Origin of the sequence: Lysobacter arenosi (genome assembly GCF_016613475.2) — a bacterium.
Classification (GTDB): domain Bacteria; phylum Pseudomonadota; class Gammaproteobacteria; order Xanthomonadales; family Xanthomonadaceae; genus Lysobacter_J; species Lysobacter_J arenosi.
On sequence record NZ_CP071517.1, the window covers coordinates 1,477,630 to 1,708,315 of the forward strand.

Annotated in this window: 177 protein-coding genes, 2 tRNA genes, 10 pseudogenes and 2 riboswitches (1 of these 191 cut by a window edge); of the genes and pseudogenes, 99 read left to right on the top strand and 90 right to left on the bottom strand. The window is 66.7% G+C overall.

From position 1 onward, the window contains the following. The 6 genes and pseudogenes from HIV01_RS06965 to purU form a co-directional block, all read left to right on the top strand. On the top strand, positions 1-275 hold the final stretch of the coding sequence (locus tag HIV01_RS06965; RefSeq protein WP_200605728.1) for a cytochrome C assembly family protein. 517 nt of this gene lie to the left of the window's left edge; the window shows 275 of its 792 coding nt (coding positions 518-792); its start codon lies off the left edge, out of view; it ends in the stop codon at positions 273-275. Positions 276-364: 89 nt separating this feature from the next. After that, positions 365-820, top strand: coding sequence for a MarR family winged helix-turn-helix transcriptional regulator (locus tag HIV01_RS06970; protein WP_200605729.1), 456 nt, complete (start codon positions 365-367; stop codon positions 818-820). Between the two features lie 2 nt (positions 821-822). After that, entirely contained in the window at positions 823-2,367 is a 1,545-nt protein-coding gene (locus HIV01_RS06975) for an efflux transporter outer membrane subunit (protein WP_200605730.1), read from the top strand. Beyond that, complete coding sequence (locus HIV01_RS06980) at positions 2,364-3,566, top strand: HlyD/EmrA/EmrK family protein (RefSeq protein WP_200605731.1); 1,203 nt, start codon at positions 2,364-2,366, stop codon at positions 3,564-3,566. Before HIV01_RS06975 ends, HIV01_RS06980 begins: the two co-directional genes overlap by 4 nt. A gap of 106 nt (positions 3,567-3,672) precedes the next feature. Beyond that, positions 3,673-5,179 (top strand): annotated as a pseudogene (locus HIV01_RS06985) (DHA2 family efflux MFS transporter permease subunit). A gap of 238 nt (positions 5,180-5,417) precedes the next feature. After that, positions 5,418-6,272 (top strand): formyltetrahydrofolate deformylase, encoded by an 855-nt coding sequence (gene purU, locus HIV01_RS06990; protein ID WP_200605739.1) that lies wholly within the window; start codon positions 5,418-5,420, stop codon positions 6,270-6,272. A 3-nt stretch (positions 6,273-6,275) separates the two neighbouring features. Here the strand turns inward: purU and HIV01_RS06995 are convergent, their stop codons facing one another. From HIV01_RS06995 to HIV01_RS07055, 14 genes and pseudogenes are all read right to left on the bottom strand, one after another. Continuing rightward, positions 6,276-6,893 carry a phosphatase PAP2 family protein gene (locus HIV01_RS06995; protein WP_200605740.1) on the bottom strand — a complete coding sequence of 206 codons (618 nt, stop codon included), beginning with the start codon at positions 6,891-6,893 and terminating at the stop codon, positions 6,276-6,278. Further along, on the bottom strand, positions 6,890-8,299 hold the full coding sequence (gene radA, locus HIV01_RS07000) for a DNA repair protein RadA (protein WP_200605742.1): 1,410 nt from the start codon (positions 8,297-8,299) through the stop codon (positions 6,890-6,892). Before radA ends, HIV01_RS06995 begins: the two co-directional genes overlap by 4 nt. Before the next feature lie 89 nt (positions 8,300-8,388). Next, on the bottom strand, positions 8,389-8,676 hold the full coding sequence (locus HIV01_RS07005) for a hypothetical protein (RefSeq protein WP_200605743.1): 288 nt from the start codon (positions 8,674-8,676) through the stop codon (positions 8,389-8,391). Positions 8,677-8,818: 142 nt separating this feature from the next. After that, positions 8,819-9,943 (bottom strand): DUF885 domain-containing protein, encoded by a 1,125-nt coding sequence (locus HIV01_RS07010; protein ID WP_342367068.1) that lies wholly within the window; start codon positions 9,941-9,943, stop codon positions 8,819-8,821. Then, positions 9,861-10,100, bottom strand: coding sequence for a hypothetical protein (locus HIV01_RS18305; protein ID WP_425600259.1), 240 nt, complete (start codon positions 10,098-10,100; stop codon positions 9,861-9,863). Before HIV01_RS18305 ends, HIV01_RS07010 begins: the two co-directional genes overlap by 83 nt. Then, positions 10,093-10,713: pseudogene (locus HIV01_RS07015) on the bottom strand (DUF885 family protein); the annotation flags it as partial. The gene HIV01_RS18305 and the pseudogene HIV01_RS07015, both read right to left, overlap by 8 nt. 1 nt (position 10,714) lies before the next feature. Then, positions 10,715-11,197 (bottom strand): glutathione S-transferase family protein, encoded by a 483-nt coding sequence (locus HIV01_RS07020; RefSeq protein WP_200605745.1) that lies wholly within the window; start codon positions 11,195-11,197, stop codon positions 10,715-10,717. Further along, on the bottom strand, positions 11,181-11,372 hold the full coding sequence (locus HIV01_RS07025; RefSeq protein ID WP_200605746.1) for a thioredoxin domain-containing protein: 192 nt from the start codon (positions 11,370-11,372) through the stop codon (positions 11,181-11,183). The genes HIV01_RS07020 and HIV01_RS07025 overlap by 17 nt, the downstream gene beginning before the upstream one ends. A gap of 130 nt (positions 11,373-11,502) precedes the next feature. Continuing rightward, complete coding sequence (locus HIV01_RS07030; protein WP_200605748.1) at positions 11,503-13,608, bottom strand: gluconolaconase; 2,106 nt, start codon at positions 13,606-13,608, stop codon at positions 11,503-11,505. Positions 13,609-13,717: 109 nt separating this feature from the next. Continuing rightward, on the bottom strand, positions 13,718-15,916 hold the full coding sequence (gene paoC / locus HIV01_RS07035; RefSeq protein WP_200605749.1) for an aldehyde oxidoreductase molybdenum-binding subunit PaoC: 2,199 nt from the start codon (positions 15,914-15,916) through the stop codon (positions 13,718-13,720). Positions 15,917-15,920: 4 nt separating this feature from the next. Continuing rightward, entirely contained in the window at positions 15,921-16,871 is a 951-nt protein-coding gene (locus tag HIV01_RS07040) for an FAD binding domain-containing protein (RefSeq protein ID WP_200605750.1), read from the bottom strand. Further along, positions 16,868-17,509, bottom strand: a complete 642-nt coding sequence (gene paoA / locus HIV01_RS07045) for an aldehyde dehydrogenase iron-sulfur subunit PaoA (RefSeq protein ID WP_425600260.1) — start codon at positions 17,507-17,509, stop codon at positions 16,868-16,870. The genes HIV01_RS07040 and paoA overlap by 4 nt, the downstream gene beginning before the upstream one ends. Before the next feature lie 181 nt (positions 17,510-17,690). Beyond that, the gene (gene adhP, locus HIV01_RS07050; protein WP_200606398.1) at positions 17,691-18,719 is read right to left on the bottom strand and encodes an alcohol dehydrogenase AdhP; all 1,029 of its coding nucleotides are present in this window, start codon (positions 18,717-18,719) and stop codon (positions 17,691-17,693) included. Positions 18,720-18,856: 137 nt separating this feature from the next. Next, positions 18,857-18,932: transfer RNA gene (locus tag HIV01_RS07055), tRNA-Thr, on the bottom strand. Between the two features lie 163 nt (positions 18,933-19,095). Here HIV01_RS07055 and HIV01_RS07060 point away from each other — a divergent pair. Further along, entirely contained in the window at positions 19,096-19,584 is a 489-nt protein-coding gene (locus HIV01_RS07060) for a hypothetical protein (RefSeq protein ID WP_200605751.1), read from the top strand. A gap of 44 nt (positions 19,585-19,628) precedes the next feature. On the opposite strand, the gene ispH is transcribed toward HIV01_RS07060, so the two are convergent. The 5 genes from ispH to murJ all read right to left on the bottom strand — a co-directional run bounded on the left by ispH (position 19,629) and on the right by murJ (position 26,639). Beyond that, entirely contained in the window at positions 19,629-20,579 is a 951-nt protein-coding gene (gene ispH, locus HIV01_RS07065; protein ID WP_200605752.1) for a 4-hydroxy-3-methylbut-2-enyl diphosphate reductase, read from the bottom strand. A 27-nt stretch (positions 20,580-20,606) separates the two neighbouring features. Next, positions 20,607-21,110 carry a signal peptidase II gene (gene lspA, locus HIV01_RS07070; RefSeq protein ID WP_200605753.1) on the bottom strand — a complete coding sequence of 168 codons (504 nt, stop codon included), beginning with the start codon at positions 21,108-21,110 and terminating at the stop codon, positions 20,607-20,609. Then, positions 21,110-23,938: an isoleucine--tRNA ligase gene (gene ileS / locus HIV01_RS07075; RefSeq protein ID WP_245156984.1), complete on the bottom strand. Its 2,829-nt coding sequence runs from the start codon at positions 23,936-23,938 to the stop codon at positions 21,110-21,112. Before ileS ends, lspA begins: the two co-directional genes overlap by 1 nt. A gap of 72 nt (positions 23,939-24,010) precedes the next feature. Continuing rightward, a complete protein-coding gene (locus HIV01_RS07080) occupies positions 24,011-24,952 on the bottom strand; it encodes a bifunctional riboflavin kinase/FAD synthetase (RefSeq protein WP_200605757.1) in 942 nt (313 codons plus the stop codon). A 61-nt stretch (positions 24,953-25,013) separates the two neighbouring features. Continuing rightward, positions 25,014-26,639, bottom strand: coding sequence for a murein biosynthesis integral membrane protein MurJ (murJ, locus tag HIV01_RS07085; RefSeq protein WP_200605758.1), 1,626 nt, complete (start codon positions 26,637-26,639; stop codon positions 25,014-25,016). 149 nt (positions 26,640-26,788) lie between these two features. Here murJ and rpsT point away from each other — a divergent pair, with 149 nt between their 5' ends. Next, positions 26,789-27,058: a 30S ribosomal protein S20 gene (rpsT, locus tag HIV01_RS07090; RefSeq protein ID WP_137833401.1), complete on the top strand. Its 270-nt coding sequence runs from the start codon at positions 26,789-26,791 to the stop codon at positions 27,056-27,058. Positions 27,059-27,188: 130 nt separating this feature from the next. On the opposite strand, the gene obgE is transcribed toward rpsT, so the two are convergent. From obgE to rplU, 3 genes are all read right to left on the bottom strand, one after another. Then, positions 27,189-28,268: a GTPase ObgE gene (obgE, locus tag HIV01_RS07095; RefSeq protein ID WP_200605760.1), complete on the bottom strand. Its 1,080-nt coding sequence runs from the start codon at positions 28,266-28,268 to the stop codon at positions 27,189-27,191. A 108-nt stretch (positions 28,269-28,376) separates the two neighbouring features. After that, complete coding sequence (gene rpmA, locus HIV01_RS07100) at positions 28,377-28,634, bottom strand: 50S ribosomal protein L27 (RefSeq protein WP_200605762.1); 258 nt, start codon at positions 28,632-28,634, stop codon at positions 28,377-28,379. A 15-nt stretch (positions 28,635-28,649) separates the two neighbouring features. Beyond that, complete coding sequence (rplU, locus tag HIV01_RS07105; RefSeq protein ID WP_158731474.1) at positions 28,650-28,958, bottom strand: 50S ribosomal protein L21; 309 nt, start codon at positions 28,956-28,958, stop codon at positions 28,650-28,652. Positions 28,959-29,209: 251 nt separating this feature from the next. Here rplU and HIV01_RS07110 point away from each other — a divergent pair, with 251 nt between their 5' ends. The 5 genes from HIV01_RS07110 (at position 29,210) to HIV01_RS07130 (ending at position 37,668) form a co-directional block, all read left to right on the top strand. Then, a complete protein-coding gene (locus HIV01_RS07110) occupies positions 29,210-30,265 on the top strand; it encodes an OmpA family protein (RefSeq protein WP_200605764.1) in 1,056 nt (351 codons plus the stop codon). A gap of 505 nt (positions 30,266-30,770) precedes the next feature. Further along, positions 30,771-32,849: a S8 family peptidase gene (locus HIV01_RS07115; RefSeq protein WP_200605766.1), complete on the top strand. Its 2,079-nt coding sequence runs from the start codon at positions 30,771-30,773 to the stop codon at positions 32,847-32,849. Between the two features lie 87 nt (positions 32,850-32,936). Continuing rightward, positions 32,937-33,884, top strand: a complete 948-nt coding sequence (locus HIV01_RS07120; protein WP_207527126.1) for an OmpA family protein — start codon at positions 32,937-32,939, stop codon at positions 33,882-33,884. 329 nt (positions 33,885-34,213) lie between these two features. Continuing rightward, the gene (gene uvrA / locus HIV01_RS07125; protein WP_200605769.1) at positions 34,214-37,108 is read left to right on the top strand and encodes an excinuclease ABC subunit UvrA; all 2,895 of its coding nucleotides are present in this window, start codon (positions 34,214-34,216) and stop codon (positions 37,106-37,108) included. 182 nt (positions 37,109-37,290) lie between these two features. Beyond that, positions 37,291-37,668 (top strand): acyl-CoA thioesterase, encoded by a 378-nt coding sequence (locus HIV01_RS07130; RefSeq protein ID WP_200606399.1) that lies wholly within the window; start codon positions 37,291-37,293, stop codon positions 37,666-37,668. Positions 37,669-37,710: 42 nt separating this feature from the next. Here HIV01_RS07130 and HIV01_RS07135 read toward each other — a convergent pair whose 3' ends face one another. Both HIV01_RS07135 and speC read right to left on the bottom strand, forming a co-directional pair. Continuing rightward, complete coding sequence (locus HIV01_RS07135; RefSeq protein WP_200605771.1) at positions 37,711-40,068, bottom strand: Orn/Lys/Arg family decarboxylase; 2,358 nt, start codon at positions 40,066-40,068, stop codon at positions 37,711-37,713. Positions 40,069-40,172: 104 nt separating this feature from the next. Beyond that, positions 40,173-42,422, bottom strand: coding sequence for an ornithine decarboxylase (speC, locus tag HIV01_RS07140; RefSeq protein ID WP_200605773.1), 2,250 nt, complete (start codon positions 42,420-42,422; stop codon positions 40,173-40,175). 15 nt (positions 42,423-42,437) lie between these two features. Here speC and HIV01_RS07145 point away from each other — a divergent pair, with 15 nt between their 5' ends. Further along, positions 42,438-42,692, top strand: coding sequence for a hypothetical protein (locus tag HIV01_RS07145; RefSeq protein ID WP_200605774.1), 255 nt, complete (start codon positions 42,438-42,440; stop codon positions 42,690-42,692). Between the two features lie 230 nt (positions 42,693-42,922). Then, entirely contained in the window at positions 42,923-44,275 is a 1,353-nt protein-coding gene (gene potE / locus HIV01_RS07150; protein ID WP_200605779.1) for a putrescine-ornithine antiporter, read from the top strand. A gap of 577 nt (positions 44,276-44,852) precedes the next feature. On the opposite strand, the gene HIV01_RS07155 is transcribed toward potE, so the two are convergent. The 5 genes from HIV01_RS07155 to HIV01_RS07175 all read right to left on the bottom strand — a co-directional run bounded on the left by HIV01_RS07155 (position 44,853) and on the right by HIV01_RS07175 (position 51,644). Continuing rightward, the gene (locus HIV01_RS07155) at positions 44,853-46,175 is read right to left on the bottom strand and encodes an amino acid permease (protein ID WP_200605780.1); all 1,323 of its coding nucleotides are present in this window, start codon (positions 46,173-46,175) and stop codon (positions 44,853-44,855) included. A gap of 10 nt (positions 46,176-46,185) precedes the next feature. Then, on the bottom strand, positions 46,186-48,492 hold the full coding sequence (locus HIV01_RS07160; protein ID WP_200605781.1) for an Orn/Lys/Arg family decarboxylase: 2,307 nt from the start codon (positions 48,490-48,492) through the stop codon (positions 46,186-46,188). Positions 48,493-48,592: 100 nt separating this feature from the next. Next, entirely contained in the window at positions 48,593-50,053 is a 1,461-nt protein-coding gene (locus HIV01_RS07165; protein ID WP_200605783.1) for a DcaP family trimeric outer membrane transporter, read from the bottom strand. Positions 50,054-50,200: 147 nt separating this feature from the next. Then, positions 50,201-51,103: a cation diffusion facilitator family transporter gene (locus HIV01_RS07170; RefSeq protein ID WP_200605789.1), complete on the bottom strand. Its 903-nt coding sequence runs from the start codon at positions 51,101-51,103 to the stop codon at positions 50,201-50,203. Positions 51,104-51,197: 94 nt separating this feature from the next. Further along, entirely contained in the window at positions 51,198-51,644 is a 447-nt protein-coding gene (locus HIV01_RS07175) for a copper chaperone PCu(A)C (RefSeq protein ID WP_200605790.1), read from the bottom strand. 38 nt (positions 51,645-51,682) lie between these two features. On the opposite strand from HIV01_RS07175, the gene HIV01_RS07180 reads away from it, so the two are divergent. Both HIV01_RS07180 and HIV01_RS07185 read left to right on the top strand, forming a co-directional pair. Further along, positions 51,683-53,251, top strand: a complete 1,569-nt coding sequence (locus tag HIV01_RS07180; RefSeq protein WP_200605791.1) for a DUF4139 domain-containing protein — start codon at positions 51,683-51,685, stop codon at positions 53,249-53,251. Between the two features lie 60 nt (positions 53,252-53,311). Next, positions 53,312-54,079, top strand: a complete 768-nt coding sequence (locus HIV01_RS07185; RefSeq protein ID WP_200606400.1) for an enoyl-CoA hydratase/isomerase family protein — start codon at positions 53,312-53,314, stop codon at positions 54,077-54,079. Positions 54,080-54,121: 42 nt separating this feature from the next. Here HIV01_RS07185 and HIV01_RS07190 read toward each other — a convergent pair whose 3' ends face one another. The 4 genes and pseudogenes from HIV01_RS07190 to HIV01_RS07205 all read right to left on the bottom strand — a co-directional run bounded on the left by HIV01_RS07190 (position 54,122) and on the right by HIV01_RS07205 (position 58,086). Next, positions 54,122-55,396, bottom strand: a complete 1,275-nt coding sequence (locus HIV01_RS07190) for a substrate-binding domain-containing protein (protein ID WP_207527127.1) — start codon at positions 55,394-55,396, stop codon at positions 54,122-54,124. Between the two features lie 168 nt (positions 55,397-55,564). After that, entirely contained in the window at positions 55,565-56,440 is an 876-nt protein-coding gene (locus HIV01_RS07195) for a sulfurtransferase (RefSeq protein ID WP_207527128.1), read from the bottom strand. After that, positions 56,437-57,254, bottom strand: a pseudogene (locus HIV01_RS07200) (NUDIX hydrolase). Before HIV01_RS07200 ends, HIV01_RS07195 begins: the two are co-directional and overlap by 4 nt. 145 nt (positions 57,255-57,399) lie before the next feature. Then, complete coding sequence (locus HIV01_RS07205) at positions 57,400-58,086, bottom strand: FKBP-type peptidyl-prolyl cis-trans isomerase N-terminal domain-containing protein (protein ID WP_200605797.1); 687 nt, start codon at positions 58,084-58,086, stop codon at positions 57,400-57,402. A 236-nt stretch (positions 58,087-58,322) separates the two neighbouring features. On the opposite strand from HIV01_RS07205, the gene HIV01_RS07210 reads away from it, so the two are divergent. The 16 genes from HIV01_RS07210 to rnt all read left to right on the top strand — a co-directional run bounded on the left by HIV01_RS07210 (position 58,323) and on the right by rnt (position 72,146). Beyond that, positions 58,323-59,105: an enoyl-CoA hydratase/isomerase family protein gene (locus tag HIV01_RS07210; protein ID WP_200605799.1), complete on the top strand. Its 783-nt coding sequence runs from the start codon at positions 58,323-58,325 to the stop codon at positions 59,103-59,105. Further along, positions 59,105-59,521 (top strand): hypothetical protein, encoded by a 417-nt coding sequence (locus tag HIV01_RS07215; RefSeq protein ID WP_200605800.1) that lies wholly within the window; start codon positions 59,105-59,107, stop codon positions 59,519-59,521. The genes HIV01_RS07210 and HIV01_RS07215 overlap by 1 nt, the downstream gene beginning before the upstream one ends. A gap of 18 nt (positions 59,522-59,539) precedes the next feature. Continuing rightward, positions 59,540-60,253 (top strand): endonuclease III, encoded by a 714-nt coding sequence (nth, locus tag HIV01_RS07220; protein ID WP_200605801.1) that lies wholly within the window; start codon positions 59,540-59,542, stop codon positions 60,251-60,253. 166 nt (positions 60,254-60,419) lie between these two features. After that, entirely contained in the window at positions 60,420-61,703 is a 1,284-nt protein-coding gene (locus tag HIV01_RS07225) for an OprO/OprP family phosphate-selective porin (protein ID WP_200605802.1), read from the top strand. A gap of 254 nt (positions 61,704-61,957) precedes the next feature. Continuing rightward, on the top strand, positions 61,958-62,977 hold the full coding sequence (gene pstS, locus HIV01_RS07230) for a phosphate ABC transporter substrate-binding protein PstS (RefSeq protein ID WP_200605803.1): 1,020 nt from the start codon (positions 61,958-61,960) through the stop codon (positions 62,975-62,977). Between the two features lie 197 nt (positions 62,978-63,174). After that, positions 63,175-64,263: a phosphate ABC transporter substrate-binding protein PstS gene (gene pstS / locus HIV01_RS07235; RefSeq protein ID WP_207527129.1), complete on the top strand. Its 1,089-nt coding sequence runs from the start codon at positions 63,175-63,177 to the stop codon at positions 64,261-64,263. 11 nt (positions 64,264-64,274) lie between these two features. Beyond that, positions 64,275-65,243: a phosphate ABC transporter permease subunit PstC gene (gene pstC, locus HIV01_RS07240; RefSeq protein ID WP_200605805.1), complete on the top strand. Its 969-nt coding sequence runs from the start codon at positions 64,275-64,277 to the stop codon at positions 65,241-65,243. Positions 65,244-65,248: 5 nt separating this feature from the next. Continuing rightward, the gene (pstA, locus tag HIV01_RS07245) at positions 65,249-66,148 is read left to right on the top strand and encodes a phosphate ABC transporter permease PstA (protein WP_200605807.1); all 900 of its coding nucleotides are present in this window, start codon (positions 65,249-65,251) and stop codon (positions 66,146-66,148) included. A 34-nt stretch (positions 66,149-66,182) separates the two neighbouring features. Beyond that, positions 66,183-66,992, top strand: a complete 810-nt coding sequence (gene pstB, locus HIV01_RS07250; protein ID WP_200605809.1) for a phosphate ABC transporter ATP-binding protein PstB — start codon at positions 66,183-66,185, stop codon at positions 66,990-66,992. 22 nt (positions 66,993-67,014) lie between these two features. Further along, the gene (phoU, locus tag HIV01_RS07255; protein ID WP_200605811.1) at positions 67,015-67,725 is read left to right on the top strand and encodes a phosphate signaling complex protein PhoU; all 711 of its coding nucleotides are present in this window, start codon (positions 67,015-67,017) and stop codon (positions 67,723-67,725) included. A 344-nt stretch (positions 67,726-68,069) separates the two neighbouring features. Further along, entirely contained in the window at positions 68,070-68,573 is a 504-nt protein-coding gene (locus tag HIV01_RS07260) for an RNA polymerase sigma factor (protein WP_200605813.1), read from the top strand. A 110-nt stretch (positions 68,574-68,683) separates the two neighbouring features. Further along, positions 68,684-69,076, top strand: a complete 393-nt coding sequence (locus HIV01_RS07265; RefSeq protein WP_200605815.1) for an HvfA family oxazolone/thioamide-modified RiPP metallophore — start codon at positions 68,684-68,686, stop codon at positions 69,074-69,076. A gap of 3 nt (positions 69,077-69,079) precedes the next feature. Continuing rightward, positions 69,080-69,958 carry an HvfB family MNIO-type RiPP peptide maturase gene (locus HIV01_RS07270; protein ID WP_200605817.1) on the top strand — a complete coding sequence of 293 codons (879 nt, stop codon included), beginning with the start codon at positions 69,080-69,082 and terminating at the stop codon, positions 69,956-69,958. Next, on the top strand, positions 69,951-70,733 hold the full coding sequence (locus tag HIV01_RS07275; RefSeq protein ID WP_200605824.1) for an HvfC family RiPP maturation protein: 783 nt from the start codon (positions 69,951-69,953) through the stop codon (positions 70,731-70,733). The genes HIV01_RS07270 and HIV01_RS07275 overlap by 8 nt, the downstream gene beginning before the upstream one ends. A 58-nt stretch (positions 70,734-70,791) precedes the next feature. Then, positions 70,792-71,439: an HvfX family Cu-binding RiPP maturation protein gene (locus HIV01_RS07280; protein WP_200605826.1), complete on the top strand. Its 648-nt coding sequence runs from the start codon at positions 70,792-70,794 to the stop codon at positions 71,437-71,439. A 26-nt stretch (positions 71,440-71,465) separates the two neighbouring features. Beyond that, a complete protein-coding gene (gene rnt / locus HIV01_RS07285; protein ID WP_200605828.1) occupies positions 71,466-72,146 on the top strand; it encodes a ribonuclease T in 681 nt (226 codons plus the stop codon). A gap of 4 nt (positions 72,147-72,150) precedes the next feature. Here the strand turns inward: rnt and sugE are convergent, their stop codons facing one another. The 4 genes from sugE to HIV01_RS07305 all read right to left on the bottom strand — a co-directional run bounded on the left by sugE (position 72,151) and on the right by HIV01_RS07305 (position 76,011). Beyond that, positions 72,151-72,468, bottom strand: a complete 318-nt coding sequence (gene sugE, locus HIV01_RS07290) for a quaternary ammonium compound efflux SMR transporter SugE (RefSeq protein ID WP_200605839.1) — start codon at positions 72,466-72,468, stop codon at positions 72,151-72,153. Positions 72,469-72,553: 85 nt separating this feature from the next. Continuing rightward, on the bottom strand, positions 72,554-73,315 hold the full coding sequence (rlmB, locus tag HIV01_RS07295; protein ID WP_200605847.1) for a 23S rRNA (guanosine(2251)-2'-O)-methyltransferase RlmB: 762 nt from the start codon (positions 73,313-73,315) through the stop codon (positions 72,554-72,556). Positions 73,316-73,362: 47 nt separating this feature from the next. Then, entirely contained in the window at positions 73,363-75,783 is a 2,421-nt protein-coding gene (gene rnr, locus HIV01_RS07300) for a ribonuclease R (protein WP_200605854.1), read from the bottom strand. A gap of 143 nt (positions 75,784-75,926) precedes the next feature. Beyond that, positions 75,927-76,011, bottom strand: a tRNA-Leu gene (locus tag HIV01_RS07305). A gap of 283 nt (positions 76,012-76,294) precedes the next feature. On the opposite strand from HIV01_RS07305, the gene rnk reads away from it, so the two are divergent. The 11 genes and pseudogenes from rnk (at position 76,295) to fabB (ending at position 88,191) form a co-directional block, all read left to right on the top strand. Then, a complete protein-coding gene (gene rnk / locus HIV01_RS07310) occupies positions 76,295-76,711 on the top strand; it encodes a nucleoside diphosphate kinase regulator (protein WP_200605855.1) in 417 nt (138 codons plus the stop codon). Between the two features lie 137 nt (positions 76,712-76,848). After that, positions 76,849-79,092 (top strand): DNA topoisomerase IV subunit A, encoded by a 2,244-nt coding sequence (parC, locus tag HIV01_RS07315; protein WP_200605856.1) that lies wholly within the window; start codon positions 76,849-76,851, stop codon positions 79,090-79,092. 3 nt (positions 79,093-79,095) lie between these two features. Beyond that, a pseudogene (locus HIV01_RS07320) lies at positions 79,096-79,759 on the top strand (thiopurine S-methyltransferase). Between the two features lie 44 nt (positions 79,760-79,803). Then, positions 79,804-81,205 (top strand): annotated as a pseudogene (gene hemN / locus HIV01_RS07325) (oxygen-independent coproporphyrinogen III oxidase). Between the two features lie 19 nt (positions 81,206-81,224). Beyond that, on the top strand, positions 81,225-81,980 hold the full coding sequence (locus tag HIV01_RS07330; protein ID WP_200605866.1) for a helix-turn-helix domain-containing protein: 756 nt from the start codon (positions 81,225-81,227) through the stop codon (positions 81,978-81,980). Positions 81,981-82,118: 138 nt separating this feature from the next. After that, positions 82,119-83,219, top strand: coding sequence for a hypothetical protein (locus tag HIV01_RS18310; protein WP_425600261.1), 1,101 nt, complete (start codon positions 82,119-82,121; stop codon positions 83,217-83,219). Continuing rightward, positions 83,126-84,394 (top strand): cbb3-type cytochrome c oxidase subunit I, encoded by a 1,269-nt coding sequence (locus HIV01_RS18315; protein ID WP_425600262.1) that lies wholly within the window; start codon positions 83,126-83,128, stop codon positions 84,392-84,394. The genes HIV01_RS18310 and HIV01_RS18315 overlap by 94 nt, the downstream gene beginning before the upstream one ends. Positions 84,395-84,516: 122 nt before the next feature. Then, a complete protein-coding gene (locus HIV01_RS07340; protein ID WP_200605869.1) occupies positions 84,517-85,749 on the top strand; it encodes an NnrS family protein in 1,233 nt (410 codons plus the stop codon). A gap of 20 nt (positions 85,750-85,769) precedes the next feature. Then, entirely contained in the window at positions 85,770-86,171 is a 402-nt protein-coding gene (locus HIV01_RS07345; RefSeq protein WP_200605871.1) for a SirB2 family protein, read from the top strand. 280 nt (positions 86,172-86,451) lie between these two features. Next, positions 86,452-86,967, top strand: coding sequence for a 3-hydroxyacyl-[acyl-carrier-protein] dehydratase FabA (gene fabA / locus HIV01_RS07350; RefSeq protein ID WP_200605882.1), 516 nt, complete (start codon positions 86,452-86,454; stop codon positions 86,965-86,967). Further along, a complete protein-coding gene (gene fabB / locus HIV01_RS07355) occupies positions 86,968-88,191 on the top strand; it encodes a beta-ketoacyl-ACP synthase I (protein ID WP_200605885.1) in 1,224 nt (407 codons plus the stop codon). Positions 88,192-88,261: 70 nt separating this feature from the next. Here fabB and HIV01_RS07360 read toward each other — a convergent pair whose 3' ends face one another. Next, complete coding sequence (locus HIV01_RS07360) at positions 88,262-88,510, bottom strand: hypothetical protein (RefSeq protein WP_200605887.1); 249 nt, start codon at positions 88,508-88,510, stop codon at positions 88,262-88,264. 143 nt (positions 88,511-88,653) lie between these two features. Continuing rightward, positions 88,654-89,871, bottom strand: a complete 1,218-nt coding sequence (locus HIV01_RS07365; RefSeq protein ID WP_200605890.1) for an OprO/OprP family phosphate-selective porin — start codon at positions 89,869-89,871, stop codon at positions 88,654-88,656. A 238-nt stretch (positions 89,872-90,109) separates the two neighbouring features. Here HIV01_RS07365 and nirK point away from each other — a divergent pair, with 238 nt between their 5' ends. The 5 genes and pseudogenes from nirK (at position 90,110) to HIV01_RS07390 (ending at position 94,219) form a co-directional block, all read left to right on the top strand. Continuing rightward, the gene (gene nirK, locus HIV01_RS07370) at positions 90,110-91,186 is read left to right on the top strand and encodes a copper-containing nitrite reductase (protein ID WP_200605893.1); all 1,077 of its coding nucleotides are present in this window, start codon (positions 90,110-90,112) and stop codon (positions 91,184-91,186) included. Positions 91,187-91,206: 20 nt separating this feature from the next. Next, positions 91,207-91,965: a formylglycine-generating enzyme family protein gene (locus HIV01_RS07375; protein ID WP_200605895.1), complete on the top strand. Its 759-nt coding sequence runs from the start codon at positions 91,207-91,209 to the stop codon at positions 91,963-91,965. Continuing rightward, positions 91,962-92,549: an SCO family protein gene (locus HIV01_RS07380; RefSeq protein ID WP_207527130.1), complete on the top strand. Its 588-nt coding sequence runs from the start codon at positions 91,962-91,964 to the stop codon at positions 92,547-92,549. Before HIV01_RS07375 ends, HIV01_RS07380 begins: the two co-directional genes overlap by 4 nt. A gap of 30 nt (positions 92,550-92,579) precedes the next feature. Then, the gene (azu, locus tag HIV01_RS07385; protein ID WP_200605898.1) at positions 92,580-93,038 is read left to right on the top strand and encodes an azurin; all 459 of its coding nucleotides are present in this window, start codon (positions 92,580-92,582) and stop codon (positions 93,036-93,038) included. Between the two features lie 106 nt (positions 93,039-93,144). Next, positions 93,145-94,219, top strand: a pseudogene (locus HIV01_RS07390) (PLP-dependent cysteine synthase family protein). Between the two features lie 4 nt (positions 94,220-94,223). Here the strand turns inward: HIV01_RS07390 and asnB are convergent. Beyond that, positions 94,224-95,924: an asparagine synthase B gene (asnB, locus tag HIV01_RS07395; protein WP_200605901.1), complete on the bottom strand. Its 1,701-nt coding sequence runs from the start codon at positions 95,922-95,924 to the stop codon at positions 94,224-94,226. Positions 95,925-96,283: 359 nt separating this feature from the next. On the opposite strand from asnB, the gene HIV01_RS07400 reads away from it, so the two are divergent. Continuing rightward, complete coding sequence (locus tag HIV01_RS07400; protein WP_200605903.1) at positions 96,284-98,626, top strand: penicillin acylase family protein; 2,343 nt, start codon at positions 96,284-96,286, stop codon at positions 98,624-98,626. A gap of 45 nt (positions 98,627-98,671) precedes the next feature. Here HIV01_RS07400 and dapE read toward each other — a convergent pair whose 3' ends face one another. From dapE to map, 5 genes are read right to left on the bottom strand one after another with little or no spacing between them, the layout of a single operon-like run. Beyond that, entirely contained in the window at positions 98,672-99,802 is a 1,131-nt protein-coding gene (gene dapE / locus HIV01_RS07405; protein ID WP_200605905.1) for a succinyl-diaminopimelate desuccinylase, read from the bottom strand. Positions 99,803-99,806: 4 nt separating this feature from the next. After that, complete coding sequence (locus tag HIV01_RS07410) at positions 99,807-100,172, bottom strand: Spx/MgsR family RNA polymerase-binding regulatory protein (protein ID WP_200605912.1); 366 nt, start codon at positions 100,170-100,172, stop codon at positions 99,807-99,809. 3 nt (positions 100,173-100,175) lie between these two features. After that, positions 100,176-101,084 carry a 2,3,4,5-tetrahydropyridine-2,6-dicarboxylate N-succinyltransferase gene (dapD, locus tag HIV01_RS07415; protein ID WP_200605920.1) on the bottom strand — a complete coding sequence of 303 codons (909 nt, stop codon included), beginning with the start codon at positions 101,082-101,084 and terminating at the stop codon, positions 100,176-100,178. After that, positions 101,084-103,729 (bottom strand): [protein-PII] uridylyltransferase, encoded by a 2,646-nt coding sequence (glnD, locus tag HIV01_RS07420; RefSeq protein ID WP_207527131.1) that lies wholly within the window; start codon positions 103,727-103,729, stop codon positions 101,084-101,086. Before glnD ends, dapD begins: the two co-directional genes overlap by 1 nt. Continuing rightward, complete coding sequence (gene map / locus HIV01_RS07425) at positions 103,726-104,502, bottom strand: type I methionyl aminopeptidase (RefSeq protein ID WP_200605923.1); 777 nt, start codon at positions 104,500-104,502, stop codon at positions 103,726-103,728. The genes glnD and map overlap by 4 nt, the downstream gene beginning before the upstream one ends. 338 nt (positions 104,503-104,840) lie before the next feature. Here map and rpsB point away from each other — a divergent pair, with 338 nt between their 5' ends. Further along, positions 104,841-105,665 (top strand): 30S ribosomal protein S2, encoded by an 825-nt coding sequence (gene rpsB, locus HIV01_RS07430; protein ID WP_158731534.1) that lies wholly within the window; start codon positions 104,841-104,843, stop codon positions 105,663-105,665. Positions 105,666-105,814: 149 nt separating this feature from the next. Beyond that, positions 105,815-106,696 (top strand): translation elongation factor Ts, encoded by an 882-nt coding sequence (gene tsf, locus HIV01_RS07435; protein WP_200605926.1) that lies wholly within the window; start codon positions 105,815-105,817, stop codon positions 106,694-106,696. Between the two features lie 97 nt (positions 106,697-106,793). Here tsf and HIV01_RS07440 read toward each other — a convergent pair whose 3' ends face one another. The 5 genes from HIV01_RS07440 to HIV01_RS07460 all read right to left on the bottom strand — a co-directional run bounded on the left by HIV01_RS07440 (position 106,794) and on the right by HIV01_RS07460 (position 119,120). Continuing rightward, the gene (locus HIV01_RS07440) at positions 106,794-110,018 is read right to left on the bottom strand and encodes an autotransporter domain-containing protein (protein WP_207527132.1); all 3,225 of its coding nucleotides are present in this window, start codon (positions 110,016-110,018) and stop codon (positions 106,794-106,796) included. A gap of 1,167 nt (positions 110,019-111,185) precedes the next feature. Further along, positions 111,186-114,023 carry a TonB-dependent receptor gene (locus HIV01_RS07445; RefSeq protein ID WP_200605933.1) on the bottom strand — a complete coding sequence of 946 codons (2,838 nt, stop codon included), beginning with the start codon at positions 114,021-114,023 and terminating at the stop codon, positions 111,186-111,188. A 125-nt stretch (positions 114,024-114,148) separates the two neighbouring features. Then, positions 114,149-115,159, bottom strand: a complete 1,011-nt coding sequence (locus HIV01_RS07450; protein ID WP_200605936.1) for a FecR family protein — start codon at positions 115,157-115,159, stop codon at positions 114,149-114,151. Then, positions 115,156-115,755 (bottom strand): RNA polymerase sigma factor, encoded by a 600-nt coding sequence (locus HIV01_RS07455; protein ID WP_245156937.1) that lies wholly within the window; start codon positions 115,753-115,755, stop codon positions 115,156-115,158. The genes HIV01_RS07450 and HIV01_RS07455 overlap by 4 nt, the downstream gene beginning before the upstream one ends. A gap of 362 nt (positions 115,756-116,117) precedes the next feature. Next, positions 116,118-119,120, bottom strand: coding sequence for a TonB-dependent receptor (locus HIV01_RS07460; RefSeq protein WP_200605940.1), 3,003 nt, complete (start codon positions 119,118-119,120; stop codon positions 116,118-116,120). 512 nt (positions 119,121-119,632) lie between these two features. On the opposite strand from HIV01_RS07460, the gene pyrH reads away from it, so the two are divergent. The 13 genes from pyrH to HIV01_RS07525 all read left to right on the top strand — a co-directional run bounded on the left by pyrH (position 119,633) and on the right by HIV01_RS07525 (position 133,215). Beyond that, the gene (pyrH, locus tag HIV01_RS07465) at positions 119,633-120,358 is read left to right on the top strand and encodes a UMP kinase (RefSeq protein ID WP_200605942.1); all 726 of its coding nucleotides are present in this window, start codon (positions 119,633-119,635) and stop codon (positions 120,356-120,358) included. Positions 120,359-120,421: 63 nt separating this feature from the next. Continuing rightward, positions 120,422-121,393, top strand: a complete 972-nt coding sequence (locus HIV01_RS07470; RefSeq protein ID WP_200605945.1) for a cation diffusion facilitator family transporter — start codon at positions 120,422-120,424, stop codon at positions 121,391-121,393. Positions 121,394-121,517: 124 nt separating this feature from the next. After that, positions 121,518-122,075, top strand: coding sequence for a ribosome recycling factor (gene frr / locus HIV01_RS07475; RefSeq protein ID WP_200605948.1), 558 nt, complete (start codon positions 121,518-121,520; stop codon positions 122,073-122,075). A gap of 19 nt (positions 122,076-122,094) precedes the next feature. Beyond that, complete coding sequence (gene uppS / locus HIV01_RS07480) at positions 122,095-122,877, top strand: polyprenyl diphosphate synthase (protein WP_200605966.1); 783 nt, start codon at positions 122,095-122,097, stop codon at positions 122,875-122,877. After that, a complete protein-coding gene (locus tag HIV01_RS07485) occupies positions 122,874-123,725 on the top strand; it encodes a phosphatidate cytidylyltransferase (protein ID WP_200605975.1) in 852 nt (283 codons plus the stop codon). Before uppS ends, HIV01_RS07485 begins: the two co-directional genes overlap by 4 nt. 2 nt (positions 123,726-123,727) lie before the next feature. Further along, entirely contained in the window at positions 123,728-124,921 is a 1,194-nt protein-coding gene (locus HIV01_RS07490) for a 1-deoxy-D-xylulose-5-phosphate reductoisomerase (protein WP_200605977.1), read from the top strand. A gap of 33 nt (positions 124,922-124,954) precedes the next feature. Beyond that, a complete protein-coding gene (gene rseP, locus HIV01_RS07495) occupies positions 124,955-126,319 on the top strand; it encodes an RIP metalloprotease RseP (RefSeq protein ID WP_200605987.1) in 1,365 nt (454 codons plus the stop codon). Positions 126,320-126,393: 74 nt separating this feature from the next. Next, on the top strand, positions 126,394-128,868 hold the full coding sequence (gene bamA / locus HIV01_RS07500; RefSeq protein ID WP_200605996.1) for an outer membrane protein assembly factor BamA: 2,475 nt from the start codon (positions 126,394-126,396) through the stop codon (positions 128,866-128,868). 22 nt (positions 128,869-128,890) lie between these two features. Further along, on the top strand, positions 128,891-129,907 hold the full coding sequence (gene lpxD / locus HIV01_RS07505; protein WP_200606001.1) for a UDP-3-O-(3-hydroxymyristoyl)glucosamine N-acyltransferase: 1,017 nt from the start codon (positions 128,891-128,893) through the stop codon (positions 129,905-129,907). 108 nt (positions 129,908-130,015) lie between these two features. Then, positions 130,016-130,471, top strand: a complete 456-nt coding sequence (fabZ, locus tag HIV01_RS07510) for a 3-hydroxyacyl-ACP dehydratase FabZ (protein WP_200606010.1) — start codon at positions 130,016-130,018, stop codon at positions 130,469-130,471. Positions 130,472-130,474: 3 nt separating this feature from the next. Continuing rightward, entirely contained in the window at positions 130,475-131,278 is an 804-nt protein-coding gene (gene lpxA / locus HIV01_RS07515; RefSeq protein WP_200606020.1) for an acyl-ACP--UDP-N-acetylglucosamine O-acyltransferase, read from the top strand. A gap of 100 nt (positions 131,279-131,378) precedes the next feature. Next, complete coding sequence (lpxB, locus tag HIV01_RS07520) at positions 131,379-132,575, top strand: lipid-A-disaccharide synthase (protein ID WP_245156938.1); 1,197 nt, start codon at positions 131,379-131,381, stop codon at positions 132,573-132,575. A 10-nt stretch (positions 132,576-132,585) separates the two neighbouring features. Further along, positions 132,586-133,215, top strand: coding sequence for a ribonuclease HII (locus HIV01_RS07525; protein ID WP_200606403.1), 630 nt, complete (start codon positions 132,586-132,588; stop codon positions 133,213-133,215). Between the two features lie 123 nt (positions 133,216-133,338). Here HIV01_RS07525 and HIV01_RS07530 read toward each other — a convergent pair whose 3' ends face one another. The 4 genes and pseudogenes from HIV01_RS07530 to HIV01_RS18325 all read right to left on the bottom strand — a co-directional run. Next, positions 133,339-133,761 (bottom strand): hypothetical protein, encoded by a 423-nt coding sequence (locus tag HIV01_RS07530; RefSeq protein ID WP_200606023.1) that lies wholly within the window; start codon positions 133,759-133,761, stop codon positions 133,339-133,341. 56 nt (positions 133,762-133,817) lie between these two features. Further along, the gene (locus HIV01_RS07535) at positions 133,818-134,294 is read right to left on the bottom strand and encodes a hypothetical protein (protein WP_207527176.1); all 477 of its coding nucleotides are present in this window, start codon (positions 134,292-134,294) and stop codon (positions 133,818-133,820) included. A gap of 73 nt (positions 134,295-134,367) precedes the next feature. Next, positions 134,368-134,652: pseudogene (locus tag HIV01_RS18320) on the bottom strand (tetratricopeptide repeat protein); the annotation flags it as partial. Between the two features lie 1,228 nt (positions 134,653-135,880). After that, positions 135,881-136,150: pseudogene (locus tag HIV01_RS18325) on the bottom strand (winged helix-turn-helix domain-containing protein); the annotation flags it as partial. Between the two features lie 140 nt (positions 136,151-136,290). Here HIV01_RS18325 and HIV01_RS07545 point away from each other — a divergent pair. The 3 genes from HIV01_RS07545 (at position 136,291) to dnaE (ending at position 141,491) form a co-directional block, all read left to right on the top strand. Then, a complete protein-coding gene (locus HIV01_RS07545) occupies positions 136,291-136,944 on the top strand; it encodes a YkvA family protein (protein WP_200606040.1) in 654 nt (217 codons plus the stop codon). Positions 136,945-137,206: 262 nt separating this feature from the next. Continuing rightward, complete coding sequence (locus HIV01_RS07550) at positions 137,207-137,839, top strand: YbdD/YjiX family protein (RefSeq protein ID WP_200606043.1); 633 nt, start codon at positions 137,207-137,209, stop codon at positions 137,837-137,839. Positions 137,840-137,972: 133 nt separating this feature from the next. Then, positions 137,973-141,491 (top strand): DNA polymerase III subunit alpha, encoded by a 3,519-nt coding sequence (gene dnaE / locus HIV01_RS07555; protein ID WP_207527134.1) that lies wholly within the window; start codon positions 137,973-137,975, stop codon positions 141,489-141,491. Between the two features lie 24 nt (positions 141,492-141,515). Here dnaE and HIV01_RS07560 read toward each other — a convergent pair whose 3' ends face one another. Next, positions 141,516-143,987, bottom strand: coding sequence for a glycoside hydrolase family 31 protein (locus HIV01_RS07560; protein ID WP_200606048.1), 2,472 nt, complete (start codon positions 143,985-143,987; stop codon positions 141,516-141,518). Between the two features lie 249 nt (positions 143,988-144,236). Between HIV01_RS07560 and HIV01_RS07565 the strand changes: the two genes are divergently transcribed. Then, positions 144,237-145,196, top strand: coding sequence for an acetyl-CoA carboxylase carboxyltransferase subunit alpha (locus HIV01_RS07565; protein ID WP_200606050.1), 960 nt, complete (start codon positions 144,237-144,239; stop codon positions 145,194-145,196). 120 nt (positions 145,197-145,316) lie between these two features. Beyond that, positions 145,317-145,610, top strand: coding sequence for a hypothetical protein (locus HIV01_RS07570; protein ID WP_200606053.1), 294 nt, complete (start codon positions 145,317-145,319; stop codon positions 145,608-145,610). 10 nt (positions 145,611-145,620) lie between these two features. Here HIV01_RS07570 and HIV01_RS07575 read toward each other — a convergent pair whose 3' ends face one another. Beyond that, a complete protein-coding gene (locus HIV01_RS07575) occupies positions 145,621-146,706 on the bottom strand; it encodes an NADH:flavin oxidoreductase/NADH oxidase (protein ID WP_200606056.1) in 1,086 nt (361 codons plus the stop codon). Between the two features lie 116 nt (positions 146,707-146,822). On the opposite strand from HIV01_RS07575, the pseudogene tilS reads away from it, so the two are divergent. The 3 genes and pseudogenes from tilS (at position 146,823) to HIV01_RS07590 (ending at position 149,369) form a co-directional block, all read left to right on the top strand. Next, positions 146,823-148,095 (top strand): annotated as a pseudogene (gene tilS / locus HIV01_RS07580) (tRNA lysidine(34) synthetase TilS). Positions 148,096-148,185: 90 nt separating this feature from the next. Beyond that, entirely contained in the window at positions 148,186-148,485 is a 300-nt protein-coding gene (locus HIV01_RS07585; RefSeq protein WP_200606073.1) for an exodeoxyribonuclease VII small subunit, read from the top strand. Positions 148,486-148,493: 8 nt separating this feature from the next. Further along, entirely contained in the window at positions 148,494-149,369 is an 876-nt protein-coding gene (locus tag HIV01_RS07590) for a polyprenyl synthetase family protein (protein WP_200606076.1), read from the top strand. Between the two features lie 53 nt (positions 149,370-149,422). Here the strand turns inward: HIV01_RS07590 and HIV01_RS07595 are convergent, their stop codons facing one another. Beyond that, positions 149,423-149,866, bottom strand: a complete 444-nt coding sequence (locus HIV01_RS07595) for a DUF4870 domain-containing protein (protein WP_280633591.1) — start codon at positions 149,864-149,866, stop codon at positions 149,423-149,425. Positions 149,867-149,941: 75 nt separating this feature from the next. Next, the gene (gene pmbA, locus HIV01_RS07600; protein WP_245156940.1) at positions 149,942-151,318 is read right to left on the bottom strand and encodes a metalloprotease PmbA; all 1,377 of its coding nucleotides are present in this window, start codon (positions 151,316-151,318) and stop codon (positions 149,942-149,944) included. A 75-nt stretch (positions 151,319-151,393) separates the two neighbouring features. Between pmbA and yjgA the strand changes: the two genes are divergently transcribed. Further along, positions 151,394-151,954, top strand: coding sequence for a ribosome biogenesis factor YjgA (yjgA, locus tag HIV01_RS07605; RefSeq protein ID WP_200606082.1), 561 nt, complete (start codon positions 151,394-151,396; stop codon positions 151,952-151,954). A gap of 8 nt (positions 151,955-151,962) precedes the next feature. Here the strand turns inward: yjgA and tldD are convergent, their stop codons facing one another. The 5 genes from tldD to HIV01_RS07625 form a co-directional block, all read right to left on the bottom strand. After that, positions 151,963-153,405, bottom strand: coding sequence for a metalloprotease TldD (tldD, locus tag HIV01_RS07610; RefSeq protein ID WP_200606098.1), 1,443 nt, complete (start codon positions 153,403-153,405; stop codon positions 151,963-151,965). Positions 153,406-153,545: 140 nt separating this feature from the next. Continuing rightward, positions 153,546-156,434: a YhdP family protein gene (locus tag HIV01_RS07615; RefSeq protein WP_245156941.1), complete on the bottom strand. Its 2,889-nt coding sequence runs from the start codon at positions 156,432-156,434 to the stop codon at positions 153,546-153,548. A 513-nt stretch (positions 156,435-156,947) separates the two neighbouring features. Then, on the bottom strand, positions 156,948-157,424 hold the full coding sequence (locus HIV01_RS18150) for a YhdP family protein (RefSeq protein WP_245156942.1): 477 nt from the start codon (positions 157,422-157,424) through the stop codon (positions 156,948-156,950). A gap of 114 nt (positions 157,425-157,538) precedes the next feature. After that, positions 157,539-159,032: a ribonuclease G gene (rng, locus tag HIV01_RS07620; protein ID WP_200606103.1), complete on the bottom strand. Its 1,494-nt coding sequence runs from the start codon at positions 159,030-159,032 to the stop codon at positions 157,539-157,541. Further along, positions 159,029-159,613: a Maf family protein gene (locus HIV01_RS07625; protein ID WP_200606105.1), complete on the bottom strand. Its 585-nt coding sequence runs from the start codon at positions 159,611-159,613 to the stop codon at positions 159,029-159,031. The genes rng and HIV01_RS07625 overlap by 4 nt, the downstream gene beginning before the upstream one ends. Positions 159,614-159,735: 122 nt before the next feature. On the opposite strand from HIV01_RS07625, the gene HIV01_RS07630 reads away from it, so the two are divergent. From HIV01_RS07630 to HIV01_RS07640, 3 genes are all read left to right on the top strand, one after another. Continuing rightward, the gene (locus HIV01_RS07630; protein WP_200606108.1) at positions 159,736-160,485 is read left to right on the top strand and encodes an SIMPL domain-containing protein; all 750 of its coding nucleotides are present in this window, start codon (positions 159,736-159,738) and stop codon (positions 160,483-160,485) included. A gap of 4 nt (positions 160,486-160,489) precedes the next feature. Then, on the top strand, positions 160,490-160,669 hold the full coding sequence (locus HIV01_RS07635) for a hypothetical protein (RefSeq protein WP_200606110.1): 180 nt from the start codon (positions 160,490-160,492) through the stop codon (positions 160,667-160,669). 124 nt (positions 160,670-160,793) lie between these two features. Further along, positions 160,794-161,480 carry an energy transducer TonB gene (locus HIV01_RS07640; RefSeq protein ID WP_200606113.1) on the top strand — a complete coding sequence of 229 codons (687 nt, stop codon included), beginning with the start codon at positions 160,794-160,796 and terminating at the stop codon, positions 161,478-161,480. Between the two features lie 57 nt (positions 161,481-161,537). Here the strand turns inward: HIV01_RS07640 and rlmH are convergent, their stop codons facing one another. Next, complete coding sequence (gene rlmH, locus HIV01_RS07645) at positions 161,538-162,008, bottom strand: 23S rRNA (pseudouridine(1915)-N(3))-methyltransferase RlmH (protein ID WP_200606115.1); 471 nt, start codon at positions 162,006-162,008, stop codon at positions 161,538-161,540. A 116-nt stretch (positions 162,009-162,124) separates the two neighbouring features. Between rlmH and HIV01_RS07650 the strand changes: the two genes are divergently transcribed. Next, entirely contained in the window at positions 162,125-163,681 is a 1,557-nt protein-coding gene (locus HIV01_RS07650; RefSeq protein ID WP_200606118.1) for an alkaline phosphatase PhoX, read from the top strand. Positions 163,682-163,910: 229 nt separating this feature from the next. Here HIV01_RS07650 and rsfS read toward each other — a convergent pair whose 3' ends face one another. The 5 genes from rsfS to leuS all read right to left on the bottom strand — a co-directional run bounded on the left by rsfS (position 163,911) and on the right by leuS (position 169,680). Next, entirely contained in the window at positions 163,911-164,342 is a 432-nt protein-coding gene (rsfS, locus tag HIV01_RS07655; protein ID WP_200606129.1) for a ribosome silencing factor, read from the bottom strand. A 40-nt stretch (positions 164,343-164,382) separates the two neighbouring features. Next, entirely contained in the window at positions 164,383-165,060 is a 678-nt protein-coding gene (gene nadD, locus HIV01_RS07660; protein ID WP_200606131.1) for a nicotinate-nucleotide adenylyltransferase, read from the bottom strand. A gap of 10 nt (positions 165,061-165,070) precedes the next feature. After that, positions 165,071-166,147, bottom strand: coding sequence for a DNA polymerase III subunit delta (gene holA / locus HIV01_RS07665; RefSeq protein ID WP_200606132.1), 1,077 nt, complete (start codon positions 166,145-166,147; stop codon positions 165,071-165,073). A gap of 29 nt (positions 166,148-166,176) precedes the next feature. Continuing rightward, on the bottom strand, positions 166,177-166,839 hold the full coding sequence (locus HIV01_RS07670; protein ID WP_245156943.1) for an LPS-assembly lipoprotein LptE: 663 nt from the start codon (positions 166,837-166,839) through the stop codon (positions 166,177-166,179). A gap of 114 nt (positions 166,840-166,953) precedes the next feature. Beyond that, positions 166,954-169,680 carry a leucine--tRNA ligase gene (gene leuS, locus HIV01_RS07675; RefSeq protein ID WP_200606407.1) on the bottom strand — a complete coding sequence of 909 codons (2,727 nt, stop codon included), beginning with the start codon at positions 169,678-169,680 and terminating at the stop codon, positions 166,954-166,956. Between the two features lie 271 nt (positions 169,681-169,951). Here leuS and HIV01_RS07680 point away from each other — a divergent pair, with 271 nt between their 5' ends. Further along, positions 169,952-171,277 (top strand): metal-dependent hydrolase family protein, encoded by a 1,326-nt coding sequence (locus HIV01_RS07680; RefSeq protein ID WP_200606135.1) that lies wholly within the window; start codon positions 169,952-169,954, stop codon positions 171,275-171,277. A gap of 58 nt (positions 171,278-171,335) precedes the next feature. Here HIV01_RS07680 and HIV01_RS07685 read toward each other — a convergent pair whose 3' ends face one another. Further along, a complete protein-coding gene (locus HIV01_RS07685; RefSeq protein WP_245156944.1) occupies positions 171,336-171,926 on the bottom strand; it encodes a DUF998 domain-containing protein in 591 nt (196 codons plus the stop codon). A 160-nt stretch (positions 171,927-172,086) separates the two neighbouring features. Here HIV01_RS07685 and trxA point away from each other — a divergent pair, with 160 nt between their 5' ends. The 10 genes and pseudogenes from trxA to HIV01_RS07735 all read left to right on the top strand — a co-directional run bounded on the left by trxA (position 172,087) and on the right by HIV01_RS07735 (position 184,063). After that, entirely contained in the window at positions 172,087-172,959 is an 873-nt protein-coding gene (gene trxA, locus HIV01_RS07690) for a thioredoxin (protein WP_200606137.1), read from the top strand. A 71-nt stretch (positions 172,960-173,030) separates the two neighbouring features. After that, positions 173,031-173,501 carry a DUF4442 domain-containing protein gene (locus HIV01_RS07695; RefSeq protein ID WP_200606139.1) on the top strand — a complete coding sequence of 157 codons (471 nt, stop codon included), beginning with the start codon at positions 173,031-173,033 and terminating at the stop codon, positions 173,499-173,501. Between the two features lie 140 nt (positions 173,502-173,641). Next, entirely contained in the window at positions 173,642-175,654 is a 2,013-nt protein-coding gene (locus tag HIV01_RS07700; RefSeq protein WP_200606146.1) for a bifunctional serine/threonine-protein kinase/formylglycine-generating enzyme family protein, read from the top strand. Positions 175,655-175,720: 66 nt separating this feature from the next. After that, positions 175,721-176,413, top strand: coding sequence for a DUF502 domain-containing protein (locus tag HIV01_RS07705; RefSeq protein WP_200606148.1), 693 nt, complete (start codon positions 175,721-175,723; stop codon positions 176,411-176,413). 10 nt (positions 176,414-176,423) lie between these two features. After that, on the top strand, positions 176,424-177,203 hold the full coding sequence (locus tag HIV01_RS07710) for a queuosine precursor transporter (RefSeq protein ID WP_200606150.1): 780 nt from the start codon (positions 176,424-176,426) through the stop codon (positions 177,201-177,203). 103 nt (positions 177,204-177,306) lie between these two features. Beyond that, positions 177,307-179,120: pseudogene (locus tag HIV01_RS07715) on the top strand (DUF885 domain-containing protein). A 50-nt stretch (positions 179,121-179,170) separates the two neighbouring features. Beyond that, positions 179,171-180,985, top strand: a complete 1,815-nt coding sequence (locus HIV01_RS07720; protein ID WP_200606154.1) for a DUF885 domain-containing protein — start codon at positions 179,171-179,173, stop codon at positions 180,983-180,985. A 194-nt stretch (positions 180,986-181,179) separates the two neighbouring features. Beyond that, positions 181,180-181,956 carry a murein L,D-transpeptidase catalytic domain family protein gene (locus tag HIV01_RS07725; protein ID WP_200606156.1) on the top strand — a complete coding sequence of 259 codons (777 nt, stop codon included), beginning with the start codon at positions 181,180-181,182 and terminating at the stop codon, positions 181,954-181,956. Between the two features lie 78 nt (positions 181,957-182,034). Next, on the top strand, positions 182,035-183,084 hold the full coding sequence (locus HIV01_RS07730) for a L,D-transpeptidase (RefSeq protein WP_200606158.1): 1,050 nt from the start codon (positions 182,035-182,037) through the stop codon (positions 183,082-183,084). An 82-nt stretch (positions 183,085-183,166) separates the two neighbouring features. Beyond that, entirely contained in the window at positions 183,167-184,063 is an 897-nt protein-coding gene (locus tag HIV01_RS07735; RefSeq protein WP_200606160.1) for an alpha/beta fold hydrolase, read from the top strand. Positions 184,064-184,124: 61 nt separating this feature from the next. Here the strand turns inward: HIV01_RS07735 and HIV01_RS07740 are convergent, their stop codons facing one another. After that, a complete protein-coding gene (locus HIV01_RS07740) occupies positions 184,125-185,435 on the bottom strand; it encodes a DEAD/DEAH box helicase (protein ID WP_200606164.1) in 1,311 nt (436 codons plus the stop codon). Positions 185,436-185,903: 468 nt separating this feature from the next. On the opposite strand from HIV01_RS07740, the gene HIV01_RS07745 reads away from it, so the two are divergent. Further along, entirely contained in the window at positions 185,904-186,257 is a 354-nt protein-coding gene (locus HIV01_RS07745; RefSeq protein WP_200606167.1) for a DoxX family protein, read from the top strand. Positions 186,258-186,286: 29 nt separating this feature from the next. Continuing rightward, positions 186,287-187,456: a low temperature requirement protein A gene (locus HIV01_RS07750; protein WP_200606169.1), complete on the top strand. Its 1,170-nt coding sequence runs from the start codon at positions 186,287-186,289 to the stop codon at positions 187,454-187,456. On the opposite strand, the gene HIV01_RS07755 is transcribed toward HIV01_RS07750, so the two are convergent. Next, on the bottom strand, positions 187,457-188,830 hold the full coding sequence (locus HIV01_RS07755) for an MBL fold metallo-hydrolase RNA specificity domain-containing protein (RefSeq protein WP_200606170.1): 1,374 nt from the start codon (positions 188,828-188,830) through the stop codon (positions 187,457-187,459). It lies immediately after the preceding gene. A gap of 145 nt (positions 188,831-188,975) precedes the next feature. Here HIV01_RS07755 and HIV01_RS07760 point away from each other — a divergent pair, with 145 nt between their 5' ends. After that, positions 188,976-190,427: an amidohydrolase family protein gene (locus HIV01_RS07760; protein ID WP_200606179.1), complete on the top strand. Its 1,452-nt coding sequence runs from the start codon at positions 188,976-188,978 to the stop codon at positions 190,425-190,427. 52 nt (positions 190,428-190,479) lie between these two features. Continuing rightward, complete coding sequence (locus tag HIV01_RS07765; RefSeq protein ID WP_200606181.1) at positions 190,480-191,568, top strand: aromatic ring-hydroxylating oxygenase subunit alpha; 1,089 nt, start codon at positions 190,480-190,482, stop codon at positions 191,566-191,568. A gap of 157 nt (positions 191,569-191,725) precedes the next feature. On the opposite strand, the gene HIV01_RS07770 is transcribed toward HIV01_RS07765, so the two are convergent. The 6 genes from HIV01_RS07770 to HIV01_RS07795 all read right to left on the bottom strand — a co-directional run bounded on the left by HIV01_RS07770 (position 191,726) and on the right by HIV01_RS07795 (position 203,672). Next, positions 191,726-192,154, bottom strand: coding sequence for a hypothetical protein (locus HIV01_RS07770; RefSeq protein ID WP_200606183.1), 429 nt, complete (start codon positions 192,152-192,154; stop codon positions 191,726-191,728). After that, a complete protein-coding gene (locus tag HIV01_RS07775; RefSeq protein WP_207527135.1) occupies positions 192,058-197,802 on the bottom strand; it encodes an ESPR-type extended signal peptide-containing protein in 5,745 nt (1,914 codons plus the stop codon). Before HIV01_RS07775 ends, HIV01_RS07770 begins: the two co-directional genes overlap by 97 nt. A gap of 510 nt (positions 197,803-198,312) precedes the next feature. Continuing rightward, a complete protein-coding gene (locus HIV01_RS07780) occupies positions 198,313-199,572 on the bottom strand; it encodes a multidrug effflux MFS transporter (RefSeq protein WP_200606186.1) in 1,260 nt (419 codons plus the stop codon). Positions 199,573-199,601: 29 nt separating this feature from the next. Beyond that, positions 199,602-200,057 carry a VOC family protein gene (locus HIV01_RS07785; RefSeq protein WP_200606198.1) on the bottom strand — a complete coding sequence of 152 codons (456 nt, stop codon included), beginning with the start codon at positions 200,055-200,057 and terminating at the stop codon, positions 199,602-199,604. 160 nt (positions 200,058-200,217) lie between these two features. Beyond that, positions 200,218-200,718 carry a YadA-like family protein gene (locus tag HIV01_RS07790; protein WP_245156945.1) on the bottom strand — a complete coding sequence of 167 codons (501 nt, stop codon included), beginning with the start codon at positions 200,716-200,718 and terminating at the stop codon, positions 200,218-200,220. Beyond that, positions 200,649-203,672: an ESPR-type extended signal peptide-containing protein gene (locus tag HIV01_RS07795; RefSeq protein WP_207527136.1), complete on the bottom strand. Its 3,024-nt coding sequence runs from the start codon at positions 203,670-203,672 to the stop codon at positions 200,649-200,651. The genes HIV01_RS07790 and HIV01_RS07795 overlap by 70 nt, the downstream gene beginning before the upstream one ends. A 266-nt stretch (positions 203,673-203,938) precedes the next feature. Further along, positions 203,939-204,039: riboswitch (glycine riboswitch) on the top strand. A gap of 3 nt (positions 204,040-204,042) precedes the next feature. Continuing rightward, positions 204,043-204,157, top strand: a riboswitch (glycine riboswitch). 62 nt (positions 204,158-204,219) lie between these two features. On the opposite strand from HIV01_RS07795, the gene gcvP reads away from it, so the two are divergent. Then, the gene (gcvP, locus tag HIV01_RS07800) at positions 204,220-207,093 is read left to right on the top strand and encodes an aminomethyl-transferring glycine dehydrogenase (protein WP_200609337.1); all 2,874 of its coding nucleotides are present in this window, start codon (positions 204,220-204,222) and stop codon (positions 207,091-207,093) included. Positions 207,094-207,171: 78 nt separating this feature from the next. Here the strand turns inward: gcvP and HIV01_RS07805 are convergent, their stop codons facing one another. The 3 genes from HIV01_RS07805 to HIV01_RS07815 form a co-directional block, all read right to left on the bottom strand. After that, complete coding sequence (locus HIV01_RS07805) at positions 207,172-207,708, bottom strand: hypothetical protein (protein ID WP_200609339.1); 537 nt, start codon at positions 207,706-207,708, stop codon at positions 207,172-207,174. 112 nt (positions 207,709-207,820) lie between these two features. After that, entirely contained in the window at positions 207,821-208,099 is a 279-nt protein-coding gene (locus tag HIV01_RS07810) for a DUF4242 domain-containing protein (RefSeq protein WP_200609341.1), read from the bottom strand. A 30-nt stretch (positions 208,100-208,129) separates the two neighbouring features. Beyond that, a complete protein-coding gene (locus HIV01_RS07815) occupies positions 208,130-208,945 on the bottom strand; it encodes a methyltransferase domain-containing protein (RefSeq protein WP_200609343.1) in 816 nt (271 codons plus the stop codon). A 155-nt stretch (positions 208,946-209,100) separates the two neighbouring features. Between HIV01_RS07815 and HIV01_RS07820 the strand changes: the two genes are divergently transcribed. Together HIV01_RS07820 and HIV01_RS07825 are read left to right on the top strand one after the other, a co-directional pair. After that, the gene (locus HIV01_RS07820; protein ID WP_200609345.1) at positions 209,101-209,814 is read left to right on the top strand and encodes a response regulator; all 714 of its coding nucleotides are present in this window, start codon (positions 209,101-209,103) and stop codon (positions 209,812-209,814) included. Between the two features lie 95 nt (positions 209,815-209,909). Beyond that, on the top strand, positions 209,910-212,753 hold the full coding sequence (locus HIV01_RS07825) for a PAS domain-containing hybrid sensor histidine kinase/response regulator (RefSeq protein ID WP_200609347.1): 2,844 nt from the start codon (positions 209,910-209,912) through the stop codon (positions 212,751-212,753). A gap of 313 nt (positions 212,754-213,066) precedes the next feature. Here HIV01_RS07825 and HIV01_RS07830 read toward each other — a convergent pair whose 3' ends face one another. The 3 genes from HIV01_RS07830 to HIV01_RS07840 form a co-directional block, all read right to left on the bottom strand. Continuing rightward, complete coding sequence (locus HIV01_RS07830) at positions 213,067-213,453, bottom strand: hypothetical protein (RefSeq protein ID WP_200609349.1); 387 nt, start codon at positions 213,451-213,453, stop codon at positions 213,067-213,069. 825 nt (positions 213,454-214,278) lie between these two features. Then, entirely contained in the window at positions 214,279-219,027 is a 4,749-nt protein-coding gene (locus tag HIV01_RS18155) for an RHS repeat-associated core domain-containing protein (protein WP_245156946.1), read from the bottom strand. Positions 219,028-219,233: 206 nt separating this feature from the next. Beyond that, positions 219,234-221,897, bottom strand: a complete 2,664-nt coding sequence (locus tag HIV01_RS07840; RefSeq protein ID WP_200609351.1) for a M1 family metallopeptidase — start codon at positions 221,895-221,897, stop codon at positions 219,234-219,236. Between the two features lie 255 nt (positions 221,898-222,152). Between HIV01_RS07840 and HIV01_RS07845 the strand changes: the two genes are divergently transcribed. From HIV01_RS07845 to HIV01_RS07855, 3 genes are all read left to right on the top strand, one after another. Further along, a complete protein-coding gene (locus HIV01_RS07845; protein ID WP_200609353.1) occupies positions 222,153-222,635 on the top strand; it encodes a hypothetical protein in 483 nt (160 codons plus the stop codon). A gap of 113 nt (positions 222,636-222,748) precedes the next feature. Continuing rightward, entirely contained in the window at positions 222,749-224,446 is a 1,698-nt protein-coding gene (locus tag HIV01_RS07850; protein WP_200609355.1) for a mechanosensitive ion channel family protein, read from the top strand. A 126-nt stretch (positions 224,447-224,572) separates the two neighbouring features. Further along, complete coding sequence (locus HIV01_RS07855) at positions 224,573-224,965, top strand: hypothetical protein (protein WP_200609358.1); 393 nt, start codon at positions 224,573-224,575, stop codon at positions 224,963-224,965. A gap of 75 nt (positions 224,966-225,040) precedes the next feature. Here the strand turns inward: HIV01_RS07855 and HIV01_RS07860 are convergent, their stop codons facing one another. The 6 genes from HIV01_RS07860 to hfq all read right to left on the bottom strand — a co-directional run bounded on the left by HIV01_RS07860 (position 225,041) and on the right by hfq (position 230,632). Further along, positions 225,041-226,333 (bottom strand): adenylosuccinate synthase, encoded by a 1,293-nt coding sequence (locus tag HIV01_RS07860; RefSeq protein WP_200609360.1) that lies wholly within the window; start codon positions 226,331-226,333, stop codon positions 225,041-225,043. A gap of 211 nt (positions 226,334-226,544) precedes the next feature. Continuing rightward, the gene (locus tag HIV01_RS07865; protein WP_158731711.1) at positions 226,545-226,733 is read right to left on the bottom strand and encodes a DUF2065 domain-containing protein; all 189 of its coding nucleotides are present in this window, start codon (positions 226,731-226,733) and stop codon (positions 226,545-226,547) included. A gap of 17 nt (positions 226,734-226,750) precedes the next feature. Then, a complete protein-coding gene (gene hflC / locus HIV01_RS07870) occupies positions 226,751-227,614 on the bottom strand; it encodes a protease modulator HflC (RefSeq protein ID WP_200609362.1) in 864 nt (287 codons plus the stop codon). After that, positions 227,611-228,726, bottom strand: coding sequence for an FtsH protease activity modulator HflK (gene hflK / locus HIV01_RS07875; protein ID WP_200609364.1), 1,116 nt, complete (start codon positions 228,724-228,726; stop codon positions 227,611-227,613). Before hflK ends, hflC begins: the two co-directional genes overlap by 4 nt. A 104-nt stretch (positions 228,727-228,830) precedes the next feature. After that, the gene (gene hflX / locus HIV01_RS07880) at positions 228,831-230,156 is read right to left on the bottom strand and encodes a ribosome rescue GTPase HflX (protein WP_200609366.1); all 1,326 of its coding nucleotides are present in this window, start codon (positions 230,154-230,156) and stop codon (positions 228,831-228,833) included. 197 nt (positions 230,157-230,353) lie between these two features. Beyond that, positions 230,354-230,632: an RNA chaperone Hfq gene (hfq, locus tag HIV01_RS07885; protein WP_200609374.1), complete on the bottom strand. Its 279-nt coding sequence runs from the start codon at positions 230,630-230,632 to the stop codon at positions 230,354-230,356. Positions 230,633-230,686 lie beyond the last annotated feature (54 nt).

The following is a 230,686-nucleotide window of genomic DNA, read 5'->3' on the forward strand; positions in this document are numbered from 1 at the left end:
TCCGCACGATCGCGGTGGGCTTCGTCCTGCTCACGGCGACCCTGCTGACCGGCGTGTTGTTCGTCGAGAGCCTGTTTGCCCAGCACCTGGTCCACAAGACCGTCCTGAGCGTGCTGTCCTGGCTCGTCTTCGGCGGCCTGCTGCTGGGCCGCTGGCGTTACGGCTGGCGTGGCGGCACCGCCGTGCGCTGGACCCTGACGGCCATGGCGCTGCTGGTCCTGGCCTTCTTCGGCAGCAAGTTCGTCCTCGAGCTGGTCCTCGGCCGCCCCGCCTGAACCCTGTTCAGCTGGCGCAACCCGGCGTTCCATTGCTGAAACAATATTTGCATTGACAACTATTGCGCGGGCGAACAAAATTTCGCCCCATGAAAACGCTACCCATCGCCGCCTGCAGCGGTTCGACCCTCGGACTGCTGTTCAGGCAGGTCCGCGACGCCATGTGGGGACGGATGGAGTACGAGCTGGCAAACGCCGGCCATGAGCTGACTTTCAGCCAGTACATCACCCTCAAGCTGCTGTCCTTCGGCCCCGCCGGCGTTACCGACCTGGCCCGCGCCGCCGAGCTCAACCCAGGCGCGATGACGCGCCTGCTCGACAAGCTCGAAGCGCGCGGCATCGTCGCGCGCGTGGCCGACCCGGCCGACCGCCGCGGCATCAACATCAACCTGACCGAAGCCGGCCAGGCCATGTGGCTCGACGTCAACCAGTGCGGCCAGCGCGTTCGCGAACGCGCCATGGACGGCATGGACGATGCCCAGCGCGAACTGCTGATGCGGATGCTCGAGCAAGTCCGCGACAACCTTTCCCTTTCCGACACCTGACCATGACTCCCACTGCACTGCGCCCGCATCGCGGGCTGAAGCCCGTGCTCGCCGCACTGGCCGTTGCCGTCCTCGTCGCCGGCTGCGCGAGTTCGCGCGGTCTCGCGCCGGAAGGTAAGCCGCTCGATGCCGACAGCCTGCAGGCGCAACGCAGCCTGTCCGGTGCCGCTGCGTCCGATGCCGCCTTCCCGGCACAGGACTGGTGGACATCGCTCGGCGATGCCCAGCTCAATGCACTGATCGCCGAAGCACTGGCCGGCACGCCGAACCTGGATGCCGCCGATGCGCGCGTGCGCCAGGCCATCGCCCAGGCCGGCCTTGCCGATGCCGCGCGCAAGCCCACCGTCGGCGCCGCGGCGCAGTATTCGGGCGTGCAGTTGCCGGAGACGCTCGCGCCGCCGCCGATTGGTGGCAGCTACCAGGGCGTCGGCATCCTCAACCTCAGCTTCAGCTACACCTTCGACCTGTGGGGCGGTGAGCGCGCACGCTGGCAGGCCGCCGTCGGCCAGGCGCGTGCAGCGGAAGTCGATGCACAAGCCGCGCGCCTGACGCTGTCGTCCGGCATCGCCCGCACCTATGTCGCACTGGCACAGGCGTTCGCCGCGCATGATGTCGCGCTCGCCGATCATGAGCGCGCGTCGGAACTGCTGGACCTGGGTCGCCAGCGTGTCGCCGCCGGCCTCGACAACCAGTTGCAGATCCGCCAGGCCGAGAGCGCCGTGGCCAGTGCGCAGCAGCAGATCCAGGCCAGCGAGCACGAGATCGAAGTCGCCCGCAATGCGCTGGCTGCCCTGCTGGGCAAGGGGCCCGATCGCGGCCGCGACATCGCCCAGCCGGGCCTGCTTGCTGCCGCCTCGCCGAACGTGCCGTCGGTAGTGCCGAGTGAACTGTTGGGCCACCGTCCCGACGTAGTGGCCGCGCGCTGGCGAGTGGAAGCGTCGCAACAGGGCATCAAGGCCAGCAAGGCGGCGTTCTACCCGACCGTCAACCTGGTCGCGATCGCCGGCGTAGCCGCCGGCAACCTCGGCGACCTGTTCTCCAGCGATGCCCTGATCTATGGCGGCGGCCCTGCCCTGACCTTGCCGATCTTCGACGGCGGCCGCCTGCGCAACCAGCTTGCCCGCAGCGATGCCGATTACGACCTCGCCGTGGCCAGCTACAACCAGACCCTGGTCGGCGCGCTGCGCGAAGTCGCCGATGCATTGCATGCGGCGCGCTCGCTCGATGGCCAGATCGTCTCGGCCACGCAGGCGCGTGACGCCGCGCAGGACGCGTGGAAGATCGCCACCGCGCGCTATCGCGCAGGCCTGGGCACGCAGCTCGACGTGCTGGCCGCGCAGCGTCCGCTGCTGGAAGCCGACCGCATCCTGACCGTGCTTCGCGCCCAGCGCCTGGCCGCCTCGATCGATCTCGACCGCGCCCTCGGCGGCGGTCTTGCACTGAACGCTCCCGGCTCCGACACCGCCTCCAATAACGCTGCCCCTAATAACGCTGCTCCTGATAGCGCTGCTCCTAATAACGATTTCGCCAAGGCCCCCACGCCATGACCACCGAACCCAATCCCAACGCCCCCAACGCCAAGGCCGGTGCCGAGCCCAAGTCCAACGGCAAGCGCAAGCGCGCGTTGCTGATCCTGCTCGCCGTGCTCGTGCTGGCCGGTCTGTCGTGGACCACCTGGTACCTGCTGGTCGCACGCTGGCATGAAGACACCGACGACGCGTACGCGCAGGGCAACGTCGTCAGCATCGTGCCGCAGACCATAGGCACCGTCGTCGGCATCGACGCCGACGATGGCATGAAGGTGGTCGCCGGCCAGGCCTTGGTGCACCTGGATCCGAACGATGCGCGCGTCGCCTTCGACCAGTCAGTCGCGAATCTCGCCAACACCGTTCGTCAGGTGCGCGGCCTGTACAGCGCGGTCGATGCGGGCGCCGCCGACCTCGCCGCACGCCAGGCCTCGGTTGACCGCGCACGCGCCGACCTCAAGCGTCGCGAAGGCCTGGTTGGCAACGGTGCGGTGTCGGCCGAAGAGCTGGCCCACGCCCGCAACGAACTGGCCGTGCTCGAAGCCGGCCTGCGCTCGATCAACGGCAACCTGTCGCGCAATCGCGCCCTGGTCGATTCGACCACGGTGAGCAGCCAGCCGCAGGTCGAAGCGGCTGCCTCGCAGCTGCGCCAGGCCTACCTCAATCTGCAGCGCACCGCGATCGTCGCGCCGGTGTCGGGCTATGTGGCCAAGCGCCAGGTGCAGCTCGGCCAGCGCGTGCAGCCGGGTACGACGCTGATGACGATCGTGCCGCTGGAACAGATCTGGGTCGAAGCCAACTTCAAGGAAACCCAGCTCTCGCGCATGCGCATCGGCCAGCCGGTCAAGGTGCATGCCGACCTGTACGGCAGCGGCGTCGAGTACGACGGCAAGGTCACCAGCCTCGGCATGGGCACCGGCAGCGCGTTCTCGCTGCTGCCGGCGCAGAACGCCAGCGGCAACTGGATCAAGATCGTGCAGCGCGTGCCGGTGCGTATCGAGATCGAACCGCGCCAGCTGGCCGAGCACCCGCTGCGCCTGGGCCTGAGCATGCATGTCGACGTCACCGTGCGCGACCAGAACGGCGCGGTCCTCGCCGACGCGCGCAAGGGCGGCAAGACGCTGTTCACGACTGCGGCCTACGACGAGCAGCTCAACGACGCCAACGCCCTGATCGGCAAGATCATCAAGCAGAACCTGCCGACCGCGGTTCGCAACTGAGCGGACTGAGCACGCCATGTCCACCATTGCGCAGCAGGAAGAAAACGCCGGCTTGCCGGTAACGCCGCCGCCCGCCACCGCGGCGGCGGCCTTCCGTCCACCCAACATGGCGTTGACGACGATTGGCCTGGCGCTGGCGTCGTTCATGCAGGTGCTCGACACCACGATCGCCAACGTCTCACTGCCGACCATCTCCGGCAACCTCGGCGCCAGCGCCAACCAGGCGACGTGGGTGATCACGTCGTTTGCGGTCAGCAACGCCATCGCGCTGCCGCTGACCGGTTTCATGACGCGCCGCTTCGGCGAGCGCACGTTGTTCACCTGGGCCACGCTGGCGTTCGTGATCGCATCCTTGCTGTGCGGCCTGGCCAACAGCATGGGCCTGCTGGTCGCGGCGCGTGCGCTGCAGGGTTTCGTCGCCGGCCCGATGTACCCGGTGACGCAGGCGCTGCTGATCTCGATCTATCCACCGCACAAACGCGGCCAGGCCATCGCGTTGCTTGCGATGGTGACCGTGGTCGCGCCGATCGCGGGTCCAATTCTTGGCGGCTGGATCACCGACAACTACAGCTGGGAATGGATCTTCTTCATCAACATTCCCATCGGCATCTTCTCGAGTGTAGTGGTTGGCCGCCAGCTCAAGGGTCGGCCGGAGCGGCACGAGAAGCCGAAGATGGACTACATGGGCCTGGCGATGCTGGTGCTCGGCGTCGGCGCGCTGCAGATCATGCTCGACCTGGGCAACGACGAAGACTGGTTCAACTCCACCAAGATCGTCTGGCTGGCGATTGTCGCGGCGGTCGCGCTGGTCGTGTTCGTGATCTGGGAGCTGACCGAGAAGGACCCCATCGTCAACCTGCGCCTGTTCCGCCACCGCAACTTCGCCAGCGGCACGCTGGCGATGGTGATGGCCTACTCGGCGTTCTTCAGCGTCGGCCTGCTGGTGCCGCTGTGGTTGCAGCGCAACCTTGGCTACACGCCGATCTGGGCCGGTTATGCCAGCGCGCCGATCGGCATCCTGCCGGTGTTGCTGACGCCGTTGGTCGGAAAGTACGCGCCGAAGTTCGATCTGCGCATCCTCGCCACGTTCGCCTTCATCGTGATGGCCGGCACCAGCTTCATACGCGCCGGATTCAACCTCGACGTGAACTTCGAACGGGTCGCCGAGGTGCAGCTGTGGCAGGGCCTGGGCGTGGCGCTGTTCTTCATGCCGGTGTTGACGATCCTGCTGTCGGACCTGGAGCCGCACGAGATCGCCGCCGGCTCCGGCCTGGCCACCTTCGTGCGCACGCTGGGCGGCAGCTTCGCCGCCTCGCTGACGACCTGGGCCTGGAACCAGCGAAGTACCGTGCACCACGCGCGCCTGACCGAAAGCATCAGTGCCTATGATCCGGCGATGCAGCAGACGGTGACGGCGCTGGGCCAGGGCGATCCACAGCGCGGGGCAGTGGCGTTGAACCAGATGATCTCGCAACAGGCGGTGCAGATCGGCTTCAACGAGATCTTCCACCTGCTGGGAATCCTGTTCCCTGGTGGTGATCATATTCGTGTGGTTCGCCAAGCCGCCGTTCGCGGCGAAGATCGGCGGCGGGGCTGCGGCTGGCGGGCACTGACGCCGCCGCGCATCAAGCCGGAGGGGTGGACCGACACCCCTCTCACCGTTCGTCCTGAGCGTAGCCGCGCAGCGGCGAAGTCGAAGGAAGCGTAGGCGCAGCCGAAGTCGAAGGAAGCGCAGGCCACCCTTCGACTCCGCTTCGCTACGCTCAGGGCGAACGGAGTCCGGGAGCGGGGTTGCCCGCAAAGCAACGCAAAACGCGTTGTATACCGCGTAGCCCCCCTCGCGGCCCCCCAATGCCCTCCCACTACGTCCTCACCCTCTCCTGCCCCGACCGCCCCGGCATCGTCAACGCCGTGACCGGGCACCTGCTGCGCTTTGAAGGCAACATCCTCGACGCACAGCAGTACAACGACCTGGAAACCGATCGCTTCTTCATGCGCACGGTGTTTGCGCTGGAGTCCGGCGCGATCGACGCGCTGCGCGACACCTTCGCGACCCTGGCCGACGGCTTCGGCATGCGCTGGTCGCTGCGCGACCGTGACGTGCCGCGGCGGGTGATGCTGCTGGCCTCCAAGTTCGACCACTGCCTGGCCGACGTGCTGTACCGCTGGCGGATCGGCGAGCTGCCGATGGACATCACCGGCGTGGTCTCCAACCACCCTCGCGAAACCTACCAGTACCTCGGACTGGACGGCATCCCGTTCCACTACCTGCCGGTCACCAAGGGTCGCAAGCAGGAGCAGGAAGCGCAGCTGCTGGCCCTGATCGAGAGCACCGGCACCGAACTGGTCGTGCTGGCGCGCTACATGCAGGTGCTGTCGGAATCACTGGCGACGCGACTGGCCGGACGCTGCATCAACATCCACCACTCGTTCCTGCCCGGCTTCAAGGGCGCGCGCCCGTACCATGCCGCGCACGCACGCGGGGTCAAGCTGATCGGCGCGACCGCGCACTTCATCACCGCCGACCTCGACGAAGGCCCGATCATCGAGCAGGACACGCAGCGGGTCAGCCATCACGACACGCCGCAGGACCTGATCCGCATCGGCCGCGACATCGAACGCCGCGTGCTGGCGCAGGCACTGCGCTACTGGCTGGACGATCGCATCCTGCTCAACGGGCACCGCACGGTGGTGTTCGCGGTGTAGGGTTCAGGGCCAGCGCGTCAGCACGCCGAAGGCGACGCCAAGCAGCGCACCGGCGACCACTTCCTGCCACGTATGGCGGGCCATGCGCAGGCGCGACCAGGCCAGCAGCGGCAGCAGGCACAGCGCCACCACGCCTGCAACGGGCATGAGCGCGGTCAATGCGACGCCGGCGAACGCCAGGCTGGCCATGTGCAGCGAAAGCTTGATCCAGCGGTTGAGGACCGCAGCCGTGGCGAGCATCGCGCCGATGATCGCGATGCCGCGCGCCATCGGCGAAGCCGTGCCGCCCATCCACCACCAGCAGGCGGCGACCAGCACCAGCAGCAGCGCGTACAGCACCGGTCGCTCCTGGCGCCGAGATGCATCTACCGTCGACCAGCGCCCGCTGCGCTTGCGCCACAGCACGAACGCCCACGTCACCGCGACCATTGCCGCGACCACGGTTGCGGTACGCAGCAAGCCACCAGGATCCAGCCGCCACGCCGCCAGCAAGGCCAGCGCCGTCAGTACAACGAAGGGATGCAGCAGGATCGACAGCCACCGCGCCAGCGAAGCGGCACGGGTCGGCAACGGCTGCGTGACCGCTGTGGCGTTCTCGCCTGGCGGTCCGCCCGGATTCATACCGCCGACGCGAGCGCGTCCGCCAGCCGTTCCACCGCGATCACTTCCATATCGCCGACGCGCCCGCTCTTGGGGGCGTTCGACTTGGGCACGATTGCGCGCTTGAAGCCGTGCGTGGCCGCTTCCTTCAGGCGTTCTTCGCCGTTGGGCACCGGCCGGATCTCGCCGGACAGGCCGACCTCGCCGAAGGCCACCGTCTGATCGGGCAGCGGCCGGTCGCGCAGCGACGACAGCACGGCCAGCAGTACCGGCAGGTCGGCCGCGGTCTCCTGCACACGGATGCCGCCGACGACGTTGACGAACACATCCTGGTCGCCGACACCGACACCGCCGTGGCGGTGCAGCACCGCCAGCAGCATCGCCAGGCGATTGCCTTCCATGCCGACCGCAACGCGGCGCGGATTGGACAGCGGCGAGGCATCCACCAGCGCCTGCACTTCCACCAGCAACGGTCGCGTGCCTTCGCGCGTGACCATCACGCAACTGCCCGGCTGCGGGCTGTGGCTGCCTGACAGGAAAATCGCCGACGGGTTGGGCACTTCGCGCAGGCCCTTGTCGCCCATCACGAACACGCCCAGCTCATTGACCGCGCCGAAGCGGTTCTTGAAGGCGCGCAGCACGCGGAAGCGGCTGCCGCTCTCGCCTTCGAAATACAGCACCGCATCGACCATGTGCTCGAGCACGCGCGGGCCGGCGATGCCGCCCTCCTTGGTGACGTGGCCGACCAGGAACACCGCGGTTCCGGTTTCCTTGGCGTAACGCACCAGCCGCGCGGCGCTCTCGCGCACCTGGCTGACCGAGCCGGGCGCGGCGCTGAGCTCCTCGGTCCACAAGGTCTGTATCGAGTCGGCGATGATCAGGGCCGGCCGCATTTTGGCCGCGTGTTCGAGCACGCGCTCGACCCCGGTCTCGGCCAGCGCGTGCACGCCATCGACCGGCACGCCCAGGCGCGCGGCGCGGCCGGCGATCTGTGCCAGCGACTCTTCGCCGGTGACGTAAAGACCAGGCAGGCTCCCGGCCATCTTGCTGATGGCCTGCAACAGCAGGGTCGATTTGCCAATGCCCGGGTCACCGCCGACCAGCACCACCGAGCCGTGCACGAGGCCGCCGCCGAGCACCCGGTCGAATTCGCCGATGCCGGTGCTGACGCGGTCTTCCTCGCTATGGCGAACTTCGCTCAGCGCGGTGACCGCGGGCGCGTCGGCGCGCCCGGCCCAGCTGCTGCGGCGGCTTGCGGCGACGCTGGCGCCGGCCTTGGCCGCCGGTTCGACGACGAACTCGCTCAGCGTGTTCCAGCCGCCGCACTCGCCGCACTGCCCCTGCCATTTGGTGAAATCCGCGCCGCATTCGGAGCAGACGTAGGCGGTGCGGGATTTGGAGGCGGATTTTGCAGCGGGCTTGGGCATGAGCGGCGACGCGAGGGAGTTATGCCGCCCACTCTACGGGGCGGCGTCGCGTCAGGCGAGACTGGCCCTTGCTGCGTGCCGGTTTCGGGCTAGGCCGCGAACCGCAGGTGGTACTCCGGGTAGAACGCGCTCAGCTCCTGCTGAGGCGCGCCCAGCAGGCCACCAACATCGCCCTGCGGCACGATGCTGTAGCCGCGCGCGTCGATGTCCTTGGCGATGCCCTGCCAGTCCAGGCGCGGCGCGGCCATCTCGCTGTCGAGCGTCCAGCCGAAGCTGACCTCGCCCAGGACCGCCATCTCGTCATCGGGCAACGGCGCGCCGCTGGGCGCCACTACATAGCCGTCGTCCTTCCCCACCACGAAAACATCCATCCGCATGGTCAACACCTTGTCGACGCCTCTTCCGGAAAAACAGGCGGCATGGTGGCGAGCGCATGAGTAAAGATTCGTGAAATCCAGATTTCGGGTTGATGAAACGTTCAGATGAAACGTTCATTCGCCGGCAACGTTCAGAGCCTGCTCAGCTGCTCGCGGCGACGGTAGCGACCCACTCGTCCACCGCCTTCTCCAGCACCGACAGCGGCAGCGCGCCGTTGCCCAGGACCAGGTCGTGGAAGGCGCGTATGTCGAAGCGCTTGCCGAGCCGCTTCTGTGCCCGCTGGCGCAGCTCGACCATCTTCAGGTGCCCCATCTTGTAAGAGCTGGCCTGGCCCGGCTGGACCAGGTAGCGGTAGACCTCGATGCGCACCTCGGCCTCGGTCATGCCGGTTTTGGCCTGCATGTAGTCGATGGCCCGCTCTGGCGTCCAGCGCTTGCGGTGCAGCCCGGTGTCCACCACCAGCCGCACCGAACGGAACATCTCGGCGCGCAGGCGCCCCAGGTCGCCCCAGGGATCGTCCTTGTAGAGGCCCATCTCCGCTGCCAGCTGCTCGGCATACAGCGCCCAGCCTTCGCTGAAAGCGCTGGGATTGAGGCTGCGGCGCAACAGCGGCAAACCGGTCAGGGTCTGACCGAGCGAAATCTGGAAGTGATGCCCCGGCGAACCTTCGTGATAGGTCAGCGTCGGCAGGCTGAAGCGCGTATTGGCGGCCATGTCGCCGAGATTGATGAAGAACACGCCCGGCCGCGAGCCGTCCATGGCCGGCGGCGAGTAGTAGCCACCCGGTGCGGTTGCTTGCGCCTGCACCGGCACCGTGCGCACTTCCAGCCGCTGCGTCGGCACGCGGCCGAAATACTCGGGTATGCGCGGTTGCAGCTTGTCGAGCGACCGCTGGATGTCGGCGACCAGTTCGGCCCGCCCGGCGTCGGAGTCGGCGTAGAGGAAGCGCGGGTCCTTGTTCAGCGCCTGCATGCGCTCACCCACGGTCCCCTCGCGCAGTCCCTGGCGCACCAGCAAGGCATCCACCTCCTTGTCGATTCTTGCGACTTCCTGCAGCCCGATGCGGTGGATCGCGTCGGCGTCCAGGTCGGTGCTGGTGTTCCAGCGCAGCGCTGCGTCGTAGAAGGCCTTGCCATCCGGAAGTGCCCACACGCCGCGATTGCCCGACCGCGTCGCGATCACTTCATCCAGGCGCCAGCAGGCGGGCGTAGGCCGGATTGGTCTGCTCGCCGACGGCGCTGGCGGCTTGCGCCAGCAACGCCTCACGTTGCGCCGGTGCGATCGAGGCGACCTTGCCGAGTTTGCGCCGCAGCGACTGCACAAACACGCTGTCGGCCGGTGCAGGTTTCAGCAATGCGCGGATCTGCGTTGCCGCGCCTTCCAGTGCGACCTGCGGCGGCACCACGCCCTGCCGGGCCTGCATGTCGAAGTTCGCGCGCACCTTGGTCGAGCTTGGTCGCCGCCGCGCCGAGGCGCGCAATGTAGTTGCGGGCGCTGGTCTCGCCGGTGACCGCGTGGTTGTTGTCGAGGAACTGCGGCAACGTCACCGGGATGCTGAAGAGCTGGTCGACGGCGTAAGTGGTCGCGCCCACGGGCAACCATGCCGGTGCCCAGTCGAAGCGCATCAGGTCGATCTGCGTGGTGTAGAACCACGTGGCCAGGTCGTAGTTCCAGCGCTCCTGCCCGACCAGCTTGCTGCGATCCCAGGCGCGGATCGCATCGAGGTTGGCCTGCATCTCGGCGCGGCGTTCCTCGCGATTTGGCAGCGAGACATCGGTCAGCTTTGCCGACAGGTCGATGCCATCACCGGAAATGCCGAGCAGGCTGCGCAACTCGGGATCATGGACGATCGCACCCTGCGTCTGCGCATCGAGCAGTGCATGCAGCGTGGCCGGTTGGCTTGTCTCGTTGGCGGCGAGGCCGCCTTGCGCGGCCAAGCCTGCGATGAGCAGGGCAGACTTCAACAGATTGCGGTGCATCGATGCTCCAGTTGCCATGCGTCCAGAAAAATTGAAGAGCGCGTACTTCGCCGGCATTTCACGGCATGTAGTCGTCCATCACGACCACCGGCAAAGCCCGGGCCTCGTCCACCCATTCCATCACTGCCGGTCGCGCCATGAGGCGCAGGCACCATTCCTGCGCAAGCGGAAAGCCGTCGAGGTCCGGACGATGGGACACGATGCGCTGGACCACGGGCACGAAGGCCAGATCCGCCAGTGACAACGCGCCGAACAGCCACGGGCCACCGCTGTCGGCCAGCGCCTGCTCCCAGACCCGGCACAGGCGATCGGACTGCTCGACCTCGTCGGCGGTCATCGCGCGCCGCTGCGGATAGAACGAGCTTTCGAACGACAGTCGAGAGCAGATGCCGGATAGACCGCCATGGACCCAGGCCAGCAGCGATCGCGCCCTGGCACGCTGGTGGATGTCGGCAGGCAGCAGTGGCGTCGTTCCCAGTTCGCTGGCGTACTCCATGATCGCCAGCGAATCGAAGATCACATGGTCACCGTCGACCAGCACGAACCGCTGCCGGAGGCGAGAACTGCCCGATGCGGGTGAGGTTCTCGAAGCGTTGCGGCCGGCGGATGTCGACAATCCGCTCCTCGAAGGCGATGCCCTGCTCGCGCAACGCGAGCCAAGCGCGCAATGCCCAGCTCGAGGCATTGTGGGTTCCCGTGTACAGCACAAGACTCATTTCGACGGCCTCGCATGCTGCGCCAATGCGCCGACGCGAATTCTAGCGAGCGAGGATACTGCGGTCGACGCCTGGGGTTTGCGGGTTGTGCCGCAATTTTCGATTTCGATTCATCGGTCCCGCGATGTGTCTACTGCAGTCGCACGGGAAGGTCACGCCCGGCGCTCGCAGCATTGCCCATGTAGTCCTTCGCCGTGATGCGCAGGATGTAGTCGCCGGCGGCGAGGTCCGCCGGGTTCCATTGGCCGGTGGCCAGCACGCCGTCGCGAACGGTGTTGGTCACCACGTACTGGAAGCGCGTGATCGCGCTGCCGTGGACGGTGATGCCGCTGCCGGGCGCATAGGCGACCTTGACCGCGTCGTTGTCGGCCGGCATGCGATCGAAGGCGATGTTCATGCGTGGCGCCTCGTAACCGGGCAACGGTTGCCCCGCCGCATCCAGCCACTGATAGCCCAGCGCATGCAGGCCAAGGCGGCGGCGCGGCAGGTTGCGATCGACCTGGTCCCAGGCATCGACCACGATCTGCACGCCAGGCAGCGAGCGCGACAGCAGCACGCGGCCGTCCTGCTTCTGCAGCAGCGGTTGCTGGGCGGCGTCGAACAGTTCGATCCGGTCTATGCGCGGCGCGTAGCTGTCGGCGTAACCGCGGAACCCGAGGGCGATTGCGTTGCGCTCGTAGCCCTGGGCGCCCACGCTCAGGTGCACGTGCGCCATGCCGTTGATGGTGCCCAGCACGTCACCGGCCTTGAAGCGCGTGCCGCGCATCACGCGCATGCGTTCGGGCTTGCCGGTTTCGTCGAGCAGCAAATGGAAACGCGCAGGATCGATCGGCTTGCCCTGCGCGGTACGACCGACGCGCATGTGGATGTAGCCGATGCTGTCCAGCTCGAGTCCTTCGCCAAGCTTGCCCAGTGCCCAGCTCGCGGTCGGACTCGACACTTTGCCGTCGGCGATCGCGAGCACGTCTTGGCCGACATCACCGCGAATGTCGAGGCCACCGTGCAGATGGTCGCGGCTCTCGTTCTGGTAGTTGCCTCGAACCTCGCCCAGCGTGCCGACGACTTCATGCCAGCCGTCCTGCGGACGCAGCGGCCAGCGTCCCTGCGTGTCCGGCAAGGGCGCATCGGCGGCGGGTCCAACCGTCAGCACCGGCGGCGTGCTCGCATCCGTCGAGATGGGCACGATGCGATGCACGCGATGGCTGGCGGCATCGGCGACATACAGCGCACCGTCGCCATCGATCGTCAACCCGGTCGGACGCGACAGGCGCTGGTCCTGGCTGGCGCCGGTGATCACCGCCCAGCGTCCGTCACGGGTGTACTGCAAGACCGTGCCGCGGCTGTTCTCGGCGACATAGACCACGCCGTCGTGGGCGATGGCCAGGCTCAGTGGGCGATGCACGACTGGATTGGGATTGTCTGGCGCGCCCAGCAGCACGGTATCGACATCGCCGCGAGGAGTGACGCGACGCACCGCGTTGTTGCGCGTGTCGGCGACCCAGACCCGTCCGAACGCATCGATCGCAAGGCTGGTCGGCGTGTCGAAACGTGCTTGAGCGCCCAATCCGTCCTGGTAACCCGGGCGATCGCCGCCGGCCAATGTGCTGACCACGCCATCGGGCGCGATCACGCGAATGCGGTCGTTGTACGTGTCGGCGACATAGACGCGACCGTCCTTGCCCACCGCGACGCCTATGGGCCCGTTGAACTGCGCCTGCGCAGCCGGGCCATCGCGGAAGCCGGCACTGCCGTCGCCCGCAATGGTCGTCACGATGCCCTGCGGCGACACCTTGCGGATGGCGTGGTTGCCGGTGTCGGCAACGTAGAGATTGCCCGCCTCGTCGATGGCCAGACCGGACGGAGTATTGAACGCGGCCGCGCTACCTGCGCCATCGGCAAATCCCTCGACCGACCCCGCCACGGTGGTGACCGAGCCATCGCGCGCGACCCTGCGGATGCGGTTGTTGTCGCCGGCGTCGGTGACATAAACCGATCCATCGGCAGCATGGACGATGCCGTACGGATCGGCGAAGCGGGCCTGCAACGCGGCGCCCTCGCGCAGTCCGGTCACACCATCACCGGCGAGCAGTTCGAGCCTGGCCTTCCACGCGAATGGCGTCGGCGCCGGCCCGGTGGGCACGATCGCGACCTCACGGGTCGGCACGAAAATGAAAGTGGCGGCCAGCGCCGCCGCGGTCAGGCCAACGGCCAGCCACAGCCAGGTGCTTCGGGTCATGCAGGTCCTGGAGATTCGTCGCGGCGCGCGCACGATGCGCGCCGCTGGCGATCGATTCTAGGCCGATCGCGGGGTGCCTCGTCCAGCGGCCGTCACACTCGCCGCGCGATTACGCCAGCACGGGCAACTTCGCGAGCAGCTTGTCGAGCGTGATCGGGTACTCGCGCACGCGGATGCCGGTGGCGTTGTGGATGGCGTTGGCAATCGCGGCGCTGACACCGCAAATGCCCAGTTCGCCCACGCCCTTGGCCTTCATCGGCGAGGACATCGGATCGGCCTCGTCGAGGAAGATCACCTCCTGGTGCGGGACATCGGCATGCACCGGCACTTCATACCCGGCCAGGTCGTGGTTGACGAAGAAGCCAAGGCGCTTGTCGACGACCAGTTCCTCCGACAGCGCCGCGCCGATGCCCATCGTCATCGCACCGATCACCTGGCTGCGGGCCTGCTTCGGATTGAGGATGCGCCCGGCCGCGCATACGGCCAGCATCCGCCGCACGCGCGACTCGCCAGTGGCGATGTCGACGCCGACTTCGGCGAAGTGCGCGGCGAATGTCGACTGCTGGTACTTCTTGCCGAGGTCACCGAACTCCATCACATCCTCGGCGACCACGTCCCCGCCCTCGCCCGCCTGGGCCAGCGGGATGTCGCGCCCGCCGACCTGGATGCGGCCATCGGCAAACGTCGCCTCCTCGGCATTGAAGCCCAGCTTCGTCGCAATCGCCTGGCGCAGCTTCTGGCAGGCCGCGTAGACACCGGCAGTCGAACTGTTGGCGCCCCACTGGCCGCCGGAGCCGGCCGACACCGGGAACGACGAATCACCAAGCCGGACCACCACGCGATCGATCGGCACGCCCATCATCTCCGCCGCGGTCTGCGCGATGATCGTGTAGGTGCCGGTGCCGATGTCGGTCATGTCGGTCTCGACCGTGACCAGGCCGGTGCGGTCCAGGCGCACGCGCGCCGCGGATTTCATCGTCAGGTTGTTGCGGAACCCGGCCGCCACGCCCATGCCGACCAGCCAGCGTCCGTCGCGCCGTTCGCCCGGCGCCTTGGGGCGCTGGCTCCAGCCGAAGCGCTGCGCGCCCTGGCGAAGGCATTCATTGAGCTGGCGCTGCGAGAATGGACGCTTTGGATCCTCCGGATCGACCTGCGTGTCGTTGAGGATGCGGAACTCGACCGGATCCAGGCCGAGCTTTTCGGCCATTTCGTCCATCGCGATCTCCAGCGCCATCAACCCCGGCGCCTCGCCGGGCGCGCGCATGGCATTGCCCTCGGGCAGATCGAGCACGGCCAGGCGCGTGCGCGTCATCCGGTTCGCACCGGCATAGAGCAGCCGCGTCTGCTGGATCGCGTTCTCGGGACCGCCGCCGGGCAGGTCGCCCGACCAGCTCTCGTGCCCGATCGCGGTGATCTTGCCATCGCGCGTCGCACCCATCCGGATGCGCTGGATCGTGGCCGGCCGATGGGTGGTGTTGTTGGCCATCAGCGGTCGCGGCAGCGCGATCTTCACCGGTCGCCCGCAGGCGCGCGCGCCCAGTGCGGCCAGCACGGCGTCGCAACGCACGAACAACTTTCCGCCGAATCCGCCGCCGATGTAGGGCGAGATCAGGCGCACGTTCTCGCGTGGAATGCCCAGCGTCTTGGCGACGTCGCCGCGTCCCCAGTTGATCATCTGGTTGGCAGTCCAGACGGTCAGCTTGTCGCCTTCCCATGCCGCGATCGATGCGTGCGGCTCCATCATCGCGTGCGACTGGTCGGGCGTGGTGTAAGTCTCGTCGATGGTCACCGGCGCCTTGGCAAAGGCGCCGTCGAAGTCACCGACCGCGCTGTCCGGCTTGGGCTCCTTCGGCACCTGGGCGCCGGCCTTGGCCTTGTGCAGGTCGTAGGCGCCGCCGCCGCGGTTGTACTGCACGCGAACGAGTTGCGCGGCGGCGCGTGCCTGTTCGAACGTCTCGGCGACCACGACGGCGACAGCCTGGTGGTAGTGCTGGATGTCGGGGCCACCGAGCAGCTTGGCGGTGTTGAAGTCGCCCTTGACCAGCGGCCCCGCGTTGGCCGCGGTGACGATCGCAAGCACGCCGGGCGCGTGCTCGGCGGCCGTCAGGTCCATCGAGGCGATGCGGCCCTTGCCGATACCGGCGCCGACCACGTAGCCGTAAGCCGGCTTGGGAAACGCGTCATGCCATTCGTGCGCGTACGTGGCCGTGCCCGTGGTCTTGCGCGGTCCGTCGATGCGATCGAGCGGCTGGCCGATGACCTTGAGCTGGTCGATGGGATTGGTGCCGGCGGGGGTATCGAATTTCATGGCCTCATCCCTTCGCCTCGACCAGCACCGCACTCAATGTGCGCTGGGCAAGAAGCGTCTTGAATTCGTTCTGCGCAGTGGTGCGCGCGCCGGCGAACATGCGATCGGTTACGGCCTTGGCACCGCGCGGCAGTTCCGCGTCGGCCGCATCCACCCGCCACGGTCGCGGCGCCACGCCGCCCATGGCGACGCGTCCCGTGCCATCGCGCTGGACAATCGCTGCCACCGACACGAGAGCAAACGCGTAGGAAGCTCGATCGCGGACCTTGCGGTAGATCTGCGTCCCGCCAACCGGTTCGGGCAGCGTCACTGCGGTGATCAGTTCACCTGGGGCCAGCGTGTACTCCAGGTGCGGGGTCGCGCCCGGGGACCGATAAAGTTCGTCGAGCGGCATGCTGCGCGTCGAACCGTCGGCACGCACGGTCTCCACCGTTGCGTCGAGGGCACGCATCGCCACGGCCATGTCGCTGGGATGGGTGGCGATACACGACTCACTGGCGCCGATCACCGCGTGCTGGCGGCTGAATCCTTCCAGCGCCGCACAGCCGCTTCCGGGCAGGCGTTTGTTGCAGGGCTGGTTGGTGTCATAGAAGTACGGGCAACGCGTGCGCTGCAGCAGGTTTCCTGCCGTGGTCGCCTTGTTGCGCAGTTGGCCGGACGCGCCAGCCAGCAGCGCGCGCGAGAGCACGCCGTAGTCGCGGCGGACGCGGGCGTCGGCGGCCAGGTCGGTATTGCGCACCAGCGCACCGATGCGCAGGCCGCCGTCGCGGGCCTTCTCGATCTTGTCGAGCGCCAGGCCGTTGACGTCGATCAGGTGGCTGGGCGTTTCGACTTCCAGCTTCATCAGGTCGAGCAGGTTGGTGCCGCCGGCGATGAACTTCGCGCCGGGCATCCGCGCGACGGCGGCCGCCGCCTCGGCGGGAGACTTGGCACGCTCGTAACCGAAGGCTTTCATGCCGACCTCCCCGCCACGTCGGTGATGGCATCGACGATGTTGGAGTACGCGCCGCAGCGGCAGATGTTGCCGCTCATGCGCTCGCGGATCTCCTCGGTGCCCAGGCGGGGTCGCGCCGTCAGGTCGGCGCTGACCAGACTGGGAATCCCGTCCTTGATCTCGTCGAGCATCGCCACGGCCGAACAGATCTGTCCCGGCGTGCAGTAACCGCACTGGTAGCCATCGTGCTTGACGAAGGCCGCCTGCATCGGATGGAGCTTGTCGGGCGTGCCCAGCCCTTCGATCGTGGTGATGCGGTCCCCGTCGTGCATCACCGCCAGCGTCAGGCAGGCATTGATGCGACGACCGTCGACAATGACGGTGCAGGCGCCGCACTGGCCGTGGTCGCAACCCTTCTTCGTGCCGGTCAGGTGCAGGTGCTCGCGTAGCGCGTCGAGCAAGGTAGTGCGCGTATCGAGTTCGAGCTCGTGCGCCTTGCCGTTCACGTCGAGCTTGACCTTGTGCACCACGGGCGGCGCCGGGGGCGCCACCGCACTGGCCTCAGCCGCGAGCGTGGGCAGTGCCATGGCCGAGGCCGAGGTCACGCCTGCCTTGAGCAGGTCGCGCCGGGTGATGGGTAGGTTGCGGATGCTGTCCACGGGCCTGCCTCTCGATGGGTGCTTGCGGATTGTGCTGCGCGGTGTCGTCGAGCGTGCGGAAAGCTGGCGTGCTGCAGACCGGCGACCAAGGCGAATTGTGTGCGTCCACGACTGGCCACTACAAGCGACTTCCGGTGAAGGCAGAGTGGACGGAAGGGTTCAGCGTCCCTGCGGACTCACCTCAGGCCGCCATGTCGAGAACGATGCGGCCTTCGATCTCGCCCTTTCGCATGCGGTCGAAAACATCGTTGATGTTTTCGAGTTTGTCGACAGCGACGGTCGCGGAGACCTTGCCCTGCGCGGCGAACTCCAGCGATTCCTGCAAGTCCAGGCGGGTGCCGACGATCGAGCCGCGCACCGTGATGCCGTTCAGCACCATGCCGAAGATGTCCAGCGGGAAGCTTCCCGGCGGCAGGCCCACCAGCGACATCGTGCCGCGTCGACGCAACATTCCCAGCGCCTGCTCGAAAGCCTTCGGCGACACAGCGGTGACCAGCGCACCATGCGCGCCGCCGAGCTCCTGTTTCAGGAACACGGCTGGATCTGTCTTGAGTGCATTGACCGTGACGGTGGCGCCCAGCCGCCGCGCCAGGTCGAGCTTTGCGTCGTCCACGTCCACTGCGGCCACGTTCAGGCCCATCGCCTTCGCGTACTGCACGGCCATGTGGCCCAGGCCGCCAATGCCGGAAATCACCACCCAGTCACCGGGCTGGGTGTCGGTCATCTTCAGGCCTTTGTAGACGGTGACGCCGGCGCAGAGAACCGGCGCGATCTCGACAAAACCAATGCCCTTCGGCAAATGTCCGACGTAACCGGCATTGGCCAGGACGTAATCAGCGAAACCGCCATTGACCGAGTAGCCGGTGTTCTGTTGCTGCTCGCAGAGCGTCTCCCAGCCACCGAGGCAGTGTTCGCAGCAACCACAGGCCGAATACAGCCACGGGACGCCGACGCGATCGCCCTCCTTTACATGGCTGACGTTGGCGCCGACCGCCACCACATGGCCTACGCCTTCGTGGCCGGGAATGAATGGCGGCGACGGCTTTACCGGCCAATCGCCTTCGGCTGCGTGCAGGTCCGTGTGACACACGCCGCATGCCTCGATCTTCACCAGCACGTCGCCGGGACCGGGCCGCGGCACGGGCACCTCCTCGATCACCAAGGGCTGGCCGAACGCGCGAACCACCGCGGCCTTCATCTTCCGGTCCATTGCTAATCCTCGGGGGAAGGTCCGGGCATACACCTTACGCCGGTCCTGCGAGTCGGACTATCCCGATCACTCTGCCCCCCAATTCCGCAAATGAAAAAGGCCTGCAAGGCGGGAACCTTGCAAGCCTTTGTTTTCATTGGTGCCGGAAATAGGAATCGAACCTACGACCTACGCATTACGAATGCGCCGCTCTACCAACTGAGCTATTCCGGCGATAGCGCTAGCGAACCGAGACCGGCTCGCGGGACGTGAATTCTAGGCGCTGCGGGCCATTTTGGTCAACGAGCGTTGCTGGCCCTCCGCGACCGGGGCCGACGTTAAACCGGAGGACCGGGCGATCCCCCGGACCTGCCCCTTGACTGGCCCGGAGCCAAGCATGCGAAAGAGCCGCCTGATCGCAGCCACCCTTGCCGCATTCGCCTTCCTGTCGTGCCTGCACGCCGTCGCGGAGAACACGGACGGCACCAGCGCCAAGGTCATCCTCGACCAGCAACAGCAGATCCGAACCGAGGCCGGAGCGCGCCAGGGCCGCTATCGGGACATGGCGCAGGCGAACCTGGAGGCGCTGTTCGTCGAGCAGGACAACGTCACACGACTGTTGCGCGGCATCGACGACACCCGCCAGTTGCCCGAACGCGACCAGATCGCCCTGTTCAATTCGCTCGAAGCGATCGAGGGCATCCTCAACGACACCCAGGACGAACGCCTGGTCTGCGAGCGCTTCAAGCCGATCGGCAGCAATCGAACCGAAGTGTCCTGTCGGACCGCGGAGCAGCGACGCCTGGAGCGTGCGAACGCCGAGAAGGACATGACGCGCGACCAGCGCTGCAACGACGTCTGGAGCAGCGGGCACTGCACCAACTGACTCCCGCAAAGCAGAAGCCCGCCGTACGGCGGGCCTGGCATGGGTCAATCGACCAGCTGCAGCCGAAGCTCTTTCGGCAGGGCAAACACCATGTCCTCAGGCTCGCCATCGAGCTCGCTGACGTGCTGGGCACCCAGTTCGCGCAAACGCTCGATCACGCCGCGCACCAGCACCTCGGGCGCCGAGGCGCCGGCGGTCACGCCGATGCGCTTGCGGCCCTCGACCCAGGCCGGGTTGATCTCGATCGCGCCGTCGATCAGGTAGGCCGCGACGCCCTCGCGCTCGGCCAGCTCGCGCAGGCGGTTGGAGTTGGAGCTGTTGATCGAGCCAACCACCAGCACCAGGTCGCACTTGGCGGCCAGTTCGCGCACGGCGTCCTGGCGGTTCTGGGTGGCGTAGCAGATGTCGTCGTTCTTCGGACCCTGCATGGCCGGGTACTTGGTGCGCAGGGCCTCGATCACGCTGCGGGTGTCGTCCACCGACAGCGTGGTCTGGGTCGTGTAGGCGACGTTCTGCGGCTGGTCGATCTCCAGCGCGGCAACGTCGTCGTTGTCCTCGACCAGGTAGATCCTTCCCGAGCCGGCCTCGCGCTTCCACTGGCCCATCGTGCCTTCGACTTCGGGGTGACCCTCGTGGCCGATCAGCACCACGTCGCGGCCGGCACGGCAGTGCCGGGCCACTTCGAGGTGGACCTTGGTCACCAGCGGACAGGTCGCGTCGAACACCTTCAGGTCGCGCCGCTGCGCTTCCTCGCGCACGGCCTTGGATACGCCGTGGGCGCTGAAGATCACGGTGGCGCCGTCGGGCACTTCGTCGAGTTCCTCGACGAAGATTGCGCCGCGGTGCTTGAGGTCGTCGACCACGAAGCGGTTGTGCACGACTTCATGGCGCACGTAGATCGGCGCGCCGAGCGTCTCGATCGCGCGCTTGACGATCTCGATGGCGCGGTCGACGCCGGCGCAGAAACCACGGGGATTGGCTAGCAGGACATCCATGGCGCCATTGTACTCCGGGGGGGCCGACTACTTGCTCGCCGCCGGCTGCGGCTTGGGCGCCAGCAGGCCGAACAGGGCGATGCCTACCGCACCGACGACAATGGCCGAATCGGCGATGTTGAACGCCGGCCAGTAATGGTCCTGCCAGTGCCACTGGATGAAGTCGACGACGTGGCCGTGCAGCAGGCGGTCGATGACGTTGCCCAGGGCACCGCCGATCACCAGCGAATACGGCAGCGCGCTCTTCCAGTCGCTGCGACGGGTCTGCGCCAGCCACCAGCCAAGCAGGCCGCTGATCGCCACCGCCAGCACCACGAACACATACTTCTGCCAGCCACCGGCATCGCTCAGGAAGCTGAACGCCGCGCCGGTATTGTAGGTGCGGTACCAGTTCCAGAAGCCTTCGATCACCGGGATCGCGGTGTATTCCGGCAGCGAGGTCAGTACCCACCACTTGGTGAGCTGGTCGAGCACGATGACTGCCGCCGACAGCAGCAGCCACGGCAAGGCATTGGGACGAACCGGCGCCATCAGAACCACTCCCTGTTCTCACCAGCGCCGGACTCGCCGGCACCGCTGAGGTTGACCACGCAGCGGCCGCACAGCTCCGGATGGGCGGCATCGCTGCCGATGTCGGCACGGTACTGCCAGCAGCGCACGCACTTGGATTTGGTCGTCGGCGTGGCCAGCACGGCGATGTCCTTGATGCCGTCATCGGCGATGACTTCTACATCACCGCTGATGAACAGGAAGCGCAGTTCGTCGCTGAACTGGGCCAGCCAGTTCTGGTCGGCAACGCCGGCCTTCAACGCGATCTCGGCCTCGAGCGCGGCGCCGATGTCGCCGGCGGCGCGCATCGGCTCGAGCGTCCTGCTGACTTCTTCGCGCAGCGCGAGCAGGCGATCGAAGTCCTGCGCCGACAGCACCGAATCCTCGCCGAGCAGGGCCAGGCCGTCGTACCAGGTGGTGAACAGCACGTTGTCCTCGCGCGGCCCCTTGTCCGTCACCTTCGGCAGGTGCTGCCACATCTCGTCGGCGGTGAAGGCCAGGATCGGCGCGATCCAGCGCGCGAAACCTTCTGCAATGCGGTACATCGCGCTCTGCGCCGAACGGCGGCCGCGCGAATCTTCCGGCATCGTGTAGAGACGGTCCTTGGTCACGTCGAGGTAGAGCGAACCCAGGTCGACGCTGCAGAAGTTCGACAGCGCCTGCACGATCTCGGCGAAGTCGTAGCGCTCGTAGGCGCTGGCGATGCGATCCTGCAATTCGGCGGCGCGATGCACGATCCAGCGATCGAGTGCGACCATGTCGTTCAGCGGGCGCAGGTGCACGGCCGGGTCGAAACCGCTGAGGTTGGCCAGCAGGAAACGCGCGGTGTTGCGGATGCGACGGTAGACGTCGGCATTGCGCTTGAGGATGTCGTCCGACACCGACATCTCGTTGCGGTAATCGGTCGAGGCGATCCACAGGCGCAGCACGTCGGCACCCATCTGGTCGATGACCTTCTGCGGCGCCAGCGTGTTCTGCAGCGACTTGGACATCTTCTTGCCCTGCGCATCGACGGTGAAGCCGTGCGTGAGCACCTGTCGGTACGGGGCGACGCCGTCCATCGCCACGCCGGTCAGCAGCGAGCTGTGGAACCAGCCGCGATGCTGGTCGGAACCTTCCAGGTAGAGATCGGCCGGCTTGTGCAGGCCGTCCTGGGGACGCTGCGCGAGCACGCACTCGTGGCTGACGCCAGAGTCGAACCAGACGTCGAGGATGTCGGTGACCTTCTCGTAATCCGCGGCCTCGTTGCCGAGCAGCTCTTCGGCGGTCATCGCATACCAGGCATCGGCGCCTTCGAGCTCGACGCGCTCGGCGACCTTGCGCATCAGTTCGGGCGAACGCGGATGCGGCTCGCCGGTCTCGCGATGGAAGAACAATGCGATCGGCACGCCCCAGTAGCGCTGGCGCGAGATCGTCCAGTCCGGACGGCCCTCGATCATGTTGTAGATGCGCGCCTCACCCCACTCCGGCACCCAGCCGACCTTGCCGATCTCGGCCAGGCTGTCGCGGCGCAGGCCGGCCTGTTCCATCGAGATGAACCACTGCGGCGTGGCGCGGAACACCACCGGCGTCTTGTGGCGCCAGCAGTGCGGGTAGCTGTGGGTGATGCGGTGGGCGAAAAGCAGGTGGCCGCTGGCGCCGATCACGTCGAGGATCGGCTGCTCGGCCTTCCAGATGTGCAGGCCAGCCAGCGTGGTGCCATCGGCCGGCGGCGTCGACGGCAGGTACAGACCGCGGCCATCGACCGGGTTCATCTGGCCGGCGCTGTAGCGATCCATCAGGCCGTACTTCAGCCCGACCGCATAGTCCTCCTGGCCGTGGCCCGGAGCGGTATGGACGATGCCGGTGCCATCCTCGGCCGAGACATGGTCACCGACCAGCACCGGGATCTCGCGATCGGCATAGAACGGATGCTGCAGCAGCTGGCTGTCGAGGTCGTTGCCGAGGACGCGACCGAGCACGGTCACTTCCTCGATGCCGTAGCGCGACAGCGCCTTGCCGGCCAGCGCTTCGGCCAGCACCAGCAGGCGGCGACCGCCGTCGGCCATGCGCGGGCCTTCGACCAGCACGTATTCGAGTTCCGGGCCGACGCTCACCGCCAGGCTCGCCGGAAGCGTCCACGGCGTGGTCGTCCAGATCGGCATCGCCACGCGCACGCCGTCTTCGACGGTGGCGCCGAACAGCGCCGCCAGCGCCTGCGGATCGCGCGCGTCGTAGGCGACGTCGATCGCCCAGGACTGCTTGTCGGCGTACTCGATCTCCGCCTCGGCCAGGGCCGAGCCGCAATCGAAGCACCAGTGCACCGGCTTGGCGCCGCGCACCAGGTGGCCGCGTTCGACGATCTTCGCCAGCGAACGGATGATGTCGGCCTCGTAGCGGAAGTCCATCGTCCGGTACGGGTTCTCCCAGTCACCGAGCACGCCCAGGCGCTTGAAGTCGGTGCGCTGCAGGTCGATCTGCTCGGCGGCGTATTCGCGGCACTTCTGCCGGAACTCGCTGGCGTCGATCTTGTCGCCGACCTTGCCGAATTTCTTTTCGACCTGGTGCTCGATCGGCAGGCCGTGGCAATCCCAGCCCGGCACGTACGGCGCGTCGAAGCCGGCCAGCAGCTTGGACTTCACCACCACGTCCTTGAGCACCTTGTTGACCGCGTGGCCCAGGTGGATCGCGCCGTTCGCATACGGCGGGCCGTCGTGCAGCACGAAGCTGCGCTCGCGCTTGCCGACCTTCTCGCGGATTCGCTGGTACAGGCCCTCGCCTTCCCAGCGCGCCAGGGTCACCGGCTCGCGCTTGGGCAGGTCGCCGCGCATCGGGAAATCCGTCGCCGGCAGATGCAGGGTGGCTTTGTACTGGTTGGTTTCGTTATTGGTCACAGCGTGCGCTCAGGCGAAAACTTCTTGCGAAAGGATGGCGCGGGCCTGCTCGGCGTCGCGGTGCATCTGCGCGGTCAGTGCCGGCAGATCGGAGAATTTCAGTTCATCACGCAGCTTGGCGACGAATTCGACTTCGATGCGCTGGCCGTAGAGGTCGCCGTTGAAGTCGAACAGGTGTGCTTCGAGCAATGGCTCCACGCCGGCCACGGTCGGCCGCGTGCCCAGGCTCGACACGGATGCGCGTGGCTTGTCGCCGACGCCGTGCACCCAGGTCGCATAGATGCCCGACAACGCCGGGGTCTTGCCGGCGAAGCGCAGGTTGGCGGTCGGAAAACCGAGCGTGCGACCGAGGCGCTTGCCCGGCACGACGTGGCCGTCGATCGCATAGGGCCGACCGAGCAGTTCGGCGGCCGCGTCGAAGTCGCCGGCGAGCAGGGCTTCGCGGATCTTGGTGCTCGACACGCGCACGCCGTCGAGCAGGAACGGTTCGATCTCGCCGGCACCGAAACCATGCTCGGCGCCCATCCGCTGCAACAGCGCGATGTCGCCGGCGCGGCCCTTGCCGAAGCGAAACTCCGGGCCGACCCAGACTTCGCGCGCCGACAGGCGGCCCATCAGCACCGTGCGGACAAAATCCTCGGCCGACATGCTGCTGAAGCGGCGGTCGAAGCGCAGCAGGCCGAGCTGGTCGGCGCCCAGGTCGAACAGGCGCTCGGCCTTGGCGTGGGTCAGCAGCAACCGCGGCGGCGGTGCCGCCGGGGCGAAGAACTCGCGCGGAAGCGGTTCGAAGCTCAGCACGACCGCTTCCACGCCCAACGCGCGGGCACGGGCAACCGTGTGGCGCACCAGCGCCTGATGCCCGAGATGCAGGCCGTCGAATGCGCCGATGCAGACCACACTGCCGTGCGGGCACCGGGACCCGCCCTCGACGTCACGAAAAAGCCTGCTCATTGCCATTAAGTATAGCCGGGGCAAGGGATTTCCATTCCCCTCGCCCCTGCACTGGTCATCGTCAGTGCCCGCGCAGGTCGCGCGGACGGATGCCCTGCAGCCACAACGCGGCGGCATAGGCGATGCCGCCGGCGCCGACCAGCACGCCCAGCTTCCAGACCCGCTCCCACCACGGCCACTCGCTCCAGCCCTGCCAGCCCCAAAGGATGGCCAGCAGCACCGCCGTCATGGCGAGGCTGGCCACGGCGATCTGGCGCAGGAAACGGCGCCAGCCCGGCTGCATCTCGTAAACCTTGGAACGGCTGAGGTACCACCACAGCTGCAGCGCGTTGGTCCAGCCGGCGATCGCGATGGCCAGCGCCAGCAACGCATGCGCGCCGGGGATGCGACCCAGGGCATCGAGCAGGCCGGTCGACTGCGCCCGTGCCGCGGCGCCGACGTCGGTCAGGAACAGCAGCCCCAGCATCAGGGTGATGGTCATCAGCACGTTCACCGCCACCGAGACCACCGCCGACTTCACCGGCGTCTTGGTGTCCTGGCGCGAATAGAAGCCCGGCGCCAGCACCTTCACCAGCAGGAACGCCGGCACCGCGGTCGACTGCGCGATCAGGCTCAGTTGAGCCATGCGCGTGTCCTCGGCGCTGAAATGGCCGTGCTGGAACAGCGCGGCGATCAGCGGCTTGGCGCACAGCACCAGGCCGATGCAGGCCGGCACGCCGATCATCATGCAAAGGCGGAAACCCCAGTCGAGGCCGCGCGAGAAGCCTTCGGGATCGGTGTCGGCGTGGCGCGCCGACAGGTGCGGCAGGATCACCGTGCCGATGGCGACGCCGAACATGCCCAGCGGGAATTCCAGCAGGCGGTCGGTGTAGTACAGCCAGGTCACGCTGCCGCTGATCAGGAACGAAGCCATGATCGTGTTCAACAGCAGGTTGACCTGGGCCACGGACGAGCCGAACAGGGTCGGCACCATCAGCTTCATGATCTTGCGCACGCCGCCATGCGAACCGCCCCAGCGCGGTCGCGGCAGCAGCCCGATCCGCGCGAGCGACGGCAGCTGGAAAACCAGCTGGGCGATACCGGCGGCGAACACGCCCCAGGCCAGCGCCAGTACCGGCTCGTAGCCCCATTCCTTGAGCTGCGGCGCCAGGCACAGCGCGGCCAGGATCATCGAGATGTTCAGCAGCACCGGCGACAGCGCCGGGATGGCGAAGCGCTTGTAGCTGTTGAGGATGCCGCCGACGAAGGAGGCCAGCGAGATGAACAGCGCATAGGGGAAGGTGATGCGGAGCATCAGCTCGGCCAGCTCGCTTTGCTCGCTGCCGGGCTCGAAGCCGGGCGCGAACAGGCGCATCACCACGGGCGCGAAGATCACCGCCAGGGCCGTGATCACCAGCAGCGCGGCGGTCAGGGTGCCGGCGACCCGGTCGATCAGTTCCTTGACCGCGGCCTCGTCGTGCTTGGCCTTGTACTCGGCCAGCACCGGCACGAAGGCCATCGAGAACGAGCCCTCGGCCGAGAGCCGGCGCATGAAATTGGGGATCCGGAAGGCCACCACGAAGGCGTCCATGGCCGGGCTGGCCCCGAACACGGCCGCATAGATCTGGTCCCGAACCAGCCCGGAGACGCGCGAAATGAACGTCATCGCGCTGAAAATGGTTGTAGAGCGCAACAGCCCCCCACTCATCGACCCTTCCCCCGGCTGCTGACGCACGCCCTGCTGGGCCCGGCTCCGTTGGGCCCGGCCATGTTGACGCAACCCATTGTATCGTCCATACTTTCCGGTCTGATTTTCCGCAATCCCATATTTCTCTTACCAGTTTCCAGGAATTTGCCGTGGCAAACATCAAGTCCGCCAAAAAGCGCGCCAAGCAGACCGTCGTCCGCAATGCCCGCAACGCCAGCCAGCGTTCGATGCTGCGTACCGCTGTGAAGAAGGTGCTCAAGGCCCTGGGCGAGAACGACGCCGCCGGCGCCGAGACCGCCTTCGCAGTCGCACAGCCGATCCTCGATCGCTTCAGCTCGCGTGGTCTCATCCACAAGAACAAGGCTGCCCGTCACAAGGCTCGCCTGAACGCCCGTATCAAGGCGCTCAAGGCTGCGTGATCCAGCCGACGCGCCGGCAACGCCGGCGCTGAAGCGGTAGTCAAGTTCGTCGCCCTGCCCGGCCTCACCGCCGACAGCGCAAAACAAAAACCCGGCCGATGCCGGGTTTTTTGTTGCCTGCGCGACAGGCTCAAGGAGCATGCGGGCCTTCTGCCTGTGCGGCCTCCAGCGCTTCGGCGCGCTGGCGGTCGAAGAAGGCCATCACGTCCTGCATGATCGGGAACGTGCCTTCGCGACCGATCGCAGAGACCATGTACCAGCGGTCCTTCCAGCCCAGCTCGTCGATGATCGCCTTGGCCGCGGCCTGCTGCTCTTCTTCCAGCAGCAGGTCGGACTTGTTGAGCACCAGCCAGCGCGGCTTGTCGAGCAGTTCCGGGTCGTGCCTGGCCAGCTCGCGCTCGATCGCGCGCACCTGCTGGGCCGGGCTCAGCTGCTCGCTGCCCTCTTCCTCGCCGAACGACATCGGCGCCATGTCGACCAGGTGCAGCAGCAAGCGCGTGCGCTGCAGGTGGCGCAGGAACTGCGCGCCCAGGCCGGCACCGTCGGCAGCGCCTTCGATCAGGCCAGGGATGTCGGCGATGACGAAGCTTCGATGCGCTTCGACGCTGACGACACCGAGATTGGGATAGAGCGTGGTGAACGGATAGTCGGCGACCTTGGGAGTCGCCGCCGACACCGCGCGGATAAGCGTGCTCTTGCCGGCATTGGGGAAGCCGAGCAGGCCGACGTCGGCCAGCAGCTTGAGTTCGAGCTTGAGCTCGCGCTCTTCGCCCGGCAGGCCCGGCAGCGCCTTGCGCGGCGAGCGGTTGACCGAGCTCTTGAAATGCATGTTGCCCAGGCCGCCACTGCCGCCCTTGGCCACCAGCAGGCGATCGCCGTGGGCGACCAGGTCGCCGATGACTTCATCGGTGCCGACGTTGGTGATCACGGTGCCGACCGGCACGGTGATGATCAGGTCTTCGCCGGCCTTGCCGTACATCTGCCGACCCATGCCGTTCTCGCCGCGCTTGGCGCGGAACTGGCGCTGGTGGCGGAAGTCGACCAGGGTATTGAGATTCTCGTCGGCGACCAGCCAGACGCTGCCGCCAGCGCCGCCGTCGCCGCCATCGGGACCGCCGAGCGGGATGAATTTTTCACGGCGGAAGCCAACGCAGCCATTGCCGCCGTTGCCTGCGCTGACCTGGATTTCGGCTTCGTCGACGAGTTTCATGGGAGCGTTGAGTTACTTCAGTAGTGGAGCTGTTGAACGGATGCGAGCTTATCGCAGAAACGAAAAGCCCCGCCGAAGCGGGGCCCCTCGCTGCAGCTTCGAATCCGATTACTCGGAGACGACGCTGACGGTGCGACGCTTCTTCGGGCCCTTGGTCGCGAACTCGACCTTGCCGTCGACCAGCGCGAACAGGGTGTGATCGCGGCCGAGGCCGACGCCGGAACCCGGGTGGAACTGGGTGCCGCGCTGACGAACGATGATGTTGCCGGCCTCGATGGCCTGGCCGCCGTACATCTTCACGCCGAGGTACTTCGGGTTGGAGTCGCGGCCGTTACGGGTGGAACCTACGCCCTTTTTGTGTGCCATGGCTGCTTCTCCTAATTAGCCGGCGATGCCGGTGATTTCGATTTCGGTGTAGTGCTGACGGTGACCCATCTGCTTGCGGTGGTGCTTGCGGCGACGGAACTTCACGATGCGCACCTTGTCGGCGCGGCCGTGGCCGACGACCTTGGCGGAGACGGTGGCACCCTTGAGGGCGTCGCCGATCTTCACGCCGTCGCTTCCGCCCAGCATCAGGACGTTGTCGAGCTTGATCTCGCTGCCGACTTCGGCATCGAGCAGTTCAACGCGCAGGGTTTCGCCCTGCATCACGCGGTACTGCTTACCGCCGGTGACTACTACTGCGTACATGACCAGATTCCTCTGTAGTTATTTTGGTCGCTGCCGCACCCAAAACCGGGCGGACAGAAGCGGAATTTTAGGGGTTTCAGCGGGTTACGGCAAGTCCTGGGCCACTTTCGGGCCGGCGGGGGCCGGAGGCGGCCTGCCACCCCCTTAACGCCGCCCATGCTGTACTGCCCTGGCGCCGGGGCGACGCCGGGGCGGCGTCGAAGCTGGCCCCCGCAGCCTGAGTCCGGGACGCCTGAGCGGGAGGAACCGCCATGTTCGGCCAGATTCTAGAGCAGGTGAGCCGCCGGTTCGGCCTCGATCCGGACCAGGCCAAGCGCTTGATGGGCTTGCTGGTGGCGCAGGTCTTCAATCCCAAGCAGGGCGGCCCGGCCGGCTTCATCCAGTCGTTCAGGAACCAGGGACTGGGCGATCTGATCGACTCCTGGCTCGGGCCGGGGCCCAACCAGCCGATCACCCCTGCCCAGCTCGAGGGCGTCCTCGGCAGCGATACCCTGTCCAGCTTCAGCAACCGCCTGGGCCTGCCAGCAGCAACCGTAGGCACAGCCGCGGCCGCGATGCTGCCCGATGCGATCGATGAACTCAGCGAGCATGGCGACCTGCCGGTCGCGGCCAGCCCGCTGTCGCAGAAACTCGAGCACTGGTTCGGCGGCATTGGCATGGGCCTGGACGAGTTCGGGCAATGGGCGGCCGCGTCCGCGGTCGGCGCCGCCGGCGTCGCTGCGGCAGCACCACTGCGACCAGATCCACCCGCGGTCGAACCCGCCCGCTCCCGATCCAGGGCCCATCACCTGCTGCCGTGGTTGTTGATCGGCGGCGTGATCGCTGCCGCCGTGTTGTTGCCTCGTGGCTGCCACGGCGAACGCACCGGCGTCACCGAAGCGCCAACCGCTGCAGTCAATGGCGATGCAGCCACGCAGGCGCTGGACCAGCTGATCTCGCGCGACTTCACGGCGGACGACCTGGTGCATGCGCTGAACCTGATGGTGGTGCATTTCGATACCGACAGCGCACGCATCTCCGCGCAGAGCGACGCGATCCTCGCCAAGGCCGCTGTTGCGATGAAGAAGTCACCTGCGGGAACACGCATCGAGATTGGCGGCCACACCGACAACAGCGGCGATGCCGCCGCCAACCTGAAGCTGTCGCAGGATCGCGCCGACGCGGTGAAACAACGACTGATCGAACAAGGCGTCGATGCATCCATCCTGACCAGCGTCGGTCATGGACAGGATCAACCAGTTGCTGACAACGCGACAGATGAGGGACGCGCGCGCAATCGTCGAATCGAATTCAGTGTTGTGAAGTAGCCGACACTTTCACGCGAAGTAGACACGCGGCGTCTGCTTCGATGCGCATTCATCATTCACCTCACTGATTGCGCAGTCGCTTCTTGTTCAAGCGCGTGTACTTTCCTGTTCCGGATGCTTGCACTTCTGCGATGGTTTGGAATACGTTCACGTTGTGAGCGGCTACAGGGGGCCAATCACCATCGAGCATCCCGCGCGGCTGCGTGATTGAACGCGGCACGAGGGATTGAACGCGACCAGGAAAGCGCGATCAGAAGGGGCCCCGGCATGTCACTGGAAGGATCCGGCAACGTCCGCGTTGTGCCCTTACGTCATACGCCTGCGGCGCCACGCCGCAATTCCACACATCGAATCCCGCGTGCCAGCGCGCGACTGCATTGCAGCGCCTGCGCCATTGGCACACACCCTGTCGGGCGACACGGATCTGCTCCGATGTAGCCGACACGAACCCCGGAGCCAAGGGGAGGCGACGGGAAATCCTGAGCAGCCAACAAAGGATGTTGTCATGACTCGCAAGACTCGCTCCCTGAAGTGGACCGCGCTGGCAATCGCTACCGCTTTCATCGTCGCTCCTGCCGCCAACTCCGGCGGAAAGCTGCCGAACGTCAACACGTCCAAGGTCTCCACCGTATCCAAGCAAGCGGTAAAGGCGGCCAAGAAGCAGCCCGTGCAGTACGACCGCTTCATCATCACCTACCGATCGGACGCCAGGAAGCTGAGCGCTGCGGCAAGTGGCACGCAACTGGCCACGGCAGCCAAGACGCTGGGCCTGGGCATTGCACCGATGCGCACGCTGGCAACCGGCAGCTCGCTGATCCGCACCGATCGCAAGCTCGACCTTGCCGCGACCAAGCAGCTGATGGTCGAGCTGATGAAGGATCCCACCGTGCTCGCGGTCGAGCCCGATCGCCTGCGCAAGCCGCTGATGGTGCCCAACGATCCGCTGTATGCGCAGCAGTGGCACTACAAGAATGGTCCGGGCGGCATCAATGCCGAGCCGGCATGGGACATCAGCACCGGTTCCGGCGTCGTGGTCGCCGTGCTCGACACCGGCATCACGCCGCATTCGGAGTTGAACACCCAGACCGTCGCCGGCTACGACTTCATCTTCGACCCGGAAGTGAGCGTCGATGGCGACGGCCGTGACGCCGACCCGAACGATCCGGGCGACTGGCACGACGGCGAGTGCAACATCTTCAACATCCCCGAAGACAGCAGCTGGCACGGCACGCATGTCGCCGGCACGGTCGCGGCAGCGACCAACAACAGCGCCGGCGTGGCCGGCGTGGCGTTCGGCGCGAAGGTGCAGCCGGTACGCGTGCTCGGCAAGTGCGGCGGTTACGAGTCCGACATCATCGATGCAGTGACCTGGGCCTCGGGCGGCACGGTTGCCGGTGTTCCGGCCAATGCCACGCCGGCGGAAGTGATCAACCTCAGCCTCGGTGGCGGTGGCGCCTGCTCGGTCGCCGAACAGGCCGCGTATACCGCGGCAGTCGGTCGCGGCACGACCGTTGTCGTATCGGCAGGCAACTCGTCCGACGATGCGGCCAACTACTCGCCGGCTAGCTGCAACGACGTGATCACGGTTGCTTCGGTCGGCCCGACTGGCACGATCTCGGACTTCTCCAACTACGGCAACGTCGTCGACGTCGCGGCACCCGGCGGTTCGGGATACACGCCGGCAGCGGACAACATCCTGTCGACGCTCAACCTCGGCCTGCAGGGCCAGGGGGCCGAAGGCTATGCCTGGTACGCGGGTACTTCGATGTCGGCACCGCACGTGTCGGGCACGATCGCCCTGATGCAGGCCGCCGCAGCGACACCGAAGACCCCGGCGCAGGTCAAGAAGATCCTCGAGAACACCGCCTATGCCTCCGGCGGATTCGCGGGCGGTTGCAGCTACGACAACTACTGCGGCGCAGGCATCATCGATGCACGCTATGCGGTGGCCGTCGCCGCCGGCACGGAAGCCTTGCCGCCGGACGTCCCGCCGCCGCCGCCGCCGCCGCCGGCCATCCCGCTGAGCAACGGCGTCACCGTCACCGGCATTACCGTCGCCGCCAACGGCACGATCCGCTACGAGCTGCTGGTTCCCAACGGCGCGTCCAACCTGCTGTTCGCCATGTACGGCGGAACAGGCGATGCCGACATGTACGTCCGTCGCGGCGCCGAGCCGACGCTGACCTCGTATGACTGCCGTCCTTTCACCTTCGGCAACAACGAGAACTGCTTCTTCCCGGCACCGCAGGGCGGCAAGTGGTACGTGACGGTCCGTGGCTTCAGTGCCGCCACCGGCGTGTCGCTGTATCCCAGCTTCACCGACGCCAACTGGCCGCGCGCGGTCGAGGCCGAGGCCACCGCGCTCAGCAACCATCGCACGCGCGTCGACCTCACCTGGACCTTCGGCAAGAAGAACATCGACATCTACCGCAATGGCGCCATCCTCAAGACCGTAAAGAACAAGGGCGCTGCGACCGATACGTTCCGCATCATCGGCAGCGGCACCATGAGCTACAAGCTGTGCAACAACGGTACGCAGGAATGCGCGGATCCGGTCGAGATCGAATACGTCTCGCACAAGTAATCGCAGTGGAAACCAGCGAGGGCCCGGTTCGCCGGGCCCTCCCTTTCGTGAAGCCATGCACCCGGAGCACCCATGAAGCCAGTCCGCATGACTGCATCACCCACCCTTCCCACGACATCGCGGGCGACCCTCGTCGCCGCGCTGACGTTCGCCGCCGTGATCGCCTTCGCCGGTTGCAGCCGCGACGCAACACCGGCGCCCTCGGCGCAGGCCACGGCGGACACCGCCGCCGCACCGCCGGCAGCGCAATTCGAGGCGCGGCTGAACCTGGTCAACAACAACGGCACGGTGCGCTATGACGGCACCGTCGACAGCGAGAGCACCCGCAAAGCGATCGAAGCCATGCTGCGCCAGGCCTACGGACCCGGCATCTCCGGCTCGCTCGCCGTGGACTCGGCCGCAAGGCCGGCGCCGTGGCAGGCAAACCTGCCGCAGTTCCTGAGCGCATTCACGATGCCTGGCGCCGCGATCGGCTTCGACGGGCAACGCATCGAACTCGGCGGCTACGCATCGGACCCTGACCGCACCGCCCTGCTCAGCCGCGCCGAACAGCTGTTCCCGGGCTACACCCTCACCGGCCTGTTCCGCGGCGTGGGGAACAGCCCTGACGCCGCCGCACAGGCGCTGGCGGGGCTGAAGACCGGCGCATCGGCCGGAGACGTCATCAAGGCCCTGAACCAGACACCGATCCAGTTCATCGACGGCAGCGCCCAGGTCAGCCCGGACAGCCTGGCCGTGCTCAGCCAGGCCGCCAAGGCGATCCAGGGCAGTGGCGGCGAGAAGCGGATCGAGATCACCGGTCCGGCCGGTGCCGCAGAGGACCTGGCGCTGTCGCAGCAGCGCGCCGAGGCGATCAAGGTGCAGTTGATCGTCAATGGGGTCAGCCCGGGCTCGATTGAGACCAAGGGGGCACGTTGCCGGCAGCCCGGGCAGCGGTGCGAGCTTCAGGTTGCTGTAAGCGCTTCGGTCGCAGCAACGACGCTGGGTCCCCGCCTTCGCGGGGATGACGGTTTGCTGCCGAAGACCGGGAAATGACATGCCAAGCGTCGTCCGCCGGGTCGGGGATTGCGCAGCAGCGGGCCATGGATGGCCCGCGCCCCGCCTTCGGACAGGATGTCCGAACGAAGGGGCGGAGCAATCCCCGGCCCGGCGGACGACGCCCCGCCGAAGCCCGAGGCGCCCGAAGCGCCCAAACACCGCAGGCACCCGAGTGCCCCAATCGCCCCGCCAGGGCTGAACACCCCCAGCAGCCCCGCCCTGCGGCCCTTCCAAAGTTACTAATTGCCCCCATCTTCGCCAGTCGATACGCTCCCCTGTTCGCCGATGCATTACGCGCCGGCGACCTCCTCCCAGACAGGCAACCGATGGCGCTGGACTACATCCGCATCCGCGGTGCGCGGACGCACAATCTCAAGAACATCGATCTCGACCTGCCGCGCGACAAACTGATCGTGATTACCGGCCTGTCGGGCTCGGGCAAATCGTCGCTGGCGTTCGACACCATCTACGCCGAAGGCCAGCGCCGCTACGTCGAGTCCCTCTCGGCCTACGCCCGCCAGTTCCTGTCGGTGATGGAAAAGCCCGATGTCGACCACATCGAAGGCCTCTCCCCGGCGATCTCGATCGAACAGAAGTCGACCTCGCACAACCCGCGATCGACTGTCGGCACGATCACCGAGATCTACGACTACCTGCGCCTGCTCTACGCACGCGTCGGCACCCCGCGCTGCCCCGACCACGGCTACCCCCTGGAAGCCCAGACTGTCAGCCAGATGGTCGACCAGGTCCTCGCCCTGGGCGAGACCGAAGAAGGCCGCGAACAGCGCTACATGCTGCTGGCCCCGGTGATCCGCGAACGCAAGGGCGAGCACGCCCAGGTCTTCGAACAACTGCGCGCACAAGGCTACGTCCGCGTCCGCGTCGACGGCGAACTCTATGAGATCGATGCGGTGCCGCCGCTGGCGCTGCGCGTCAAGCACACGATCGAAGCCGTGATCGACCGCTTCAAGCCGCGCGAAGACATCAAGCAGCGCCTGGCCGAATCGTTCGAGACCGCCCTCAAGCTCGGCGACGGCATGGCCCAGGTGATGTCGCTCGACAACGCCGAGGCCGCCCCGCTGCTGTTCTCGTCCAAGTACAGCTGCCCGGTGTGCGACTACTCGCTGCCCGAGCTCGAACCGCGCCTGTTCTCGTTCAACTCGCCGATCGGCGCCTGCCCGACCTGCGACGGCCTGGGTGTGGCGCAGTTCTTCGATCCCTCGCGCGTGGTCGTGCACCCGGAGCTGTCGCTCTCGGCCGGCGCCGTGCGTGGCTGGGACCGCCGCAACGCCTACTACTTCCAGCTGATCCAGTCGCTGGCCAAGCACTACAAGTTCGACGTCGACGCAGTCTGGCAGACCCTGCCGGAGAACGTGCGCCAGGCCGTGCTGTTCGGCAGCGGCGAAGAACTGGTGACCTTCACCTACCTCACCGAGAGTGGCGGCCGCAGCCAGCGCAAGCACCGCTTCGAAGGCATCGTCCCCAACCTCGAACGGCGCTACCGCGAGACCGAGTCGGCGGCAGTGCGCGAGGAACTGGCCAAGTACATCAGCGAGCGCGCCTGCACCGACTGCGGCGGCGCCCGCCTGAATCGCTCCGCGCGCAACGTCTTCGTCGCCGAACGCCCGCTGCCGCAGATCGTGGTGCTGCCGGTCGACGAAGCGCTGTCGTTCTTCAAGGGCCTCAACCTGCCCGGCTGGCGTGGCGAGATCGCGACCAAGATCGTCAAGGAGATCAGCGACCGCCTGCGCTTCCTGGTCGATGTCGGCCTCGATTATCTGACGCTCGAGCGCAAGGCCGATTCGCTATCGGGCGGTGAAGCCCAGCGCATTCGCCTGGCCTCGCAGATCGGCGCCGGCCTGGTCGGCGTGATGTACGTGCTCGACGAGCCGTCGATCGGCCTGCACCAGCGCGACAACGAGCGCCTGCTCGGCACGCTGACGCGCCTGCGCGACCTCGGCAACACCGTGATCGTGGTCGAACACGACGAAGACGCAATCCGCCTGGCCGACTACGTCGTCGACATCGGCCCCGGTGCCGGCGTGCACGGCGGCGAAGTCATCGCCCAGGGCCAGCTCGCCGACCTCCTCAAGGCGCCGCGCTCGCTGACCGGCCAGTACCTCAGCGGCAAGAAGCGCATCGAGATCCCGGCCAAGCGCCACAAGCCCGATCCCAAGACCACCTTCCACCTGCGCGGCGCCACCGGCAACAACCTCAAGGACGTCGACCTGGCGGTGCCGAGCGGATTGTTCACTGCCGTCACCGGCGTGTCGGGTTCGGGCAAGTCGACGCTGATCAACGACACGCTGTTCGCGATCGCCGCCAACGAACTCAACGGCGCCTCGCACACGCCGGCGCCGCACCGCGAGTACGAGAACATCGAGCTGTGGGACAAGGTCGTCGACATCGACCAGTCGCCGATCGGTCGTACGCCTCGCAGCAATCCGGCGACCTACACCGGCCTGTTCACGCCGCTGCGCGAGCTGTTCGCGCAGGTGCCCGAAGCGCGCGCGCGCGGCTACTCGCCGGGCCGTTTCAGCTTCAACGTCCGTGGCGGCCGCTGCGAGGCCTGCCAAGGCGACGGCCTGATCAAGGTCGAGATGCACTTCCTGCCCGACGTGTACGTGCCCTGCGACGTCTGCGGCGGCAAGCGCTACAACCGCGAAACACTGGAAGTCCTCTACAAGGGCTACAACATCAACGACGTGCTGGAGATGACGGTCGAGGATGCGCTGGGCCTGTTCGAGGCGATCCCGGCGATCGCGCGCAAGCTCGAAACGCTGATGGACGTCGGCCTGAGCTACATCAAGCTCGGCCAGAGCGCGACCACGCTGTCCGGCGGCGAGGCGCAGCGCGTCAAGCTGTCAAAGGAACTGTCGCGGCGCGACACCGGCCGCACGCTCTACATCCTCGACGAGCCGACCACCGGCCTGCACTTCCACGACATCGAACACCTGCTGGCCGTGCTGCATCGCCTGCGCGACGACGGCAACACCGTGGTCGTGATCGAGCACAACCTCGACGTGATCAAGACCGCCGACTGGGTCATCGACCTGGGTCCGGAAGGCGGCCATCGTGGCGGCACCATCCTCGCCACCGGTACGCCGGAACACATCGCCAGCCTGACCCACTCCCACACCGGCCGCTTCCTCGCCCCGCTGCTCGGCGCGAAACCTGAAGCGCCAGGTCGCAAGACGAACAAGAAGAAAACCGCCGCATGAGCGACACCCCCGCTGTAAATGGCGACCCGTCCAAATCGGGTCGCAGCACCGCACGCAAGCGCAAGCCGGCAGCAAAGAAGTCCGTCAAGACCAGCACTGACAAGGTCCAGCCGGCAACCGCACCCGCGGCCGAACCGGAAGCGCCCACCTCGCCCGCACCCGTCGCCCTGATCCGCGTGCCCATGTCGGTGCGCTGGCGCGACCTGGACGCGTTCAACCACGTCAACAATTCCAAGTACCTGAGCTACCTCGAGGAAGCCCGCCTGCACTGGATGCTGTCGGTGCCGGGACAGGGTCTGGACGAACACGTCGCGCCGGTCGTCGCGGCGGCCAACCTCAACTACCGCCGCCCGATCGAATGGCCGGCGCAGGTCGCCATCGAGCTGTTCGTCGACAGGCTGGGCAACAGCAGCGTCAGCATCGGCCACCGCATCGTCGATGCCGCCGATGACAGCGTGCTGTATTGCGACGGCAACGTGGTGATGGTGTGGATCGATCGCGGCAACGGCCGCGCCGCGCCGCTGCCCGAGGCCGTGCGCGAGGCCTGCTCGCAACACTGACACCCATGCGCCGCCCTCCAGCGAGAGCGGCGCATGGTTCGGCTAGCGCTTCGCCTTGCTGGTCTTGGCCTTGGCCGCCTTGGTTGCCTTCGCCGGCTTGCCCGCCGCACCTTCAAGCGTGACCTTGGCCCACAGATCACCATTGTCGTCGGGGTGTACGTTCTGCACTTCGCGGCCGAAGCCGGGGAAGCGCTTGCCAAAGGCCTCGACGGCGATCAGGTACTTCACGATCGTCCCGCCCTTGGCGTCAACCCGTTCGCCCGGCATCAGCACCGGAATGCCCGGCGGATAGGGCACGATCATCAACGCCGCCACGCGGCCCGGCAGGTCGGCGATCCGGACTTCCTCGGTGGTGCCATGGATCAGCTGCTGATAGGCCTCCGAAGGCGTGAGCACCTGTTCCGACAAAACCTCGCCCGCGGCATTGGCCATGGCCTGAAGATCGAGCTCGGTCATCACCTGGTGCATCTCGTCGCACAGCTGCGGCAACGTCATGCCGCCATAGCGATGCGGATAGGCGTGGACCAGTTCCGGCAGCGCCTCCTCGAGCGAGGCGTTGCGATCGTAAAGCCGCTTGAACGCCATCAGCGTTTCCAGCAGCGTGCCCCACTTGCCCTGGGTGGTGCCGACCGAGAACAGTACCAGTACCGTGTAATCGCCGGTGCGGGCGATCTCCTGGCGGCGCGCATCGAGGAACTTCGACAGGATCGTGCCGGGCACGCCACGCTTGGCGATCTTGCCCTTTGAATCCGTGCCCGGGCACAGGATGGTGACCTTGGTCGGGTCGAGCATGCAGAAGTCGCCCGCCACCACTTCGTCGGGGATGCCGTGCCAGCTCTCGCCGGCGCGCAGCGTCCAGCATGCGGGGTCACTGCACAGTACGTCGCTCGCCGCATCGGCGAGGTCGACCTTCTTCTTGCCGATCGGCACCTGGTCTGGCTGGAACAGCGAGAAGAACCACTCGCCCTCTTCCTTGAAACGCTTGTTGACCGAGGCCACCGCCTTGCGGAACTCGACCGCGTAACTGACCGACTCGCGCAGCAGCGCACTGCCCGAAGGCTCGTCCATCATCGCGCTGGCGATGTCCAGCGAGGCGATCAGCGGATAGAACGGCGAGGTGGTGCCATGCATCATGAAAGCTTCCTTGAGGGGAGCCCATTCGATCTTGCCGCGATCGCTGTTGCTGACGTGGATGTAGGACGCCATCGAGAACGCCGGCAGCATCTTGTGCGTGGACTGCACGGCGAACACGGTTGGCCGGTTCTTCATGTCGCGCGGCACGCCCATGGCGAAGCGGTGCTTGAACAGCGGATGGAACTTGCCGTAGGCGTACCAGGCTTCGTCGAAGTGCACGCGCGGCACGCTGGCCGCCAGCATCTCGGCGACTTTGTCGACGTTGTAGAGCATGCCGTCGTAGGTCGGGTTGGTGACCACCGCGTGCACCGGCGCACTCGACTTCGCACCCTTGGCCAGCGGCGAATCAGCAACCAGCTTGTCGATGTGTGCCTTGGAGAAGCGCTTGGGCGGGATCAACCCGATCATGCCGTAGCCGTTGCGGCTGGGCTGGAAATACACCGGCCGCGAGCCGGCCAGCGTCATCGCGTGGTTTAGCGACTTATGGCAGTTGCGGTCGACCACCACCATCTCGTCGTTGCCGACCGCTGCCTGCACGACGATGCGGTTGGAGGCCGAGGAGCCGGCCAGCACATAGAACGTCCAGTCGGCACCGAACACACGCGCTGCCATCCGCTGCGATTCCGCCGGCGGGCCTTCGATGTCCAGCCACGAGCCCAGCTCGACATTGGAGATGCCGATGTCGGCGCGCATGATGTTCTCGCCGAAGAAGCGGTGGAACTCGGCGCCGGCCGGATGCTTGAGGTAGGCCGCGCCGCCCATGTGACCGGGCGCATCCCACTGATAGGTACCCTCCTCGGTCAGCTTCTTCAGCGCCTTGAAGTACGGCGGCAGCATGCCGTTGTGGTAATCGTCGATGGCAAAGCGCACGCGCTTGGCGAAGAACTCCGGCGTCTCGCCGATCAGGTTCACGTACTCGCGGACTTCGCGGATCACGCTCATCGGCAGGTTGCGCGTGGTGACGCCGCGACTGAGCAGGAAGATCGGGATGCGCAACGATTTCTCGCGCACCGCGCGGATGATCTCCAGCACCGCCTTCTCGCTCATCCCGGCGGTTTCACCCAGGTCCCAGTCGATCGCCACGCACGAGTAGGAAGCCGAACCCTGGGCGATGATCAGCCCGTCCTCGCAGCTGTGCGCGCGCAGCACTTCGATGCCCTGGTCCTGGACAGCCTGACCCAGGCGCGTCAATGCCAGGGCGTAGGCCGACCCCTGGTCCGGGAGGTCGGTGGTCACATACAACACCCAGGGGTTGGACATGGACATGGCGATTCCTCTGTATGCCTGGGGCAGTTGGCGGTAACCGGAGGGGCGACTTCATCCCACGCGGCGTAAATTCCAGATGAAACCAGCGCGCACTACGTCGGCACTCATTCCTGCACGACGTAGGTGTAGAAGCGGATACGACCTTCTTCGTGCACCTGGTAGACGCCCTGGACCTCGTACGAGAATCCCGGGAACCGGTTGCAGTTCTCCTCGAACGCCAGGAAGTAGTCGATCATCGGCTTGGCCTTCGCGTCATAGCGCTCGCCGGGAATGATGATGCCGATGCCCGGCGGATAGATCAGCGCCAGCGTCGCCGCGATCCGGCCGGACACCTCGCTCATCGGCACGAAGTCGACCTCGCCGCCGACCAGCGCCTCGTTCGCCTCGCGCGCGGACATGGCCTGTTCCGGGAACGACTCGTAGCGGAAACTGAGCCGCTGCAGCTCCTTGATGTTCTTGGCGACGAAGTAGTCGTGCATCTCCTGCGCGACCTGGCGCAGCGAGTAGTCGCGATAGCGCGCTTCGTTGCGCTGGTACAGGCCGGGCACGACCTCGGCCAGCGGGCTGTCGGCCTCGTAGTGGTCGCGGAAGCGTTCGAGCGCGGCCAGCAGCATCGCCATCTTGCCCTCGCCCACCGCCGGGGTCATGAGGAACAGGATGCTGTAGAGGTCGTTCTTCTCCGGGATGACATTGTTCTCGCGCAGGAAGTTGGCGAGGATCGTGGCCGGCACCCCCGTCTTGGCGTAATTGCCGCTGGCCGCATCGATCCCGGCCGTGGTCAGCATCAGCTTGGTCGGATCGACCATCGCCGCGTCTTCGCCCAGGTTGCGGAAGCCGTGCCAGGACGCGCCCGGCGCCAGCTGCCAGTAGGCCTGTTCGCGCGCCAGCACCTCGGTCGGCACGTCCTCCCAGGCCACGCTGCGGCCCTGGTAGTCGACCTGGTCCGGCACGAACGGGTTGATGAAGCCGGGGAAGCGCTTGCGCACCGCCTTGCGGCCCTCGATGCCGAGCTTGACCATGTCGTCCCACAGCACGCGGCCCGCCTTGTCGGCGTGCATCTGCGCGTTGACGTCGAGACTGGAGAACAGCGGGTAGAACGGCGATGTCGATGCCTGCAGCATGAACATCTCGTTGAAGCGCTTGTGGTTGACCCGGAATGGCTTGTCTCGGATGTGGGCGTCACGCACGTGGATCTGCGAGGCCTGCGAGAACCCGGCCAGCTGCTTGTGCGTCGACTGGGTGGCGATGACGCCCGGGGAGTCGGCGTCCAGCTTCAGCCCCATGCTGAAGTGATCCTTCATCAGCGGATGGAACGCACCGAATCCGGCCCAGGCTTCGTCGAAGTGGATGTACTGGCACAGGTGGCCGATCTTCTCCAGCACCTTGCGGGCGTTGTAGACGGTGCCGTCATAGGTGCACTGCTCGATGATCGCCACGCGGATCGGGCGCTCGCGCTTCCAGGCATCGGTTCCGGCCAGGCGCGGATGGTTCTTGAGCTTGTCGCGGATCGACGCTTCGTCGAATGCCGACCAGTCGATCGGCCCGACCATGCCGAAGCCGTTGCGATCGGTCTCCAGATAGATCGGAATCGCGCCGGCCATCATCAGCGCGCCGTGGTGGTTGGATTTGTGGTTGTTGCGGTCGAACAGCACGATGTCCTTGCTGCGCAGCAACGAGGTGTTGACCACCTTGTTGGACGAGGACGTGCCGTTGAGGACGAAATAGGTGCGGTCGGACTGGAAGACCTTGGCCGCACCACGCTGCGCCGCCAGCGCCGGCCCTTCGTGGATCAGCAGGTCGCCGAGCGCCACCATCGCGTTGCAGATGTCGTCGCGGAACACGTTCTCGCCCATGTGCTCGTAGAACAGCCGGCCGACCGGATGGCGCATGAACATCTGCCCGCCCTGGTGGCCCGGGCAGGCCCAAGTGCGGTTGGCGTCGTAGTCGTACTTCATCAGTTCGCCGAAGAACGGCGTGCGCAGGCTCAGCGCATAGCGCTCGATCGAGGCAACCAGGCGCTTCTCGTAGAAATCGCGGGTTTCCAGGTCGGCGATCAGCACACCGTCCAACGCCTTCAGGAACGGCTCGTCCAGCGCTTCGTCATCGCGACCGCTGATCATGAAGATCGGCATGCGCAGGCCGCGCTCGTCGCGTGCGTCCACCACTGCCTGGGCCCCGTCGCGGGCGACGATGATCGCGCCGAGATCGGCGCCACCACGGATCGCCTGCGGAATCTGTTCCAGGTCGATCGATGTCACCGGGAAGTGCAGCTCGTCCTCGATCACCTGGGCGACAACACCAGTGTGTTCGCCGACAACCAGGATACGAAAGAAGCGTTCAAGGGGAATGCTCATGGGGAGTCCTCTTCCTTGTCGTCTGGCAAGCAGATTGGCGGCCAGGGCATTGCTGGCGCTGCAAGCTTCGAATCACTCCCCGCCGGCACCGCGGCATCCATCGGGCGCGCGTCGGCGGTAATCAGGCTCACGATGCTCTCACCGAACCATGTCACTTGCGAGCGTTTTGGCCGTGTGAAGGTGACCGTTCGTCAGCCCCGTCTGACGCGGGTCATGGCTTCACACGGAGATTACAAGCGCTATGAAAATCTCGCGGCGATCTCCAGATGAACCGGGGGACGCATTGCCGCCAACTGGCCTTGTCCGCCACGTCCAGGCACTGCCAGGTTCGAATCATCGCCTCCGTTTCGCGCGCGTCTGATCCTGCGCGCTTCTACCGTCATTGCGTCCGCACAGAGAGTCCGTCGCAAGCACGATCTTCGAAGCCCCTCCGCCAAACGCGGCTTGACCCAGCACGACTTGCAACGCCTGAAGTTCCGATCCACTCAACGGAGCCTGTCATGAGCGAGTCCCATCAGAAAATGAATGTGTTCCAGCTGACCGTGATCACGCTGGTCAACATGATGGGCTCGGGCATCATCCTGCTGCCCAGCAAGCTGGCCGAGATCGGCACGATCACGATCTTCTCCTGGCTCTTCACCGCTGGCGGCTCGCTAGCCCTTGCCTACGTCTTCGCCCGCTGCGGCATGCTCAGCAAGAAACCCGGCGGCATGGGTGGCTACGCCGAGTACGCCTTTGGCAAGGGCGGCAACTACATGGCGAACTACACCTACGGTTTGTCGCTGGTGATCGGCAACGTCGCCATCGGCGTCACCGCGGTGGGTTACGCCACCGTCCTGTTCGGCGCGACCCTGAGTCCGATGCAGACCTGCTTCTGGACCATCGTGCTGCTGTGGGTCACGACGTTCGCCAACTTCGGCGGCGCCAGCATCACCGGCAAGATCGGTTCGATCACGGTGTGGGGCGTGATCCTGCCGGTGGTCCTGATCTCGCTGATCGGCTGGTTCTGGTTCAGCCCGACCACCTGGTCGGCTGCGTGGAACCCGCATGAGATGGGCTTCTGGTCCGCCGTTGGCAGTTCGATCTCGGTCACCCTGTGGGCGTTCCTCGGGCTGGAGTCGGCCTGCGCGAATGCCGACGCCGTCGAGAACCCCGAGAAGAACGTGCCCATCGCAGTGCTGGTCGCGACCATCGGTGCCGCCGCCGTCTACATCATTTCGACCAACGTCATTGCCGGCATGATCCCCAATGCCGAGCTGGCCAAGTCCAGCGCGCCGTTCGGACTCGCGTACGAGCACATGTTCAGCCCGATCGTCGGGCAGACCGTCACGGCGTTGATGGTCATCGCCTGCATCGGCTCGCTGCTGGGCTGGCAGTTCACCGTTGCCCAGGTGTTCAAGAGCTCGGCCGATGTCGGCTACTTCGTGTCGATCTTCAGCAAGGTCACCAAGATCGGCACGCCGATCACCGGCATGCTGGTGCTGCTGGCAGTGCAGACCGGCCTGGCATTGATGACGGCGAGCCCGGAGCTGAGCGAGACGTTCGGCAAGGTCGTCAACCTGGCGGTGGTGACCAATCTGGTTCCCTACGTGATGTCGATGGCCGCCATCGTCACCATCCAGAACGTGGCGGGCATTCCAAAGGTCAAGGCAAGGATGACCAACGTCATCGCGCTGATCGCCACGATCTACAGCTTCTACGCCCTCTACAGCTCCGGCACCGAAGCGATCGTGCTGGGCGGCATCTGCATCTTCCTGGGCTGGACCCTGTTCGGATTCTTCGCCGCCAACCGCTTCTATCGCATGGAGCAGGAAGCGCACATCCCGAACCCGGGCAAGTCGTTCCAGACCTGACTTGGAGCCCCTCTCCTGCTTGCGGGAGAGGGGTTTGGGTGATGGTGAAACGGACCGCGATGCGGTCCGTTTTCTTTTGCGTTGTCAGTGGGGGGAGGAAGCTGCCACTGTTTTATTGACTTCGACTGTTGGGGAGAGCGCAGTGCCCGCGTGATGCATCCGCGACGTTCGGACTCGCGCTGCGCCGGCCCTCGGCGGTGTCCGTGCCCTCGCTCATTCGCACGTCTGCTCGGTGAGCTAGGTCCCGGACGCCCGCGAAAGGATGAGGTGGTTTCAGAGGCGGGGAGCAACGTCTTTGGCCCCCCGCGTTTGCAGGGATGACGGAATAGAAACGTCGCTGGGTCCCCACCTTCGCGGAGATGACGGGTTGATGGGCGTTATCGAAGACAGGGCAATGAATCGCCGGAGCGTCGTCCGACGGGCCGGGGATCGCGCAGCAGTGGGCCATGGATGGCCCACGCCCCGCATCAGACAGGATGTCTGACTAAGGGGCGGAGCAATCCCCGGCCCGGCGGACGACGCCATTCCGCAAGCGAAAGCCCCAGAGAACCCGGAGAGCCCAGAGGCAAGAACCGCCTCAGGGCAGCTTCGCCCCCACCTTCACCGCCCTACGCCCGACCAGCGCATAGAACGGGATGCTCAGCACCAGGACGACGAATGCATTGCGGTCCAGCTCCGCCGACTGCCCCAGGATCACCCCGCCGCAGTACACGCAGGCCAGCAACCCCACCACACCCAGCAGCCAGCGGCGCGCCGACGGCAGGTCCAGCGTCGCATTGAGGCGCCACATGGCCACGACCGAATAGACGTAGGGGATCACCATCAGCACGACCGTCGCGCTGGTGATGCGGGTGAACTGGTCGGCGACCGTCGGAGACACCGTCAGCACCAGCAAGCCGGTCATCAGCACGCCGGTGATGACCAGGTTGCGCGCCGGCATGCCACGCGCATTCTTCTCGGCGAATACGCGCGCGAACATCCCGTCCTCTGCCGCCGCCTGCGCCGACTGGGCGACGATCAGGATCCAGCCGGTCAACGCGCCGGCCGCTTTCGCGATCGCCGCAAGCGAAATGATGATGGCGCCCCAGGGTCCGAGCATGACCCGCGCCGCGTCGGCAAAGGGCGCACCCGATGCCTTCAGCTCGGCGTTGCTGAGCAGCCCCATGATCACCGTGCAGCACACCACGTAGATCACGGTTGACACCACCAGCCCGATGATCGTGGCCAGCGGCACGTTGCGCTTGGGGTTGTCGATGACGCCCGCCGACACGGCGGCGCTTTCGACGCCAAGGAATGCCCACAACGCTATCGACGCGCTTTGCATGATGGCCGTCGGTTCGGAGACCGAGCCGGGATTCCAGCCCGCCATGAAGACTTCAGGACGGAACCAGAACCACCCCAGCAGGCCGATCACCGCGATCGGCAGGATGCCGGCCACCGTCGTGATTGCGGCAAAGTGACCAACCGCGCTGGCACCGCGCAGGTTGAGCCAGATGAACACCCAGATCACCACGGCCGTGCAGACACAGGCGAGCCACGGATTGGCCAGCACCGGGAAGAACACCGCCAGATAGCCGGTGACCGAAACGGCAATGGCGATGTTGCCTATGACATTGGCCACCCAGTACAGGAAGTTGGTCTGGAATGCCGCGAACGGGCCCAGATGGTCGCGCGCGTAGGCGTACGGCCCACCCGCCTTCGGGTCGACCATGCCCAGGTGCGCGAACACCAGGCCCAGCGCGGACGCACCTATCGCGGCCGCGATCCAGCCAAAGATCGAGATGCTGCCGATCGAGGCCAGGCTGGCCGGCAACAGGAAGATCCCGGTGCCGACCATGTTCGCCACTACGAGCGACGACGCCCCGAGCAGCCCCATCTTGCCGTTGCTGCCACCGTGCATCGTCGTCGCCTCAGCCTGTCGTCAAGCACTGCACGTAGTACTCGCCGTCCTCTACCTCGACGCCATGGGTGTCGTGCCCGAACCCGGGGAACGCCGCGTCCCAGCCCTGCAGCGACTTCAGGTAGCCGATGTGAGGGCCGTTGGCCGCGCCTGCGGACTCACCCGGCATGACCATCGGAATGCCCGGCGGATACGGCACGATGCTCGTCGCCACGGTGCGACCGGCAAGCTTCGGCAGCGGCACGCGTTCGACCCGACCCAGGATCAGCTCCTGGTAGGCATCTGCCGGCGTGAGCTTGATGTCCGGCAAGTTGGAATAGGCCTTCTGCAGGTGCGCCGTCTGCCCGCCCTTGCGCAACTCGGCGAACATCTGGTCACCGAGGCCGCGCAGTCCCAGTCCCTCGTAACGCTCCGGGTAGTCCTTCACCAGGTTCGGCATCACCCGCGCCAGCGACTGGTCGATGTCGTAGTCGCGCTTGAAGTCGAGCATCGCCGCCAGCAGCGTGCTCCACTTGGCCTTGGTGATGCCGATCGAGAACAGGAACAGCACGGCGAAGTCGCTGGTCTTCTCGACCTCGATGCCGCGCGAATCCAGGTACGCAGTCAGCAGCGAGGCCGGGAAGCCCTGCTTCGCCAGCACACCGTCATCGCCCATGCCCGGCGTCAGCACCGACACCTTGATCGGGTCGAGCATGCAGTAGTCGTCTTCGAGCTTGTCGAAGCCGTGCCAGGTATCGCCCGGGTGCAGCACCCAGCACGACGGATCGGTCGCCAGCACTTCCGGCGGCGCGTCCTCGAAGGCGACGCGCTTGGCGCCGACCTTGACCTTGTCGGGGTTCCAGGTGCGGAAGAACCATTCCTTCTTCTTGGCGAAACCGGCGTTGATGCGGCCGACGGTCTGGCGGAAGCTGATCGCCTCGTCGATGCTCTCGCGCGTCAAGGCCAGGCCACCGGCGCCGTCCATCATCGACGCGGCGATCTCGTTGGAGGCGATGATCGGATAGAACGGCGATGTCGAGCCGTGCATCATGAACGACTCGTTGAACCGCGCATGCGGAATCGGATCGCGTCCGTCGCGCACGTGGATGTAGGACGCCTGCGAGAACGCAGCCAGCAGCTTGTGCGTGGAATGCGTGCTGAAGACCGTCGGTCCCTTGCGGTCGTGGTCGGCGACCTTGCCATGCATGGCCAGCCGTCCCGCATAGAGGGGGTTGAAGCGGGCGTAGCCGAACCAGGCTTCGTCGAAGTGGACGCGGTCGACCCAGCCGCCGAGCTGCTCGAGCACGCGCGTGGCGTTGTAGCAAAGGCCGTCATAGGTGGAGTTTGTCACCACCGCGAATACCGGCTGCTTGTCCTTGAGTCCCTTGCTGATCGGTATGGAGGCGATGGCCTTGGTCAGGTAGGCCTTGGCCAGGCGCTCCGGGTAGATCGGTCCGATCAGGCCGTAGCGGTTGCGCGACGGCACCAGGTACTGCGGCACGCCGCCGGTCATGGTCAGGCCATGCTCGATCGACTTGTGGCAGTTGCGGTCGCACAGCACGACCTTGTCGCGCGCGACGCAGGCCATGAAGATGATGCGGTTCGACGTCGACGAGCCATTGGTGACCGTGTAGCTGCGGTCGGAGCCGAACACGGTGGAGATGTACTTCTCGCTGGCGCCGATGGGACCGGTGTGGTCCAGCAGCGAACCCAGCTCGCCGACGCTGATCGACAGGTCGGTCTGGAACACATGCGCGCCATAGAAGTCGTGGAACGCGCGACCGGCCGGATGCTTCAGGAACGCGGTGCCACCGGTGTGGCCCGGGGTGTGCCAGGAATACTCGTGGACCTGGTTGAAGTTGTATAGCGCGCTGACCAGCGGCCCGAACAGGCCGCCGACGTACTTGCCCACCGCCGCCATCACGCGACCGCAGACGAAGGTGGACGTGTCCTGCAGCAGCCAGACCAGTTCGTCGATCGCCTGCACCAGCTCGATGGTCAGCGACTTGGCCTTGTCGCGCTCGGTCAGCAGGAAGATCGGCACGAACTCGTTGCGGGCGCGGATCGTCGTGATCAGGTCGATGGCGGCGGCATTGCCGCGCTCCTTGCCTTCCTCGTCGGGCAGCGACCAGTCGATCAGCATCGCCTGGATCGAGGCGTCGGAGATGATCGTCGCGCGCGCGTCCTCGACGTGCGTGGCGGTCACGGTCTCGACGTTGCGGTCGTGGAACTCGTCGACCAGCATCTTGCAGGCCCGTCCACCGGCGGTGTCGGTACCGATCTTCGGGTGAACGATGAGGACGCGGAACTTCTGACGCTGGGCGCGACGCTGAAGCATGGCAATGACTCCTGGCTCACGGATAGGACGCGACCTGCCCGCGTCCGGCGAATGTCGGTGGTCCTTCTCGCGCCGTCAGGTCAGGTATGCGCGCCCCTCATCAGGGGTTGAGGTCGTAGCGGAGCGTTACCTGCAGGCGTTGTGCTTCGCCGTCGTTGTCGTTGAGGTCGGTGTTCTTGCCCCACAGGTATTCGGCGCCGAGCATGGCCCGTTCGGAGAACTGCCAGGCCAGGTTGAGCGATGCAAAGCGCGTGCTCTTGGGCAGGCTCGGATCGATCAGCATGTCCTCGTCCGGATCGATCCGCAGGTAGCCATAGGACGCGCTCGAACTGACGTTGTCGGACCAGCCATGGGTGTAGCCCAGGCCCCAGCCACCGGCATCGATGGCCTTCAGGTCGGTATTGGCGTTGAATGCGGCATCCAGCCCGAACCCGGAGATGTCCTGCAGGAAGTTGGCGTAGCCGGAGCCGTAGCTGGCCCAGGCCTGGACGCTGTCGTTATCGAACAGGCCGGCGGCAAAGCTCAGTTGGGTTGCGTAGGCATCGGTGTTGCGGTGCTCGTCACCGATCGCGCTCTGCACGCCCAGGTCGCGGAACAGGTTGGCCCACTGGATGTGCCAGTCCGGAGTTTCCCAGCGCAGGCCGAGAGTCAGGTCGGGAATGCGCGAGTAGGTTTCGAAATCACCGATCTGGGCGATGTCGGCGTTCGGCTTCTCAACCGACATCGGCACGGTCAGCTTGCCTTCGCCCGCGCGGTACACGATCGGCGAGTAGCGCACCTGCGGCGTGTACTTGAAGGTGAAGGAGTTCGGACCCTCGTAATCGAGGGTGTTCGGGAAAGCGTCGATGTCGGTGAACGCGGACAGGTAGTAGCCGGCGATCAGCGAGTAGTCCTTCGCTTCCAGCTCGCCGTACAGATACTGCATGTTGTACGGCATGTCGCCGCTGCCACTGCCGAAGAAGTTGTTCTTGTAGACCACCTTCAACAGGCCGTAGTCGGTCTGGCGGCGGAAATCGAGGCGGAACACGCTCTGCTTGGCGCTGAGGTTGCTGCGCGAGTCCGAATCGTGGAACGGCTGTCCCTGCACCGGTATGGACGAAGGCACGAACAGATCCTTGGCGCCCATGAACTTGTTGTCGAACATCATGTCGAACTGCGCGACGACGTCGATCTTGATCAGGTTGCCGGTGTCGCCGAGCTGGACATAGCCCTCGGGCAGCGGTTCTGCCGTTGCCGGCAATGCCGACGGCGGCCGATGGATGCGTGACTCTTCAGGCGTTGGCCCGGTGGCCGAGGCGACCAGCGGTGCCGACGGAGCGGCCGGAGTAGGAGCCGGCGCTGCACTGGCCTGCGCCGCCTCCTTCGATTCCAGTTCGTCCAGGCGCTGCTGCATCCTCTGCATCATCTGCTGCTGTTGTTGCAGCTGCTGGCGCATTTGCGAGAGTTCGGCCTTCAGTTGCTCGGCCGAGGCGGTTGACTGGGCTTGCGCAGGCAGCGAGGAGAATGCAGCACAGGCTGCGACTGCTACGGCCAGCGAGGAAGCTGCGAAATCATGTCGCATGATCCTTTCCCTCCCACTGTGGGTCGCGTGATTGACAGCGCGAGCACCAACGTTAATGCGGCCTAACGTGAAGCGACCGTGATGCTCCGACAGGCGGCCCTGCACGCTGATTTCACATTTGATGACAATCCGTCACATCCAGGCGGCTTACATCCAGGAGCGGTCGCCGGTGAACTCGATGGTCAGCCAGAACTGCGGACGGTCGGCACCCAGGCGCGCGGCGATGTCCCGGCGGATCGCGTCGACGCGCGCAATCGGCCCGATCTGGTGGTCGGCCGGCACCAGGATCAGGATCTCGACGAACCTGCCCCGCCCCACCTTCGCCACGTGGCTGGAGTACTCGAGGAAGCCGTGCTCGGCGACGACCGCGTCCATGACCTGCTTGACCTCGCGATCGAGGTCGCCGGGCGCGACCTGCAGGACTTCGCGGATCGCGCGCCAGGTCGATCGCATCGGCACGGCCAGCATCGCCAGCGCGATGCAAAGCAGGATCGCCGGGTCGATGTACGGCACCCAGGCTTCATGGCCACTGCGCTTCATCGACACCGCGACGCCGAACCCCAGCAACAGGGCCAGGCTGAGCGAGCCGCTTACAAGCCATGCGCGCGCATCGAGCGCCAGCAGGTTCGACCCGAGCCGGCGCGCGTGCCCGCGCATGTAAGCCGACATGCCCATGCCGACGATGCACAGCACGCCTGCCCAGATCGCACCCAGGCCGTACGAAACCTCGTTGCCGCCGGAGGTCAGGCCGATGATCGCGGTGAAGGCCGCATAGAGGCACGACAACGCCAGCGTGGCACCGCCGAACGCCTCGACCATCGGCTCCAGGTGCCAGTAACCGAACTGGAAACGGCGACTGCCCTCGAAGGCCACCAGCCGCGACACGCTCAGCGATGCCACCGTCAGCACCACGTCGACCAGGCTGTACATGCCATCGAAGATGATCGCGTCGGAATTGACCAGCAGGCCGCTGGCGATGCCGACGACGCCGACGACAATGGTGATCGCGATGGAAAGCTTGAGGAGGCGCTGCTCGGGGCGGGTGTCCATCGAATCTCCGTGGTGGAGCGGAGTCGGATCGTGGCAAGTGCCCGGATTGTGTTGCACCCGGCCGTGACGCCAGTGTCGGTGCCGCGGATGTCCGCTATTCGCCCGCGGAGCGGACCACGAACTCGCCGAGCAGCTTGCCACCGTCCTTCAGGGCGAACTCGACCGCGACCTTGCTGCCCGGCTTCAGCGTCGCGCCCGGCTGCATCAGCATCAGGTGCATACCACCGGGCTTGAGCACGGCGGACTCACCCGCGCCGATACGCAACTCCGGCAGCGCGCGCATGCGGCTGACACCGTCGACCACGCGGGTCTCGTGCAGCGACACGTCGCCGAAGGCGACGCTGCTGACGGCGACGATCGTCATCGGCTTGGCGCACGGATTCTCGATGCGACCGAAGCCGGCCATCATCGGCATCGCCATCGGCGGCATGCGTACCCAGCCATCGCGCACGACCGGCGTGCACTCGGCTGCAAAGGCAGACGAGGAAGACAAGGCGGCGAGCAGGGCCAGTAACCCCAGGCGGAGGCGTGATGCGTTCATGGGCCTATGATACTTCCCACATGCTGAAGGAGTCGCCGATGAAGCATCCGCTCTCGCTGCTTGCCCCTGCTTGCTTACTTGCCGCTTGCTCCCTTGCCGCCTGCTCGGGGTCCAAGGCACCGGCGGACACGGGTGGCGCCCCCGCCGCGACACAGGGAGCCACCAGGCAAGGCGCCGACAGCGGCGTGGCCACGGCGACCCGGCTGACGGTCTACAGCGGCGGCTACGACCAGCTGGCCCACAGTGGTGTCCCGCAGGCCGGCATGCCCGGGTACGCCCTCGTCGACCGCAAGCTGCAGCGCACGCTCAAGCAAGGCGAGAACGCGATAACGGCCGACGACGTTCCGCCGTCGATGGACGTGGAGGCAGCGTCGCTGCGACCACTGACGGATGGCATCGGCATCGCCGGCCAGCGTTATGTCGCCGCGCTGTCGGGTACCGACGACGTACTCGCGCAGGCCATCGGCAACAAGGTCACCGTCGAACACACCGCCGGTGGTTCCAGGCAGACCGATAGCGGCACACTGCTGTCTGCCGGTGACGGCCTGACGCTCGCGCTGGACGATGGCAGCATCAAGGTGATCCGCAACTACGACAGCTTCAGCCTCGTCGACGGTCAAGCACGGCTGCCGCGCCACGCCGCGCTGCAATGGACGGTGACCGCGCCCCAGGCTGGAGACGCCGACTTCCAGCTGACGTATCCGATGGGCGGGATGGCCTGGCGCGCCGAGTACCTGGCGAGGCTTGCCAAGGGTGACGCCTGCCAGCTCGCGCTCGATGGCGCGGCGCTGATCGCCAATCGTTCCGGCGTGACGTTCGATGACGCCGCAGTAAGCCTGGTCGCAGGCGAACCGAATGTAGAGCGGATCCAGGTCACCGGCAGTCGAGTGACGATGGACCGCATGGAGATGGCGGCACCGGCACCGGCACCACCACCGGAACCGACCGTGCGCGAGTCCGGCGAGTACCACGCCTACGATCTTCCCGGCCGGGTGCGTCTGGCCCATGGCAGCAATGAACGCGTGCCGCTGTTCGCACCACGGCCGTCGATCGCGTGTGAGCGTGCGTATGTGGTCGAGGCAGACGGCGGCGGTTGGGTACCACCGCAACCCGTGATCGAACCTTCCTTCCGTGGCGCGACCGGCGTGCTGCCTGTGACGACGACGGTCTCCATCAAAAACTCCAGGGAAGCCGGTCTCGGCCAACCGCTGCCGGCAGGCCGCGTGCGTGCCTTCGTCGATGGCGACTTCCTCGGCGAATCCATGCTGCCGCATACGGCTACCGGCGAAGAAATCCGCCTCCAGCTCGGCAAAGCCTTCGACCTGCGTGCCAAGCGCGAGCCCAGGGACTTCCGCCTCGACCGCGCCGGCCGCACCATCACCGAGACGATTGAACTGACCTTGACCAACGGCAAGAAGACCGCGGCTACCATTCGAGTGATCGAGCCGCTGCCGCGCTGGAGCGATTGGGAGCTGGTCGCCAGCAGCGTGCCGGGCAACAAGAAGGACGCCCAGCACGCGCAATTCGAAGTCCCGGTTCCGGCCGAGGGTGAGGCCACGCTCACCTACACCGTGCGCTACCGCTGGAACAAGGACGTCACGCCATGAGACCTTGCATCATCAGACCTTGCCACCAGGCAACCATTCAATGAGTCCCACGCCATGAGCATGATCCAGACCCATTCCGCCGACGGCATCGTCGAGATCCAGCTGGCGCGCGCGCCGGTCAACGCGCTCAACCCGGAACTGTGCAATCAGCTCACTGCCGCGATCGGCAAGGCCGTCGCCGACGGCGCGCAGGGCCTGATCCTCAGCGGCAGCCCCAAAGTGTTCTCGGCCGGCCTCGACGTGCCCTACCTGGTCTCGCTGGGCAACGATCGCGATGCGCTGATGGCGGCCTGGGAATCGTTCTTCCTGGCTGCACGGACCCTGGCCGAATGCCCGGTGCCGGTGGTGGCCGCGATCGGTGGCCATGCGCCGGCCGGTGGTTGCGTGCTGGCACTGTGCTGCGACTACCGCGTGATGGCGCGCAGCGAAGACCCGGCCAAGCCGTTCCGTATCGGACTCAATGAAACCCAGGTCGGGCTGGTCGTACCGGTCGGCATCCTGCGCCTGATGCAGCGCGTGGTCGGCATCTACCAGGCCGAGCGCCTGGTCGTGGCCGGCGAGATGGTCGCAGCCGATCGCGCCGAGCGCCTTGGCCTGGTCGACGAACTGGTCGACATCGATGAGGTGGTTACGCGTTCGCGCGAGTGGCTCGGATCGCTGCTGGCGCTGCCGCAGCGGGTGATGCGCCAGACCCGCGCCATCGCCCGCGCCGACGTGGTCGCCGCGCTGCAACCGGAACAGATCCAGTTGCCGCGCTTCATCGATGCCTGGAGCGACCCGGCCACGCAGGCAGCGCTGCAGGCGCTGGTGGCGCGCCTGGGCAAGTAACCCGGCGAAGGTGGCGGCCCAGCGCCGCCACCCTCGAAACACTCACAACAGCCAGATCTCGACACGCTCGTTGCGCAGGCGCGCGCGTGAATCCGCCGGCGCCTTCAACGGCACCTGCGCTCCCATGCCACGTGCATGCAGCACCGGCAGGCCCAGCGCCATCAACTCGTGCGCGACCAGGTCGGCGCGGTCGTTGCTCATCATCATCGTGGCCGCCACCGACGTGCTGGTGCCGACATCGGCGAAACCCACGACCAGCAACTGCCGCCCCTGGTTCACCGGCAGTTTCATGAAGGCAGCCAGTCGCTCGATGTCGCGCACCGAGCGGCTGTCGTACACGCTGCTGGCCACGCCACTGTCGTTGTTGCCGGTGAAGTTGAAGCGCAGGCTGAGCGGAAGGCGCATAGCATTGCCGATCAGCGCCTTGTATTCGGCCGGACCGAACAGCGACGGCGGCTTGTAGCCCGGACGCAACGTCACGCCCAGATGGCCTGCCGAGGCGACGGCGTCCTGGCCGTGCTGGCCCATCGCATACAGCGCGAAGCTGCGGCTCAGTGCGCCCATCATCTGACTGCCGTACATGTACAGGCGACGCGTCAGCGGATAGTCCTCGCTGAGCACGTTCAAGCGCGTGGGTGCGACGGCACGGCCGCCTTCGGCGATGGCCAGCGGCTTGACGCCGGCGCCCCAGCGCTGGCGCAGCGTGATGAAGCCGATCGCCTGCGGGTCGGCCGCCACCGCGTCCAGCAGCGCCGGTCCGTCGGGATGCTCGCGGCTCATGCCGTAGGCGCTGCCCGCCATCACCTGCTCATCGACGAGGTCACGGGCAGAGTTCGCGCCCGTCACCATCTGCAGGCGCACCGGGCCCGGTCGCCCACCGACTTCGCGCCAGTCGCGGATCTGTCCGGAGAACAATCGACGCAGCTGTGCGATGTCCAGGCGCCTGACCGGATTGTCGCGATGGACCACGACCGCAACGCCGTCGAGCGCCAGCACGAACTCCTGGTCGTGCGATGCGAGATCGCCGAGCTGCCAGCCCTCATCGAGTTCGGCGGCGGTCGGCCGCCGCGTCATCATCGCGATCTGCGCTTCACCGGCGACCAGGTCGGCGAAGCCCTGCGCGGTACTGCTGCCGGCGATCTCGACGACCAGCGGCTGACCGTCGCGAACGGCGTGGATCTCGGTCGTTGCCGGTGCCGCCTGCACGCGGCGGATGTCCTGATAGCCGATGTCGCGCAACCAGGCCTCGGCCACCGTCGGCACCAGTCGCGCACCCAGCGTCTGCGAACCGTGGATGCGCACCCGTTCGGTGTCCACCTGCAAATCCGCCTGCGCGTGCGCCATCGCGCATGTTCCAAGAAGCAGCAAACCCCACACAAACCGTGTGATACGTGACATCGCGCACGCCCCCAATGCGAAAACACGCAAGCATCGGGAGGTTCGATGACGTTCTTGTTACTACGTGCGAATTCTTGTTACAGCTGGTTACTCGCCTGTCCCAATCTGGCGGTTCGGATCCCCGATCCATCCACTCCATGATCCCTTGAACAACTTCGCACCCTTCAGGCCCGCATGCTCCATCGCCAGCAGCAGGTGGCAGGCAGTGACGCCTGAGCCGCACATCACCGCGACGTCACTGGCCGGGCGAGCAGCAATAAGCGTCGACAGTTCGCCGGCCAGCTCATCGGCTGGTCGAAAGCGACCCTCGCGCATGCTCAGTGCATAAGGCCGGTTGCGTGCGCCGGGCACGTGGCCGGCGACACGGTCGATCGGTTCGATGTCGCCGCGGAACCGCTCGTGCGCCCTGGCATCGATCAACATTCCGCCTTGGTCGAGGTGCGCCTGCACTGCGGCCGCATCGAGCAAACGGGATTCGTCGAACGTGCCGACGTAATTGGTCGGCGTCGGCTGCGGCACGTCGGAGTCGACCGGCAACCCTTGGGCCTGCCACTGCTCCCAGCCGCCGTCGAGCACGGCGACACGCTCGTGGCCAAGCATGCGCAACAGGAACCACATGCGTGCAGCCGCAAGCGCACCGTCACCGGCGTCGTAGGCCACGACCTGGGTCTGCGGGGTGATGCCCCAGCGACCGAGTGCGGCGAGGAAGTCGTCGAGTTGCGGCCAGGGGTGACGGCCGGCATCGATCTGCATGGCCGGCGCAGTACCCGGCGGCGCGGACAGGTCGCGTTCGAGATGCGCGTAGCGCGCACCAAGAATGTGCGCCTCGCGGTACGCCGCTTCGGCGGTGGCGGGATCGCCCAGCCTCGAGCGCGCATCGATCACGACCAGGTCACTGCGTCCCAGCGCGGACGCCAGCTCCGCGGCGGAAACCAACGTGCCCCAGTGTTGCGTCGTGCTCATGCGATGGCCTCCAGTCGTTGCCGCAGGTTGAACAGCATCGACGCGGTGGCGCCCCAGATGCGTTGCGCGGGATAGCGGTATTCCAGCACTTCGCGCGGGCGACCGCGGAAGTCGAGCGTATGCGTGGCCAGGTTGGCCGGATCGAGGAGGAATGACAGCGGCACCTCGAACACGTCGGCGACTTCGTTCGGGTCGGGACGGGCGACATAGTCGTCGTCGAGCAGCGCCACCACCGGTTGCACGCGGTAGCCGGTGATCGTGGCCAGTGGATCGAGGTAACCCAGCGGCGCGATCTGCGCCGCCGCCAGGCCGATCTCCTCGCAGGTTTCGCGCAAGGCGGTGGCGACGGCATCGGCGTCGTCGAGTTCGACGCGGCCTCCGGGAAAGCTGACCTGCCCCGCGTGCTGGCGCAGCGCATCGGTGCGACGTGTCAGCAGCACCTGCGTGCCGCCGCTGCGGGGGATCAGTCCGACCAGCACCGCCGCCGCGACAGACACCGTCCCGTCCGGGACCAGGTCGTGCAGCTCGGCGAGATTCCAGCCGGGCCCTTGTGGCGGCGACGGCAACGGATACAGCGCGGCCAACAGGCCGGGACAGTCAGGCAGAACCGGTCCGGCAGGCAGCGGCTTCACCCTCGTCTGTGCTCCCGTTCGGGCAAGGTGGTTTCCATCATGCGCAGGCGCTCGTCATCGTTCATCTGCGGCCAGCGCGCGATCTCGGCACTGGTGCGATGGCAGCCGCTGCACAGGCCTTCATCGTCGAGTGCGCAGACGCCGATGCACGGACTGAGCACGGCGCGGAAAAGAGTATTCATCAGCTGACAACCGTAAGGCGGGAGTGCACGGGTTTCAACCGTTGGATGGTTGTCGGGACCCATAAAGACATTGAGCCGGCACGAGGCCGGCTCAATGGGTGTTGCTGACAACGCCGTGGCCGCTATGCAGCCGCGGGTCAAATCATCACTTCACGCTGACCAGCTTCACTTCGAACTGGACGGCGACGTTCGGCGGGAACGGAGTGCGCGGGTCGGCGCCGTACGCCTTCTCCGGCGGCAGGGTGACTTCCCACTTCGAACCGGCCGGCATCTGCAGCAGTGCTTCGCGCATTGCGGCCATCTCGATCTCGCTGACCTTGATCGCCGGGATCGCCTGCGCCGGACGCGGCTGCTGCGGACGCTCGCCCCATGCGTAGGGACCAGCGACTTCCAGCTGCACCGTGTTGGCCTGGGTCGGCTTGGCGCCGGTGCCGGTCTCGATGACGCGGTACTGCACGCCGCTCGGAAGCGACTTCACGCCAGCCTTGGCCTTGTTGGCGGCGATGAAGCCGTCGCTCTTGGTCTTGTTGGTGGCGGCGGCCTTGTCCCACTCGGCCTTGGCCTTGGCCTGCTGGCGCTGCTGCATGTTCTGCACGGCGGTGCGCAGCTGGTCGACCGGAACGGCCGGCTGCTTCTTGCCGTAGCCGTCCTGCAGGCCCTTGATGATGGTGTTCACATCGACCTGCTCGCCGCTCTCCACGGAGTTGCGACCAAGGTCATAGCCGAGGGCATAGCTGAGCTTGCCTTTCTCGGTCGAAGTGTCCTGCGCGACGGCGTTGCCGGCGGTCAGTGCCAGGGCCGCAACGGCGGCAGCAATCAAACGCAACTTCATTCGGTGGAATCTCCGTGGTGGATCGAGGGGCGGGTTGGCCGCACCGTCTGTGTAAAGCCTGATGTGTGAAGCCCGCACCGGTCGAATCGGCCCGGATGGACGCGCTAGGATAACGGCGCCAAGGCTTAATCGCCACTGAGGCCGCCCTGCTCTGACAGCGCTCCTGGCCGGGAGTTCCGCAGAAGTCTTCGACGGCCCCAAACCGACCCCAGAAACTTTCCCAGTGACCCTCCGACATGTCTGAAACGCCCGTCCTGACTGCCGATCGTGGCGCCGTGCGCCTGATTACCGTGAACCGCCCCGACAAGCTGAATGCGCTCAACGCAGAGACCCTGGACGGCCTGCTGGCCGCCTTCGAGGCTGCCGAGGCCGCGCCGGAGGTCCGCTGCGTGGTCCTGACCGGGGCTGGATCCAAGGCTTTCGTGGCCGGCGCCGATATCTCCCAGATGAACACCCTGACTCCGGTGCAGGGTCGCGACTTCTCCCTGCGCGGGCAAAAGCTGATGCGCCGGATCGAAAAGATGCCCAAGCCGGTGATCGGCATGATCAACGGCTTCGCCCTGGGTGGCGGGCTGGAGCTGGCCATGTCCTGCCACCTTCGCATCGCCGCCGACAATGCCAAGGTCGGCCAGCCGGAGGTCAACCTCGGGCTCATCCCCGGCTTCGGCGGCACCCAGCGCCTGCTGCGCCTGGCCGGTCGCGCCGCGACGCTCGAGCTTTGCCTCGCCGGCGCGCCGATCGATGCGGCGCGTGCGCGCGAGCTGGGCATCGTCAATCGCGTGGTGGCCGCCGCCGAGCTGGAAGCGGAAACGATGAAGCTCGCCGACCAGCTTGCCGCATCCGCGCCGCTGGCGCTGCGCGGCGTGCTCGACTGCGTCAACGTCGGCGGCGAATGCGGCATCGAGGAAGGCCTCGAGTACGAGACCGCCCAGTTCGGCCTGATGTTCTCCACCGACGACATGCGCGAAGGCACTGCCGCTTTCCTGGAGCGGCGCAAGCCGAGCTTCAGCGGTCAGTGATGGCAACCGCCAGCAACGACGCCTGCGTTTGCGGTTGCCGCGATGGCGCAAGCGCAGCGGTGCACGCGATTGCCACGGCGCTCGCGCAGGATGATCTCGATCGCGCGATCACGCTTGGCCTGATCGCAGTCGAACCACGGTCGTGTGCCAGTTGCAGTGGCGATTGCCGCGCGCGCCTGCAGGCGGCGCGCACGGAACGCATGCAGGCACTGGCCGCACGCGATCGCTACCGCATCCGCAACGCACGCGTGGAGCGAAGGGCACGCGAGCGCGCCGAGCATCGCTCCGCGGCGATGCCCATCGCTGCCAGTGTCGCCACCGATGACACGGCACCCGTTGCAACCGCCCTGCCCTCGGCCGCCGCTGCCGCCCTGGCGCGTGCGCGCGCCAGGGCCGCCGCGCGCCACAAGCCCTGATCGGACACCACCCGCCGCATGCCAGTCGCCAAAGCGAAAAAAGCCGCTCCGACACGAACCCGTCGCAGCAGCCGCCTCAGTGCCGCGGAAATCGAATCGATGTTCGCCCGCCTCAAGGCGCTCAATCCCAGTCCGAAGACCGAACTGGAATACACCACGCCCTACGAACTGCTGGTGGCCGTGACACTTTCGGCGCAGGCGACGGATGTCGGCGTCAACAAGGCCACACGCAAATTGTTCCCGGTGGCGAACACCCCCCAGGCCATCGCCGCCCTCGGGGTCGAGGGCCTCAAGCCGTACATCGCCACCATCGGCCTGTTCAATACCAAGGCCGCCAACGTGGTGGCCATGGCCCGGCAGTTGCTGGAACAGCACGCTGGCGAAGTCCCGCGCGACCGCGCCGCCCTCGAAGCCCTGCCCGGGGTTGGCCGCAAGACCGCCAACGTGGTGATGAACACCGCCTTCGGCGAACCGACCATGGCCGTGGACACCCACATCTTCCGCGTCGCCAACCGCACCGGCCTGGCGCCGGGCAAGACCGTGCGCGCGGTCGAGGACGGCCTGCTCAAGGTGATACCGCCGCAGTACCTGCATGACGCCCACCATTGGCTGATCCTGCACGGCCGCTATGTCTGCAAGGCGCGCAAGCCCGATTGCCCGCACTGCGTGCTGCGCGATCTGTGTCGTTTCAAAGAAAAGACAGCCGGCGAACCCGACCGTCTGTCGGAATGACCGTCAGGCCTCGCTGGGGCCGATAACGACTGATCGCAGCCATGGCTGCCGGCTGGCGGCGGTAATGCCAGCGTCATCCCGACGAAATAAGTCAGGGCTGTCATATTTACGCAACTTTCACACCCTAGCCTGCGCAGCGTCTTCCAATGCCCCAAGGGCTACGTCCATGAAACTGTCTCGCAGCACCCTTTCCGTCGCGCTGCTCGCCGTTCTAGCCGCTCCTGCCGCCCACGCCGAAATCGCATTCGACGTCATCGGTGGTTCCGAGATCTCGTTCGAAGGCCTGGTCCAGGCCGACTACAACTATTTCGACAACGACTTCGCCAACCTCAACGGCGATGCCCCGGACGGCAAGGACAGCGACAACGAACTGCGTCGCGCCGAGCTGGTGCTGAAGGGCAAGGGCCCGGGCAACATCGACTGGGTCGTCGGCTACGACGCCAAGGCCGACAAGTGGCTGGACGTCAACGCCAAGTACAAGCTCGGCGGCGACGCCAACCACTGGTTCCAGGCCGGTCAGTTCAAGCAGCCCAACAGCCTTGAAGAACTGTCGTCGACCAAGAACAACGACTTCATCTCCAAGTCGCTGGTCACCAACACCTTCGGCATCGCCCGTCGCCTCGGCGCCGCGTACCACTACGGCACCAACGACTGGGGCATCACCGCCAGCTACTTCACCCGCGAGCTGACCGAGCATCCGGCTCCGACGCCGCACGGCCCGGGCTTCGGCTTCCGCGGCAACTGGGCACCGATCAACGAGAAGGGCAACATCCTCCACTTCGGCCTGTCGTACATCGACTACGACACCTTCACCGACACGGTCCGCATCCGCGCCCGTCCGGACGCCGACCTGGCCGGCCAGCGCATCGTCGACACCGGCAACATGACCAATGCCGACCGCCAGTCGACCATTGGTGCCGAGGCGATGTGGGTGACCGGTCCGGTCAAGGTGCAGGGCGAGTACATGCAGTCGACGGTCGACCGTTACAACAACGGCAACCCGCGCCAGTCGAAGGACTACGACGCCAACAGCTGGTACGTCAGCGGCCTGTGGAACATCACCGGCGAGACCTGGGGCTACAAGGACGGCGTGCCGACCACCCCGCTGCCCGACAGCCCGGCTTCGGGCATGTGGCAGGCCGGCCTGCGCTTCGACACGATCGACCTGGATGACGGCCGCGCCATCGCCGGCGCCACCCCGACCGCAGCTTCGGTGGTCGACGGCGTGCTCGGCGGCCAGATGGACACCTGGACCGTCGGCGTGAACTGGTACTGGCGCTCGAACTTCAAGTTCATGCTGAACTACGTGATGGTCGACAGCTCGCGCTACTTCGTCCGCACCCCGGCCGCTCCGTACGCCGACATCCCGGCCAACAACAACGTGCTGGTCAACCGCAAGGTCGACGACAACCCGAACATCCTCGAAGCCCGCGTCCAGCTGTACTGGTAAGGCTTCACCCGGGCCCGGCCTTGCCGGGCCCGACTTCCCTGCATCTCTTTCCTCCCCCTCGGGCGCGGCTCAGCCGCGCCCATTTTTTTGGGGAACTCGTCATCGCGGCGAACGCTCGGCCGCCCGGGTTCCGTTTCACGTGTCACGCCCGTGTCACATAGCGGTCCCGGCACTGTCATCGAACCGTTATCAAATGCGCCCGGTAGGGTCAGGCCCCAAGTCAAACCCGCTCGCCGTCACTCCAGGAGACCACAGTGTTCAAATCCATCCAGTTCCGCGTCGCCGCCCTTGCGCTGGCGACGGCGTTCGTAGCCAACGCTCAGGCCGCCGATGTCACCGGCGCCGGCGCGTCGTTCGTGTATCCGGTCATGTCGAAGTGGTCGGCCGACTACAACAAGGCAGCCGGCAAGAAGGTCAACTACCAGTCGATCGGTTCCGGCGGCGGTATCGCCCAGATCAAGGCCGCGACGGTCGACTTTGGCTCCTCCGACGCTCCGCTCAAGCCTGAAGAACTGGCCCAGCACGGCCTGGCGCAGTTCCCGTCGGTGATCGGCGGCGTGGTGCCGGTGGTCAACGTGCCGGGCGTCGCTTCGGGCGCGCTCAAGCTCGACGGCGACACCCTCGCCAACATCTTCCTGGGCAAGGTCAAGATGTGGAACGACCCGGCGATCGTCGCCCTCAACGGTGGCGTGCAGCTGCCGGCGAAGAAGATCACGGTCGTCCACCGTTCGGACGGTTCGGGTACCACCTTCAACTTCGTCAACTTCCTGTCCAAGGTCAGCCCGGAGTGGAAGAGCGGCGTCGGTGAAGGCACCGCGGTCAAGTGGCCGGTCGGCATCGGTGGCAAGGGCAACGAGGGCGTGGCCGCCTACGTCAAGCAGATCGTCGGTGGCATCGGCTACGTCGAGCTGTCCTACGCGCTGCAGAACAAGATGGCCTACACCCGCATGAAGAACGCCTCGGGCAACTTCGTGCTGCCCTCGGACGAGAGCTTCCAGGCGGCCGCCGCCAGCGCCGACTGGGCCAACGCCAAGGACTTCTACCTGGTCATGACCAATGCCCCGGGCGCGAATTCCTGGCCGATCACCGCCACCAACTTCATCCTGATGTACAAGCAGCCCAAGAATGCCGCCGGCGCCAAGAACGCCAAGGAATTCTTCCGCTGGGTCTACACCAACGGCGACACCCAGGCCAAGGCGCTCGATTACGTGCCGCTGCCGGACGCGCTGGTGCAGCAGATCGAGAAGTACTGGTCGGCGAACATGGCCTACTGAGCCTTCCGGCTCGGGCAGTGCCCAAAAGCGGGCCTTCGGGCCCGCTTTTTCGTTCCGGGAGGCCTCCCAGGGCTTGGCTACAGAAATGTGACGGTTCCATGTCATCGGGGTGTAACAAAAAGATCATCAAATGGCGCAGCCCCGGGCGAGAGCCTTGGATTCCCGATTCATATCTCCCTCCCCACACGGAGTTGCGCATGAACACGACGACGGCCCGCGTTGCCGCCCTCGCCTTCGCCATTGTCCTGGCCACGACCGCCTGCAAGCCGTCGGGCGAGGCACAGGCACCTGCTGGCGATGCCGGCACGCCATCCGCAACTCCCGCGGGCGACAAGGTCGCCGCCCAGATCACCGGCGCCGGCGCGACGTTCATCTATCCGCTGATTTCGAAGTGGTCCGACGACTACAACAAGGCCACCGGCGCCAAGGTCAATTACCAGTCGATCGGCTCCGGCGGCGGCATCGCCCAGATCAAGGCCGGCACCGTCGACTTCGGTTCCTCCGACAAGCCGCTGTCGACCGAGGACCTCGCCGCGGCCGGTCTGGGTCAGTTCCCCTCCGCCATCGGCGGCGTGGTGCCGGTGGTCAACATCGAAGGCATGGAGCCGGGCAAGCTGCGCCTGACTGGCGCGCTGCTGGCCGACATCTTCCAGGGCAAGGTCAGCACCTTGAACGACCCGGCGGTCGCCGCGGTCAACCCGGGCCTCGCCCTGCCCTCGACCAAGATCAACATCGTCCACCGCTCCGACGGTTCGGGCACCACCTTCAACTTCACCAACTACCTGTCCAAGGTCAGCCCGAGCTGGAAGAGCGGCATTGGCGAGGGCACCACGGTGAAGTGGCCCGGTGGCGTCGGCGGCAAGGGCAACGAAGGCGTCGCTTCGTACGTGCAGCAGATCAAGGGCTCGGTCGGCTATGTCGAACTGGCCTATGCCGTGCAGAACAAGATGACCTACACCTCGTTGCAGAACGCCGCCGGCAACTGGGTGCAGCCCAGTGCCGAAAGCTTCCAGGCGGCCGCCGAAGGCGCCGACTGGGCCAATGCCAAGGACTTCAACCTGGTGATCACCAACGCCAGCGGCGCGCAGGCCTCGCCGATCACCGCGACCAATTTCATCCTGATGTACAAGCAGCCCAAGGACGCCAAGCGCAGCGCCGACACGCTCGCCTTCTTCAAGTGGGCCTTCGAGAACGGCCAGGCGCAGGCGCAGTCGCTGGACTACGTGCCGCTGCCGCCGGCGCTGGTGCAGCAGGTCGAAGCGTACTGGGCAGCTGAGTTCAAGTGACGGATTGACCCATGTCCGCCACCACCATCCCCGCGGCAGTGCCCGGTTCGCGCGATCACCACGACGCGCGCAACGACAAGCTGTTCCGCTACATCCTGACCGGCACGGTGGTCTTCGTGCTGATCGCCCTGGCCGGCGCCGCGCTGTCGATGCTGTGGGGCGGTCGCCACGTGCTGGCCGCGTCGGGACTGGATTTCTTCATCACCACCGAATGGAATCCGGTCGAGGACAAGTACGGTGCGCTGGTGCCGATCTACGGCACCATCGTCACCGCCATCATCGCCATGCTGATCGCGGTACCGGTCAGCTTCGGCATCGCCTTCTTCCTGACCGAGGTCGCGCCGCGCTGGGCGCGCGGCCCCATCGGCACCGCGATCGAACTGCTCGCCGGCATCCCGTCGATCATCTACGGCATGTGGGGCCTGTTCGTGCTGGTGCCGGTGATGACCGAGTACGTCACGCCCTGGCTCAACGACAACCTCGGCACCTGGCCGGTGATCGGCCAGTTCTTCCAGGGTCCGCCGCTGGGCATCGGCATGCTCACCGCCGGCATCGTGCTGGCGATCATGGTCATCCCGTTCATCTCCTCGGTGATGCGCGAGGTTTTCCTGACCGTGCCGACGCGACTGAAGGAATCGGCGTACGCGCTGGGTTCGACCAGGTGGGAAGTGAGCTGGGACATCGTCCTGCCGTACACCCGCTCGGCGGTGATCGGCGGCGTCTTCCTCGGCCTGGGCCGCGCGCTCGGCGAGACCATGGCCGTCGCCTTCGTCATCGGCAACAGCGTCAACTTCTCGACCTCGCTGCTCGAGCCGGGCACGACCATCGCCGCACTGATCGCCAACGACTTCGGTGAAGCCACCGAAACGTATCGCTCCGCGCTGCTGCTGCTCGGCTTCGTGCTGTTCATCGTCACCTTCGTCGTGCTGGCCATTGCCCGCCTGATGCTGATGCAGCTGTCGCGCAAGGAAGGCAACTAATGGCCATGACCGCCACCACCGCCAAGACCCTGAAGGCCACCGACCACCGCGTCGCCGATGGCCTCTACCGCAGGCGTCGCATCGTCAACGCCGTCTCCATCGTGTTGGCCTGCGCGGCCGCCCTGTTCGGCCTGTTCTTCCTCGGCTGGATCCTGTGGACGCTGATCGCCAAGGGCATCGGCGGCGTGAACCTGGCGCTGTTCACCCAGAACACGCCGCCGCCGATGCAGGAAGGCGGCCTGATGAATGCCTTCTTCGGCAGCGCGGTGATGTGCGCCATCGCCATCCTTATCGGCACGCCGCTCGGCATTGCCGCCGGCACCTGGCTGGCGGAGTACGGCAACGCGCGCAAGATCGGCACCGTGGTCCGCTTCGTCAACGACATCCTGTTGTCGGCGCCGTCGATTGTCCTGGGCCTGTTCGTCTACACCCTCGTGGTGATGCAGTCCGGCGGCAACTTCTCGGCGCTCGCCGGCGCGATCTCGCTGGCCTTCATCGTGTTGCCGGTGGTGGTTCGCACCACCGACGAAATGCTGCGGCTGGTGCCGGCGCAGATGCGCGAAGCCGCCCTCTCGCTGGGCGTGCCGCAATGGAAGGTGATCGTGCAGGTGCTGTACCGCAGCGCCTCGGCCGGCATCGTCACCGGCGTGCTGCTGGCACTGGCGCGCATCTCCGGTGAAACCGCGCCGCTGCTGTTCACCGCCTTCGGCAACCAGTACTGGAGCACCAACGTCCTCCAGCCGATGGCCAGTGTGCCGGTGGTGATGAACCAGTTCGCCGGCAGTCCCTACGAATCGTGGCAGGTGCTGGCGTGGGCCGGTGCGCTGGTCCTCACGGTGTTCGTCCTCCTCATAAGCCTGGTGGCCCGCGCCATCGTGCTTCGAAACAAGATCAGCCATGACTGACCTCACGCCCTCCCGAATCGCCCGGACTCCGGCCATGAACGACTCACGCCTTACGGTCGCCACGCCTGAGCGCGCCAGCGCCGCAGCGGCACCGGTGAAGCTCGCCGCGCGCGGACTGAACTTCTACTACGACAAGTTCCATGCGCTGAAGGAAATCAACCTCGAGATCCCGGAAAAGCGCGTCACCGCGCTGATCGGACCTTCGGGCTGCGGCAAGTCGACCCTGCTGCGCATCTTCAACCGCATCTATGCGCTGTACCCCAAGCTGGAAGCGAAGGGCGAGGTGCTGCTCGACGGCGACAACATCCTCGACCCTCGCTACCCGATGAACCGGCTGCGCAGCAAGGTCGGCATGGTGTTCCAGAAGCCGGTGCCGTTCCCGATGACCATCTTCGAGAACGTCGCCTACGGCATCCGCCACCACGAGAAGCTGTCCAAGGCCGACATGAACGACCGCGTCGAACATGCCCTGCGCCAGGGCGCGCTGTGGGACGAGGTCAAGGACAAGCTCGGCCAGAGCGCGCTGGGCCTTTCCGGCGGCCAGCAGCAGCGCCTGTGCATCGCCCGCGCCGTGGCCCTGCGCCCGGACGTGCTGCTGCTCGACGAGCCGACCTCGGCACTGGACCCGATCTCCACCAGCCGCATCGAGCAGCTGGTCGAGGAGCTCAAGAAGGACTACACGATCGCGATCGTGACCCACAACATGCAGCAGGCCGCGCGCGTGTCGGACTTCACCGCCTTCATGTACCTGGGCGACCTGATCGAACACGGCAACACCGAAACGATCTTCTCCAACCCGAGCAAGCAGCAGACCGAGGACTACATCACCGGCCGCTTCGGTTGATGCATTCGATCAGGACAACTACATGAGTACCCAAATGCACGACCACATCGTCAAGAGCTACGACGAAGAGCAGCGCCGGCTGCTCAATGAAACCCTGCGCATGGGCGAGATGGCCGCCTCGCAACTCGAGGCCGCACTCGACGTCGTGCAGCGTCGCGACGACAAGGCCGCCGAGCGCATCATCGCCAACGACGAAGCCATCGACGCGATGGAGCAGGAAATCAGCCACGACGTGATGAAGCTCGCGCTTCGCGGCCCGATGGCGCGCGACCTTCGCGAGATCCTGTCGGCGATCCGGATCGCGGCGGACATCGAGCGCATCGGCGACTATGCCGCCAACGTCGCCAAGCGCTCCACCGCGCTGAACCTGTCGCCGCCGTTGCCGCACATCAGCGGCCTGCACGCGATCGGCACGCTGGCGGTGCAGCAGCTGCGCGACGTGCTGGCCGCTTACCGCGACAACAACATCGAGCTGGCCCAGCGCGTGCGCGCCCGCGATGCCGAGATCGACATCGCCTACACGGCCCTGTTCCGCGAGCTGCTGACCTACATGATGGAAGACGCGCGCAGCATCACCGCCTGCACGCACCTGCTGTTCATGGCCAAGAACATCGAGCGCATCGGCGACCACGCCACCAACATCGCCGAGAACGTCTGGTTCCTGGTCAGGGGCGAGGAACTGCTGCCGCCGCGCGAGAAGCGCGACGACAGCAGCACCACCGGCGCGGTGTAACCAGCCAGCCTCCAATGCAGGAGCGAGCCCGCTCGCTCCTGTCGCTGTTTTTGCAAACCATCAGGTCCGCGGCCGTGAATAATCCGGCCACCCCCTCGTGTCACCGCCGTCCTCGACCGGAAAGCCGCAGGCCAGGACGCTGTCTACCATGCTCACTCCACCCCGATACGGGGCCGGCGAGCAATCGCCCCGACCGAGCGGCGGAACTGAACGGACTCTAAATACCCGCGTGAATTGATGTCCCGCGCCGAATCATTCCGCCCTCTCCCCAACTCATGGCTTATGCGCCGGCACCCACCCGGCCCCAAGCTCTGGCAGGAGAACCCCGCGGCATGAAGCAACTTATGGCCAATGGCGATCTGCAAGCGGCGCACATGGGCGATTGCCTCGCACTGGAGCGCGTGCTGTGCCGTTCGCGCCAGGACCTGCGCCGCTACGCCGAATTCCATTGCGTCATCAATGACGTCGAGGACGCCGTACAGGAAAGCCTGATAACGGTTTCACGCAAGCTCTGCGACCTGCGATCCCTCGAATGCTTCACCTCGTGGCTATTCCGCATCGTCAAGCGCGAGTGCAATCGGCTCAAGCGCGGCCGCCGCTGGCTCACCGGCGACGCGGTCACAGACGACATTTTGCCGGTGGTCACACCGGAACCGGCCGAATGGCGCCACGATGTCGCCGCCGCGCTGGAATCATTGCCCGCCCACTACAGGGAAGTGGTACTACTGCGCGACCTGGAGGGATTGACCATCGCCGAAATCGCCGACCACCTCACGCTAACAAGCGAAGCGGTCAAATCACGACTGCATCGCGCGCGGGCACTGGCACGCGAGTACCTCAGCCAGTGAATCGTTTTGCCTTACCGGTGCCTCTTGTCAGCAAGCCCGGTTAGCGACGAGTTCGACCCGGACCGTTTTCCAAGGCGGATCCTCCGCCACCACCCCGCAGGAGAGAACAAATGTCGAAGCAAACCAACAAGCCCATCGCCCTCGCCCTTGGCGCCATCGTCGGCGGTCTTGCCCTGTCGGGCTCGGCGTTCGCAATGAGCGACCTGGCCTCTGGCTACATGCTTGGCACCGGCGCAGCCGCGTCCGACAACAAGGCCGCCGAAGGCAGCTGCGGCGTCGAGAAGATGGACACCGACAAGGACGGCAAGGTTTCCAAGGCCGAGTTCGGCGCCGCCCACAAGGGCGACACCAGCAAGTTCGCCGCCCACGACACCAACAAGGACGGCTTCATCAGCGCAGACGAAGCCAAGGCCACCGGCGAAGGCAAGTGCGGCGCCGACAAGGACAAGAAGAAGGCCGGTGAAGGCAAGTGCGGCGAAGGCAAGTGCGGTGGCTCGGCCTGAGCCATGACCGCGGACGGCATCGGCCAGCTTGATCCTGGTGCCGCCGGCCTCGGCTTGCGGCGGGCCCTTCTGGGCCCGCTGCAGTCGGCGCCGCAAGGCGACTTCGACTTCCTCGAGTGCGCGCCGGAAAACTGGATCGGCGTGGGCGGCAAGTTCGGCGAAGCGCTCGAAGAGCTGACATCACGCCATCGGCTGGTCTGCCACGGACTGTCGCTGTCGCTCGGGGGCGTGGCACCGCTCGACGAGACCTTCCTGCACCGCGTCCGCCGTTTCCTCGATCAGCACCGCGTGCCGCTCTACAGCGAGCACCTGAGTTACTGCAGCGATGACGGCCACCTCTACGACCTGCTGCCGATTCCCTTCACCGAGGAAGCGGTGCAGCACGTCGCCTCGCGTATCCGCCAGACCCAGGACATCGTCGGCCGCCGAATCGCGGTCGAGAACGTCTCCTACTACGCTCCCGCCCCGGCCGACGACGACCAGGCGGCGCTGAGCGAGATCGACTTCATCAATGCCGTACTGGTCGAGGCCGATTGCGACCTCCTCCTCGACGTCAACAACATCTACGTCAATTCGATCAACCACCGCTACGACGCCAGCGCATTCCTGGCCGCGCTTCCGCGCGAACGCATCGCCTACATCCACGTCGCCGGCCACTACGACGAAGCCGACGACCTCAAGGTCGACACCCATGGCGCCGCAGTCAAGGACGCGGTCTGGTCGCTGCTCGGCGAGGCGTACCGGCTCCACGGCCTGCGCCCGACACTGCTCGAGCGCGATTTCAACTTCCCGCCCTATGCCGAACTGGTCGGCGAACTGGCGACCATCCGCAAGGTGATGGACGACGTGTCGCCGCGGCACGCCAGGCGCGCGCATGGCTGAGGCACCCGATCGCCTGCGCGCGCAGCAGTTCGCGCTGACCCGGCACCTGCGCGACCCGCAAGCCAGTCCGGCACCCGAAGGTTTCGAGGATCGCCGCTTGGCGATCTATCGCGAGCTGCTGTTCAACAACATTGAAGGGCTGTTGTCCGGCAACTTCCCGGTCATCGGCAAGCTGCTAGGCGAGGACGCCTGGAAGGCGCTGGTGCGCGATTTCTACCGCGACTACCGTTGCCATACGCCGCTGTTTCCCGAGATCGCGCGCGAGTTCCTGCGCTACCTGGAAGTGCGCAGCGAAAGTGAGCAGGCCGGTGATCCGCCGTTCCTGCAGGAACTGGCGCATTACGAGTGGGTTGAACTGGCATTGCAGATCGCCGAAGTCGACGACGGCATCGCTGCCGACCCCGACGGCGACCTGCTCGCCGGCGCGCCGGCACTGTCGCCGCTGGCCTGGCCGCTGGCGTACGCCTGGCCGGTGCACCGCATCGGGCCGGACTTCCAGCCCGACCAGCCTCCCGCGGCACCCACGCTGCTGTTGCTGCGTCGCGACGACGACGGCACGGTGCGGTTCTCCGAGCTCAGCCCGTTGGCCTTTCGCCTCGTCCAGCGACTGGGCGAAACACCGGAACTCAGCGGGCGCGAACAGCTGCAGGCGCTCACCGCCGAAGCCGGCAGCAACGACATCACGGCATTCGTCGAACAAGGCACCGCCCTGCTGGAGCAGATGCGCGGCACCGGCGTGGTGCTTGGCGTCCATCGCGCGAATCCATCGGCCTGATCGGTGCCTCTTGTAAGGACTGACGCCATGCCGGCGTCGTCCTGCACGGAGTTCCATGATGTTCGACAGCAACAACGGCCTGACCAGTCTGCGCAACCGCCTGGAAGGCATCGGCGCCTGGATCGCGCCCCTGGGATTGCGACTGATCCTGGCCTGGGAGTTCTATGAAGCCGGACGCGAAAAGCTGCACGGCGAGAACTGGTTCGGGCAGATCATGGGGGCGTTTCCGTTCCCGTTCGACCGGATCCCGGCTGATCTGAGCTGGACGATGGCGACCTGGTTCGAACTGATCGGTGGCATCGCGCTGCTGGTCGGACTGTGCACGCGGTTCTTCGCCGCCTCGCTGTTCGTGCTGACGGTGGTGGCGATTGCCGCCGTGCATTGGCCAAGCGACTGGATGGGCCTGGCGCAACTGGCCCAGGGTTATGCGATCAGCGATGCCGGCGCCGGCAACTACAAGCTGCCGCTGATCTTCCTGGTGATGCTGGTTCCGCTGATCTTCAACGGTGCAGGCCGCTTGAGCGTCGATGCACTGGTGGCGCGACTGGCGGCAATGCCGTCACCGCGACCGCAGGGTGATGCCCTGGGCTGGGGTCTGGTCCTGCTGGTGAGCGGCCCGGTGGTGGCCATGCTGCTGCCGTTGCCCGGGGCGCTGATGGCCGCTGCCGGTGTGCTACCGCTGCTGGGCCGGCGCTGGCTACGCTGATATGCGCGTCTGCTAGGCTTTTGCCCATGACCGATGCTGGCTTCACCCCCAAGGCCCCCGCCTCTCCCGCCCATCCGACGCTCGCGAGCCGCTTCCGCGGATTCCTGCCGGTTGTTGTGGACGTCGAAACCGGCGGCTTCGACTGGAACCGGCATGCGCTGCTCGAGATCGCGGTGGCGCCCATCGACCTGGATGAAAATGGCCTGCTGGTGGTCGGCGAGATCACCAGCAGCCACGTCGTGCCGGCGGCCGGCACCGAGATAGATCCGAAGTCGCTGGAGATCACCGGCATCGACATCGACCATCCGTTCCGCGCCGCCCTGCCCGAGCGCGCCGCGCTCGAGACGGTGTTCGCACCGGTGCGCGCGGCGGCGAAGAAGCACGGCTGCCAGCGCGCGATCCTGGTCGGCCACAACGCCCACTTCGACCTCAACTTCCTCAATGCCGCGGTCGCGCGCAGCGGGCACAAGCGCAACCCGTTCCATCCTTTCAGCGTGTTCGACACGGTGACGCTGGCCGGCGTCGCCTACGGCCAGACCGTGCTCGCGCGCGCCGTGCAGGCGGCCGGCTTCGACTGGAACGGCGAAGAGGCGCACTCGGCGGTCTACGACACCGAGCGCACCGCGCAGCTGTTCTGCAAGATCGTCAATGCGTGGCCGAAGCCGTTGCCGGTGGTGATGCCACCACCGGCGCCTGCATCCAGCTGAGGCCTCAGGGCGAGGCCAGCTTCAATCCGATCAGTCCGGCGATGATCAGGCCGACGCTGATCATCCGCAGCGCGTTCACCGGCTCGTTGAACAACACGATGCCGAGTATCACGGTGCCGACCGCGCCGACGCCGACCCAGATCGCATAAGCGGTGCCGACCGGCAGCGACTTCATCGCGATCCCGAGCAGGCCCAGGCTGATCGCCATCGCCGCCACCGTGCCGACGGTGGGCCACAGCTTGCTGAAACCGTCGGTGTACTTCAGGCCGATCGCCCAGCCCACTTCAAACAGGCCGGCGAGTACGAGAATGATCCAGGGCATGACAACGTCTCCAATCCAAGGTGGGGCCGTCCCCTTGCGATCATGGAGAGGCGGGGTCGTCCCCGCTTCCTAGTGTTTGTTGCCGTTACTTCGCCACGCCGCGCTGGCGCACGACTTCGAACAGCGTCACGCCCGCGGCCACCGACACGTTGAGGCTCTCCACGCCGAGGCTGCCGGCACCCGGCATCGGGATCTTGACCAGCTGGTCGCAGTTCTCGCGCGTGAGGCGGCGCAGGCCGTCGGCTTCGCCACCCAGCACCAGCGCGACGTTGCCGCGCAGGTCGAGCGAGTACAGCGACGTGTCGGCTTCGCCGGCCAGGCCATACAGCCAGACGCCGAGCTTCTGCAGGTCGCGCATGGTGCGGGCCAGGTTGGTCACCGGGATCACCGCGACGCTGTCGGCAGCGCCGGCGGAGGTCTTGCGCACGGTCGCGTTGACCTGCACCGACTTGTCCTTGGGAATGATCACGGCGGTGACACCGGCGGCGGCAGCGCTGCGCAGGCAGGCGCCGAGGTTGTGCGGGTCCTGCACGCCGTCGAGGATCAGCAGCAGCGCGCGGCCCTCGGCCGCTTCGACCAGCGCTTCGAGCTCGTTCTCGTTCCAGGTTTTGGCCGCGGCATAGCGCGCGACCACGCCCTGGTGGCGCAGGTTGCCGACGACGCCGTCGAGCGCCTGCGTGGCGACCCGGCGCACGTCGATGTCCATGCGCCGCGCGTTGGCTTCGATCTCGACGATGCGCGGGTTCTTGGCGCCGGCCTCGATCAGCACTTCACGGACGTGCTCGGCATCGTGCTCGAGTGCGGCCGAGACCGCGTTGATGCCGGCAATCCACTGCTTCTGACTCATTGCTTTCTCTCATGGCCCGGCGGGCCGATGCCGCGCCGGGTGTGATTTCAGTAGGGTTTCTTGGTGCGTTTAGCCGGCTGTCCGCGCGGCGGCAACGGCTTGGCGCCGCGCTCCTCGACCAGGCGGAAGTCGATCTTGCGGTCCTCGACGCTGGCCTTCATCACCACGATGCTGACGCGGTCGCCTAGGCGGAACTCGCGACCGGTGCGCTCGCCGGCGAGGGTCTTGCGGATCGGATCGAAATGATAATAGTCGTGCGGCAGCTGGGTCACGTGGATCAGGCCGTTGACCTTGGAGTTGTCGAGTTCGACGAACAGGCCGAAGCTGGTGACGCCGCTGATGACGCCGTCGAACTCGCCGCCGACGTGCTGCTCCATCCACGCGGCACGGTAGCGCTCGTCGACCTCGCGCTCGGCCTCGTCGGCACGGCGCTCGCGCTCGGAGCATTGCAGCGTCAGGGCCGCCATCTCGCTGGGCGAGTAGCGGTACTTCTCGGGACGACCGCCGGTCAGCGCGTACTTGATCGCGCGGTGCACCAGCAAGTCGGGGTAGCGGCGGATCGGCGAGGTGAAGTGCGCATACGCCTCCAGCGCCAGGCCGAAGTGGCCGACGTTGTCGGGCGAGTACACCGCCAGCGACTGGCTGCGCAGCAGCACCGACTCGATCAGCGCGGCATCGGCGCGCTCACGCACCTTCTTCAGCAGGATGGTGAAGTCGCGCGGCTCGACCTTCGCCCACGGCGGCATGCGCAGCTTGAATTCCTTCAGGAACTCCTGCAGGTCGGCGTACTTCTGCTCCGGCGGGCGCTCGTGGATGCGATAAGGCGCCGGCACGTGATGGGCCAGCAGGTACTTGGCCGCCTCCACGTTCGCCGCGATCATGCATTCCTCGATCAGCTTGTGCGCGTCGTTACGCTGCAGCATGCCGGCCTGGACGACCTCGCCCTTCGCGCCGAGGACGAAGCGCACTTCGCTGGACTCGAATTCGATCGCGCCGCGGCGCTCGCGCGCCTTCGACAGGATCTGGTAGAGCTGGTGCAGGCGCTGGATGTTGGGCAGCAGCGAGCCGATCTGGCCCAGTGCTTCCTCGCGCGCGTCGTCGGCGATGCCCTCGCCGACCGCATTCCAGACCTGGGTGTAGGTCAGGCGCGCGTGCGAGTTCATCACCGCTTCGTAGAACTTCGACTCGCCGACTTCGCCATTCCTGTCGATCTGCATGTCGCAGACGAAGCACAGGCGGTCGACCTTCGGGTTGAGCGAGCAGATGCCGTTGGACAGTGTCTCCGGCAGCATCGGCACGACGAAGCCGGGGAAGTAGACCGAGGTCGCGCGCTTCTGCGCTTCGTCGTCCAGCGGCGTGCCGGGACGTACGTAGCTGGAAACGTCGGCGATGGCGACGATCAGGCGGAAGCCGTCGCGGTTGGGCTCGCAATAGACCGCGTCGTCGAAGTCCTTGGCGTCCTCGCCGTCGATGGTGACCAGTTGCAGCGCGCGCAGGTCGACGCGCTGCGCCGCGGTGGCGGCGTCGACCGTCAGCGGCACGGCCGCGGCTTCGTCCAGCACTTCCTGCGGGAACTCGTGCGGAATTTCGTGGCCGTGGATCGCCGCCTGCACCGCCAGCGAGGCCGTGAGCCGATCGCCGAGCACGGCCAGGATGCGGCCGATCGGCGGCCGTTGCGGATCGGGTGCCTGCAGCAGTTCGCAGACCACCAGCTGGCCGTTCTGCGCGCCCAGGCGCTCGTCCGGCGGGATCTGCACGTTGCGCTGGATGCGGCGGTCGTCCGGCACCACATAGCTGATGCCGGCCTCGAGCACGAAGCGACCGATCAAACGATTGAGGCGACGTTCCAGCACGCGCGTGATCGCGCCTTCGCGGCGGCCACGGCGGTCGACGCCGGTAACGCTGGCGAGTACGCGGTCGCCGTGCATGGCCTTGCGCATTTCCATCGGCGGCAGGAACAGGTCGTCGCCGCCGCCTTCCAGGCGCAGGAATCCGAAACCGTCGGGGTTGGCGATCACCACGCCCGGCACCAGCGCCAATTGCTGCGCCGGCAGGAATTCGCCCATGCGGTTGCGCAGCAGCTGGCCGTCGCGAACCATCGCACCCAGGCGCTTGCCCAGTGCGTCGAATCGTTCCGGTGCGGCCAGGCCCAGGCGTTCGGCCAGTTCCTCGGCCGGCATCGGGCCATCGCCATCGGCCAGCATCTGCAGGATCACTTCGCGGCTGGCGATCGGCTCGGCGTAGCGGGCGGCTTCGCGCTCGGCATAAGGGTCGTGGAAACCACCGGGGCCACCGCCACCGGTTCCGCTGCGGGCGGGCAAATGCGGGGGCGGTTCAGGCATCCAGCCAGGGCGCTTGGCGGGCTTCTTTGCCCCTCCGGCTTTGCCCGACCTGGCGGGAGCGCCGGAGGTCTTGCGCGAGGGGGACTTGGTGCCGGACTTGCCGCGACTCGGGGGTTTCTTGCTCATTCAGCCATGGTCGCACATCGCCATGAACGCGGCGTCGCCGGACATGCGCGAAGGCATGGATGCGGCCCCTGCCGCAGAAACGAAAAACCCGCCTGTCGGCGGGTCATCGATCCGGTCGAGATGCATTTCGACCGTCTTGCAAGTGGTGCCCAGGAGAGGACTCGAACCTCCACGGTTTTACCCGCTAGTACCTGAAACTAGTGCGTCTACCAATTCCGCCACCTGGGCTCTCTGCAACGGTTTGTGCCGTGCGAGGCCGCGTATGTTGCGTTGCGGCGGGCACCTTGTCAACGCCTCGTGAGCAATTTTTTTTGGCGGCGTCGCAGGCAGCCGCAAAATGGGTACCGGCGTTCGCCGGGATGACGGATGTCCATGGCCGCTGGACCTTCAATGAATCCGCCGGAAGCCGCCTGTTGCCGCCTCCCGGATTCGGGGCTATGGTCGCCGTACATCACTAATTGGCGGGCGGCGCACCCGGTGCGTCGCCCGCGCTGCTATTGGAGCCCCATCCATGAACCACCCCATTCCCCCGCCCCTGCTGATGTCGCGCCTCGACGTGGAGCGCATCGAGGCCCTGCTCGAGCTGCCGATCGCCGAGGGCATCGACACCTCGGCGCTGGAGGCGGAGCTGGAACGGGCCGAGGTCGTCGAGCCGGGGCAGATGCCCGATGACGTCATCACCATGAACACGACCGCGCGCTTCCGCGACGAGACCAACGGCGAAGAGCACGAGCTGACCCTGGTCTACCCGCGCGATGCCGATGGCAGCCCGGACAAGGTTTCGATCCTGGCGCCGATCGGCAGCGCCCTGCTCGGCCTGCATGTAGGTGACTCGATCGAATGGCCGCTGCCAGGCGGCCGCACCGCGCGCCTGCAGGTGCTTTCGGTACGCAACCCGCCTGAAGCCAACGGCGAAGCGCACCGCTGATCACCCTGCGTCGCTCGCAATGCGACGACGCAGGCAGAACATGCGACCCGGCCAACAGCCGCGCCACCCTGCGCGGTTGGAACGTGCGACGTTAAAATCCGCCCAACGACTCATTCCAGGTTCGTATCGCCCTTCCCATGAACGAAACCGTCCGTCCGGCCTTCCACGGCTTCGAGCAGATCCCCCTGCGCGAGTACGCCGAGCGCGCCTACCTCGATTACTCGATGTATGTGGTCCTCGACCGCGCCCTGCCCTTCCTCGGCGACGGCCTCAAGCCGGTGCAGCGCCGCATCATCTATTCGATGAGCGAGCTGGGCCTCAATGCCGGGGCCAAGCCGAAGAAGTCCGCGCGCACCGTCGGTGACGTCATCGGCAAGTACCACCCGCACGGCGACAGCGCCTGCTACGAGGCGATGGTGCTGATGGCGCAGCCGTTCTCGTACCGCTATCCGCTGGTCGAGGGCCAGGGCAACTTCGGTTCGACCGACGATCCCAAGTCGTTCGCGGCGATGCGCTACACCGAGTCCAAGCTCACCCCCATCGCCGAAGTGCTGCTGGGCGAGCTCGGCCAGGGTACGGTCGACTGGACGCCGAACTTCGACGGCACCCTGGAAGAGCCGACCTGGATGCCGGCGCGCCTGCCGCACCTGCTGCTCAATGGCACCACCGGCATCGCCGTGGGCATGGCCACCGACGTGCCGCCGCACAACCTCAACGAGGTCGTCAGCGCCTGCCTGCGGTTGCTCGATGATCCCGACGCGACCACGCGCGACCTGTGCGAGCACGTGCTCGGACCGGATTACCCGACCGCGGCCGAGATCATCACCCCGCGCGCCGACCTGTTGAACATGTACGAAACCGGCCTGGGCAGCGTGCGCGCCCGCGCCGTGTACGTGAAGGACGGCAACAACCTGGTCATCACCGCGTTGCCGTACCAGGCCTCGCCGGGCAAGGTGATCGAGCAGATCGCCACGCAGATGCGCGCCAAGAAGCTGCCGTGGCTGGAGGACATCCGCGACGAGTCCGACCACGCCAACCCGACCCGCATCGTGCTGGTGCCGCGCAGCAACCGCATCGACGCCGAACAGCTGATGGGCCACCTGTTCGCCACCACCGACATGGAGAAGAGCTTCCGGGTCAACTTCAACGTGATCGGTCTCGATGGCCGCCCGCAGGTGAAGAACCTCAAGGCGTTCCTGAGCGAGTGGCTGTCGTTCCGCACCGACACGGTCACGCGCCGCCTCAAGCACCGCCTCGACAAGGTCGAGCGCCGACTGCACCTGTTGGAAGGTTTGTTGATCGCCTTCCTCAATCTCGACGAAGTCATCCGCATCATCCGCAGCGAGGACGAACCGCGTCCGGTGCTGATGGCGCGCTTCAAGCTCAGCGACGAGCAGACCGACTACATCCTCGAGACCAAGCTGCGCCAGCTGGCGCGCCTGGAAGAGATGAAGATCCGCGGCGAGGAAGCCGAACTGGAAGCCGAGCGCGAGCGCATCATCGCCACGCTCGACAGCAAGGCCAAGCTCAAGAAGCTGGTCAAGGACGAACTGATCGCCGATGCCAGGAAGTTCGGCGACGAACGTCGTTCGCCGCTGGTCGCACGCGGCGCCGCGCAGGCGTTGTCGGAAACCGAACTGGTGGCCAGCGAGCCGATGACCGTCGTGCTCAGCGAAAAGGGCTGGGTGCGCGCGGCCAAGGGCCACGACATCGACGCGGCAGGGCTGAGCTATCGCGACGGCGACGAACTGCTGGCGGCAACGAAGAGTCGCAGCACCCAGCAGGTGGCGTTCCTGGATTCGACCGGCCGCGCCTATTCGACCGTGGTGCATTCGCTGCCTTCGGCGCGTGGCAATGGCGAACCGCTCACCGGCCGTTTCTCGCCGGCACCGGGCGCGTCGTTCCAGGCGCTGGCCAGCGGCGACAACGACCACCGCTTCGTGCTTGCCTCCAGCCACGGCTATGGCTTCGTCACCCGCTTCGAGAACCTCACCGGCCGCAACAAGGCCGGCAAGGCGATGCTGTCGCTGACGCCGGGCGCCAAGGTCATCCAGCCGGCGCTGGTCGGCGACGTCGACCAGGGCCGCATCGCGGTGGTGACCAACGTTGGCCACCTGCTGACCTTCCCGGTTGGCGAACTGCCAGAGCTCGACAAGGGCAAGGGCAACAAGCTGATCGACATCCCCAAGGCCAAGCTCGGCACCGAGCGCGTGGTCGCGGTGGCGGTCGTGCTGCCGGGTTCGACGCTGGTGGTGAAGTCCGGGGCGCGGACGATGTCGCTGTCGTTCAAGGACCTCGATGCCTACGTCGGCGCACGCGCCACTCGTGGCGGCTTGTTGCCGCGTGGTTGGCAGAAGGTCGAAGGTCTGGCGGTCGAATAAGCCATGCAACCCGACTTCTGGCACCAGCGCTGGGCGGAAAAGCAGATCGGCTTCCACCAGGACAAGCCGACGCCGCTGCTGCTCAAGCATTGGCCTTCGTTGCAGGTTGCAGCCGGCAGCCGAGTCTTCGTGCCGCTTGCCGGCAAGAGCCTGGACATGGCCTGGTTCGCTTCGCAGGGATTGCGCGTGCTCGGCGTCGAACTGTCACGCATCGCCGTGGAAGAGTTCTTCGCCGAGAACGGCCTCGAACCCGAGGTCAGCCAGTCGCAGTTCGGAACCCACTATGTGGCCGAAGGCATCGAACTGATCTGCGGCGACGCGTTCGCGCTGGACGCGGCCGTGCTTGCCGACTGCACCGCCGTCTACGACCGTGCCGCCCTGATCGCCCTGCCTGCGCCGCTGCGCCAGCGCTATGTGCACGAACTCCATCCGCGCCTGCCACGGCGCTGCCGCGGTCTGCTGATCACGCTGGAGTACCCGCAGCACGAGAAGGATGGCCCGCCGTTCGACGTGCGCGAGGCCGAGGTGCGCGAGCTGTATGGGCGCGACTGGGACGTGGCCACGCTGGAGCGTCGCGACATCCCTGGCGCAGCAACCGAAGTTCATCGAGGAAGGCGTCACGGCGCTGGATACCGTGGTCTACCGGATCGACCGCCGCCAGTTTTGACCTGGATCAAGGCGGTCATCGCGCTGCCGGCCTAGCCTTCTGCCATGGCCACGCCGTCTCCCGCCTTCGACCCCGACCTGCTGCGCCGCTATGACCGGCCGGGGCCGCGCTATACCTCCTACCCGACCGCCCCCCCAGTTCTCCACGGACTTCCAGACCAGCGAACTGCGCGAGATGGCGGCCATCAGCAATGGCGACCCGATTCCGCGCCCGCTGTCGATCTACGTGCACGTACCGTTCTGCGCGAGCCCGTGCTTCTACTGCGGCTGCAACCGCATCATCACCCGCGACAAGGCCCGCGGTGCCGCCTACCTGACCCGGCTGTACCGCGAGATCGGGATGATGTCGACGTTGTTCGATCGCGATCGCGAGGTTGCGCAACTGCACCTGGGCGGTGGTACGCCCAACTTCCTCGCACCGGACCAGATCGCCGAAGTCGTCGATGTGATCCACCGCCACTTCTCGTTCGCCCGCAGCGGCGAGCGTGACTGCTCGATCGAGCTCGATCCGCGATTCGTTTCTCCCGACGACATCCGCATCCTCGCCGAAGCCGGCTTCAACCGCGCCAGCCTCGGCGTGCAGGACTTCGACCCGGTGGTGCAACAGGCGGTCAACCGGATCCAGAGCGTGGAGGAAACGCTGGCGATCATCGAGGCGTGCCGCAAGCATGGCCTGCGGTCGGTCAACGTGGACCTGATCTACGGCTTGCCGCTGCAGTCGCCGGAGGGTTTCGAACGCACCCTCGATATCACCCTGGCCGCGCGTCCGGATCGCCTGGCGATCTACAGCTACGCGCACCTGCCTTCCCTGTTTCGCCCGCAGCAGCGTATCCGCAGCGAAGACCTGCCCTCCCCGGCAGTCAAGCTCGGATTGCTGCAGCGGGCGATCGAGCGCCTTGGCGAAGCGGGCTATGTCTATATCGGCATGGACCATTTCGCCCTGCCCGAAGACGACCTCGCCGTGGCCCAGGCGCGCGGTGGCCTGCATCGCAACTTCATGGGCTATACCACCTGTGCCGACAGCGACCTGATCGGCCTCGGGGTCAGCGCGATCAGCCACATCGGCGCCAGCTTCAGCCAGAACCCGCGTGACCTGCCCAGCTGGGAACGCGCCATCGACGAAGGCCGCCTGCCGGTCTGGCGCGGCATGCGCCTGGACGCCGACGACCTGGTCCGGGCCGACGTCATCCAGCAGCTGATGTGCCACGGCGAAATCGATATCGGCGTGGTCGAGCGCCGCCACATCATCGACTTCGCCGACTACTTCGGGCAGGCACTGCAGCGCCTGCAACCGCTGCAGCACGACGGGCTGGTCGACGTGTCCGCCACCCACATCCGTGCCACCTCCCGCGGCCGGCTGCTATTGCGTATCCTTGCCTCGTGTTTCGACCGATACCTCCCCAGCCAGCCCGACGCTGCTCCTGGGCAGTTCTCGCGGACCGTGTGATCCGGGACGGAGCCTGCGCATGAGTCCGGGCGTCATGTTTCCGCATACCGACGCCAGCATCCTGGCCGACGACGGCGATTCATTCACTTTCTGCTCCACCTGCGCCTTCTCCCAGGCCTGCCTGTCGTCGGGCATGGACAAGAGCGCGCTGGCGGAGCTGCACGTGCTGGTCGAGCACGTCGGTCCGCTGCACGCGGGTGAGCACGTGTTCCGCGAAGGCGATCCCTTCGGCGCGATCGCCGCCGTGCGCGCCGGCACCGTCAAGACCTACATGACCGACGCCGACGGGCGCGAGCAGGTGCTGGGCTTCCACCTGCCAGGCGAGGTCATCGGCCTCAACGCCATCCACGACGATCGCTACCCCTGCAACGCCGTCGCCCTGGACACGGTGATGCTGTGCCGTTTCTCGTTCCCGCGCATCGCACTGCTGGCCACGCGGCTGCCCAATCTGCAACAGCACCTGTTCAAGCTGATGAGCCGCGACATCGGCGTGGCCTCGCTGTTTGCCGGCGACCACTCCGCCGACGAGCGCATGGCCGCCTTCCTCATCGGGCTGTCGCGACGGCTGGCCCTGCGCGGGTTCTCGCCGCGCCGCTTCCAGCTGACGATGTCGCGCACGGAAATCGCCAACTACCTGCGCCAGGCACCGGAGACGGTCAGCCGCGTGCTGCGCCGTTTCGAGCGCGATGGCCTGCTGGCCATCAAGCAGCGCGACGTCGAGATCCTCGACATGCCGCGGCTGGAAGCGCTCGCGCTGACGATACTGCGCCACTGATCGCGACCGCGCAGCGGCCGGGCCGCAGTTGCCTCGCGCTCCATCCGGGACGATCCACTCCGCCTTGATCTGCGTCATGGAGCCGGTACGCCGTGCAGGCAGAACATGCCGCGTCCGTTCCAACACTGGAGTGCCGCAATGAATTCCACCCGCAAGCTTTGGGCAGGATTGGCGATCCTGCTCATCGCTTCGTTTGCCGTCCTGATCTGGGTCGGCAGCGAAATCCACCGCCAACAACCACCGATGCCCGAACAGGTGGTCGGCGCCAACGGCGAAACGATCTTCACCCGCGCCGACATCGAGACCGGCCGCCAGGTCTGGCAATCGATCGGCGGCCAGCAGCTGGGCTCGATCTGGGGGCACGGCGGCTACGTCGCGCCGGACTGGAGCGCCGACTGGCTGCACCGCGAAGCCGAAGCCGTCATGGACGGCTGGGCACGGAAAGAAGCCGGCGTCGACAGCTACAAACATCTCGACGCAACCCTCCAGGCCGGTTACCGCGCCCGCCTGCAGAAGATGATGCGGACCAACACCTACGACGCATCGACCGGAACCATCCGCCTGGATGACGACCGCGTCGCCGCGATCGCCAAGGTCGCGGCGCACTATCAGAGCCTGTTCGGCACTGACCCGGCCACCGCGGGGCTGCGCGAGGCGTACGCGATGCGCGACGGTACCGTTGCCGATGCCGCGCACCGCCGCATGCTGACCGCGTTCTACTGGTGGACCGCGTGGGCAGCGGTCAGCGAGCGGCCCGGTTCGGACATCACCTACACCTCCAACTGGCCGGCCGACGACCTGGTGGGCAACAAGCCGCCGTCCAGCGCCTTCGTCTGGACGGTGTTCAGCGTGCTGTTCCTGATCGCCGGCATCGGCCTGCTGGGTTGGCATTACGCCGTCAACCACGGCGACGAATTCGCGCCGGCGCTGCCCAAGAACGATCCACTGGCGGCGATCAAGGTCACCGCATCGATGAAGGCCACGGCCAAGTACTTCTGGGTCGTGATGGCGCTGTTCCTGACCCAGATCCTGCTTGGCGCGATCACCGCGCATTACCAGGTCGAAGGCCAGCAGGCTTACGGCTTCGCCCTGGCCGATGTGCTGCCCTATTCGCTGACCCGCACCTCTGGCACACGCAGCTGGCGGTGCTGTGGATCGCCACGGCCTGGCTCGGCATGGGGCTCTACATCGGTCCGGCCATTTCCGGGCACGAGCCGCGTTTCCAGCGCCTGGGTGTGAACGTGCTGTGGGTCTGCCTGCTGGTGATCGTGGTCGGCGCCTTCGCTGGGCAATGGCTCGCCGTCATGCAGAAGCTCGGCCTGGAGAAGAACTTCTGGTTTGGCCACCAGGGCTGGGAATACGTCGACCTGGGTCGCTTCTGGCAGTGGTTCCTGTTCATCGGCCTGGGCCTGTGGCTGACCCTGGTCGGCCGCTCACTGTGGCCGGCATTGCGCAACGGCGGCGATTCGCGCTCGATCGTGATGCTGCTGTTCCTGTCGACCGTCGCCATCGGACTGTTCTACGGCGCCGGCCTGATGTGGGGCGAGCACACCTCGCTGTCGATGGTCGAGTACTGGCGCTGGTGGGTGGTGCACCTGTGGGTCGAGGGCTTCTTCGAGGTCTTCGCCGTGGCCGTGATGTCGTTCCTGTTCACGCGCCTGGGCCTGCTGCAGGTGCGTACGGCGACCGTGGCGGTGTTGTTCGCGACGATCGTGTTCATGGCCGGCGGCGTGCTGGGCACCTTGCACCATCTGTACTTCACCGGCACTCCGACCGCGGTGATCGCCCTGGGTGCAAGCTTCTCGGCCCTGGAAGTGGTGCCGCTGGCCTACGTCGGTTTCGAGGCCTACCACAGCTACAAGATGGGCAAGGCGACACCGTGGATGCAGCGTTACCGCTGGCCGATCATGTTCTTCATCGCGGTGTCGTTCTGGAACCTCGTAGGCGCGGGCCTGTTCGGCTTCCTGATCAATCCGCCGCTGTCGCTGTACTACATGCAGGGCCTGAACCTCACGGCCACGCACGGCCACACGGCACTGTTCGGTGTCTACGGCATGCTCGGCATTGGACTGATGCTGTTCTGCCTGCGTGGCCTGAAACCGGACGTGGTCTGGAATGAACGCCTGCTGCGGACCAGTTTCTGGGCGCTAAACCTCGGCCTGGCCGGCATGGCGCTGTTCACGCTGCTGCCGCTCGGCATCCTGCAGCTGATCGCCGCGCTCGATCACGGCTACTGGTACGCACGTTCGGCTGAATTCATGCAGCAGCCGATCGTCGAGATGCTGGTGTGGATGCGCGTTCCTGGCGACACGATCTTCAGCGTCGGCGCGGTTTCGCTGGCCTGGTTCGTGCTGCGGCTGTGGGTTGCACCTCAGCGCGAAGCGGCATTGGATGCGCTGCCGGCGCACCGCTGAACCGGACGCACCTTGGGGAGAAAGGGCCGCTTTTGCGGCCCTTTTTCTTCAGAGCGGAAGAGCACACACTCCGGGTGATCCAGATCAAGGCATCCCCGCCCCTGCGCGTCCACACTCGCGCCATGCGCCAGCCCACTCCCATTCCCGCTTCCGGCCTGTCGACCCGACACCTCGTCCAGGCACCCCATCGGCTGATGTTCTTCATTGGCGCCGGCAATCTCCTGCTGGCGATGCTGTGGTGGGCCTTGTGGATGGCATCGGTACGCTGGAGCGGCTGGACGATGCCGCAAACGCCGGTCTACGCCGGCTGGCTGCATGCATTCATCATGCAATACCTGGTGCTGCCCAGTTTCATCTTCGGCTTCCTGCTGACCGTGTTCCCGCGCTGGATGGGGCTGTCCCCACCGCAGCGCTGGCACTACGTGCCGGTCGGCGCAGGCCTGATGGGCGGGCAGCTCGCGATTCTGTTGGGTGCCTGCGGCTGGGAAGTCGGCTTTACGGTCGGTCTGTGGATGGCCCTGGCCGGCTGGATCGCGGGCGTTGCCATCCTCGGCCGCCAGGTGCTGCTGGAAAAAGGCCGCACCTGGCACGCCTGGTCGTGCCTGGCCGGACTGATCCTGGGCCTCGTCGGCGTTGCCGCCTTCATCGCGTTCGCACTGGGCGCTTCGCCATTCTGGGTGATGTTCAGCGTCAAGGTCGGCAGCATCGGATTGCTGCTGCCGGTGTACATCACCGTCGCCCATCGGATGTTCCCGTTCTTCGCCGGCAACGTCGTGCCCGGCTATCAGCCATGGCGACCGATGGCGTGGCTGGCGACGATGTGGGCACTGCTGCTGGTGCACCTGGCGATGGAGCTGAGCCACGCATACGCCTGGCTGTGGCTGGCGGATGTACCGCTGCTGGTGGCCAGCGTCATTGCCCTGTGGCACTGGTGGCCACGCGGGCGCATGCCCGGCTTGTTGGCAGTGCTGTTCATCGGCACGGCATGGCTGCCACTGACGTTCGGGCTGTATGTCACGCAAAGCCTCACGTACCTGATCACCGGTGAATTCGTGCTGGGCCGTGCGCCGATGCACGCACTGTTCATCGGATTCTTCGGCAGCCTGCTGGTGGCCATGGTGACGCGCGTGACGCAAGGCCATTCCGGACGGCCACTGGTGATGCCGCCGGTGGCGTGGTTCGCCTTCATCGCGATCCAGGTGGTCGCCGCCATGCGCGTGGCCGCCGAACTCATGCCCGATGTGCTGGCCTGGCAGGTGCTGGCCGCCGCGGGTTGGCTGATCGCCTTCCTGCCCTGGGTCACGCGAATCGGCGTCATCTACCTCAGCCCGCGCGCGGATGGTCAACCGGGCTGAGTGCCATACGAGTCGAATCCATGATCGAGTTCTATCCGCAGATCAAGCTGGTGCACATTGCCGCGATCACCTGCAGCGGCGCACTGTTCGCCATGCGCGGCAGTGCCGCCGTGGCCGGCATGCGCTGGCCGATGGCAGCGCCGGTGCGCTACGTAAGCTACGGCATCGACACGGTGTTGCTGACCGCGGCGATGATGCTGCTGACGATCCTGCCGGGCGGTTTGTTCGCCAACGGCTGGCTGACGGTCAAGGTCGCACTGGTGGTGACCTACATCGTGCTCGGCGTGATGGCGATGCGTGACGGCCGCAGCCGCCGCGCGCGTGCCGGTTTCCTGGTCGCCGCATTGCTGGCGTTCGCGCAGATCTATTTCATTGCACGCGCGCACCATCCGCTCGGCATGCTTTACCTCTGGCTGGCCTGATCCGGCCGGCAACGCCCGGGACCCTTGCTGTCGTCCCGGAAAGTGGCCGCTGGGCCACCGACTGTGGCGGCCGCACCTCGCTGCCGGGCGCGGTCCGGGCCTGAATGGCCCACGGGGCTGGAGCGCACTGGCAGGAGGTCGAGCACGCCGTCAGCGCCTCGGCGGCATTACGCGGGCTTGCATACGCGCCGGTACGGTTTTTCAAGCTTGATCGCAGTCATTGCAGCGACCAATGCAGACGACGACACTTGTCGGATTACCAAGTCGCAGCAGAAGCCAGATGACCCGTCCCTCCTCATTCGATCGCGAGCAATTGCTCGCATGTGCCAACGGCACCATGTTTGGTCCGGGCAATGCCCGCCTGCCGGCTCCGCCGATGCTGATGTTCGATCGCATCACCGAGATTTCGACTGAAGGCGGTCGCTACGGCAAGGGCGTGATCCGCGCAGAACTCGATATCAATCCCGACCTGTGGTTCTTCGCCTGCCATTTCGAAGGCGACCCGGTGATGCCCGGTTGCCTGGGCCTGGATGCGATGTGGCAGCTGTGCGGTTTCTTCCTGCCGTGGCTGGGCGAACCCGGCCGCGGCCGAGCGCTGGGCGTGGGCGAAGTGAAGTTCACCGGCCAGGTGCTGCCCAATGCCAAGCTGGTCCAGTACGAGATCGACATTCGCCGCGTGATGCGCGGCAAGCTGGCGCTGGTCATCGGCGAAGGCCGGATGTCGGTCGACGGACGCGAGATCTACACCGCGGACAACCTGCGCGTCGGTCTGTTCACCTCGACGGAGGGCTTCTGAGTGCGCAGGGTAGTCATCACCGGCCTAGGTATCGTTTCCTGCATCGGCAATGATCGCGCTTCGGTTTCCGCATCGTTGCGCGAAGGACGTCCCGGCATCAGCTTCGTTCCCGAATACGAGCAGCTGGGGCTGCGCAGCCAGGTCGCGGGCGTGCCGCACATCGACCTGGATGCGCGGATCGACCGCAAGCTCAAGCGCTTCATGGGCGATGCCGCGGCCTACAGCTACGTGGCCATGCAGGACGCAATCGCCGACGCCGGTCTCGACGAGGAACAGGTGCGCAATGTCCGCACCGGCGTGATCGCCGGCTCGGGCGGCGGTTCGCCGCAATGGCAGATCGAAACCGCCGACCTGTTGCGCAACAAGGGCGTGCGTCGAATCGGTCCGTACATGGTGCCGCGCACGATGTGCTCGACGGTATCGGCCTCGCTGGCCACCGCGTTCGGCATTCGCGGCCACAGCTATTCGGTGTCCGCGGCCTGCGCGACCTCGGCGCATTGCATCGGCATGGCCGCCGACCTCATCCGCCTTGGCGTGCAGGACGTGGTCTTTGCCGGTGGCGGCGAAGAAGTGCATTGGGGCATGACTTCGCAGTTCGACGCCATGGGCGCGCTGTCGACCCATCGCAACGACAACCCGCTTGCGGCATCGCGCCCCTATGACGCCGACCGCGACGGATTCGTCATCGCCGGCGGCGGCGGCATGCTGGTGCTGGAGGATTACGAGCACGCCAAGGCCCGCGGCGCACGCATCATCGCCGAGCTGGTGGGCTACGGCGTGACCTCCGATGGCGCCGACATGGTCGCACCCTCGGGCGAAGGCGCGGTCAGGTGCATGCAGATGGCGCTGGCCGGACTGGATGGCCAGGGCGTCGGTCCCGTCGACTACCTCAACACGCACGGCACTTCGACGCCGTTGGGCGACGTGGTCGAGCTGGAAGCGGTTCGCGCGGCATTCGGCGATGCGATCCCGCCGCTGTCGTCGACCAAGGCACTCAGCGGCCACTCGCTCGGAGCGGCCAGCGTGCACGAGGCGGTCTATTGCCTGCTGATGATGGAGGACGGCTTCATTGCCGGCTCGGCCAACATCGACACCATCGATCCGCGCGCAGAGGGCTTCCCGATCGTGCGCGAGAGTCGTGATCAGGTCTGTACGACGGTGATGTCGAACAGCTTCGGCTTCGGCGGCACCAACGCCACGCTGGTGTTCAAGCGCGTTCAGTAGCCGCGAAGGCGGCTCGACAGTGGGGCAGCGACCGCTGCCCCACACGGTTTCCGGACTGCACGGCCCACGGTTACCCGCAACTTCCGCAGCATTGCCCGCCCTGGTGGCCTGCATCGGGATGGCTGTCGGTGGGAGCAGCCAGCACCCCCAGCCCGCCAAGTATTTCCAGGATGTCGTGCTGGCTTAGCACGGTCGAAACGTTGAGCTGGCCCGTCGCGCTCTCGATGCTGACAGTGGCGTCCGGGTCGGCATTGCGCAGCGCATCGACGAGCAATTGCTCATTCAGCGGCTGAGTGGCGGGACTGTTGTGTGTGGACATGCGGATCTCCGTTGCCGTGGCGTGAAACACGCCGGCACTGCGCCAGCGTGCGATGTACGACACAGCCTAGGTAGCGTCACCGGCGTCGGCCTTGATCAGGGTCAAGTTCGGCCCAGGTCGACCGATGCCCGGTCGCCACACCTTCAGAACTGCAACTGCGCACGGACCTCGAAGATGTCCGGATCGGCGTCGAGGCCAGCGCGTCGCGCATCCACATCGACGTAGTTCGCCTGAAGCTTGAAATAGTCGCTGAAGTACCAGTTTGCGCCCAGGGTCCAGTCACTCTGGCGCCCGCCGGCGATGCCCGCATCGTCCAGGTCCAGGTGGCTGTAGCGCGCCAGCAGTTCGAGCGCGCCGTAGCGCCCGCTGGGCCGGGGGTTGGCGACATTGCCACCGCTGTAGCGGCGCGACTCGCCGGTCACCAGCCAACTGCCGAACAGGTAGTAGCCATCGGTCGCGTAGTCGCTCCCGCCGTCGCGCTGCGTGCGCTGGCGCAGGTACTCGCCCTGCACTGACCATGGGCCCTGGATCCACAGACCTTCCAGGCCCACGCGTTCGATGCTGTCGACGTTCGTCAGCGTGCCCGAATCCACCAGGCGCAGGTCGGTCAAGCCGGCCTCCGGACGCGCGCGCCAGCGCACCGACGGCGCCAGCGCGATGCCGCGCCCGTTGACCTCGCCATCGGGCTGCTCGACCGAGGCCGCGGCGCCCAGGTGCAGCACCTGTGTCTCGCTCTTCAGCGGTGTCCAGGCGGAGCGGGCCGCCAACGTGTCGCCCTTGTTGTTGCCCTCGAGGTCGGAGCGGAAGTAATAGCCGGCATTGACCAGATAGCTCGGCCGCTCCAGCGCCCAGTCCACGCCCAGTCGACGTCCTTCGAAGATGGCCTGGGTCGCCAGGCTCTGCTCGAGGAAGCTGCCCGCACGCGTGGCGGTCACGCCCTCGAAACCAACCGGCGTCTTGCTCTGGCCGATGCGCAGCTTGCCCCAGTCGTGCCCGGATAGCGCCTTGGTCTCCACGCGCAGGCTTACGTCCTGCCAGACATCGGCCTGGAACTCGTAATTGACCGTGGCCTCGAACACGCCCTTCTTCGCGAGCGTGACTCCGAACTCCTTGCGACGGAACCCGTCCTCGTCAGTCAGCTGTGCCCCGTCGTAGGCCTCGCCGGAAAAATCGTTGTAGTCATAGGCGAGGTTGCCGCTGGCACGCAGTTCCAGGCCATTGGAAAACCGGTAAGTCGCCGGTGCGATGTACTTCGCCTCGACCGGCTCCCCGGCGTTGGCGCCGGACCCGATCGCCGCCAGCGCGAACGCGACCGCGATGCGGACGTGGCTACGGCGAAAGCTTGAAATCCCGATTCCCATGCGGCAGTTCCCTTGATCAGTCCGACATTGTGCGCCAGTCCTTCGACTCGAATTCTGATCGAGATCAACAGGCGGCGTCCGGATGCCAAATTTGCAATCCGTCCGCTACTGCGTCACTGCCACAAAGTCTCACCGACGCGATGCCCGCAGACAGGTTTGACATACATCAAGGCGAAACGCTGAACGCGCGACTACCTTGCCGCCATCGGCCATCAGGCCATTAGCAAGGCAGTCACACATGAGTCGTGTATCTCATCACCTGCTGTTCTGCGCACTCGCATGCGCCCTCGGTATCGGCGCACCGGTCGCCATCGCCACACCCCACCACGCCGCGACAAACGACAACGACGCGATCCTTGGCAAACCCATCAAGGCCGTGCTGACCGCTCCCCCGATGGTGCCGCCACCGACCAACCGCACCGCGCCGGCCAAGGTGATCGTGGAGCTGGAAGTGGTCGAGAAGGAAATGCCGATCTCCAACGGCGTCACCTACAACTTCTGGACGTTCGGCGGCAGTGTTCCCGGCAGTTTCATCCGCGTGCGCCAGGGCGACACGGTCGAGTTCAACCTGAAGAACGCGCACGACTCGCACATGCCGCACAACATCGACCTGCATGCCGTCACCGGCACCGGCGGTGGCGCGGAAGCGACGTTCACGCTTCCCGGCCACCAGACGAAGTTCACCTTCAAGGCAATGAACCCGGGTTTGTACGTCTACCACTGCGCGATGCCGCCGGTCGGCATGCACATCGCCAACGGCATGTACGGCCTGATCCTGGTCGAGCCGCCGCAGGGCTTGCCCAAGGTCGACAAGGAGTACTACGTGATGCAGGGCGACTTCTACACCGAAGGCAAGTACGGCGAACCGGGCCTCCAACCCTTCAGCCTGGAGAAGGCGATCGACGAGCATCCCACCTACGTGCTCTTCAACGGTGCCGAAGGTTCGCTGACGGGCGACAAGGCCTTGACCGCCAAGGCCGGCGAGACGGTGCGCCTGTTCGTCGGCAACGGCGGCCCGAACCTCGTGTCGAGCTTCCACGTGATCGGCGAGATCTTCGACAAGGTCTACACCGAAGGCGGCAGCAAGTACCAGGAGAACGTGCAGACCACGCTGATACCGGCCGGTGGCTCGGCCATGGTCGAGTTCAAGACGGACGTCCCGGGTAACTACATCCTCGTCGACCACAGCATCTTCCGCACGTTCCACAAGGGTACGCTCGGAATCCTCAAGGTCACCGGCGAGAAGGATTCGTCCATCTACACCGGACAGCAGTCGAGCATGGAATCTCCGCCGGCGGGCAAGTCAGGCCACTGACGCGGACGCCGGGAGCCATCATGCTCACTTCGACGCTTTGGCTCGTGCTGCTGGCGACTTCGTCGCCGGCAGCATCGCCGGCCGCCTATGTCGAGATCCCGGGCGGTGCATTCCGCTCGACGATCCGTTATGAGGGAAACGACGGCGACCGCGTTGTCGCAGACTTCGCGCTGATGCAACAGGCGGTCAGCGACCGCGAGTTCCAGGCATTCGTCCTGCAGCACCCGCAATGGCGTCGCGACCGCGTGCCGGCGTTGTTCGCCGACTCGGGGTACCTGTCCCACTGGCAGGCTGACGATGCGCCGGATCCGCTCGACGCTGAGCGCCCGGCTACGCACGTCAGCTGGTTTGCCGCCGATGCCTATTGCAAGGCGCAGCAGGCGCGACTGCCGGACTGGGCCGAGTGGGAGTACGTCGCCGCTGCCGACCCGCAACGGCGTGATGCACGCACCGACCCGGTCTGGCGCAATCGCCTGTTTGCTGACGGCACGTCGCGCGCAGTCGATGCGGCCGGCAACGCACCCGCCAATGCCTACGGAATCCGCGGACTCCACGGCGCGTCATGGGAATGGGTCGGCGACTTCTCCACCCTGCTGGGCGACAGCGACAAGCGCGGCGCGGATGACGGCGACCGGCTGCAGTTCTGCGGCGCCACCGGGCTGTCCTTCAACAACCGCGACGACTATGCCGTGCTCAAGCGCGTGGCCCTGTTGTCGGCCATGCAACCTCGCAGCACGCTGGGCAACCTCGGCTTCCGCTGCGCAAGGAGTCGACCATGAAATCTTCCCCGACCGGTCCCGCCCTGAGTGTCGCCATGGGGCTGCTGTTCTGTTTGCCTGCGCTTGCCGTCGCCGACGAGCTGCCCGGCGACTCGGTCTATCAGGTAACCGCATCACTGACCGCCCAGGACGGCCGGGAACTGTCCTCGCCGGACCTGCGTGGCCGCCCCGCTGTCGTGTCGATGTTCTATAGCAATTGCCACCTGATGTGCCCGCTCATCATCGCCAGCGGCAAGGCGGTGCAGAAGCAGCTCACCGCCAGCGAGCACGACGCTCTCGACCTCGCCGTGATCAGCATCGATCCGGCACGCGACACGCCGGCGGCACTGCAGGACGTCGCCGACGCCCACCATCTGGACTCGCGCTGGCGCCTGCTACGCCCCCTCGACACCGACGTGCGTACGCTGGCCGCGGTCCTCGACATCCGCTACCGCGCCCAGCCCGATGGAACCTTCAACCACACCAGCGTGTTGATCCTGCTCGACCGCGATGGCCGTGTCCTCGCCCGCAGCGAAGTGACCGGACTGCAGCCCGATCCGGAGTTCGTCGCGCAGGTGAAGAAAACCCTCGTTTCCTCGCACTGACCACCCTCCCCCTTCCTCCAGGAGTAGCCCATGAAGATCCTTTCCACCTCACTGCTCTGCCTCGGACTGTTCGCTGCGTCCGGATTCGCCCACGCCGCCAGCAACTGCACCATCTCGCTCAAGGGAGACGATGCAATGAAGTTCGATCTGAAGACGGCAACGGTCTCGGCCGCGTGCCCCAGCATCACCGTCGAACTGGTGCATACCGGCAAGCTGCCGGCCGCAGCCATGGGCCATAACGTGGTCATCAGTGCGACCAAGGACGTGGACGCCATCGCGCGGGACGGCATCAAGGCCGGCGTGGCGAACAACTACGTCACGAAGGGCGACACCCGCGTCATCGCCGCGACGACACTGGTCGGCGGCGGCCAGAAGACCAAGGTCACCTTCCCCGGCAAGAAGCTCACGGCCGGTGGCGACTACACGTTCTTCTGCAGCTTCCCCGGTCACTCGATGCTGATGAAGGGCAAGTTGACGGTCACCAAGTAAGGTCACGAGCTGCGCGCACCCGCTCCGGCGGGTGCGCCGCCGACCCACTCCTGCGAGGCGGAGGCAACGATGGCACGCAACCACCGCGACTGGGGTCGCCACGGCCATCGCCAGGATCGAGGCCGACTTCAACCGCTCATCCGACACCCATCTGATACCGCTCGAGCTGCCCGGCTATCCCGGCATCGACGTCTACCTGAAGGACGAGTCCAGCCACCCCACCGGAAGTCTCAAGCACCGGCTGGCACGCTCGCTGTTTCTCTATGCACTGGCCAATGGCTGGCTGCATGAGGCAAGCACCGTGGTGGAAGCCTCCAGCGGTTCGACCGCGGTCTCGGAAGCCTACTTCGCGCGGCTGCTTGGCTTGCCCTTTGTCGCTGTCATGCCGCACGGGACGTCGCCGGAGAAGATCCGCGCGATCGAGTTCTACGGTGGCCAGTGCCACCTTGGTCGACAGTGCCTGCGGGCTGGACGACGCATCGCGGCGGCTGGCGCGCCAGAGTGGCGGCCATTTCATGGATCAGTTCACCTACGCCGAGCGCGCCACCGACTGGCGTGCCAACAACAACATCGCCGAATCCATCTTCAGGCAAATGGCGCTGGAGCCGCATCCGGTGCCGGCGTGGATCGTGTGCAGCGCCGGCACCGGCGGCACCTCGGCGACGCTCGGCCGCTACGTCCGCTATCGCCGCCACGACACCCGCATCCTCTGCGCCGACCCGGAATCGTCGGTGTTCTTCGACTACTACGCCGGCGCAATGCGCGGGTGCGCCGACGCCAGCCTGTCGCTGCCACACGGCTCGCGCATCGAAGGCATCGGCCGGCCGCGGGTGGAGCCCAGTTTCATCCCGGGCTGCATAGACACCATGGTCAAAGTGCCTGATTCGCTGAGCCTGGCGGCGATGCGCCACGTCAGCGCCCGCCTGGGCCGTCGCGTCGGGGGATCGACCGGAACCAATTTCGTCGGCGTGCTGTACGCAGCGCAATGCATGCGATCTGCAGGCCAGACCGGATCGATCGTCGCCATCCTGTGCGATGGCGGCGAACGCTATGCGCACAGCTACTACGCCGCCGACTGGTACGACCGCAACGGCATCGACGTTGTCCACGCCGACGCCGCCATGGTTGCCGCGCTGGACGGCACAGACCTGGAGCTTGCAGTCGCTGCAGCGGCGGCCTGAGCCGTCACCCCTGCCCCAGCGCGGCCTGGTGCACCCCCGCGACCGCACGGCCGGACGGATCGGCCATGGTCGCGAAGGCCGCGTCCCAGGCGATCGCCGCCGGTGACGAGCAGGCGATCGACTTGCCGCCGGGCACCGTCTCGGCGCAGGCGGCACTGGGGAAGAACTGCTCGAAGATGTGCCGGTACAGGTAGGCCTCCTTCGTCTGCGGCGGGTTGACCGGGAAACGGCTGGCGGCCGCGGCGAACACCCGATCGCTGACCTGCGCCTGGGCGTGCGCCTTGAGTCCGTCGATCCAGCCATAACCGACGCCGTCGCTGAACTGCTCCTTCTGCCGCCACAGGATCGATTCGGGCAGGTAGCCGTCGAAGGCTTCGCGCAGGATCGATTTCTCGATGCGTCGCGTACCGTCCGGCCCGGGCCCGGCCATCTTGTACTGCGCGTCCATGCGCATCGCCACGTCGAGGAACTCGACATCGAGGAACGGCACGCGCGGCTCCACGCCCCAGGCCATCATCGACTTGTTCGCGCGCAGGCAGTCGTAGTTGTACAGCGCATCGATCTTGCGCACGGTTTCTTCATGGAACTCGCGGGCGTTGGGCGCCTTGTGGAAGTACAGGTAGCCGCCGAAGATCTCGTCGCTGCCCTCGCCCGACAGCACCATCTTCACCCCCATCGCCTTGATCCGACGCGCCAGCAGGAACATCGGCGTGGAGGCACGAATGGTGGTGACGTCGTAGGTCTCGATGTGGCGGATCACCTCCGGCAATGCATCCAGGCCCTCCTCGAACGTGTAGGTGAAACCGTGGTGCACGGTACCCAGCGCCTGCGCTGCGATTTCGGCCGCGGCCAGGTCGGGCGAACCGTCCAGCCCGATCGCGAACGAATGCAGGCGCGGCCACCAGGCCTCGCTGGCATCGTTGTCCTCGATGCGCTTGCGCGCATAGCGCGCCGCCACCGCGGCGACCAGTGACGAGTCCAGTCCGCCCGACAGCAGCACGCCGTACGGCACGTCGCTCATCATCTGCCGGTGCACGGCGCGCTCGAAGGCCTCGCGCAGTTCCTGCCTGGCCACTTCCACGCCCTGCGTTGCGTCGTAGTCGCGCCAGGGTTTGACGTAGTAGCGCACCAGTTCACCGCTGGCACTGTCGTAGTAGTGCCCCGGCGGGAACTGCGCGACATCTGCGCAGACATCGGCCAGCGCTTTCATCTCCGAGGCCACGCACAGGCGTCCGTCGTGATCGTGCCCCCAGTACAGCGGGCAGACACCGATCGGGTCGCGCGCAATCAGGTAGCGCTTGTTGCCTGCATCCCACAACGCGAACGCGAAGATGCCATTGAGTTCGTTGAGCCAGGCGGCGACGTCGTCACGCTCGCGGTAGAGCGCGCTGATCACTTCGCAGTCCGAGCCGGTCTGGAACGCATAGGGTTCGCGCAGCCGCTGCTCGAGCTCGCGGTGGTTGTAGATCTCGCCGTTGACGGCCAGCGCCAGTTCGCCGTCTTCCGAGTGCAGCGGCTGCGAGCCGCCGGCCGGATCGACGATGGCCAGGCGCTCGTGGACGAGGATCACGCCGTCGTCCAGATGCACGCCGCTCCAGTCAGGGCCGCGGTGGCGCTGGCGTTGCGAAAGCTCGAGGGCGCGCCGGCGCAGCGCTTGTACGTCATCGCCGGGTTGCAGGCCGAATATGCCGAGGATGGAACACATGGGAGGACTCCTGGGTGGGCTTGTTTCGTGGAAGGAGGAGGAAGTGGAGAAGGCAGAAACGAAGAAGCCCGCGCTTTTGGCGCGGGCTTCGTGAGCGAGTTAGCGTGTCTTGCGCGCGCTAATCGCCGGCCCGCGGGTGGCTGGCGTTATTGCGGTTGTTATTGTTCAGGCCGGCCACGGGCGCACCGCCGCGAAGGGCGGCGTTGGTGGCGTGGGCGAGGGCCTGGACGGAAGACATGGGCCGATCCTGCGACAGCCGGCGGCCAGTTGCAAGCCCCCTCCCCCGGACAGGGCCAGGCCTGCTCCGATGCCTGCCAATGCGCGACACTAGGGCGGGGAATCAATCCACGATGGGGACCATGAAGAAACTGATCAAACGCAGCCTCGTCGTGCTGCTGCTGTTGCTGGTGGCAGGCGCTTTCGCGATCTGGTGGCTGATGCGCGGCAGCCTGCCGAGCCTGGAGGGCGAACTCGCCCTGCCCGGCCTGTCGGCACCGGTTTCGATCCAGCGCGACGCGCTCGGCGTGGTCACCGTCGATGCCGCCAACGAAGCCGATGCGATGCGTGCACTGGGCTACGTCCACGCGCAGGAACGCTACTTCGAGATGGACCTGCTGCGCCGCGCGTCGTCCGGCGAACTGTCGGCCCTGTTCGGCCCGGCCGCGATCGACACCGACAAGCAGCGCCGCGTGCACCGCATGCGCGCACGCGTGAGCGCTCACCTTGATGCGATCCTCGGCGACAAGCGACCGATGGCGCAGGCCTACGTCGATGGCGTCAATGCCGGCTTGGCCGCATTGAAGGTGCGCCCCTGGCCTTACCTGCTGCTGCGCACGCAGCCCGAGCCGTGGCGCCTGGAAGACTCGGCACTGGCCGGCTATGCCATGTACTTCGACCTGCAGGACGCCAGCAACGCCCGCGAACTGGCGATGTGGAAGCTCAAGCCGCATGTGCCGGGGGCGCTGTATGCGCTGCTCGCCCACGACGGCAGCAGCTGGGACGCGCCGCTGGCCGGCCGGCCGCGCGGTGACGCGGCCCTGCCCGATGCCGCCACGCTCGACCTGCGTGCGCTGCCGATGCCCTCGCCCGCCGACCGCCCGGCCAACGTGCCCGAGCGTTCGGACGTGGGCAGCAACAACTTCGCCGTCTCCGGCCAGCTCACCGCCGACGGTCGCGCCATCGTCGCCGACGACATGCACCTGGGCCTGCGCGCACCGAACATCTGGTTCCGCGCACGCCTTCGCTATCCCGACACGCGCGCCGTCGGCGGACACGTCGACGCCACCGGCTTCACCCTGCCCGGCCTGCCGGCACTGGTGGTCGGCAGCAACGGCCAGGTCGCCTGGGGCTTCACCAACAGCTACGGCGACTGGCTCGACTGGCAGCGCCAGCCGGCCTGCGCCGAGCCCTGTGCGGGTGTGACCCGGCACGTGGAACGCATCCGCGTCGCCGGCCAGGCCGATGTCGAATTCCCGGTCGATGAGTCTGCCTGGGGGCCGATCCTGTTCCGCCAGCCCGATGGCAGCGGCCTGGCGCTGCGCTGGGTCGCCCACCAGCCCGGCGCGATGAACCTGGGTCTGGCCAACTTCCTGCACGCGCACTCGCTCGACGATGCCCTGCAGATGGCCGACCACACCGCGATCCCCGGGCAGAACCTCGCCATCGGCGGGCGCGACGGCCGCATCACCTGGCGCCTGCTCGGCCCGGCGCCCGTGCGCCAGGCCAGCTGCGCTGCGACCACCGTCAGCGAGGCGGCATCGTGCCCGCCGTGGCCGATCACCCCTGCCTCGGGCATCGCCCTGCCGCCTGGCACGGTGCAGCGCATGTGGAGCGCCAACACGCGCGTCGTCGATGGCGCGCTGCTTGCGCGCATCGGCGACGGTGGCTACGCCAATGGCGCGCGCGCCCGCCAGATCCGCGACGACCTGTTCGCCAAGGAGCGATTCAACGAACGCGACCTGCTCGCCATCCAGCTCGACGATCGCGCTTTGTTCCTGACCCGCTGGTGGCAGCTCCTGCGCGACCAGGGCGCGTCGGACAAGTCACCGGCGCTGCACGAACTCGCCGTGGCATCGCCGACCTGGCAGGGACACGCCAGCACCAACTCGGTCAGCTACCGCGTCGTGCGCGCCTGGCGCCTGGCCGTGCACGACCGCCTGCTCGATGGCCTGACCGCACCGGCGCAGGCAGCCCTGGGCAAGGACTTCGAGATGCCCAATCTCTCGCACTTCGAAGGCGTGGCCTGGCCGCTGGTGACGCAACGCCCGGCGAACCTGCTGCCGCGTCGTTTTGCCTCGTGGGATGCGTTGTTCGAGGACGCCGCGCGTGAAGTGCGCGACGAGTTGCAGGAGAAGGGACCGATCGCTCAGCGCAGCTGGGGCGAGCGCAACACTGCGAAGATCTGCCACCCGCTCAGCCGCGCCCTGCCCGCCTTCGCCAAGCCGATGCTTTGCATGGCCGCCGATGAGCTGCCCGGCGACAGCGGCATGCCGCGCGTGCAGGGACCGAACTTCGGCGCGTCCGAACGCATGGTGGTGTCACCGGGCCACGAAGCCGACGGCATCATCCATATGCCGGGCGGCCAGAGCGGCCACCTGATGTCGCCGTTCTGGGGCGCCGGTCATGACGACTGGGTGCATGGCCGGCCTACGCCGTTCCTGCCGGGCAAGACGCAGCACACGCTCAAGCTGGCGCCGCAGTAAGCGGCGACGGTGCAACGCCTCTCCCGTTCGCGGGAGAGGCTTGCGTCAGCGCAGCAGCATCCGCTCGATCAGTGCCTGGTACAGATCCGGCAGCGCCTCGAGATCCGCCACCGACACATGCTCGTCGACCTTGTGGATGCTGGCGTTCACCGGGCCGATCTCGATGCACTGCGCGCCCAGCGGCGCGATGAAGCGCGCATCCGAAGTACCGCCGCCCGTGCTTTCCTCCGGTGCGGCACCGCAGTACTGGCCCAGCACTGCGCGCGCAGCCGCACGCAGCGGGCCTTCCGGCGTGTAGAACGGCTCGCCGCCGCGATGCCAGCGCACGCTGTACTCGAGCCCGTGCCGCTGCAGCACCGCTTCGCATTCCTGCTCCAGCTGCGCCGCGCTCCAGCTCGGGTTGAAGCGCAGGTTGAACAGCACCTCGAGTTCGCCGGGAATGACGTTGTTGGCGCCGGTGCCGGCGTGGATGTTGCTGATCTGCAGGCTGGTCGGCGGGAATGTCTCGTAGCCCTCGTCCCAGCGACGCGCCGCAAGTTCGGCGAGCGCGGGCATGGCCAAGTGGATCGGGTTGCGCGCCTTGTCCGGATACGCGACATGGCCCTGCACGCCGCGCACCGTCAGCGTCGCCGACAAGGTGCCGCGACGGCCGACACGCAGCAGATCGCCCAGCTTCGTCATCGAAGACGGCTCGCCGGTGATGCACCAGTCCAGGCGTTCGCCGCGCTCGCGGAACGTCTCGGCAACGCGGCGCACGCCGTCGATGGCATCGCCCTCCTCGTCGGAGGTCAGCAGCAGCGCGACCCTGCCGGGATGGTCGGGATGGGCAGCGACGAAGCGCTCGAGCGCGACGACAAACGCAGCAACGCTGCCCTTCATGTCCGCCGCGCCGCGCCCGTACAGCACGCCGTCGCGGATCTCGGGAAAGAACGGATCGCTGGCCCATGCTTCGCGCGGCCCCGGCGGAACCACGTCGGTATGGCCGAGCAGCACCAGGGTCGGACCCTCGCTGCCATGCACCGCCCACAGGTTGTCGACATCGCCGAAGTGCATGTGCTCGCAACGGAATCCCGCCGCGAGCAGGCGCTGGCCGATCATCGCCTGGCAGTCACCGTCTTGCGGCGTGACCGAAGCGCGTGCGATCAGGTCGCAAGTGAGGTCGAGGACGTCGCTCATTGCGTCAGCCCAGTGCGCCGACGCCGAAGCGCTGCTTGAAGCCGTTGTCGCTGAAGCCCTGGCTGACCTGTCCGTCGTCGGTCATCACCAGCGGACGACGGATCAGCTGCGGGTATTCCTTCAGCAGCAGCTTCCATTCCGCGTCCGAGCCGGGCGTCTTGCGATTGTCGGGCAGGCTGCGCCAGGTGGTGGACGACTTGTTGATCATCGCGTCCCAGCCACCGAGCTGGTCCTTCCATTGCACCAGCGTTTCGGGCGACTGGCGCTCGTCGCGGTAATCGACGAAGGCATAGCCCAGGCCGAACCGGTCGAGCCACTTGCGGGCCTTCTTGCAGGTGTCGCAGTTGTTGAGTCCGTAGAGCGTGGTCATTCTTCAGTCCGCCAATCCGCGCAGCAGTTCGTTGATGCTGGTCTTCGACAGCGTCTTGGCATCGACCTGCTTGACGATCACCGCGCAGTACAGCGAGTGCGAACCGTCCTTGGCCGGCAGCTGGCCGGAGACGACCACGCTGTACGGCGGCACATAGCCATAGGTGACCTCGCCGGTGGCGCGGTTGTACACGCGCGTGCTCTGGCCGAGGAACACGCCCATGCCGATCACGCTGTGGTGGCCGACGACGAAGCCTTCGACGACTTCCGAGCGGGCACCGATGAAGCAGTGGTCCTCGATGATCGTCGGCGAGGCCTGCAACGGCTCGAGCACGCCACCGATGCCGGCACCGCCGGACAGGTGGCAATGCTTGCCGACCTGCGCGCACGAACCCACCGTGGCCCAGGTGTCGACCATCGTGCCTTCACCGACGTGCGCGCCGATGTTGACGAAGCTCGGCATCAGCACCACGTCCTTGCCGATGTAGGAACCGCGCCGGGCGATCGCACCGGGCACGACGCGCGCGCCGAGCTTGCGGAAATCGGCCTCGCCGAAACCCTCGAAGCGCGCCGGCACCTTGTCCCAGTACGGCGCCGGGAAACCTTCGACCAGTTGCATGTCGTTGACGCGGAAGTACAGCAGCACCGCCTTCTTCAGCCACTCGTTGACGGTCCAGCCGCCCTTGCCGTCGGGTTCGGCGACACGGAACTCGCCGCTTTCCAGGTCCGAGATCACGCGCTCGACGGTCGGTCGCGTCGAGCCCTCGAGTTCGTCGGGGGTCAGCATCGCCCGGCGCTCGAAGGCGCTGTCGACCATGAACTTCAGTTCATCGACACCCGGACCCTTCGGCGTGACCTTCTTGCGAACGGCCTTGCGGACGGTCTTGCGGGCGGGCTTCTTCTCGGAACTCATCAACGATCTCCTTCAAGGCAGGCCAGCAACGCGTCGCGCAGGGCCTCCTGTTGCGTTTCATCGAGCGCGCCATCGCGCCCGTCGGGTTGGGTACTGGTGAGCTGGAACACGTCCTCGGCGCGCTCGCCGAACGTGGCGATGCGCGCATCGTGCACGCGAAGGCCCTCGCTGCGGATGGCCTGGGTGACGTCGGCCAGCAGTCCGGGGCGGTCGGTGCAGACCAGGCTGAGCATGGTGCGGCCGTCATCGAGCGTGTCGAAGCCGACCTGAGCGGCGATGCGGAAATGCCGGAGGTGGCGCGGCTGGGTGCGACGGGTCGGCTTGATGCGGTCGAGCGGACCGTCGAGCACCGCGGCCAGGCGCTGCTCGACCTCGTCGATGCCCGGCGGGCAACGCGGATCGATCGGCACGACCTCGAAGCTGTCGAAGATCATCGCGTTCGGACCATCGAGCACGCGCGCCTGCTGGATCGCCAGGCCGAGACGATCGAGCGTGGCCACGATCGCGGCGAACAGGCCATCGCGGTCCTGGCAATGCACGAACACTTCCAGGGCACCGGCATGCTCGCCGACGGCACGTGCACGCACGCGCGTTTCGCCAGTGGCGACACCGCGCAGCGATGCCGCCTGCCAGGCGATCTGGTCGGGGCGGCTGCGCTGGAAACCGATCTCGGGCATGCGCTCGAAGAGTTGATCCACGTCATCGTCGCCGAATCCGAGCGTGGCCAGCATCGCGCGCGCGGCATCGCGGGTCTCGCTGGCGCGTTCGATGCCGGCGACCGGATGCTCGAGGCCACGTCGCAATGCCAGGCGCGTGGCCGTATAGAGGTCGGCCAGCAGGCGATCCTTCCAGGCGTTCCACAGCTTGGGCGACGTGCCGGCGATGTCGGCGCAGGTCAGAAGATAAAGATGATCGAGGTGCTCGCGATCATTGACCTTGCCGGCAAAGCGATGGATCACTTCCGGATCGGCGATGTCCTGCTTCTGCGCCGTCACCGACATCAGCAGATGCTGGCGCACCAGCCATTCGACCAGCGCGGTGTCGGCACGCGACAACCCAATCGTGCTGCAGAAGATCCGCGCATCCTCGGCGCCGAGTTCGGAATGATCACCGCCACGGCCCTTGGCGATGTCGTGGAACAGGCCGGCCAACAGCAGCAGTTCCGGCTTGCGCAGGCGCGGCCAGACTTCGTGGGCAATGCTGAAGCGCTCGTCGACGATGCCCGAGGCGAAGCGCGCCAGGTTGCGCAGCACCGCCAGCGTGTGCTGGTCGACGGTGAAGACATGGAACAGGTCGAACTGCATGCGCCCGGAGACTTTCGCGAACGCCGGAATCCAGCGTCCGAGCACTCCAAGCCGCGCCATGCGCTCGAGAGCGTGAACCGGGTGCGGCCCACGCAGCAGCGCGATGAAGCGCTCGCGCAAGGCCGGCTCGGCCTGCTGGAAGGCCGGTACGCGTGACAGCGACTCGGCCAGTGCGCGCGCGGTCTGCGAGTGCAGGCCGCGGACGGCATCGTGCCCGGCCCACACTGCAAACAGTGAGAAGACATCGTAGGCATCGCGCGGCCACTGCGGATCGCGCGCGGCGAGGTAATCGCGGCGCAGTTCGAAGGCATGGTCGATGACGACCGGTGCGGTCTCGCCTTCGATCTGCTCTTCGAAACGCTGCAGCAAACGTTCACCGATGCGCAGCACCAGCGCGGCACTGCGGTAGAAGCCCTGCATCATCTGCTCGACAGCAAGCGTGTCGGCGTTGTCGACGTGCCCCAGCCGTTCCGCCAGCAGCTTCTGGTAATCGAATCGCAACCGCTCCTCGCGCTTGCCCGCGACCAGGTGCAGGCCGAAGCGCAGGCGCGACAGTGCGCGGCGTTCGCGCTCGAGCGTGGCCAGTTCGTCGGCGCCGAACTGGCCGATCGCGACGAGCGATTCCAAGTCGCCGGTACCGACGATCCGCAATGCCATCCAGCGCAGCGTCTGCACGTCGCGCAGGCCACCGGGGCCTTCCTTCAGGTTCGGCTCGAGGTTGTCGGCGGTGTCCTCGTAGCGGGCATGGCGCAGGCGCAGTTCCTCGCGCTTGGCGCCGAAGAACTCGCGCGCCGGCCACACCTGGTTCGGCGCCGTCGCCACCTGCAGGGCGTGCATGTCCTCGACCGTGGCGATCAGCGGACGTGCTTCCAGCATCGCGGTGAGCACGGTGATGTCGGCGGCGGCCTGCGTGCATTGCGCTGCCGAACGCACCGCGTGGCCGACCGGCAGGCCGGCATCCCAGAGCAATGCGACGAATGCGGCCAGCGCCTCGCCGTGGGCGAGTTGCGCGTCGGATTCTGCCAGCACCAGCAGGTCGATGTCCGACTGCGGGAACAGTTCGCCGCGGCCATAGCCGCCGACCGCGAACAGCGCCAGCGGCGCATCGACCGGCAGGCAGCTGGCCCACGCGGCGCGCACCTGGGTGTCGACCGCGCCGGTCCGCGCCTGCAGCAGGCGGTCGATGTCGGCGTCGGGGTCGCTGTCGAAACGCTGTGCCAGGCCGGCACTTACCGCAGCCAGCGCATTGCGGATGGCGAGCGCCTGGTCACCAGTCTCCTGCGCCGCCGGTCGCGCCGCCGATCCTGCGGTGGATCCGGCGTCGGCGACCGGAGCCGTCATAGGTCGTTGTCGTCCCCGGGCACGCGGGTCAGGATCTCGACCCCGTCGTCGGTGACCACGACCGTGTGCTCCCACTGCGCCGAGAGCTTGCGGTCCTTGGTGACCACGGTCCAGCCGTCGGGCAGCAGCTTGGTGTGGCGCGCGCCCTCGTTGATCATCGGCTCGATCGTGAAGGTCATGCCGGGCTTGAGCACCAGCCCTTCGCCGGCGCGGCCGTAATGCAGCACCTGCGGGTCTTCGTGGTAGATCCGGCCGATGCCGTGGCCGCAGTACTCGCGCACCACGCTGAAGCGTTCGGCTTCGGCGAACTGCTGGATCGCCGCGCCGATGTCGCCCAGGGTCGCGCCCGGACGAACCGTGCGGATACCGCGGAACATCGCCTCGCGGGTCACGTCGACCAGGCGCTTTGCCATGACCGACGGCTCGCCGACCATGTACATGCGGCTGGTGTCGCCGTGCCAGCCGTCCTTGATCACGGTGACGTCGATATTGACGATGTCGCCGTCCTTGAGGACCTTGCCCGGGCTGGGGATGCCGTGGCAGATGACGTTGTTGACCGAGGTGCAGACGGTCTTCGGGAAGCCTTTGTAGCCGACGTTGGCCGGTATGGCCTTCTGCACGTTGACGATATGATCGTGGCAGATGCGGTCCAGCTCCTCGGTGGTCACGCCCGCCTTGACATGCGGGGCGACGACCTGCAGGACCTCGGCGGCCAGGCGGCCGGCGACGCGCATCTTCTCGATCTCTTCTTGGGTCTTGATGGTGATGGCCATGGCGCCATTATCGCCTATCTGCGGCCCGTTCAGGGTCCAACCGACCCCCAGCTTGCCCGTAACAGTCTGTTACCGCTACAATTCCGCGGCTTGGTCGGGCCCTCGTGCCCTTCCATCCGCCCACGCCGGGCGCAGCAACCGGGCCAGCAGGCCCCGAGCAGGCGAATACACACCCGCTGCAACCCTTCGTGCCGGGGTGCCTGCGGTCCTTCGGGACCAACAGGTTCGGTCACGGACGCAGCGGGGAGGCCCAACCCCGGAACCATCGCCCCCGGCCCTGCCGCGGGCAGCCGCCATACCCTACCCGGCGGCCGGTTCCACTGCCTTGGAGTTTTGCAATGCCCCAGATCACCATGCGCCAGATGCTCGAAGCAGGCGTCCACTTCGGCCACCAGACCCGTTACTGGAACCCGAAGATGGGTCCGTACATCTTCGGCGCCCGCGGCAAGATCCACATCATCAACCTCGAGAAGACCGTTCCGCTCTTCAATGACGCGATGAACTTCATCTCGGGCATCGCCCAGAAGCGCGGCATGATCCTGTTCCTCGGCACCAAGCGCAGCGCGCGCGAAGCCATCAAGGAAGAAGCCGAGCGTTGCAACATGCCGTACATGACCCAGCGCTGGCTGGGCGGCACGCTGACCAACTTCCGCACCGTCAAGCAGTCGGTGCAGCGCCTGAAGGACCTGGAAGCAGCCGAGACCGATGGCACCTTCCAGAAGCTGGTCAAGCACGAAGTGCTGGGCCTGCGCCGTGAGCGCGACAAGCTGGAAGCCTCGCTGGGCGGCATCAAGGAAATGAACCGTCTGCCCGACGCGCTGTTCGTGATCGACATCGGCCACGAAGACATCGCGATCAAGGAAGCCAAGAAGCTCGGCATCCCGGTCATCGCCGTCGTCGACACCAACTACGATCCGGCCCTGGTCGACTACGCCATCCCGGGTAACGACGACGCCATCCGCGCCGTGCAGCTGTACGCCCGTGCCGCCGCAGACGCCGTGCTGGAAGGCAAGGCCGCTGCGCCGACGCCGGCTGGCGTGCGCGAGGAAGACTTCGCCGAAGCCGCCGCCGAAGGCGAAGAGAACGGCGCCGAGCGCAAGGCCCCGCGTGGCCGCGCCCCGGCCAAGAAGGCACCGGCCAAGAAGGCCGACGCCGCCGAGTAAGACCGGCGTCATGCGGCCGCGCGATCATGCGCGGTCGCATCGCTTTGGTCGTACTGCAACGTTTCGCGGACGCGCCACGCACCGGCCAGCAATGGCCTGAGCGAACTTTGGCGCCATCCGCACATCCAACGAATTCCGAGGTAAACCCCATGGCTGAAATCACCGCTTCCCTCGTCAAGGAACTGCGCGAGCGCACCGGCGCCGGCATGATGGAGTGCAAGAAGGCACTCGTCGAAAACAATGGCGACATCGACGCTGCCGCCGAATGGCTGCGCAAGTCGGGTCTGGCCAAGGCCGACAAGAAGGCCGATCGCGTCGCTGCCGAAGGCCGCATCGCGGTTGCCCAGGACGGCGGCAAGGCCGTGCTGGTCGAGATCAACTCCGAGACCGACTTCGTCGCCAAGGATGACAACTTCCTGGGCTTCACCGAAGCCGTCGCCAAGGCCGCCCTGGCCTCCGGCGCCGCCGACGCCGAAGCACTGAAGTCGGCCAAGGTCGACGGCGGACAGACCGTCGAGGAAACCCGCGCCGCCGTCATCTCCAAGGTCGGCGAGAACGTGCAGGTCCGTCGCCTCGCCCGCGTCGACAGCGCCAACAACGTTGCCGCGTACGTCCACGGCGGCCGCATCGGCGTGCTGGTCGAGGTCAAGGGTGGCGACATCGAACTGGCCCGTGGCATCGCCATGCACGTTGCCGCCATGAACCCGCCGCACATCAAGGCTTCCGACGTCCCGGCCGAGTTCGTGGCCAAGGAAAAGGAAATCGAGCTGGCCAAGATGTCCGAGAAGGACAAGGCCAAGCCGGCCGAGATCCTCGAGAAGATCATCAGCGGCAAGATCGCCAAGATCGTCAACGAGGTCACGCTGTACGGCCAGCCGTACGTGCTCAACACCGACCAGACCGTCGAGCAGGTCCTCAAGGCCGCTGGCGCCGACGTCGTCACCATGCAGCGCCTTGCTGTTGGCGAAGGCATCGAGAAGGTGGTCGAGGACTACGCTGCCGAAGTGATGAAGCAGGCCGGCCTGGCGTAAGCCACCGGCGCCACATCGGCGCATGCAACAACAGAAAGGCCGCGAGCAATCGCGGCCTTTCTGCTTTGGGGCGAGGCTTGGCGCCCGCCCTCACCGATCAGAAGCTGAGGGTGTAGCGCGCGTTCATGCCGTGATCGCGGGATTCGTCGGCGAACTGGCCGCTGTAGCTCAACTCGACCAGGCCGTTGCGACTCACCCGCGCCCCCAGACCGACCTCCGCCAGGTTCGCGTTCTCGGCCAACGGAGTGCCGAGGACATCGAACGCTCCGCCGCCCTGCCAGGCCAGCGACGCCGTCGACGACAGATCGCCACTGGCATGGCGACGACCGAGTCCACCGCGCAGGCTCAGCCAGCTTTCCTTCTGTTCGGCAGCCCTGAGGTTGAGGTTGAAGCGCAGTCCAAGGGTTGCCAGATTCACGCGACTGTCTTCGACCTGCCCGGCCAGAGCGGCAACGCCACCGCGTTCGACAACGTCATCCGAGCTAGTGCGGACCTGGGCGAACTGACCGTACGGCTCCCATTCCCAGGCGCCGGCAGCCCAGCGATAACCGCCTTCGATATACGCCTGACGGGTGTCGGCATCGTAGTCGGCACGGGTCCGGTCCTGCACGCCAGGAAACGCGATCGTCCGCTCGCCGTCGACGTCGTGCGCCGCATAGCCCCAACCTGCGCGCAGGCCGAACCCGCCCCAGGCCTGACCCGCATACAGGCCAACGTGGCGCGTGTTGATGTCACCCTTCGACTGCCGGCTCGGCAACTGCACGTCATCGCGACCAAGGCCACCGAGCACACCCACGCGGAAACCGTTGTCGAAACGGAAGTCGTAACCGAGCAGCGTGGAACTGCCGTTGTAGTCGATCTCGCCGGCATTGCCGTCGGCGTGCAGCGTGCCGCCGCTGCCGAGCACCTGGATCCATGCTGCCGACGGCGCATCACCATTGGCCGGCGCGAACTCGCCGGCGCCGGCCCGTGCCCGGACCAGGGCGGCGTCCCGGACGTGGCGACTGCCCTCGATCAGGACCGACTGAACACTGGGGTAGAGCTCGCCACTCAGCGAATCGAATGCCTGGATGGCCTGGTGCGGGAACAATTGCGTGAGGGTCTGCGCCAGACGTGCATTGAGTGGCAGAACGTCTGCGGACATCGCGACCGAGCGCTGGTTGCGCGTGCGCGCGGCCGTCGCGAGCGCCAGGCCGCGGGCGACGTCGACATTCACCGAGTTCGCGCCGTAGTTGAAACCGAACTTCAGGAATGGCGAAATCGCCGAGGCATCGATGCTGGCAAACCGACCCGACACGCCGTCGGTCGCGGTGAGGATGTTGAAGCGCTGCCCCAGCAGGTACCGCCCCGGCGCATTGAACACCCGCACCGTTCCGCCAAGCAGGTTGGCACGTCCGGTGACATCGATAAGATCCGAGGCGGATGGCGCCGCGATCTCGGCCTCGTAGAACGAACCCGGTGCCTGGGTGTAGGTGCCCACGATGTGCAGCGCGCCGATCGAATTGCCCGGAGCGATCGTTCCCTCGACTACGGTGTCACCCAAGGTGCCGTTGCCATGCAGGCTGCCGCCTTTCGCGATCCGCGTGGCGCCGTCGGCCACTCGTCCTTGGACGCTCGCGACGCCGCTGTTCACGAGCAGGTCGGTGCTGGCGAGCTTTCCGTTGAGCACGAACAGGCCGCCATTGACCTCGACCTTGCCCAGGCGGTTATCGGAATCCAGTTCGAGCACGCCCTGCCTGACGTCGAGGCCGCCGAAGGTGTTCTTGCCACTCAGCCGCAACCAGCCCACGCCCGACTTGGTCAGCCGACCGCTGCCGCCGATATCGTTGCGCCAATCGTCCCAGGCCTCGCCTCCCCAGACCTTGATGCCGCCAGCACGCTGGTTCATCACCACGTTGGTATCGACGCGGATCTGGCCTCGACCGTCGATCGCCTTCTCCAGGTTGACCAGGCCCCAGCCGTAGACATCGTCGACGCCAGGCGCACCCAGGTCGGTGGTCGTGGTCAGCAGGACATCGCGCACCTGCGCATTATTCAGGTACGGAAAGCGCTCAATCAGTAGTGCCAACGAACCGGTCACGTGTGGCGCGGCCATCGACGTGCCGCTGTACTGGGCGTATTCAAAGGCTGGCAACCGGGTGCGCACTTCCAGGCTGATACTCCCATCCGGATTCGTCTTCACCTCGCCCTGGGTACGTTGGTCGCCACCGTAGACCGTCGACTGGATGTCGGATCCCGGCGCGGCAAGGCACCAGTTCATACTGAACCCGCACTTGTTCGAGCGGTTGCTCAGGACGAGCTCGCGATCGACGTTGACCACGCTGAGCCAGTACGGCTCGATATCGGCGAACGCGCGCGGCAAGGTGGCATGCGCGCCCGCGAAGGGGCTTTCTGCCGGGCTGGCAGTCGCCGCGTCGGTGTTTCCCGCAGCCCAAACCTGGATCAAGCCCCGCGCGCGGGAGCCGTCGGCGATGACTTTCCAATAACTCGCCAACTCCGGATCTGTCAGGTAGGCGTCCAGGAGCTCGACGGTATCGGGCTCAAATGCAAAGCCCCAGCTGTGGTTGATCGCCCTGACGCCCTGCGCGTTCATCTGCTGGTACATGTCGGCGAACGCCGAAACATCGGGACCGACACCCGGCAGGTCCACAACCGAATACCCCCCTCGCGGATTCGGCTGCCACTGTCGCGCGCTGTTGAAGAACAACCGTGCCGTGGTCAGGTCTGCGCCAAACGCCACGCCATGCGTGCCTTGACCGTCGCGGTTGGCAACGATAGTTCCGCCGACGTGGGTGCCATGGCTGTTGTAGTTGAAGCCTGGCTGCACGTAGTTTCCGTTGCGGATGATCTCGCGGATCCGCTCCGGCACGCTGTCATGGAACCGCACGTAGTCGACCGCTACCTCATCACCCCGCGAGGAAAAGCAAGCGCCCGGACCCGAAAGGAAGGTCGTATTGGTGCACCGGCTACCGTCGGCAAGGGTGTCCGCGATCTGCAGGCTGCGGTGGTCCTTGCCTGCGAATTCCGGATGTTCCAGACCGGTGCCACTGTCGAAGATTCCGGTGCGCACGCCACGACCGCTCAGGCCGCGTGCGTAGGCATACTCGGCGCGGATCGCTGCAAGCCCCCAGTCGGCCTTGAACTCTTCCGTGCGCCAGCTTGCGGGGTCGCCGGTGCGACCGGTTTCACGCCCTGCGCCTTGCGCGCTGGCGGTTGCGAGGCCACCGAAGAAGATGGCCCCAGCGATTGCCGTGGACAGGGCTGAGCGTGCGTGCGTTCTGCTTGCCTTCCCGGGGATCGTGCTGCTTGCCTTGTGACTCATGTCTTGACGCTCCTTGTTTGACATGGATGAACCTGACGAAGACGTCAATGACGTTCGCCACGCTCACGGTTCTGCATTGCTCCACGGCAAAATGAGTATGCGAACCATCCAAGGTTCCCCCTTGCGCGGCAGGCCGCCCCATTCCCCGCTGTTCAACCCGGCCGAGTTCCAGCCCCTTGCTGACGCGACTAGATGATCAGTTCGGCGCCATGTCGGAAAATAAGAATCATCTGAAACACACAAATCGCCTGAGCGCGGTCGCACGAGTGCAGGTGGTGCAGCGCGCGCAAAAAAAAGGCCGCAAGTCAGCGGCCTGGCTCAGTCGGGAACGTGAGCTGGCGGCGCGCTAGATTCATGCGCCCACGCGCGATCCTACCGCCGGGACGGTCAGCAGGATTCGTTAGGCAGGTGCAATAAAGAGTCTGGAGAAGCCGATCCGTCGACTTCCCCAGACATGCCGGACGCAGGGGGGGAGCCCCCGGCACTGACCGGCGTGGGTCCGTGGTAACCCACCCGGCTACGCACCCTCCTGGCGCGCAACTACTTAGTTCGTACTGCTGCTTTGGTGCGACTTGCAGGCAGAGCTTGCCGACGACATGCGCGATCCGCGCGCACGAATGCCTGTCGAAAACCTGACAGCCGATGCTGAGTCGGAGTCCCCAATCACACAGAATTCGCGGACGCCTCATCTGACCACTACGATCGTGGGTCGTATATGAGAATCGTCTTAAACCACAGGCGAAATGCGACGAGTGCAGCGAGCATTGAATTTGCTGCGGCCGCGACGAACGCGCGGCGCACTCGTGGCCGAAGACTAAGGGGAAAAGGAGGCGCGGATGAAACTGGCGCCATCCTTGGCACCCCATGCTTCATCCAGAAGACTGCAGGTACGGCCTTCGCGATCCGCGGGGGAAGGCGCGCGGAGCCTGGCCGTCTCAATTGGATTGCGCCATCCATGGCGCGTGATGCTTCATCCGGAAGCCGTTACCACCAGTAAAGCCCGCGGGGCAGCGCGAACGTTGTCGAAGCGGTGAATAGGTGCGCCATCCTTGGCGCGTGAGCCTTCCTTTCGGAAGGTCATGGCCAGTAACGCAGGCGACGCCCCACCCCCCTACCCGGCTTGGCAGTTTTATTTGCACGAAGGCACCGCGCCCGCTTCGCCGGACCCTAGAACCGGTACGCGGCGCTCAGCAGGTAATAGCGACCACGCGGGTCGTCGTAGGCGATGTCGTAGCCAAGCTTGTCGGCTTCGTAGTTGACCGGCTGGTGGTCGGCGAGGTTGTTGATGTTGAGCGAGAACCGCCAGCTGGGAAGCCCGACATAGGCCAGGTAGAGGTCGGCCGTGGTCCATGCGGGCGTGCGGCATTTGCGCACGCTGGCATTGAGCTCCGGGCAGGGTTCGCCCGGCGCGGCGACGTCCGACGGCCCAAGCTCGTGGATGTTCAGTGCCGCGATCCAGTCGCCGACCGTCCACTCCGCGCCGGCCAGCACCGAGCGTTGCGGCGTGCCGTGGCCGGCGTAGTCGAGCTCCGGGCTGGCGGCATTGGCCTGGCGCCGCAGATGGTCCAAGTAACTCGCCGCCAGGCGCAGCACGAAACTGCCGTGCTGGTCGGTGGCGATGCGGTATTCGGACTGGAACTCCCAGCCGTCCACTTCGGTGCGCCCGACGTTGGTGAAGTAGTCATTGATCGCATACAACCCGCCCTGCTCGTCGCGCACCAGCGCCTCGGCGAAGGCCGACGGATTGGCCAGCGCGTTCGTGCTGAGGATTTCGTTGCGGCGCAGGATGCGGAAGCGGTCGAGGCTGACGTCGAAGTTGGCCGTCGGCGCCCACACCATGCCGAGGATGTAGCTGCGCGAGGTTTCCGGCTGCAGGTCCGGATTCTCCCTGCCGCCAAGCGAGACCAGGCAATAGGTGACGCCATCGTCGGCCTGGATCGGCACCTGGCACGGCGCCAGGGCGTCGGTCATTTCGACGATATCGACCGAATCGGAGGCCGTCGGGCGGCGCAGCTCGAACAATGTCGGGGCGCGATAGCCGGAGGCGGCGGTGCCGCGCAATGTCAGCGACGGCGACAGCTTCCACTTCAGGCCGAGCATCGGCGAGGACCTGCTGTCATAGCCCTGGCGGTGATCGAGCCGCCATGCCAGGTCGGCATTGAGCCAGGTCGTCACCGGCATGCTCAGTTCGGCATAGAGGGCCGAGCTGTAGCGATGCTCGTCGATGGCGATCTTCTGCGCGCCGAGGGCGATATCGCCGGCGATCATCAGCGGATCGGGACGATTGTCCAGCGCATCGCGATTCCATTCCATGCCGACCGCGGCCTGGGTCTGGCCGCCCGGCAACGAGAACCAGGGCCCGTTGGCACTGAAGGCGAACTGGTCGAACTGCGCATCGCCCTGCACCTTCACCCGCGGCGACAGATCTTCCAGCAGCGCCGGCGGATTGCCGGGGCCGTTGAACCGGTAGCTCACGTCATCGATCGCACGTTCAAGGACGCTGTTGCTGACCAGTCCGTCAATGGAGTTGTCGACATCGTTGCGGTGATGGGCGAGATCCAGCCGCCACTGCCACTCGCCGCGATAGCCGTCCAGGCCCAGGGTGAGGTCACCGCTGCGCGCGGTGCTGCGACTGCGCACCGGTCCAATGTCGAAGAAGGCGTAATTGAGGACGGTGGCATTTCCCTGGAACCAGTCGTCGGGGTGATCGAAAGGCAGGAAGACGGCGGCATGGAACGGTGCTCCCTGCAGCCGCTGCTGGACCTGGCTCAGGCGCAACGAAGCGCTGAATTCGACGCTGTCGCTCAGCGGCTGCCGGATCTGTCCATAGACCGCGGTGCTCTCCAGCTCCGGTTGCAGCGTCACGTAACGCGGCTTGTCGAGATAGCACTCGCCGGCGTCGTCACGGATCCGGTCCGGACAGGCCCAGTGCTCCAGGCCTTCGGCGCTGAAGTAGGCCAGCGGGACGCGCTGGTCGCGCAGGCCCAGGCGGCGCAGGTCGGCGCTTCGCCACGCGCGGTCCTCGCCAAGGAGCGCGTCGCGGTGCAGGTAGTCGGCGCTGATCGACCAGTTGCCGCCGTCATCGGCGACCTGGCCATAGTTGAAGGAGAACCGCCGCTGCTCGGCATCGCCGCGCTCGGACAATCCATAGCGGGCCACCGCTTCGCCGCCCACCTGCCCCTTGCGCAGGATGATGTTGACCACGCCCGCCATTGCGTCGGCACCGTAAATGGCCGAGGCACCGCCGCGGATGATCTCGATGCGATCGATCATGCTCAATGGAATGCCGTTGAGATCGGTCAGTCCGCCCAGGTCGGCCGACGCCAACCCGTAGTTGGCCATGCGGCGACCGTCGAGCAGGAACAAGGTCGCGCGCGGTCCCAGGCCGTACAGGCTGGTCGTTGCCGCGGCGGCGAATGGTTGCTGCGACTGGAATCCGCCGTCGGTGGCGACGTCGACCGGATGGTGACTGACCATGCCGGGCTGGTAGCTCAGCAACTCGAACAGTGTCTGGTAGCCGCTGGACTCGATCTGGGCGCGGGTGATGCGGGTCAGTGGCACTGCTGTGACCACGTCCAGGCTCGAGCGCGGAATGTGCGTGCCGGTGACCTGCACCGTATCCAGCTCGGTGGGCGTATCACCTCGGGCCGGCTGCGCCCCGGACGCAACGCTCGTCGACCCACCTTCCGCTTCGATGAGGAAGGTGTTGGCATTGACCTGCACCGCGCGCAGTCCGCTGCCCTGCAACAGCAGGTCCAGCGCCCGTTGCGGCGGCATGCGTACCTGCAGACCGGGGGCGCGCCGGCCTTCGACCAGTCCGGGGGCGTAGAGGATCTGGGTGTGGCTCTGCGTCGCCAGCGCCTGCAGCGCGCGGTCGAGCTTGCCAGCCGGGACAACCAGGCGCACTGGCGCTGCAACCTCTTCGGCCGCGTAGCAGACAGCCGCCAGGCAGCTCCATGACAGTGCGCCGGCGATGGCAAGGGTGAAACAGTACGACCTGGCCATTCGTCCGGTGAACGGGCTGCCCTGTGGCGCACATTACGGGAGCCTGACGGGGGTGGCAATGCGCTCGCCCGGGCGCTTGCGCCCCGCTCGGCGATGGCGTGGGCAGCGGTTCCGGCGCCCGGCGATTACTGCGCCGGACGGGAGAGCACGATCTCTTCAGCGCCCTCGCGCTGCGCCCGCAGCGACCAGCCGCGTTCCAGTGCCGCCACCAGCGCTTCCTGGTCGCCGGCATGGAACACGCCGCTGACCTGCAACGAGCCCAGTGCCGGGTCGCCGAGTCGCAGCTGCACCTGCGAATAGCGGTTCATCTCGACCAGCAATTCGTCGAGGCGCCGCTGGCGGAACACCAGGTCGCCCTGCGGCCAGGCATGTGCCGCCGCCAGGTCGAGCGGTTGCTTGCTGCCGATGGCGCCGTTGCCATCGATGCTGATCTGTTCGCCAGGCGCCAGCTCGCTGCGGCGAACATCGGCGCCGGACCCGACCGAGACGTCGACTCGTCCTTCGAGCAGGCCGACGTTGACCTGCCCGTCGATCCGGCTGACCTGGAACGTCGTGCCGATGTCGCGCACGGTGCCGGGCCCGGCCTTGACCAGGAACGGTCGATCCGGGTCGGCGGCGACCACGAACTGGGCGCGACCGCGCTCGAGTTCGACCAGTCGCTGGCGGCCATCGAAACGGGTGGTGATTTCCGAACCCGTGTCCAGGCGCAGCACGGTGCCGTCGAACAGGGTGATCTGGCGCTGCTCGCCCTGGGCCGTCACGAACTGCTGGACGACGGCCTTCTCTGCCGGGCGCGGCCACAGGGTGGCGGTGGCCACCGCGATGACAAGGGCTGCCGCAGCCGCGGCCGGGAGCCACGACTTCCAGTTGCCCCGCGCTTGCGCAGGCTTACGCCGGGCCGCTTGCGCGGCCGCACGCAGCAGGTCGTCCGAGCCAAGCCCCGCCGCCAGCGCATGGGTCCGCTCGGCCTCGAGGTAGGCGCTGATGTTGTCGGGCGACTGCGCCAGCCAGTCCTCGAATGCGGCACGCTCGTGCGGTTCGCATTCGGGCGACATGAGCCGCGCCAGCCAGGCTTCTGCCTGGCTTACACCGGTGTCATGCCGGCCGGTGTCATGGTCGAACATCCCTGTACTCATGATTGGTCCTCGCGGCTGATACCGCTTTGCTTCAGCTTCAGCCGCAACAATCCCAGCGCCTTGCCAATGTGCTTTTCCACGGCCTTCACCGAAATTCCGCAATGGCTTGCGATCTGGCTGTAGCTCATGCCTTCGATCCGGTTGAGCAGGTAGACCTGGCGGCAGCGCTCGGGCATCTGCAGGATCGCCGCACGTACCAGCGCCAACTCCTGCTCGTGGCCGATGCGCTGGTCGTGGCTGGGCTCCGACGACGCCAAGCCAAGGAAATCCTGGTCGAGGCTGACATGCGCCGAAGCCTGCCGCGTCGAGTCGCGGCGGCCGCGGTCGTTGAGCACGTTCAGGGCGATGCGGTACATCAGCGGACGCAACTGGTCTGCCGGCTGGGAGCGGTAGCGCATCAGCCGGACCATCGCCTCCTGCGCGATGTCCTTGGCGTCCTCATCACCGGCGCGTCGCGCCAGGAACGCAATCAATGGCGCCTGGTGTTCGCGCAGGAACTGATCGAAGCCGTCGCCATCCGCTGCTGGCGCAGAGGTGACGGGTTCGTCTTCTCGCGGTGGGGACGGCAGCATCGCCTCGGCCATCGCGTCGCTCACCCCGCCACGCGGCATGCGCCACCGCGACGGCAGCGGTTCCGGTTCGAAGCGGAAGTGGGGCGAACGCTCATACGCATGACAGGGATGGCCGGCTCCAGTGCGGCCGGGGCGGCCGCGAACGCGCAATTTGTAGCATGCGCCCGGCCGAACCGGCACGGCCGCCCGCGACGCGGTAGTGCCCGTCCCTGGTGCGGCTGGCGTCGACAGTGGCATTCCCATGCCCCCAACAACGCAGCGGCCGCGGCGACACCCCACCCGGCCCGCATGCGATCGTTCAGTTCCCGACCGTGATCACGGAATGGCCGCCCCAAAAAGCGCGGCCGCCCGGAGGCGGCCGCGAACCAACCGTCAGCAGCGGGTGCTTACCAGTTGTACTGAACCATGAAGCGCACCGCGCGCGGCGCCTGGTAGACCGTCGGCGTCAGGTAGGTGATGCCCATCAACGGATTGCCCGTGCTGTCTTCGCCCGCCTCGTCCACCGCCAATGCCTTCTGCCGATTGAACACGTTGAACACGTCCATCTTGAAGGCCAGGCGGCCTTCGGCGAACGACGGACGATAGGCAACGTTCAGATCGAGGTTGAAGATGTCGTCGGTGCGGCCAGCCGAACCACGACGGACGATCGTCGTGCCGTTGCTGCCCGTGTCCGGATCAACCGGACCGGCGTCGCACGAGAAGTAGCTGTTGAGGTAACCGACCGGGTCATCCCCGTAGACACCGAAACAGTTGATCGGACGACCGCTCTGGTAGAGGAAGTTGGCACCGGTCGACCACTGCTCGTTGAACTCGTAGTTGCCGAACAGCTTCAACGTGTGGCGACGATCGTTGGGCAGATAACCATCGGCGCCGACCATCAGTTCCGGATAGTCGAAGTCCTGGGTGACGCCGGTGTCGTCCTGGCCGATGTCCGACTTCACGCCGCCTTCGGCATTGCCCTTGTTCTTCGACCAGGTGTAGGAACCCTGCAGGAAGAACTTGTCGGTGATCTGGCCTTCGGCGAAGAACTCCACCGCCGTGTAGGTGCGCTTGGACTTCGGACCCAGCTGGTTGGCCGGGATCACCACGTGCTCCAGCGTGCCATCGGCATCGATGTCGATGTCGACATCCAGGTCGCGGCCCGGGTTGTAGATGTGGCAGTAGGCAAAGGCCGGATTGTAGGAATCGATCGCGTAGCCGTTGTCGTCGGCCCACTGCTCGAACACGCGGTAATCGCACTGGTCGTCGATCGAACGCTTCAGGTCGCGGTAGATCGCACGCACACCACCGGAGAAGTTGTCGGTGATCGCCTTCTGGAAGCCGAGGATGTACTCGTCCTGGTACTGCGGATCGAGGTTCTTGGAAGCGATCGTGCGCGGGTCCTTGCCGATGCCGAACTCGTTGTTGAGGTAGCTCAGCGCGCTGGCCTCGGTCAGGCCGGTGGGCGCACCGGTGACGGGATCAACGCCGGTGTAGTCGAAGTACTGCTGGCTGTACAGCGACGGGCTGGAACCGCGCACGGCCACGTTTGCCGCGATCGGCAGTGCATAGCGACCGGCGTTACCGAAGATCTTCAGCGTCGAATCGCCGTTGACGTCCCACGAGAAGCCAAGGCGCGGACCGAACTGGTTGTCCTGCTTGACGTAGGTCTGGCCTTCGCCGTTCTTGTTCTCGAAGCTGTCCCAGCGCAGGCCGATGTAGGCGTTGAAGCTGTCGGTGATGCTCCAGGTGTCCTCGATGTAGAACGCCTCGGAATCGACCTCGACATCCGCACCGGTCTGGAACACGCGGCGACGGACCTGGTCGCGGCCCTGGCGCACGACGTAACGCCATGCCACGCCGCCTTCGCTCGCCTCGCCGTCGCGCGACTTGAACGTGTCGCTGTCGTAGCCGGCGCGCAGCAGGTGCGAACCGAGCTGCCATTCGGCGTCGATGCGGAACTGGTCGCGCTCGTCCTGGGCGTCGGTCAGGCCGAGGTTCTGGCCGAGGAAGCTGCACGAACTGGTGATGGCCGGGATGATGCCGGCGACCGCGTCCGGGCGGCCATCGCTGACCACCGGGCAACCGGCGGCGCCGATGATGCCGGCGGCATTGTCCGGGCTGACCACGCCGTCATAGACCAGGCGTTCGCCGGCGGCGTTGATGCCGTAGTTGCTGCGCTTGTACTCACCGGTGCCGTACAGGGCGCTGAGCGTGAAGGTGTCGGTCAGGTAGCCGGTGTACTTCATGACGTAGTTGTTGCCGCCGGTCTCGTCATGGACCGTGCCCAGGTAGTTCTGGCGCTGGCTGATGCCCTGCGGGTTGGAGAAGACGTCGCGCTCGGTTTCGCGCTTGTCGGAGAAGCCGGTGAACTCGAGCAGGTTGGCGTCGTTGATGTTCCAGTCGAGCTTGACCAGCCAGTTGGGGTTCTTGGCGGTCTCGCTGTCGTTGAGCACGCTGAGGTTGTCGCCGTAGCGGCGCGAGCCGCTCTCGCGGCCGTACTGCAACAGGGCGTAGCCGAACAGCGTGTCCTTGACCAGCGCGCCGCTGGCCCACACCGAGGCGATGGTTTCGGTCGGATCCTTGTCCCTGGAGTTGTCGGAGATCAGCTGGCCGTCGGGCGAGTAGATGTCGCGCTCGGTGGCACGCAGGCTGCTGGCGGTATAGAAGATGTTGCCACCGGCGTGGAACTCGTTGGTACCGCGCTTGGTGACCAGGTTGACCACGCCGCCCAGGGCGCGACCGAACTCGGCGCCGTAGCCGCCGGTCTTGATCTGCTGTTCGCCGATTGCCTCGAACGGGATGTTGGCGAAGTTCAGGCCCTTGAACGAGTTGGTGATGTTGAAGCCGTTTACGAAGTACGCGTTCTCGGCCACCGAGGCGCCGCCGAACGAGGCCAGGTTTCCGAATGCCGCATCACCCTTGACCGTGCCCGGCGCGAGCAGCGCAACGCTGGTCACGTCGCGCGGCACCGGGATCTTCGCGATCTGCTCGGCGGTCAGGATCGTGGTCGACTCCACCGACGAGACGTCGATCGGATTGACCAGTGCGGCGGTGACCTGGATCGTTTCCAGGTTGGTGGCGCCACCGGCCGGTGCCGCGGCGAAGTTGACGGAAGTGCCGGTACCGACGTTGACGGTCACGTTCTCGCGGACCGAGCTGGTGCCGTCGGCGCGTTGCAGGGTGATGCGATAGCTGCCGGTCGGCAGCGCCGATGCGCGGTACTGGCCGTCGCTGCCGACGGAAATGCTGCGCTTGAAGCCGGTTGCCGGATTCTCCACCAGCACCGTGTCGCCTGCGCTCGCCTGGCCGAACACGGCACCGGCGGTATTGGACTGCGCTTGCACGGTCGACGCGAAACACAGGCCAAGCGCCACCGTCAGCGCGCTGCGTCGCAGCGCACGATTCATTGTTGTTCTCGACACTTCTTCCTCTCCCAAAGTCAGTGGTTGCCCTTTCTCCCGAGGGCGACCCGACTATGACTTTCGTCATGAACGGCATTCAATGTGTCAAGTGCCGTTTTATGAACATTCCACTACTACCGCCGGATCTCGAAAAAACCGCGAACCGATTCGGCAAATGTTCAACCCTCGCGCGCGGCGATCGACCCTTGTCGATGTGCGATTTCCGCGAATGTCACTTTTGTTGGCTGTGTTCGCTCATCGGGTTTTGGTTTGCGGTGGGGCGTCGTCCGCCGGGCCGGGGATTCATTGGAAGCTTCCGGAAGGAGGGGGTGGGGTGTATTTCGCGAACAGTAAACGGAGCGAAGCGGAGGTTCGCGGAATACACCCCACCTCCTCCCCCAACCACGCGCGCAAAAAGCCAAACGTTCCCCCCGCCAGCCGCCTCCCGCGCCCTCACGGAGGATCAGCCCGCCGATCCCGTACAATTCCGCTGTTTGCCCCATCCCAACGAGGTCGCCATGTCCCAGCTCGCCTATCGCCGTGTCCTGCTCAAACTTTCTGGCGAGGCGTTGATGGGGGACGAGGACTACGGCATCGACCCGAAAATGATCAGCCGCCTGGCCCGCGAGGTGATCGAGGCCCAGCAGGCCGGGGCCGAAGTGGCGCTGGTCATCGGCGGCGGCAACATCTTCCGCGGCGCCGGCCTGGCCGCCGGCGGCATGGACCGGGTCACCGGCGACCAGATGGGCATGCTCGCCACCGTCATCAACGCCCTGGCCATGCAGGACGCGCTGGAGAAGCTCGGCGCCAAGTGCCGGGTGATGAGCGCGATCAAGATCAACGACGTGTGCGAGGACTACATCCGCCGCCGCGCCATCCGCCACATGGAAAAGGGCCGCCTGGCGATCTTCGCCGCCGGCACCGGCAACCCGTTCTTCACCACCGACTCCGGCGCCGCCCTGCGCGCGATCGAGATCGGTGCCGACCTGCTGCTGAAGGCGACCAAGGTCGACGGCGTCTACGACAAGGACCCGAAGAAGCACGCCGACGCGGTCCGCTACGACAAGCTGACCTACGACGACGTGATCGCCCGCAACCTGCAGGTGATGGATACCGCCGCCTTCGCCCTGTGCCGCGACAGCGACCTGCCGCTGCGCATCTTCGACATGGGCCAACCGGGCACGCTGCTGAAGATCCTCCACGGCGAGAACATCGGCACGCTGGTGCAGGGCCGCAAGGGCTGATCCCCGCGGGCGGCGGCCGACTTGTAATAGAGTCCGCCGCCGTCGCCATGCCACCATCCCGGCATGGGCCACGGACACCACCATCACGCCGCCAGCGCGACGCGCGCATTCGCCGCCGTCACGCTGATCAACCTTGCCTACACGGTGCTCGAGGCCGGTTACGGCTTCGCCACCAATTCGCTGGCGCTGCTGTCCGATGCGCTGCACAACCTCGGTGACGTACTCGGCCTGGGCCTGGCGTGGGGCGCTGCCGTACTGGCCAAGCGCGCGCCGACCGACCGCCATACCTATGGCTGGCGCCGCGCCACCCTGCTCTCGCCGCTGGCCAATGCGTTGCTGCTGGTGGCGTTCTCCGGCGCACTGGCGTGGGAAGCGGTGCGGCGATTCAACGCCCCGCCGGAGATCCCGGCCCTGCCGGTGATGCTCGTCGCCGCGCTCGGCATCGCGGTCAACCTCGGCGCGGCCTGGCTGGTACGCGACGGCCACGACCACGACCTCAACCGCCGTGGCGCCTTCCTGCACCTGATCGCCGACGCCGCGGTGTCGCTCGCCGCGGTGCTGGCCGGCGCCGGCATGTTGTGGCTGGGCTGGGCCTGGCTCGACCCGGCGATCGCGGTGCTGATCGGCGCGGTCGTGGCAATCGGCGCCTTCGGCCTGCTGCGCGATGCCTTCAACGCCGCCATGGATGCGGTGCCGGCGAGCATCGACCGCGGCAAGGTGCAGGACTTCCTGGCGACCAGGCCCGGGGTCCAAGCGGTCCACCACCTGCACATCTGGTCCCTGGGTGCGGGCGAGATCGCGATGACCGCGCACCTGGTCCGCCCCGACCAGGGCGACCACGACGAATTCATCGACCAGCTGAACCGCGAGCTCGACGAACGCTACGGCATCAACCACCCGACCCTGCAGGTCGAGCTGGGCCGGGCCTGCGAGCATGATCGCCACGATCGGGCGCCGCACGGCGATACCCACGGCCACGCGCACGACCACGACCACGACCATGACCACGTCCACGAGGACGGGCACGGCCACTAGCGGCGGGGACCCTCCCACCGGCTCCTGCCGCCCTCGCGCGGCCCCGACGCGACCCATCGGGTCGCTGGAGAGGCCCCCGGCTGGCTATAATCCCGCGATTACCGCTAATGGAACGGAGCCGGCGATGCTCAACGAGATCAAGAAAGATGCCCAGACCCGCATGGCCAAGAGCGTCGAAGCATTTCGCCACACCCTGATCAAGATCCGCACCGGCCGCGCCTCGACCGCGCTGGTGGACCACCTGAAGGTCAATTACTACGGTTCCGACATGCCGCTGTCGCAGGTCGCCTCCGTCCAGGTCTCCGACGCGCGCTCGCTGATCATCACGCCGTGGGAGAAGCAGATGGTCGGCCCCGTCGAGAAGGCGATCCTCGCCTCCGACCTCGGCCTGACCCCGAACACCGCAGGCACCGTGATCCGCCTCAACCTGCCCGCCCTCACCGAGGAGCGCCGCAAGGAACTGTCCAAGCTCGTCCACTCCGAGAGCGAGGACGCCAAGGTCGCCATCCGCAACATCCGCCGCGATGCCAACCACCAGGTCAAGGAACTGCTGAAGGAAAAGCAGATCACCGAAGACGAAGTCAGCCGCTCCGAGATCGAGATCCAGAAGATCACCGACGCCGCCATCAAGGACGTCGATGAGGTGGTCAAGGCCAAAGAGCAAGAACTTATGGCGGTTTGACGGGTCTACCCGTCCCGCCATGTCTTCCGAACCTGCCATCGCTGCCGCGCGCGTCCCGCGCCACCTTGCCGTCATCATGGACGGCAATGGTCGCTGGGCCGAGCGCCGCCGCCGTCCGCGCGTCATCGGCCATCGCGCCGGTGCCCGCGCGGTCAACGTCTGCATCGACTTCTGCCTGGAACAGGGCATCGAGGCGCTGACCCTGTTCGCTTTCTCCAGCGAGAACTGGGGCCGGCCGGAAGAGGAAGTCGGTGCGCTGATGAAGCTGTTCCTGGGCGCACTGGAACGCGAGGTCGACGAACTCGACCGTCGCGGCGTGCGGGTGCGCTTCATCGGCGAGCGCGAACGCTTCGCCGAAGCCATCCGCAAGCAGATGGCGTCGGCCGAGGACCGCACCCGCGCCAACACCCGCCTGCACCTGACCGTCGCCGCCAGCTACGGCGGCCGCTGGGACATCGCCCAGGCCGCACGCTCGCTGGCGGAAGACGTTGCCGCCGGCCGGCTCGCGGCGGAAGACATCGACGAATACGCCCTGGGCGCCCGCACCTGCCTGGCCGAGCTGCCGCCCCCGGATCTGTTCATCCGCACCGGTGGCGAAACCCGCATCAGCAACTTCCTGCTGTGGCAGCTGGCTTATACCGAACTGTGGTTCACCGACCTGTTGTGGCCTGAATTGGATGCGGCGACACTTCAGCGCGCCATGGACGACTACGCCGGCCGCCAGCGCCGCTTCGGCCTGACCGGCGCGCAGGTCGCGCCGGCGCCGGACCGGTTGCCCGCCACCAAAGAGACTTCCGAATGACCCGAACCCGCCTGCTCGCCGCCCTGGTGATGGCGCCGCTCGCGATTGCCGCGATCCTGCTGCTGCCGACACCGTGGATGGTGGCCCTGGCCGCGGTGCTGTTCCTGGCCGGCCTGTGGGAGTGGTTCGACCTGGCGCAGATCGAGGACACGCTGGCCCGCACCGTGCTGCTGGTGGCCAACCTGGCAGTGATGGTGGCGCTGGTGTGGGCGTCGCGTTCGAGCGCCGGCTACACCATGGCGCTGTTCCAGCTGGCGAGCATGATCGGCGTGATCTGGTGGCTGCTGGCGCTGCTGTGGCTGGGCCGCTACGACTTCGCCAGCGACCACGACACCAACGCGCGCGTGTTCAAGCTCGCCGCCGGCGCCTTGAGCATGATTCCGGCCTGGTGTGCGCTGGCCTGGATCCACTCGACCCAGCCCAACGGCCATCGCTGGCTGCTGACCGCGCTGGCCATCGTCTGGGCCGCCGACACCGGCGCCTACTTTGCTGGACGCACCTTTGGCGGGCGCCTGTTCGGCGGTCGCAAGCTGGCGCCGCGGATCAGCCCCAACAAGACCCTCGAAGGCCTGCTCGGCGGCGTGGTGTGCGGCGTGATCGTCGGCATCGTCTTCGCCCTGATCGCCGGCGCGACGCCGGCGCAGCTGCCGGCCGTGGCCGTGGTCGCGCTGCTGGCGGTGCTGTTCTCGGTGGTCGGCGACCTGTTCGAGAGCCTGCTCAAGCGCCATGTCGGGGTGAAGGATTCGGGCAACCTGATCCCGGGCCATGGCGGCATCCTCGACCGCGTCGACGGCGTGCTGGCCGCGCTGCCCGTGTTTGCGCTCGGCAAGGCCGTGCTGGGCTTCTGAACATGTCGGTCAGTGCACGCAACGTCGCCGTCCTTGGTGCCACCGGTTCGATCGGTACGTCCGCGCTGGACGTAATCGCGCGCCATCCGCAGCGCCTGCGTGCAAGCGTGCTGGCAGCGGGCAGCAATGTCGCGGCGCTGGTCGAACTGTGCCGGCAGCATCGCCCCGACCATGCCGTGATCGCCGACAGCCGCGGCCTGCAGGCGCTGGCCGATGGCCTGCGCGATGCCGGCCTGAAGACGCAACCGCATAGCGGCGACGACGCGCTCGACGCACTCGTGTCCGGTGATGCCTGCGACACCGTCGTCGCGGCGATCGTCGGTGCAGCCGGCCTGCCCTCGACCCTGGCCGCGGCCAGGGCCGGCAAGCGCATCCTGCTCGCCAACAAGGAATCGCTGGTGCTCGCCGGTGAACTGCTGATGCAGGCAGCGCAGGAAGGTGGCGCGACCATCGTGCCGGTCGACAGCGAACACAATGCAATCTTCCAGTGCCTTCCCGATGCGCATGCGCACCAGGGCCTGCGACGGATCCTGCTGACGGCTTCGGGCGGACCGTTCCGCGGTCGCGCACGCGCCGAGCTGACCCAAGTCACGCCGGAGCAGGCCGTCGCCCATCCCAAGTGGTCGATGGGACCGAAGATCTCGGTCGATTCGGCCACGCTGATGAACAAAGGCCTGGAAGTCATCGAGGCGCACCACCTGTTCGGCGTCGACGGCGACCGCATCCAGGTGCTGGTGCACCCGCAAAGCCTGGTGCACTCGCTGGTAGAGTTCGTCGACGGGTCCACGATTGCCCAGCTTGGGTTGCCGGACATGCGCACGGCGCTGGCGGTCGGCTTCAGCTGGCCGGAGCGGATCGAGTCGGGCGTGGCCGGACTCGACCTGCTGGCCCATGGCCGCCTCGATTTCGAGCCGCCGGACCTGCAGGCCTTCCCGTGCCTGCGCCTGGCGTTCGAGGCCCTGGCCGCGGGCGGCACCGCCCCGGCAGTGCTCAACGCAGCCAACGAAGTAGCTGTTTCAGCATTTCTTCAGCGCCGGATCGGTTTCCTAGCGATACCGGCGCTGGTCGAGGACACCCTCGCCGCGCTCCCATCCACCCCGGCGACGTCGTTGGCAGCCCTTCGCGAGGCAGATGCCCAGGCGCGGCATCATGCCGGCCAGGCCGTCGCGACTGGCGCCGCCGGTGCCCGCGCATGATCCACAACCCCGTCATCCTGAGCCCTGACATACATGAGTGAGTTCATCGGCTCGATCTGGTGGTTGCTCGTCAGCCTCGGCGTGCTCGTCACGTTCCACGAGTTCGGGCACTACTGGGTCGCGCGCCGCTGCGGCGTCAAGGTGCTGCGCTTCTCGATCGGCTTCGGCAAGGCGCTGTGGTCGCGCCGCGGCAAGGACGGCACCGAGTATGTGGTCGCGGCCATCCCGCTCGGCGGCTACGTCAAGATGCTCGACGAGCGCGAAGGCGACGTCGCCGCAAGCGAACTCGACCAGGCGTTCAATCGCCAGTCGGTGTTCAAGCGCATCGCGATCGTCATTGCCGGCCCGGTCGCGAACCTGCTGCTCTGCGTCGGCCTGTTCTGGGCGATGTTCGTGATCGGCCGCCCGGACTATGCCCCCGTGGTCGGCGAGGCCCAGGGTCTGGCCGCGAGCGCGGGACTGCACAGCGGCGACACCCTGCTTGCCATCGGTGACCGCGACACGCCGACCTGGAGCGAAGCGCAACTGGCGCTGATTCCCGCCGCGCTCGACCACAGCGACATCGCGCTGCGCGTGCGCACCGCCGGCGGCGACGAAGTTACCCGCAAGCTGCAGCTGTCACGCCTGCCGGCATCGTTCGACGAGCGCCGCGCCGTCGAGGCGATCGGCCTGACCCCGCGCCACGGCCTGGTGCCGGCGGTGATCGGGCGCGTCGTGCCGGACCAGCCGGCCTTCGGCGTACTCAACGAAGGCGATCGAATCACTGCAATTGATGGTGATCCGGTCAACTCATGGGACGACATTGGCCCGCTTGTGCAAAAGCTCGGCGCGCGCGGCGGCATTGCGATGGTCGAGGTGGAGCGCAAGGGTGAACGGCACGCCCTCGAGATCCAGCCGGCGCGAATGAAGCATCCGCAAACCGGCCAGGACTACTGGGGGCTGGGCCTGCAGTCGGCCCGCGCGCAGGAACCGGCCAAGGACGCGCTGCTGCGCTACGGCCCGATCGATGCCATCCCGGCCGCGTTCCGCGAAAGCGTGCACCAGGCCAACGAGCTGTTCGCCATGATCGGCCGCGCATTTACCGGCCGGGTGTCCGTGCAGAATACCGTCGCCGGGCCGATCACCATCGCCCGCGCGGCCAACGCCTATGCCCATCACGGCGCCGCCTGGTACCTGTCGATGCTGGCGATGCTCTCGCTCAGCCTGGGCATCCTGAACCTGCTGCCGATCCCGATCTTGGACGGCGGTCACCTGCTGTATTACCTTATCGAGCTGGTCAAGGGCAGCCCGGTCAGCGAACGCACCATGGCGGCCGGACAATACGTCGGCCTGGCATTGATCGCCGGGCTGATGGGCCTGGCGTTCTTCAACGACATCGTGAACAACCTGGTGCACTGATGCCGGCGACGCTCCCTGCCTTCTCGACCCGACGCCCGGCTCCGGGCCTCCAAGACCCTCTTCCGGACGTACTAATGACGCGAACCCCTAACCGCCGCCTGCTTGCCCTCGCCCTCGTCGCGGCGCTGAATTCCACAGCCCTGCCCGCGCTGGCGCAGTCGGTGGATCCGTTCGCACTGTCGGGCGCACCGGACACGACCGGCGCGCAGGTCGCGCCGATCGGTTCGTTCACCGTCAGCGACATCCGCATCGATGGCCTGCAGCGCATCTCCGCCGGTACGGTCTTCACCTACCTGCCGGTCGAGCGTGGCGACACGATGGACAGTTCGCAGGCGGGCGACGCGATCCGCGCGCTGTACAAGACCGGCTTCTTCGAGGACGTCAAGGTCGGCCGCCAGGGCACCATCCTGGTGATCACCGTCACCGAACGCCCGGCCATCAACAAGCTGACGCTGACCGGCAACAAGGACATCAAGTCCGAGGACCTGCTCAAGGGCCTGAAGGAAGCCGGCCTGTCGGAAGGCGATACCTTCGACCGCCTCGCCCTGGACCGCGTGACCCAGGAACTGACCCGCCAGTACAACAACCGCGGCAAGTACAACGTCGAGATCAATCCGACCGTGTCGCGACTCGACCGCAACCGCGTCGACGTCACCATCACCGTCAAGGAAGGCAAGGCGGCCAAGATCCGCCACGTCAACCTGATCGGCAACGAGAAGTTCGAGGACGAGGCCATCCTGGAGCAGTGGGAATCGCGCGAGCACAACTGGCTCAGCTGGTACAAGCGCGATGACCAGTACTCGCGCGAGAAGCTGTCGGGCGACCTGGAAAAGCTCAACTCCTGGTACCTCGACCGCGGCTACGTCGACTTCGCCGTCGACTCGACGCAGGTGTCCATCAGCCCCGACCGCCAGGACATGTTCCTCACCGCCGGCGTGACCGAGGGCGAGCAGTACAAGGTGTCCACCGTGCAGGTCACCGGCGACACGATCCTGCCGAAGGAGCAGATCGAGCGCCTGGTGCTGGTCAAGCCTGACCAGATCTTCTCCCGTCGCCTGCTCGAGATCAGCTCCGACTCGATCATCGCCACGCTCAGCAACGTCGGCTACGCCTTCGCACAGGTCAATCCGATCCCGGACGTCCATCGCGAAGACAAGACCGTCGGCATCAACATGCAGGTCGTGCCCGGTCCGCGCGTCAACGTGCGCCGCATCGCCTTCAAGGGCAACAGCCGCACCAGCGACGAAGTGATCCGCCGCGAGATGCGCCAGTTCGAAGGCTCCTGGTACTCGCAGGCGGCGATCGACCGTTCCAAGATCCGCCTGCAGCAGCTGGGCTACTTCGAGACCGTCGACGTCGAGACCGTGCCGGTCGCCGGCAGCAACGACGAAGTCGACGTGGTCTACAACCTGAAGGAAACCACCTCGGGCAGCTTCGTGTTCGGCCTGGGCTTCTCGCAGCTGTCGGGCCTGACCGCGCAGATCCAGCTGTCGCAGACCAACTTCCTCGGCAGCGGCAACCAGGTGTCGGTGCAGGCGCAGCGCAATGACTACATGCAGCGCTACGACTTCTCGTTCCGCAACCCGTACTTCACCGACAACGGCCTGTCGCTGGGCTACAACCTGTGGTGGCGCGAACTCGATTACTCCGACTTCAACACCGCCCAGTACTCGACCAACTCCGGCGCAGCGCAGGCGGTCTTCGGCCTGCCGATCACCGAGACCGACACGGTCACGGCGATGCTGGGCGTGGACACCAATGAAATCCTGGTGTTCGCCGACACGCCGCCGAGCATCGTCGACTACGTCAATGCGCTCGACCGCAATACATTCCATGCCTGGCGCGGTGAAATCGGCTGGGGTCGCAACTCGCTCGACAGCTTCCTGACCCCGACCCGCGGCATGCAGCAGCGCGTCTGGCTGGAAACCACCCTGCCCGGCTCGACCGTCGAGTACTACAAGCTCAACTACAACATCTCCAAGTTCTGGCCGCTCAACCGCCACCTGGTGCTCAACACGCGCGCCGAACTGGGCTACGGCGACAGCTACGGCGACGCCACCACGCGCGACTTGTGCCGCACGCCGGGCAATTACGTCTGCCCGCCGGGCAGTCCGGACTTCGTGCGCACCATCACCGCCGATGGCCTGCCGTTCTTCGAGAACTTCTACGCCGGTGGTGTGCGCTCGGTCCGCGGCTTCACCGACAACACCCTGGGTCCGCGCGAATTCGGCCAGCCGCTCGGCGGCGCGTTCAAGACGGTCGGCTCGCTGGAAATGTACTTCCCGACCCTGCTCGACACGCCGGCCGCGCGTGTTTCCGCGTTCGTCGACTTCGGTAACGTCTACAAGGACTACGACAGTTTCGATGCGGGCGAGCTGCGTGCTTCGACCGGTATCGCGCTGATGTGGCGCTCGCCGATGGGCCCGATCTCGATCAGCTATGCGTACCCGCTCAAGAGCCAGGACGACGTGAGGAACGAGAACGGCACCTTGATCGAGCAGGGGGACGAACTGGAGCGCCTGCAGTTCACCTTCGGCGGCACGTTCTAAGCAGCCGGCAACGGGTTCGAGCATGCCTGGTCCGTCCTTCAGCGCAGCCGAACTGGCACAGCGCTTCGCCCTGCAGGTGCAGGGCGACGGCGCGGCGCGCGTGGATGGCGTAGGCACGCTGGCCAAGGCCGGGCCGCAACAGCTGGCCTTCCTCGCCAACCCGAAGTACCGCGGCCAGCTGGCCAGCAGCGGCGCCGGCGTGGTGGTCATGCGGGAAGACGACGCGGTCGGTTACTCCGGCACCGCGCTGCTTGCGCGCGATCCTTACGCCGCTTTCGCCAAGATGTCGGCGTTGTTCGAGCCCAGGCCGCTGCGGGAAGCGGGCATTCACCCCTCGGCCGCGATCGACGCCACCGCCAGCATCGACCCGCAGGCCCATGTCGGTCCGTTCGTCAGCATCGGCGCGCGCAGCCGCGTCGAGGCCGGCGCGATTGTCGGCGCCGGTTGCGTCATCGGCGACGACTGCGTGGTCGGCGCCGGCACCGAACTGATCGCACGCGTCACCCTGGTCACCCGGGTCCGCATCGGCCAGCGCGCGGTCATCCATCCTGGCGCGGTGATCGGTGCCGCCGGCTTTGGCCTGGCGATGGAGGCCGGCCGCTGGCTCAACGTGCCCCAGCTCGGCGGCGTCGTCATCGGCGACGACTGCGAGATCGGCGCCAACACCACCATCGACCGCGGCGCCATCGAGGACACCGTGCTCGAAGAGGATGTGCGCCTCGACAACCAGATCCAGATCGGCCACAACGTGTTCATCGGCGCCCACTCGGCGATGGCCGGATGCTCGGCCGCCGCCGGCAGCGCGCGCATCGGCCGCTATTGCCTCATCGGCGGTGGCGCCGGCGTGCTGGGCCACCTGGAAATATGCGACAAGGTCGTCATCACCGCGATGAGCCTGGTCACCAGCTCGATCCGCGAACCCGGCGAGTACTCCTCCGGGACGCCCTTGATGGACAATCGCAGCTGGCGCAAGAATGCCGCGCGCTTCAAGCAGCTCGACGCCATCGCGCGGCGGCTGCCGGGCCGACGCGAGGACTGAGCCGGCGCCCATCCGGGCGCCTTCACCCGGTTTGCCCCCGATTACTGCAATGCTGGCCCCCGCCGCGGACGACCTCCGGCAGCGACGGACCGGCTGAAAGGACCCCTGATGAGCCATACTGTGGAACTACCGATCGACGTCAACACCATCCAGACGCTGCTGCCGCATCGCTATCCGTTCCTGCTGGTCGATCGCGTGGTCGAGTTCGAAGCGCACAAGCGCGTGCTCGCCTACAAGAACGTCACCTGCAACGAGCCGTACTTCCAGGGCCACTTCCCCGGCCACCCGGTGATGCCGGGCGTGCTGGTGGTGGAAGCGCTGGCCCAGGCCGGCGGCATCCTGACCCAGCTGTCGAGCCAGACCACGGCCGATGGCCGGCTGTTCTACCTGGTTAAGATCGACAACGCCAAGTTCTCCAAGATGGTCGTCCCCGGCGACCGCCTTGACCTGGATGTCACGCTCAAGCGCGTGATCCGCAACGTCGCGATCTACACCGGCATTGCCAGCGTCGCCGGCGAGCAGGTCGCCTGCGCCGAGATCGTCTGCGCCGAGGCGAAGGCCTGAGCCATGTCCGAAGCGCACATCCATCCCACCGCCAACATCCACGCCAGCGCCGTGGTCGAAGCCGGTGCGCGCCTGGCTGCCGGTGTGCAGGTGGGTGCGCTGTGCTACATCGGGGCCGAGGTCGAAGTCGGTGAGAACACCGTGTTCGGCCCGCATTGCAGCGTCATCGGCCCGACCCGCATCGGCCGTGACAACCGCTTCGTCGGTCATTGCGCGATCGGCGGCGAGCCGCAGGACAAGAAGTACCAGGGCGAGCGCGTCGAGCTGGTGATCGGCGACCGCAACCTGTTCCGCGAGTTCGTCACCGTCAACCGCGGCACCGGCACCGGCGGCGGCGTCACACGCGTCGGCAACGACAACTGGATGCTCGCCTACACCCACGTCGCCCACGACTGCATCGTCGGCAACCACTGCGTGTTCTCCAACAACGCCACGCTGGCCGGTCACGTCGAAGTCGGCGACCACGTCATCCTCAGCGGCTTCGCCGGCATCCACCAGTTCTGCCGTATCGGCGCGCATGCCTTCATCGGCATGGGTGCGCTGGTCAATGGCGACGTGCCGCCGTTCGTGATGGTCGCCCAGGACGGCTACGGCCGCCCGCGCGGCATCAACAGCGAAGGCCTCAAGCGTCGCGGCTTCGACGCCGGACGCATCAGCGCGATCAAGCGCGCGTACCGGGCGCTGTACATGTCCGGTGGCACGCTGGAAGAGGCGCGCGCCAAGCTGGCCGAGCTGGCCGGCGACAGCGACGACGTGCGCGCGGTGCTGGCGTTCGTCGACGCCGGCGAGCGACCGCTGCTGCGCTGACTCATCGTCGTCCCGGCGTTCGCCGGGATGACGGGGCCTTGGCTGGGCTATCATCCGTTCGCAATCGCGGTCCTGCCGCCACCCTTCACGCGAGCCGGCTTTGACGCACTCCGCCAGTCCATCCTCCACCGCTCCGCGCATCGCCCTGTGCGCCGGCGAGGCTTCCGGCGACCTGCTCGGTGCCGGCCTGATCGAAGCACTGCGCAAGCACTACCCCGACGCCCGGTTCGCCGGCATCGGCGGCGAGCAGATGCGCGAAGCCGGATTGGACGCCTGGAACGATGCCTCGGAACTGGCGGTCATGGGCCTGTCGGAAGTGTTGCGCCACCTGCCCCGCCTGCTGCGGCTGCGACGCGGATTCCGCCAGCGGCTGCTGGACTGGAAGCCCGATGTGTTCATCGGCATCGATGCACCCGACTTCAACCTCGGCGTCGAGAAGTGGCTGCGCAAGCGCGGGCTGCGCACCGTGCATTACGTGAGCCCGTCGGTATGGGCGTGGCGCGAGAAACGCGCCGAGAAGATCGGACGCAGCGCCGACCGCGTGCTGTGCCTGTTCCCGATGGAACCTGCGATCTATGCCCGCCACGGCGTCGACGCGCGCTTCGTCGGCCATCCGCTGGCCGACGAGATGCCGCTGGATCCCGATCGCGACGCGGCCCGTCGCCAGCTCGGGCTCGACCTTTCACGGCCGTTGCTGGCACTGCTGCCGGGATCGCGCGTCGGCGAGATCGAGCGCCTGGGCGCCGATTTCCTGTCCGCCGCGGCACTGCTGCTCCAGCAGGACCCGCAGCTGCAGGTCGTGGTGCCGATGGCCAACGAGCACGCCAGCGCGGCATTCCAGCGCGTGCTGGCGGCGCATCCCGACAGCATCACGCTGACGCCGGCGCTGCGGGTCATCCGCGGCCAGGCGCGCACGCTGATGATCGCCAGCGACGTGGTGCTGCTGGCCTCCGGCACGGCCACGCTCGAGGCGATGCTGGCCAAGCGGCCGATGGTGGTCGCCTACAAGGTCGCGGCCAGCACCTACGCGCTGGTCAAGGGCCTGGGCATGCTCAAGGTCGACAACTACGCGCTGCCCAACGTGCTCGCCGGCGAGCGCGTGGTGCCCGAACTCATGCAGGCCGACTGCACGCCGGAAAATCTCGCCGCGGCCGTGTCGACATGGCTGCACGATCCTGCCGCGACCGCGGCATTGCAGCCGCGCTTCCGCGATCTGCACCTGCAACTGCGTCGCGATGCATCGGCCAGCGCCGCCGATGCCGTCAGCGAACTGATCGAGGCCGGCCGTGGCCAATGACGGCTCGCAGATGCCGCTGGACCTGAGCGCGCGCAGCGATCCGACGCCGCCGCGCATCGCCGGTGTCGATGAAGCCGGTCGTGGTCCGTTGGCCGGACCGGTGGTGGTTGCAGCTGTCGTGTTCGCGCCCGGGCGCACGCCTGTCAACGGCCTGGACGATTCCAAGCAGCTGACCGCGGCACGACGCGAAACGCTGTACGACCGCATCATCGAGCGCGCGCTGGCCTGGCACATCGAGTTCGTCACGGTCGAGGAGATCGACCGCATCAACATCTACCAGGCGACGATGTCGGGCATGAGCCGTGCGCTGTTCGCCGTCAGCCACGTCGCCGACCTGGCGCGCATCGACGGCAATGCGTTGCCGCGCTCGCTGCCGTGTCTGGCGGAAGCATGGATCGGCGGCGATGCACGCGACCGCACGATCATGGCCGCATCGATCCTGGCCAAGGTAGCGCGTGATCGCCACATGCAGCAGCTGCACGCGCAATGGCCACACTACGGTTTCGACCAGCACAAGGGCTACGGCACGCCCGAGCACCTCGCCGCGCTGACTCAGCACGGACCGTGCCCGCAGCATCGCCGCAGCTTCGCGCCGGTGCGCGAGGCGCTGGCGATGGTGACACCGCAAACGGCGGCGTGAAAACAACAGGCCCGCATCCAGCGGGCCTTGGCCTCAACGCCGGACGGTGATCTCCGGATGAGGATCGATCGCGCCCGCATCGCCGCGGACCACATGGGTGCAAGACCCTGCTTTCGTCATCGTCTACTTGCGGATGATGATGGCCGGGTCGAGCGGCGTGCCGTTGGCCACGATGTCGTACTCGAAGCGACGCTCTCTCTCATTGGGGGGCAGCTGCATCGCCGTGATGTTCACCACGAACCTGCCGTTCTGCATCTGCGACGGCACTTTCAGCGGCGCTCCCTGTCCACCGGGATTGGCCGCCTTGAACCTGAGCTTGAACTGGACGTCGTTGCCCTGGTCGTTGACCCAGGCAATCCTGCTGCCGGGCAGCACCACGCACTCGTCGCTGCTGACCCTCGGACCGCTGGAGACCCGGATCTCGACCGGTTGCTGGTTGGAGGTCTGCTTGCCGCATTCGGCCGCCACGGCCTTGCTGCTGCAACCCGACAAGGTCATGCATCCGGTGACGGCCACGGCCGCCACCGCTAGCGTTATTGCTTTCATTCTTCTTCTCCTCGGTTTGTGCCCGCGGGGGAACGGGCCTGTGATCACCGCCCCGCTCAGGGGGCGCGCGATGCCGTCATTTCTTGCGCCGCCAGTCGCCGCAGCACCGGCGTGGCCACGATCCGCACTTCCGGAATGCCATGCTTGCGCGCGGCGTCGAGCTGTTTGCGCGCAGCGGGCCAGTCGTTGAGCGATGCCATGGTCTGTGCGCCCCAGAAGGCAACTTCGCCACGCTCGGTCGCAATCGATTCGGCTTTGGCCAGCATCGACCGCGCCCGGTCGTTTTCGCCGAGGTTGGCCAGATACCAGGACAGCTGCGCGAATCCCTGCGCGTCGTCGGACTTCAGCTTGAGGTAGCGATCGGCCATCTGCGATGCACGCAGGTAAGGCTCGCGCGCCTGCGCGGCCGTCGTCGCGGATGCCGACAGCGCGTCGCCGAGGTTGCCCCACAGGCGGAAGTCGCTGCCGTCGAGCTCGGCTGCATGGCGGTACAGCGCGGCGGCTTCTTCGTAGGCGCCGGTGTCGTACTTCACCGAGCCCCAGGTTGCTCAATGCCGCGTAGTTCGGCTTGATTTCCAGCGAGCGCTCGTAGGCAGCGATTGCCTGCACGGCATTGCCGTTGGCCTGGTACAGCCCGCCCAGGCTGCTCCACAGGTCCGCGTCGTCCGGCTTCAACGACACGGCCGTGCGATACGATTCGATCGCCGCGGGCACGTCGCCGCTGGTGTACTGGTGGTAGCCCCGCTCCTGGAACACTCCCGCATCGCGTGGACGCAACTTGCGCGCGCGTTCGAAATAGTCGAGCGCCAGATCGCCGCGACCCTGCGCGCTGGCAACGCCCGCGAGGCCCCAGGTAAGCCTCCGCGCGCAGCGCCGGATCGACCAGCGCATGCGTGTACTGCTCGATGGCGGCCTCGGACTCGCCGCGGGCGCGATGCAGGTCGCCCATCGCCAGGCTCACTTCGCGCAGCGAGGGGTCCATGTCCGATGCGCGCTTGCAGGCCGATTGCGCGCGTTCGAACGCGGCCGTGTCGCGCGCGGATTCGAAGCGTTCGATCTCGGCGCGGCAGATGCCGGCCTGGGCGCGCGCAAAGCCCGGATCGATCGCCAGTGCGCCGCGGAAATAGTTGATCGCGCTGGCGGGGTTGGCCTTGTCGCCGCGCACGCGGATCTCCTGCTGGCCCTTGAGGTAGGCGTCGTAGGCGGCGACGTTTCGCGTCGGCGTCAAACGCCGTGCCAACGCCTGCCGCGCCGAATCCAGTCCGGTGCCCGGCAGGACGCCCACCAGCGCCTGCACCACTTCGTTGGCAATGTCGCTTTGCAGGGCGAACACGTCACCGGTCTCGCGATCGTAGCTATGAGCCCACAACGTGAAACCCGTGCGCGTATCGGACAAGCGCGCGCTTATCCGCACCCTGGGACCCTCGCGGCGGACGCTGGCGTCGAGCAGCGTGGCCACGCCGAGCTGGGCGCCCAGGGCCTTGATGTCGACCTGCTGCTTGCCGCGTCCGGGCGCGGCGACCACGCGCAGGCCGGGTACGCCGGCCAGGGCGTCGTGCATCTCCACGCCCAGGCCTTCGGCGAAGTAGCCGTCGCGGCTGTCGGTGCTGAGGCTGACGAAGGGCAGCACCGCGATCGAGGCCTCCGCCACCGGCGCCGCAGTGCGTTCACGCTCGCCGAACCAGTAACCGCCGGCAGCGATGGCCAACAGCGCCGCAGCTGCCAACCACCATCGGCGCCGTGCCAGCGCCCTGCGCCGGGTACGGAATGCGGTGGGCACCACCGCCGGAGGCGTCGCGAGCGGCGCTTCGTCCTCGGGCGCCAGCGCGAACCCCGCCTCGTCGGCCAATGTCCCGGCGCTGGCGGCGCGGTAGCCGGCTGCGTGGTGGGCATCATCGACCGCCGGCGCCTCGGCCTCGTTGGCCGCCACGTTCATCGATGGCGGCACCGATTGCCTGACTGCGGCGACACCTTCGAGCGGATCGGCCGCCGGCTCGGCCCGGGCGGGGGGTTCCTGCGACTCGGACCCGGCTTCGGCCGCGGCCTTGAGTTCGCCGATGAACCGGTACCCCAGGGCGTGCTGGGTCTGGATGAAGCGGGGCCGCTGCGAGTCGTCGCCCAGGGCGTGACGGAGCTGGGCGATCACCCGGGTCAGGACGCCGGGGGTGACATGGCGGTGCCCCCATACCTGGTCCAGAAGTTCGTCGCGACCGACCAGCTCGCCGGCCCGGCGCAGCAGCAGCAGCAGCACCGCGAAGGCCTTCGGCTCGACCGTCTGGGGTGTTCCGGCACGCGACAAGGTATGCGCGGTCGCGTCGACCACGATGTCGTCGAATCGGTAACTTTCGGTGGTTAGCCCGCCCTGGCCTGCCATCCCGTTCGGATTCATCGGCAAAACCTCATGGCGCCCTCATCAACCAGAGCGGACGATGAGGAAAGGCACGCACGGCCATCATGACTCATGTCTGCCGGTGGAGGAACCTGATCCGGCGCCGCAAGAACGGTGCCATCCCCCCCACGGAGACCGTCATGAACGCCATCATTTCCAACCCGAACCAGCTGTCCGCTTCCCTGCCGACCATCCTGGACGTGCCGTTTGAAGGCTCGGGCCGTCGCCACAACATCAATGGCTTCGACCTGCGCAATGCCGATGTCGACCGCTTCAACGGCCTGCTCGCCCGCCTCGGCCGGACCCAGTCGCTGGACACCGACCAGCTGGCCAGCGCGGCCCGCGAATTGTGCGATCGCAGCATCCACGACTTCTCGCCGCCGAGCATCCGCCAGCGCCTGCGCCGGATCGCCGCGGTCGAACAGATGGTCGGCGACGCCCGCTGGGAACCGGCCAATGACGCGGTCGATACCGCCCAGCTGATCGTCGACTATGCCCGCAGCCGCGACGACCTGATCCCGGACTGGCTGCCCAAGGTCGGCCGTCTCGACGACGCGATCGTGGTCGACGCCGCGTGGCCGAAGGTGTTCGCCGAGGTCGAGGACTACCTCGACTACGTCCGCCTGCGCAGCCTGGAAGCGCACCGCCGGGGTTGCGCGGTCGCCGCCTTCGAGTTCGGCCGCAAGGACTGGGAGCAGATGCGCTATGAGGAAGCGGTCTATGCCGAGCACGAGCGCCAGATCCGCGAGAGCAGCTACCTGCCCGGTTCAGTGTCCATGTTCCGCGTGCACTGAACGGCGGCATCGTCGGAGCCAGCTTGCTGGCAACCTGCGACGCCGACGTGGTCGCCAGCAAGCTGGCCCCTGCGAAGGCGCCTGGGAAAGCACGGGAGGCCGCCGAAAGGCGGCCTCCTTGCGTCCGGGGTCTGCAACGCCATCGGTCACCGTCACCATTGACCGAAGAAACTTCACGGGCATGGGCGCATCATCGGACTCCCGGCTCGCACGCCGCCGGCCAATGCGAGTCCAGACCACCCGGCCGGAAGCGAGGTGTGTCATGCGTCAGCACCATCCGACACCCACCCCCGAACCCTTGCCGTTCGACCACATGTACAGCGGCATGCAGGCGCGTCGCTACGCCGACGAGATCCCGCTGGCCGAAGCGGCGGTCGCACGTTTCGACCAGCTGCTGCACGAGATCCACGCCGACGCCCCGCGCGTCAACGCCGACCGCATGCAGCAACTGGCGGCCTGGCTGCTGAAGCTGCCGGCCGACCACGCCCACGACGTCATCGATTCGCGCCTTCAGCGCGTGCACGAACTGCGCCTGATGCTCGCCGACGAGGACTGGGACAGCGACGCGGCGACGCGCGCGCGGATCGGCCAGCTGCTGGCCTACATCGATCGCGAGGACGACCTGATCGCCGACCACACGCCGGTGCTCGGCCAGCTCGACGACGTGCTGATGATCGAGCTGGCCTGGCCGGCCTTCGCCGACGACGTCGAGGACTACCGCGACTACTGCGAGTACCGCCGCATCGAGCACCCGGCCGGGCCACCGCCGGCCAGGCGCGCAGCGTGGGTGCGCGACCGTCTCGACGAGCTGGCGCTGTGGCAGCACATGCTGTGGGTTCGCGAGCAGCACTACGCACCGTGGAACCTGCCGGCCCAGTTGTTCCGCGTCAGTTGACCGGTGCCGTGTCGTGGCCGGACGGATGGCCTGACGGGAGGCTGTCAAGGCTTGTACGCGCCGGCCGGACTGATAGGCTGGCCTGTGCCGCGCCGGTCGTGGTTCGACCGAGCCGCCCGACGTCCAGGACAGCATGACAGCACCCCGTTTCGTTCATCTCCACCTGCACAGCGAGTACTCCCTCGCCGACTCGACGATCCGCATCGGCGAGATGGTCAAACGCTGCGTGGCGCTGTCGCAGCCGGCGGTCGCGCTGACCGACCTCGACAACCTGTTCGCCACGGTCAAGTTCTACAAGGCGGCCGAAGGCGCCGGCATCAAGCCGATCATCGGTGCCGACGTCGGCCTGGCCGACGGCAACGAAACCGCTTCGCACATGACCCTGCTGTGCCGGGACCGCAACGGCTACCTGACGCTGTCGCGCCTGCTCAGCCGCGCCTGGATGGAAGGGCACCGCACCGACGGCGTCGCCCTGCGCCCGGAATGGCTGCGCGAGGACAACGCCGGCCTGTTCGCCCTGGTCGGCCGCAATAGCCTGGCCGGACGCATGGCCGTGGGCGGCCGCCACGAACTGGCCGAGGCCTGGCTGGCCGACTGGCGCGGCTCGTTCGGCGAGCGCCTGCACCTGGAGTTGACCCGCACCGGTCGCGACGGCGAGGACGCGTTCAATTCGTTCGCCCTGCATGCCGCCTCGACGCGCGGCATCCCGGTCATCGCCAGCAACGACGTGCGCTTCCTCGACCGCGACGGCTTCGAGGCGCACGAGGCACGCGTGTGCATCGCCTCCGGTCGCGTCCTCGACGATCCCAAGCGGCCCAAGGACTACACCGAAGAGCAGTACCTGAAGTCGTCGCAGGAAATGGCGGCGCTGTTCGCCGACATCCCCGACGCGATCGACAATGCCGTCTCGCTGGCCACGCGCTGCAACGTCGAGATGAAGCTCGGCGAGTACGCGCTGCCGGCGTTCCCGGTGCCGAGCGAGCACACCATCGAATCGTGGCTGCGCAACAGCGCGCGCGAGGGCCTGGACAAGCGCCTGGAGAAGGCACCTCTCGCGCCGGGCAAGACGCGCGAAGAGTACGACGCGCGCCTGGAGATCGAGCTCGACGTCATCATCAAGATGGGGTTCCCCGGCTACTTCCTGATCGTGGCCGACTTCATCAACTGGGCCAAGGACCACGACATCCCGGTCGGCCCGGGTCGTGGTTCCGGTGCCGGTTCGCTGGTGGCTTGGGCGCTGGGCATCACCGATCTCGATCCCCTGCCCTACGACCTGCTGTTCGAGCGATTCCTCAATCCCGAACGCGTGTCGATGCCCGACTTCGACATCGACTTCTGCATGGACCGTCGCGACGAGGTCATCGACTACGTCGCGCGCAAGTACGGCCGCGACCGCGTCAGCCAGATCATCACCTACGGCACCATGGCGGCCAAGGCCGTGGTGCGCGACAGCGGTCGCGTGCTCGGCCATCCGTACGGCTTCGTCGACGGCATCGCCAAGCTCATTCCGAACACGCTAGGCATCTCGCTGGACGATGCACTGGGCGAATCGGAAGCGGCCAAGTCCGACAACAACCTCGCCTCGCCCGAGCTGATCCAGCGCTACCACGCCGAAGAGGACGTGCGCGACCTGCTCGACCTGGCGCGCAGCCTCGAGGACCTCACCCGCAACGCCGGCAAGCACGCCGGCGGCGTGGTGATCGCGCCGAGTCCGCTGAGCGACTTCTGCCCGCTGTTCGCCGAACACGACGGCGAGGGTCGCGGCAAGAGCCCGGTCACGCAGTTCGACAAGGACGACGTCGAAGCCGTCGGCCTGGTCAAGTTCGACTTCCTCGGCCTGCGCACGCTGACGATCATCGACTGGGCGGTGAAGGCGATCAACAAGCGCCGCGCCACCGCGGGCGAGCCTGCCCTCGACATCGCCACGCTGCCGCTCGACGACAAGCTCAGTTACGAGCTGTTCGCGCGCGGCGACACGGTCGCGGTGTTCCAGTTCGAATCACGCGGCATGCGCGAGCTGCTCAAGCGCGCGCGCCCCGACACCTTCGAGGACATCATCGCGCTGGCCGCGTTGTTCCGTCCCGGCCCGCTGGGCTCGGGAATGGACCGCGAATGGGTCGACCGCAAGCACGGCAACACCGAAGTCTCCTACCCGCACGAATCGCTGGAACCGGTGCTGTCGCCGACTTACGGCGTCATCGTGTACCAGGAACAGGTGATGCAGATCGCCCAGGTGCTGGCCGGCTACACGCTCGGCGGCGCCGACATGCTGCGTCGCGCGATGGGCAAGAAGAAGCCCGAGGAGATGGCCAAGGAGCGCGCCAAGTTCGAGGCCGGCTGCGCCGAGCGTGGCATTGCCGCGCGCCAGGCCAGCCCGATCTTCGACTTGATGGAGAAGTTCGCCGAGTACGGCTTCAACAAGTCGCACTCGGCCGCCTATGCGCTGGTCGCCTACCAGACCGCCTGGCTGAAGGTGCACTACCCGTCGGAGTTCATGGCCGCGGTGCTGTCCTCGGACATGGACAACACCGACAAGGTCACCTCCTTCCTCGACGAATGCCGGGTGATGGGACTGACGGTGCTGCGCCCGGACGTCGACGAGTCGGCGTACATGTTCGAGGCCAAGGACGCGACCACGATCCGCTACGGCATCGGCGCGGTGAAAGGCGTCGGCCGCGGCGCCTGCGAAGCGATCGTGGAAGCGCGCCGCGCCGGCCCGTTCGCGGACCTGCTCGATTTCGCCAAGCGCGTCGACAGCGGCAAGCTCAACCGCCGCGCACTGGAGGCACTGACCCAGGCCGGCGCGCTCGACAAGCTCGGCAAGAACCGCGCGAGCCTGATGCTGCAGCTGCCGGAAGTGCTCAAGGCCACCGACCAGCTGGCGCGCGAGCGCGAGGCCGGACAGGTCTCGCTGTTCGGCGGATTCGACACGACGACGCCGGCGCTGCACATCGACTTGCCTGAGACCGACGAGTGGCCGCTGACGCAGATCCTCAACGGCGAACGCGACACGCTCGGCCACTACCTCAGCGGCCACCCGTTCGATCCGTACCGCGATGAAGTCCGCGGCCTGATCGGCAACGACCTGGCCGGGCTGGAGAAGATCTGGGAGAACCGCCCTGAACCTGCGCGCGGCAGTTGGCGCCAGGAAGTGGAGACGGTCGTCGCCGGCCAGGTCGTCGGCCTGCGCAAGAAGGGCGACAGCCAGATGTTCGTGCAGATCGAGGACGGCCGCGGCCGCATCGAATGCGCCTTCTTCAACGAGACCTACAGCGAGTTCGCGCAGTTGCTGGTGCGTGACCGGTTGCTGGTGATCCAGGGCAACCTGCGCGAGGACACCTTCAGCGGCGGTTTCGCGCTGCGCGCGGTGCGCTGCTGGGATTACGAGCAGGTGTGCACGCGCAATGCGCAGCGGCTGTCGCTGCGGCTGGACCTGCGCGAACCGGGCACGTGGCAGCGCGTCGATACGGTGCTGGCGGGCAACCGCCCGGGTTCGACGCCGATCCGCCTGGACCTGCTGGTGCGCAAGGGCAGCGCGGGCATGCTCGACCTCAACGGCACGCAGTCGGTGCGGATCGATGCGGAACTGGCGTCGAAGCTGCGATCGACGCCGGGCGTAAGGGCGGTGAAGGTTACGTTGGCGAAACCCTAGGGCAACTGACCAGCACCGTTCGCCCTAGTACTTCAGCTCAACCTTCCAGTCACGGCGGGCCTGCGGCACGCGGATGACGACCGACTGCTGCTGCGCATCGAAGCTCCAGTCGCCCACCGCCTTCCCGTCAACGCGCAACGACGAAGGCTTCCGCGCCACGCCATACACCGTCACTTCGACATCGCCCCACCACGGCGCGAAGCCGTCGTGCACGACGTGCGACGTCACCGTCGCCCCGCGTCTGGCCACCTCGCACGCATACGCGACACGCAGCAGCGACCCGTCCTTGTAGGCCTGGCTCTCACCATCGTCCTGATACAGCGACCCGCCGCACTCGCCCTCGGCCCTGGGCAGGTACACCTGCAGCTGCAACGGCCCTGCCGGCTTCTCGCCCGTGTGCTGCACCACCGCCTGCATCGGCACGATCGCGCCGGCGCGCGCGAACAACGGCGTCGTCGCCGGGCGCGGATCGAGCTTGATCGGATCCTTCTGCGCGACATGGCGCTGCGAGGTGCCGAACGCATACCACTCGCCCGGCGGCAGCACGATCTGGTGCGCATCCAGGCGTTCGTCGCTGACGGGCGCCACGAACAGATCCGGCCCGAACAGAAAATCGCGGTCGTTGCCGTAAAACGCCTGCGCCTGCGGGTACTGCAGGAACACCGGCCGCATGATCGGCAGGCCAGTGCGCGCGTTCTCTTCGGCCACGGTGTAGAGGTACGGCATCAACCGGTAGCGCAACTCGATCGCCTGGCGACGCAGCGCCTCATGCTGCGGCCCGTCGACCCAGGCTTCGTGCGGACGAGTGTCGGTTGCGGCGTGGTTGCGAAACACCGGATTGAACGCGCCGAGCTGGAACCAGCGCGTCAGCAGGTCCGGCGGCGGCGAACCGATGAAGCCGCCGACGTCGTCACCGGCCAGCGCCATGCCCGACAGCCCCAGGCTCAGCAGGTTCGGCGTGCTCTGTGCGAGGTGGTGCCACGTGGCGCTGTTGTCGCCGGTCCAGGTGGCGGCGTAGCGCTGGGTGCCGGCGTAGGCGGCACGCGTGAGCACGAACGGACGCTGCTCCGGCTGCAGCTTCACCAGGCCCTCGTAGGTCGCGCGCGCATTGAGCATGCCGTAGACGTTGTGTATGGCGCGGTGGTCGCGCTGGCTGCCGTCGTCCATGCGATGCACTGCGTCGGGCGACATGGTGTTGCCGGGCACGTTGAACACCGACGGCTCGTTCATGTCGTTCCAGTAGCCGGCCGCGCCCATTGCGCTGAACTCGCGGTACAACCCGCCCCACCAGTCGCGCACGCGCGTCAAAGTGAAGTCAGGGAAAACGGCATCGCCCGGCCACACCGGTCCGATGTACAGCGAGCCATCCGGGTTGCGGATGAAGGCATCGGCCGCCATGCCCGAGTCGAACGGCGCGTACCCCGTGCCCGGCGCGTGCTTGATGTGCAGGTCGGTGATCAGCACCGTGCGCAGTCCCTGCGCGCGCAGGTCGGCGATCATCTGCTCGAAGTGCGGGAACTGCTTGCGATCGACGGTGAACGGCGCGTAGCCCTGCTGGAAGTCGATATCGAGGTAGATCGCGTCGCTGGGGATGCGGTGCTCGCGAAGCTGCGCGGCAATCTCGCGAACCTTGCTCTCCGGGTTGTAGCTGTAGCGCGACTGCTGGAAACCGAGCGCCCACATCGGCGGCAGCGGCGTGCGTCCGGTCAGCGCGGTGTAGCGCTCCAGCACGCGCGACGGTTGCGGGCCGGCGATGAAGTAGTAGTCCAGTGCGCCGCCTTCAGCGCCGAACGAGAAGTAGTCCTCCGACTCCTTGCCGAAGTCGAAGCTGCTGCGCGAGGTGTTGTCGAAGAACAGCCCATACGCGGTTCCCGCGCGCAGGCCGATGAAGAACGGGATCGACTTGTACAGCGGGTCGCTATGGCCCTGCCATCCGTAGGCGTCGGAGTTCCATAGGGTGAAGGCGCGACCACGACGATCGATCGGACCGGCCTTGTCGCCCAGGCCGTAGAAGTGCGCATCGGCCGGCATCTCCTTCCAGCTGCGCACGCGCGGTCCGTGCGGGCTGCCGGACCAGGCCATCGGCATCTGCGCGGAGTCGGCCAGCAGGACCTGTCCGCTGCGATCGGCAAATTCCACGCGAAGCGGTTGCTTGCGGATCACGGCGACGACGTCGCCAGAAGCGATCCTCACCGCATCGGCCGCATCGGCGACGTCGACCCTGGCCGGCGCCGCGCCCGGCACGACTGCCCACGACGGCGTCTCGTCGAAGCGACCGTCGGGCGCCAGCGTGACGCGATACACGCCCTCGCCGATTACCGTCACGCGTACCCGCGCCGGGCCGGAGACGACCTCGGCACCCTTGGCCTGGACCTCGACCCGGTCGACCGCGCCGACATGCCGCCAGCCCTGGGCCACCGCCGGCGTGATGCCGGAAAGCACGCACGCCATCGCCGCCACCGCGGCACATCCCCATCCGTTGGCACGTCCCTTCATCACGGCTCCCAAGACTCGCCCCTCCCGCTACAGCGCGGCATGAGCGATTCAAGCACGCGCCCGCGCCGCCCCGACGCCGGCAGGCGATGAATACGACTTCATTGCCTCGACTTCATGGCCGTTTGGCGCCGATCGGCGGTGATCGATGGGATTGGGCGGTCTTGGCCGGCCGATCGGCGCAGGCCACACGTCTCGGTACGGTCGCCCTCCCTCGGCTAGACTGTCGGCTTTCCGGCCAACGGCCCCCGCATGAACCCGAATTACCTCGATTTCGAGCAGCCCATCGCCGACCTGGAAGCCAAGATCCAGGAACTGCGCCACGCCAGCAATGCGCCGGCCGTGGACGTGGATGCCGAAGTACATGCGCTGCAGGACAAGCTGCGCATCCGCACCGCCCAGATCTTCCGCGACCTGACCCCGTGGCAGGTGTCGCAGCTGGCCCGCCATCCGGCGCGCCCGTACACCAACGACTACATCCGCATCATCTGCGACGAGTTCCAGGAACTCGCCGGTGACCGCGCCTATGCCGACGACGCCGCCATCGTCGGTGGCCTGGGCCGCATCAATGGCCGCAGCGTGGTGATCATCGGCCACCAGAAGGGCCGCGACACCAAGAGCAAGATCAAGCGCAACTTCGGCATGCCGCGTCCGGAGGGCTACCGCAAGGCGCTGCGCCTGATGAAGCTGGCCGAACGCTTCCGCCTGCCGATCCTGACCTTCATCGACACCCCGGGCGCCTACCCCGGCGTCGGCGCCGAAGAGCGCGGGCAGTCGGAGGCCATCGCCCGCAACCTGCTGGAGATGAGCGAGCTGAAGGTGCCGGTGATCTGCACCGTGATCGGCGAAGGCGGCTCCGGCGGCGCGCTGGCGATCGGCGTCGGCGACCGCACGCTGATGCTCGAATACAGCACCTACTCGGTGATCTCGCCGGAAGGCTGCGCCTCGATCCTGTGGAAGTCGGCCGACAAGGCCAAGGACGCCGCCGAGCAGCTCGGCCTGACCGCCAAGCGCCTGCTCGGCCTGGGACTGGTCGACAAGCTGGTGCGCGAGCCGATCGGCGGCGCCCACCGCAATCCGCGCCAGATGGCCACGCGCCTGAAGGCGGTGCTGCTCAACGAGCTCGATGCGCTCGAGGCACTGCCGGTCGAGGATCTGCTCGACCGTCGCTACCGTCGCCTGCGCAGCTACGGCGCATACGAAGCAGCCTGACGAAGCCGCCTGAGGTCTGTCGTCGTCCCCTCGCCGGGACGACGTCTTCACACCGGCACCGCCCAGCCGCCGGTATTACTCGCGCCCGGGCCCGGCCTGCCGCCGGGCGGGAGCGTTGCCATGGTCATCACCCGCGTCCGCGTGATGTCGGTTGCCAAGATCTTCGCCATCATCTCGGCCGTGTTCGGCCTGATCGCCGGCGTGCTGATGTTCCTGTCGTTCTCGGTCGGCGGCATGGCGGAAGCGGCGCAGGCCGATCCCGGCCTGGCCTGGGTCGCCGGCTTGGGCGCCCTGGCGATCGTGGTCCTGCCGATCTTCTACGGCGTGATCGGCTTCATTGCCGGCGCACTGTACGCGTGGATCTACAACGTCGCGGCTCGCTTCGTCGGCGGTATCGAGATCGAGACGCGCTGAAGGCCTGCAATTACCACGCGCGCAGGTATTGCTCCGGCGCGTGCAGATCGGCTTCGAGTTCGCGTGCTGCCCTGCGCGGGAAATAGGGATCGCGCAGCAGTTCGCGCGCCAGCAGCACCACATCGGCATCGCCGTGTTCGATCACCGACTCGGCGTGGCCGGGCTCGGTGATCAGGCCCACTGCGCCGGTGGCGATGCCGGCTTCGCGGCGAATACGCGCGGAGAACGGCACCTGGTAGCCAGGCTGCAACGGAATTTGCGCGCCGTGCACCAGGCCGCCACTGGACACGTCGATCAGATCGACGCCACGCGTCGACACCAGCCGCGCCAGTTCGATGCTCTGTTCGATGTCCCAGCCGCCGTCGGTCCAGTCGGTGGCGGAGATGCGCAGCCATATCGGCAGACGCTCCGGCCACACCTTGCGCACCGCATCGATCACTTCCAGCACCAGACGCGTGCGGTTTTCGAAGCTGCCGCCGTAGGCGTCGTCGCGCTTGTTCGACAACGGCGAGAGGAACTGGTGGAGCAGATAGCCGTGCGCGGCGTGCAGCTCGATCAGGCGGAAACCGGCGGCAAGCGCGCGCCATGCGGCCGCGGCAAAGTCATCGACGAGATTCCTCAGCTGCGCCTCGTCGAGCGCACGCGGCATCGCCGAGGTCTCGCTGAAGGGCAGCGCCGACGGCGCGACCGGCGTCCAGCCGCCATCGGCCTGCGACACGGAAATGCCACCCAGCCACGGCGGCGCCACGCTGGCCTTGCGTCCGGCGTGGGCCAGCTGGATCCCGGGCACCGCCCCCTGGCAGGTCATGAAACGGGCGATGCGCGTCCAGGCCTCGGCCTGGCGGTCGTTCCAGATGCCGGTGTCGGCCGGCGAAATGCGGCCTTCGGCCGATACCGCGCTGGCCTCGGCGATGATCGCCCCGGCGCCGCCGACCGCGCGGCTGCCCAGGTGCACCAGGTGCCAGTCGTTGGGGACGCCGTCGACCGCCGAGTACTGGCACATCGGCGCCACTACCAGGCGGTTGCGCAGGGTCTGCGAGCGTTGCTCGAAGGGGTCGAATAAGCGGGCCAAGGCCGTCTCTCCATGAAGGTGCATTGCAGGTACGGGTAAATGGTGCGTCCGCGGCGACGCCAACACAGCACCAACGATGGGTTGCTGCATTCCAATGCCGTGGCACCATCGGCGCATGCCGCCAGCCCCCCTTCCCCGCCCTGCGCGCCGCCCTCCACGACCGCCCCGCCGGGCCCGTGTGCGTGGCCTACAGCGGTGGCCTGGATTCCAGCGTGCTGCTGCACCTGCTGGCGGCCACGGCCGGCCCGTCACCGTTGCGGGCGCTGCACGTGCACCACGGCCTGCACCCGCAGGCCGATGTGTGGGCAGAACACTGCACACGGACCTGCGCAACGCTGGACGTGCCGCTGACGGTGGTGCGTGTCAACGTCGTCCGCGCCGGCGATGGCCCGGAGGCGGCCGCCCGCGCTGCGCGGCACGGCGCCTTCGCCGAAGCACTCGCCGACGGTGAAGTGCTCGCGCTGGCGCACCACCGCGACGACCAAGGCCGAGACCTGGCTGCTGCGCGCACTGCGCGGCTCCGGCAGCGACGGCCTGGCGGCCATGCGGCGCTGGCGCGAGTTCGGCCACGGCCGGCTGTGGCGGCCGCTGCTCGAGCACGGACGCGCCGACCTGCTCGCCTACGCACAAGCCAATGCGCTGGCCTGGATCGACGATCCCAGCAATAGCGAGACCACGTTCGACCGCAATTTCCTGCGCCAGCGGGTGATGCCGCTGCTGCGCGAGCGCTGGCCGCACGCCGATGCGGCACTGGCGCAGTCGGCAGGCCTGTCGGCGCAGGCCGGTGAACTGCTCGATGTCGGTGATGCGCAGGCACTGGCCGAGGCCGCGACCGCCGATCCGCACTGCCTGTCGCGCCAGCGCCTGCTGGCGATGCCGGCGACGCGACGCGCACGCGTGCTGCGCCGCTGGATCGCCACACTTGGCCTGCCGGCGCTTCCTGCCAATGGCGTTGCCCGCATCGAGTCCGACGTGCTTGTCGCCGCCGACGACGCGCAGGCGGTGTTCGCCTGGCAGGGTGCGGCTGTGCGCAGCTGGCGCGACCTGCTGCATGCCGATGTCATCCGGCCGTGCATGCCGCAGGACTGGCGCAGCGAATGGAATGGGCAGGCACCGCTGCGGCTGCCGCAGGGCGGGCAGCTCAGGCTGGAAGGCGCGCCCTCTCTCGATGCGCAAGTCATCGTTCACGCCCGCCACGGTGGCGAACGCTTCGTCCTGCCCGGCCGCAGCCACTCGCACAGCGTCAAGCACCTGCTGCAGGAGCTTGGAGTTCCGCCGTGGCAGCGCGAGCGCCTGCCGCTGCTGAGCGATGCCAGCGGTCAGTTGCTCGCCATCGCCGACCTCGCCTGTTCGGCGTCGTTCGATGCCTGGCTGCGCCAGCGCGGGGCGCGACTGGTGTGGGAAGAGACCTGACGCCACCCGGGGCCGGCGGAACCGCGCCGCATGGCACGTTGTCGGCCTGCGGCAATTGACCCCCGCCGGGCCGGGTCGCAAACTTCGCCCATGTCGCGAAAAACTGCCAACGAAGCCGCATCGTCCGCCTCGCCCGTGAGCGATTTCGAGCAGTCGCTCGATGCGCTCGAACAACTCGTCGAAAAGATGGAACACGGCGAGATGAGCCTGGAAGACTCCCTCGCCGCGTACGAACGTGGCGTGGGCCTCTACCGCCGCTGCCAGAGCGCGCTCGAGCAGGCCGAACTGCGCGTGCGCCTGCTCAGCGATCCGCAGAACCCGGCCGCCGCCGAGCCGTTCGCCGCCCTGTCGCCGCAGGCGCCCACGCTGTCTGACACCAGCGATGACTGAAGCCAGCGATGACTGACCTGACCGGCTGGCGCGAGCGCGCCGACGCCGCGCTCACGCGAGCCCTGCCCGACCCTTCACTGCCACCGCAGCGGCTGCATGCCGCCATGCGCCATGCCGTACTGCTCGGCGGCAAGCGCATGCGCCCGCTGCTGGTGTACGCCAGCGGTGCCGCGCTCGGCGCCAATGCCGATGCGCTGGACGCACCGGCCGTGGCAGTCGAACTGATCCACGCCTATTCGCTCGTGCATGACGACCTGCCGGCGATGGACGACGACGCCCTGCGTCGCGGCCAGCCGACCGTGCACGTCGCCTTCGACGAGGCCACCGCGATCCTCGCCGGCGATGCGCTGCAATCGCAGGCCTTCGAAGTGCTGGCCAACGCTCCCGTGCCCGCGGAGATCCGGGTTGAACTGCTGCGCACGCTGGCGACGGCGTCCGGTGCCGCCGGCATGTGCGGCGGACAGGCGCTTGACCTTGCAGCGACCGGCAACGGCGCGACCCTGTCGGTCAACGATCTCGAACGCCTGCACGCACTGAAGACCGGCGCGCTGATCCGCGCCGCGGTACGCATGGGTGCGCTGTGCGGTGGCGCATCGGTCGCCGAACTCGACGGCCTCGACCGCTACGCCGATGCACTCGGCCTGGCGTTCCAGGTGCGCGACGACATCCTCGACATCGAGGGCGACAGCGCCACCCTCGGCAAGACCGCAGGCAAGGACGTGGCGCAGGAGAAGGCGACGTTCCCGGCCCTGATCGGCCTGGATGCATCGCGTGCGCGATTGCAGGAACTGAGTGCGGTGATGACGGCCGAACTGGCTTCGTTCGGCGCGCGTGCCGACGCGCTGGCCGCATTGGGCCGACTGGCGATCGAACGCGATCGTTGACGGAGTGAGGAACTGCTTCGCAGCAGTTCCTCACCGGGCTCAGGACGACAGGGTCACTTCACCAGTCGCAGCGTGAACGGATAGCGGTAAGCAACGCCTTCGTTCGACTTCACCGCGGCAATGATGGTGAACACCAGCCAGGCCACGCCGATGACGACCCACGCCGGGATCGCGATCAGGAAGCCGATGCCCAACGTGATGAACACCAGCACCCACAGCGCGAAGAACACGATGGCCACGGTGATGTTGTAGTTCAGCGCTTCCTTGGCCTGGTCTTCTACGAAGGGCATGGTGTCCTTCTTCAGCAGCCAGATGATCAGCGGGCCGAGGAACGTGCCCCAGCCGCCGATTCCTGAAGTGAGCACCGCACCGGCGATCGCCGACAGGTGCGCGAACATCGCCCACTGGCGCTGCTCCGCCGAGATGCCACTGACGTTGCCTTCCGGCGGCGGCGGCGGGGGGGCATAGGGGCCCGGGTTGTTCGGGTTCTCGCTCATTGCGGCCTGCTCCCTTGACTGTTGAGGGTCACTTTCCACTCGCGACCCGGCCCGGTCAAGCGCGCGGCGGCCGCCTCACTCGACCGTCTCGCCTGCAACCGTCATCCGCCCGACCAGGATCGAGCCGGTGCGCAGGTGCGAACGCGGGTCGACGTCGCTGCCGACCGCCTCGATCGCGGCGAACATCGACTTCAGGTTGCCCGCCACGGTGATGCCGTCGACGGGGTACTGGATCTGCCCGTTCTCGACCCAGAAGCCGGCCGCGCCGCGCGAGTAGTCGCCGGTGACGGTGTTGACGCCCTGCCCCATCAGCTCGGTCACCAGCAGGCCGCGCCCCATCCCGGCCAGCATCGCCTCGAAGTCGCCGGCATTGGCCTCGACCTGGAGGTTGTGCACGCCGCCGGCATTGGCGGTGGTCTGCAGGCCGAGCTTGCGCGCCGAGTAACTGCCCAGGATGTAACGCTGCAGCACGCCGCCCTTCACCAGCGGCGCCTCACGCGTGGCCACGCCTTCGGCGTCGAACGAGCTGGAGCGGAACCCACGTTGCAGGAACGGCAGCTCGTCGATCGCGAACCAGTCCGGGAACAACTGCGTGCCGGCCGAATCGACCAGGAAGCTGGCGCGACGGTACAGCGCGCCGCCGGAGACCGCGCCAAGCAGGTGCCCGACCAGCGAACGCGCCATCTCGGCGGCGAACAGCACCGGGTACTCGCCCGTCGCGATCTGCCGCGGCTGCAGGCGCGAAGCGGCACGCTGCGCGGCCTTGCGGCCGATCGTCGCGGCCGACTCGAGGTCATCGGCGGACAGGCCGATGCTGTACCAGCCATCGCGCTGCATCGCGTCACCGCGACCGGCGATCAATGCGCAGCCCAGGCTGTGCTGGGTGCTGCGTTCGCGACCGATGAAACCGTGCGAATTGGCGTAGACGCTGATGCTCTCGCCGGTGCCGACAGAAGCGCCATCGGAGTTCTCGATGCGCGCATCCGACTCGCGACCGGCCTGCTCGCAGGCCAGTGCCAGGTCGATCGCGCGGTCGGCGTCGATCACCCAGGGGTGCCAGGAATCGAACTCGCGCAGGTCGCGCGCCATCAGCCCGGCCTCGGCCAGGCCGGCGGCGGCATCGTGCTCGGTGTGCAGGGCGATCGCGCAGGCCTGTTCGACGGTGGCGCCCAGGCTCTCCTCGCGCAGGTCGGCGGTGCTGGCGCTGCCCTTGCGCTGGCCGAAATAGACAGTGACGGCGATGCCGCGGTCGCGAGTCGATTCGACCGTCTCGACCTCGCCCATGCGGACGTTCACGTTGAGCCCGGATTCCTCCGAGCACGAGACCTCGGCCTGGGTGGCGCCGGCGGCGCGGCAGCGCTCCAGGAGGCGCTGCGACACCTCCGCCAGGGACTCCAGGCGGGCATGGCTGTCACCGAGGGAGGCGGCGTATTGGGGAGTCAGTTCGTTCAATGGCTTATCCTTGTTGCCTGCCGTTCCCCGGGCTTGGGCCCGGGAACCGATCATCGAAATTCAGGAAGAAGTGTCATGCGTGGTAGAGACGACGAAACCGGCGAGTTCCTCAGCCCCAGCCGCAGCCAGAACCGGCGCGAGGCGCTGGAGGTGCTGGCCCTGGGCGAGAAGCTGGTGGCCCTGACCGAGGCGCAGCTGGCCAAGCTGCCGGTGCCCGACTCGCTGCTGCCGCACATCCGCGAGTGCAAGCGCATCACCGCCAACATCGCCCACAAGCGCCAGCTGGCGTTCCTCGCCAAGCAGATGCGACGCGAAGACGACGACGTCCTCAACGCGCTGCGCGATGCGCTCGACGAGGACGGCGAGGCGGCGCGGCGCGAAGTCGCGGCCATGCACCGTGTCGAAGCCTGGCGCGAGCGCCTGATCGCCGACGGCGACCCGGCCCTCGCGCAGCTGCTCGACGAGTACCCGACGGCCGACCGCCAGCGCCTGCGCCAGCTGGTGCGCAACACCATCGACGAGCGCAACCGCAACAAGCCGCCGCATTCGTTCCGCGAGCTGTACCGCGAGCTGCGCGGGCTGATTGTAGGTAGTGGTGGCGACGCGGGCGACGACGAGTCCGACGACGTCGAGTAGTCGCGTCATCACGCCTGCGTGCCACCCACCGTCAGCTGGTCGATCAGCAGCGACGGCTGGCCGACGCCGACCGGCACGCTCTGGCCGTCCTTGCCGCACACGCCCACGCCTTCATCGAGGGCGAGGTCGTGGCCGATCATCTTCACCCGCTGCATGGTCTCCGGGCCGTTGCCGATCAGCGTCGCGCCCTTCACCGGCGCGGTGATCCTGCCGTCCTCGATCAGGTACGCCTCGGTCGCCGAGAACACGTACTTGCCGCTGGTGATGTCGACCTGGCCGCCGCCGAAGTTGACCGCGTACAGGCCCTTCTTGACCGAGCGGATCATCTCTTCCGGATCGTGCTGTCCGGCCAGCATGTAGGTGTTGGTCATGCGCGGCATCGGCAGGTGCGCGAATGATTCGCGGCGGCCGTTGCCGGTCGGTGCCATGCCCATCAGGCGCGCATTGAGCGTGTCCTGCATGTAGCCGACCAGGACACCGTCCTCGATCAGCGTGGTGCAGTTGGTCGGCGTGCCTTCGTCATCGACGTTGAGCGAACCGCGCCGGCCGGGCAGCGTGCCATCGTCGACGATGGTGACGCCCGGCGATGCGACGCGCTGGCCCATGCGGCCGGCGTAGGTCGAGGTGCCCTTGCGGTTGAAGTCGCCTTCCAGACCGTGGCCGACGGCTTCGTGCAGCAGCACGCCCGGCCAGCCACTGCCCAGCACCACCGGCATGATGCCGGCAGGTGCATCGATCGCTTCAAGGTTCACCAGCGCCTGGCGCAGCGCTTCGCGCGCGAGGTTCTCGGGCTTGTCGCCATCGAGCAGCTCGGCGTAGCTGTAGCGGCCGCCGCCACCGGCGTAGCCGCTTTCGCGACGGCCGTTGTGCTCGACGATCACCTGCACGTTGAGGCGCACCAGCGGGCGCACGTCGGCGGCGAGCACGCCGTCGCTGCGCGCCACCAGGATCGTGTCGACGCCGCCGGACAGGCTCACCATCACCTGCTGCACGCGCGGGTCGGCGGCACGCAGCATGCGGTCGATGCGACGCAGCGCTTCGACCTTGGCTTCGTTGGCGTAGCCGTCGATCGGATCTTCGGGCACGTAGAGTTCGCGGCCACCGCCGCGCACCAGTGCGTGCGGTGACTGCGTCGAGCCATCGCGCGCGATTGCGCGCGCCGACTTCGACGCGGCCAGCAGTGCCTGCGTGTTGATCTCGTCGGAATAGGCGAAACCGGTCTTCTCGCCACTGATCGCGCGCACGCCCACGCCCTGCTCGATCGAATGCGCACCGTCCTTGACGATGCCGTCCTCGACCGTCCAGCTCTCGCGACGGGCGTGCTGGAAATACAGGTCGCCAAAGTCCACGCCCGGTCCGAGCAGGGTCCCGAACGTGCGTTCAAGGCCGCCGGCGTCGAGCCCGGCGGGCAGCAGCAGGCGGGATTCGGCGATCTGGATGGGCAGGGTCATCGGGTCGGGAGCTCTGGGACTTGGGGCGACTTGGGGCTATCGGGGAGGTTATACGCTGGACTAGATGCGGGCGAAGTGGCCGGCTTCCAAGGCGTGAGTCCGCGGGAGGCCCACGAGAGGGACTCGAGTCCCTCACCGGTTCAACGCGCGGGCGGCACCGTGGTCTGGGCCCTGCCCTGCTCGCTGCCGACCACCTCGACCTTGGGCTCCTTCCAGGGCCCGGTGACGCGGTAGGTGCGCGAGGCCATCTGGCCCAGCGGCTTCTGCAGCACCGCGTTGGCGGCGGCACCGATCGCCGCGCCGACGGGACCTGCGGCGATCGCGCCAGCCACGGTCAGCAGGTTGCCCGCCTTGGGCCGCACTTCGATGGTCTGGTCGAAGCTCTGCGCACGCAGGTTGGCGCTGCCGCTGATGCTGATCTGCGCGGCCGGGCCGTCGATCGAGATGGCGTCGCTGTGGGCTGTGCCCGCGGTGAAGCGCACCTTGCCGCCGGCGCGGTTGAAGGCGAAGCCCTTGGAGAAGAAATCGCGGAAGTCGAGCATCAGGCGGCGCGGCAATTGCGCCAGGCTGAGCAGGCCCAGCACGCGGCCGGCACCGGGTTCGACTTCAAGCAGGCGGCCGTCACGGATGTCGGCATCCAGCGAGCCTTCCAGCGTCGCCAGGTTGAAATCACCCGGAGCGCCGTTCCACCCAGCGGCAAAATGCATCGTGCCGATGCCGCCGGCGAGCTGCTGGCTCATGCCGAAGCCGCCGAGCAGTGCGCCCAGATCCTTGCTGTCGATCTTCACGTCCATCTGCGTGCGCGCAGCGGCGCCGCGTCCGTTCCAGTCACCGCTGACGTCGAGGTTCTGGCCGGGGCTGCGCATGCGCAGTTGTTCGAAGCGCATGCCGGTGCTGGTCGGGCGCGTGCGCAGGTTGGCTTCACCCAGTCGCGCATCGGCCACGCGCAAGTCGGCGATGTCGATGGTCAGCGCCGGAATCTTCGCCGGATTGAAGCCGTCGTTGCTGGCTGCGGCCGGTGCGGCAGATGCGGCCGTGGGCGGCGCAGCAGAGGCGGCTGTCGGAGTCGCTCCACCTGCCGGTTTCGGTGCACGCCAGTACACGCGCTCGAAGCGTCCCGCGATCGGCGCGCCTTCGCCCGCCGGAATCAGCACGGCACCCTGCAGCGCCGCGCCTTCGACCTGCACCGCGGTGGCGCCCTGTGCCGCCGGCACCACCACCAGATGCGTATCGGCGAACGCACCGCCTACGAGGTTGAGCCGTTGCGCGGTCACGTCGATGCGCTGCAGCGCAAGTCCGCCGCCACTGCCGCCATACATCATGGCCACCCAGTCGATGGCATCGAGCACCGGCGCGCGGCCCGTGGCCACCAGGCCTTGTGCGGGAGGCGCCTCATCGACGCGCGTGCTGCCCAATGCGATGCGTACGCCGGTCTGCGACTTTCCGGGCGCGACTTCGCGGCTGCGCGCGCGCACGGCGATCAGGTCGCCAAGGCTGACGCGGATGTCGTCGCTGCCCATCGGCAGCGGCGCATCGATCGTCGCTGCAAGCGCATCGTCGGCCGGCTTGCGCAGCGGTGCCGGTAGGTTGAGCGCCGTGCCGACGAGATCGGACTTCAGCTGCAGCGACGTCGGCGCGGCGCGCCCCTTCGCCGCCTTGGTGATGTCGATGCCCACCGTCCAGCGCGAACGACCGTCGACGTAAGGCTTCAGCCAGGCCATTTCCGGCGCGCGGTCGAGCAGGCTGGCGATGGTCATGTCGGCATCGAGGCCGGCTTCGAACATGTGCGATTTGTCGGTGACGTACTGGTCGCCCGCGAGCAGGGTCAGGCGTCCGGGCTGGCCATCGTGGCGCACGCGCAGATCCTTGGCGCCGAAACCACCGTTCGCGTATTCGGCGCGGCCGTTGACCTCATCGAAGGCCAGCTTCCAGCGCGGATCGGCGAGCTTGGCATCCTTGAGTTCGACCGTACCGCCAATCACCGTTCTGGCATCGGGCACCAGCGGCATCTTCATGTCGAAGCCGACCTGAGCCGCGCCGCTTGCGACAACGTTGTTCAAGGTATCGGCATGGTCCTGTTGCAGCGGACTGTTGCGCAGCAGTTCCACCAGTTGGGTGGCGTCGGCGCCACCCTGGGCGTTGATCGTCAGCGCGCCGCCGCCGTAATGGTCGATGCCAGCGCGCACCTGGTCGATGTCGACACCGGCCAGTTTGCCGCGGCCCTCGACAGTGAAACCGTCGGCAATGAAGGCGAGATCGGCATTGAGGCCTTCCACTGCCGGCCAGCCGGGCTGGAACTTGACCACCGCATCTTCCAGCTGCGCCACCGCTTCGAAACGACCGTTGCGGTCGCGGAACGGCCAATCGTCCAAGTCGCCGGACACGACCGCATGGCCGTTGCGGAGCTGGCCGCCGACCAGCGCGGAGTCGAGCCAGCCGATCAGGCGCGGCGACATCTTGTGGCGGATCCAGAAACCCTTGGCCGCCGGCACCTGGGTCGGGTCGATGTCGGCGGCGATGTCGATCCAGGGACGCGAACCATCGCCCTGCCACCACAAACCACCACGCGCCTCAACACCGAAGTTCTCGCCCTTGATCGCAAGCGCCGGCGTGCCGATTCGCCAGCCGGCGCCCTCGCGCCAGCCGCTGACCAGGCCCTGCAGCGAAGCGGTGTGGGCAACGCCAAATCCGCGCGGCCAGTCGAACACCATCGGCGACTTCGGGTCGAGCACGAAACTGAAGCCATCGGCATCGCCGTCGAACTCACCGGCCAGTCCGCTCAGGCCCGGCGCATTGCCAGCGGCCTTGAATCCGAACGCGGCGATGCGCGCATGCGTGCGCATCGGCCCGCCACGCACGCCCGCCACTTCGATCCGCTGCAGCGAAACCTGCGGCGTGGTGGTGTACAGCCACTGGCGAAGCCCCGGTTCGAGGCGGTCGCTGAGTGCGGCCGCGGCGAGCAGCGGGCCGGCGTCGATGCGATCGGCCACCATCGCATAACGGGCACCACCGGCTACGGCCCAGGCCATCGAGCTTCTGCGCATGGCCGGCACTGTCGATGCGCAGCTTCGGCGCGTCGGCGCGCCAGCCGCCATCGACCACGCGCCAGCGCGCGCGGGTTTCGATACGCGGAAACAGCACGCGCGGCACCGAACCGTTGGCCAGTGCCGCGCCACGCAGCCCGACACGATCGAGCGCTGCGTCAACGATGACCTCGGTGATGCGGTGGCCACGCAGCTGCGCCCACGCTTCGGCGCGTCCCTGCCCCGATTCGCTGCCGACGCCTGCCAGTTGCAGCAGCGGGCCCCAGGCAGCCAGGTCGGCGCGACGCGTGCCCAGATAGGCGCGGCCATCGCCCTGCTTGCGGTCAAAATCGAACACCGCGTCCAGCGGCGACATCGGCGCGCCCGCCACACCCACGCTCGGCCAGGCGCGCACGCCTGCACGCACGCGCGGGCCGTCGACGCGCAGGCGCAGATCGATGCGCGGAATGCGCGCGTCGATGCCCAGCTGCGGCGCCATGATCGTCAGCTTGCCGCCGATCACCTGCAGCTCGCCCAGGCCTTCCAGCGCCGACAGCGGATCGCGGGCAGGCTGTTCCTGGCCCGGCAGACCGCGTACTTTCCAGCGCGCGTCGTCGCTTCGCTCCACAGGGTCAGGTCGAGGTCGCGCAGGCGCAGTTCCGAGAACGCGTGTCCCGGAAGCAGGCCGGCGTAGACCGACACCAGCATCTCGGTATCGCCGACGGTGAAGGCCTGGTCGCCCGCGCCGACGCGCAGGTTGTCCAGTCGCAGCAATGGCCCGCGTCGGGTCCAGTCGGTTTCGACCTTGTCGAACGACACCGGCCGGCCGGCACGCTCGGAGAGCCATGCCGCCACGCGCTTGGGGTTGCTCTCGGCCAGCGGCAGCAACTGGCTGGCGATCGCCAGCACCAGTGCGATCAGCACCAGCACCAGCGCGGTGGTGTAGACCAGGCCGCGACGGGCGATGCGCAGACGGCGGCGCATGGGCGTCGGCATCAATGCGCTCCGTGCGCGAATCGCGTGCAACGGTGCGAACCCGGTGCATGCCGGCACACCGTGAGTTCCTGTCCGCCAGCTTTGCCTGTGGTCGCGCTCCGGCCCAGGCGCCTGTCAGAGCAGAACAACATCAAACTGCTCCTGCGCATACTGGTCGTCGGCCTGGAAGCGGATCGACTTGGCGAGGAACTCCTCCAGTTCGGCCACCGCCGCCGACTCCTCGTCGGTGATGCGCGCGACCACCTTCGGCGAGGCGATCACCAGCAGCCTTTGCGCGTCGAACTGGCGCACCTGGCGGACGATGTCGCGGAAGATCTCGTACGTCACCGTCTCCGGCGTCTTCAGCGTGCCGCGCCCGCCGCATTCGTGGCAGGGCTCGGACAGCTGGCGCTCCAGGCTTTCGGTGGTGCGCTTGCGCGTCATCTCGACCAGGCCCAGCGGCGAGAACTCGTACACCGTGGTCTTGGCGTGGTCGCGCGCCAGCGACTTCTCGAGCTGCCGCAGCACCTGCCGCTTGTGCTCGGAGTCGGTCATGTCGATGAAGTCGATGATGATGATGCCGCCGAGGTTGCGCAGGCGCAGCTGGCGCGCCACCGACTGCGCGGCCTCGAGATTGGTGCGGTACACCGTCTCCTCGAGGTTGCGCTGGCCGAGGAAGGAACCGGTGTTGATGTCGACCGTGGTCATCGCCTCGGTCTGGTCGATCACCAGGTAACCGCCGGACTTGAGCGGCACTTCCTTGTCGAGGGCGCGCTGGATCTCGTCCTCGACGCCGTAGAGGTCGAAGATCGGCCGTGCGCCGGTGTAGTGCTCGATCTTCTCGTCCAGGCCGGGCATGTACTGCGCCGCGAACACGCGCAGGCGTTCGCAGGTTTCGCGCGAGTCGACGCGGACCTTCTCGACGTCCTTGCGCATCAGGTCGCGGACCGCGCGCAGCGGCAGGTTCAGGTCCTCGTACACGCGCTCGCCAACGCGGGCGCTGCGCGAGCGTTCCTCGATCAGGCCCCAGACCCGGCCCAGGTACGCCACGTCCTCGGCCAGCTGTTCTTCCGGCTGGCCTTCGGCGTTGGTGCGCACGATATAGCCGTGGCTGTCGCTCGACGGCGCGAGCGAGGTGATGTGCGCCTTCAGGCGCGCTCGCTCGGCCTCGTCCTCGATGCGCGCCGACACGCCGACCACCCGCGTGCGCGGCAGCAGCACCAGGTAGCGCGAGGGAATGCTGAGCTGGGTGGTCAGGCGCGCGCCCTTGCTGCCGATCGGGTCCTTGACCACCTGCACGATGATGTCCTGGCCTTCGCGCAGCAGTTCGGCAATCGGCCGCGTCGGTGCCGGCGGCAGCGGCGCTTCCTCGCCTTCGCTGGCACCTTCGGCCACCGGCACCGGCTTGATGATGTCGGCCGCGTGCAGGAATGCGGCGCGTTCCAGGCCGATCTCGACGAACGCCGCCTGCATGCCCGGCATGACCCGCTGGACCTTGCCCTTGTAGATGTTGCCGACTACGCCGCGGCGCCAGCCGCGTTCGATGTGCAGTTCCTGGAGCATGCCGTTTTCGACGACGGCAACGCGGGTTTCGCGGGGCGTAACGTTGACCAGTATTTCTTCGGTCACTTCAACACTCCGAACTGGCGCAGCAAGGTGGCGGTCTCGTACAACGGCAATCCCATCACGCCGGAGTAGCTGCCGGAAAGTCGGGTGGTGAATGCCTCGGCCAGTCCCTGGATCGCATACGCGCCTGCGCGCCCGTGCGGCTCGCCGCTGGCCACGTAGTCGTCGATCTGCGACTGGCTTAGCTCGGCGAAGGTGACTTCGGAAACCGAGACGGCCTGCGCCTCGCGCGACGGCGAAACCAGCGACACTGCCGAGATCACCTGGTGGGTACGTCCGGAGAGTCTGCGCAGCATCGCCGCGGCATCGGCATCGTCGGCCGGCTTGCCGAACACTTCATCGTCGAGCACGACCTCGGTGTCGGAACCGAGCACGACCGCGGCGGGGTTGCCGACCACCTTGAGCAGACCGGCCCCGGCCTTCTCGCGGGCGACCCGGCGCACGTAGGATTCGGCCGGCTCGCCGGGCAGCGGGTGCTCGGGGATGTCGAGGTCGAGCACGCCGAACTCCAGGCCGGGCTGGCTCGACAGGAGCCGGCCCAGCAATTCGTGCCGGCGCGGGGATTTGGAGGCGAGGTAAAGCATCGGCGAAAGCATAACCCGCGCTGACTGCGCGGCAGCGCGCGCGACGCTCTCCAACCCCGACGAGGCTCACGAATCGTTCACTGCACCATCCAGACCCTAGCCCCAACCTCAAGGAGTTGTTCATGCACCTGCCGTCTTCCCGCCTGACCCTTCGCCCGCTCGTGCTGGCCGCCGCCCTCGCCTTTGGAGCATTCCCCGTCGTGAGCCCCGCCCAGACCACCCCGTACGTTGCAACCGACGGCACCCTGCTGTCGGTGTCGGCCCAGGCCGAGGCCCGCCGCGCGCCGGACATCGCCACCCTGTCCACGGGCGTGGTGACCCAGACCGCCGACGCCAATTCGGCGATGCGCGCCAATGCCGAGCAGATGACCAAGGTGATCGCGGCGATCAAGGCCGCCGGGATCGCGGAGCGCGACATCCAGACCAGCGGCGTCAACCTCAACCCGCAGTACAAGTACGGCGAGAACCAGCCGCCGACGATCACCGGCTACCAGGCGCAGAACACGGTCAACATCACCGTCCGCGACATCGCCAAGCTCGGGAAGATCATGGATGCGCTGACCGCCACCGGCGCCAACCAGATCAATGGCCCGACCTTCGACATCGACGACGCCAAGAAGGGCGAGGCTTACGACGAGGCGCGCCGCGCCGCGGTCGAAAAGGCGCAGACGCGCGCGCAGATGTACGCCAAGACGCTGGGGCTGAAGGTCCGCCGCATCGTCAGCATCAGCGAAGGTGGCAGCTTCTCGCCGCCGCGGCCGATGCCGATGATGGCGATGGCGCGCGGCAAGGAAGCCTTCGACACGCCGATCGCAGCGGGCGAAAACACCCTCTCGGTCAACCTGGATGTCGTCTTCGAACTGGGGAACTGATCCCATGACCCGCTCCGGCAAAACCACCCCGCCCGCCGCCGATCCCCGCCCCGGCCAGAATCCGGGCTACCCCGAGCCGAAGCCGCGCGACCGCGAGGACGCACAACAGCCGCATCCCAAGCGCAAGCCGGATCCGGACGAAGGTGGACTGGGACGGGAGCCGGAGAAGATGCCGGAGCGCTGATCGCTCCCACGCTGCACACATCAGGCCCGCCCCGTGCGGGCCTGATGCTTTTTGCAGGTGCTTCAACCCCGTTGCCGACATGGATGCGTTTGCCGCAAGTGCAGACCACACCAGGAGGCATGCCATGTCGAATGCGATTTCCCTGCGCCACCAGGCCGGTTCGTTCCAGGTCCCCGATGTCGATGGCGGTCGCATCATCGCCAGTGCCAGTGCCATCGCCGTCAATGCGGTGGTGGTGATGCTGCTGATGGTGCCGCTGGTGAAGTACGCGCCGCCGGTGCAGGACGACTTCATCCAGGTGTTCGAAATCGTCCCGCGCAAGCCTGTCGAACCGCCGCCGCCACCGCCGCCGCAGGACGTCAGGATCGAACGCACGCCGACCAGGCCGGAACCCGTGCCTTCGCAACGGCTGGCTCCCGCGGAGACGACAGTCACCGAAGCGGTTGTCGACGCCCAGCCAGGTGATGAGGCGCTGCCGCCGGTGGAACCCGGCACGCCGGACGGATCGGTGGGCGAGCCGATGCAGCCCGCCAGCGGTTCGGTGCTGCAGGCCTTGTCGGCACCGGCGCCGGACTACCCGCGCGAGGCCATGCGACAGGGCCTGGCCGGCACGGTCGAACTGGAGATCCTGGTCGGGATCGACGGTCGCCCGCTGGACGTGCGCGTGGTCCGCAGCAGCGGGCACCGCGTGCTCGACCAGGCGGCCCGGCGCGCGGTGCTGGCGCAGTGGACCTTCCAGCCGGCCTTCCGCAATGGCCAGGCGGTGCAGGCGCTGGGACGCGTGCCGATCGAGTTCAAGCTGGCGCGGTGAGCGATGGCTGTCCGGGCTGCGTTGCGCGCAGCCCGGGCGGTCGATCAGGCGCGGCGATCAGGCGCGATGGTAAGGATGGTTCGCCAGCAACGCCGCCGCGCGGTACAGCTGCTCGGCGGCGACCAGCCGCACCAGCATGTGCGGCAGCGTCAACGGTCCCAGCGACCACGATTCGTCGCCGCGCGCGATCACGTCCGGTGCGTGCCCTTCCGGGCCGCCGATCAGGAAGGCCAGGTCGCGGCCCTGCCCGCGCCAATGTTCCAGTCGCTGCGCCAACTGCTCCGACGACCAGGTGCGGCCGCGACCGTCGAGGGTGATCACGCAGGCGTTCTTCGGCAGCGCGGCCAGCACGCGCGCGCCTTCGTCCTGGGTTGCACGCACGGCGTCGCGGCCCTTGCCGCGCAGGCCGGGCTCGATCTCGACCAGCTCCAGCGGCAGCCAGTGCGACAGGCGCTTGCGGTATTCGCCGAAACCTTCGGCCACCCAGCGCGGGGCGTGCTCACCGACGGCGATCAATTTCGCTTTCATCCGGGTGAATGGTACCGGTAGCGCGTCACGGTCCGACGCACTGACTTGGCGATGTCATCGTTCGGCCACGCCCGGCACCTAGGTTGCAGGCTCCCCCAGCCCCGCAGGAGCCGCAGATGAATGCGTTGGATCTCTCCCGCCGCCAGGTCCTCAAAGGCGGCGCCGCCGCCATGGCCGTTAGCGCCATGAGCAGCCTTGGTGCGTTGTACTCACGTCAGGCGATGGCCGCCGGCGACCCGACCCGACTCGCCCCGATTCCCGGCCGCTACGGCCCGCTCGCCCCGGTCGCCGACCGCGCCACCGGACTGCCGCTGCTGCAGTTGCCGCGCGGCTTCAGCTACCGCTCCTTCGGCTGGAGCGGCGATGTGATGAGCGACGGCCAACCCTGCCCCGACCGCCACGACGGCATGGCCGTGGTCGGCCTGCGCCGGCCGGGTTCGCGGCCGCGCAACCACAAGCACGACCCGCATGACCACGGCCACGGCCGCGGTCACGAACTCGTCCTGATCCGCAATCACGAACGCGGCGGCGCCAGCCCGATCAACGCACCGGGCATGTACGACAGCGGCGACATCGGCGGCGGCCAGGTCGCCGGCGGTGGCACCACCACGATGACCTGGCGCAATGGCGAATGGCGCAGCATCGAAGCCAGCCTCGGCGGCACGCTGGTCAACTGCGCCGGCGGCCCGACGCCGTGGGGCAGCTGGCTGAGCTGCGAAGAGATCAAGACCGATGCGGTGTCGAGCACCGGCAAGAAACACGGCTACGTGTTCGAAGTGCACGCCGAAGCCGAACGCACCACCGGTCGCCCGCTGGTCGGGCTGGGGCGCTTCAGCCACGAAGCCGTCGCCATCGATCCGCGCACCGGCGTGGTCTACCTGACCGAGGACGACCGCAACAAGTCGGGCCTTTACCGCTTCATCCCCAACGACCGCGCCGGCCGTTACGGCTCGCTCGAGCATGGCGGCCGCCTGCAGGCCGCGCGCGTGCGCCGCCAGCCCAATGCCGACCTCACCGTCGCCGCGATCGGCGATGAGTACGCGCTGGAATGGGTCGACATCCCCGATCCGGACCTGGACAGCATCGTCGCCCCGTCCGGCTTCCCCGACATTTCCGCCGGCGAGACCCTGAGCGGCCCGTTCGCACAGGCGTGGAGTTCGGGCGCACTGCGCATGAGCCGCGGCGAAGGCATCTGGCACAGCTACGGCAAGATGTTCATCGTCGACACCAGCACCGGCGTCGACGCACAGGGCCGCAAGGGCCGCGGCAACGGCGCGGTGTGGGTGCTCGACCTGCTCACCCAGCGCATGCGCGCACTGTTCGTCAGCGGCAACCAGCTGGCCGCGCACAACCCCGACAACATCACCGTGAGCGGCCGCGGCGGCGTGCTGCTGTGCGAGGACGGCGGCGAAAGCCCGGACCAGTACGGCCCGGGTGCGCGACTGATCGGACTGACACGACAGGGCGAGTCGTTCTACTTCTGCAAGAACAACATCGAACTGACTTCGACGCAGATCGGCAACGCCGGCAAGGTCATTCCCGAAGGTGACTACCGCGAGAGCGAGTTCTGCGGTGCGTGCTGGGATCCTTCCAGCGAGACGTTGTTCGTCAACATCCAGACGCCGGGGATCACGGTGGCGATCACGGGGCCGTGGGAGCGTGGGCATCTGTAGTTGGATTGGATCGAAGACCGGGAAATGAAGCGCCGGAGCGTTGTCCGCCGGGTCGGGGATTGCGCAGCAGCGGGACATGGATGTCCCGCGCCTCGCATCAGACAGGATGTCTGACTAAGGGGCGGAGCAATCCCCGGCCCGGCGGACAACGCCGCTCCGACGAGGATCGCCACAAAGCAGAACGGCGCCGCAAAGGGCGCCGTTCCCACGGACTCGAAAACAGCAGAAGTCAGCGACGTCGGCCGTAGCCAACCTCGTACTCCTCGTCCTCTTCCATGCCCGGCGGCTGGTCGCCGACCGTCCACAGACGCTCGAGTGCGTAGAACTCGCGAACGCGCGGCAGCATCACATGGACGACGACATCGCCCAGGTCCACCAGCACCCATTCGGCTTCGCGCTCGCCTTCCACGCCCAGCGGCTGGACGTCGAGCTTCTTGGCGAACTTGACGACTTCGTTGGCAATGGACTTGACGTGGCGCGTCGAGGTGCCCGAGGCGATCACCATGTAGTCGGTGACGCTGCTTTTGCCGCGCACATCGATCTCGACGACGTCCTTGGCCTTCAGTTCCTCGACCGCGGCGTGGACCGTCTTGAGCAGGAGATCTACCGGCGGCGGCGGGTCGGGCAAGCGGGTCTTGATGACTTGTGCTTCGGTACTCAAGGGGCGATGGCTCTCGGCGCGGGGGTGGGGTTTATGAAGATTATAACGGAGCGGGTGTTACGTCCCGGACGGCGTACAGCCCGTGACGACGAATGTACTCGGCCACGGCCGCCGGCACCCAGTCCTGCCAGGACTCGCCAGCAGCGATCCGGCGCCGCAGCTCGGTGGACGACTCAGGGCGCTGCAGAGCCAGTTCAAACGCCGCGAAGCCGCCTGCAGGGGCTTGCGAGAGCTCCAGCGCATCCCGCCAGCGCGGCGCGACCTGCGCATGGACCTGCGGCGACTGCTCGCCGATGGTGACCGCGTCCAAGTGCGATCCCGGCCGGGCCACGGCCAGGATGTGCGCGAACTCGAACAATTCCTGCCAGCGGTGCCAGGTGTGCAGCTGGAGCAGCGAATCGCCGCCGACCATCCACACGATCGGAGCATCCGGGCCCAGCTCCTGGCGCAGCTCGCGCAGGGTGTCGACCGTGTAGGACGGCCCTTCCCGGCGCAGCTCCCGGCGATCGACCTTGAGCCCCGGCTCCCCGGCCAGCGCCAGGTCGAGCATGCGCGCACGCGCCGACGCATCGGCGTGGGTCGCGTCCTTGTGCGGCGGATCGGCCGCGGGGATCAGGTGGACCTGCGCCGCCAGCGTGTCGCGGACCGCGCATGCCACCGCCAGATGGCCGCAATGGACCGGATCGAAGGTGCCGCCGTAGAAGATCCGCAGCGTCATGGCCCGGGACTCAGCTGCGCGTGACGGTGAGCAGCTTCGCCGCGCGGGGTTCCGCCACGGCCAGCAGCAGGCGCTCGAGCGCCAGCCAGGCATCGGCCGGCTCCTCGCCGACGCGCCCGCGGCCCTTGGCGATGCGATCGACGCGACCGGCCTCGGCCACGAACGCATCCCATCGCGGCGCGACATGGCGCTGCAGCGCACGGCGATACATCGGCTGCTTCGAATCCCAGATGCGCTGCGCCTTGAACTCGTTGGCGAGATTGCCACCCTTTGCCTGCACGCGGGCGAGCGCAGCGGCGCGTTGCAGCTCCATCACCACCATGCCCAGCAGCGCCGGCACGGCCTCGCCCTCGGCACGCAATCCGGCAAGCATGTGCGCGACCTGCGCACCGTTGCCGTTCATCGCCGCGTCGACCAGGCGGAACACGTCGTAGCGCGCGGCATCGGCGACCAGGGCGGTGATCTTGGCGCTGTCGAGCGTGCTGCCATCGGACAACAGCGCGAGCTTGTCGATTTCCTGCGCGGCGGCGAGCAGGTTGCCCTCGACGCGATCGGCGAGATTCTGCACGGCATCACGGTCAGCGCGCAGGCCGTGCTGGCGCAGGCGACGCTCGATCCAGTCCGGCAGTTCGTGCGGTTTGACCGCCCAGGCCACCGCGACCAGGCCGATGCGACCGATCGCTTCGCTCCACTTGCCGCCGTGCTGCTTGCTCCACTCGCCGGCGGTGACCATCAGGACCACGTCCATCGGCGGATCGGCGCAAAAATCGCTGATGACCTCCGCGCCTTCCTTGCCCGGCTTGCCGCTGGGCAGGCGCACTTCGACCAGGCGACGGCTGGCGAACAGGCTCGGCGCGCGGAAACTCGCCGACAGACCGTTCCAGTCCGGCTCGCGCTGGTTGCCTTCGGCTTCGAATACTTCGCGCTCGGCGATGCCCTGGCGGCGTGCCGCGGCACGCACCGCATCGGCCGCCTCGAGCACGCGCAGCGGCTCGGGGCCGGCGATCAGGTAGGCCGGACGCAGCGACGGCGGCGTGGCCTGGTCGAGGCCAAGCTGGGCGACCAGCTGTTCCGGTTTCAGTTCCATTTCAGCGGCGCGGGTTCAGTGCGGCCGGCTCAACGCGGCGTATCGCCGCCGCCCTCTGCCGGAATGGCAGGCGCGGCGGGTGCTGGCGTCCCTTCGATGGGCGTCCCTTCGATGGGCGTCGCTTCGGTCGGCGTGCCTTCGGTCGGCATTGCCGGCGTCGCTGCCGGTAAAGCCGCCGTGTGACGGGCGACGGCATCGAGGCGACGCAGCACCGAGGCCACCATCTCGCGGCGCATTTCGCCCTGGAGGATTTCGCGCTCGCCTTCGGTACCGATCGACTGCACCGGGTTGGACACGTAGTCGCGTGCCAGCTCGATGGTCTGGCGCGGCACCGGCGTGGTGCCATCGGGCTTGCGCACTTCGAAGGTCACCGCGTAGCGCAGCGAGTACTCCTGCGCGCGGCCCAGTTCGTCGAGCGCGATCGGCCGGTCGCCCCACTGCTCGCCGAGCAGGTCGAGCACGGTGGCATCGTCGGTGTCTTCGGTGGCAGGCGTGGCACCGGCGCGGGTGAGCGCCTGTGCCAGCGATTCGGCCAGCGGACTGTAGCGATCGGCGGACACCACGCGCACCGGCCCCATGTCGGCCGGAAGCTCGAGGGCACTGCGCAGGTGGAAGCCGCAAGCCGACACGGCCAGGGTGAGGGCCAGCGCAGCGCTGGCGGGAATCATGCGACGAGTCAGGCGACGGATCATGCGGGCAGTCTGGACGAGGCGTGGTCGGCCATCAATAGCGGGCGGCGGCTCGTTCAGCGTGTGCAGCCCTCACCCCACCCCTCTCCCGCAGGCGGGAGAGGGCTCAGGACCTGATTACCCGGCAACGATGTTTACGATCTTGCCAGGCACCACGATGACCTTGCGCACCGTCAGGCCTTCCATGAACTTGGCCACGTTCGGCTCGGCCAGGGCCAGGCGCTCGGCGTCTTCCTTGCTGATGCTCACCGGCACGTCGATGGTGCCGCGCAGCTTGCCGTTGACCTGCACCGCCAGCGTCACCGCGTCGCGCACCAGCGCGGCCGGATCGGCGACCGGGAACGGCACGTCCTCCAGCAGCGTTTCCGCGTGGCCCAGTGCCTGCCACAGCGCATGGCACACGTGCGGCGTGACCGGGTTGAGCAGCAGCACCATCGCCTGCAACGCTTCATGGCGCACGGCGCGGCCCTGGTCGCTCATGTCGTCGAACTTGGAGACATGGTTGAGCAGTTCCATCAGCGCCGCGATCGCGGTGTTGAAGCTGTGGCGTCGGCCGTAGTCGTCACCGACCTTCTGGATGGTTTCGTGCAGCTGGCGGCGCAGCGTCTTCTGCGCGGCGTCGAGCTGTGCCGCGTCCACTTCCGGATGGTCCGGCTGGGAGACGTGCTCGAGCACTTCGCGCCAGAAGCGGCGCAGGAAGCGCGACATGCCTTCCACGCCCGCCTCGTTCCACTCGAGCGACTGTTCGGGCGGCGCGGCGAACATCGAGAACAGGCGCACCGTGTCGGCGCCGTACTTGCCGACCATCAGTTGCGGGTCGACGCCGTTGTTCTTCGACTTCGACATCTTCTCGGTTCCGCCGATCACCACCGGCTTGCCGTCGGCCTTCAGCGTCGCGCCGGTGATGCGGCCGCGCTCGTCGCGGATCACCTCGACGTCGGCCGGATTGATCCAGTCCTTGGAGCCGTCGGCGTTGTCGCGATAGAACGTTTCAGCGATCACCATGCCCTGGGTGAGCAGGTTGATCGCCGGCTCGTCGCTGCCGACCAGGCCCTGGTCGCGCATGAGCTTGTGATAGAAGCGGAAATACAGCAGGTGCAGGATCGCGTGCTCGATGCCGCCGATGTACTGGTCGACCGGCGTCCAGTACTTGGCGCGCTCGTCAACCTGCTGCTCGGCGCCCGGCGAGGTGTAGCGCGCGTAGTACCAGCTCGACTCCATGAAGGTGTCGAAGGTGTCGGTCTCGCGCTCGGCCGCGCCGCCGCACTGCGGGCAGGTGGTCTGGCGCCAGGTCGGATCGGACTTGATCGGCGAGGCGACACCACTGAAGGCCACGTCTTCCGGCAACACCACCGGCAGCTGGTCTTCCGGCACCGGCACGTCGCCGCACTTGCTGCACAGGATCACCGGGATCGGGCAACCCCAGTAGCGCTGGCGGCTCACGCCCCAGTCGCGCAGGCGGAAATTGACGCGGCGCTGGCCGCTGCCATCGCCTTCGAAACGGGTCGCCAGCGCGTCGAGCGCCTGCTGGAACTCCATGCCGTCGAACTCGCCGGAGTTCACCAGCCAGCCACGCTCGGTGTAGGCCGACTCCTCGGCGATGCGACGCTGGAATTCCTCGACCACCTGCACGGCGGCCGTGGTGTCGTATACATCGACCGCGCCGGCGCCGCCGAGCGCACTGCGCATCGGGTCGTCATGCCGGGCCAGGTGCTGGCCGATCTCGGCCAGCGCGTCGCGCACCTGCGCCGGCACGATGACCATGCGGATCGGCAACGCGTAACGCTGGGCGAACTCCCAGTCGCGCTGGTCGTGCGCCGGCACGGCCATGACCGCGCCGGTGCCGTAGTTCATCAGCACGAAGTTGGCGACGAACACCGGCAGCTCTTCGCCGGTGATCGGATGGATCGCGCGCAGGCCGGTGTCGCGGCCGCGCTTTTCCTGCGTTTCCAGCTCGGCTTCGGTGACGCCGCCCTTCTTCAGGTCGGCCAGGAATTCAGCCAGCTCGGCATCCTTCTGCGCCGCCGCCACGGCGAGCGGATGCTCGCCGGCGATGGAAACGAAGGTCACGCCCATCAGCGTGTCCGGACGCGTGGTGAACACGCTCAGCGGCGCGACGGCGTTGCCGCCTTCATCGCGCACGTCGAAGCGGATCTCCAGGCCTTCGCTGCGGCCGATCCAGTTGCGCTGCATGGTCTTGACCGCATCCGGCCAGCCCGGCAACGCGTCCAGGCCGTCGAGCAGTTCCTGCGCGTAATCGGTGATCTTGAGGAACCACTGCGGGATTTCGCGCTTTTCCACCAGCGCGCCGGTGCGCCAGCCGCGGCCGTCGACGACCTGCTCGTTGGCCAGCACGGTCTGGTCGACCGGATCCCAGTTCACCACCGAGTTCTTGCGGTAGGCCAGGCCCTTCTTCATCAGGCGCACGAACATGCGCTGCTCGTGCACGTAGTACGACGGCTGGCAGGTGGCGAACTCGCGCGACCAGTCGATCGCGTAGCCCATCTGCTTGAGCTGCGCCTTCATGTGGGCGATGTTGGCGTAGGTCCACTTGGCCGGAGCGGTCTTGTTCTTGATCGCGGCGTTCTCGGCCGGCAGGCCGAACGCGTCCCAGCCCATCGGCTGCAGCACGTTGTGGCCGGTCATGCGCTTGTAGCGGCTGATGACGTCGCCGATGGTGTAGTTGCGCACGTGGCCCATGTGCAGCGCGCCCGACGGGTACGGCAGCATCGACAGGCAGTAGTACTTGGGTTTGTCCGAGCGCTCGTCGACCTCGAAGGCGCGGCTGTCGTCCCAGTACCCCTGGGCGGCGGCCTCGATGGCAAGCGGATCGAAGGCCCGGATGTCGGTGGCGTTCGGATCTGCGACGGTTTGAGCGGCTTCGACGTCTGTGGACACGGGGGCAAGGGAAAGCTAGGGGAAGACCGCCAAGCCTACCGCAGTGCACAAATGGCCGCTATTCCGGTGCCGCTGGCATGGGCGCCCTTGAAGTGGCCGTGGGCGGCATGCGCGGCCGCCGCGCCGTGACCGCCGGCACGGCCGTCTGCGACCAATGGCCCAGGAGCCTGGCCCGCCCGCACGGCTAGAGTAGGCGCTTCATCTGGGGAGATACCGAATGCGCCTGTCCACACTCGTCCTGTCCTTGAGCACCGCCCTGGCCGCCGTGCCGGCCTTCGCCGCTGCCGACAGCTATGCGCTGCAATGCGGCCAGCTGTTCGATGCCCGCTCCGGCAAGGTGCTGGGGCCGCACACGATCATCGTGCGTGCCGGCAAGGTCGCCCAAGTGGCTTCCGGCACGGCCGACAGCGCCGGGCTGGAGCGCATCGACCTGTCAGGCCATACCTGCACGCCCGGCTGGACCGACCTGCACGTGCACCTGGAAAACCAGTCGAACCCGCAGAGCTATTCGGAAGAGTTCCGCCTCGACCCGGTCGACCTGGCCTTCCGCTCGGTCGGCTATGCCAACAAGACGCTGATGGCCGGCTTCACCAGCGTGCGCGACCTCGGCGGCGACGTCAGCCCGCACCTGCGCGACGCGATCAACCAGGGCCTGGTCGACGGGCCGCGGATCTGGGCGGCCGGCAGGTCGATCGCCACCACCGGCGGCCATGCCGACCCCACCAACGGCTACAACGATGCGCTGTCGCACCTGATCGGCCCGCCCGGCCCGACCGATGGCGTGATCAACTCGATCGACGATGCCCGCCAGGCCGTGCGCCAGCGCTACAAGGAAGGCAGCGACGTGATCAAGATCACCGCCACCGGCGGCGTGCTGTCGTATGCCAAGTCCGGCGATGCGCCGCAGTTCACCGTCGAAGAAGTCAAGGCAATAGTGGACACCGCCAAGGACTACGGCTACCGCGTCGCCGCACACGCCCACGGCGAGGAAGGGATGAAGCGCGCGGTGCTCGGCGGCGTGACCTCGATCGAACACGGCACCTACATGAGCCCGGAAGTGATGTCGCTGATGAAGCAGCACGGCACCTGGTACGTGCCGACCGTCTACGCCGGCCGTTTCGTCGCCGACAAGGCCAAGATCGACGGCTACTTCCCGGAAGTGGTGCGGCCCAAGGCGATCCGCATCGGCGCACTGATCCAGGACACGGCCGGCAGGGCCTACAAGAACGGCGTCAAGATCGCCTTTGGCACCGACATGGGCGTGGGCCCGCACGGCGACAACGCGCGCGAGTTCATCTACATGACGGAAGCCGGCATCCCGGCGGCAGTGGCGCTGCAGTCAGCGACCATCCGCGCCGCCGAAGTGCTGGGCGTCGACGACCAGGGCGTGATCGAGGTCGGCAAGCGCGCCGACATCGTCGCGGTGCCCGGCAACCCGGTCGAGGACATCAGCGCGGTGATGAAGGTCGATTTCGTGATGAAGGATGGCAGGGTCTATCGCCAGCCGGGGTCGCAGCCTGCGCAGGCGTCGGCAGCGCTGTAACTCAGGCCCTCCTCCCGTCGTCCCGGCCAACGCCGGGATGACGGTGACGGACGAAAAGTCAGCGCCGCCGGGAGGCACTCCAGACGCACGCCAGCCACAACGCCAGCAACACGCGCTGCGCGATGGGTCCTGGCAACCATGTGGCCGGCAGCGCATTGAGCACGATCGCCAACGTCCCGGCAGCGATGAAAAGCCGCGCCCAGCCAGCCCAGCCCTGGGCCCTGCGAACGCCCAAGCCCAGCAGCACGGCGCCAGGCGCGAACGACAGCCACCACAGCAGCCACGCGGTCGCATGCCGCTGGCTGCGGGCATTCTCCAGATCGGAAGGGTCCAGCGGCCATAGCCCCTGCGCCGCGAATGCCAGCGCGGATATCGCCAGCATCCACACGCCGATCGCCGCGCTGCGGCCGGCGCCGCCCGGCAAGCGCGCGCGCAGGCGCACCGCCACGAATGCCGCCAGCAGTCCCGGCACGACGAAGCACAGCAGGTTGAAGGCGATTGCGCCAGGCACGCCGCGCGCACCCAGCAGCGCGATCGGATGCTGCTGGTGCGAGAACGGTTCGAACGCGGCGGCGAAGGCGAAAATCGCGCCGGCACAGCACAGCACCGCCAGGGTTCCGGCATGACGATCGAACGACGTGGCGGTCAACGTGGCATCTCGGCTGTGTTCGCTAGGGTTCACGAGGGTCAGGCGATTCGGAGCAACGGCCCTTCATGCTAGCGTGCCGACCGCCCGGCAATGCTTGCCAAGCATCCTACCCGCCCCCATTTCCTGCGACTGACCACCGAGCCCGAGCCGAGCACTGCTGATGACGACCGAAACCGCCCCCACCTACGTCTTCGACGCCACCGCCGACAACTTCGAGGCGCAAGTGCTGCAGAAATCCCTGCAGACGCCGGTGCTGGTCGACTTCTGGGCGGAGTGGTGCGGCCCGTGCAAGACGCTCGGACCGATCCTGGAGAAGCTCGCCGCCGACTACCACGGCGCCTTCGAACTGGCCAAGGTCGACGTCGACAAGGAACCGCAACTGGCCGGCGCCTTCCAGGTCCGTTCGATCCCGACCGTCTTCCTGGTCAAGGACGGGCAACTGGTCGACGGCTTCCCCGGCGCGCTGCCGGAGGGCCAGATCCGCGAATTCCTCAAGCACCACGGTGTCGAGCCGGGCACCGCTGCCGAGCCGGACGCCGTTGAAGCGCCGGCACCGGTGCTGGACCCGCACGAGGAAGTGATGCGCCTGCGCGGCGAAGTCGCCGCCAATGCCGAGAACGCCGAGCTGCGCCTGGAACTGGCCCTGGCCCTGCTCAAGACCGGTGCCGCGCAGGAAGCCGAGCAGCTGCTCGACGGCCTGCCCGCCAACCTGGCCACGGACGATCGCGCCCAGCGCGCACGCTCGCGCCTGGAGTTCGCCTCGCTGCTCAAGGACGCGCCGCCGGCCGCGGTGCTCGAGGCCTCGATTGCCAGCAATCCTGACGACCTGCGCGCGCGCCACATCCTCGGCGCCCTGCACATCGTCGACGGCAATGCCGAAGCGGGCCTCGAGCAGTTCCTCGAGATGCTGCGCCGCGACCGCACCTACGCCGAAGGCCTGCCGCGCAAGGCCCTGATCGATGCCTTCCGGGTGGTCGAGGACGAGGACCTGGTCGGACGCTATCGCCGCCGGATGTCCTCGCTGCTGTTCTGACGGGAGAGGGGCGGCTTCCTCAATACGCATCCGTATGGCAGGCTATCCGCCCCACCCGCCTCTCCTGCCGAATGAAATCCAGCCACCTGCGCCTCGGCCTGAACCTCTGGCCGCCGTTCCTGTTCAGCGGCATCCGCGTCACCGCCATCGCCGCCGATTACCGCCATGCCCATGTCGAACTGCGCATGCGCCCCTGGAACCGCAACTACGTCGGCACCCACTTCGGCGGCAGCCTGTTTGCCATGACCGATCCGTTCTGGATGCTGCTGACGATGAAGGCCCTGGGCAGCGAGTACTGGGTCTGGGACAAGGCTGCGGAGATCGAATTCGTGAAGCCCGGACGCGGCACGGTCCATGCCGACTTCCGTCTCGACGAACGCACGCTCGTCGAACTGCGCCAAGCCACTGCCACCGGTGCCAAGACGCTGCGCTGGTTCAACACCGACGTCGTCGACAGCGACGGCGATGTCGTCGCGCGTTTGCGCAAACAGCTCTACGTGCGGCAAAAACCCAAGCATCGGGACACGGCGGAAGTGGCTTAAATCAAGCGAATTTTGCCTGTTTTCGACATAAACTGACGCTGCGCGTCATCACATTTGTCTTCACATCCCAGATGTGAGGATGGCGTCGTGAGCTTTGCGAATCTACGGCGTATGCTCCCGTTTCGCGACAGGGGGACGCGATGTCCGGACCAGCATCCAACATCGACAACGCATCGCCGTTACCGGAGATCACCGGCTTTCACCTGCACAAGGTGATCAACCACGGTGGCATGTCGACCGTGTACCTGGGCAACCAGATCGCGTTGTCGCGCGAAGTCGCGATCAAGGTGATGCTGCCGCTGGCACTGGCCGACGAAGTCAGCCGCCGCCGCTTCGAGAATGAAGTGCGCACGATCGCGCGCCTCGAACACCCCAACATCGTCACCATCCATGAAGTCGGTCGCACTCGCGAGGGCCTGCCCTACTACGCGATGCCGTACCTGCCGCGCGGCCACCTCGGCCAGCGCGACCTGAGCAAGGACGAACCGCGCGCGGTCGAAGTCGCGCTCACGCTGTTGTCGGCGCTCGACTACGCGCATGCACGCGGCGTGGTGCATCGCGACGTCAAGGCCGAGAACGTCCTGTTCGATGACAGCGAGCGCGTGCTGCTCGCCGACTTCGGCATCGCGCTGCGCCGCGGCTTCGGCCCGCGCGTCACCGCCGCCGGCCTGGCCGTGGGCAGCACCGCCTACATGGCGCCGGAACAGGCACGCGGCGAAGACGTCGACGGCCGCGCCGATCTCTACAGCCTCGGCGTGCTGCTGTGGGAGATGCTCACCGGCCGCCTGCCGTTCGAAGCGGCTGACGCGCTGTCGATGGCGGTGATGCACGCGCAGGACCCGATTCCGAAGTTGCCGCAGCACCTGCATCACTGGCAGCGCTTCATGAATCGCGCGCTTACCAAGCAGGCCGCCAATCGCTTCCAGGATGCCGCGCAGATGGCCAATGCCATCCGCGCCGTGCAGCAGCGCAAGCCGTGGACGGCGGCACTGGAAGCTTTCGAGCGACTGCGACCCTCCAAGCGCTGGGCGACGCCGATGTGGGCAGCGCTGGCCGTCGCCGGAGTCACGCTGGTCGTGCTGGGTTTCAGCATCGGTCGCGACGAGGACGACGACAGCAACGCCTCTGCGCCGACCGAGATCGTCGCCACCGCACCGGCGGCATCGACCACCGATGACCCGACCGACGCGATGCTGCAGCCGCTGCCGGAAGCCCCGTTGCAGCGCGCGCTAGACGACGCCAAACAGCAGATCGCGCGCGGCCGCCTGACCGAACCCGACGACGCCAACGCCTTCGACAGCGTGCTGCTGGCGTGGCACACCGACAGCACCCATCCCGACGTGGCCAAGGCGATCGACGACCTCACGTTCGCGCTGTCGGCCCAGATCGTGCGCAGCGTGCGCGACGGCAAGGACCAGCGCGCGCGCGACCTGCTGACGCATGCCAACAACCTCGGCCAGCAGACCGGTACCGCCAGCTCGCCAGCCCAGTCGGACCTGCGCACGCAGGCCAGCAAGGCGCTCGACACACGGCTGGAACAGGCGGTCAAGCGACGCGACAAGGCCGAAGTGGAGCGCACCACGGCGCTGGCCTCGCAACTCGACCTGCCACGCAAGCTCGACTCGCGCCTGCTCGCCAAGGCCAAGGCCATGCCCACCGGCCTTGCCCGCGGCGCCACCATCGACGTGACCTCGCAGGCCAGCGCCAAGGTCAGCGTGACGATGACGCCGCGCCCGGTGTCGCGTCGCGAGTACGCTCGCTTCGCCGCGTCCAACGGCCGCACCCCGACGCTGTGCCGCGAGCGCGCCTCGCTGCTGCGCGTGATCGATCCGCGCGACTGGCAGAAGCCGGGCTTCAAGCAGGAAGAGAACGACCCGGTCGTGTGCATCTCGCTCGAGGACGCCCAGGCCTACGCGCAGTGGTACAGCGCCCAGACCGGTCGCCGCTACCGCCTGCCCAGTGCCGAGGAGGCTGCCCACCTGCGCAGCGACAGCAGCAACCGCGCCTTGTCGATGTGGCTGCGCGACTGCGGCAGCAACTGCCAGCAGCGCCAGGTGGCCGGCGAGTCCTGGCGCAGCCGCCAGGACCAGCGCACGCTGCTGGCCGAACGCGGCTACGACGACGTCGGCTTCCGCCTGGTGCGCGAACGCTGAGGCAGTACCGCCGGCCGGCGCAATCCGCCAGCACGTGGCAGCGGGTGGTGCCCTACAATCCGCGCCATGTCCGAAACCATCCCCGGCGGTCGCCCCGCCCCGAACCGACCCAGCCTGCAAAGGCTCTTCCTCACCGGGCTGCTCACGCTGCTGCCGATCTGGCTGACCTGGGTCGTCGTCAAGTTCGTGTTCGTGCTGCTCTCGGACATCAGCCAACCGCTGATCACGCCGGTGCTGCAGAACCTTGCCGCCACGTCCCCGCAGACGCTGTCGTGGCTGGTCGAGCCGTGGGTGCGGACGGTGCTGGCGATGCTCGCCACGGTCGCGGTGATCCTGTTCTCCGGCGTGATGGCGCGACGCGTGTTCGGCCAGCGCATGCTGCGCTGGTTCGAGGCACTGATCAATCGCATTCCGCTGGCCAGCACCATCTACGGCAGCGCACGCAAGCTGCTCGACATCCTGCAGACGAAGCCCGACGGCACCCAGCGCGTGGTGCTGATCGACTTCCCGCACACCGAGATGAAGTCGATTGGTTTCGTCACCCGCGTGCTGCGCGAACAGGGCACCGGGCGCGAATTGGCGGCGGTGTACGTACCGACCACGCCGAACCCGACCTCCGGCTACCTGGAGATCGTGCCGGTGGAAAAGATCACCCCGACCGACTGGAGCGTCGATCAGGCGATGAGCTTCATCATTTCCGGCGGCGCGGTGTCACCCGACACCATCCCGTTCTCGCCACCGGCCCCGCCGCGCGCATGAGCTGCCACGCATGAGCCTCCAGGGACGCACGCTGCACGATCGCGCGGTGTGGTTGTTCATCGTCCTGAGCGCATTTTTCTGCGTCAACGCGGTGCTGGCCGAATTCATCGGCGTGAAGATCTTCGCGCTCGAGGACACGCTCGGCATCGCGCCGCTGGAATGGAACCTGTTCGGCCAGACCGGTTCGCTCAGCTTCACCGCCGGCACGCTGCTGTGGCCGGTGGTGTTCCTGATGACCGACGTCATCAACGAGTTCTTCGGCCGTCGCGGCGTGCGCATGATCTCGTGGCTGGCGGCCGTGCTGATCGTGTACGGGTTCGTGTTCGCGTTTGCGGCCATCGCCATCGCGCCGGCCGACTGGTGGGTCAAGGCGGCGCAACCGCAGGGCGTCAGCGATTACCAGGCGGCGTTCGCGGCCGTGTTCGGCCAGGGGCTGTGGACGATTGCCGGCTCGCTGGTCGCCTTCATGCTCGGCCAGCTGATCGACGTCGCCGTGTTCCACCGCATCCGCAACATCACCGGCGAGAAGTACGTGTGGCTGCGCGCGACCGGCTCGACCGCGGTATCGCAGCTGGTGGACAGCTTCGTCGTGCTCTACATCGCCTTCGTGCTCGGGCCGCAGAAGTGGCCAACCTCGCTGTTCCTGGCGGTCAGCACGGTCAACTATGCCTATAAGATGCTGGCCGCGATCGCGCTTATTCCGCTGATCTACCTGGTACGTGCCGGCATCACGCGCTATCTGGGCGAAGCCCGGGCGCGGCAGCTGCGTGAGGAAGCGGCGCTGGTGTAGGTGGCTCGGTCGCAAACGGGTTCACATTCCGTGACTTCCGACCTAAGCGCCCCCCGCCCGCCTCGGCCATGCTTGGGCATTCGGCCTTGCCCGGGGACCCTGTATGCCGTTGCTGCGCCCGCTTGCCCTCGCACTTGCTCTCACCCTCGCCGCCGCTGCCACCGCGCCGGCCCTTGCCGCCGACACTCCGGCAGCCACATCGCAGACGGCCAAGACCGCCCGCCTCAACGCGCTCTACGAGCAGTACTGGGAAGAGCTGCTCAAGCTCAATCCGCTGCAGGCGACGTTCCAGGGCGACAGCCGCTACAACGACCAGTTGCCCAATACCCTGTCGGCGCAATACCGCCAGCAGATGCACGACTTCAACACGCGCTGGCTGCAGTCGGTCAGGACGGTCGGCAGTGATGGCCTCGCCGGCCAGGAACTGCTGAGCTACCAGATCTTCGTGCGCGACCGCGAGAAGTCGCTGGAAGCCGAGCAGTTCCCGACCTGGCAGCAGCCGGTCAACCAGTTCTACAACTTCGCCGCCACCGTGGCCCAGCTCGGCTCCGGCACCGGTGCACAGCCGTTCAAGACGCCGGCCGACTACGACAACTGGCGCAAGCGCGCCGCGCAGGTGCCGGTGCTGTTCGCGCAGGCCATCGCCAACAGCCGCGAAGGCATGAAGAACGGTGTCGTGCAGCCGCGCGCACTGATGGTGAAGGTGATCCCGCAGCTCGATGCGCTGATCAAGGACAAGGCCGAGGACACCCTGTTCTGGAACCCGGTCAAGACCTTCCCGACCGGCTTCTCCGATGCCGACAAGCAGCGCCTGACCGCCGAGTACAAGTCGATGATCGAAGGCCAGCTGATGCCGGCCTACCGCCAGCTGCGCAGCTTCATCAACGACGAATACCTGCCGGCCACGCGCGCCACGTCCGGCCTGGATTCGCTGCCCAACGGCGCGGCCTGGTATGCATTCAACGCGCGCAATTCGACCACGACCAACCTCACGCCCGCGCAGATCCACCAGATCGGCCTGGACGAAGTGGCGCGCATCCACGGCCTGATCGGCAAGGTCATGCAGCAGGTCGGCTTCAAGGGCTCGATGAAAGAGTTCTTCAGGTTCATGCAGGACGATCCACGCTTCAGCTTCAAGGACGAGCCGGCGCTGCTCGCCTACTACCGCGGCCTGGAAGCGAAGATCAACGAGAAGATCCCGGAGCAGTTCTCGCTGACGCCGAAGGCGCCGTTCGAGATCCGTCCGGTCGAGGCGTTCCGCGCACAGTCCGCGGCCGGCGGCTCGTACCAGCGCCCGAGCCCAGGACGGCAGCCGTCCGGGCATCTTCTACGTCAACACCTACGACCTGCCGACCCGCAAGACTTGGGACGCGGAGGACCTGTACCTGCACGAAGCGATCCCGGGCCATCACTTCCAGCTCGCGTTGCAGCAGGAGCTGACCAACCTGCCCAAGTTCCGCCGCTTCGGCAGCGAGACCGCCTTCAGCGAAGGCTGGGGCCTGTACGCCGAATCGCTCGGCCCAGGACCTGGGTGTATACGAGGACCCCTACAACTACTTCGGCTATCTGCAGAACGAACTGTGGCGCGCGATCCGACTGGTCGTCGACACCGGCCTGCACAGCAAGGGCTGGACCCGTGAGCAGGTGATCAAGTACATGCTGGACAACTCTGCCGAGAGCGAGACCCAGTCCACCGCCGAAGCCGAGCGCTACATGGCCATCCCGGCGCAGGCGCTTGCCTACAAGATGGGCGAGTTGAAGATCCAGGAGCTGCGCGACCGCGCCGAGAAGGCCCTCGGGCCGAAGTTCGACGTGCGCAGGTTCCACGCCGAAGTGCTCAAGGACGGTTCAGTGCCGCTTGAGATTCTCGAGGGCAAGATCGACCGCTGGATTGCCTCGGAGAAGGCCGCCGGCTGAAGCACCCCAGTTTCGTTTCGCTAGATCCGCATTCACCAGGAGATCCATCCATGAAGCTTCGCCCGCTCCTGCTCGCCATCGCCGTCACTGCTGCGATCGCCGGCTGCAAGCCTTCCACCGAAACGGCCACCCCCGCCGCACCGGCTGCCACCCAGAACTCGCAGGCCAAGGCCGACCAGCTCAACAAGCTGTACGCCGACTACTGGGAAGCCAACCTCAAGCTCAACCCGATCGCGGCCACCTTCCAGGGCGACCCGCGCTACAACGACCAGCTGCCCGACTATTTCTCCGCGCAGTACCGCGAGCAGAGCAAGCAGTTCGTCACCGAGTGGCTGGCCAAGGTTGAAGCCGTCGGCAGCGAAGGCCTGACCGGCCAGGACCTGCTGAGCTACGAGATCTTCGTCGAAGACGCCAAGGACTCGCTGGAGTCGTTCAAGTACCCGGATTGGCAGCTGCCGATCAACCAGATGCATTCGCTGCCGTCGCTGGCCGTGCAGCTGGGCTCGGGCACCGGCGCGCAGCCGTTCAAGACCGTCAAGGATTACGACAACTGGCTGGCGCGCGCGAGCAAGCTGCCGACGCTGTTCGACTCGGCGATCACCAGCATGAACGAAGGCGTCACCGCCGGCGTCGTGCAGCCCAGGGCGCTGATGATCAAGGTGATCCCGCAGCTCGACGCGCTGGTCAAGGCCAAGCCCGAGGACACGCTGTTCTGGGGCCCGATCACGCAGATGCCCAAGGACTTCTCCGACGCCGACAAGAAGCGCCTGACCGACGCCTACCGCGCGATGATCGCCGACCAGCTGATGCCGGCGTACAAGAAGCTGCGCGCCTACATCAACGATGAGTACCTGCCCAAGACCCGCGACACGGTCGGCCTGGACAAGCTGCCGGGCGGCGCCGAATGGTATGCGTTCAATGCCAAGCAGAGCACGACCACCGACCTGACCCCGGATCAGATCCACAAGATCGGCCTGGACGAAGTCGCGCGCATCCATGGCGAGATCCACAAGGTCATGGAGCAGGTCGGCTTCAAGGGCTCGATGCAGGACTTCTTCAAGTTCATGCAGAACGATCCGCGCTTCAGCTTCAAGGACGAGAAGGCGCTGCTGGAGTACTACCGCGCGCTCGAGGCGAAGATCAACCAGAAGATCCCCGAGCAGTTCTCGCTGATTCCCAAGTCGCCGTTCGAGATCCGTCCGGTCGAGCCGTTCCGTGCGCAGTCCGCGGCCGGTGGCGAGTACATGACGCCGAGCGAGGACGGTACGCGTCCGGGCATCTTCTACGTCAACACCTACGACCTGCCGACGCGCAAGACCTGGGATGCCGAGGACCTGTACCTGCATGAGGCAATCCCGGGCCACCACTTCCAGCTGGCGCTGCAGCAGGAGCTGAAGAACCTGCCGGCGTTCCGCCGCTTCGGTGGCGAGACGGCGTTTGCTGAAGGCTGGGGCCTGTACGCGGAGTCGCTGGGCAAGGACCTGGGCGTCTACACCGATCCGTACAACTACTTCGGTTACCTGCAGAACGAACTGTGGCGCGCGATCCGCCTGGTCACCGACACCGGCCTGCACAGCAAGGGTTGGACGCGTGAGCAGGTGATCAAGTACATGCTCGACAACTCCGCCGAGAGCGAAACCCAGGCCACCGCCGAAGCCGAGCGTTACATCGGCTGGCCCGGTCAGGCGCTGGCGTACAAGATCGGCGAGCTGAAGATCAAGGAGCTGCGTGCAAAGGCCGAGAAGGAACTGGGTCCGAAGTTCGACATCCGCGAGTTCCACGCCGAAGCGCTGAAGGACGGCGCGGTGCCGTTGAGCATCCTGGAAGCCAAGATCGATCGCTGGATCGCCGCCAAGAAGGGCTAACCCTCCGTTCGTCCTGAGCTTAGGCCCGCAAGGGCCGAAGTCGAAGGGCCCACTGCACCCGAACAGGCCGGCTTCCCGCCGGCCTGTTTTTTTGTGCCGGCGAAACTGAACAGCCGCGTCGCCAAATCGAGCTTGTATTCGAACTTTCAGCCGCAAAATACTGTGGTTCAGCAATGCCTTACGACAATAGCCCGATGCTCAAGCCCCGCACCCTCCTCCTGGCCGCCGCTGCCCTGCTGCCGGCCACGCCCGGCCTCGCCACGCGAAAGGCCGGCGAGCCTGCCGCCGTGCGGTTCTCGCCGCCGGTTGCAGCCGCGACGCTGCCGGCGTCTCCGCTGGCGCGTCTGGCGCCTGGTGCCGATCCGAAGGTGCTCGACCTGGCGCAGGCGGCGATGCAATGCGCGCAGGCCAGTGGTGTCGGTGCGAGCGCGCGCAGGCTGGCGGTCATCGACTACAGCCGCCCGTCGCTGTTACCACGCCTGTGGGTGTTCGATCTCACCGCCGGCAAGCTGCTCTACGAAGAAGTCGTCGCCCATGGCCAGGGCTCGGGCGACAACCTGGCGACGCGTTTCTCCAATCGCGATGGCAGCCACCAGTCGAGCCTGGGGCTGTTCGTCACCGCCGACACCTACACCGGCAAGAACGGCTACTCGCTGCGCATGCAGGGCCTGGAGCCGGGTGTGAACGATGCGGCGATGGCGCGGGCGATCGTGATGCACGGCGCTCCCTACGTCGATGCCGCGCAGGGCAAGCGCATGGGTCGTCTCGGTCGCAGCTGGGGTTGCCCGGCGGTGCGCAATGCCGTGGCAAAACCCATGATCGACCTGCTCAAGGGCGGCCAGTTCGTGTTCTCGTACTACCCCGACCAGGCCTGGCTGGCGCGCTCGGCGCTGCTCAATTGCCCGGCCGCGCGACGCCAGCACGACGCCCTCGTCCATCACGACACCGCGGCTCGTCCCGCATCGGGTTGATGTTTGGCAGGCGCCGCCTTGCTGGCGCCTACACATGCGTGCGTTAGGCTTGTCACACGTCAAAGAACGGATTGCCTGATGCATCGCTTCGCCCCGCGGCTGCTCGCCGCCAGCTTGTCCCTGCTCCTGTGCGTGGCTGCCAACGCCGCCGTGCCTTCCTGGGGCGCGCGCGAATCCAGTCCCGCCAACACGCCGCCGGCGCAACTCAAGCCCGGACAGTGGATCTGGGGCGGCGACAACCGCGCCGGCCCGCTGGCAGTGGTGGTCAGCCTCACCGAGCAGCGCGCCTACGTGTACCGCAACGGCATCCCGATCGGGGTGAGCACGGTCAGCACCGGCAGGAAGGGTTACGAAACGCCGACCGGTGTTTTCACCATTCTGCAAAAGGACGCCGATCACCGTTCAAGCAAGTACAACGCCGCGCCGATGCCTTACATGCAGCGCCTGACCTGGGACGGCGTCGCCCTGCATGCCGGCGGCCTGCCCGGCTATCCCGAGTCGCACGGCTGCGTGCACCTTCCGTCCGAGTTCGCGCGCCTGCTGTTCGGCTCGTCGAACATGGGCATGACGGTGGTGGTGTCGCAGGAAGGCAAATCGCCGGAGGACATCGTGCATCCGGGCGCGCTGAGCCCGATCAATCCGCACACCGGTGCAGAGGCTGGGATTCCGCCACTGGAGAACGGTCAGAAGTACCGCTGGCGCCCGGAAGTGTCGACCGAAGGCCCGGTGTCGATCCTGCTCAGCGGTGCCGACGAGCGCGTGATCGTCTACCGCAACGGCATCGAGATCGGACGCTCGCGCGTGCTGATCCGCAATCCCGAGAAGCCGCTCGGCACGCACGCCTACATCGTCAAGGAAGGCTACCTGCCCGGCGACAACCCGCTGCTGCCGGGCACGCAGATGCCGAACTGGAGTGCGATCGGAATCCCTGGCGGCACCGATCCGTCGGGCATGCTGCTCGGTCCGGAGACGATCAATCGCGTGGTGATTCCGCATGATTTCGTCGCCGCGGTGTTGCCGCTGCTCAGCCCCGGCGTGGTGATGCTGGTGACCGATGCGAGGATGACCGACGCCACCAGTGGCGGCGCGCCGGTACAGGTGCTCGACTCGGATCCGCCGGAGAAGTGAGCGCCGTTTAATTAATTAATCCGGTTCCCCATGGCCCGGGCCTTGGCCATCATGTCGCCTGGTCGTCCACCAGATTCGAGCCATGCGGGCAGACACTTCGCCGCCATCATCAATCACCCTGCGCGATGGCAGGACGCTTGCGTACCGGCGCTACGGCCGCCCGGATGGCAAGCCGCTACTGTTGTTTCATGGCTTTCCTGGTTGCCATGTGCAGGCGTCGCTGATCGATGAGCAGGCCGCGCGCGATGGCATCGCGCTGATCGCGCCGGACCGCCCCGGTTTCGGCTACTCGAGCCCGGCACCGCAGCGGACGATCCTGTCCTGGGTCGACGACGTGCGCCAGCTGACCGCAGCCTTGCAGCTGTCGCGCTTCGGCGTGCTGGGGATCTCCTGCGGCGGCGCGTACGCCCTGGCGTGCGCACACGAACTTGCCGATCGGCTCGATTACGTCGGGCTGGTCGCGGGCATGGGACCGATGGATGTGCCTGCCATCCGCCGTGAGCAGCATCCTGCTCTGAAAGTTCTGTTCGGCCTGGCGCGGATGAATCCGCGACTGGTGACGCCGATGCTGCGCATGGACCAGCGCATGTTCGCGAAGGATCCATTGGCCGCGGTGCGGCGACTGTCGTCGATGATGACGCCGCCCGATCGCGCCTTCCTCGCCGGCAACGACGAGATGGCGGGCAGGTTCGCGCAGAGCCTGGCCGTGGCCTATCGCGAGGGTATCGACGGGGCGATGTCGGAGGCGGCATTGATCGCACGTCCGCGCGGCTTCGAACTGTCCGCGATCGACGTGCCGGTGCACGTCTACCAGGGCGGGTTTGACCGCAACGTTCCGCCACGGATGGGCGAGTACATCGCCGCCAATGTCGCCTGCGGCATCTACCGGTTTTTTCCCGACGAGGGACACCTGTCGATCGTGTGCAACCGCGCGCCGGAGTACCTCGCGGATTTCATCGCGGCGCCGTCTGGCAGTTAGCTCCCCAAACAAAAAACCCCGGTCTCGCGACCGGGGTTTTCGTCATGCACTACCGCGTTGATCAGCCGCTGAAGCCGCTGCGCGAGCCGCGGCCGGCACCCTGGCCGCCACTGCGATGCTGCTTCGGACCTGCATGCGCGTGACGCGCTGCCGGCTTGCCGTGCGGGCGATGCGACGGCTTGCGCGGCTGGCTGGCGCCGCGCGGGTTCGGGATCGGAGCGTTCATCTGGATCGGACGGCTCGCTTCGAAGCCCGGCACCGAGACCAGCTCGATGTCGGCCTTGAGCATGCGCTGGATCTGGCGCAGCAGACCGCCCTCTTCCGGCGCGACCAGCGACAGCGCTTCACCCGTGGCGCCGTTGCGGCCGGTACGGCCGATGCGGTGCACGTAGTCTTCGGCGACCATCGGCAGGTCGTAGTTGATCACCAGCGGCAGGTCCGGAATGTCCAGACCGCGCGCGGCGACGTCGGTGGCGACCAGCACGCGGGCCTTGCCCGACTTGAAGTCGCGCAGGGCCTTCTGGCGCTGTGCCTGGCTCTTGTTGCCGTGAATGGCGACCGACGCCAGGCCCGACTCTTCGAGCTGCTCGGCAAGGCGGTTGCAGCCGTGCTTGGTGCGGCCGAACACGATCGCGCGATCGGTGTGGCGACTGGCGAGGATCGACACCAGCAGGTCACGCTTCTTGGCGACATCGACCGGGTGGGCACGATGCACGATGGTCTCGGCGATGGTGTTCTGCGCGGCGACCTGCACCTGCTTGGGGTGATGCATGAACTCGAGCGCGAGCTGCTTGAGCTGCGACTCGAACGTGGCCGAGAACAGCATCGTCTGGCGCTCGCGCGGCAGCTTGGCGAGGATGCGCTTCATGGCCGGCAGGAAGCCCATGTCGAGCATGCGGTCGGCTTCGTCGAGCACGAGCACTTCGATCGCATCGAGCTTGACGGTGCCGCGCTCCATATGGTCGATCAGGCGACCCGGGGTGGCGACGAGCACGTCGACGCCGCGGCGGAACAGCTCCACCTGCGGGCCCATGCCGGCGCCGCCGAAGATGGCGGCGATGTTCAGGCGGACGTGGCGCGAATAGCCACGCAGGCTCTCGGTGACCTGCACCGCGAGCTCACGCGTCGGCACCAGGATCAGTGCGCGCGGACGGCGGAAGCCGTTGGACGGGGTCTGCTTGGACATGCGCTGCAGCAGCGGCAGGCCGAAGGCAGCGGTCTTGCCGGTGCCGGTCTGGGCGCCGCCGAGCAGGTCGTGGCCGGCCATTGCGAGCGGGATCGCTTCGGCCTGGATCGGCGTGGGGACGGTGTAGTTCTGGTCGGCGAGCGCGCGCAGCAACGCGGGCGAAAGCCCGAGGGATTCGAACGTCATGTGGTGAAACTCCTTTGGCTCGCGACGCCCGTCTACGCCCACGAAAAAGGTGGGCGCGCGATCGATTGTCGCGTTGATGGCTCCAGCGTTCCCTAAAACCGCGCTGTGAGCGATCGAATTGGACGGCTGCCGGATGCTCCGGGCCGTGTCTGCGCGACGAAAGACGTGCGGGATAAAAGCCGTGTTGACTGGCCCAATGTCTGGACCAACGGCGGGCATACCTGGGAAACGTACCCTTGCGGGGAGGCAGCCGTGCGCTGAACGGGGCGGACTCTACGCGAAAGGCGGGTCCGGTGCCAGTCCGGCGGGCCGGGGTGGTTAAGGCGGGGGTGCCGCTTGCCCTCACCCCAACCCCTCCCCCGCAGGCCGGAGAGGGACTCCAGTGGCGGCGAGGCCCCCACGAGGCGGTGGCGGCGCCTTCCGGCGGTTTGTGCGACCCTTCGCCCAAGTCGCATCGGGACGGGATTCATGGAGCGAAATGCCGGATGGCTGGCGGGCCGGGTGCTGGTGGCCAGCGTGTTCATCGCCATGGGCAGCTACCGCCTGCTCGCCTGGGCGGGTGGGGAAGCCATCGGCAGCGCCGCCGTCATCGCCAGCACCGCCGAACTGCTGCTGGGCCTGGCCATGGCCGCCGGCTGGCAACTGCGCTGGACCGCGACCCTGGCGGCGGTAGCGATGCTGGTCGATGCCCTGGTGTCGCACCCGTTCTGGTCGTTTGAGGGCGCGCAGCGCGGGGCGCAACTGCTGCACTTCATGAAGAATGTATCGATCATCGGCGGCCTGTTGCTGCTGGCATTCGCCAATCGCCACCGCCACCACTGAAAGCCGCCACTTAATACCTCGCGTACACGATGACTACTTCTTTGCTGCGCCAGCGCGGCCACCAGGACAGCAGCCGCGTTTCCATGGTCGAGCTGTTCTTCGACCTGGTGTTCGTGTTCGCGGTCACCCAGCTGTCGCACGCGCTGCTCGCCGATCTGAGCGTGAAGGGCGCCATGCAGACGCTGCTGCTGTTCCTGGCGCTGTGGTGGCTGTGGATCTTCACTTCGTGGGTGACCAACTGGCTCGACCCGGAGCGCCCGCCGGTGCGGGTGATGCTGTTCGCGCTGATGCTGGCCGGCCTGCTGCTGTCCTCGTCGATCCCGCAGGCATTCGGCGAGCGCGGACTCGTGTTCGGCGTGGTGTTCGCATCGATGCAGGTCGGACGGACCGTGTTCGTCGCCTGCGTCATGCGCGGCCACAGCCCGGTGCATTTCCATACGTTCGTCCGCATCGCCTCGTGGATGTCGCTGTCGGCGGTGTTCTGGATCCTCGGCGGCCTCGCCGAAGGCCCCTCGCGCGCCAGCTACTGGATCGCCGCCGTGGCGATCGAATACATCTCGCCCGCCGTGTACTTCTGGGTGCCGGGACTGGGGCGTTCGACCACCTCCGACTGGGACGTCGACGGTCATCACCTCGCCGAGCGCTGTGGACTGTTCGTCATCATCGCCCTGGGCGAATCGATCCTCGTCACCGGCGCGACGTTCGCGGGCCTGGCCTGGACGGCCGTGACGGTCACCGCCTTCGTCAGCGCCTTCCTCGGCAGCGTGGCGATGTGGTGGATCTATTTCGACAGCGGCGCCGAACGCGCCAGCCATCGCATTTCGCATTCCGACGATCCGGGCCGCCAGGCGCGGCTGATCTATACCTACCTGCACCTGCTGATCGTCGGCGGCGTGATCGTCTGCGCGGTCGCCGACGAACTGGTGCTCACTCACCCCCAGCACGCCACCGATGCCGGCCTGGCCGCGATCCTCGGCGGACCGGCGCTGTATCTGGTCGGCAACGCACTGTTCAAGTGGGCCAGCTACGAGCGCCGCTCGCCGCCGCTGTCGCATTGCGCCGGGCTGGTGCTGCTGGCCGCGCTGACGCCGATGGCCATTTCGCTGCATCTGTCGGCGCTCGCCGTAGGCGTGGCGACGACAGTGGTGCTGGTGATGGTGGCCGTGTGGGAAACGATTGCGCTGCGACGGGCGCCCTGATCAGACCTCCAGCACCATCCCCGGCCGCGCAAGCACCGCCTGCACCCCATAACGCTCGCCGATTTCCCCGGCCAGCGCCTCGCGTGCCTTGTCCTCGCCGTGCACCAGCGCCAGCGGCGGATGACCTTCGATCGCGCCGTACCACTCCATCAGGCCGCGCTGGTCGGTGTGCGCCGACAATCCGCCGACCGTGTGGCGCTGCGCATTGACCCGCACGTCGGAGCCGTGGATGCGCGCCCATGAAGCGCCATCGACCAGCCTGCGCCCAAGCGTGCCTTCGGCCTGGTAACCGACGAACACCACGTGCGTCTGCCTTCTGTCCAGGCGGTGGCGGAAGTGGTGCAGGATGCGCCCGGCATTGGCCATGCCGGAACCGGCAATGACTATCGCGCCGCGTTCGATGCGGTTGATCGCCATCGACTCCTCGCGTGAGGCGGTGATGTGCAGGTTCGGCAGGCGGAACGGATTGGGCTTGTCCTGCCAGACGCGCCGCGCGTCCTCGTCGAACAGTTCGGCGTGGCGGTCATAGATGTCGACCACCTTCGCTGCCATCGGGCTGTCGAGGAAGATCTGCCAGCGCGCCAGCTCCCACTCGTCCCAATGCCGCGCGAACCAGTACAGCAGCTCCTGGCTGCGCCCGACCGCGAAGGCGGGGATGAGGACGTTGCCGCTCTCGTGCCAGGCCTTGTCGAGGATGCCGCCCAGTTCGCGGATGGTCTCGGCACGGTCGCGATGCAGGCGATCGCCGTAAGTGGATTCCATCAGCACCAGGTCGGCGCGGTCGATGGTCGCCGGATCGCGCAGGATAGGTGTCCCCTTGGGACCGAGGTCGCCGGAGAACACCAGCTTGCGGCCATCGGCCCACACCTCCACGCTCGATGAGCCCAGGATATGGCCGGCTTCGCGGAATGCGATATCGATGCCCGGCAGCACTTCGCTGCGCTGGTCGTACGGCAACGTGCGCACCTGCTTCATCGCCGCCTGCACGTCGTCGCGCGTGTACAGCGGCAGCACCTCGGCCTCGCCATGGCGGCGATGGCGGTTGGCACGCTCGGCATCGCCTTCCTGGATCGAGGCGGCATCGAGCAGCATCACCGGCATCAGCTCGGCAGTGGCTTGCTGCGCGTAGATCGGGCCCTTGAAGCCGCGGCGTACCAGCAGTGGTACGCGACCGATGTGGTCGATGTGGGCATGGCTGATGACCAGCGCATCGAGCGCGGCCGGATCGAACGGGAACGTCTCGTGGTTGCGCCGCTCGGCCTCCGGGCTGCCCTGGATCAGGCCGCAGTCGAGCAGCAGCCTGCGGCCCGCCGCTTCGACCTCGTGCAGCGAGCCGGTGACCTCGCCCGCCGCCCCATGGAAATGCACGCGCATCGCCGCATCCTTTGCCGATAGTGGTGACAGGCGAAACCTAGCATGGGCGCTGGCAGGCTCCGTGATCGCGGGCCGCCCGCAGCACGACAAACCCGGCCACAATTGCTGCCTGCCCGCTTTGCCGCCCGATCCGAGAAGTCCCCCGATGACCAAGCCCCTGCTGTCCTCCGCCCTCGCCCTCGCCCTGGTCCTGGCCAGCGGCACGGTCCATGCTGCCGAGCGCGTCGACCTGCTGGTTCGCGATGCGACCGTGATCGACGTCGTCGACGGCAAGCGTCGCCCGCATCAGGCGATCGCGGTACGCGGCGCACGCATCGTCGCGATCGTCGACGAGGCCCGCGCCGGTCGCTTCGATGCCGCGCAGACGGTCGATGCCAGCGGCAAGTTCGCGATCCCCGGCCTGTGGGACATGCACGTGCATTTCGGCGGCGGCGAGGCCCTGATCGAAGAGAATCGCAACCTGTTGCCGCTGTACGTCGCCCATGGCATCACCGCCGTGCGTGACGCCGCCGGCGACCTCAGCCCGAGCGTCTTCGAATGGCGCACCGCCACCGCCGCCGGCACGCTCCTCGGGCCCAGGATCTTCACGTCCGGTCCGAAGATCGAAGGCTACAAGTCGATCTGGCCCGGCGACCTGGAGATCGGTTCGATCGCCGAACTGAACCAGGCGCTCGACAAGCTGCAAGGCTGGAAGGTCGACTTCGTCAAGATCACCGACAACACGCTGTCGCCCGAACTGTTCATGGCCGCGGTGAAGGAAGCCGGACGTCGTGGCCTGAAGACCTCCGCGCACGTGCCCTACCCGATCACCATCGATGAAGTCAGCGCCGCCGGGCTGAGTTCGGTCGAACACATCGACTACGCCTTCAAGGCTGGCTCGCCGAAGGAGAAGGCGCTCGGCGAAGCGATCGCCCGCGGCGAGATGACCAGCCGCGATGCCTGGACGCAGTGGAACGCCACCTTTGACGTGAAGCTGGCCAAGGCGACCTACGCGCGCATGGCGCAGCGCGGGACGGCGGTGACGCCCACGCTCAACGGCAGCGAGGTCGTGGCCTTCCTCGACCAGGACGACCACCGCAACGACGACTACCTCAAGTACATCGGCCCGGGCCTGCAGGCGACCTACACCTGGCGCGTCGAGCGCGCGGCCAAGGACGACGCGGCGGCGATTGCCGCGCGCCACCTGCGCTTCGAACGCAACGCCTCGGTGCTGCCGCTGCTGCAGCAGGCGGGGGTGACGATCCTGGCCGGCACCGATGCCGGCTTCCTCAACTCGTACAACTACCCCGGCATCGGCCTGCACGACGAACTGGCGCTGCTGGTGAAGTACGGCCTGACGCCGCTGCAGGCGCTGCAGGCGGCGACCATCAACGGCGCCCGTTTCCTCGGTCACGACGACAGCAATGGCACGCTGGCCGCGGGCAAGGCCGCCGACATCGTCCTGCTCGACGCCGACCCGTTGCTGGACATCGCCGCGACCCGCCGCATCGACACGGTGGTGATGAAGGGCCAGGCCTACGACCGCAGCCATCTGGACGCGATGCTGGCCGACGTGGAGGCGCGGGTGGCCGCGCAGCAGGCGCAGGCGAAGCCTTAAAAACCACAGGCGAAGCCTTAAAAACAGGGAGCGGTGGGGGCATACTTGGCCCATGAACCGCCCCGACCTGCTCGACGCCGCCACCCTCGCCGCCCAGCCGGCGGAGCGTGCCACCTCCCTCGCCGCGCGCTACTACGCCGACCCGGCGACCGTGGCGCTGGACCGCGAACGGATCTTCGACCGCGGCTGGCAGATCCTGGCCCATGTCTGCCAGCTGCAGAACGCCGGCGACCACGTCGTCGGTGACTTCAATGGCCTGCCGGTGATCGCCGTGCGCGGCGCCGACGGCGAGATCCGCGTCTTCCATAACGTCTGCCGTCATCGTGCCGGCCCGCTGGCCGCCTGCGACGGCCTGGCGGCCAAGTCGCTGCGCTGCCGCTACCACGGCTGGACCTACACCCTCGACGGCACATTGCGATCCGCACCGGAGATGGGCACCGCGCCCGACTTCAACGTCGCCGACATCAAGCTGCCGCAGCTGGCGGTGCGCGTGTGGCAGGGGCTGGTGTTCGCCGCGGTCGATGCCGAACACGCGATCGACTTCGATGCCATGGTCGCCGGCATCGACGAGCGCGTCGGCGCCGATCGTCACCTGGAAAACTACGGCCACCACCGCCGCGTCGGCTACGACATCAACTGCAACTGGAAGATCTACATCGACAACTACCTGGAGGGTTACCACGTGCCGCACGTGCACCCCGGGTTGAACAAGTTGCTGGACTACCGCAGCTACACGACCGATACCCACGAGTGGTATTCGCTGCAGTTCAGCCCGCTGGAGAGCGGCGACGACCTGTATGGCAGCGGCGACGCGCTGTACTACTGGATCTGGCCGAACACGATGCTCAACATCGTCCCCGGCCGCCTGCAGACCAACCGTGTGATCGCCAAGGGCGTGGACAAGTGCCGCGTCGAGTTCGACTTCTATTACGCGATGGACGAATCCGAGGAGGCCGCGGCGCGACGCCTCGCCGACCTCAACTTCAGCGATGAAGTGCAGTTCGAGGACCTCACCATCTGCGAGGACGTGCAGCGCGGCATGGCATCGGGCTCATACCAGCCGGGCCGCTTGAACCCGCTGCGCGAGAACGCGGTGCATCACTTCCATGAGCTGCTGCGACGGGTGTATCGCGAGGCGTAGACCCCGACATCCCCGCGCAGGCGGGGATCCTCCACGCGGCGCTCGACGCTGCAGCCGGGCACATCGCAGTACAACGCCTTCCTGAAAAGAAAACGGGGCGGAAGACCGCCCCGTTTTCGTCTACTCCGGATGCCTCCGGAAGGTGTGGCCTGTGTCCTTACAGCGCGTGGCCGAAACCGATGCCGATGGACTGCTCGTGGCCACTGATCGCCCCGCCGAAGCTGATCCGGCTCTGCTTGCCAATCGGCTTGGCGTAGCCGACCGAGATGGCGCCGTGTCCTTCCTCCGAACCCAGGCCAACACCAAAGGCACCGGCCCTGTTGCCGACGCTGGCCGCGGCGGCGCTTGAGGTCATCTGCGCTTCGGCCATCGACAGGGCACCCACCTGGCTGATGCGGCGATCCTGGTTCATCAGCCTGCGGTCAATCTTCTGCATTCCGCCCCACACGTCGTCCATGCGCTGATCGGTGTAGGCGTTGGCCTGCGAGATCACATCGGTGTTGGAGCGGGCGAGGCGATCATTGAGCTGGGAGACGTTGACGGCATCGTAGTCGGATGCACCGTCAGCGACGTTGTGCAATGCCACCGGCTTCGCCTGACGTTCACCGCATCGGTGTCGGCCTTGCCGGCCGCCACGCCCGTCAGCACGCGGTCGCCTGCCGTGCCGGTGAAGTTCACCGAGGTTCCGTCCGTCGCCTTGCCCACCGTCAGCTGCTCGCCAGGAGCGGCCTGCTGCACCAGGCCAACGGCACCGGTGTTGATCTGGCTGGTCAGGTTGGTGACGTTCGACTCGACGTTGCCGATGCGCACCGAGTTGTCGTAGACACGACCATCGATGTTGCCGATGGCGGCTTCAACACCGGTGACCTGCGAAGTGCTGCCGTTGGGATTGGTGACCGTGTAGACCGGTGCCGAGATCGTGCCATCGGTGTTGACCACCGAACCACCACCCAGCGCGGTCGACACCGACTGGCCCAGACCGTGCAACTGGCTGCCATTGACCGCATCGGTGCTGGTGGCCGAGACCGACCCGGCGGCGACACCGCTGAGCTTGCGTGCTTCGCCCGCCGAGTTGGTAAAGCTGACCTCGCTGCCGTCGGTGTCCTTGCCCACCGTCAGCTTCTGGCCAGCGCCTGCCTGCTGCACCAGACCGATGGTGCCGTTGTTGATGCTGGTGCTGATGTTGGAGATGGCCGTGGTGTTCTGCGTGGTGCGGCCATCGATATTGGTGATGGCATCGCCAACGTTGTGCACCGTGGTGGTGCTGCCGTCGATGTTGGTCACCGTGTAGTTCGGCTGGGTGATCGTCCCATCCGGATTGACCGTCGAGCCGCCACCCAGGGCGCCGGCCGTCGTGCTGGCCAGGCCATAGAGCTGCGAACCGTTGACCGCATCCGTCGAGGTCGCGTTGACCGTGCCAGCGGCGACATTGGTGATCTTGTTGGTGGCCACGCCGCCATGCGAAGCGCTGAACGCCCCGGCGGCGGAATCCCACAACAGCGCATCCTTGCTCAGACCGGTGATGCTGGAGTTGATGCCGTCGATCGCCGTGGTGTTCGCCGTCACCTGCTGGTTGGTGGCATACAGCTGCGAACCGTTCACCGCATCCGTCGAGGTACCGCTCAGCCTGCCAGCGGCCACATTGGTGACGGTGCGCTCACTGCCCGCCGAACCCACCGAGACGGTGCCGGCCGGCGCCGTGCCGGCGAAGCTGTAGTTCGTGCCGCCAATCGTCGCGCTGGAGGTACCCACCGCCACGTCCGTCACCGAGTTGGAGCCCAGTGCGACATCGTTCTGGTTGTTGGCAACGGCGTTGCCGCCAATGGCCACGCTGTCGGTACCGAGCGCCTGGCTGTCGGCCAGCGTCGAATTGGTATGGAAATACTTGATGCCACCGCCGTTGACGATGCTGTTGATCGTCGTGGTGTTCTGCGTGGTGCGGCCATCGATATTGGTGATGGCATCGCCAACGTTGTGCACCGTGGTGGTGCTGCCGTCGATGTTGGTCACCGTATAGTTCGGCGCGGTAATCGACCCATCCGGGTTGACCGTCGAACTGCCACCCAGGGCGACGGCCGTCGTGCTGGCCAGGCCAGAGAGCTGCGAACCGTTGACCGCATCCGTCGAGGCCGTGTCGACCGTGCCAGCCGCGACATTGGTGATCTTGTTGGTAGCCACGCCGCCATGCGAAGCGCTGAACGCCCCGGCGGCAGAATCCCACAACAGCGCATCCTTGGTCAGGCCGGTGATGCTGGTGTTGATGTTGTTGATTGCCGTGGTGTTGCCTGCAACCTGCTGGTTGGTGGCATACAGCTGCGAGCCGTTCACCGCATCCGTCGAGGTCGAGGTCAGATCACCGGCCGCAACATTGGTGACCTTGTTGGTGGCCACGCCGCCATGCGCAGCGCTGAACGCCCCGGCGGCAGAATCCCACAACAGCGCATCCTTGCTCAGACCGGTGATGCTGGTGTTGATGTTGTTGATGGCCGTGGTGTTCTGCGTGGTGCGGCCATCGATATTGGTGATGGCATCGCCAACGTTGTGCACCGTGGTGGTGCTGCCGTCGATGTTGGTCACCGTATAGCTCGGCGCGGTGATCGACCCATCCGGGTTGACCGTCGAACTGCCACCCAGGGCGACGGCCGTCGTGCTGGCCAGGGCAGAGAGCTGCGAACCGTTGACCGCATCCGTCGAGGTCGTGTCGACCGTGCCAGCCGCGACATTGGTGACCTTGTTGCCGCCCATGCTCACGGTCTGGCCAGCGCCGACGGTCAGGCCGCCATTGGCGGTGACCATGCCGGCGAAGCTCGGGTTGTCGACCACGCCATAGGTGATGGTGCTGCCGCTGCGGGCCACCGTCGCATTGGTGCCGGCTGCGTAGGTCACCGTGCCGCCCGGGGCGATGTTCTGGCTGGTCGCACCGGCGTCGGCGCTGATGTTGAAGCCCAAACCGCCGGAGGTGGTGAGGTTTCCAAGAGCCTGGTCGATACGGCCCAAGGCGCTGCCGACATCGCCGAGCGAGCCGGTCTGACCGGTGATCGTGTTGGCCTTGGTGAGCGTGTAGCTCGGTGCCGAGATCGCGCCGGTCGTGGTGTTGTAGCTCGCAGATCCGCCCAGCGCAGCCGCCGTCGTCGTGCCCTGCTGTGCCACCTGCTGGTTCGTGGTGTACAACTGGCCACCGTTCACGGCGTCCTTGCTGCCCGAGGCCACGGTGCCGTCGGTCATGCCGGTGATCTTGCCCGAACCGGCGTCGTTGACGATGACATTACCGAACTTCGGCGCATCGGCGATCTGCACGTTGATCGCACCCGTTGCCGGATCCGTCACCGTCTTCACGTTGTTGCCCGAGTAGGTGCCGGCCGTGCTGGCCGCGCCCTTGATGGCCAGCGTCTGACCCAGGGTGCGATTGACCACGCCCGCCGTGGCGTCGTTGCCGGTGAAGGTCATGGCGGTGCCGGACAGCGCACTCAGTTGCGACACGTTCACCGCATCCGTCGCGGCCGTGCCGACGGCCACATTGGTGACCTTGTTGCCGCCCATATCGACGGTCTGGCCCGCGCCGACGGTCAGGCCGCCATTGGCGGTGACCATGCCGGCAAAGGTCGGATTGGCGACCACGCCGTAGGTGATGGTGCTGCCGCTGCGGGTGACCGTCGCATTGGTGCCGGCTGCGTAGTTCACCGTGCCGCCCGGGGCGATGTTCTGGCTGGTCGCACCGGCATCGGCGCTGACGTTGAAGCCCTTGTTGGCCGTGGTGTTGATCACGCCCAGCGCGTCGTCGACCTTGCTGAAGCCAGTGCCCACGTTGGTGGCAGCGCCTGTGGTGCCGTTGATCGCATTGGCGTTGGTCAGCGCGTAGCTCGGCGCCGAGACCGCGCCGGTCGTGGTGTCGTAGCTCGCAGTGCCGCCCAGCGCAGCCGCCGTCGTCGCGCCTTGTTGTGCCACCTGCTGGTTCGTGGTGTACAACTGGCCGCCGTTCACGGCGTCCTTGCTGCCCGAGGCCACGGTGCCGTCGGTCATGCCGGTGATCTTGCCCAAACCGGAGTCGTTGACGATGACATTACCGAACTTCGGCGCATCGGCGATCTGCACGTTGATCGCACCCGTTGCCGGATCCGTCACCGTCTTCACGTTGTTGCCCGAGTAGTTGCCGGCCGTGCTTGCCGCGCCCTTGATGGTCAGCGTCTGACCCAGGGTGCGACTGACCACGCCCGCCGTGGCGTCGTTGCCGGTGAAGGTCATGGCGGTGCCGGACAGCGCACTCAGTTGCGATACGTTCACCGCATCCGTCGCGGCCGTGCCAACGGCCACATTGGTGATCTTGTTGCCGCCCATATCGACGGTCTGGCCCGTGCCGACGGTCAGGCCGCCATTGGCGGTGACCATGCCGGAGAAGGTCGGGTTGGCGACCACGCCGTAGGTGATGTTGCGGCCGCTGCGGGTAACCGTTGTATTGGCGCCAGCCACGAAGCCCACCGTGCTGCTCGGGGAGATGTTCTGGAGGGTCGCGCCATTGTCAGCGGTGATGTTGAAGCCCACGTTTCCGAGGGCCTGATCGATACGGTTCAGGGCGCTGCCGACATCGGTGAGCGAACCGGTCTGGCCGGTCATGGCGTTGGCCTTGGCGAGCGTGTAGGTCGGCGCGGTAATCGCACCGGCCGCATTGACGCTCGAACTGCCGCCGAGCGCGGTGGCCGTGGAACTGGCCAGACCATAGAGCTGGCCACCGTTCACGGCGTCCTTGCTGCCCGAGGCCACGGTGCCGTCGGTCATGCCGGTGATCTTGCCCGAACCGGAGTCGTTGACGATGACGTTACCAAACTTCGGCGCATCGGCGATCTGGACGTTGATCGCACCCGTTACCGGATCCGTCACCGTCTTCACGTTGTTGCCCGAGTAGGTGCCGGCCGTGCTGGCCGCGCCCTTGATGGCCAGCGTCTGACCCAGGGTGCGATTGACCACGCCCGCCGTGGCGTCGTTGCCGGTGAAGGTCATGGCGGTGCCGGACAGCGCACTCAGTTGCGATACGTTCACCGCATCGGTCGGGTTCGTGCCGACGGCCACATTGGTGATCTTGTTGCCGCCCATATCGACGGTCTTGCCCGTGCCGACGGTCAGGCCGCCATTGGCGGTGACCATGCCGGAGAAGGTCGGGTTGTCGACCACGCCGTAGGTGATGGTGCTGCCGCTGCGGGTCACCGTCGCATTGCTGCCGGCCGCGTAGTTCACCGTGCCGCCCGGGGCGATGTTCTGGCTGGTCGCACCGGCATCGGCGCTGACGTTGAAGCCCTTGCTGGCCGTGGTGTTGATCACGCCCAGCGCGTCGTCGACCTTGCTGAAGCCAGTGCCCACGTTGGTGGCAGCGCCTGTGGTGCCGTTGATGGCATTGGCGTTGGTCAGCGCGTAGCTCGGACCCGTGACCGCACCCGTGGTGCCGTCCATGGCCGCGCCGCCGCCCAGCGCCGTGACAACCGGGGTGAGCTGCGAGACGTTGACGGCATCGGTGGGCTGCACGCCGGCGCCCACGTTCACGATCTGGCGCGTCATGGTGCTCGTGCCCACCGACACGGTAAGGTCGCGATCGGCAACCGAATAGGAACCCAGCGCTACGTTTCTATCCCCCTGCGCCGTGCTGCGTGAGCCGAATGCTGAAGAGTAATTGCCCGTGGCCGTTGCAAGCCGCCCAACGACCGTATCGGTCACGCCCGCATTCGCTCCTGTTCCGATCGCTACACCGGATGAGTCAGCCACTGCGAGATAACCAATGGCGACCGCCCCGTTGGCCGGATTATTGTTGACGTTCGTGGCCTTAGCGCCAAGTCCGATCGCAATATCGCCGGCCTCCAGCGCATAGCTGTTCTCACCGATGGCTGTCGCGCCCGACCCCGAAAAGCTTCCCTTGCCGAGGGATACTGCGTTAGCCCCCGCAGTGCTGTTCATACCGATGGCTGTTCCGTTAATCGCCGAAACAGCGTTACTACCGACAGCCGTGCTGTCGTCGCCGTTCGCCTGGCTGCCGGGGCCGACCGAAACACTGTTGAGGCCGATGGCGGTGCCACCGTCGAGCGCGCCGGCGCTGGCGCCAGAGGCGGCCAGTGCCGCAACCAGGGTCGCGGCCACGGCCGCCCCCACCTTGCCGGACGAGGATGCCTTCTTGCGGCCCTTGGCCATCTCCGAGGCAACGACCCATTGGCCGGTGGTGGTATTGAAGACGATTCGGAAGATCTTGTTCATTAACAATATGTGCCTTGGGGGGAGGTCAAAGAGCCCGAGATTGGTCTCGGCTCAAGGACGCGCATCCTAAGAGCAGGTATTCCTACGGAATAGGAGGAAATGTCCTATTTTTCTCCGACGAACTCGGCAGCCTCGCCTATCGAGGCTCAACATCGTCCCCGCGTGCAGACCAACCGTGCGATCGCCAAGGGCGTGGACAAGTGCCGCGTCGATTTCGACTTCTAATGCGCGATGGACGAGTCCGAGGAGGCCGCGGCGAGACGCCTGGCCGACCTCAACTTCAGCGACGAAGTGCAGTTCGAGGACCTCACCATCTGTGAGGACATGCAGCGCGGCATGGCATCCGGGCTCATATCCATGAGCTGCTGCGACGGGTGTATCGCGAGGCGTAGCGCCCCGAAGCTGTCATTCCCGCGAAGGGCGGGAACCCATGGACGTTGGCTTTTTAGCGCAAGCGCAAAATGGATGCCGGCGTGCGCCGGGATGACGGCGTACCTGGTGATGGCGCTTTCAGAGGCTCTCTTCCGGCACCGTCGCGCTCGGCTCCGCCGGGCACCGCGTCCGCACCACCGACGCCTCCCAGCGCCAGAAGCCCCACCCCACCAGCAGGAAGGCACTGGCCACTGCCACCATCCACAGCATGTGGTCGCTGATCCACGGCGACAGCACGCCGGCGATCAACGCGTTCAGCACCAGGCTGGTGAAGGCCTGCATCGACGAGGCCGAACCGCGCTGGCGCGGGTACATGTCGAGGATGGACAGGGTCACGATCGGAAACACCAGGGCGATGCCGAATGCATTGAGCATCATCGGCAACACCGCCCACGGCACCTGCGGCGTGTCGGTCCACAGGTTGTAGCCCAGGTTGAGCAGCATCGCCACGGCCGAACAGGCAAACCCGATCGACACCAGCTTCTCGCCGCTGACCTTGCCGGCCGCGCGCCCGGACACGAACGCACCCAGCACCATGCCGCTGATCATCGGCACGAAGAACCAGCCGAACTGGCGCTCGTCGAGCTTGAGCACGTCCAGCACGAACGCCGGCGCCGATGCGATGTACAGCCACAACGCGGCGAAGTTGAACGCACTGGCGGCGGCCAGGCGCTGGAAGCGCGGATTGATGACGATGGCAATGTAGTCGCGCAAGAGCCGTCGCGGCACGATCGGCAGGCGCGCCTGCGGCGGATGCGTCTCCGGCAGCGTGCGCCAGGTGACGACCAGCAGCACCAGCGAGAACGCCACCAGGAACCAGAAGATCGCCGGCCAGTGGCTCCAGCCCAGGATCCAGCCACCGATCACCGGTGCCACCGCCGGGGCGACGCCGAAGATCATCGACACCTGACTCATCAGGCGCTGCGCGTCGTGACCGTGCAGTACGTCGCGGATGACCGCGCGACCGACAATCAGCCCCACGCCCGACGACAATCCCTGCAACGCGCGGAAGACCAGCAGCGTGGTCAGGTCCGTGGCCAGCGCACAACCGACCGAGGCGGCGGTGAACACCGTCAGCCCGCCGAGGATGACGCGGCGACGGCCGATCGCATCCGACAGCGGCCCGTGCACGATGCTCATCGCCGCATACGCGATCAGGTAAACGCTGATGGTCTGCTGCATCGCCAGCTTGTCAGCGCCGAACTGCGTACCGATCGCCGGAAACGCCGGGAAGATCGTATCGATCGAGAACGGCCCGAACATCGCCAGACCGCCCAACAGCAGGGCCAGCAGACGCACGGAGATGGACAACGAAGGTGCGGGTGCAGCGGTGGGCATCAACGAATCTCTGGGAATGGGCAATGCAATCAGGTACCGGCGTTCGACGCCGCGGTATCGATCGGCACTTCGTCAGGCGGGCCTTTGAGCTCGACCAGATTGCCCTCCGGATCGAACAGGTACTGCGACGGACCTTCACCTTCGGCACCGTAGCGTCGCCCGAACTCGCCGACCTGCACGCCACGCGCCTGCAGGTAGTCCACGATGGCATCACGGTCGAAGGGGTCGGCGCGCAGGCACAGATGGTCCATGTTGCGTCCTTCCACCCCGGGTGCCGCGCCGCCCATGCGCCCGATCTTGCCGGCCACGTCGACCAGGTCGATCAGCGAGTTGCCGGCACGCAACTGGAGCAGGCCGATCGCGTCCACGCGGCGCTCGACCTTGCAGCCGAGCACGTCGCAGTAGAACGCCGCCATCGCCGCCGGGTCGCGCACACGCAGCACGACGTGATCGAGCTGCAGCAATCGGAACGGGGCGGCGTCCATGTGTGATTCCCGAGGGGGGCGGGTTGCAAAGGATACCCCCTGCGGCACGACCGCGTTCCGGCGATGAATGTTCCGGCACATAAGGCACAGAAAAAGGGGGCGGATTGCTCCGCCCCCTTCACTCACTGTCGAGCTGGCACGACGACGGTGTCGCCGAGACTTACCAGCCGAAACCGGCACCCACGCCGACGGTGCTGTCCTCGTCGGTGAACGAAGCACCGGCCGTCAGCGTGGCCCCACTGTTCCGGAAGGCGCGCTGGTAACCCACGGCCATGGCGAGCTTGCCGTTGCTCGCGCCCGCACCCACGCCGACGCGATTGTTCCGGTTCACGCCGCTCATGCTCGCGGTCATGGAGGCCATCGCGCTGCCCATCGCGCCGAGGCGATCAATGCGCTCGTCCTGGACCTGGAAACGATTGTCGACATCGCTACGCAGACTGTCGATCTCGCCCATGGCGCTCTTGAAGCGGTCGTCGGCGTACGCGTTGGCCTGCGACAACACGGTATTGTTCTGCGCCTGCAGGCGGGCATTGAGCTGGGAGACGTTGACGGCATCGTGGTCGGATACACCGGCAGCGACGTTACGCATCGTCACCGGCTTCGCCGCACCCTCGCCGCCAAGCGTGACGCTGCTCTTGTCGGAGCTGTCATAGGCCACCATCGCCTTGGTCTACCCTTCTCGTCGATCACGCCCGCTGCCTTGAGCTGCCCCATGTTCACCGCATCGTTGTCGGCCTTGCCGGCCGCCACGCCCGTCAGCGCGCGGTCGCCTGCCGTGCCGGCGAAGTTCACCGAGGTACCGTCAGTCGCCTTGCCCACCGTCAGCTGCTCGCCGCGAGCCGCCTGCTGCACGAGGCCAACGGCGCCGCTATTGATCTGGTGGGTCAGGTTGTTGACGTTGGATTCGACGTTGTCGATGCGCACGGTGTTGTTGTAGACACGACCGTCCAGGTTGGTGATAGCGCCTTCGACGCCGGACACCTTCGAGGTGGTGCCGTCGGCATTGGTGACAGCGTAGGTCGGTGCCGAGACCGTGCCATCGGCGTTTACAACCGAACCACCGCCCAGCGCGGTCGCCACCGACTGGCTGACGCCGTGCAGCTGGCTGCCATTGATCGCATCGGTGCTGGTGGCCGAGACCGCCCCGGCGGCGACGCCGCTGAGCTTGCGTGCTTCGCCCGCCGCGTTGGTGAAGCTGACCTCGCGGCCATCGGTGTCCTTGCCCACCGTCAGCTTCTGGCCAGCGCCCGCCTGCTGCACCATACCCACCGTGCCGCTGCTGATCTGGCTGCTGAGGTTGGTGATCTGCGTGGTGTTGTTGTAGACGCGGCCATCCAGGTTGGTGACCGCATCACCCACGGTGTGGACCTGCGACTGCGAGCCATCGGAATTGGTCACGAGGTAGGTCGGACCGGTGACGAGACCGGTGACCGGGTCGATCGACGCGCCGCCGCCCATGCCGTCGACGACGGACTTGAGCTGCGAAACGTTGACGGCGTCCTCGCTGGCGGTACCGGCGGCCACGCGGGTCAGCCTGCGGGCACGGCCGGCGTTGTTGGCGAAATCGACCTCGCTGCCATCGCTGTCCTTGCCCACCGTCAGCTTCTGGCCAGCGCCCGCCTGCTGCACCATACCGACCGAACCGCTATTGAGCTGGGTGTACAGGTTGGACACGCTGCCCTCGACGGTGGTCACGCGACCACCGATGTTGGTCACGTCGGTCCGGATGGCGGAGATATCACCTTCGTTCTGGGTGACACGACCATCGATGCTGGTCACATCGGTCTTGATGGTGGAGATATCACCTTCGTTCTGGGTGACACGACCATCGATGCTGGTCACGTCGGTCCGGATGGCGGAGATATCACCTTCATTGGTGGTCACGCGACCGTCCAGGGCGGTGATGTCGGTGGCGTTCTGGGCCACGTTCTGGTTGGTGGCGTACAGCTGCGAACCGTTGACCGCATCGACCGAGGTGGCCGACAGCGTGCCGACGGACACACCGGTCAGCTTCCGGGCACCGGCCGTGCCGGCGAAGTCCACCAGCGTGCCGTCAGTGTCCGTGGCCACGCCGATCGTGCGGGTGGTCGAGTCCTGCTTCACCAGGCCCACCGAGCCGTTGTTGATCTGCGTGGTCAGATTGGACACGTTGCCTTCGACCGTGGTCACGCGACCACCGATGTTGGTCACATCGGTCTTGATGGTGGAGATGTCACCTTCGTTGGTGGTCACGCGACCGTCCAGGGCGGTGATGTCGGTGGCGTTCTGGGCCACGTTCTGGTTGGTGGCGTACAGCTGCGAGCCATTGACCGCATCGACCGAGGTGGCCGACAGCGTGCCGACGGACACACCGGTCAGCTTGCGGGCACCGGCGGTGCCGGCGAAGTCCACCAGCGTACCGTCGGCGTCCTTGGCCACGCCGATCGTGCGGGTGGTCGAGTCCTGCTTCACCAGGCCCACCGAGCCGTTGTTGATCTGCGTGGTCAGGTTGGTCACGTTGCCTTCGACCGTGGTCACGCGACCACCGATGTTGGTCACATCGGTCTGGATGGCGGAGATATCACCTTCGTTCTGGGTGACACGACCATCGATGCTGGTCACGTCGGTCTTGATGGTGGAGATGCCACCTTCGTTGGTGGTCACGCGACCGTCCAGGGCGGTGATTTCGGCGGTGTTCTGGGCCACGTTCTGGTTGGTGGCGTACAGCTGCGAACCGTTGACCGCATCGACCGAGGTGGCCGACAGCGTGCCGACGGACACACCGGTCAGCTTGCGGGCACCGGCGGTGCCGGCGAAATCCACCAGCGTGCCGTCGGTGTCCTCGGCCACGCCGATCGTGCGGGTTGTCGAATCCTGCTTCACCAGGCCCACCGAGCCGTTGTTGATCTGGGTGGTCAGGTTGGTCACGTTGCCTTCGACCGTGGTCACGCGACCACCGATGCTGGTGATGTTTGTGGTGTTGGCCGTGGTGGCCGTGTCCAGCTTGGCCAGCGCGGTGCCGACATCGGCAATGTTGGCCTGGCCCTGGACCGTGTAGGACGGGGCCTTGATCGTACCGTCGGCATTGACGTCCGCACCGCCGCCGAGCGCGGTGGTCACGCCCTTGAGCTGCGAGACGTTGACCGCGTCGGTGTCGGCGGTGCCGTTGGCAAGACCCATCAGCTTGTTGGTGGTTCCCGTCATCCCGGGACCGCCGAACAAGCTCAACCCTCCGTGGATGTAGGCGGCCGGCTTGCCGGCGACGACGTTATTGCCGAACACTTCCAGGCCGCCGCGCGCGAAGAGGCCGTTGCCGTTCGAGATCAGGTTGAGCCCCGAGGCCATGGCGCTCGAAGGCGTGGCAGTTCCCAGGCTGAGCGCGCAGGAGGGGTTGGAGATTCCGGTCGCGCCCGTGTAAGAGTCCTGAATGACGGTGCACATCCCATCGTTGAAATCATTGAACATGGCAGTCTCCACCGCTCCCGCGGAGCCGGAAACGCCGGCCAGCATCACGGCGCCAAGCAATGCCCCGCCACCGACAGTCCTCCCGGTCTTCTTGCGGCCCTTGGCCATTTCCGAGGCGACGACCCAACGGCCAGTGGTGGTGTTGAAGACGATTCGAAAGATGTTGTTCATTGCATTGCACCTGAGGAGTGAGAAAAAGCCGCGCTTGGCTTTGGCTGGTGCGAATGCTAGGAACCGGTTATTTGTGTGATATGGGGAACGTCCTAATCTGTCCGGGCACCCTCGGCGACCCTTCCCTCACGGCCTCGCGAGACTTATTCCCGGCGGATTTTCATGATCGATTCAGGCTCGGGGGTGGGTCGTGACCCCTCAGTCGCATCATTTCCGCGACCTCGACGCCCCGTCCGGACGACCACACCGGCTATAATTGCGACCGCAAGCAGACGGTGGGAGAAGCGGACCAGCCCAGACAGGGCCGGACCGCTGCCGAAGGCGCAAACGCCCGGAATCGCTCAGGCCCCACAACCGCCGTCGGCTCAAACTCTGGAGAGACCGGATGCCCTCGCGGGCACGACCGGCGCCGAAGGGGCAAGAAGCAAAGCGGGGTCCTCGTCCCCCGACCCTGCGCTTCCAAACTCTCAGGCAAAAGGACAGAGGGGCATTCCATGTGCGCGATTGCGCACGCACGGCTTTTCATCAAGCCACAACGGATGCCTCCATGAGCCACAACACGCCTGCTTCCCTGCGCGACCTCGAGCACCACGACGCCTTCCTCGAGCGTCACATCGGCCCCAACGACGCTGAAATCGCCCAGATGCTGAGCGTGGTCGGCTACGACTCGCTCGACGCGATGACCGACGCGATCGTGCCGGCCAACATCAAGTCGCCGTCACCGCTGGCACTGCCGGCGCCGATCACCGAGGTCGAGGCCATCGCCAAGATCCGCGCGATCGCGGACCAGAACCAGGTCTTCCGCAGCTTCATCGGCCAGGGCTACTACGGCACGCACACGCCCAACGTCATCCTGCGCAACATCCTCGAGAACCCGGCGTGGTACACGGCCTACACGCCGTACCAGGCGGAGATCTCGCAGGGCCGCATGGAAGCGCTGATCAACTTCCAGACCATGTGCGCCGACCTCACCGGCATGGAGATCGCCAACGCATCCCTGCTCGATGAAGGCACCGCTGCCGCCGAGGCCATGACCCTGGCCAAGCGCTCGGCCAAGTCGAAGTCGAACGTGTTCTTCGTTTCCAACGGCGTGCATCCGCAGACGCTGGAAGTGCTGCGCACGCGCGCCGAGCCGCTCGACATCGAGCTGGTCGTCGCCGACGACGCCGAAGCCATCAGCATCGACAGCTTCGGCGTGCTGCTGCAGTACCCCAACACCTTCGGCCAGGTCCACGACTACAAGGCGCTGGCCGATGCCGTGCACGCGCGCGGCGGCCTGGTCGCCGTGGCCACCGACCTGCTCGCACTGACCCTGATCGCAGCTCCCGGCGAATGGGGCGCCGACATCGTCGTCGGCAACACCCAGCGCTTCGGCGTGCCGTTCGGTTTCGGCGGCCCGCATGCCGCGTTCATGGCCTGCCGCGACGCCTACAAGCGCTCGATGCCTGGCCGCCTGATCGGCGTATCCATTGACGCCGAGGGCAAGGCCGCCTACCGCCTGACCCTGCAGACGCGCGAGCAGCACATCCGCCGCGAGAAGGCGACCTCCAACATCTGCACCGCGCAGGTGCTGCTGGCGGTGATGGCGAGCATGTACGCGGTCTACCACGGTCCCGAGGGCCTGACCCGCATCGCCCGCCGCACCCATCGCCTCGCCGCGATCCTTGCCGGCGCGCTGCGCCAGGCCGGCCTCACGGTCGGCCCGGACTTCTTCGACACGCTGCACGTCGTCGGCGTCGATGCCGCCGCGGTCCACGCCAAGGCCGAGGCCGCGCGCATCAACCTGCGTCGCATCGATGGCAACAGCGTCAGCATCAGCCTCGACGAGACCACCACGCGAGCCGACGTGATCGCGCTGGCAGCACTGTTCGGCGCCAGCATCAGCGACATCGACGCCCTCGACAGCGCCACCGCCGATGCCCTGCCGGCTGGCCTGAAGCGCACCAGCGGCTTCCTCGCGCACCCGGTGTTCAACACCCACCACAGCGAGCACGAGCTGCTGCGCTACATGCGCGCCCTGGCCGACAAGGACCTGGCGATGGATCGCACCATGATCCCGCTGGGCAGCTGCACGATGAAGCTCAACGCCACCGCCGAGATGATCCCGGTGACCTGGCCCGAGTTCGGCAACCTGCATCCGCTGGCCCCGGCCACGCAGGCGCAGGGCTACAAGGAACTGATCGACGGCCTGGAAGCGATGCTGGTCGAGTGCACCGGCTACGACGCCGTCAGCCTGCAGCCGAACTCCGGCGCGCAGGGCGAATACGCCGGCCTGCTGGCAATCCGCGCCTACCACCGCTCGCGCGGTGAGGACCACCGCGACATCTGCCTGATCCCGGAGTCGGCGCACGGCACCAACCCGGCCTCGGCGCAGATGTGCGGCATGCAGGTCGTGGTGACCAAGTGCGATGCCAACGGCAACGTCGATGTCGACGACATCCAGCGCGCCGCCGAGAAGTACAGCGACCGCCTGGCCGCGCTGATGATCACCTACCCGTCCACGCACGGCGTGTTCGAGGAAGACATCGTCAAGATCTGCGAGATCGTGCACACGCACGGCGGCCAGGTCTACACCGACGGCGCCAACATGAACGCCCTGGTCGGCGTCGCCAAGCCCGGCAAGTGGGGCTCGGACGTGTCGCACCTGAACCTGCACAAGACCTTCTGCATCCCGCACGGCGGCGGTGGTCCGGGCGTCGGCCCGTGCGCGGTGAAGTCGCACCTCGCTCCGTTCCTGCCGCGCACGTTCGGTGGCGAAGGCGATGTCGGCATGGTCTCGGCGGCGAGCTTCGGTTCGGCCTCGATCCTGCCGATCAGCTGGATGTACGTGACGATGATGGGCGCCGAAGGCCTGCGCAAGGCGACCCAGGTCGCCCTGCTCAACGCCAACTACATCGCCACCCGCCTGGCACCTCACTACGAGACGCTCTACACCGGTCGCAATGGCCTGGTAGCGCACGAGTGCATCCTCGACCTGCGCCCGCTGAAGGACGCCACCGGCGTGTCGGCCGAGGACGTCGCCAAGCGCCTGATCGACTTCGGTTTCCACGCCCCGACCCTGAGCTTCCCGGTCGCCGGCACGCTGATGGTCGAACCGACCGAGTCGGAGTCGCAGCACGAGCTCGACCGCTTCATCGACGCGATGATCCAGATCCGCGACGAGATCCGCGCGATCGAGGACGGCAAGCTCGACCGCGAGGACAACCCGCTCAAGCACGCACCGCACACCGCCACCGCGGTCACGGCCAGCGAGTGGACCCACGCGTACCCGCGTGAGCTGGCGGCGTTCCCGCTGCCCTCCTTGCGCCTGCAGAAGTACTGGCCGCCGGTCGCCCGCGTCGACAACGTCTACGGCGACAAGAACGTCATGTGCGCGTGCATCCCGGTGGATGCGTACAAGGACGAAGTTGTCGAGGCGTAACCGTTACGCGTCCGTGATCGCAACGCAACGAGGCCCCGCACTGCGGGGCCTCGTTGTTTGTGCGACTTGCCGGAAGGCTCATCGTCGCCGGACTGCCACCGGTTGGCTGGCCAGCGCCATGCCGATCCGCGCCGCGGACCGCGCGTTGTCGGCGATATCGCAACGCGACACCGGCCACACCCGCGACAGGCGCATGCGGGCGATGCAGGCCACCGCCTGCCAGCGGTCGCCACGTTCATTGGCGGCGTAAGTGGACTGGCTGGCCAGCGTGCGCTGCGGCGTCGCACCGCGTCGCGTCCTCGCGGCAGGCACGGCCAGCGCCGTGCGCGAACGTGCCATGCGGAACTGCATGACCTGGTCATGGCTTGGATACACGCGGACGGTCGGCAGATCGAACACGCGTTCGGGTTCTGGCTCCGCCGACGCGACCGTGGTGATCGGCGGCAGAGGCGTCAGCTCGGGCTCGAGTGTGGCGATCACGCGCACGCCAGGCAGGTCATGTATCGGCATGGTATGGACCGGCCCATCTCCCACGGGCTGTGCAACCACGCGGGTCGCGATCGAATGAGTGGCAGCGATCATTGCCAGTGCGGAAATCAGGGTCATCACGTTCATGGTTCAATTCCTTTATTCGTGGCCGAACGGCGATGCCCTGCCCGCTTTCCCTGGGCCGGGGGCCGAGATGGCCATGCTTCACAGCGGTGTAGCGTTTAGAGGTGGGTCGGGCTCACGCAGGCGCCATGGTCGGATCGAGTACCGACTGCACTTCGACGACGGCGTCGGCGGGAAAGCCCGCACGCTGTGCGTGTTCGCGGATCAACGATTCGTCGCTCGCCAGGTAGACGCAGTAGGTCTTGTCGTTGGCGACGTACGAATGCAGCCACTGCACGCCGGTGCCGAGTTCGTCGAGCACCTGGTTGGAGCGCTGGGCGACATCGCACAGCGCCTCGTAGGGCTCCTTGCCGATGCCGCTGATGTTTCGTTCGATGACGTACTTCCTGAGCATGGTGGTTCTCCGGTTGCGGTGGATGCGGCCTCAGGCCGACATGTCCCGTGAAGCAATGGCGTGCGGTTTGACGGCATGCACGTTCACGCCATAGGCGTGCAGCCGGTTGTGGAACTTGCGGTCGACGTCGGTACCGACGAAGGACTCGAAGCGTTCGCATACGCGTGCCTGCTCCAGGCCGCTGTCGTCGATCAGTTGCAACAAGGAGGCCTCGGTCGATGCGCCACCGATGCAGGCCGCCCACAGGTCGGCGTTGCCACGGGCAACGGCGGCCAGTTCGCGGTCGACCGCGACGGCGCCCAGGTACAGCGCCCCGCCCGGCCGCAGCACGCGAACCACCTCGGACATCAGCCGGGGTTTGTCCGGTGCCAGGTTGATCACTCCGTTTGAGATCAGGATGTCGACGCTGGCGTCGGCAACCGGCAGGTCCTCGAAGGTGCCTTCATGCAGTTCCAGACGATCCAGCAGGCCGGCCTGGGCCGCGGCCGCCATCGCGCAGGCGCGCATGGCCGCGGTCAGGTCGACACCGATCACCCGCCCGTTCGGGCCGACCGCGCGCGCCGCCAGCAGCAGGTCCATGCCCGAACCGCAGGCGTGGTCGAGCACCACGCCGCCGGCAGGGATCGTGCCAATGCGCAGCGGATTGCCGACACCGGAGAAGCGCTCGGTGCAGACCGCCGGCAGCGCCGCCAGTGCGGCCGCGTCATAGCCCAGCCGGTGCGCCGCGTAGGCTGCGCCGGTGTGGAAATGAAAGCGGCTGGCCGGGTCGCGGGCGACGCGCTCATAGACGACGCGGACCTGCTGGTTCAGCCGATTGCTGTCGATGGTGAGCGGACAACGGCCCATGACGGCCTCCCAGGTGTTGCCGTCGTCGTGTGCGTCGGCATGGGGGCCAATCTAGATAGCGCGCGTATCGATCGGATGTCTGCGCGCGGCGGGTTTGTAACAGCTGGTAACGACGGCCGATACTGTCGGCGCGGCTTTGCAGGCAGGAGCAGCTGATGGCGCATACGCCCTGTGTTCTGGTGGTCGACGACGACCAGGCGACCCGCGAGATGCTCGTGGAGGCGCTGAGCACCCACAATTTCCGGGCCCTGCAGGCCGGTGACGGCGCGGCCATGCGCAGCGAACTCGAGCGTGAAGCGCCCGACATCGTCCTGCTCGACATCCGCCTGCCGGGCGAGGACGGCCTGAGCCTGGCACGCTTCCTGCGCGAGCGTTACGACGTCGGCATCATCATGGTCACCGGCTCCGGCGACGTGATCGACCGCATCGTCGGCCTGGAGATCGGCGCCGACGACTACGTCGCCAAGCCATTCGACCCGCGCGAGCTGATGGCACGCATCAAGAGCGTCCTGCGCCGCATCCAGGCACGGCCGGAAGCGCCGGTGGCCAATGGCGGCGGCCGGCGCGTCACGTTCGGCCGCTGCACGCTCGACCTGGACGCGCACCAGGTCTTCGATGCCGATGGCACCGAGGTCATGGTCACGCACATGGAGTTCGACCTGTTGCGCGTGCTGCATGAGCACCCCGGCAGGGCGCTCTCGCGCGACCAGATCCTGACCCTCACACACAATCGTGAATGGGAGCCGTTCGATCGCTCGATCGACATCCGCATCGCCCGCCTGCGGCGCAAGGTGGAAATCGACCCGGACAACCCGCGCGCGATCCGCACGGTCCGCGGCGTCGGCTACATGTTCGTGCCGTCCACGTAACTGCCGCGGACGGAATTGTTTCTGCCGCGTAACAGCGGCCCGCGCCTGCATTTGGCGCTCCTATACTCGGTCCACGCCTGCAGCGGAGTCACGCCATGAAGTCCGGCGATCTGCCCGGTATTGCCCTCGCCGACGACCGCGAGCGCGCACTGCGCGACAGCGAACTGCGCCTGCAACAGGTGCTCGACAACACCTCGGCGGCAGTGTTCGCCAAGGATCGCAGCGGCCGCTACCTGTTCGTCAACCGCGAGTTCGAACGCCTGACCGGCCACAATGCCGCGGCGCTGATCGGGCGCTCCGATCGCGACATCTTCCCCGCCGAGCAGGCCGCCGGTCTGCGCCGCAACGATATGCGCGTGCTGCTGGAAGCGCGGGCGATGGAGTTCGAGGAGAGCGGCGTGTTCGCCGGTGAGCAGCGCACTTACCTCTCGGCCAAGTTCCCGCTGCTCGATTGCGATGGCGCGCCCTATGCGGTCTGCGGTATCGCCACCGACATCACCCGCCGCAAGCAGATCGAAACCGCGCTGAGCAGTTCGGCGCTGGCGGTGTCGAGCGCGCGCGGACGCGATCTGTTTGTCGAGCTGTCGCGTTACCTCGGCGCGATCCTCGACGTCGAGGTCGCCTTCATCGCCGAGATGCGCGAAGAAGACCCGGGCATGATGCGCGTGCTGGCCTTCGTCGCCGACGGCGCGCCGCGCGAGAACTTCGAGTACGCGCTGGCCAACACCGCCTGCGACACCGTCGTCGGCCACGGCTTCCGCATCTATCCGGCCGGTCTGGGTCACCTGTTCCCGCTGGATGACGACTTCATCGAGCTCGGCGCGGAAAGTTATGCCGGCTACCCGCTCACCGATACCCAGGGGCGTCCGCTCGGGTTGATCTCGATCGTGTCGCGGCGCCCGCTGGAACAGGCCGAGTTCATCGAGTCGGTGATGAAGATCTTCGCCGTTCGCGCATCGGCCGAGATCGAGCGCCAGCGCGCCGACGCGGCGTTGCTGGCCTCGCAGGTCAGCTATCGGCAGATCTTCGAGGCCAGCGAGGATGCGATTGTCGTCTACGACCCGGCCATCGACCGCATCGTCGACGTCAACCCGAAGGCCTGCACGACCTCCGGCTACAGCCACGACGAACTGCTGCACATTGCCGTCGACAACCTCGGCTCGGGCGAGGCGCCCTACACCGGCGCCGATGCGGCCACGCACCTGCAGTACGCACAGCAGCACGGCTCGGCCCGGTTCGAATGGCGCCGCCGCAACAAGGACGGCAGCCTGTACTGGGACGAGGTGTTCCTCAAGGCCGCCCGCATTGGTGGCGAGCCGCGGATCCTCGCCTTCACCCGCGACATCACCGAACGCAAGCTCGCCGAGGAGGCCGCACAGCGCAACGCCGAGCACCTGCGCGCCACTGTCAGCGCCGCGCTCGACTGCATCATCGCCATGGACGAGCACGGCACGATCATCAAGTTCAATCCGGCCGCCGAGACCTGCTTCGGCTACCGTGAGCGCGAAGCACTCGGGCAATCGCTGGCCGAACTGATCATCCCCGAGCGCTACCGCGAGCGTCATCGCCAGGGCATGCAGCGCTTCCTCTCCGGCGGTCCCGGACCGTACCTGCAGCGACGACTGGAGGTGACCGCGCTGCGTGCCGACGGCAGCGAGTTCCCGGCGGAGCTGGCCATCGGCGTCGACGAGAGCCCGTCGGGGCGCATCTTCATCGGCTACCTGCGCGACATCACCGAACGCATCGAGGCCGAGCAGCGCCGTGCCCGCCTCGAGTCGCAGCTGCTGCAGGCCAAGAAGATGGAAGCGCTGGGCCATCTCACCGGCGGCATCGCCCACGACTTCAACAACCTGCTGGCCAGCATCATGGGCTACGTGGCCATGGCCAGCGAGCGCAGCGCCAGCGGAGGCGACGCGCGCCTGGAGAGCTACCTGGGTCACGCGCTGCAGTCCTGCGAGCGGGCGCGCGACCTGATCCAGCAGATGCTGATGTTCAGTCGCGGACAGAAGGGCGAGCCGCGCCTGCTCGACCCGGCCCAGTGCATCGAGCAGAACCTGGCGGTGCTGCGCCCCAGCATCCCCTGCGAGGTGGACGTGGCGGTCGATACCGTTTCCGGTGTCGGCGCCATCTGCTTCGACCCGGTGCAGTTCGGCCAGGTGATGCTCAACCTGTGCCTCAATGCTTGCGACGCGATGCAGGGCCGCGGCCGGCTCGAGATCGGACTGCATGAGGCCAACGAGGATGGCGGGTTGTGCAGCGCGTGCCAGCAGCCGGTGTCGGGAACGTACGTCGAGATCGCTATCGGCGATTCCGGACCCGGCATCGAACCGGCAGTGCTGGAGCGCATCTTCGATCCGTTCTTCTCGACCAAGCCACCGGGCAAAGGCGCCGGCATGGGCCTGGCGACCGTGCACGGCATCGTCCACGAGCATGGCGGGCACCTTGTCGTCGACTCCGAGCCGGGCCGCGGCACCTGCTTCCGGGTGCTGCTGCCGATCTGCAAGGCCGACGTGGACGAAGTCGTTCGCCAACAGCGCGCGAGCGCGCCGACGGCCACCCCGCGACTGCTGGGCCGCGTGCTCGTCGTCGACGACGAGCGCAGCGTTGGCGAGTTCATGTGCGAACTGTTGTCGAGCTGGGGGCTGGAGGCGGACTTCGTCGCCGCGCCCGCGCAGGCGCTCGAACGGATCAAGCAGGCTCCGACGCACTACCAGTTGCTGATCACCGACCACTCGATGCCATCGATCACCGGCATCCAGCTGGCGCAGTCGCTGCAGTCCGTCGCACCGCAGCTGCCGGTGCTTCTCTACACCGGCCTGGCCGATCGTGTCAGCGAGCAGGCGCTGCCGGCGAACATGCTTCGGACGGTGCTGCGCAAGCCGATCGACCACGCGGAACTGGCAGGCCAACTATCAGCAATCTTGTTGCAGCCATCGTGAGAAAGCTCGATTTCCTGACGCCATTCTAGAGCTTGACATGCCCCGCTAGGCGACGAACTCGCGCGGGGGCTGGAACTCACTTTGACATCCCCCAACGAAGCGGCTGATTAGAAGCACACGACGGAGAGTCCCGTCCACCCGAAGCACGAGAAGCTCTCTGGTTGTCTGGATCGAACGCGACTTGATGGCTATATTCGTTCATGCCTAGTCGTTCCTTGTGTTCAATGGCAGGTCGTTCGGGGCGAGCGGGCAATTGCACTAGGTCGCACTATCCACAATGCCGCCAGTGAATCAGTAGATTCTCCGAATTGCTCTATCGAACGAAGATCCCGCTCGATGTCAGATTCAGTTGTTGACATATCCACCTGCTTTTCCGCCAGCGCCACCAATGATTCGCCCAACCACCCTCTTTAAGCACAAAGAACCAATCTGGATATGCATCATTCTCTGCGTAGTAGATCAGCAGCGATCGTTGCCTGTCTGGAGTTCCCTCGGAACCGAGTCCCTCAACGATCTCCTTCGCTATAACAGCTTCCAAGAAATAGTCGTACCCAGCGCTCTTGATCTCCGTTGAAATTGGCTGCTCCGGCTCGAGCGAGATGATCATCGCTTCAGACATTTCCGACCACGGCCTCTTTGCGAACAGGACTTCATCTCCATCGCAGTCGAGAAGTTTATCTATAGCCTCAAGCAGGTTCATGGAACATCCTCAATAGTCAGCGCCCCACTCATAGAACCCGCCTCGCCCATTGTTTGGATGCAGTGCCGGCCTATAAGGGCTCGATTCATGCTGTTGACCTGGAATACCCCTTCCTTCGGTTCACCGTTATCCCACCAACTCCGGCAGGTGCCATGCAGCTCGCCATTCTCGTACCCACTTCGCTAGCCAGAATCCCGACTTCCTGATCTAACTGGCGCCGATATGCTGAGAAGGAATGGCTCAAGAACTCCATCTCGATGCCGGACTGACACATCATTGACGACTTGTCCGTATGGACTTGGCGCGCTTCCACCACACAACGGGCAAAGTGCTTCCGGGCACTTCTGCGTCGCAATGGCTCGAGCAACGACTCGTGTCCCCAGGCCAACTCGTCCTCGATACCTTCGCAATTGTCTAGCGCCTCGCCCGATCAATCCATGGAAATGACTCCACAGTTGACGCTCAATGCTTAGTGCGTGGCTTCGGTCGTATTTCTAATTTTTGCAAAGCTGGATTGCCGCACCTACCAGCTGTGTAGAACCCACTTGCTGGATATCCCAGCGGCCGGATACTGAGTCGGAGACTAGAACCTCTATATCCTTGGATCGGCGGTTGTCGGCCGGGCCCGTTACCAGGCGTATTGCCGCATAGGCGCTATCCGCATCACCTTCGCCGACGCCATTGAAAGCCACATCAATCGGACAGCCAGGGTTCGCTTCCGACAGGATGCGTTTTGTTTGTGAGACTAGCTCGTCACCGCTTGGGCCTTGCCAGCACCCCGCTAATAGCAACGCCAATAGGCCGCTCAATAGAACCGCACGAAAGTTAGTACCCATGCATGACCCCAGTTGTGCAGCACTTCTCGCATTCCGTGGCAATAGAAGCAGCGTCCGAACCGGATGGCGTGCACTGCTGTTTATTTGAACATTTGAACCCTTCTTCATTTGCTGCAAGGTCGTCCGTCTGGAACGCCCATTGGCGTTCACCGCGGAACCTTCTTTGCAAATCCCAAAGATCATGAACATAGAATCCCTGGTACTCATTGATATACCCCGCAGTCCTGGTAAACCCCGTTCCGTATTTCTTGGAAAGAATGCAGCTCACCGTGCAATGACGCGCGAATGAATTCTTTTCCGCTGGGAATCGCTGATGACCCCAAACCCGCCACCCTCTGTAGTCGTGATATGCCCCGGAAGCCGCTTGTCCGTGCCTACTTCCCATTTCAGAAAGGAACGGGGCGGAATTCCACCAGCCCGGCCCCTCTAAGCCAAGCGGATCGGAGTAGGTCAATGGCCTAGATGCTACGTAGGTATAGGTGCTAGTTCCGCCTCGCAGGCCAATTGGATCGGATTGCGTATACCGGCCATTGGATTCGTATTCCCTATAGCCATTCTGGTTCAGGCCTGACGCGGCATCGTAACGTTGCCCCGGGAACCGCATGTCCAGCTCGAAGCGCTGAGTGTCGGCGTCTGGATCCTGACTCGGCGCGCTATTGCCAAATGCCTCGCTAGCCAGATCCCAGCTCCACACCGCCACGTCGCGTCGAGGCTCGATCACCACCCTTGGCGTACCGAGGTGGTCCGGCTCGATGTAGCTCACCTGAGCATTTGAGATCACTCCGACCGGGAGATCATCCAGCCAGATCACCTGTTGAGCCGGGACTCCGATGTTTCGGTAGTCACCGACCCAGTGTCCGGCCTCGTCGTAGATGACGTAGGCGCTGTTGGCGGAAAGATGCTTCCGCACCTGCTCGCCCTTGCCGTTGTAGTCGTAGCGCATCGCTACCAGGTTGTCGCGCTCAACGAGGCTCATACGGCCTACCGCGTTGTACTTGAACTCACTCGACGTTCCGCCAATCGAGACGGCATTTCCAGCTGCGTCGTAGCTGCGCGGCACACCTGCAACGGTGGTCAGTCGATGGCTGCCAGCTGCGTATGCGTATAGTTGTGTGCCGTTCGCGTTCGTGAATATCGTGCGGTTTCCCGTAGCGTCGTACCCATACTTCTCGATCGCCAAACCCGTCGGACCGTCCTGGAACTCGGTCAGCCGGTTCAGCGCGTCGTAACCGAACCGAGCCTTCGGTGGCTGCTCCAGCCCACTCGTATGAAGGCTGGCCATATTTCCTACTGCATCCCAGCCGTAACCCAGGTTTAGCCCCCCTGCTCCTATGCCCGTGCTCAGGATTGCCTTCGGCCGGTAGTCCAGGTCCAGCGTGCGGACCATCGTCCTGCCGTTGCCGAACGTCCAGCCGGCGATCGGGCCGAACGGGTTATACGAGGCGCCAGTTAGCAGCACTTGCCGTGTGCTGCCCGGCAAGGCCACCCCCACTTCATTCACCTGACCTAAGCCATCGCGGACGTAGTCGACCACTGTTCCGTCCGGGTACTCCATGCCGCTGAGCTGCCCGCTCTTGGTGTAGGCATACCGCAAGGCGAACGTCTGCCCATTGGTGACTTGCACCTTGCGGGTCAGGTTGCCGAACTGGTCGTAGCAGTAGCGGGTGCTGCCACTGCCGTCGTTCATGCGGGTCAGGCGGCCGACGGCGAACGACTCCGTCGCGGTGCACTCGGGCTGGACGGTGTCGTAGCTATAGGCGACGTCCAAGCTGGCGTCGCTGTAGCCGATGCTGGTCAGGCGGTTGAGGGCGTCGTAGCCGTAGCGGGCCAGCTCACCTCGGGCGTCGAGCACGCTGGTGCGGTTGCCGGCACTGTCGTAGCCGTAGGTCGTGATGCCGGTGTCCGGGCTTTCCAGCTTGGTCAGATCGCCGAAGGCGTTGTAGGTGTACTTGGTGCTCAGACCCTTGGGGTCAACGACTTCGGTCAGGTTGTCCTGGGCATCGTAGTGAAACCGGGTCTCGGCGTTGATGCCACCGACGTCCTGCAGGGTCCGGCTGAGCCGGTTCAGCGGATCGTGGTCGTTGTTGGTGACGCGACCCAGCGCGTCGGTGGCGGTATCAAGGTTGCCGCTGGCGTCGTAAGTGAACCTGGTTGCGTGACTTCCGGAGTCTTTGGCCGTCTGCAGCTGGCCCAGTTGGTTATAGACGCGCGACAGGGTGCGCTTGAGGGTGTCGTCGCTGCCCTTGACCTCTTCCTTGACGCGGTTCCCGGCGTTATCGAGGGTGTAATGGATTCGGTTACCTTCGGCATCGACGATGTCGATCAGGCGGTGGGCGGCGTCGTACACGTACGATGTGAACCTGCCGTCCGGAAGCGTGGTGCTGCTGACCAGGCCGGTCGGGTAGTAGTCGATGCGGGTGATCTGGTCGTCACCCTCGGTAGCTGCGTCCGCACCTCGTATCTTGTGGGGGGTCAGCCAGCCGCGCGGGTGGTACTCGAAGTCGGCGATCACCCCGTCCGGCTCCTTCACCGACAGCACCCGACCTGCGCCGTCGTAACGAAGGGTCTCAGTGACGTGGCCAACGGCGTCGGTCAGCTTCCACAGATCGCCCCTGCGCCAACGACAATTGGCGGGTATCGTGGCGCAGTCAGTGTGGTCCGCGGCGTAGTACTGGTAAGAGATACGGTCATCCAGGTCGACCCGCGGACCATCCATCGAGACGAGCAAACCTGGCAGCGGACACTGGCCCGCCTGCACAGCTTGAGAGTCGCAGTAGATAAAGCGCTTCTGTCGCACTCCGGCAGGCGCAAGCGCAGACGATCCGCAATCGTAGTCGCTAGTCGTGGAAGAATCGGGATCCACCGCGCACTGCGCAATTGGGCGCCCTGCATTGTCGTGGACGGTCAGATCCACGCGTTGCAAGGTCTGCCTCCCGTTTCGCAGGCCCCAGAGCTCGGCGCGATTGATGCGATGCGCGGAATCGCGTTGCAACACCTCCTTCCTCTCGAACTCGGTCCCGACCGCCGAACGTCGAGCAGACAGGTATGTACCGGTGTACTCATACACGGTTGATCCACCGCCTGGCTCCGAGCGGGCACCCAGGCGACCGTCGCGAAGATAGCTGTTGCGGATAGTTCCGCCTGCACCCGAGACACTTGCGATTCGCCGATACAGTCCCGGTTGCATCTTGTAGGTCCTGACCTCGCCCGACGCAGTCTCCACGGCAACGACATCGGCCGCCTCGTAATCGAGACTGGTCGTTTCAACGAACCCACCAGAGCCATGCAGGCGGCTGCTGGTCACGCGTCCAAAGCTGTCATAGGCAAATGAAGCGTATCGCGCGCCGCCCTCCCCGGTGATGCCCGTCAGATGGTGCTTGAACTTCGGGTCCGCCAGCCCGCTTTCGGCATAGTGGTATTGGCGAACGTCTGCGCCATACCTAACCAACGTCAGATTGCCATCGCCGTCCCGCTCGTATCTGATGTCGACACCATCGGGCAGCGTGATAGCCGCGATCTGGCCGAGTTCATACTGGAAAGCCACTTCACGGCGATCGAAGCCGATCAACTTGGCCAGTCGACCATTCGCGTACACCAGGGACACGTCACGAGAGGGTTCACCGGGAGTCCGCACGGCCGTAAGTCGGCCGGTGGAATCAAATTCCTTGATGTCCCCATTGGACTCCGTAAGGAGAAACCCGTTGGCCCCACCATTGACTGGGTCGATGATCCGGTCCGCAGAGTTGTCGATGAGGAAGCGGGAGCCCTCGACCTGTCTGAACGTTTCGTAGGTGCCATCGCTGCCGATCAGGTATCGCGACGCAAAGTGGATCCGCTCCCCATAGGTATGCGACCACCCCGGGGCCATCGTCACGTCCTCGAACTGGCGCAACGAATGGTAGTTGCGAGTAAATGCGCGTCCGGCAAAAATGAAGTCGGTCTCGGAACGTGACTTGTCCCCCGTAGCGGGATGGCATGGATGGGCATTCGCGGCACACGAGTGGACCTGCTTCACTTGCGCCGAGATCGTTTGCTCACCCGCCGTGGTCCTGCATACCAAGGGCCAATCGACTTCGACTGCGGTGCCACCCTTGACCGAGAATCCTGCGGGGCAGTCGAATGTCTGCACTTTTGCGATTGTCATTTCGCTGATGCTGCTCGCCGTCCATCCGGGGCACCAAGTCGTGTACTGAAATCGCTTCCGCGACCCGGCCTCAAAGTTCATCTGCCCGACAGTGCCGTTGATCGCAGTGACTGAGACAACCGACGGCGCATGCCCGCCAATCACAGTCTTAACGTCGAACTGGCAACCCGGGAACGTCGCGCGGAGATATGTGATGTAGGTAGCTATGTTGTCGTTTTCATCGGCGCAGAAGTTCGGGTAGTGAGGGTTGCTGGTTCGTGCACAAGACCCCGTCCAGCCGATCGAATATCCAGCGGCATGGATTCTGGCAGGTGCCTGGTCGACGACCTTGTAGCCCAGAAATGACTTTCGGTCCGGTGCGGCCCCGTACTCGAACCCTATCCTGGACTGCCTCAGGTGCTTTCCGTTCGGAACCGCCGCCTGCATGGCGGCTTCGGCCTCGGTGAGCGACGTGAAGCACTTCTCGCTGTAGCAGTATGTTGACGGTGGAACATACTGGGCACTGGCGTTTAACGAGACGGCACCAACCCAGAGCAGGACCAGCAACTTCACGCATGACTTGCAAAGCACAAGCATCATTCCGTTGATGCACATGACCGCTCCTTGAAGTGGTATTGACTGCTGTGACCTGTACGCGCGCGCGCCCCATGACGCTTGATCGTATGTCCGACGCATCCTGCAGACAGTGAGATGTAGTCCCGACTACGCTAGGCAAGTAGCCAGCATCGCTATCGGCGAAACGCTCTCAATGGCCAAAAAAAAGGCCCCGCAATGCGGGGCCTTTCTTCAGGCGGGATCGATCAGCCGCCGTGCTTCTTCAACCACGCATCCACCGCCGGCAACCGCTCGTTGCGAACCTTCACGCGGTAGATCACGTTGGCGACCGCGGTGTTGGCGTCGCGGCGCGAACCGGCGGCGAGGTGCTGCTCCGCATACGACTGGATCTTGCCGACCATCGCCGGATCCAGCGAGCCGTTGGCCAGACCCGGGTAGTAGCGGCTGCGCGAGGACGAGTCGACGCGCTTGTTGACGTCGTTCATGTGGTCCATGGCGAAGTCGAACGCCAGCTCCGGATGCTGCGAAGCGACAGCGCGGATCATTCCGGCGCTGTTGGTCGCACCCGGCTCGTCGGTCAACGCCAGCTCGAGTGCGCGCTGCGCCAGCGCCTTGTCCTCGCTCGAGGACAGCATCTGGTACAGCTCGTCCTTCATCAGCGGCGTCTTTTCCGCCTGTGCGGCGGCGTGCAGCTGGTCCCACGTGGCGGCATCGGCGTGGCGTGCGACCACCGCGAGGATGGTCTTGCGCAACGCCGCCGGCACGGCAGCCGGATCGGTGTCCTGTGCCGCGTAACGACGACGGGCCTCGGCGATCACCTTGTCATCGCCCAGCGAGCTGAGCGTGTCGATCAGGCGCGTGCGCAGGATCTTGACCGGATCGGCCTCGCCCTGCTTCTCGTCCCAACCGACGCGTGCGAACACCGGCGCCAGCTGGGCGATAGCGAACTTGCGGAAGCGGGTCTGGCGGGCGACGTCGCCCTGGTAGTAGTCGTTGAGGCTGTCGAGCTTGCCGGCGATGTCACCCCAGATCTGCGGATCGGACGCGGCCGGCGTGGCCTTGACCAGGTCGAGGTAGTTGGCCGGCGACTGCAGGCCGGCCAGGCCCAGCGCCCAGGTGTCGCCCATCAGGCCAAGCTGGTCGATCGCCGGCAGCTTGGCGAAGCCGGTGCGGATCGAGGCGAACTGCTCCGGCGAGTACAGCGTGCGGTAGTAGCCGCTCTGGCCGGCGTTGACCACGACCGGGCCGCAACCGGGCACGTCGAGCGAACCGGAGCCGCCCTCCACTATCGTGCGCACCGGCTCACCGCCGACCGCCTGCGCGATCACCGGCACGCGCCACGACAGCGGCTGCTTGTCCGGACGGTCCTTGGTGAATTCGCCCTGCGCGAGCTTGAGCGTGGTCTTGCCGTTGCTGCAGGTCGCCGACTGCACCGTGATCATCGGGATGCCCGGCTGCAGGGTGAAGTCATGGGCGATGTCGAGGATGGGCTTGCCGGCGGCGGCCTGCACCTGCTTCCACAGGTCGTCGGACACCGTGTTGCCGTAAGCGTGCGCCTTCATGTAGTTGCGCACGCCTTCGCGCCACGCCTCTTCACCGACGTAACCCTCGAGCATGCGGATCACCGCTCCGCCCTTCTGGTAAGTGATGGCGTCGAAGGCCTGGCTGGCTTGCTCGACGGTTTCCACGTGCTGCACCACCGGATGCGTCGTGGCCACGGCATCGCGGCTCATCGCGCCTTCGCGACCGGCCACGGCATTGAGCTGGGTGTTCCATTCCGGGTGCAGCTTCTGCGTCGTGCGCGAAGCCATCCAGGTGGCGAACCCTTCGTTGAGCCACAGGTCGTCCCACCAGCTCATCGTCACCAGGTCACCAAACCACTGGTGGGCGATCTCGTGCGCGGCGACCGAGAACACGCGCTGCTTGTCGGACTGGGTGGAGAAGGCCGGGTCGAGCAGCAGGGTGTGCTCGAAGGTGAAGATCGCGCCCCAGTTTTCCATGGCGCTGAAGAACTGGCTGGCGCCGGGCGATGCCACGTTGTCGAGCTTGGGCAGCGGATACGGCGTGCCGAAGTAATCGTTGTACTCGCGCAGCACGTCAACCGAGGAATCAAGCGCGAACTTCGCCTGGTCGACCACGCCCTTCTGCGTGATCACGCCGACTTCGGTCTCGCCCAGCTTGGCGGTGGCGCGGTCAAACTCGCCCTGGCTGAAGAACAGCAGGTAGGTCGACATCTTCGGCGACTGCGCGAAGCGCACGCGCGTCAGGCCGTTGCCAAGGTCCGTGGTCGCCGTCGCCGGCATGTTGCTGACCGCCATCTCGCCGCTCGGCACGGTGGCCTCGAGGGTGAAGGTGGCCTTGTGCGACGGCTCGTCCCAGGACGGGATCATGCGGCGCGCATCGGAGTTCTCGAACTGCGTGAACAGTGCGCGCTTCTTGCCGGCCTTGGTGTCGTAGTCGATCGCGAACAGGCCGTTGGCCTGGGTGCCGATCTTGCCGCTGTAGTCCATCGCCAGGCGATAGCTGCCCACGGCCAGCGGCTTGTCGAAGGTGAAGGTGGCGGTCTGCGCGTCGGCATCGACGCCGACCTTGGCCGCGACAGCCTTGCCCTTGCCGGTGGCGGGCGACAGCTTCGCCGAAGCGAAGGTCATGTCCACGGCCTGCAGGGTGATGGTGGTGGTCGGTTCCAGCACGTCCAGCGTGATCGTCACCTGGCCATCGAAGGTCAGCGTCTGCGCATGCGGCACGATCGCGACGTCGTAATGGGTCGGACGCACGTTGCGCGGCAGCTGCGTGGTGGTGGCCTGCGTGGCGGCGGTATCGGTCATGGTTGCGGGTGCAGCTGCCATGGCGGTGGCACAGTTGCCGGCCAATGCCAGCGCGATAGCGGTAACCAGAAAACGACGCATCAACTTCCCCCTGAAATGATCTACGGTGTGATCGGCCCTTAAGAGCCTGTATTGGGTCGGGGCGTCAACGGCTGCGTCCCCACGCAGCAACTTGCCCCAGACCGGCTTTGCCGATCCTGCCCGTTGGCAGCTGAGCGCGGATCGGCGCGGATGACCAGCACCGGAAGTCATGTCGGGGCGGTCGGGGGTCACATTGCCATATGCGCGTCGTCCCCGGCTGGCATCATCGGGCGGTCCCGAACGGCGGAGGCTCCGATGCAACTCAAGGCGATCGCGGTACTGACCCTGGCTTTGCTCGCCCCGTGGGCAGCGCCGGCGCAGCAGGCCTATGTTCCGATCGAGCAGCGCCTCACCCCGGCGCAGCTGGGCGAAGTCGGCCTGTCGCCCGCCCAGCTTGAAACGCTGAACCGGCTGCTTCGCGCGGCACCGGCGCAGGACACCGCCGCCCCCGCACCCGCCCCCGTTGCCGCGCAGGATGCGGCTGCAACGCAGCACGAACCCGCCGATCTCGGCGGCCAGCCCATCCGCAGCCGGCTCAAGGGATCGGTCGATGGCTGGGAGCCCGGCACCGTGTTCGAGCTGGACAACGGCCAACAGTGGAAGGTGCTCAAGGGCAGCATGAAACTGCGCAAACCCCTGGACGCGCCGGAAATTGTGGTCGTCCCCGGCCTGGCCGGACGCTGGTTCCTGCAGGTCGACGAGGACATGCCCAAGGCGCGGGTATACCGGATCGACTGAGTCCCGCCTCGCCGCCGCCACGCGCCCTTGACGTCGTTGTGCGGTAAACAGGGCGTGCTGCGGCACGTGACCGCGGCCATGCGAAACCGGGGATTCCAATGCCAGGACGTTGGGTGAGCACGGGAAACGATCTTGTTGCGCGACCTGGCCGTGGCCGGCGCGCGCGTACGCTGATCCTCGCGATCGTGCTGGCGGCGCTGGCGCCAGTCGCGACCGCAGCCGCTCCGCCCGCACAGAGCGGCAGCAGCCTCACCGCGGACACGGCACCGGCGACACCCCCGCCGGCCACCGAATCGACGGTCCGGTTCTTCAACCGCGACATCATGACGATGCGCAGCACCCTGCTCGGCCGCTCGCCCGAGCTGCGCGCGCGCACCGCCGAAGCCAACATCGAGCAGGTGGTGCAACGGCCGGGCACGCCCACGGTGGCATTCGAGAACATCCCGCAGGGATCGCTGGTGCTGCTGGGCGGGCAACTGGTGGCGATGTACACACCCGCCGACCTGGATGCACTGAACCACCAGACCATGGCCCAGGCCCGCGCCGAGATCGCGCGCAACCTCACGCAGGCCGTGCAGGCGGCCGAACGCGACCACGCGCCGCGGCAACTGCTCAATGGCGTGCTGATGTCATTGCTGGCGACCGTCGTCGCCGCGCTGGCGATTCTCGTGCTGCTGTGGCTGCGGCGGCAGATCGAATCGCGCTTCCAGCGCTGGATCGAGATCCGCGTGCAGACGCTGCGCCAGGAATCCACGCGCCACGTCGTGACCAGCCTGCGCACCTTCATCAACTGGTTCAAACGCCTGGTGATATGGCTGATCGCGCTGCTGGTGCTGGAGGAATGGCTGCGCTTCGTGCTGGGCCAGTTCGGCTTCACCCAGCCGTGGTCGCAACGCATGACGGGCTGGATCGTCGACCTGTTCGCGGGCTGGGGCCAGGCGATCGCCGGCGCCGTGCCGGGCCTGGTGGCGGCGTTCGTGATCCTGTTCCTCGCCCGCATCCTCGCCAACACCCTGAGCATGACTTTCCGCGCCGTGGAGAGCGGCCGCTTCCAGTTGTTCGGCATCGATGACCAGTTGGCCGAACCCACCCGCAAGCTGCTGGTGGCGGTGGTCTGGCTGTTCGCCGTGGCGATGGCGTATCCCTACCTGCCCGGCGCGCAGACCGACGCGTTCAAGGGCCTGAGCGTGCTGGTCGGCCTGATGATCTCGCTGGGCGCATCCAGCATCGTCGCCCAGGCGGCCGGCGGTTTCACGCTGCTCTATGCGCGCACGATGGCGGTCGGCGACCTGGTGCGGATCGGCGAGGTCGAAGGCCAGGTCCTGCAGATCGGGCTGTTCACCACCCGCCTGCGCAACCTGATGGGCGTGGAGATCAGCGTCCCCAACAACGTCGTGCTCGGCGGCCAGTTGCACAACTACTCGCGCAATCCCGACGGCCCGGGTCTCTGGCTCGAGACCGGCGTGACCATTGGCTACGACTCGCCGTGGCGACAGGTGCACCGACTGCTGCTGGGTGCGGCGGCGAAGACCGCGAAGATCCAGCAAACGCCGGCGCCGTATGTCCTGCAGACCGCGCTGTCGGACTTCTACGTCGAGTACAAGCTGCGCGCGCGCATCCTCGAGCCGTTCCTGCGCCCGTTCGTGCTGACCGAACTGCACGCCAACATCCAGGACGCGTTCAACGAAGCCGGCGTGCAGATCATGTCGCCCAACTACGAAGCCGACCCCGAGCAGCCAAAGATGGTCGAACGGACCCACTGGGAAGGCGTGCCGTCGCCGCTGGCGGCGCGGCCGCCGTCAGGCGACTGAGGCCGCCCCGCGGGCCATTCAGCCACGCATCGGAACCTGCGATGCCGGCATTCGGCCCGGTTCGGCATCGCGCCGCCGTGCCCGCCCGGGGCATCATTCCAGATCACGATCCGCCTGGACTTCCGCATGAGCACCACCCCCGACTTCGCCGCAGGCCAGCTCTGGCGCTGCACCGGCCGCACGCCCGCCGAGACGCCGACGCTGCTGATCAACCGCGTCGACCAGCATCCGCTCGGCGGCGAGATCTTCCACATCACGGTCCGCAACGTGAAGATCCGCCACCCGGGCCTGCCGTCGGGACTGCTGACCGAACTGCCGCACCTGCCAGTGACGCGGGCGACGCTGGAAGCCAGCGCGATCGGCTACGACGGCGAGCAGCCGCCCTACCCGGCCTACCTCAAGGGTTATGCCGAGTGGAAGCAGGCCTTCGATGCAGGCAAGGCCGGCTCGTTCGCCGTCAGCCTGGCCGACGTGCTGCGCATCGTCGAACAGGGCCTGACCGGACAGGCGCCGCGCTGACGTCACACCGGCGCGGGAATCCCGGCCAAAAAAAAGCCCCGCAGATGCGGGGCTTTTTTCATGCGTGCAACGGGATCAGGCGAACGGATCCTGCAGAACGATGTTGGCGTCGCGGTCCGGACCGGTCGAGACGATCGCCAGCGGGCAACCGGCCAGTTCTTCCAGCGCGCGCAGGTAAGCGCGTGCGGCGGCCGGCAGCTTGTCCCACTCGGTGACGTTGTGGGTGTTCTCTTCCCAGCCCGGGAACTCCAGGTACACCGGCGTGCACTCTTCCCAGCCTGCCGCGTCGAGCGGCGCGTACTCGGTGCGCTTGCCGCGGTACTCGTACGCGATGCAGATCTTCAGCTTCTCCATGCCGTCGAGCACGTCAAGCTTGGTGATGCACAGACCAGTGATGCCATTGACGGCGACCGCACGACGCAGCGCGACGATGTCCATCCAGCCGCAGCGACGCGGACGACCGGTGGTGGCACCGTACTCCTGGCCGCGGTCACGCAGACCCTGGCCGACGTCGTCGTCGAGCTCGGTCGGGAACGGACCACCACCCACGCGCGTGGCGTAGGCCTTGGCGATGCCGAGCACGTAGTCGATCGCATCCGCGCCGACGCCGGTACCGGCATACGCGCCGCCGACGGTGGTGTTGGACGAGGTCACGTACGGATAGGTGCCGTGGTCGATGTCGAGCAGCGAACCCTGCGCGCCTTCGAACAGCACGCGCTTGCCCTGCTTGCGCAGCTCGTGAAGGATGCCGGCGACGTCGGACTTCATCGGCTCGACGTACTCACCGAAGGCCAGCGCCTCGTCGAGCGTCTTCTGGAAGTCGACCGCCTCCACGCCCAGGTACTTGGTCAGTACGAAGTTGTGGTAATCCATCGTGCTGCGCAGCTTCTCGGCGAGCTGCTGCGGGTAATGCAGGTCGGCGATGCGGATGCCGCGACGCGCCACCTTGTCTTCATACGCCGGGCCGATGCCGCGGCCGGTGGTGCCGATGGCCTTGCCGCCGGCGGCCTTCTCGCGGGCCTGATCCAGGGCGATGTGGTACGGCATGATCAGCGGCGTGGCCGGGCTGATCTTCAGGCGCGAACGCACTTCCACGCCGTTGCTCTCGAGCTCGCCGATTTCCTTCTGCAGCGCAGCCGGGGACAGCACCACGCCGTTGCCGATCAGGCACAGCGCGTCGGGGCGCAGGATGCCGGACGGAATCAGGTGCAGGACGGTCTTCTTGCCGCCGATGACGAGGGTATGGCCGGCATTGTGGCCACCCTGGAAGCGCACGACGGCGCCGATCTCCTTGGTGAGCAGATCGACGATCTTGCCCTTGCCTTCATCGCCCCATTGGGCACCGAGAACGACGACTGACTGACCCATTGCCAAGCTCCTGACTGCGTTGCATGAGAACCGGCCCAAGGCCGGGCTGTCGCGGACGCCTCATCGGGAGGGTCCCGCAAACAGCAAGAAAGCCGGCGGGGCGCTGGGCCCCGTCCGGCTTTTGTGCATTATCCGGGTTTTAGGGGGCCGGGGCCACCCCGAAAGCGGGATTGGACAGATTGGGTGCGGTCTTCGCGCCGCCGTCACATGGCTACAGCCGCACCAGCCACAACGACAGCAGCCCCAGCCCCACCACGACCGCCCCGACCACACGCAGATGCCGGTCCGGCAGCGCGTGCAACTGCTCGGCGGCGCGCTTCCAGCCGCGCGGCGCAACGAAGAGGAACAACCCCTCCAGCACCGCCACCAGGCAAACGGCCGACAACAGTTCCAGCAGCATGGTTCAGGCGCGCCCGATCAACGATCCGATTTGAGGTACTGCAGGAACGGATCGTCGCGGTCGAGCACGATCACGCCCTCGCCATCGGAGAATGCCTTGCGGTACGCCTCCAGGCTGCGCTGGAACGCATAGAAGGACGGATCGCGGTTGGCCGCCTGCGCATACAGACGCGTGGCCTCGGCATCGCCCTCACCGCGCAGCTTCTGCGCATCGCGTTCTGCCTCGGCCACGATCACCAGCTTCTCGCGATCGGCCTGGGCGCGGATCGCCTGGGCCTGCTCGACGCCTTCGGCGCGCAGCTGGCTGGCCACCTGCAGACGCTGGCTGCGCATCTGGTTGTAGACCGAACCGAGCACGTTGCTGTCCTGCGGCAGTTCGATGCGCTTGATGCGGATGTCGACGATCTTCACGCCGAGCGTGGCAGCACCGACGTTGATCGCATCGAGCTGCTTGCCGATCACCGACGTGCGATCGCCGGAAACGACCTGCTGCAGCGTGCGCGCATTGATCTCGTTGCGCAGCGAATCCTTGATGATCGGCGCCAGGCGATCGACCGCGGTGACCTCGTCACCACCGGTGGCGCGGTAGAACGCGCGCGAATTCTCGATCCGGCCCAGCGCGAAGAAGTCGACGCTGACGTTCTGCTTGTCGGCGGTCAGGTAACGCTCCGGCTCGGCATCGAGCACCTGCAGGCGACGGTCGAACACGCGCGCCGTCTCGACCAGCGGCCACTTGAAGTGCAGGCCCGGACCGATGTCGGTGCGCACGACGCGACCGAGGTTGAGCACGATCGCGGTGCGGCCTTCGGTGACGACGAACATCGAGCCGAGCAGCGCGAACAGCGCGGCAACCACCGCGGCAATCCAAAGGGAGAATCTCATCGCGTCACCTCATCGCGACCGGTCGGCCGGGTCGGTCGTGCGCCGCGACCGCTGTCGCCGGGCTCGGTGGTAATGGTCGGGGGCAGCAGGTCCGGCGTCAGCAACGGGGCACCCGTCGCGGCCGGGCCGCTGCGCTTGTCGGGCATCGGCACGTAGATCAGCTGGCGCGAATCGCCGCCGATGATCTTGCGGTTGTCGCTCAGCACTTCCTGCAGCGTGTCCAGCCACAGGCGCTTGCGGGTGACATCCGGCGCGGCCTTGTACTGCTCGACCAGCAGCGAGAAGCGGTTGGCGTCACCTTCGGCGCGGGCGACCGAGGAGGTCTTGTAGCCTTCGGCCGCGGTGCGCACGCGCGATGCCTCACCGCGTGCTTCCGGCACGACCTGCTTGGCGTAGGCCTGGGCCTGGTTGATCGCGGTGGTCTTGTCTGCAGCGGCGCGCTGGACTTCGTCGAACGCGTCCTTGACCTCGTCCGGCGGACGCGCGTTGGGCAGGTTCAGCTCGGTCACGACCAGGCCGGTGCGGTAGTCCTGCAAGGAAGCCTGCAGGCGCTGGCGCACGGTGACGGTCAGCTCCGAACGCGCGTTGAGCACGGTGTCCAGATCGGAACGGCCGACCTGTTCGCGCACGGCACTCTGTGCGGCTTCCTTCAGCACGCGATCGGCATCGCGCGAACCGAACAGGTACAGCTGCGGATCGCCGATGCGGTACTGCACGTTGATCTCGACGTTCACCATGTTGGCGTCACGGGTGAACACCGGCACGGTATCGCTGTAGGCGTTGCTCTGGGTGGCGTTGACCTTGGTCACTCGCTCGATCGGCCACGGCGCCTTGAAGTGCGGGCCCGGCTGCAGCACGCGCGAGAACTGGCCGAAGCGCAGGACCACGCCGCGCTCCTGCTCGGTCACCAGCACGAAGCAGTTGAAGACCAGCCACAGGCCAACGACTATGCCGACCCAGCGCAGGATGTTGCCGCCACCGCCCGCGCCGCCGCCGAAGAGGCCACGCAAGGGGTCGAGCAAGGCATCCAGGCCGCGGCCATTGGGTCTGCGCCGCGGGGTTCGACCATTCGAACCGCCGGAATTGTCACTACCGGGTGTATTCCAGGCCATGCCTGCTCCAAGAAGGGGATACGTCCGCAACCGCGTTCAGCAATGCGGGCGTGGGTCGATTCTAGGTGGGGGTGCGACGGGTCTCAAGCAAGGCGACAGCCCGCTCAGGCGGCATCATCGCTCTCTTCGGGCGGCAAAAGGGGCCTGAGGACCTCGCCGTGCGCCTGTACGAACAGCCGCTGTGCATCGGCCAGCGCCAGGTCGACGTTGATGACCCAGCCGTGTTCGTCGTGATCCTCGCCGCGAACCGCGCCCAGCTCGTGCAGTCGTGCACGCAGGCGCGCGGCCTGCGGCGGCAGGCGCAGCTCGCCACTGACGTGGCGCAGTTCCAGCGCTTCGGCCAGGCCTTCGCGCAGCAGGTCCAGGCCGCGGCCATCGCGCGCGGACAGCCATACCCGCATGCGACCTTCGGCCGGGCGGTCCAGGCGCGGTTGCACCGGCTCGGCGCCATCGGCGCCTTCGCCGAGCTTGTCGATCTTGTTGAACACCAGCAGTTGCGGCAGGTCGCCGGCGCCGATGTCCTTGAGCACGGCGTCGACCTGGGCGATGCGCTCGTCGCGCAGCGGATCGGCGGCGTCGACCAAGTGGATCAGCAGATCGGCCTCGCGCGCTTCCGACAACGTCGAGCGGAACGCGGCCACCAGTTCGTGCGGCAGGTCGCGGACGAAGCCGACGGTGTCGGCCAGCACCACGTTGCCGCCCGACAACTCGATGCGACGCACGGTCGGGTCGAGCGTGGCAAACAACTGGTCGGCGGCGTAGGCCTCCGCGCCGGTCATGGCATTGAACAGCGTCGACTTGCCGGCGTTGGTATAGCCGACGAGGGCCACGCGCGGCATCTCGCTGCGCATGCGCGCGCGGCGCATCTGGGTGCGCTGCACTTCGACCTTCTCCAGGCGCTTCTGCAATTGTTCAAGGCGCTTCTGCAGCAGGCGGCGGTCGGTTTCCAGCTGGGTTTCACCCGGGCCGCGCAGGCCGATCGAACCACCGCGCTGGCGCTCCAGGTGGGTCCAGCCGCGCACCAGTCGCGTGGCCATGTGCTTGAGCTGCGCAAGCTCGACCTGCAGCTTGCCGTCGTGGCTGTGCGCACGCTGGGCAAAGATGTCGAGGATCAGGCCGGTGCGGTCGACCACGCGGCGCTTGAGTTCGCGCTCGAGGTTGCGCTCCTGGCCGGGCGAGAGCGGATGGTTGATCAGGATCAGGTCGGCGCCGGTGGCTTCGGCCGCGGCCTTGACCTCTTCCAGCTTGCCGCTGCCGATCAGCATCGCCGCATTCGGGCGGTCGATGCGCGCGGTCAGCACCGCCGCCACCGTGGCACCGGCCGAGCGGGCCAGGTCGGCGAACTCCTCCAGCAGGCCCTCGTCCGGCGGACCGCCGGCATGGGGCTGGATCAGTAGTGCGTGTTCGCCTTTGCGGGATCTTTCAAACAAGCGGAGTCATGCCTGAGCGGGGGACAGGATCACAAGATGGGCATGGCAGGCCTGTCTAACAAGGGCCATCAGACCAGGGACATCAAACCAGGCCACCAGATCGGGACGCCGCGGCAATGAACGCCGGTCCCTGCCGATACGGCAGGGATCCAGGCTGGAGAAGGCTGACGGATCGGGGCTCAAGCCCCTCGCCGGCCTTACTCGGTCTCGTCGGCGTGGCCTTCGCCTTCGCCCTCGGAGGACTGCACGTAGCCGCCGCCCGGCCCGACGCGGACATTGCGCGCCGGCACGACGGTGGAGATCGCGTGCTTGTAGACCATCTGGCTCACGGTGTTGCGCAACAGCACCACGAACTGGTCGAACGACTCGATGGTGCCTTGCAGCTTGATGCCGTTGACCAGGTAAACCGAAACCGGCACGCGTTCGCGGCGCAACGCATTCAGGAAAGGATCCTGCAAAGATTGTCCCTTGGACATGGTGTAGTTCCCCAACTCGTTCTAGTTATAAGGGCGGCAGTGGCGAAGCCGGCC

Bases quoted from the DNA above. Each gene is read 5' to 3' on its own strand.
- HIV01_RS06970 (WP_200605729.1), top strand. From the start codon at position 365: ATGAAAACGCTACCCATCGCCGCCTGCAGCGGTTCGACCCTCGGACTG.
- HIV01_RS06975 (WP_200605730.1), top strand. From the start codon at position 823: ATGACTCCCACTGCACTGCGCCCGCATCGCGGGCTGAAGCCCGTGCTC.
- HIV01_RS06980 (WP_200605731.1), top strand. From the start codon at position 2,364: ATGACCACCGAACCCAATCCCAACGCCCCCAACGCCAAGGCCGGTGCC.
- purU (WP_200605739.1), top strand. From the start codon at position 5,418: ATGCCCTCCCACTACGTCCTCACCCTCTCCTGCCCCGACCGCCCCGGC.
- HIV01_RS06995 (WP_200605740.1), bottom strand. From the start codon at position 6,893: ATGAATCCGGGCGGACCGCCAGGCGAGAACGCCACAGCGGTCACGCAG.
- radA (WP_200605742.1), bottom strand. From the start codon at position 8,299: ATGCCCAAGCCCGCTGCAAAATCCGCCTCCAAATCCCGCACCGCCTAC.
- HIV01_RS07005 (WP_200605743.1), bottom strand. From the start codon at position 8,676: ATGCGGATGGATGTTTTCGTGGTGGGGAAGGACGACGGCTATGTAGTG.
- HIV01_RS18305 (WP_425600259.1), bottom strand. From the start codon at position 10,100: ATGCAGGCCCGGCAGGGCGTGGTGCCGCCGCAGGTCGCACTGGAAGGC.
- HIV01_RS07025 (WP_200605746.1), bottom strand. From the start codon at position 11,372: ATGAGTCTTGTGCTGTACACGGGAACCCACAATGCCTCGAGCTGGGCA.
- HIV01_RS07030 (WP_200605748.1), bottom strand. From the start codon at position 13,608: ATGACCCGAAGCACCTGGCTGTGGCTGGCCGTTGGCCTGACCGCGGCG.
- paoC (WP_200605749.1), bottom strand. From the start codon at position 15,916: ATGAAATTCGATACCCCCGCCGGCACCAATCCCATCGACCAGCTCAAG.
- HIV01_RS07040 (WP_200605750.1), bottom strand. From the start codon at position 16,871: ATGAAAGCCTTCGGTTACGAGCGTGCCAAGTCTCCCGCCGAGGCGGCG.
- adhP (WP_200606398.1), bottom strand. From the start codon at position 18,719: ATGGACCGGAAGATGAAGGCCGCGGTGGTTCGCGCGTTCGGCCAGCCC.
- HIV01_RS07060 (WP_200605751.1), top strand. From the start codon at position 19,096: ATGCGAAAGAGCCGCCTGATCGCAGCCACCCTTGCCGCATTCGCCTTC.
- ispH (WP_200605752.1), bottom strand. From the start codon at position 20,579: ATGGATGTCCTGCTAGCCAATCCCCGTGGTTTCTGCGCCGGCGTCGAC.
- lspA (WP_200605753.1), bottom strand. From the start codon at position 21,110: ATGGCGCCGGTTCGTCCCAATGCCTTGCCGTGGCTGCTGCTGTCGGCG.
- ileS (WP_245156984.1), bottom strand. From the start codon at position 23,938: ATGCGCGGCGACCTGCCCAAGCGCGAGCCGGTGACCCTGGCGCGCTGG.
- HIV01_RS07080 (WP_200605757.1), bottom strand. From the start codon at position 24,952: ATGAGCAGGCTTTTTCGTGACGTCGAGGGCGGGTCCCGGTGCCCGCAC.
- murJ (WP_200605758.1), bottom strand. From the start codon at position 26,639: ATGAGTGGGGGGCTGTTGCGCTCTACAACCATTTTCAGCGCGATGACG.
- obgE (WP_200605760.1), bottom strand. From the start codon at position 28,268: ATGAAACTCGTCGACGAAGCCGAAATCCAGGTCAGCGCAGGCAACGGC.
- rpmA (WP_200605762.1), bottom strand. From the start codon at position 28,634: ATGGCACACAAAAAGGGCGTAGGTTCCACCCGTAACGGCCGCGACTCC.
- rplU (WP_158731474.1), bottom strand. From the start codon at position 28,958: ATGTACGCAGTAGTAGTCACCGGCGGTAAGCAGTACCGCGTGATGCAG.
- HIV01_RS07110 (WP_200605764.1), top strand. From the start codon at position 29,210: ATGTTCGGCCAGATTCTAGAGCAGGTGAGCCGCCGGTTCGGCCTCGAT.
- HIV01_RS07115 (WP_200605766.1), top strand. From the start codon at position 30,771: ATGACTCGCAAGACTCGCTCCCTGAAGTGGACCGCGCTGGCAATCGCT.
- HIV01_RS07120 (WP_207527126.1), top strand. From the start codon at position 32,937: ATGACTGCATCACCCACCCTTCCCACGACATCGCGGGCGACCCTCGTC.
- uvrA (WP_200605769.1), top strand. From the start codon at position 34,214: ATGGCGCTGGACTACATCCGCATCCGCGGTGCGCGGACGCACAATCTC.
- HIV01_RS07130 (WP_200606399.1), top strand. From the start codon at position 37,291: ATGTCGGTGCGCTGGCGCGACCTGGACGCGTTCAACCACGTCAACAAT.
- HIV01_RS07135 (WP_200605771.1), bottom strand. From the start codon at position 40,068: ATGTCCATGTCCAACCCCTGGGTGTTGTATGTGACCACCGACCTCCCG.
- speC (WP_200605773.1), bottom strand. From the start codon at position 42,422: ATGAGCATTCCCCTTGAACGCTTCTTTCGTATCCTGGTTGTCGGCGAA.
- potE (WP_200605779.1), top strand. From the start codon at position 42,923: ATGAGCGAGTCCCATCAGAAAATGAATGTGTTCCAGCTGACCGTGATC.
- HIV01_RS07155 (WP_200605780.1), bottom strand. From the start codon at position 46,175: ATGCACGGTGGCAGCAACGGCAAGATGGGGCTGCTCGGGGCGTCGTCG.
- HIV01_RS07160 (WP_200605781.1), bottom strand. From the start codon at position 48,492: ATGCTTCAGCGTCGCGCCCAGCGTCAGAAGTTCCGCGTCCTCATCGTT.
- HIV01_RS07165 (WP_200605783.1), bottom strand. From the start codon at position 50,053: ATGCGACATGATTTCGCAGCTTCCTCGCTGGCCGTAGCAGTCGCAGCC.
- HIV01_RS07170 (WP_200605789.1), bottom strand. From the start codon at position 51,103: ATGGACACCCGCCCCGAGCAGCGCCTCCTCAAGCTTTCCATCGCGATC.
- HIV01_RS07175 (WP_200605790.1), bottom strand. From the start codon at position 51,644: ATGAACGCATCACGCCTCCGCCTGGGGTTACTGGCCCTGCTCGCCGCC.
- HIV01_RS07180 (WP_200605791.1), top strand. From the start codon at position 51,683: ATGAAGCATCCGCTCTCGCTGCTTGCCCCTGCTTGCTTACTTGCCGCT.
- HIV01_RS07185 (WP_200606400.1), top strand. From the start codon at position 53,312: ATGATCCAGACCCATTCCGCCGACGGCATCGTCGAGATCCAGCTGGCG.
- HIV01_RS07195 (WP_207527128.1), bottom strand. From the start codon at position 56,440: ATGAGCACGACGCAACACTGGGGCACGTTGGTTTCCGCCGCGGAGCTG.
- HIV01_RS07205 (WP_200605797.1), bottom strand. From the start codon at position 58,086: ATGAAGTTGCGTTTGATTGCTGCCGCCGTTGCGGCCCTGGCACTGACC.
- HIV01_RS07210 (WP_200605799.1), top strand. From the start codon at position 58,323: ATGTCTGAAACGCCCGTCCTGACTGCCGATCGTGGCGCCGTGCGCCTG.
- HIV01_RS07215 (WP_200605800.1), top strand. From the start codon at position 59,105: ATGGCAACCGCCAGCAACGACGCCTGCGTTTGCGGTTGCCGCGATGGC.
- nth (WP_200605801.1), top strand. From the start codon at position 59,540: ATGCCAGTCGCCAAAGCGAAAAAAGCCGCTCCGACACGAACCCGTCGC.
- HIV01_RS07225 (WP_200605802.1), top strand. From the start codon at position 60,420: ATGAAACTGTCTCGCAGCACCCTTTCCGTCGCGCTGCTCGCCGTTCTA.
- pstS (WP_207527129.1), top strand. From the start codon at position 63,175: ATGAACACGACGACGGCCCGCGTTGCCGCCCTCGCCTTCGCCATTGTC.
- pstC (WP_200605805.1), top strand. From the start codon at position 64,275: ATGTCCGCCACCACCATCCCCGCGGCAGTGCCCGGTTCGCGCGATCAC.
- pstA (WP_200605807.1), top strand. From the start codon at position 65,249: ATGACCGCCACCACCGCCAAGACCCTGAAGGCCACCGACCACCGCGTC.
- pstB (WP_200605809.1), top strand. From the start codon at position 66,183: ATGAACGACTCACGCCTTACGGTCGCCACGCCTGAGCGCGCCAGCGCC.
- phoU (WP_200605811.1), top strand. From the start codon at position 67,015: ATGAGTACCCAAATGCACGACCACATCGTCAAGAGCTACGACGAAGAG.
- HIV01_RS07260 (WP_200605813.1), top strand. From the start codon at position 68,070: ATGGCCAATGGCGATCTGCAAGCGGCGCACATGGGCGATTGCCTCGCA.
- HIV01_RS07265 (WP_200605815.1), top strand. From the start codon at position 68,684: ATGTCGAAGCAAACCAACAAGCCCATCGCCCTCGCCCTTGGCGCCATC.
- HIV01_RS07270 (WP_200605817.1), top strand. From the start codon at position 69,080: ATGACCGCGGACGGCATCGGCCAGCTTGATCCTGGTGCCGCCGGCCTC.
- HIV01_RS07275 (WP_200605824.1), top strand. From the start codon at position 69,951: ATGGCTGAGGCACCCGATCGCCTGCGCGCGCAGCAGTTCGCGCTGACC.
- HIV01_RS07280 (WP_200605826.1), top strand. From the start codon at position 70,792: ATGTTCGACAGCAACAACGGCCTGACCAGTCTGCGCAACCGCCTGGAA.
- rnt (WP_200605828.1), top strand. From the start codon at position 71,466: ATGACCGATGCTGGCTTCACCCCCAAGGCCCCCGCCTCTCCCGCCCAT.
- sugE (WP_200605839.1), bottom strand. From the start codon at position 72,468: ATGCCCTGGATCATTCTCGTACTCGCCGGCCTGTTTGAAGTGGGCTGG.
- rlmB (WP_200605847.1), bottom strand. From the start codon at position 73,315: ATGAGTCAGAAGCAGTGGATTGCCGGCATCAACGCGGTCTCGGCCGCA.
- rnr (WP_200605854.1), bottom strand. From the start codon at position 75,783: ATGAGCAAGAAACCCCCGAGTCGCGGCAAGTCCGGCACCAAGTCCCCC.
- rnk (WP_200605855.1), top strand. From the start codon at position 76,295: ATGAACCACCCCATTCCCCCGCCCCTGCTGATGTCGCGCCTCGACGTG.
- parC (WP_200605856.1), top strand. From the start codon at position 76,849: ATGAACGAAACCGTCCGTCCGGCCTTCCACGGCTTCGAGCAGATCCCC.
- HIV01_RS07330 (WP_200605866.1), top strand. From the start codon at position 81,225: ATGAGTCCGGGCGTCATGTTTCCGCATACCGACGCCAGCATCCTGGCC.
- HIV01_RS18310 (WP_425600261.1), top strand. From the start codon at position 82,119: ATGAATTCCACCCGCAAGCTTTGGGCAGGATTGGCGATCCTGCTCATC.
- HIV01_RS07340 (WP_200605869.1), top strand. From the start codon at position 84,517: ATGCGCCAGCCCACTCCCATTCCCGCTTCCGGCCTGTCGACCCGACAC.
- HIV01_RS07345 (WP_200605871.1), top strand. From the start codon at position 85,770: ATGATCGAGTTCTATCCGCAGATCAAGCTGGTGCACATTGCCGCGATC.
- fabA (WP_200605882.1), top strand. From the start codon at position 86,452: ATGACCCGTCCCTCCTCATTCGATCGCGAGCAATTGCTCGCATGTGCC.
- HIV01_RS07360 (WP_200605887.1), bottom strand. From the start codon at position 88,510: ATGTCCACACACAACAGTCCCGCCACTCAGCCGCTGAATGAGCAATTG.
- HIV01_RS07365 (WP_200605890.1), bottom strand. From the start codon at position 89,871: ATGGGAATCGGGATTTCAAGCTTTCGCCGTAGCCACGTCCGCATCGCG.
- nirK (WP_200605893.1), top strand. From the start codon at position 90,110: ATGAGTCGTGTATCTCATCACCTGCTGTTCTGCGCACTCGCATGCGCC.
- HIV01_RS07375 (WP_200605895.1), top strand. From the start codon at position 91,207: ATGCTCACTTCGACGCTTTGGCTCGTGCTGCTGGCGACTTCGTCGCCG.
- HIV01_RS07380 (WP_207527130.1), top strand. From the start codon at position 91,962: ATGAAATCTTCCCCGACCGGTCCCGCCCTGAGTGTCGCCATGGGGCTG.
- azu (WP_200605898.1), top strand. From the start codon at position 92,580: ATGAAGATCCTTTCCACCTCACTGCTCTGCCTCGGACTGTTCGCTGCG.
- asnB (WP_200605901.1), bottom strand. From the start codon at position 95,924: ATGTGTTCCATCCTCGGCATATTCGGCCTGCAACCCGGCGATGACGTA.
- HIV01_RS07400 (WP_200605903.1), top strand. From the start codon at position 96,284: ATGAAGAAACTGATCAAACGCAGCCTCGTCGTGCTGCTGCTGTTGCTG.
- dapE (WP_200605905.1), bottom strand. From the start codon at position 99,802: ATGAGCGACGTCCTCGACCTCACTTGCGACCTGATCGCACGCGCTTCG.
- HIV01_RS07410 (WP_200605912.1), bottom strand. From the start codon at position 100,172: ATGACCACGCTCTACGGACTCAACAACTGCGACACCTGCAAGAAGGCC.
- dapD (WP_200605920.1), bottom strand. From the start codon at position 101,084: ATGAGTTCCGAGAAGAAGCCCGCCCGCAAGACCGTCCGCAAGGCCGTT.
- glnD (WP_207527131.1), bottom strand. From the start codon at position 103,729: ATGACGGCTCCGGTCGCCGACGCCGGATCCACCGCAGGATCGGCGGCG.
- map (WP_200605923.1), bottom strand. From the start codon at position 104,502: ATGGCCATCACCATCAAGACCCAAGAAGAGATCGAGAAGATGCGCGTC.
- rpsB (WP_158731534.1), top strand. From the start codon at position 104,841: ATGCCCCAGATCACCATGCGCCAGATGCTCGAAGCAGGCGTCCACTTC.
- tsf (WP_200605926.1), top strand. From the start codon at position 105,815: ATGGCTGAAATCACCGCTTCCCTCGTCAAGGAACTGCGCGAGCGCACC.
- HIV01_RS07440 (WP_207527132.1), bottom strand. From the start codon at position 110,018: ATGAGTCACAAGGCAAGCAGCACGATCCCCGGGAAGGCAAGCAGAACG.
- HIV01_RS07445 (WP_200605933.1), bottom strand. From the start codon at position 114,023: ATGGCCAGGTCGTACTGTTTCACCCTTGCCATCGCCGGCGCACTGTCA.
- HIV01_RS07450 (WP_200605936.1), bottom strand. From the start codon at position 115,159: ATGAGTACAGGGATGTTCGACCATGACACCGGCCGGCATGACACCGGT.
- HIV01_RS07460 (WP_200605940.1), bottom strand. From the start codon at position 119,120: ATGAATCGTGCGCTGCGACGCAGCGCGCTGACGGTGGCGCTTGGCCTG.
- pyrH (WP_200605942.1), top strand. From the start codon at position 119,633: ATGTCCCAGCTCGCCTATCGCCGTGTCCTGCTCAAACTTTCTGGCGAG.
- HIV01_RS07470 (WP_200605945.1), top strand. From the start codon at position 120,422: ATGGGCCACGGACACCACCATCACGCCGCCAGCGCGACGCGCGCATTC.
- frr (WP_200605948.1), top strand. From the start codon at position 121,518: ATGCTCAACGAGATCAAGAAAGATGCCCAGACCCGCATGGCCAAGAGC.
- uppS (WP_200605966.1), top strand. From the start codon at position 122,095: ATGTCTTCCGAACCTGCCATCGCTGCCGCGCGCGTCCCGCGCCACCTT.
- HIV01_RS07485 (WP_200605975.1), top strand. From the start codon at position 122,874: ATGACCCGAACCCGCCTGCTCGCCGCCCTGGTGATGGCGCCGCTCGCG.
- HIV01_RS07490 (WP_200605977.1), top strand. From the start codon at position 123,728: ATGTCGGTCAGTGCACGCAACGTCGCCGTCCTTGGTGCCACCGGTTCG.
- rseP (WP_200605987.1), top strand. From the start codon at position 124,955: ATGAGTGAGTTCATCGGCTCGATCTGGTGGTTGCTCGTCAGCCTCGGC.
- bamA (WP_200605996.1), top strand. From the start codon at position 126,394: ATGACGCGAACCCCTAACCGCCGCCTGCTTGCCCTCGCCCTCGTCGCG.
- lpxD (WP_200606001.1), top strand. From the start codon at position 128,891: ATGCCTGGTCCGTCCTTCAGCGCAGCCGAACTGGCACAGCGCTTCGCC.
- fabZ (WP_200606010.1), top strand. From the start codon at position 130,016: ATGAGCCATACTGTGGAACTACCGATCGACGTCAACACCATCCAGACG.
- lpxA (WP_200606020.1), top strand. From the start codon at position 130,475: ATGTCCGAAGCGCACATCCATCCCACCGCCAACATCCACGCCAGCGCC.
- HIV01_RS07525 (WP_200606403.1), top strand. From the start codon at position 132,586: ATGCCGCTGGACCTGAGCGCGCGCAGCGATCCGACGCCGCCGCGCATC.
- HIV01_RS07530 (WP_200606023.1), bottom strand. From the start codon at position 133,761: ATGAAAGCAATAACGCTAGCGGTGGCGGCCGTGGCCGTCACCGGATGC.
- HIV01_RS07545 (WP_200606040.1), top strand. From the start codon at position 136,291: ATGAACGCCATCATTTCCAACCCGAACCAGCTGTCCGCTTCCCTGCCG.
- HIV01_RS07550 (WP_200606043.1), top strand. From the start codon at position 137,207: ATGCGTCAGCACCATCCGACACCCACCCCCGAACCCTTGCCGTTCGAC.
- dnaE (WP_207527134.1), top strand. From the start codon at position 137,973: ATGACAGCACCCCGTTTCGTTCATCTCCACCTGCACAGCGAGTACTCC.
- HIV01_RS07560 (WP_200606048.1), bottom strand. From the start codon at position 143,987: ATGAAGGGACGTGCCAACGGATGGGGATGTGCCGCGGTGGCGGCGATG.
- HIV01_RS07565 (WP_200606050.1), top strand. From the start codon at position 144,237: ATGAACCCGAATTACCTCGATTTCGAGCAGCCCATCGCCGACCTGGAA.
- HIV01_RS07570 (WP_200606053.1), top strand. From the start codon at position 145,317: ATGGTCATCACCCGCGTCCGCGTGATGTCGGTTGCCAAGATCTTCGCC.
- HIV01_RS07575 (WP_200606056.1), bottom strand. From the start codon at position 146,706: ATGCACCTTCATGGAGAGACGGCCTTGGCCCGCTTATTCGACCCCTTC.
- HIV01_RS07585 (WP_200606073.1), top strand. From the start codon at position 148,186: ATGTCGCGAAAAACTGCCAACGAAGCCGCATCGTCCGCCTCGCCCGTG.
- HIV01_RS07590 (WP_200606076.1), top strand. From the start codon at position 148,494: ATGACTGACCTGACCGGCTGGCGCGAGCGCGCCGACGCCGCGCTCACG.
- HIV01_RS07595 (WP_280633591.1), bottom strand. From the start codon at position 149,866: ATGAGCGAGAACCCGAACAACCCGGGCCCCTATGCCCCCCCGCCGCCG.
- yjgA (WP_200606082.1), top strand. From the start codon at position 151,394: ATGCGTGGTAGAGACGACGAAACCGGCGAGTTCCTCAGCCCCAGCCGC.
- tldD (WP_200606098.1), bottom strand. From the start codon at position 153,405: ATGACCCTGCCCATCCAGATCGCCGAATCCCGCCTGCTGCTGCCCGCC.
- HIV01_RS07615 (WP_245156941.1), bottom strand. From the start codon at position 156,434: ATGGCCTGGGCCGTAGCCGGTGGTGCCCGTTATGCGATGGTGGCCGAT.
- HIV01_RS18150 (WP_245156942.1), bottom strand. From the start codon at position 157,424: ATGCCGACGCCCATGCGCCGCCGTCTGCGCATCGCCCGTCGCGGCCTG.
- HIV01_RS07625 (WP_200606105.1), bottom strand. From the start codon at position 159,613: ATGCTTTACCTCGCCTCCAAATCCCCGCGCCGGCACGAATTGCTGGGC.
- HIV01_RS07630 (WP_200606108.1), top strand. From the start codon at position 159,736: ATGCACCTGCCGTCTTCCCGCCTGACCCTTCGCCCGCTCGTGCTGGCC.
- HIV01_RS07635 (WP_200606110.1), top strand. From the start codon at position 160,490: ATGACCCGCTCCGGCAAAACCACCCCGCCCGCCGCCGATCCCCGCCCC.
- HIV01_RS07640 (WP_200606113.1), top strand. From the start codon at position 160,794: ATGTCGAATGCGATTTCCCTGCGCCACCAGGCCGGTTCGTTCCAGGTC.
- rlmH (WP_200606115.1), bottom strand. From the start codon at position 162,008: ATGAAAGCGAAATTGATCGCCGTCGGTGAGCACGCCCCGCGCTGGGTG.
- HIV01_RS07650 (WP_200606118.1), top strand. From the start codon at position 162,125: ATGAATGCGTTGGATCTCTCCCGCCGCCAGGTCCTCAAAGGCGGCGCC.
- nadD (WP_200606131.1), bottom strand. From the start codon at position 165,060: ATGACGCTGCGGATCTTCTACGGCGGCACCTTCGATCCGGTCCATTGC.
- holA (WP_200606132.1), bottom strand. From the start codon at position 166,147: ATGGAACTGAAACCGGAACAGCTGGTCGCCCAGCTTGGCCTCGACCAG.
- HIV01_RS07670 (WP_245156943.1), bottom strand. From the start codon at position 166,839: ATGATCCGTCGCCTGACTCGTCGCATGATTCCCGCCAGCGCTGCGCTG.
- HIV01_RS07680 (WP_200606135.1), top strand. From the start codon at position 169,952: ATGCGCCTGTCCACACTCGTCCTGTCCTTGAGCACCGCCCTGGCCGCC.
- trxA (WP_200606137.1), top strand. From the start codon at position 172,087: ATGACGACCGAAACCGCCCCCACCTACGTCTTCGACGCCACCGCCGAC.
- HIV01_RS07695 (WP_200606139.1), top strand. From the start codon at position 173,031: ATGAAATCCAGCCACCTGCGCCTCGGCCTGAACCTCTGGCCGCCGTTC.
- HIV01_RS07700 (WP_200606146.1), top strand. From the start codon at position 173,642: ATGTCCGGACCAGCATCCAACATCGACAACGCATCGCCGTTACCGGAG.
- HIV01_RS07705 (WP_200606148.1), top strand. From the start codon at position 175,721: ATGTCCGAAACCATCCCCGGCGGTCGCCCCGCCCCGAACCGACCCAGC.
- HIV01_RS07710 (WP_200606150.1), top strand. From the start codon at position 176,424: ATGAGCCTCCAGGGACGCACGCTGCACGATCGCGCGGTGTGGTTGTTC.
- HIV01_RS07720 (WP_200606154.1), top strand. From the start codon at position 179,171: ATGAAGCTTCGCCCGCTCCTGCTCGCCATCGCCGTCACTGCTGCGATC.
- HIV01_RS07725 (WP_200606156.1), top strand. From the start codon at position 181,180: ATGCTCAAGCCCCGCACCCTCCTCCTGGCCGCCGCTGCCCTGCTGCCG.
- HIV01_RS07730 (WP_200606158.1), top strand. From the start codon at position 182,035: ATGCATCGCTTCGCCCCGCGGCTGCTCGCCGCCAGCTTGTCCCTGCTC.
- HIV01_RS07735 (WP_200606160.1), top strand. From the start codon at position 183,167: ATGCGGGCAGACACTTCGCCGCCATCATCAATCACCCTGCGCGATGGC.
- HIV01_RS07740 (WP_200606164.1), bottom strand. From the start codon at position 185,435: ATGACGTTCGAATCCCTCGGGCTTTCGCCCGCGTTGCTGCGCGCGCTC.
- HIV01_RS07745 (WP_200606167.1), top strand. From the start codon at position 185,904: ATGGAGCGAAATGCCGGATGGCTGGCGGGCCGGGTGCTGGTGGCCAGC.
- HIV01_RS07750 (WP_200606169.1), top strand. From the start codon at position 186,287: ATGACTACTTCTTTGCTGCGCCAGCGCGGCCACCAGGACAGCAGCCGC.
- HIV01_RS07755 (WP_200606170.1), bottom strand. From the start codon at position 188,830: ATGCGCGTGCATTTCCATGGGGCGGCGGGCGAGGTCACCGGCTCGCTG.
- HIV01_RS07760 (WP_200606179.1), top strand. From the start codon at position 188,976: ATGACCAAGCCCCTGCTGTCCTCCGCCCTCGCCCTCGCCCTGGTCCTG.
- HIV01_RS07765 (WP_200606181.1), top strand. From the start codon at position 190,480: ATGAACCGCCCCGACCTGCTCGACGCCGCCACCCTCGCCGCCCAGCCG.
- HIV01_RS07775 (WP_207527135.1), bottom strand. From the start codon at position 197,802: ATGAACAAGATCTTCCGAATCGTCTTCAATACCACCACCGGCCAATGG.
- HIV01_RS07780 (WP_200606186.1), bottom strand. From the start codon at position 199,572: ATGCCCACCGCTGCACCCGCACCTTCGTTGTCCATCTCCGTGCGTCTG.
- HIV01_RS07785 (WP_200606198.1), bottom strand. From the start codon at position 200,057: ATGGACGCCGCCCCGTTCCGATTGCTGCAGCTCGATCACGTCGTGCTG.
- HIV01_RS07790 (WP_245156945.1), bottom strand. From the start codon at position 200,718: ATGGTGGCCTATGACAGCTCCGACAAGAGCAGCGTCACGCTTGGCGGC.
- HIV01_RS07795 (WP_207527136.1), bottom strand. From the start codon at position 203,672: ATGAACAACATCTTTCGAATCGTCTTCAACACCACCACTGGCCGTTGG.
- gcvP (WP_200609337.1), top strand. From the start codon at position 204,220: ATGAGCCACAACACGCCTGCTTCCCTGCGCGACCTCGAGCACCACGAC.
- HIV01_RS07805 (WP_200609339.1), bottom strand. From the start codon at position 207,708: ATGAACGTGATGACCCTGATTTCCGCACTGGCAATGATCGCTGCCACT.
- HIV01_RS07810 (WP_200609341.1), bottom strand. From the start codon at position 208,099: ATGCTCAGGAAGTACGTCATCGAACGAAACATCAGCGGCATCGGCAAG.
- HIV01_RS07815 (WP_200609343.1), bottom strand. From the start codon at position 208,945: ATGGGCCGTTGTCCGCTCACCATCGACAGCAATCGGCTGAACCAGCAG.
- HIV01_RS07820 (WP_200609345.1), top strand. From the start codon at position 209,101: ATGGCGCATACGCCCTGTGTTCTGGTGGTCGACGACGACCAGGCGACC.
- HIV01_RS07825 (WP_200609347.1), top strand. From the start codon at position 209,910: ATGAAGTCCGGCGATCTGCCCGGTATTGCCCTCGCCGACGACCGCGAG.
- HIV01_RS07830 (WP_200609349.1), bottom strand. From the start codon at position 213,453: ATGAACCTGCTTGAGGCTATAGATAAACTTCTCGACTGCGATGGAGAT.
- HIV01_RS18155 (WP_245156946.1), bottom strand. From the start codon at position 219,027: ATGTGCATCAACGGAATGATGCTTGTGCTTTGCAAGTCATGCGTGAAG.
- HIV01_RS07840 (WP_200609351.1), bottom strand. From the start codon at position 221,897: ATGCGTCGTTTTCTGGTTACCGCTATCGCGCTGGCATTGGCCGGCAAC.
- HIV01_RS07845 (WP_200609353.1), top strand. From the start codon at position 222,153: ATGCAACTCAAGGCGATCGCGGTACTGACCCTGGCTTTGCTCGCCCCG.
- HIV01_RS07855 (WP_200609358.1), top strand. From the start codon at position 224,573: ATGAGCACCACCCCCGACTTCGCCGCAGGCCAGCTCTGGCGCTGCACC.
- HIV01_RS07860 (WP_200609360.1), bottom strand. From the start codon at position 226,333: ATGGGTCAGTCAGTCGTCGTTCTCGGTGCCCAATGGGGCGATGAAGGC.
- HIV01_RS07865 (WP_158731711.1), bottom strand. From the start codon at position 226,733: ATGCTGCTGGAACTGTTGTCGGCCGTTTGCCTGGTGGCGGTGCTGGAG.
- hflC (WP_200609362.1), bottom strand. From the start codon at position 227,614: ATGAGATTCTCCCTTTGGATTGCCGCGGTGGTTGCCGCGCTGTTCGCG.
- hflK (WP_200609364.1), bottom strand. From the start codon at position 228,726: ATGGCCTGGAATACACCCGGTAGTGACAATTCCGGCGGTTCGAATGGT.
- hfq (WP_200609374.1), bottom strand. From the start codon at position 230,632: ATGTCCAAGGGACAATCTTTGCAGGATCCTTTCCTGAATGCGTTGCGC.